Below are 226,119 nucleotides of genomic sequence, written 5' to 3' on the forward strand. Positions count from 1 at the left end.
CGCGTCCGGGTCATCCGAGGGACCTCTATCTTCGGCGGGACCGGCTCCCGGTCCAGCCGGGCAAAGATGTCGGTACGCACCCAATCGACGTTACAGGGGGTGAGGAGACGACCCGGTCGATCCGCTCCCTTCGTGATGACGATGTGATGTGGAGTGGGTCTCAGCGGGCCGCCTATTCCGGACTCCCGTCGGAAAATCCGATGACCTTCAGCCCTATTGCCGCCGGAGGTGATTCCGGAAGCCTGTTTGTATGGCACGGAATTACTTCAGACACTCGTCCGTGCGGAATTCCACGCGACGCGCGGGCCGGACCGAGTGGCGTACGCCACACCCGGAGCCCCGCCGGGGTGAGAGGTGCGCCACCCCTCAGGGGCCCGTCCTCGCGTACGCTGACGGCTCACTCGCCCCTCGTCGCCGCGCCGCCGCACGCACATCAGCCCAGGTCGGCGGCGTCTGCCGAGCGCGAGAGCGTCACTGGGAGGTACGCACATGTCGCGGACGATCACGGCCCGAACCGGACAGCGCGCCGGCGGCGACGCGAACCGCTGGGCCGTCCTCGTCGTCCTCTGCGTCAGCCTGCTGCTGGTCGCCCTCGACGCGACCATCCTCCACGTCGCCGTCCCCTCCCTGACCGGGGACCTGAACCCCGGCTCCACCGAGCTGCTCTGGATCGTCGACGCCTACCCCCTGGTCTGCGCGTCGCTGCTGATCCTCTTCGGCACCCTCGGTGACCGGATCGGCCGGCGCCGGGTGCTGCTCCTCGGATACGGACTCTTCGGCGTCGCCTCGGCCGTCGCCGCCCTCGCCACCGAGCCCTGGGTCCTCATCGCGGCCCGCGCCCTGCTCGGCGTCGGCGGCGCCATGATCATGCCGGCGACGCTCTCCCTCATCCGGACCGTCTTCCCCGACCGGCGCGAGCGCGCCACCGCCATCGGCATCTGGACGGCGGTCGCCGCGATCGGCGCCGCCGCGGGGCCCGTGCTCGGCGGCTTCCTCGTCGAGCACTACTGGTGGGGCTCCGTCTTCCTCATCAACATCCCGCTGATGGCGCTGATCCTGCCGCTCGCCCGCCGCCTCCTGCCGGAGTCGCGCGGCAGCGCCGAGGGACCCTGGGACGTCGTCGGCGCGCTGACGGCCGCGGCCGGCGTCCTCGGCTGCGTCCTCGGCGTGAAGCGCGCGGGGGCCGGCGAGCCGCTGCTCTCCGTCCTCACCGCCGGACCGCTGCTCGCCGGGGCGCTGCTGCTCGTGCTCTTCGTCCGGCGCCAGCGGCGCAGGCCGCACCCGCTGATCGACACCCGCCTCTTCTCCCGGCCCGCCTTCACCACCTCCGTCGGCTGCATCGTCCTCGCGATGCTGGCCCTCGTCGGCCTGGAGCTCATCGCCGTCCAGTACCTCCAGCTGGTCCTCGGGCTCAGCCCCCTGGAGACCGGGCTGCGGCTCCTCCCGCTCACCTTCGCCGCCATGGCGGCCGGCGCCACCGGCTCGTACACGCTCCGCCGGATCGGCCCCCGCCGGATGGTCGGCTGGGGCTTCCTGCTCACCGCCGGGGCGGTGCTGCTGCTCACCCTGATGGGCCAGCACGACCGGCCGCTGCTGCTCACGGCCGGTTTCGTCCTGCTCGGCTTCGGCCTCCAGACGACCCTCTTCTCGGCCTACGAGTCGATGCTCAGCGAGGCGCCGCCGCGGAGCGCGGGCGGGGCCGCGGCGATCGGCGAGACCTCCTACCAGCTCGGCGCGGGCATGGGCATCGCCCTCCTCGGCAGCGTCATGAACGCGGCGTACGCCCCCGGTCTCGCGGGTGTCCCCGGGGTGCCCGCGGCGGCGAGCGACGCCGCGGCGAACTCGCTCGGCGAGGCGTACCAGGTCGCCGAGCGGCTCGGCGGCACGGCCGGCCACGCCCTGCACACGGCCGCCCGCCACGCCTTCGTCGACGGACTGCACCTTACGCTCTTCGTGAGCGCGGGCCTGCTGCTCGCCGGCGCCGCCATGGCGCTCCGGCTGCCCCGGGTGATGGAGTGCCCGGTGGACGTCGAGGCCGCGGTGGAGGAGGCCGCGGCGGAGGCGGCGGCCGAGAGGGCCGCCGAGGCGGCGAAGGCGGCGGCCGGGGGCGACGGGTCCGGTGCCGCGGGGACGACGTGCGGGGGGCGGGGTGCCGCGGCGGCCGGCGGCCCCGGGGCGACGGGGGAGCGGGACGGGCTCGCCGGTCCGGCGAGGGTGCCCGGGCAGCCGTCCGGCTCTCCGGCCGACACCGGGGCCGCCGGCTGCCGGACGCTGCCGGACTCCGGTCCCGCCGGGACGATGAGGGGTGCGGCGACCCGGGCGCACTGACGGCGGGCGGGGGCCGGGCGGGGAGGTCCGCCGAGGGTGCCGGGCTCCGCAGGCCGGCTTTTTCCGGCGGGCGCGTTCCGGTCGGTTCCTCCCGGCAGGCTCGTCCCGGCCGGTTCGTTCCGGCGGCAGGACCGTCCCGGGTGGTCCGCTCCGCGGTGCGGCCGGCCGGACGGCCCGGGGGCGCGGGGCCCTCGCGTGACCGGCCCGGCCCCGCGCGGGCGGGTCCGGGCCGGAAGGCGTCGGGGGATCGGGGGACCGGGGGCGATCCGGGGTGGCGCGGTGCGGCGCCGGGGGTCAGCTCTGGTTGAAGAAGCCGTCCTGCTTGCGGCGGCCGGATTCGCCGCTGACGATCTCCGTGTCGGCGGGCGTCAGGAGGAAGACCCGGGTGGCGACGCGCTCGATCGAGCCGCGCAGTCCGAAGGCGAGGCCGGCGGCGAAGTCGACGACCCGCTTGGCGTCGTTCGGCTCCATGGCGGTCAGGTTCACGATCACCGGCACGCCGTCCCGGAAGAGCTCGCCGATGGCCCGGGCGTCCCGGAAGCTGTCGGGCGAGACGGTCGCGATCCGGCGGCCCCGGTCCTCGGCGGTGTCCGTGGCGACCCGGACGCGGGGGTCCGTCACCCAGGCGTCGCCGCCCTCGGCACCTTCGGCGTACTCGTCGTCGTAGTAACGCTCGTCGTTGTCCTCGACGAGTCCCAGCCAGGCGCTCGCCTTGCGCACCGATCCCATGGACGCCTCCTTTCACGCGGTCACTGCGGTCACTTGTGGTTCCGCATATCCCTATCGTCGTCCATGATGCGGATCGCGCGCCAAGTGGATAGGCGCCGCGCAGGGGATTCGTGACGGTACTGGTGCAGAACGTGAGGCCCGTTTTCTGGCGAATCGTCAGGAATCTTGGGATATGCAGGGCCTGACGGAGGGCCATGTTGCTGAAAATATGAAAGTCGGTCCAGAAGGGTGACGCCGGGCGCGTACGGGTGAACAGCCCCTCGCTACGATGCCGCGAGGCCGGCCGGCGGTTTCCGGGCAGCGCCCCCGAGGGCGCCGCGCGGCCCGTCGCGCGCTCCGCGCCCGGCCCGCCCGCACGCACCGCACCACGGGGGATGGAATTGTTCGGAATCGTCAGACCCTGCACGCACCGGCTCACCGACCACCTGAAGACCCAGTGGATGGCCCACCTCTGCGGCCTGTGTCTGGCCCTCCGCGCCGACCACGGCCAGTTCGCCCGGGTCGTCACCAACTACGACGGCCTCATCGTCTCCGTCCTGACGGAGGCTCAGACCGGTGTCACCGACTCCGGACGGCGCACCGCGGGCCCCTGCCCGCTGCGCGCCATGCGCACCGCGCCCGTCGCCCGCGGCGAGGGCGCCCGGCTCGCCGCCGCGGTCTCGCTCGTCCTCGCCTCGGCCAAGGTCCGCGACCACGTCGCCGACCGGGACGGCCTGCTGGCCCGCAGGCCGGTCGCCGCCGCGGCCCGCCGGGTCGCCCGCTCCTGGGACAGGGCCGGCGCCCGCGCGGGCCACGCGATCGGCTTCGACACCGCCGTCCTCGTCGACGCCGTGGACCGCCAGACCGGCATCGAGGCGCTCGCCGGCCCCGGCACCTCCCTCCTCGTCGTCACCGAGCCCACCGAGACCGCCACCGCCGCCGCCTTCGCCCACACCGCGGTCCTCGCCGGCCGGCCCGGGAACGCCGAGGCGCTCGCCGAGGCGGGCCGGCTCTTCGGCCGCCTCGCCCACCTCCTCGACGCCGTCGAGGACCAGGACGCCGACGCGCAGAGCGGCGCCTGGAACCCGCTCACCGCCACCGGAACCTCCCGCGAGGAGGCCCGCCGGCTCGCCGACGACGCCCTGCACGGCATCCGTCTGGCCCTGCGGGACGCCGAGTTCACCGACGGCAAGCTCGTCCACCAGCTGCTCGCGCACGAGCTGCGGACCTCCGTCGACCGCGCCTTCGGCACCACCACCTGCTCCCACGGCGGCGGCTCCGCCCACGCCCACGGGCCGGTGCCCGGCAACCCGTACGCGCCGAACGGGCCCGGTACCGGCAGCCCTTACGGCCCCGGGCCGGGCGCCCCCCACGCCCCCGGCCCCGGCGGACCGGCCGGCCCGGGCGGACCCTGGAACCCCGGTCCGGGCGGCGGCGGGGGCGGCCCCTTCCCGCCCGGACCGCCGCACCGCGGCAGGCGCGGACTGATCACCGGCTGCGCGGTCTGGGCCGGCCTCGCCTGCACCTGCCAGATGTGCTGCGGCAGCTACGAGGACCCGTGGAGCCGGGAGCGCAAGGACGGACTCTGCAGCCAGTGCGACTGCGGAAGCTGCTGCGACGGCTGCGAGTGCTGCTCCAACTGCTGCTCCTGCGGCGGCGAGGACGGCGGCTGCTGCGACGGCTGCGGCTGCGACTGCAACTGCTGAGCGGGCCCCGGCCGCACGGGACGGGCCACGGGATCACTTCGCCGGGGCGGGCAGCTCCGGCGGGGAGATCCGCGACTCGGCGATGGCCGAGGCGGTCACGCCCCACTTCCGCAGGATGCGGTCGTAGGTCCCGTCCGCCTTCAGGCCCGTCACCGCGGCCTGGAACGCGGGCGTCAGCGGGGAGCCCTTCTTGAAGGCGAACCCGACGTCCAGGCGCCGGTACTCGTTGAGGAACCTGGTGCCCGGCTGCCGCTCCACCGCGTACCGGATGCCGTTGATGGTGCTCATCACCACGTCGCTGCGGCCCTGCCGCAGCGACAGCCACGGCGCGCCGCTCTCACTGAAGACGTTCACCTCGTACGGCTTCTTCCCGGCCTCCGCGCAGCGCCCCTTGTTCTTCTCCAGGGTCTGCTCGAAGGTGGTGCCGGCGCCCGTCGCCACCTTCAGCCCGCACAGCTGCGTCAGGTCGGTGACGGCCTTCAGCGGACTGTCGGCACGGGCCGCGAAGCCCTGCCCGTCGTTGATGTACGTCACGAAGTCGATCGCCTTCCGGCGCTCGTCGGTGACCCCGAAGTTGCCGGTGCCGACGTCGTACTTGCCGCTGCCCAGGGCCGGCAGGATCACCTCGAACCCGGCCGCCTCGTGCTTCAGTTCCAGCCCCAGCGCCGCGGCGACGGCGGCCGAGAAGTCCGCGTCCAGGCCGACCACCGTCCGTCCGTCCGGGAGGTACGCCGAGCTGGGCGGGGCGCCGACCGAGGCGGCCAGCGTCAGCGTGCCCCGCTCGCGCACCTCCGGGGGCAGCAGCGCCGCCGCCGCCTCGTTCCGGCCGGTGCCCGCCACCACGTCCTGCGTGGGCAGCGCGTCCTCGGCCGCGCCGGCCGGCGCCGCCGCCGGCGCGCCGCCGCCGCCGGAGCACGCGGTCAGCGCGAGGCCCGCGGCGCAGGCCAGGGCGAGGGCGGCGGTACGGGTGCGTCGTGACGGGGTGCGGGTGCTCATGGTTCCGGGGTCTCCAGGTGTTTCTCGAACGGCAGCGGACCGATCGACTCGGGATCGGCGGTGACGTCGAAGAGCGGACGGTAACCGGTCGCCAGGTAGAGGCCCCTGGCCTCCGGCTGGCGCGGACCGGTGGTGAGGTACACGCGGGTGTAGCCGCGCGCGGCGGCGTCGGCTTCGAGCGCGGCCAGGACCCGGCGGGCCAGACCGCGCCTGCGGTGCGCGGAGTGGGTCCAGATCCGTTTCAGCTCGGCGGTGCCGGCGTCGTGGCGGCGGTACGCGCCTCCGGCGACGGCCGCGCCCCCTTCGAGGAGGAGCAGGAACGTGCCGTGCGGCGGGGCGAACTCCGCCGCGGGGAACCGCGACAGGTCGGAGGAGTCGCCGTACCGGGTCAGGTACTCGTGCGCCAGCTCGTCGAGGAGCGGGCGCGCCAGGGGATCGTCGGGCGTCGTCGCGCGCAGCGAGGGCGCGGACACCCGACCGGGCGTCAAGGGCATGCGTCGGCCTCGGGCGTGAGGAGGACAGGGCGGGGCGAGGGGAGGGGTGCGTGAAGGCGCGGGGCGGCGGACGTCAGCGGGGACGTCGCCGGACAGGTGCGGTGACCTGGGAAGACGCAGGAGGCCGGCTCAACAGGAAGAGGACCACACACGACCGAGGTCGATGTGGGAGCGCGTGACCAGCTGCTGCGGATGCATGGCCTCAGTGGAACAGGCATCCGTTCCCCAGTCAACCGGTAGGAGACGTACGCCTCACGCGGCGGGCCACTCCGGCCTCACCGGACGCTCACTCCTGCCTCACTCCCGAGGGACCGCATCCCGGAAGGACTTGACAGCCGCGCGCCGTCGCCCCGTAGCCTCACAGGGTGGACACCGGGCTGAGGGGCCCGGCCCGCGCCCGTCATCGCCGTGCGTGTGAAGGCGCACTCCCGTGTTCGACCCGCCTCTGGCAGTCACGGAGCCTTCGCATGTCTTCCGTACCCCTCGACACCCTCGCCGCACCCGGCCCGGCGCCCGCGGCCGCCCCGGCGAAGACCGACCCGGACGCCCCGGTCGTCGTCCCCGCCCGCAGGACCGGGCAGTGGGCCGCCGCCGGCGCCGTCCTCGTCCTGCTCGGCCTCGGCCTGGTCTCGGTGGTCCGCAACGACGCCTTCCAATGGGACGTCGTCGCCCGCTACTTCACCTCCGCGTCGGTGCTCCGCGGCCTCGGGCTCACGCTCTGGCTGACCGCCGCCGTGATGATCCTCGGCTTCGCCCTCGGCACCCTCCTCGCCGCCCTCCGGCTCTCCGCCAACCCGGTGCTGCGCGCGGTCTCCTGGGGATACGTCTGGTTCTTCCGCTCCACGCCGATCCTCGTCCAGCTGCTCTTCTGGTTCAACATCGGCATGCTCTACCCGCGGATCCTCGGCGTCTCCACCGTCGACCTCCTCGGCCCCGTCGCCGTCGCCGTCATCGGCCTCACCCTCCACGAGGCCGCCTACGCCGCCGAAGTGGTGCGCGGCGGCATCCTCTCCGTCGACCGCGGCCAGATCGAGGCCGCCCAGGCGCTCGGCCTCGGCCGCCGCCGGCGCTTCACCCGGATCGTGCTCCCGCAGGCCATGCGCGCCATCGTGCCGCCCGCGGGGAACATGCTCATCGGCACCCTCAAGGGCACCTCGATCGTCTCCGTCATCGCCGTGCAGGACCTGCTCTACTCCACCCAGCTCGTCTACCACCGCACCTACGAGGTCATCCCGCTCCTCCTCGTCGCCACCCTCTGGTACGTCGCCGTCACCTCCGTCCTCGGCGTCGGCCAGCACTACGTGGAGAAGCGGTACGCGCGCGGCACCGGAGCCGCCCGATGAGCGCCGCCTCGCTGGTGATCGTCGGCGCCGGGCCCCGCGGCACCGGCTTCCTGGAGCGGCTCGCCGCCGCCCTGCCCGAGCTGTACGGCGACCGGCCCCTCGACATCCACCTGGTCGACCCCCACCCGCCGGGACCCGGCCGGATCTGGCGCACCGGCCAGTCCCCGCTGCTCTGGATGAACTCGATGGCCGAGGACGTCACCGTCTTCACCGACGAGACCGTCCGCCTCGAAGGACCGGTGCTCCCCGGACCCACCCTCGCCGAATGGTCGGGGACCGACGGCCGCCGCTTCCCGCCCCGCCCCGAGCAGGGCGCCTATCTGCGCTGGGCCTACGAGCGGGCCCGGGACGCGCTGCCCGCCACCGCCACCCTGCGCGAACACCGCACCACCGCCCTGCGCGTCGACGGCCCCCGCGAGGGACGGCAGCGGGTGTGGCTCGCCGACCGCGCCGAGCCGCTCCCCGCCGACCTCGTCGTCCTCACCCTCGGCCACCTCGACGCCGAACCCGACGCCGAGCAGAGGGAACTGACCGGCTTCGCCGCCCGCCACGGCCTCGTCCACGTGCCGCCCGGCCACACCGCCGACCTCGACCTCTCGGTCGTCCCGGCCGCCGAACCCGTCCTCGTCCGGGGCTTCGGCCTCGCCTTCGTCGACCTGATGGTCCTCCTCACCGAGGGCCGCGGCGGACGGTACGAGGGCCCCGAGGAGGCACCCGTCTACGTGCCCTCCGGGAAGGAACCGGTGCTGCACGTCGGCTCCCGCCGTGGCGTCCCGTACCACTCCAAGCTCGGCTACGCCCTCGACGGCGAACAGCCCCCGCTGCCCCGCTTCTTCGGCCCCGACCAGGTCGCCGAACTGCTCGGCCGGGACGGGCCGATCGCCTTCCGGCGGGACGTCTGGCCGCACGTCTCGCGGGAGCTCGGCTGGGCCCACTACCACCGGCTCTTCGCCGCCCACCCCGAGCGCACCACCGGCACCTGGGACGGCTTCGCCGCCGCCTGGGCCGCCGCCGCTCCGGACGACCCCGGTCTCGCCGCGCTGGTCGCCGCCGCCGTCCCCGACCCGGCCGACCGCTTCGACCCCGACGCCCTCGACCACCCCCTCGACGGCCTCCGCCTCCCCGACGCCGAGGCGCTCCAGGACGAGCTGCGCGCCTACGTCACCGCCGACCTGAAGCGCCGTCACGACCCCGCGCACAGCGCCGACGCCGCCGTCTTCGCCGCCGTCCTCTCCGTCTACGGGCAGCTCGTGCGGCTCGGCGACCGGATCGACACCGACGGCTGGTGGCACGGCTTCTTCAGCTTCCTCGCCTCCGGCCCGCCCGGCCCCCGGCTGCACCGGCTGCTCGCCCTCTCCGAGGCCGGCGTCGTCCGCTTCCTCGGGCCGCGCCTCACCGTCGGGGCCGACGAGCGGCGCGGCGTCTTCCGGGCCTCCTCGCCGGCCGTGCCCGGAGCGGTCACCGAGGCCCGTGCCCTCGTCGAGGCCCGGCTGCCCGGTCCCACCGTCACCGGGACCGCCAGCCCGCTGCTGCGCGGCCTGTACGAGGACGGCGCCCGGGCCACCCCCGGCGGGCTGCTCGCCGTCGACCCCGCCGACGGGCGGATCGCCCAGCGCGACGGCCGCCCGCACCCGCGCCGCATCGCCCTCGGCCCGCACACCACCGCCCGGGCGGGCGGCGCCTTCACCCGGCCCAGGACCGGCGGGGTCGCCTTCGCGCAGAACGACGCCGCCGCCCGTGCCGCGCTCGCCTTCCTCCGGGACGGCGGCTGTCGCCCGGCCGCGCCCGTCCCGAGCGCCTGAGCCCGGCCCGTCCGCGCGCCCGTCCCCGTACCCACCCCTCAGCGAAGGACCGAGGAACCCCCGTGGCCCTGACCAGTGATCCACCGGTCGAGAAGACCGCGCACCACCCGCCCTCCGACGACGGCACCGCCCTGACCGTCGTGCCCGTGCGCCGCCCCTGGCGCTGGGTCGCCGTCGTCGCCACCGTCGTCGTGCTCGTCCAGTTCGGCCACGGCCTGGTCACCAACCCCGCCTGGGAATGGGACGTCTTCGCCCGGTACTTCGCCACCGAGGCGGTCCTGCAGGCCGTCTGGGTCACGCTCCAGCTGACCCTCTACGGCACGGTGCTCGGCTTCGCCCTCGGCGTCGTCCTCGCCTTCATGCGCCTGTCGGCCAGCCCCTTCCTGCGGGCCGTCGCCTTCGGCTACATCTGGGCCTTCCGCTCGATCCCGCTCATCGTCCAGCTCCTCTTCTGGTTCAACCTCGCCTATTTGTACGAGGAGCTGAGCATCGGCATCCCGTTCGGGCCCGGCTTCCACGCCTTCGAGACCGTCGGCCTGGTCGGCGCCATGAGCGCGGCCGTCCTCGGCCTCGCCCTCCACCAGGCCGCCTACGCCGCCGAGATCGTCCGCGGCGGGGTCCTCGCCGTCGACGGCGGGCAGCTGGAGGCCGCCGCCTCGCTCGGCATCCCGCGCCTGCGCCGGCTGCGCCGGATCGTGCTGCCGCAGGCCATGCGGTCGATCCTGCCCAACGCCGCCAACGAGATCGTCTCCCTCTTCAAGGGCACCTCGATCGTCTCCGTCATGGCCATCGGCGAGCTCTTCTACCAGGTCCAGGTCGTCTACGGGCGCACCGGCCGGGTCGTGCCGCTGCTGATGGTCGCCACCGTCTGGTACCTGCTGCTGACCACCGCGCTCTCCGTCGTCCAGCACTACGTCGAACGCCACTACGCGAAGGGGAGCACCCGATGAGTGCCACCGCCGCCCCGCCCGCCACCGCCCCCAAGGTCGCGCTCCGAGGCGTCCGCAAGAGCTTCGGCGACGTCGAGGTCCTGCGCGGCGTCGACCTCGACGTCGCCCCCGGCGAGGTCACCGTCGTCCTCGGCCCCTCCGGCTCGGGCAAGTCCACCCTGCTGCGCACCATCAACCACCTGGAGAAGGTCGACGGCGGCTCGGTCAGCGTCGACGGCGTCCTGGTCGGCTACCGGCGCTCCGGGAACAAGCTGTACGAGCTGCGCGAGCGCGAGATCCTGCGCCAGCGCACCCGGATCGGCTTCGTCTTCCAGAACTTCCACCTCTTCCCCCACCTCACCGTCCTGGAGAACATCACCGAGGCGCCCGTCTCGGCGCTCCGCCGGCCGCGCCCGGCGGCCGAGGAGGCCGCCCGGCGGCTCCTCGCCCGGGTCGGGCTCGCCGACAGGGCGGAGGCGTACCCCCGGCAGCTCTCCGGCGGGCAGCAGCAGCGGGTCGCCATCGCCCGCGCGCTCGCCCTCGAACCGGGGCTGCTCCTCTTCGACGAGCCGACCTCCGCGCTCGACCCCGAGCTCGTCGGCGAGGTCCTCGACGTCATCCGCGACCTCGCCGCCGCCGGCACCACCATGATCGTCGTCACCCACGAGATCGGCTTCGCCCGCGAGGTCGCCGACACCGTCGTCTTCATGGACGAGGGCCGGATCGTCGAGCGGGGCACCCCCGCCGAGGTCCTCGACCGCCCCGCGCACGAGCGCACCCGCGCCTTCCTCTCCAAGGTCCTCTGACCGACCCCCTTCCAGGAAAAGGAGTTCCGCCATGCGCACCCGCCGCACCCTCCTCGCCGCCGTCGCGCTCACCGCCCTCGGGGCCCTCACCGCCTGCGGCACGGGCGACCCCGCCACCGAGATCAAGCCGGAGGGCAGGCAGGGCCCGGGCATCGAACTGGGCCCGGACCAGAAGCGGATCCGCACCGGGAAGGCGGACGCCGTCGCCGCCAAGGTGCCCGAGGCCGTCCGCAAGAGAGGCACCCTCGTCGTCGGCGTGAGCGCCGGCGGCCATCCGCCGCTCACCTTCTACGCCACCGACGACAAGACCCTCATCGGCGTCGAGACCGACATCGCCACCCTGGTCGCCGACACCCTCGGCCTGGAGGCCGACTTCCAGGCGGTCTCCTGGGAGAACCTCTTCGTCGGCCTCGACAGCGGCAAGTTCGACGCCGCCTTCTCCAACGTCACCGTCACCGAGGAGCGCAAGGACAAGTACGACTTCGCCACCTACCGCCACGACGACCTCGCCTTCGAGGCGAAGAAGGGCTCCGGCTGGACGGTGAAGGGGCCCGAGGACGTCTCCGGGAAGCGGATCGCGGTCGGCTCCGGCACCAACCAGGAGAAGATCCTCGTCGACTGGTCGAAGGAGAACGAGAAGGCCGGGCGCGAGGGCGTCGACATCGCGTACTTCCAGAACCCCACCGACTACTACCTCGCCCTCCAGTCCGGCCGCATCGACGGCTACCTGGGCCCCAACCCCTCCGTCGCCTACCACGTGGCCGCCGCCGGCCAGACCGAGGTCGCCGGGAAGTTCTCCGGGGCGGGCGCCGGCCTCCAGGGCAAGATCGCCGCCACCACGAAGAAGGGCAGCGGCCTCGTCGAGGCGTACGCCGCCGCACTGGACCACGTCATCGCGAACGGCAGCTACGCGAAGGTCCTGGAGCGCTGGGGCCTCGCCTCCGAGGCCGTGAAGAAGTCCGAGATCAACCCGCCGGGCCTGCCCCGCACCACGAACTGACCCCCCGCCGCACCCCCGCATCGAGGACCCCGCATGACCCGAGTACGACCGCTCCACCTGGCCGCCGAGATCGCCCCGCCACCGGCCGGGCCCGCCCCCGGGTCCGCCGGGACCGGGCCGCGGACCGTCGCCGGCACCGTGGCGCTCGCCCGCCTCGCCGAGGACGCCGGGCTCGACTTCCTCACCCACGACGACTCCTTCGCCCGGCCCGGACTCGACGCGCTCGCCGTGCTCGCCCGGATCGCGCCCGAGACCCGCGCGATCGGCCTGGTGCCGACCGTCACCACCACCCACACCGAGCCCTTCCACGTGCAGGCCGCCGTCGCCACCCTCGACTGGGTGAGCCGGGGCCGGGCCGGCTGGCGGGTCGCGGTCTCGCCGGGCGCGGACGAGGCCCGGCTCTTCGGCCGCCGCCCCGCGCCGCCCGCGGCCGAGCTCTGGCAGGAGGCGAGCGAGGCCGCCGAGGTGGCCCGCCTCCTCTGGGACAGCTGGGAGGACGACGCCGAGATCCGGGACGTGGCCACCGGCCGCTTCGTCGACCGGCGCAAACTGCACCACGTCGGCTTCGAGGGCGCCACCTTCTCCGTCAAGGGCCCGTCGATCGTGCCCCGGCCCCCGCAGGGCAACCCGGTCGTCGTCGTCGACGCCACCCGCCCGGCCGCCCGGGAGACCGCCGCCCGCCACGCCGACGTGGCGCTGATCCGGGCCTCCTCGCCGGAGGAGGCGGCCGCGCTCCGCGCCGAGCTGCACCGGGCCGCCCGGGCGCACGGGCGCGACCCGGGGCTGCTGCGGGTGCTGCTGACCCTCACCGCCGACCTCGACGCCCGTCCGGGCGGGCCCGCCGCGCTGGCCGGGCTCGTCGCCGACTGGCACGGCGGCGGCGCCGTCGACGGCCTGCACTTCGTCCCGGCCGTCCCCGAGCGGGACCTGCCCCGCTTCGCCGCCGGGGTGGCCGGCCCGCTGCGGGACCGGGGCCTGTTCCGCACCGCCCACGAGGGCGCCACCCTCCGCGACCACCTCGGGCTGCCGCGGCCCGTCAGCCAGTACGCACCGAAGGGAGCCGACGCGTGACCCCGCCCCGGCCGGCCAGGAAGCAGATCCACCTCGCCGCCCACTTCCCCGGCGTCAACTCCACCACCGTGTGGGCCGATCCGCGCTCCGGCTCGCAGATCGACTTCTCCTCCTTCGAGCACCTGGCGCGCACGGCCGAGCGCGGGCTCTTCGACTTCTTCTTCCTCGCCGAGGGGCTGCGGCTGCGCGAGCACGCCGGGCGCATCCACGACCTCGACGTCGTCGGCCGCCCCGAGTCGATCACCGTCCTGAACGCGCTCGCCGCCGTGACCGACCGGCTCGGCCTCGCCGCCACGGTCAGCGCCACCTTCAACGAGCCCTACGAGCTGGCCCGCAGGCTCGCCTCGCTGGACCACCTCAGCGGCGGCCGGGCCGCCTGGAACGTGGTCACCTCCTCGGACGCCTTCACCGGCGAGAACTTCCGGCGCGGCGGCTTCCTGGACCGGAACGACCGGTACACCCGGGCCGCCGAGTTCGTCGCCACCGCGCGCGAGCTGTGGGACTCCTGGCCCGAGGGCGGCGAGCGGCGCCGCTTCGCGCACCACGGGCAGCACTTCGCGATCGAGGGCGAGGTCACGGTGGAGCGGCCCCCGCAGGGGCATCCGGTCGTCATCCAGGCCGGGGACTCCGACGAGGGGCGGGAGTTCGCGGCCTCCGCCGCCGACGTGATCTTCTCCCGGCACTCCACGCCGGAGGCCGGACGGGCCTTCCACGCCGACGTCAAGCGGCGGCTCGGCCGGTACGGGCGGCGACCGGAGGAGCTGAAGATCATGCCGGCCGTCACCTACGTCCTCGGCGAGACCGAGGCGGAGGCCCGGGAGAAGGCCGCGCTGATCAGCCGGCAGCAGGTCTCCCCGCAGAACGCCCTGCTCGCCCTGGAGCAGGTCTGGGGCCGCGACCTGTCCTCCTACGACCCGGACGGGCCGCTGCCGGACGTCGACCCGGAGCCGGACTCGACGCTGGTGCAGGGCAGGGTGCGGGTCGCCGACCCGCTCGCGGTGGCGGCCCGCTGGCGGGCGCTGTCCGAGGCGAAGGGCCTGTCGATCCGGGAGACGGTCGTCGAGGCCACCGCCCGCCACTCCTTCGTCGGCACCCCGGCCTCGGTCGCCGCCGCACTGGAGGAGCACGTGGCGACCGACGCCGCCGACGGCTTCATCCTGGTCCCGCACCTCACCCCGGGCGGCCTGGACGACTTCGTCGACCTGGTCGTGCCGCTGCTCCAGGAGCGCGGCGTCTTCCGTACGGAGTACACGGGCACGACGCTCCGGTCGCACCTGGGGCTTCCGGCGCCGGTGTGGAAGGGTGGAACACCATGAGCGACACCACGAGCAGCACCGAGACCACCGACGCCGCCGGGGAGTGGCAGCACTGGCACGAGCAGCGCGAGGCGGCGGTGGCCTCCTCGTACGGCCCGCTCTCCCTCACCGGCACCCACTGGCTCGCGGACCACCCCGGAGGGCGGCTGCCGGGCCTGCCGGGGGAGTGGCGGGAGGACGGCGACGAGCTGGTCCTGACGGCGGACGCCGGGGACGGCCTCACCGTCGACGGCAAGCCCTTCGCCGGGACCGTCCGGCTCGGCGCCGACCACGCGCCGATCCACGAGTCCCGGGTCGAGGCCGCGGGCCGCAGGCTCGTGGTGCTGCGGCGCGAGGGACTGTGGGCGGTGCGGGACTTCGACCCCGGCTCGGCGGCGCGGCGGGCCTTCCGGTCCATCGAGGCCACCCCGTACGACCCGCGCTGGGTGGTGCCGGGGGTCTACCGGCCGTACGGGGAGGAGCGCAGCGTCCGGGTGGAGAACGCGGACGGCAAGGAGCGCGGGCTCGGCCTCTCCGGCCGGCTCGTCTTCGAGCTCGACGGGCAGGTGCACACCCTCCAGGTGGCGGTGGAGGCGGACGGCACGCTGTGGGCGGTCTTCGCGGACGCCACCAGCGGCGGCTCCACCTTCCGCTTCCGCTTCCTGCGCCCGGCGGCGCCGGCGGAGGACGGCTCGGTGACGGTGGACCTCAACCGCGCGCTGCTCCCGCCGTGCGCCTTCGTGGACCACTTCATCTGCCCCTTCCCGCCGCCCGGGAACACCCTGGACCTCGCCGTGGAGGCGGGGGAGCGGCGGGTGCTGACCGCGTGACGTGTGACCGCGTGACGTGTGACCGCGTGACGTGTGACCGCGTGACGTGTGACGACGTGTGTCCGGGTGTCCGCGTGGCTGAGTGACCGCGCCGCTGGGCCGTCCGGCCGATGGCCTTCGCGGCGCGAAGGACGGGTGCCCCGGCCGGTGCGGCCGGGGCACCCGCGTGTGCCGCGGTCCGTGCGGCGGTCTTGTGTCCGGGGCGCGGAGACGGCACCATCACGGACGGTGCATGTCAGGGACACGTCACCTGATGGGCGCCTCACGGGCCTCTCACCCCCCGGGCCCCCTCCGCTTTTCCCAGAAGGAAGTGAGGAGCGCAGTGAGGATCAAGCGCACCCGTTCGCTCGCCGTCGCCGCCGGACTCGCGGCCGTCACCGCCCTCGGGCTCCCCGGGGCCCAGGCCGCCCCGGACCCCGGGCCGGCCCCCGCCGCCCAGCTGGCCCGCGCCGAGTCCGCGGTCGACGCCGCGGGGGTCGGCGGCATCGCCTGGTACGTGGACGGGGCCGCGGGCCGGATCGTCGTCACCGCCGACTCGACCGTCACCGACGCGGGGCTCGCGAAGATCAGGGCGGCGGCGGGCGCCGACGCCGGAGCCCTGCGCGTCCAGCGCGACGCCGGGGTCTTCAGGCCCCTGCTCGGCGCCGGCGACGCCATCCACGGCGACGGCTACCGCTGTTCGCTCGGCTTCAACGTGCGCAGCGGCGGCACGTACTACCTCCTCACCGCCGGCCACTGCGGCAACGTCGTGGACACCTGGTACGCCAACTCCGCCCAGTCCACCCTGATCGGCGCCACCGTCGGCTCCAGCTTCCCGGGCAACGACTACGCCCTGGTCCGCTACGACAACACCTCGCTCGCCCATCCGGGCGGCTTCACCGCCGCGAACGCCTACGTCGGTGAGCCGGTCAAGCGGTCCGGTTCCACCACCGGCACCCGTGGCGGCACCGTCACCGGCCTGAACGCCACCGTGCGCTACTCCGGAGGCGGCACGGTCCGGGGCATGATCCAGACGAACGTCTGCGCGGAGCCCGGCGACTCGGGCGGTGCGCTGTACGACGGCACCAAGGCGCTCGGCCTCACCTCCGGCGGCAGCGGCAACTGCTCCACCGGCGGCACCACCTTCTACCAGCCGGTGCCGGAAGCCCTGTCGAAGTACGGGGTCAGCCTCTACTGACCCGCACGGGGGGTGCCCCGGCCGCACCGGCCGGGGCACCCCCTTCCAAGGTCTTGTGAATGAATTCACAAAAGGACTTCCGGCCCCGCCACCAGGGTCTTTCCGCGCTCCTTCCCGCAGGTCGCCGGGTGTCGAATGGAGGTGACGGAGAAATCAGGGACCTGTGAAGGAGGCCCGTCATGACGGCCGAGGAGAGGGTGGAAGGACTCGTCGGGCGGGCGCTCGGGGCGCTCGCGGAGTTCGAGTCCCTCGACCAGGAACAGGTCGACCACATCGTCCGGAAGGCCTCGCTCGCCGCGCTGGCCGCCCACGGCGAACTGGCCCGCCTCGCCGTCGAGGAGACCGGCCGCGGCCTCTTCGAGGACAAGGCCGTCAAGAACCTCTTCGCCTGCGAGCACGTCACGAACTCGATGGCCGGGCTCAAGACCGTCGGCGTCGTCTCCCGCGACGAGCTGAACGGCATCACCGAGATCGCCGAGCCCGTCGGCGTCGTCTGCGCGATGACCCCGGTCACCAACCCCACCTCGACCACCGTCTTCAAGGCGCTGATCGCCCTCAAGACCCGCAACCCGATCGTCTTCGCCTTCCACCCCTCCGCCCAGCGCTGCTCGGCCGAGGCCGCCCGGATCGTCCGCGACGCCGCCGTCGCCGCCGGCGCGCCCGCCGGCTGCGTCCAGTGGATCGAGGAGCCCTCCATGGAGGCCACCGGCCTCCTCATGCGCCACGACGGCGTCTCCACCATCCTCGCCACCGGCGGCAACGCCATGGTCGAGGCCGCCTACTCGTGCGGCAAGCCCGCCCTCGGCGTCGGCGCCGGGAACGTCCCCGCCTACGTCGCCAAGGACGCCAGGCTCCAGCGGGCGATCCACGACATCGTCCTCTCCAAGGCCTTCGACCACGGCATGATCTGCGCCTCCGAGCAGGCCGTCGTCCTCGACGCCGAGGTGTACGAGGAGGGCCTCGCCGAGTTCGAGCGGCTCGGCGCCCACGTCGTCACCGCCGCCGAGAAGACCAAGCTGGAGGAGTACCTCTTCGGCGTCACGGCCTTCGGCACCAACTGCGGCGGGGCCAAGCTGAACGCGGCCGTCGTCGGCAGGTCCCCCGCGTGGATCGCCGAACAGGCCGGCTTCGAGGTCCCCGACGGAACCTCGATCCTGCTCGCCGAGTGCGCCGAGGTCGGCGAGAACGAACCCCTCACCCGCGAGAAGCTCTCCCCGGTCCTCGCCGCCCTGCGCGCCGACGACACCGAGCACGGCCTCGCGCTCTCCGCCGCCATGGTCGAGTTCCACGGCCTCGGGCACAGCGCCGCGATCCACACCGAGGACGAGGCCCTCGCCGAGGAGTTCGGCCGGCGGGTCAAGGCGGTCCGGGTCATCGTCAACGCCCCCTCAACCTTCGGCGGCATCGGCGACGTCTACAACGCCTTCCTCCCCTCGCTCACCCTGGGCTGCGGCTCCTACGGGCACAACTCCGTCTCGAACAACGTCACCGCGGTGAACCTGCTCAACATCAAGCGGATCGGACGGCGCAACACCAACATGCAGTGGTACAAGATCCCGCCGAAGATCTACTTCGAGCGCAACGCGATCCGCTACCTCGGCGAGATGGAGGACGTGCACCGGGTCACGATCGTCACCGACCGGACCATGGGCGAGATCGGCTTCGTCCGGAAGGTGACCGACATCCTGAACGGGCGCCCCGAGCCGGTCGAGATCCAGATCGTCGACGACGTCGAGCCCAACCCCGAACTCGCCACCGTCCGGGCCGGTGCCGCCGCCATGCGCGCCTTCCGGCCGGACACCGTCGTCGCCCTCGGAGGCGGCTCCCCGATGGACGCGGCGAAGATCATGTGGCTGATGTACGAGCGGCCCGAGGTCGAGTTCGCGGACACCAAGGAGAAGTTCTTCGACATCCGCAAGCGCGCCTACCGCTTCCCGAAGCTCGGCGAGAAGGCGAAGCTGGTCGCGATCCCGACCACCTCCGGCACCGGCAGCGAGGTCACCCCCTTCGCCGTCATCTCCGACCCGGAGGCCGCCCGGAAGTATCCGCTCGCCGACTACGCCCTCACCCCGGACGTGGCCATCGTCGACCCGGTCCTCCCGCTGAACCTCCCGCCGAAGGTCACCGCCGACTCCGGCTTCGACGCCCTGACCCACGCCACCGAGGCGTACGTCTCGGCCTACGCCAACGACTTCACCGACGGGCAGTGCCTCCAGGCCATCCGGCTGATCTTCGAGAACCTGGAGACCTGCGTGAAGGAGGGAGCGAAGGCGCCCGAGGCCCGCGAGAGGATGCACAACGCGTCCACCATCGCCGGCATGGCCTTCGCCAACGCCTTCCTCGGCCTGGTCCACGCCATGGCCCACACCCTCGGCAACACCTTCCACGTCGCCCACGGGCGCACCAACGCGCTGCTCCTGCCGCACGTGATCCGGCACAACGGCACCGTCACCCACAAGGCCGTGCCGTGGCCGAAGGCCGAGGTCTACCGGGCGCCCGAGCGCTACCAGGAGATCGCCCGGACGCTCGGCCTGCCGGCCGCGACCCCGGAGGAGGGCGTGGAGTCCTACGCCCGGGCCGTCGAGGAGCTCCGCGAGCGGTGCGGCATCCCGGCCGGCTTCCGGGCCGAGGGCGTCGACGAGGCGGCCTTCATGGAGGCCCTGCCGCAGCAGGCGATGAACGCCTACGCCGACCAGTGCGCCCCGGCCAACCCGCGGATGCCGATGATCGAGGAGATGAAGGAGCTGATGGTCCGGGCGTACTACGGGAAGTAGCCCCGGCCACGGGAAGCGGCCCCGGACGTACGAGGAGGCCCCCGCGGCGGCGGGGGTCTCCTCGTACGTCCGGCCGGGGTCAGGCGCGGGGCTCGCCCACCTCCGCGGCGATCGGCTCGCCCTCCGGCTTCCGCTTCATCGAGGACAGCACCAGCGTGACCGCGCTGCCGACCACCGCCCAGGCGGAGAGCACCAGCATCGAGGAGGTCATGTCGTTGCCCTTGAAGTACGCGATCGAGCGCGCCGCCCAGGTGCCCGCGCCCGGCGGCAGGGCCGGTCCGATCGCCTTCCAGAACGGCGGCAGCATCGGAGCGGGGAAGGCGCCGCCGGCGCTCGGGTTGCCCAGGACCACCACGAGCAGGATCGCCAGGCCGATGCCGACGATCCCGAAGACCGACTGGAGCGCGAGGGTGGCCGCGCCGACCGCGAAGACGACCAGGGCGCCGAGGCCCCACAGGGCGGCGACGGAGCCGGGCAGGGCGCCCAGGATCGGGCCGACGATGACCGCGCCGCCGAGGCCGCCGAGGACCGAGTAGACGGCGAGGACGCCGAGCCGGATGATCGCCCGCTCGCGGTTGGCCGGCCGGGAGCCGGCACTGATGGCGAGGATCGCGGCGCAGATGTAGCCGCCGACGCACCAGCCGACCACCAGGTAGAAGGCGGAGAGCCCGTCGAAGTCCTGCGGCGAGGCGGGGGCCACGTCGACCGTCCGCACCTCCCGCTGCCGGGCCGCCTCGACCTGGGTGAAGATCTTCTCCAGGGCGGAGGAGAGGACGGTGCCGCCGCCGGAGGCGACGAGCAGGGTGTCGGTGCGGCCCGCCGGGTTCACGATCAGGGCCCCGTCGATCTCCCGGTTCATGATCCTGTCGCGGGCCTCGTCCGCGTCGGCGACCGTCCGCGGGTCGAGCGGGTCGCCGGGCAGCTCCTCCAGCTCGCCCACGAGGGCGGTGGCCACCCGCTCGGGCGCGACCACGCCGAAGGGCACGTCCGACGGCTTCGGGTTGTGCAGGGCCCCGACGTACGAGGTGATGAAGAGGAGCTGGAGGGCGAAGACCCCGACGACGAGCAGGGCGGCTCGGGGGGTGACGGCGCTTTTCAGTTCGTCGACGAGACTCATGCCCCCCAGGCTCCGGGGGAGGCGGTGTCCCCGCAGGCGGGGAGGGGCCGAACGGCTGACGGGAGCGGGGCCGCACCCGTCGCCGATTCGGATCCGACCGGGGCCCGCCCCGCACGCGACGGCCCCGGCTCTCGGCGGCCCGCACGCGACGGATCCGGGACCCGGCGCCCCGTACGCGACGGATTCGTCTCTCGGCGGCCCGTACGCGACGGATCCGGGATCCGGCGGCCCGCACGTGACGGACCCCGACTCCCTGCTGACCCGAACGCCCGCCGTCTGAACCGGCGCTGACGACACGCCAGTTTTTACCGCCACGTAACTTCCCAGCCGGTAACACCCGTGCGTAACTTGGCGGGAGAGCATCCCCACTTGTGGTCCGGACCGCAGGGCACAGCACCCCCACCATCCCCTTGAGCCGCAAGGAGATCGCCCGATGCTGCCCCGGAACCCCTGGAAGCACCTCGCCAGAGTCCTGTCCGTCCTGCTCCTGACGGCCGCCGCCGTCCTCGCCCCCACCGCCGCCGCCCAGGCCGCCGCGCCGAGCCGCGGCTGGAACGACTGGTCCTGCAAGCCCTCCGCCGCCCACCCGCGCCCGGTCGTCCTCGTCCACGGAACCCTCGGGAACTCCGTCGACAACTGGCTCGTCCTCGCCCCGTACCTGGTCAACCGCGGCTACTGCGTCTACTCGCTCGACTACGGCCAGCTGCCGAACGTGCCCTTCTTCCACGGCCTCGGCCCCATCGAGGAGTCCGCCGGACAGCTCGACGCCTTCGTCGACCGGGTCCTCGCCGCCACCGGCGCCCCCGAGGCCGACCTCGTCGGCCACTCGCAGGGCGGCATGATGCCCCGCTGGTACCTCAAGTTCCTCGGCGGGGCCGAGAAGGTGAACGCGCTCGTCGGCATCGCGCCCGACAACCACGGCACCACCCTGCTCGGCCTCACCAGGCTGCTGCCGCACTTCCCCGGCGCCGAGGACCTGATCAAGGCCTCCACGCCGGGCCTCGCCGACCAGATCGCCGGCTCCGCCTTCCTCACCCGGCTCAACGAGGGCGGCGACACCGTGCCCGGCGTCCGCTACCACACCATCGCGACCAGGTACGACGAGGTCGTCACGCCGTACCGCTCGCAGTTCCTCTCCGGGCCGAACGTCACCAACGTCCTGATCCAGGACAAGTGCGCCCTCGACCTCTCCGAGCACGTGGCCATCGGCACCGTGGACCGGGTCGCCTTCCACGAGGTCGCCAACGCCCTCGACCCGGCCCACGCCACCCCGACCAGCTGCCTGTCGGTGATCGGCTAGCCCCGACGGGTCCGCCGCCGGCCCGCGCCGAACAGCACGGCCGCGCCGACCGCCAGCACCCCCGCCGCGCCCAGCGCGATGTACGGCGTGCCGGCGTTGCCACCGGTCTCGGCCAGCTCCACGGGCTCGCCGGCGGCGGCCGGGGCGTGCGAGGCGGTCGCGTCCGGCGTCGCCGCCGGGGTCTCCCCGGCGGGCTTCGCGGCCGGCTGCCCGGCCGGCTTCGCGGGCTTCTCCGCCGGAGCCTTCGAGGTCGGCGCGGGCGCGGGCGCCGTGGAGCCCGCCCCGGTCGAGGCGTCGTGGTCGCCGTGCCCGCCGTGCTCGACCGAGGACTCGTCCTTCCCGTCCTCGATCTGGCCGTCGCTCGGCGCGGACGCGGACGGCGCCGCACCGCCGTTGTCGGCGCCGAACACCACGTCGGAGCAGGTGTAGAACGCCTCGGGGGAGTCGGAGCGCTGCCAGGCCGAGTAGATCAGGTGCCGGCCCGACTTCTTCGGCACCGTCCCCTGGAAGACGTAGTCGCCGTTCTGCATCCCCGGGTCGGTCACCGTCACGAACGGCTGCGCCTCCAGGTCCGACCACTTCAGCGGCTTCGACGGGTCGTAGCCGTCCTTCGTCACGTACAGCGCGAACGAGCCCTTGTGCGGCGCCGTCCCCTTGTAGCGGAAGGTGTGCTTCCCGGACGCCAGCTTCGACGCCGGCCAGTCCGCCCGGGCGAGGTCCAGGCCCCGGTACTTGTCGTTGCCCGCGCTGCACAGCTTCCCGTCCGGGATCAGCTGCCGGTGCTGGCCGGCCGCGTTCGCGATGTTCACCGCGTTCCAGTCGTAGAACGCCTGCGTCCCGCTCGCCGCCACCGCCGCCTTGCACGCCGCCGACGACGGCGACTCCGGCCCCTCCGCGTAACAGGCGGCCACCCGGCTCACCGGATCGGTCATCGACCCGTGCGCGTGGGCGGGGACGGCGGTGAGCCCGGCGAGGGCGACCGCGGCCGAGGCGGTGAGGACGGCGGCCGTACGACGAGACGTCATGGGGGGAGACTCCTGACACGAGAGGGGGTGTGGGGGGTTGCCCCGCACGCTAGCCCGCTCCCTCGCCGAAAAAGGCCCCGGAGAAGGGGAGATGGCGATTCTTAGGACCCCTTTAAGGCGGAGCAAAGAGCCGCTTCAAAAACGGCCCCCGGCTCCCCGGCGGCAGCCGCTCCGGTGGGCCGGGCGGCGGTGCCGGGGCCGCTCCGGTCTCCCGCCGCCCGCCCCGTCGGTCTCCCCGCCGCCCACCCCGCCGCTCACCCCGTCGGCCGGTACCGCCGCTCGGGGCGTCCCGTGCCCCCGTAGCGCAGGGTCACCTCGGCCCGGCCCGTGGCGGCGAAGTGCTCCAGATAGCGGCGGGCGCTGACCCGGGACAGCGCGCCCGCCTCCGCGCACTCGGTGGCCGACAGCCCCTCCGGACGGGCCCGCAGGATGCCCTCCACCAGCTCCGCCGTGTGCGCGGCCAGCCCCTTCGGGAGCTCGCGGGAGCCCCGCGGGCGGGTGCCGAAGATCTGGTCCACGTCCTCCTGGCGCGCCTCGTCCAGACCGTCGAGCCGGGTCCGCAGCGAGGCCACGTGCCGCAGCTGCTCGTGGAGCGCCGCCTGGTTGAAGGGTTTGATCAGGTAGTGCAGGGCGCCGGCCCGCAGCGCCGCCCGGACCATGCCCGCGTCCCGGGCCGCCGTGATGAAGAGCGCGTCCATCGAGAGACCGGCCCCGCGCAGCTCGCGCAGGACCCCGATGCCGTCCATGTCCGGCAGGAAGATGTCCAGGAGCACCAGGTCGGGGCGGAGCCGGTGCGCGGCGCGCAGCGCCTCCGCGCCGGTGTGCGCGACACCGACGACGGAGAAGCCCGGCACGGCCGACACGTAGCGGCTGTGCAGCTTGGCCACCATGAAGTCGTCGTCGACCACCAGCACCTTCGTCACGCCGGACACGGTAGGTCGCGACCACAAGGACCACAACGTCCGTTGGTTGCGGAAGGGAGACAGCTTCCTCACGCGCGGGCAACATGTGGCCCACTTCACTTCTCCCGGGCCCGTCCCGGAACCCACCCCCAACCACCGAGAGGCGGCCTCGTTGCGTCTTCGCACCCCCTTCGCCCTGCTCGGGGCGGCGCTGCTGGTGCTCGTGGGGCCGCCGCTGCTCACCCCCGGCAGCGGCTCCGACACCGGCACCGACATCCCCGGCCTGCGGTTCATGGTCCCCAACACTCCCGGCGGCGGTTACGACATCACCGCCCGCACCGCGGCGAAGAACGCCGAGGAGGCCGGTCTCACCGGCGACATCGAGGTCTTCAACCTGCCCGGCGCGGGCGGCACCGTCGGCCTCACCCGGCTCGTCGGCGAGCGCGGCGACGGCCGCGTCGCCATGTCGATGGGGCTCGGCGTCGTCGGAGCCGTCCACACCAACAAGACCCCCAGGACCCTCGCCGACACCACCCCGATCGCCCGGCTCACCGAGGAGCAGGACATCGTGGTCGTCTCCGAGGACTCCCCGTACCGGACGATCCAGGAGCTGCTCGCGGCCTGGAGGAAGGACCCCGGCAAGCTGCCCGTCGGCGGCGGCTCCTCGCCCGGCGGCCCCGACCACCTCGCGCCGATGCTGATGGCCCAGGCCGCCGGCATCCCGCCGAAGGAGGTCAACTACATCCCCTTCGACGGCGGCGGCGAGCTCCTCGCCTCCATCCTCGGCGACAAGGTCGCCTTCGGCGTCTCCGGCGTCGGCGAGTACCTGGACCAGATCAGGGCCGGCGAGCTGCGCCTGCTCGCCGTCACCGGCGCCGAGCGGGTGCCCGGCCTGGACGCCCCCACCCTCCGCGAGGCCGGCCTCGACACCGAGTTCACCAACTGGCGCGGCATCGTCGCCCCGCCCGGCCTCACCGACGCCGAGCGGGAGCGGCTCGTCACCCTCGTCACGAAGCTGCACGACTCGCCCCAGTGGCGCGAGTCGCTGAAGACCCACGGCTGGACCGACGCCTTCCTGCCCGGCGAGGAGTTCGGCGCCTTCCTCACCGAACAGAACACCCGCGTCGACACGGTGCTGAAGGAGCTCGGACTGTGACCACCCCGCCGCCCCCCTCGCCCAGGGCCCCGCTCAGGGACCGGCTCAAGGCCCGCTCCGAGCTCGGTGTCGGCGCCCTGCTCCTCCTCCTCGGCGTCCTCGTCCTCACCGACGCCCTCACCCTCGACGTCGACGTCTCCGCCCGCGGCCCCGTCGGCCCCGCCACCGTCCCCCTGGTCGTCGGCTGCGGCCTCGTCGTCGTCGCCGTCCTCCTCGCCCTCGACGTGCTCCACGGCGGCCGCGGCGAGGCCGAGGGCGGCGAGGACGTCGACCTCGACGCCCCCGCCGACTGGCGCACCGTCCTGCTGCTCGTGGGCGTCTTCCTCGGCTTCGCCGTCCTCATCGGCCCGCTGGGCTTCCCGGTCGCCGGCGCCCTGCTCTTCTGGGGCGCGGCCTACGTCCTCGGCAGCCGCCACCCCGCCCGGGACCCGCTGATCGCGGCCGTCCTCTCCCTCCTCACCTACGGCGTCTTCGACCGGCTGCTGGGCGTCCCGCTGCCCGGCGGTCCGCTGATGGGAGTGCTCTGACCCATGGAATCCCTGAACTCCCTGATGGACGGCTTCGGGACCGCCCTCACCCCGGTCAACCTGCTGTGGGCCGCCGTCGGCGTGCTCCTCGGCACCGCGATCGGCGTGCTGCCCGGCATCGGCCCCGCCATGGCCGTCGCCCTGCTGCTCCCGGTGACCTACGGCCTCGAACCCACCGGCGCCTTCATCATGTTCGCCGGCATCTACTACGGCGCCATGTTCGGCGGCTCCACCACCTCGATCCTGCTGAACACGCCGGGCGAGAGCGCGGCCGTCGTCGCCGCCATGGAAGGCCATCCGATGGCCAAGGCCGGGCGGGGCGCGCAGGCGCTCGCCGCCGCCGCGATCGGCCACTTCACCGGCGGCATGATCGGCACGATGCTGCTCGTCGTCCTCGCCCCCACCGTCGCGGCCCTCGCCGTCGACATCGGCGCCCCCGACTACTTCGCCCTGATGGTCCTCGCCTTCATCGCGGTGACCTCGGTCCTCGGCTCCTCCCGGATCCGCGGCGTGGCCTCCCTGCTCATCGGCCTCACCCTCGGCCTGGTCGGCCTCGACCAGCTCACCGGCCAGCAGCGGCTCACCTTCGGTTCGCTCCAGCTCGCCGACGGCGTCGACGTCGTCATCGTCGCGGTCGGCCTCTTCGCCATCGGCGAGGCCCTCTGGGTCGCCGCCCACCTGCGCCGCACCGCCGGCCGGCCCGTCCCGGTGGGCCGCCCGTGGCTGGGCCGCGAGGATCTGCGGCGCACCTGGAAGCCGTGGCTGCGCGGCCCGTTCCTGGGCTTCCCGTTCGGCGCGATCCCGGCCGGCGGCGCGGAGATCCCGACCTTCCTGTCGTACGTGACGGAGAAGCGGCTGTCGAAGCACAAGGAGCAGTTCGGCAAGGGCGCCGTCGAGGGCGTCGCGGGACCGGAGTCGGCGGCCTCCGCCTCCGCCGCCGGCACCCTCGTCTCCATGCTCACCCTCGGCCTGCCGACGACCGCCGTCGCCGCGGTGATGCTCGCCGCCTTCCAGCAGTACGGCATCCAGCCCGGACCGCTCCTCTTCGAGCGGGAGCCCGAGCTGGTGTGGGGCCTGATCGCCTCGCTCTTCGTCGGCATGGTCCTGCTGCTCGCGCTCAACCTGCCGCTCGCGCCCGTCTGGGCGAAGCTGCTGCGCATCCCGCGCCCGTACCTCTACGCCGGCATCCTGTTCTTCGCCGCCGTCGGCGCGTACGCGGTCGGCGGCGAGGCCCTCGACCTGGTCGTCCTGCTGGTGGTCGGCCTCCTCGGCCTCGGCATGCGCCGCTACGGCCTGCCGGTGCTGCCCGCGGTCATCGGCGTCATCCTCGGCCCGGCCGCCGAGCAGCAGCTGCGCCGCGCCCTCCAGATCAGCGACGGTTCCGTCACCGGACTGGTGAACACCCCGTTCTCGGTGGCCGTCTACGCGCTGGTGGCGCTCCTGCTGGCGTGGCCGCTGCTGCGGAAGGCGGTGACCCGCACCCGTGCGGCGGGCTGAGCGCGGGGGCGCGGGGCGGTAGGACGGTAGGACGGTAGGGGTGCCGTCCGGCCAACTCGCCGATGATGGAGTGAGTTTCGGACATCGGGCGGCCGGATCCGGTATCCCTGGCGGGCGACACCTCCCCCCACCCCCGAAGGGACACCCCTCATGCGCGTCCGACTCGCCCTCGCCGCCACCGCGCTCCTCGCCGCGGCCGCCGCCCCTCTCGCCCACGCGGGAGGGGCCGACGGCCGCGCCGCCGGAACGGCCGGACGGCTCGCGGACTTCCTCACGGTCGACCCGGCCGGACTCCTCGGCGCCGACGGCACGGTCACCCTCTCCGGCACCTACCGCTGCCTCGACGACAGCGAGGGCCCGGTCCTCGTCGGCTCCTCCCTGCACCAGCAGGACCGTTCCGCCGGCATCGGCGGCACCCGCGCCGTCTGCGACGGCACGCTCCGCGCCTGGACCAACACCGCGGTGGTCAAGGACCCCGCCTACCAGCCCGGCGAGGCCCACGTGCGGGCCACCCTCGTGCAGCTCGTGCCCGAGGGCGGACTCGGCCTCCCCCGCCCCGGCTTCCGCGCCGTGGAGGAGGCCCCCGTCACCCTCGGCTAGGCCCTGTCCGGAAAGCAGCCCTCCGGAAAGCAGCCCTCCGGAAAGCAGCCCTCCGGACAGTGCCCTCCGGGCGTGGCGCTCCGGGCGTGGCGCTCCGGGCGTGGCGCTCCGGAAGGGCCCTCTGGACGGGGCCCGGCCCCTCTCCTCCGGGTCCCGCCCGGACCGGGCCGCCCGGCCCCGGCCCGCGGCGGGCTCAGCCGAGCAGCGCCACCAGGCCCCGCCGGCCCAGCCGTTCCAGCTCGTCGAGGGCGCCGACGGCCCGCTCGGCCGCCTCCGGGTCGGAGACGGCGAGACCGCTCGCCGCGAACTCGTCCTCGTCGAGCCGGAGCACCTCGCTGCCGTCGGCCGACACCCACAGGTCCAGATCCAGGTCCTCGACCGTCACCCCGGCCGCCCCGAACTCGGCCGGCCGGGTGATGTCGCAGTACCAGCCCTTGAGCGCGCCCTCCGCCGACCACACCTCCTTCACGGTGAACCACCGGTCGCTCCAGTAGTGCTCGACGAAGACGTCACCCGGCTCGAAGCGCACGAAACCGAAGTCCCGCACCCCCTCCGCCGCCCACGGCGCCCGCACCGACAGGCGCGTCTCCGTCTCCGTCACCACCTCGGCCGGGTAGCGGATCTTCAGCCGCCCCGCCTTCCACAGCTCCACCTCAACCGAGCGCCCGGACATGCCGCACCTCCGTCGCGCCGATCGCGTAGCCGAACCACTCGTTGATCGCCAGCATCGGCCCGTTCCCCGCGTCGTTCCCGGTGAAGGCCTCCGTGCAGCCCGCCGCCCGCGCCCGGTGCAGCGCCGCGTTCTTGGCGAGCTTGGCCAGACCGCGGCCGCGGAAGGCCGGGGCCGTCCCCGTCATCCCCGTCGCGTAGCGGCCCAGGCCGTCGGTCTGCGCGACGCTGAAGGCGGCCGGCACCCCGTCCACCACCGCCACCGTCGTCAGCGCCCGGTCGTGCAGCGGGTGGTTCCAGGTGGTCTCCAGCCAGTGCGGATAGTCGTCCAGCTCGGCCGGCACGTCGCCCGGCTCGTCGGCGGTGGTCGCCGCGTCCAGCGCGAAGAGCGGGCGCGGATCCGCCGCGAACTCCTCGGCCGGCACCAGCTCGACGCCGGCCGGCGGCGCCTGCAGCGGCGGCAGCCCCGCCGTCAGGTCCAGCCGCAGGAAGTGCGCCGAGCGGCTCGGCGCGTACCCCCGCCGCTCCGCGTAGGCGCGGCTCTCCGGCTCGTCGAGGACCCAGCTGTAGAGCCTCGTCGCCCCCCGCTCGGCCAGGTGCTCCTCGGCGGTGCGCACCAGCAGGGTCCCCGCGCCGAGCCCCCGGCGGGCCGGGTCCACGTAGACGTTGAGCCGGCCGATGCCGGGCTCCGGGGCGTCGTGGGCGACCGAGACCTGCGCCGTCCCGATCACCTCTCCGCCCTCGGTCACCGCCACCAGCGGCCGGGAGTGGGAGTCGGGATGGGCGTGCGCCCAGTCGAAGCGCAGCTGTTCGGCGGTGGCCAGCATGAAGGGGAGGGCCGCGCGCCGGACGCGGGCGAAACCCTCGGCGTCCTCGGGCCGTACGTCACGGACGATCACAGTCATGGGGCCGCACGCTACGGCCGGGACCGCACCGCCGCCTCCCATTTTCCGGTGGGGTGGGGGCAGAATCGGGCGGGTGACACTGACACTCGACGTGGACCACCAGTCCACCACCGCCCCCTACGAACAGCTGCGTGCCCAGATCTCGGAGCGCGCCCGGTCGGGCAGACTCCCGGTTGGCTACAAGCTGCCGACGGTCCGGGGACTCGCGGAACAGCTGGGGCTCGCCGCGAACACGGTCGCGAAGGCGTACAAGGCCCTGGAGGCCGACGGAGTCATCGAGACCCGGGGCCGGCACGGCACCTTCGTCGCCGCGGCCGGCGACGCCGCCAGCCGCCACGCCGCCTCCGCCGCCGCGCAGTACGCCGAGGAGGCCTACCGCCTGGGACTCACCCGGGACGAGGCCGAGGCCGCCGTCCGTGACGCGCTGAGGGCCGCGTACGACTCCGAGTGACGCGGGACGGTCCGCCGGGGCGCCCGCCCCCGGCGGACCGTGTCCTCACAGATAGAGCCCGGCGGCCGGCGTGCGCTGCTCCGGCAGTTCGGCCGGGGAGGCGCCGCGCCGCAGCGCGAACAGCTCCGCCAGCGTGGCCCCCTCGGCCGGCACCCCCTCCTCGCGGCCCAGCCACGCCGCCGACTCGGCCCGGCTCAGCGGCCCGACCTCGATCCGGGCCAGGCAGCGCCCGGGGCGCACGATGGCCGGGTGCAGCCGCTCCAGGTCCTCGTTGGTGGTGAGCCCCACCAGCACCTTCCGGCCCTGCCCGAGCAGTCCGTCCGTCAGGTTGAGCAGCCGGGACAGCGCCTGGCCGGTGGCCTCCTTCGCACCGCCCCGGATGAGCTCGTCGCAGTCCTCCAGGAGCAGCAGCCGCCACCGCTCCTTCTCCGTGCCGTCGCCGTCCTCGCCGATGGCGATGTCCATCAGGTAGCCGATGTCGTTGAAGAGCCGCTCGGGGTCGAGGACGCAGTCCACCTGGCACCACTCCTGCCAGGACCGGGCGAGGGTGCGCAGCGCGGAGGTCTTGCCGGTGCCGGGCGGGCCGTGCAGCAGCAGGAGGCGGCCGGTGACGTCCTCGGGGGTCAGCTTCATCAGCCGGTCCATCGACCGGGCCACCGGGGCGGTGTAGTTGGGGCGGGCCTCGTCCCAGGTGTCCGCGCTGATCCGGCGGGTCATCCGGCGCGGGCCCCGCTGCGGGGCCAGGTACCAGAAGCCCATGGTGACGTCCTCGGGCTCCGGCTCGGGTTCGTCCTTGGCGCCCTCGGTGGCCTCGGCGAGGATCCGCTCGGCCAGCTCGGGGCCGGTCGCCGTCACGGTGACGTCGGCGCGGTGCTTCCAGCGGGAGGAGAGGATCGTCCACCCCTCGCCCTCGGCCAGCACGGAGCTGCGGTCCTCCTCCTTCGACGCCCGCAGCACCCGGGCGCCGGGCGGCAGCAGGGGCGCGTCCGGCTTCGCCCGGTCCAGGGTGAGGCCGTGCGAGTGCGGCTGCTCCCCGGTGGTGAACCGGTCGAGGAAGAGCGCGTCCATGACGTCGCTCGGCGAGTCGCTGTCGTCGAGGCTGATCACGACCGGCAGCGCGTCGCGCGGCCCGGACGGTACGGCGGGGGTGTCTGGCATGCCGCCATGATCCGCCAACCGTCCGGGCCGCGCACGGGGTTTTGTCCCGCCGGGCCGCGCGCCGCGCCAGGCCTCAGATCCAGTGCCCGCGCACCGCGCCGCGGGCCCTGCGGGCGAGCGCGTACCCCTTCGTCAGGGCCCGGTCGACGGCGAAGTCCCGCGCGACGGAGCCTCCTTCGAGGAGCCGGCCGAACTGCTCGGGCGTGGTGGAGCGGCGCACGGTCACCCGCTCCAGGGCGTAGGGCCCCTGGCGGCGCCGGGCGAGCGCGTTGCCGACCGCGAGGGCCTGGGCGAAGCCGGCCTCCCGGACGGTGGTCCGCACCCTGCGGCTGGAGTAGCCGTACGGGTAGGCGAAGGAGCCGGGCGCGGTGCCCAGCTCCTCGCCGACGAGCTCCCGGCAGCGCAGCGCCTCGAAGCGCAGCCGGCCCGCGTCGAGCTGGTCCAGCTGCGGGTGGCTGTGGCTGTGTCCGCCGATCTCGGTCCCGGCGGCGGCCAGTTCGCGCACCTGCTCCCAGGAGAGCATCGCGTCGAGGGCGCCGCCGGTGGCGTGCCGGCCGGGCAGCCAGCCGGTGGTGACGAAGACGGTGCTCACGAAGGAGTGCTTCGCGAGCACCGGCAGGGCGTGGCGGTGCACGCCCTCGTAGCCGTCGTCGAAGGTCACCAGCACCGGCCGGGCGGGCAGCTCCGCGCCGGTCCGCCAGGCGGTGGCGAGGGCGGCGGTGGTGACCGGGGTGAACCCCCGCGCCGCCACCTCGTCCATCTGCGCCGCGAAGGCCTCGGGCGTCACGGAGAGCCCGAGCGTCGCGGGCGCCGGGTCGGACGCGACCGCGTGGTACATGAGGATCGGTACGGGGGAGGGCGCGGCGGCCGTCCCGGCGGGGGTGCCGCTCACGCGACCGCCTCCCTGGCGCCCGCGTCCCGGTCCTCGCGGGGTGTCCCCGCCGTCTCGATCGGGCCCCACGAGAAGGTGGGGGAGCCGCCGCGGCGGGCGCGCAGGGTGCCGAGGGCGTAGCCCCCGGCGGCGAGCGCCACGCCCGTGACGATCGCCCCGGCCCGGCCGGCGCCGCCCGCCCGTCCGAGCAGCGCGTCCCGCACTCCGCGCAGCACCCCGGCGGGCAGCACCCGGCTGGTGTAGCGCCGCTCGGACTCCAGGCCCTTGCCGGCGCCGACGCTCTGGGCGACGAGGGCCTTGGAGAGGCCCTCCGCGTAGACCCGGGTGCGGAAGTAGGCGAAGCGCTCGCGGGCGGCGGGGACCTTGTGGTGGATGACCGCCCGGTCGTCGATGAGCAGGACGGCGCCCGGCACGGCGTTCGCGAGCCGGATGCACAGCTCGGTCTCCTCGCAGCCGAGCGGCCGCCGGTCGCCGTCCCGGCCGATGCCGGTGGCGAAGCCGCCCGCGGCGTCGAAGGCCTCGCGCCGGAAGGAGGCGTTGCCGCCGAGCACGTTGCGGACCCGCACCCGGCCCGGGGGCAGCCCCCGGTAGGTGCAGCCGACGACCCAGTCGAACTCCTCGGGGAACCAGACGGGCCGGCGGCCGGAGGCCCAGGCGGGCAGCGTGCGCCCGCCGACGGCGACGACCGCCGGGTCGTCGTAGCCGGCGGCGAGGTGGTGGAGCCAGTCGTGCTCCGCCACGGCGTCGTCGTCGAGGAAGGCGACGAAGGCGCCGCGCGCGGCGGCGATGCCGGTGTTGCGGCCGGAGGAGAGGCCGCGGGGGCCCGCGTTGGCGAGCACCCGCACCCCTCCGCGGTCACGCTCGTCCGCGTACTCCTCGGTGAGCCGGTCCAGGAGGCGCTCGTTGTGGTCGACGACGAGCAGCGTCTCCAGCGGCGGGAGCGACTGCTTCCGGACGGAGTCGACGGCGGCGAGGATGTCGCCCCACCGCTCCTCCGTGTAGACGCAGATCACCACCGAGAAGCGGGGCGGGGACGGGCGGTCGCTCAAGACACCTCTCCCCGGGGGACGTTGACCGAGAAGGCGGCGGGGCGGCGGAGCGCCCGGGCGGCCTTGGGGACGCGCTTCTCGCGGAGGATCACCTTGAGGACCCGGATGCCGTCGCGCACCGCGTTGAGGTTGCTGACGCCGTGGATGCGCAGGTACTCGTGGCTCGGGACCTCCTGCACCTTCAGGCCGGCCTTGACGACCCGGATGTTGATGAGGGTCTCGATCTCGAAGCCGGTGCAGTCGAGGGTGATCTTGTCGAGGCAGTGCTTCCAGAAGGCGTTGTAGCCGTAGCAGAGGTCGGTGTAGCGGGCGCCGAACTTCCGGTTGACGAGCGAGCAGAGGGCCCAGTTGCCCAGCCGTCGGATTCCGGTCATGTCGTCGGTGCCGCCGCCGTTCGCGAAGCGCGATCCCTTGGCGAAGTCGGCGCCGCCGACGAGGGCGGAGACGTACGAGACGATCTCCTGGCCGTCGGCCGAGCCGTCGGCGTCGACCATGACGATGATGTCGCCGGTGCAGGCGGCGAAGCCGCTGATCAGGGCGTCGCCCTTGCCCTTGCCGACCTGCTTGACGACCTTGACGTCGGGGCGCAGCTCGCGGGCGACCTCGATGGTGTTGTCCGTCGAATTTCCGTCGACGAGGACGACTTCGTGAATCCATTCCGGCAGCGACTTGAACACGTACGGAAGATTTTCCGCCTCGTTCATCGCGGGAATGACGACGCTCACCGGCGGAGTGATCGCCAGGTGAGACGTGATCGCCCGGTACTGGGCGGCTATTCGACTCGGCTCGGTGAATTCTCGGCCCGTGTCGGGCGGGCGCAGGAACGAGCTCATCGGTCGGTTTCCCTCTCGTCCGGTGGGCCGCCCACCCCTGGGGCGGCCCGGTCGTGTGTCCGGTTCGAAAGGGGGGTTCTCGCCATCCCCGCACGGAAGCGATCTCCTTGCGGGATCGGCGAGTTGGCATGACTGGCCGCGCGGTACCCGCGACCCGGCGCACATCGGCACACCGGGCACGGCACCCCCCTACCGCGCCCCGCTCCGGGAACACCGCGACTCCGGCGCTCTCCCCAGAGCGCCGTGCCGATGAACCGATGCGGGTGAGATGTACGACGGTATTGATGAATGGGACTGTATGGCAAGTCCCGCTGGGGCGGCCCGGTTTCAGGCACTTTGGCGAACGAACTGTGCTCGAAAGCGCTGTCTTCGCGATCGGATTCGATCAATCCGCTTCCCTGGTGGGAACGGTGGGACTTCGTCGTACCCCTGTGCGGAGTCGTGCGGATGTGTCGTGGCTCCGTCCGGTCGTAAAGCGGTACGGGAACCTCCGGTTCCTCAGGTGGCCGAAAATCGACGACTCCTGAGGGATGTTCACTCACTCTCCAGGGTCAGTTTTGACATGAACACTTCCGGAGCGGCGGATCCGATGCTACTTCCTGGTAGCGCAGAGATCCTGCTACAGGGAGGTTTCATGAAACTGTCGCGATGCGCGGCCTTCGCGTCCTCGCTCCTGCTCGGCGCCGTCCTCGCCCTCACCGGGGCGGGGGCCGCGCAGGCGGCCGAGAGCGCCGCCCTCGACTACGTGGCCCTCGGCGACTCGTACTCCTCCGGCGTCGGCGCCGGCAGCTACGACAGCGCCAGCGGCGACTGCAAGCGCTCCACCAAGGCCTACCCGCGCCTCTGGGCCAACGCCAACGCCCCCTCCTCCTTCGCCTTCACCGCCTGCTCGGGCGCCGTCACCACCGACGTCACCGGCAAGCAGCTCGGCCCGCTCTCCTCCGCCACCGACCTGGTCTCGATCACCATCGGCGGCAACGACGCGGGCTTCGCGGACGTCATGACGACCTGTGTGCTCCAGTCCGAGAGCACCTGCGTCAACCGGGTGAACCAGGCGAAGGGCTACGTGGACTCCACCCTGCCCGCCCGGCTCGACGCGGTGTACGGCGCGATTCGCGCCAAGGCCCCCGCCGCCCGGGTCGTCGTCCTCGGCTACCCGCGCTTCTACCAGCTGAACGGCACCTGCGTCGCCGGCCTCAGCGAGAACGAGCGCAGAGCCATCAACGGCGCCTCCGACTACCTCAACGCCGCCGTCGCCAAGCGCGCCGCCGACCACGGCTTCGCCTTCGCCAGTGTCGTGCCGGCCTTCACCGGCCACGAGATCTGCTCCGGCTCCGCCTGGCTGCACAGCGTCAACTGGCTCAACATCGGCGAGTCCTACCACCCGACGGCCGCCGGCCAGTCGAGCGGCTACCTGCCCACGTTCAGGAACGCGGCGTAGCGGAGGGTCCCCCGTCCTCCGCGCCCGCACCCGCGGCGCCGGGCACGGCCGGAGCGGTGCTCGGCGCACCGCCCCCGGCCGGACCGGCGCCCCGGTCGCCGTCCCTGACGGCCTGCCAGACCAGCGCCGCCGCGATCAACAGGAGCCCGGCCACTCCGGCGGCGATCACCGCCCGCCGGCCGGGACCGCGCCGCCGCGGACCCGGCGCCGCGCCCTCCGCCTCCTCCGGCGCACGCGTCCCGCGCACGCCGCCCGAACCCCCGTCCTCCCGCTCCTGCGCGACTCCCGGCCGCCGCTCCGGCGCCGGAGCGGCCGGTCCGTCCGCCCGGGGCCGCTCCCCGGTCCCGGCCACCCGCTCCAGCTCCCGCACCGCCCCGGCCCGCACGTCCGGGTCCGCGTCCGCCAGCCCCCCGACCACCGGGGCCAGCGGTCCCGACGCCGGATCGGCGACCGTCCCGCCCAGCAGCGCGCCCAGCGACCGCAGGTCCTCCTCGGGGCCCGGCGGCGGGGCGTCCGGTGCCGAGGTCCCGGTGGCCACGCCCGTCACCACCACCCGCCCGTCGTTGGCGAGCAGCACCCGGTCCGGTCCGAGGCCGGAGAAGGGGACGCCGGCCGCGCGGGCCGCCCGCAGCGCCGCCAGCACCCCGAGCGCGACCCGCGCGGCCTCCCGGTCCGGCAGCGGCCCGTCCGCCTCCAGGGTCTCCGCCAGCGTCAGCCCGCGCACCAGCTCCATCACGATCCACGGCCGGCCCCGCTCCACCACCACGTCGTGCACCGCGGCCACGCCCGGTCCGGAGATCGCCTCCGCGGCCCGCGCCTCGCGCTCGACCCGCGCGTAGAGGAGCCGCTCCTCCGCCTCGGGCGTCCCCGGCGGGGCGTGCACCTCCTTGACGGCCACCTCTCGGCCGAGCGCCTCGTCCCGGGCGCGCCAGACGATCCCCGCCGAGCCCTCCGCGAGGGCGTCGAGCAGCCGGTAACGGCCCGCGATCAGCGTCATGGACCCACGGTAGCCGCGCCCCCGCCGGGTGGCGACCCACTCGACCGGCCCCCGGTGGCGTAGATCACACCGGATGGTGGAGTCGCGGCCGGCCGGCCGGGGTGCAGGATGGTTCATGACGGTTCGGCAGGTGTTCGAACCCTGTCCAACTCGCCCTGGAATCGGATGTATTCGGAGAGTGACCGTCAACCCCCGTACGAGTGCAGTGAATCCCGTCGGCGGGATACACGCGTGTCACTGTGGGGCGATAGGGTTAACCTGCCCGGGCCGAGTGCCCTCGTACGGGTGGGGAGTGACATGGAACAGATAACGATGCGCAGCAGGCCGCGTGTGCCTGCCATCACCTGCGGGAGCAGCGCGACCAGCTCGCGCCTCGACCGCCATCTCGCGGTGCTCGGCGGTCCCGCCGTGCCGCAGCGCGAGGTGGCCGAGGCGACCCTGCTCATGCGGGAACTGACGACGCGTCGCCACGAGACGCCGGCCCAGAGCATGCACGTCGGACGCGCGCGGGTCTCGCTCTTCGCCCCGCTGCGCCGCCTGCGCCGCACCCTCTTCGGCGCCCGCCACTAGCCCTTCCCGCGCGCGCCGGAGGTGCCGGACCCGTGTCCCCGGCACGGCCACCGCCCCGGTCCGCCCGCACCCACCCGCACGCCGAGAGCGCCGGACGCGTCCCCGCCCGTCCGGCGCTCCGTCGTACCCGCCCCCTGACCCCGCCGCGCCGGTCAGACGACCACGCCCGCGGCCCGCAGCCCCGCCACCTCCGCCGCCGGCACGCCCAGTCCGGCCAGGACCGCGTCCGTGTGCTCGCCGAGCGCCGGGATCCGGCCCATCGGCGCCTCCGGTGCGTCCGGGAAGACGACCGGCGGCAACAGCGACGGCAGCGCCCCGACGGGGGAGTCCACCGGACGCCAGCGGTCCCGGGCCGCGAGCTGCGGATGGCGCACCAGCTCCGCCACCGAGTTGAGCCGCGCGCAGGCGATGCCGGCCGCGTCCAGGCGCCGCACCGCCTCCTCGGCCGGCAGCGCGCCGAGCGCCGCCCCGACCGCCGCGTCGGTCGCCGCCCGGCCCGCGACCCGGGCCGCGTTCGTCGCGAAGGCCGGGTCGTCGGCGAGCTCCGGCCGCTCCAGGACCCGTTCGGCGAACCGCCGCCACTCCCGGTCGTTCTGCACCGAGAGCAGCACCTGGCTCCCGTCCGCCGTCGGATACGCGTCGTAGGGGGCGATCACCGCATGCGCGAGCCCCGTGCGCGCCGGGGCCGTACCTCCGTGCGCCCCGTGGTGCAGGGGGTGCCCCATCCACTCCGCGAGGGAATCGAACAGCGACACCTCCACGGGGCCGCCGCGGCCGGTGGTGCCGCGCCGGACGAGCGCGGCGAGGACGCCCGTGTACGCGTACATCCCGGCCGCGATGTCGGCGGCCGGGACACCGGACTTGACGGGGTGTCCGGGAGTGCCGGTGACCGAGACCAGCCCGGTCTCGCACTGCACGAGCATGTCGTACGCCCTCCGGTGGGCGTACGGGCCGTCCGGGCCGTACCCGGAGACGTCCACGGCGATCAGCCGCGGGTGCGCGGCGCAGAGGGTGGCCGCGTCGAGGCCGAGCCGGGCGGCGGCCCCGTGCGCGAGGTTCTGCACGAAGACGTCGGCCTCCGCCACGAGCCGTCCCACCAGGGCGCGCCCGCGCGGGTCCTTCAGGTCGACGGCGAGCGACTCCTTGCCGCGGTTGCACCAGACGAAGTGCGAGGCCAGGCCCCGGGCCGCGGTGTCGTAGCCGCGGGCGAAGTCGCCGCCGTCGGGCCGCTCGACCTTGACGACCCGGGCGCCGAGGTCGGCGAGCTGGCGGGTGGCGAAGGGCGCGGCGACGGCCTGCTCGACGGAGACGACGGTGATCCCGTCCAGGGGGAGTGGCTGAGTGCTCATGCCCGTCTGCCTACCGTGCCCGGACGGGCCCTGTCATCAGGACCGGGCTCACACCGCCCGCCCGGCGGGGCTCCCGCCGGGCCGTTTCTTTCGGATCGGGCCGGACGCCGCGGGACCGACCCGGCCCGGCGGCCTTCCCGGCCCGGCGGGCCCGGGGCGTGATCCGGTGGCACGGCCGGCCTTCGGCCCGGCGGTGCCGTCGTGCGGCGGTCCCGGACCCGAGGCCCCGGGTCCGACCCGGCGGCGCGGCGGCCTCCCCGGCCCGGTGGCCGGCGGCGCGGCGGGCCCGGGACCGTCACACCAGCATGAACTGCCCCTCCGGGCCCTCCTCCTGGTGGTCGAGCACCGAGGCCGGCCGGCGCGCCCCGGCCGGCACCGGCAGGACCCCGGCCGCGCGCAGCTCGGCCCGGCCGGGACCGCCGCCGGCCGTGAACGGGGCGCGCTCCGCCTCCCGCCCGCCCAGCAGCGCGACCACCGTGACCAGGTCGAGGAGGGCGGAGGTCCACTCCTGTGGCCAGGAAGCCGGACCCATCGCCTCCAGCGAGCCGGGCTCGGCCGGCGCGGTCCGGCGGGCGAACCACTGCTCCAGGACCCGCACCCCGCCGACCCGGTACTCCCAAGCCGCCTCGGGCACCGGCGCGATCCGGCCCCCGCCGACGCTCAGGACCTCGTCGCCGGAGTCGTACGCGAGCGACTCCGGGCGCGGCGGGAGCGCCGCCCGCACATAGGGGCGCCGCCCGCCCGGCAGCCGCGGCCGCGCCCCCGTCAGCGCGCCCCGCAGCTGGACGTCCATCAGCTCCCGGCCGAGCGCCACGCCCGCCTCCCACGCCGCCGGGTCCGCCGGCAGCGGCACCCGGCAGCCGGCGGGGGAGGGGACGGCCGCGGCGACGGTCCAGGCGAGCCACCGGACCGGGTCGGCCGGCCCGTACCGCTCGCGGAGGAAGCCGAGGAGCCCCGGCGCCAGGTTCGGCTCCGCGCCGCCGGGGCGCCGGAACAGCGGCCGGATCCGGCCCGGACGGCCCGCCGGGGAACGCCCCTCGGGCAGCGCGCCGGTCACCAGGAGCGGCGGTCCGGCCGCCCCCGGCACGTACCCCTGCTCCACGGCGAAGAGCTGCGGCCCGCCCGCCACCCGCCACAGCTCGGGCCGGGCGGTGTCGATCAGCCGGTGGTCGGGGAGCAGCCACTGCTCGTCGAAGGGCCCGGACAGCACCCGCACCGGCTCGGGGCAGGGGCCGGTCTCGCGGGCGAACCGGCCGGTCCCGGTCCGCTGTCCCGGCAGCGCCGCCACCGCCGAGCCGGTCGTGCGCGCCCGGCTCGGCCGGAACAGCGCCTCCCGCTCCCCGCCCTCCGCCGCGACCAGCCGGTCCCACCGCCCGCGCAGCGTCCGCGCGTCGGGCGCCACGACCCATCCCCGCCCGAAGCGCAGCGGGGCCACCGACCACGGCATCAGCTCGTCGAGCAGGGGCGTGCCGTCGTCGGGTCGGAATGCCTGCCGCGGCGAAGCCTCAGTCACGCCCCGCATGCTAACGAGCGCGGTCCGTGCGGTGCCATCGTCCCGCGGCCCGCGCCCGTCCGGGCCCGCCGGGCGTCAGCGCCGCCGGGGTTCGGCGGCGGCCGCGGGCCCGGTCCGCGTCAACCGCTCGAACAGGCGGCGGCACGCCTCGGGATCCCCTTCGCACTCCGCCCCGGCGGCGAGGGCGGCCTGCTCGGACCCGGGCCCTCGCAGCAGGTCGACCGAGGCCTGCGCGAACCGCTCCCGCAGTCCGTATCGTTCGGCGTCGGCCAGCGGCCGGCGCAGCTCGGCGACGGCGACGGCGACGGCGGCGACGGCGGCCCGGGCGGCGGGCCCGGCCTGGAGCCTGGTGCGCAGTCCCGCGGCGGGCGCCGCTTCCTCCAGGAGCACCGCGCGTCGCTCCGGCAGCGCCCGTGCGGCCTCCGCCGCCCGGTGCGTTCCGGGCCCGGCCTCCCGCAGCACCGCAGGGCGCGCAGGGGTTCGGGATCGGGCTCCGCGCCGAGCCCGCCCTCCTGCCCGGCGTCCCGCACCGCGCGGACGGCGCGCTCGTGGTCCCCGGCCGCCCGTCCGGCGGCCTCGGCCGGCTCGGTCGCACGGCGCACGAGCCGCGCCTCCACGCCGAGCGCCCGCGGGAGGGCGAGGAGGTTCCCGCCGACCGGTCCGATCGCGGTGAGCAGGATCCCGAACGCCACGAGTCCGTCGGCGAGGGCGGTGGAGCCGGTGAACCTCACGTCCCCTTCGGGGTCCTCCGGGTCCCCCGGTCCGGTCCCTCGCTGTACATGAACCCGGTCTCCCCGCCGTAGCCCCGGCTGTCGCCCCGGTCCGGGGCCCTGAGGCGGCTGCTGCGGCCGGCGTCGCAGCGGTACGGCTCCTCGCGCGTCCTCTTCGCGTACGGGTCGCTCCACCGGACCCGGCGTCAGTGCGCCTCGACCGTCACCGTGAAGGAGAAGCGGTCGCCGCGGTAGCGGATGCGGGCGACGTCGACGACCCGGCCGTCCTCGGCGTAGGTGACGCCGGTGTAGTGGAGGATCGGGGAGAGCAGCGGGACCCGGAGGAGTTCGGCCGTCTCCGGGTCGGCGAGGCGGGCCTCGACCGTGTCGGTGATGCGGCTGATGCGCACCCCGACCACGTCCCGGAGGACCTTCGTCATCGGCCAGCGCTCCAGGTCGGCCGGGTCGATGGCGGCGGCGAACTCGGGCCGGACCGCGTTCTCCGCCCAGTTCGTCGGCTCGTCGCTCTCGCCGTCGGAGCGCAGCCGGCGGTAGGTCGCGACCTCGGCCACGTCCGGGAAGTACTCGGCGAGATCGCCGGGCACCGGCTCCGGGCCGTGGCCGAGGACCGTGGTCCGCTCGCCGGACTGCTGGGCCACGATCGCGTCGATCGAGCCGAGCAGCCGGCGCGGGGTGGAGCGCCGGGCGCCCGGCTCGATGAAGGTGCCGCGCCGCCGGTGCCGGCTGATCAGCCCCTCCTCCTCCAGCTCCTTCAGCGCCTGCCGCATGGTCAGCACGCTGACGCCGTAGTGCGCGGCGAGCTGCTCCTCGGTGGGCAGCCGCAGCGAGGCGTCGGGCGTGCGGCCCAGTATGGAGGCGCGCAGGGACTGCGAGACCTGGTACCACAGCGGGAGCTTGCGGTTCAGGACCAGCGAGTCGGGGGCGAAGGCGGTCACGGCGTTCTCCGTACGACGACGGGGTGGGGCGGCTGAGGCAGGACTCTACGGCCGGAAATGACGCTCCAGACCCTGCCACACGTCGTCGTAACCGCGCTGGAGGTGGTCGGCCCCGGCCGCCTGCGCGGTCGCCGTCACCGGCCAGCGGGTCTCGAACATGAAGGCCAGGCCGTCGTCGATCCTCTGCGGCTTCAGCTCGGCCGCGCTGGCCTTGTCGAAGGTCTCCCGGTCGGGGCCGTGCGCGGACATCATGTTGTGCAGCGAGCCGCCGCCCGGGACGAAGCCCCCCTTTCCGGCGGTCTTCGCGTCGTACGCGCCCTCGATCAGGCCCATGTACTCGCTCATCACGTTCCGGTGGAAGTACGGCGGCCGGAAGGTGTCCTCGCCGACCAGCCAGCGCGGGGCGAAGACCACGAAGTCGACGCCGGCCAGGCCGGGGGTGTCGGAGGGCGAGGTGAGGACGGTGAAGATGGAGGGGTCGGGGTGGTCGTAGGAGATCGTCCCGATGACGTTGAAGCGGTGCAGGTCGTAGACGTACGGCGTGTGGTTGCCGTGCCAGGCGACGACGTCGAGCGGGGAGTGGCCGTACGTCGCGGTCCAGAGGTTGCCGCAGAACTTGTTGACGACCTCGACCGGGCCCTCGACGTCCTCGTAGGCGGCGACGGGGGCGCGGAAGTCCCGGGCGTTCGCCAGGCCGTTGGCCCCGATCGGGCCGAGGTCGGGGAGCTGGAACGGGGCGCCGTAGTTCTCGCAGACGTAGCCGCGCGCGGTCTCGTCGAGGAGCTCGACGCGGAAGCGGACGCCGCGCGGGATCAGCGCGACCTCGCCGGGGCGGGCGGCGAGCAGGCCCAGCTCGGTGCGGAGGAGGAGGCCGCCGTGCTCGGGGACGATCAGCAGCTCGCCGTCGGAGTCGCCGAAGACCCGCTCCATGGAGGCGTTGGCGTGGTAGAGGTGCACGGCCATGCCGGCGCGCTGGGTCACGTCGCCGTTGCCGCCGAGGGTCCACAGGCCGGCCAGCCAGTCGGTGCCCGGCGCCGGCTCCGGCAGCGGGTCCCAGCGCAGCCGGTTGGGGTCGGCGACGGTCTCGGCGAAGGGCGCGCTGCGGACGGCGCCGTTGTCGGCGCGGACGAAGGGCGGGTGGGCCGCCGAGGGGCGGATCCGGTACAGCCACGAGCGGCGGTTGTGCGCCCGCGGCTCGGTGAACGCGCTGCCGCTGAGCTGCTCGGCGTAGAGCCCGAGCGGGGCGCGCTGCGGCGAGTTGCGGCCCTCCGGCAGGGCGCCGGGGAGCGCCTCCGAACCGTGCTCGTTGCCGAATCCGGTGCTGTACGTGAGCGCCTCGGCCGTCTTCCTGGCCTGCTCGGTCGTCATCGCCCGCTCCTGTCCTGCGCTGTCCTGAAAGGAATCCTATGGATGACCGTAGGATTCCCCGCCGCTCCCGTCAACGGGGCGGGCGGACCGGCTCGTGCGATCCGTCCCCGCACGACGGGGTCAAAAAGATGAACAATGCTCTACTCTCGCGGCCATGTCGTGGACCAGAAGGTTCTTCCCCCTGCTCTCGGTCGTGCTCGCGGTGCTCGCCGCGGCCCTGCTCGCCGCCCCCGTCGCCCAGGCGCACGAGGAGCGGCCCGTCACCCTCCCCGACGGCACCGGCAGCGTGCCGGAGCTCCGCACGGGCGAGCCCGACCTCCTCGTCTGCAAGACGGACCGGGCCGACTTCGAGCGCCGGATCGCCGGCTTCCCGGACGGCCTCAAGGAACGCAACCGGGAGCTCTTCGCCCGCTGCGGCCGCTCCGGCTTCCGCCACCTCCAGCAGGCCGTCGACGCCGTCGGCCGGCCCGGCATGACCATCGCGATCCTGCCCGGCCTGTACGAGGAGGAGCCCTCGCTCCCCGCCCCCACCGGCGCCTGCGCCGCGCTGGAGGCCCCGAAGTCCTCCTTCGGCTACCAGATCCTCAGCTACGAGCAGCAGGCGCAGTGCCCGCACAACCAGAACCTGGTCGCGATCCTCGGCAAGAAGGACCTCCAGATCGAGGGCACCGGAGCCTCCCGCCTCGACGTGGTCATCGACGCGAAGTACACCAAACTCAACGCGATCCGCGCCGACAGGTCCGACGGCGTCTACTTCCGCAACTTCACCGCCCAGCGCACCACCTTCAACTCGCTGTACGTCCTCGCCGCCGACGGCTTCGTCATCGACGACGTCCTCACCCGCTGGAACGACGAGTACGGCTTCCTCACCTTCGCCTCCGACCACGGCCTCTACAAGAACTGCGAGTCCTACGGCAACGGCGACTCCGGCATCTACCCCGGCTCGGCCTCGAACATCAACGACGGGCTCGGCTTCGACGTCCCCCGCTACTCCATCGAGATCACCGGCTGCCGCAGCCACCACAACATGGTCGGCTACTCCGGCACCGCCGGGGACTCCGTCTGGGTCCACGACAACGAGTTCGACCACAACATGGGCGGCGCCTCCATGGACTCCGCCTTCCCCGGGCACCCCGGACTCCCGCAGAACCACGCCAAGTTCGAGCGCAACCTGATCCACGACAACAACGAGGACTACTACCGCCACGTCGCCGACGGCACCTGCGCCAGGCCGCCGGCCGAACGCGGCTACGAGAACGGCGTCGTCTGCCCCCAGATCTCCATGCCCCCCGGCAGCGGCATCATCACCGCGGGCGGCAACTGGAACCTCTACGAGGACAACTGGGTCTACGGCCACGAGCGCACCGGCTTCTACCTCAACGCCGTCCCCGCCTTCATCCGCGGCGAGTCCGCCTGGTCCAAGCAGACCGACACCTCCCACCACAACCGCTACGCGAACAACCGCCTCGGCATCGACAAGGCGGGCAACTCCCGCCCCAACCGCACCGACGTCTGGTGGGACGGCCAGGGCCGCCGGAACTGCTGGCAGGACGACACCGGCGCCTCCAGCCCCCGCGCCCTGCCCGCCTGCGGCCCCGTCCGCGGAGAGGTCTCCGGAGCCACCGCCCGGCTCGTCGGCGAACCCGTCAAGCTCGCCCAGCTCCTCGTCTGCGCCGACTACGACGTCCAGGCCCGCCGCCTCCCCGCCGGCTGCGACTGGTACGGCGCCCGCGGCCTCCAGCGCGTCGAGGTCCAGATCGCCCTCGCCGCCTCGCTCCTCCTCGCCCTCGTCGGCACCGCCCTCTGGTGGCGCCGCCTGCGCGGCCGCCGCCTCGCCGCCGTCGCCCTCGCCGCCGGGGTCGCCGGACTCGCCCTCGACGTCGCCGGTGCCACCCTCACCCTGGCCCCGACGTACGTCCCCGCCCTCGCCCTGCTCCTCACCGGCGCCTGGTGGACCGTCACCGGCCTCCTCCTGCGCCCCACCCGCCCCGTCTTCGCCTGGACCACGGTCGTCCTCGGCCTGCTCACCCTGCTGGACGCCTTCGACAAGTCCGTCCTGATGATCCCGGCCATCCCCCTCGGCCCCGCCTGGATCCGCCTCCTCCTGGGCGTCGTCTGGGTCCTGTGGGCCGTCGTCGCCGCGGGTGCCCGCCCCGCCCCCGAGCCCGCCTCCACCCCTGCCGAGGAGCACCCCGAGGAGATCCCCGCATGACCCGCCCCGCTCCCCGTCCCGTTCCCCGCCTCACCCCCGGCCCCGCTCCCCGCCCCGTCCGCCGCTCCGCCCGCGGCTCCGCTCCGCTCGTGGCGGCCGCCGTCGCCGCCGTGCTGCTCCTGGCCGCCGGCTGCGGCGGCCGGGCCACCACCCACCACAAGCCGGGCACCGGCCACGAGCAGGCCGCCGGCTCCCACGGCACCCTGCTCGCCGCCCGCGACGAGTCCGGCCACCGCCTCCGCGACCTCCCGGCCGCCGAGGCACCGGCCGTCCGCGCCGAGGCCCGTCCGGACACCGAGGGCGGCTGGAACGTCCACCTCGCCGTGGAGAGGTTCCGCTTCACCCCCGAGTCCACCGGCGGCGGCGCGCTCACCGGCCGCGGCCACGCCCGCGTCCTCGTCGACGGGCGCGAGGCCGCCCGCGCCTACGGCCCCTGGTTCCACGTCCCGGCCGGCGCCCGCACCCTCACCGTCCGCCTCCACGCCGACGACCACACGGTCTGGGCCACCGCCGGCGAACCCGTCCAGACCACGGTCCCCCTCGCCCCCTCCGCCACCGCGCCCGCCTCCCCGCCCACCACCGCCCCCACGACCGCGCCCGCCCCCGATCCGACCCCCGACCCCACCCCCTCCACCCGCACCCTCGACATCCGCGTCACCGGCTCCACCGTCACCCCCGCCCCGGCGCGCGTCGAGGTCCGGAAGGGCGAGCGGATCACCCTCCGGGTCACCTCCGACCGCGCCGACACCCTCCACGTCCACGGCTACGACCGCGAGGCGGCCCTCTCCCCCGGCATTCCGGCCGCCCTCACCCTGACCGCCGACCGCACCGGCCTCTTCGAGGTGGAGACCCACGCGTCGGACCTCGTCCTCACCCAGCTGGTGGTCCGATGACCACCGGCCACTCCCCGCCCCTCCCGTTCGCCCACGAAGCCGCCGGCCAGACCTCGTTCCTTTCGTTCGCCCCCCAAGCCGCCGGCCAGGCCCCGCCCCTCCCGTTCCTCCCCGAACCCGCCGGCCAGGCCCCGCTCCTCCCGCTCGCGCACGGCGTGGGCGCCCAGCACGACCTGCCGCTCTCCCCCTTCTACGCGTACGCCGGCGCCTTCACGGCCCTGTTCGTCTCCTTCCTGGGCCTCGCCCTGCTCTGGTCCGCCTCCCGCTTCCGCGGCGACCGCGCCGGCCGCCCCCTGCCCGCCTCCCTCCAGCGCCTCGCCGACTCCTCCGTCACCCGCACCGCCCTGCGGGTCCTCGGCGCCGCCCTCGCCCTCTTCTTCCTCGCCCACCTCCTCCTCGGCCCCGACGACCCCGACCGCAACCCCGCCCCCGGCGCCCTCTACGTCCTCCTCTGGGTCGGACTGGTGCCCGCCTCCCTCCTCCTCGGCCCCGTCTGGCGCCTCGTCAACCCGCTGCGCGCCCTCCTCTCCCTCCGCCCGCCCACCCGTCCGCGGCCGGTGCCCGCCGCCGTCGGCATCCGCCCCGCCGCCGCCGGCCTCCTCCTCTTCGCCTGGCTGGAACTCGTCGCCCCCGACAACACCTCCCGTCCCGTCCTCCTCACCGCCCTCGCCGTCCACCTCGCCGTCCAGCTCCTCGGCGCCGCCCGCCACGGCGCCGCCTGGTTCGCCCACGCCGACCCCTTCGAGGCCTACTCCTCCCTCCTCGCCCGGCTCTCCCCGCTCGGCCGCCGCGCCGACGGCCGGCTCGTCCTCCGCTCGCCCTTCAACGGCCTCGACTCCACCCCCGAGACCCCCGGACTCGTCGCCACCGTCTGCGTCCTCCTCGGCACCACCGCCTACGACGGCCTCTCCGACAACCCCCGCTGGATCACCACCCTCCAGACCTCCTCCCTCGGCCCCACCGCCACCGCCACCCTCGGCCTCCTCGCCGCCGTCGCCCTCGCCGCCGCCTGCTACGGACTCTGCGCCGGCGCCCTCCGCCTGCTGAACCGCGCCCTCACCACCCCCCTCACCTCCTTCGCCCACTCCCTGCTGCCCATCGCGCTCGGCTATCTCGTCGCCCACTACTTCTCACTCCTCGCGGTCGAAGGACCACGTACCGTCATTATGGCAGCGGGCACTGACAACGCCCCCTCGCCCGCTCCACCCCTGGGTCCCGCGGGCCTCGCCGTCCTCCAGGTCGCCGCGATCGTCACCGGTCACGTCCTCGGCGTCGTCGCGGCCCACGACCGCTCCGTCCGGCTCTTCCCGCCGGCCCGCGCCGTCGCCGGCCAACTCCCGCTGTTCGCGCTGATGATCGCGTACACCCTCGGCGGCATCGGACTGCTCATCGCCTGAACGGGATCGGAGCGGCATCATGGACCCCGTGCCCCAGACCAGCCCGCCCGGCCCGCCGCCCGCGCTCCGCCGCACCCCCGTCCAGCAGCGCAGCGCCGAGCGGCTCGCCCGCATCCTCGACGCCTGCGCCGGCCTCCTCGACGAGACCGGCTACGAGCAGCTGAGCACCCGGGCCGTCGCGGCCCGCGCCGGCGTCCCGATCGGTTCGGTCTACCGCTTCTTCGGCAACAAGCGGGCCCTGGTCGCGGCCCTGGCCCACCGCAACCTCGACCGGTACGCCGAGCGGATCTCCGCCCGTTTCGAGCGGACGCCCGTCCTCGACGCGCACGCCGCGATCGACGGCGTCCTCGACGAGTTCCTCGCGATGAAGCGGAGCGTGCCCGGCTTCGCCCTCGTCGACTTCGGCGTCCCCGCCGCCGAGGAGGCCGGGGGAGGGGCCGCCGAGGACCCCAACGGGCTGGTCGCCGAACGGCTCTGCGGCCTGCTCGCCGCCCATCTCGGCCGGACCGACGACGAGGTGCTGCGGCGCAAGGTGCTCGTCGGCGTGGAGACCGCCGACACCCTCGTCCGCCTCGCCTTCCGCGCCGACCCCGGCGGCGACGCCGCCCTCATCGACGAGACGCGGCAGCTCCTCCACGCCTACCTCGCCCCCTCCCTCGCCGGCTGACCGCCGCGCGCCGTCCCGGCCACACCCCTCCCCGACGTGCCTACCGGTCGGTATGCTCACCGCGAGCCGCCGCCCCGCACGCCGCCCACGGGAGACGCCATGTCCACCGCCCCGCGCATCTGCCCCCTCTGCGAAGCCACCTGCGGACTCGTCCTCACCCTCGACGGCAGCCGGGTCACCGGCGCCCGCGGGGACCGCGACGACGTCTTCAGCCGCGGCTTCGTCTGCCCGAAGGGCGCCGCCTTCCCGCAGGTCGACGCCGACCCCGACCGGCTGCGCACCCCGCTCGTCCGCGAGGACGGGCGGCTGCGGGAGGCGAGCTGGGAGGAGGCCTTCGACACGATCGCGGCGAGAATCCGCCCGCTGATCGAGGATTACGGCCCCGACGCGCTGGGCATCGTCCTGGGCAACCCCAACGTCCACACGATGGCCGGAGCGCTCTACCCGCCTCTCCTCCTCCGCGCCACGGGCACGAGCAACCTCTTCACCGCCTCCACGCTCGACCAGATGCCCAAGCACGTCTCCAGCGGCCTCCTCTTCGGCGACCCCTTCGCCGTCCCCGTGCCCGACCTGGACCGCACCGACCACCTCCTGGTCATCGGGGCCAACCCGCTGGACTCCAACGGAAGCCTGTGCACCGCCCCCGACTTCCCCGGCCGGCTCGCCGCGCTCCGCCGGCGCGGCGGCACCCTCACCGTCGTGGACCCCCGCCGCACCCGCACCGCCCGCCTCGCCGACCGCCACCTCGCCCCCCGGCCCGGCACCGACGCCCTCCTCCTCGCCGCCCTCGTCCACACCCTCTTCGCCGAGGAGCTCGCCGACCCCGGCCCGCTCGCCGACCGCACCGAGGGCATCGACCGGGTCCGCGACGCCGTGCGGGAGTTCGCCCCCGAGGCCGTCGCCCCCGTCTGCGAGCTCGACCCCGGCACGATCCGCGCCGTCGCCCGGGAGCTCGCCGCCGCGCCCACCGCCGCCGTCTACGGGCGGATGGGCAGCTCCACCGTGTCCCACGGCACCCTCGCCAACTGGCTCGTCGACGTCCTCAACGTCCTCACCGGCAACCTCGACCGGCCCGGCGGCGCCCTCTTCCCCCGCTCCGCCACCGCCCCGGCGCCCCGCCCCGCCGGGCCCGGCCGCGGCTTCCTCCTCGGCCGCCGCCGCAGCCGCGTCTCCGGCCATCCCGAGGTCAAGGGGGAGTTCCCGCTCGCCGCCCTCGCCGAGGAGATCGACACCCCGGGCGAGGGCCGCATCCGGGCGGTGATCACCATCGCCGCCAACCCCGTCCTCTCCGCCCCGGACGGGCTCCGCCTCGACGCCGCCCTCGCCGGCCTCGACCTGATGGTCTGCGTCGACCCCTACCTCAACGAGACCACCCGCCACGCCGACGTCCTGCTCCCCCCGCCGCCGCCCTCCCAGAGCGCCCACTTCGACTTCGCCTTCAACGGGTTCGCCGTCCGCGACCAGGTCCGCCTCACCCCGGCGGCCGTCCCGCTGGAGGCCGGCCGGATGGACGAGTGCGAGATCCACGCCCGGCTGGTCCTCGCCGCCGCCGGTCTCCACGGGAGCCCGCCCTCCGCCGTCGACGACCTCGCCGTCGACACCGCCCTCGCCCGGGCGGTCACCGAGCCGCACTCGCCCGCGTACGGCGCCGACCCCAAGGAGTACGCCGCCGGGCTGACCGGTGCGAACGGCGCCGAGCGGCGGCTCGACCTGATGCTGCGGCTCGGTCCGTACGGCCTCACCCTCGACGAGCTCAAGGCCCGTCCGCACGGCATCGACCTCGGGCCGCTCAAGCCCCGCCTGGGCGAGGTGCTGAGGACCCGCAGCGGCCGGATCGAACTCCTCCCGGACCCGATCGCCGCCGACCTGCCCCGGCTGCGGGCCGCCCTCACCGCCGTACCGGAGCCGGGGACCCTCCAGCTGGTGGGCCGCCGCCATCTGCGCTCCAACAACAGCTGGCTGCACAACACCCCCGCGCTCACCGGGGGTTCGAACCGGTGCACCCTCCAGGTGCACCCCGACGACGCCGCCCGGCTGCGGCTCGCCGCCGGCGCCCCGGCCCGCGTCAAGGGCGCGGGCGGCGAGGTGACGGCGGAGGTCGAGGTCACCGACACGGTCCGGCCCGGGGTCGTCAGCCTGCCGCACGGCTGGGGCCACGACCGCCCCGGCACCCGCCTCACCGTGGCCGCCGTCCGCCCCGGCGTCAACGTCAACCAGCTCCTCGACGGCTCCCTCCTCGACCCCCTCTCCGGGACCGCCGTCCTCAACGGCTTCCCGGTCGAGGTGACCCCGGCGGAATCGACGCCACCGCTGTGAGCTGGGGTTTTGCTCGTATTGCTCACGCCTCGACCCCTTGTTGAGGCCGGAAGGGGGCACCTACGGTCATCCGGACCGCCGCTCGGCGGCTGTTCCACGGTGAACGTGAGGTGCCTCCATGCTGACCGTCCTCGGCTTCGCCATGATCGCGACCTTCCTGGTCCTGATCATGATGAAGAGGATGTCGCCGATCGCGGCGCTCGTCCTGATCCCCGCCCTCTTCTGCGTCGCGGTCGGGCAGGGCGCCCAGCTCGGCGACTACGTCATCGACGGCGTGGGCAAGCTGGCCCCCACCGCGGCGATGCTGATGTTCGCGATCGTCTACTTCGGCGTGATGATCGACGTGGGCCTCTTCGACCCGATCGTCCGGGCCATCCTGCGCTTCTGCAAGGCCGACCCGGTCCGCGTGGTCGTCGGTACCGCCCTGCTCGCCGCGATCGTCTCCCTCGACGGGGACGGCTCCACCACCTTCATGATCACCGTCTCGGCGATGTACCCGCTCTACAAGCGGCTCGGCATGAGCCTCGTCGTCCTCACCGGCGTGGCGGCCACGGCGAACGGCGTCATGAACACCCTGCCCTGGGGCGGTCCCACCGCCCGGGCCGCCACCGCGCTCAAACTCGACGCCGGCGACATCTTCGTCCCGATGATCCCGGCGCTCGCGGTCGGCCTCCTCTTCGTCGTCGCGCTCGCGTACGTCCTCGGCCGCCGCGAGCGGAAGCGGATCGGCTACCTCACCCTCGACCAGGCCCTCGCCACCGGGACCGGCGACGGGTCCGTCCTCGTGGGCGCCGGCGGGAGCGCGGGCGAGACCGAGGGCGAGGCCGGAGGCGCGGGCCGCCGGACCCGGCGGGCAGGCGGCGGCGCGGGCGGCGGCCAGGCCTGCGGCGCTCCGGCCGGAGGTGCCGGCGACGCCCCCGCCGACGGGCGGGACGGGGACACCGGGGCCCCCGGTTTCCAGGGCCTCGACCCGCACCGGGCCACCCTCCGTCCGCGGCTCTACTGGTTCAACGCCGCCCTCACCGTCGCCCTGCTCGCGGCGATGATCCTCGAAGTGCTCCCGATCCCGGTCCTCTTCCTCATCGGCGCCGCGCTCGCGCTCACCGTGAACTACCCCCGCCCCGCCGAGCAGAAGGAGCGCCTGGCGGCCCACGCGGACAACGTCCTCAACGTCTCGGGCATGGTCTTCGCCGCCGCCGTCTTCACCGGGGTCCTCACCGGCACCGGGATGGTCGGGCACATGGCCGACTGGCTGGTCGGCGCCATCCCGGAGGGGATGGGCCCGCACATGGCGCTCGTGACCGGTCTGCTCAGCCTGCCGCTCACCTACTTCATGTCGAACGACGGCTTCTACTTCGGCGTCCTGCCCGTCCTCGCCGAGGCCGGTGCCGCCCACGGCGTCTCGCCGCTGGAGATCGCCCGCGCCTCGCTCGTCGGCCAGGCCCTCCACATGTCGAGCCCGCTGGTCCCGGCGGTGTACGTGCTCGTCGGCATGGCGAAGGTGGAGTTCGGCGACCACACCCGCTTCACGGTCAAGTGGGCGGCGCTCACCTCGCTGGTCGTGCTCGCGGCGGCGGTCCTCTTCGGGATCGTCTGACCGGTCCAGGGCCGGACGGGGGACCGGGGGTGCGGCGCCCGCATGTCGCCACCGTGCGCGCCCGGTATCTGACGGATAGTCGGAATATCAGATGAAACGTCCGATGGCATCCGCACGGAGGAACCCCGCATGCCCGCTCGCACCGCCCGGCCCCTTGCCGCCGGTCTCGCCCTCGCCGGCCTCGCCCTCGCGGGCGGCCTCCCGGCCGCGTACGCCGCCCCCGGCGACCGCGGCGACGTGAAGATCCACGAGGCCGGTGCGGCGTTCGACGACCCGCGCAGCGCGTCCGAGGTCTGCGGTTTCTACCTCGTCGCCTCCGGCTTCGGACAGGGGCAGAGGGTGAGGTGGGAGGTCGCCGCCCAGCCGGGCAGGGCCGGGGCCCCCGGACTGAGCGAGAGCCTCACGCTCGCCGACGGCGACGGGCGCACCCGCCCGCTCGCCCTGCCCGACGGGACGTACCGGCTCACCTGGACCCTCGAAGGCGCGAGCGGCACGAGCAGGAGCAGGACCTTCCAGGTCGACTGCGCCAACGGAACCAGCGGCAGCGCCAACGCCAAGGGTAGCGGAGCCGGCACCGGAGCCGCCGACGCCAACGGCACCAACAACGCCGGTGGCAACGGGAGCTGGAACGGGAGCTGGAACGGCGGCAGCGGGAGCCACCGGCCCCCGAACGGTCCGGTCGGCGCGGGCGGCGGCGGCAGCGCCCGGCTCGCCGCCGCCGAGGACGGCTCCGGCTTCGGCGTCGGCGCCGCAGTCGCCGCGGGCCTCGCGGGCACCGCCGGCCTGGTGCTGATCCGTCGCTCGCGCCGCCGCGACGATGGCGCGGCGTAAGGCCCGCCTCACGCGCCGGCAGCGACGGCTCCTCCGGCTCGCGAGGACCGTGGCGGTGGCCGTGGTCCTGGTGACCGGAGGCCTGTGGTGGAGCGGGGACGGGGACCCCGCCGGCCGGCAGCCCGTCGCCGGGGCCGACGCCAAGTCCGACGCCGGGGCGTCGGACGAGGCGCCGCCCGCCCGTGCCGCCGGAGCCCCGCGGGACGCCGTCGTCGGCGTGCCCCGGGCCTCCGTCGCGCAGCCGCCGAAGAGCCGTGCCGACGCGTCCGGGAGCACCCCCGGGGCCCACGGGGCCGGCGCCCCCGCGAGCCGGGACGGTGCCGTGAAACGGACCCGGCCCCGGGCCGCCCCGAAGCCGGCCGCGCTCCCCGCCCCGCTCTCCCGCTCCCGCCCCACCGCCGTCGCGGTGCCGGCGATCACCGTCGAGGCGCCCACCATGGACCTGGCGCTCGACGGGCAGGGACGGCTCGGGGTGCCCCCGGTCGACGACCCGGAGCGGGTCGGCTGGTACGCGCGCGGCCCGGCGCCCGGCGAGCGCGGCACGGCCGTGATGGTCGGCCACCGGGACACCCGTACCGGACCGGCCGTCTTCCTCGACCTCGACTCGCTCGGCCCCGGGAACACCGTCCGCGTCGCCCGCGCCGACGGGCGGGTCGCCGTCTTCACCGTGGACAAGGTGCGGACGTACGCGAAGTCCGCGTTCCCCGACAAGGAGGTGTACGGCTCCACCGGCCGGCCCGAGCTGCGGCTGCTGACCTGCGGCGGATCCTTCGACCAGGGCTCCGGCTACGACGCCAACATCGTCGTCTTCGCGCACCTCACCGGTATCGACACGACGATCTGAGGCGCGGGATCCCCTCGGTCCCGCGCGGACCCCGCGCGGACCCCGCACCGGTCCCGCGTCGGCTACCGTCACCCCCGCCGGGGGGCCGGACGGCCCGACGCGGGGCCGTTCCCGTGCCGGCCCCGACCCGGCCCCGACCCGGCCCCGACCCGGCCCCGCCACCCCCACCAGCCCCACCACGGCCCCCGCCCTCGTCCGCCCGCTCCCGCCCGCTCCTCGCCGGGCCCCACCTCCCGCTCCCCGTCCCGCCTTTCGGGCGGGCTCCCCCCGGCTCTTCCCGGGTTCTCCCGAGGTTCTTCCGGGGCCCTCCCCGGGCGATGAGATCCGCCCCACTCCGACAGGCCCTGGCGCCCTAAAACTAACAGCGCTAGTTTGGGGCGGCGGGCCGCGCGGAGCGGCCCGCCGCAGGCGAGCGGTCGAGCGGACCGGGAATGGGGAAGCTGATGAAGGCCCACGACGCGATGTACATCGGTGGGGAGTGGCGCCCCGCGGCCTCCTCCGAGACGATCCCCGTGGTCGATCCCGCCACCGAGCAGGTCATCGCCCACGTCCCGGCCGGCACCGCCGAGGACGTCGACGCCGCCGTGCGCGCCGCGCGCGCCGCGCTCCCCGGCTGGTCGGCCACCCCGCCCGCCGAGCGGGCCGCCCGGATCGCCGCCCTGCGCGACGCGCTCGCCGCCCGTGCCGAGGAGATCGCCGCCACCGTCACGGCCGAGCTGGGCGCCCCGCCGAAGCTCGCCGCCTCGGTCCACGCCGGACTGCCGGTCGCGGTGGCCGGCACCTACGCCGAACTCGCCGCCACGCACCCCTTCGTGGAGAAGGTCGGCAACTCCACCGTCTACGCGGAGCCGGTCGGCGTCGTCGCGGCCATCACGCCCTGGAACTACCCCCTCCACCAGATCGTCGCCAAGGTCGCCCCGGCCCTCGCCGCCGGCTGCGTCACCGTCCTCAAGCCCGCCGAGGACACCCCGCTCACCGCCCAGCTCTTCGCCGAGGTCGTCCACGAGGCGGGCCTCCCCGCGGGCGTCTTCAACCTCGTCACCGGCGTCGGCGCGGTCGCCGGCCGGGCCCTCGCCGAGCACCCCGGCGTCGACCTCGTCTCCTTCACCGGCTCCACCGCCGTCGGCAGCGGCATCGGCGCCCTCGCCGGCGGCGCCGTGAAGCGGGTCGCCCTCGAACTCGGCGGCAAGTCCGCCAACGTGATCCTGCCCGGCGCCGACCTCGCCAGGGCCGTCGCCGTCGGCGTCGCCAACGTCATGTCCAACTCCGGCCAGACGTGCAGCGCGTGGACCCGGATGCTGGTACCCGCCGAGCGGTACGAGGAGGCCGTCGCCCTCGCCGCCGAGGCCGCCGCCAAGTACGTCCCCGGCGAGCGCCTCGGCCCGCTGGTCAGCGCCCGCCAGCGCGACCGGGTCCGCGGCTACATCGAGCGGGGCGTCGAGGAGGGCGCCCGGCTCGTCGCCGGCGGCCCCGAGGCGCCGCTGGAGACCGGCTACTACGTCTCCCCGACGGTCTTCGCCGACGTCACCCCCGACATGACCATCGCCCGGGAGGAGATCTTCGGCCCGGTCCTCTCGATCCTCCGCTACGAGGACGAGGAGGAGGCCCTCGCGATCGCCAACGGCACCGAGTACGGTCTCGCCGGCGCCGTCTGGGGCGAGGAGGACGAGGCCGTCGCCTTCGCCCGCCGCATGGAGACCGGCCAGGTCGACATCAACGGCGGCCGGTTCAACCCGCTCGCCCCCTTCGGCGGGTGGAAGCGCTCCGGCGTCGGCCGCGAGCTCGGCGCGCACGGCCTGGCCGAGTACCTCCAGACCAAGTCCCTCCAGTTCTGAGCCCCCGACCCGCCCGCAGTAAGGAGACACCCGTGATCCGTGCCGCCGTCCTGCCCGCCGTCGGTGCCCCGCTGGAGATCACCGGCATCGAACTGCCCGAGCCCGGCCCCGGCCAGGTCCGGATCCGGCTCACCGCCGCCGGCGTGTGCCACTCCGACCTCTCGCTCACCGACGGCACCATGCGCCTTCCCGTACCGGCCGTCCTCGGCCACGAGGGCTCGGGCACCGTCGTCTCCGTCGGCGAGGGCGTCACGCACGTCGCCCCCGGCGACGGGGTGGTCCTCAACTGGGCGCCGTCCTGCGGCACCTGTCACCCCTGCTCGCTCGGCGAGGTGTGGCTCTGCGTCAACGCCCTGAACGGCGCGGCGAACGTGCACGCCCGCGCCGCCGACGGGCGCGAGCTGCACCCGGGGCTCAACGTGGGCGCCTTCGCGGAGGAGACGGTCGTCGCCGCCCCCTGCGTCCTGCCCGTGCCGGAGGGCGTACCGCTCGCCGACGCGGCCCTGCTCGGCTGCGCGGTCCTCACCGGCTGGGGCGCCGTGCACCACTCCGCCCGGGTCCGGGCGGGCGAGACCGTCGCCGTCTTCGGCGTCGGCGGCGTCGGGCTCGCCACCCTCCAGGCCGCCCGGATCGCCGGGGCGTCCGCCGTCGTCGCCGTGGACGTCTCCCCGGAGAAGGAGGAGCTGGCCCGGGCCGCCGGGGCCACCGCGTACGTGGTCGCCTCGGAGAACACCGCCCGCGAGATCCGGAAGCTGACCGGCGGTCACGGCGTCGACGTGGCCGTGGAGTGCGTGGGCCGCGCCGTGACCATCCGGACCGCCTGGGAGTCCACCCGGCGCGGCGGCCGCACCACCGTCGTCGGCATCGGCGGCAAGGACCAGCAGGTCTCCTTCCACGCGCTGGAGATCTTCCACTGGGGCCGTACCCTCTCCGGCTGCGTGTACGGCAACTCGGACCCGGCCGCGGACCTGCCCGTCATCGCCGCCCACATCCGGGACGGCGCCTTCGACCTGGGCGCGCTCGTCACCGAGCGGATCACCCTGGACGGCATCCCCGGCGCCTTCGACGCCATGCTCGCGGGCAAGGGCGGCCGCGCCCTCGTCGTCTTCTGACCGGAGGAGGGGCGAGCCGGTGGGGCCCGGTGCGAGCCGGTGAGGCTCGCACCGGCCCGCTTCCCCTCCGGCCCGCTTCCCCTCCGGCCCGCTTCCCCTCCGGCCCGCTTCCCCTCCGGCCCGCTTCCCCTCCGGCCCGCTTCCCCTCCGGCCCGGATGCCCGCCGGCGGACCGGGGACCGCCCCTCACCGGTGGCGTTCGCCCGCGGCCTCCTTCCGGCCGGCGTCCGGTCCCGGCGCCGGGGGAGCGGAGGCGCGGGGCCGGGACCGGGAGACCGCCACCCCCGCCAGGCACAGCGCGCCGCCCGCCAGCGTCAGCGCCCCGGGCAGCTCGCCGAGGAGCGCCCAGGCCATCAGGACCACCAGGGCGGGCACGGCGTAGGTGGTCGCGCCCATCCGGCCCGCGGTCGTCCGCGCCAGCGCGTACGCCCAGGTCGTGAAGGCGAGCGCGGTCGGGAACACCCCGAGGTAGACCATGTTCGCGGTCGCCGACAGCGGCGCCCGCGAGGCCTCCGCCACCAGTTGTCCGGCGAACGGCAGGCAGGCGGCGGCGCCGATCGCGCAGCCGAAGGCCGTCACCTGGAGCGCGCTCGCGTGGGCCAGCGCCGGCTTCTGCGCCACCACCCCGCCCGCGTACGCCACCGCGGCCAGCAGGCAGAGCCCGACGCCCAGCACCGAGGCGTGTCCGTCCTCGCCGGACATCGACAGCCCCACGGCCACCGCGCCCGCGAAGGACACCGCCATGCCGGCCAGCAGTCGTGGCCCCATCCGCTCCCCGAGGAAACGGGCCCCGAGCAGGGCGATCAGGAGGGGTCCGACGTTCACCAGCATCGCGGCCGTTCCGGCGTCCACCTCCTGCTCGCCCCAGTTCAGCACCACCATGTAGACCCCGAACCAGAGCAGCCCGGAGACGAGGATCCCCGGCCAGGCTGCCCGGGGCGGCAGCCCCTCGCGCCGGACCAGCAGCACGGCGCCGAGGACCAGCGCTCCGGCGAGCAGCCGCCCGAGGGCGAGCGCGCCGGGGGAGTAGGCGGCCCCGGCGCTGCGGATGGAGACGAAGGCGGACGCCCACAGGACGACGGTGACGCCGGCCGCGGCGAGCGCGAGACGGGCGGGGGAGACGGATTTCGGCATGCCCCGACGGTAGGACCCCCACCCTTCGTCGCACACCGCAATATCGCCGCACCCCCGCGCCCCTCAGCGCAGCGCGTCCGCCTCGATCCCGAGGACGTGCCGGAGGGCCGTCTCGCCGGCCGGGGTGACCTTCACCGCCCGCCCGGACCCGATCCGCACGCACCACCCCGCCTCCAGGGCGTGCGCGCAGAGCGCCGCGCCCGCCCGCCCGGCGAGGTGCGGCCGGCGCTCGGTCCAGTCGAGGCAGCCACGCGCGAGCGGCCGCCGCCCCTTCGGCACGAGGGCGATGCCGAGGTCCGCGAACCACTCCAGGCCCCGGTCCGTGAGCGCGAAGCCGGTGTCCTGGCGCAGCAGCCCGCGGGTGGTCAGCGCGTCGGTGACGGTGATCCCGAGCCGCCCGGCGAGGTGGTCGTAGCAGGTGCGGCCCCGGGCCATGGCGCGCCCCGCGCTCGCGGCCGCCAGCGACCGGGGCGCCTCGTCCGGGCCGGGGCCGGCGAGCCCGGCGAGCTCCTCCACGAGCTGCGCGACCGCGGGCCCGGCGAGCCGCACGTACCGGTGCCGGCCCTGCCGCTCCTCGGTGAGCACCCCGCCCGCGACCAGCCTCCCCAGGTGCCCCGTCGCGGTGGACGGTGCCACGCGCGCGTGGCGGGCGAGTTCCCCGGCGGTCCAGGCCCGTCCGTCGAGCAGGGCGAGCAGCATCGTGGCCCGGCTCTCGTCCGCGAAGAGCGCCGCGAACGCGGCGAGGTCTCTGGCTCCCATGGGGCCAGCATCCCCCACGCACCTTTCGGCACGGCCCGAAACGTCGGCCGGAAGCGTCCGGCGGGAAGCGCCCGACGGGAAACCCCCGCCCGTCGGGAAGCCCCGGCCACGCTCTGCACCCGCCGCCACGCTCTGCACCCGCCGCTGGGCCGGGACCCGCCGCTGGGCCGGGACCCGCCGCCGGGCCGGGAGGACGCACCCGTCACCCGCTCACGGCGCCCTCACCCGCTCACGGCGCCCTCACCCCCTCAAGGCGCCGTCACGCGCTCCGTTCCGTGCCGTGCCCCGCCCGGGCTCCCTGCACCTCGCGCTCGTACTGCGCCCCCAGGCCGTCCAGGAGGGCGCGCAGGCCCGTGGCGAAGGCGCCCTCGTCGACCTTCTCGCGGTGCTCGGCGAGGAGGTGCGCCTGGCCGAGGTGAGGGTAGTCGGCGGGGTCGTAGGCGGTCTCGTCGTCGACGAAGCCGCGCGCGAAGGAGCCGAGGGCCGAGCCGGTGACGAAGTACCGCATGAGGGCGCCGATGTGGGTGGCCTGCGCGGGCGGCCAGCCGGCCCGCACCATCGCGCCGAAGACCGCGTCGGCGAGCCTGAGACCCGCGGGGCGGCGGCCCGGCCCCTGGGCGAGGACCGGGACGATGTGCGGATGGTCGGCGAGGGCGGCCCGGTAGGAGAGCGCCCAGTCGTGCAGGGCGGTGCGCCAGTCGCGGGGGTCGCCGGGCGCGAACATCGACAGGTCGATCTTGGCGCTCACCGCGTCCGCGACGGCGTCCAGGATCTCGTCCTTGGTGCGGAAGTGGTTGTAGAGCGAGGGCCCGCTCACCCCGAGCTCGGCCGCGAGCCGCCGGGTGGAGAGGGCGGCCAGGCCTTCCGCGTCCACGAGGGCGCCCGCCGTCTCCACGATGCGGTCTCGGCTGAGCAGGGGCTTGCGCGGTCGGGCCATGGCGCACATAGTAAGCCGCACCAATAAAACTAGCAGTGGTAATTAAAGGGATGGGTGAGGTGGCACCGTGGATCTGGCGCTGAGCGAGGAGCAGCAGGACGTACGGCGGCTCGCCGAGGACTTCGTCGCCCGCGAGGTCGCCCCGCACGTCGTCGCGTGGGACCGTGCGGAGGAGGTGGACCGGGGCATCGTGAAGAAGCTCGGCGCCGTCGGCTTCCTCGGGCTCACCCTCCCCGAGGAGTACGGCGGCTCGGGCGGCGACCACCTCGCCTACTGCCTCGTCACCGAGGAGCTGGGGCGCGGCGACTCCTCCGTGCGCGGCATCGTCTCCGTCTCCCTCGGCCTCGTCGCCAAGACCATCGCAGCGTGGGGCACCGAGGAGCAGAAGCGGGCCTGGCTGCCCCGGCTCGCCTCCGGCGACGCCCTCGGCTGCTTCGGCCTCACCGAGCCCGGCACCGGCTCCGACGCGGGCGGCCTCGCCACCCGGGCGGTCCGCGACGGCGACGACTACGTGATCGACGGCGCCAAGATGTTCATCACCAACGGCACCTGGGCCGACGTCGTCCTGCTCTTCGCGCGGACCGGCGGCGCCCCCGGCCACAAGGGCGTCTCGGCCTTCCTCGTCCCCGCCGACGCCCCCGGCCTCACCCGCCGCACCGTCCACGGCAAGCTCGGCCTGCGCGGCCAGGCCACCGCCGAACTCGCCCTGGAGGGGGTGCGCGTCCCGGCCTCCGCGATGCTCGGCCCCGAGGGGAAGGGCTTCTCCGTGGCCGTGTCCGCCCTCGCCAAGGGCCGCATGTCGGTGGCGGCCGGCTGCGTCGGCATCGCCCAGGCGGCGCTCGACGCCGCCGTGCGGTACGCGGGGGAGCGCGAGCAGTTCGGCAAGCCCATCGCCTCGTACCAGCTGGTGCAGGAGCTCCTCAGCGACATCGCCGTCGACGTGGACGCGGCCCGGCTGCTGACCTGGCGGGTGGCCGATCTGATCGACCGGGGCCAGGAGTTCGCCACCGCCGCCTCCCAGGCCAAGCTGTACGCCTCCGAGGCCGCCGTCCGCTGCGCCAACAACGCCCTCCAGGTCTTCGGCGGCTACGGCTACATCGACGAGTACCCCGTCGGCAAGCTGCTGAGGGACGCCCGGGTGATGACCCTCTACGAGGGCACCAGCCAGATCCAGAAGCTCATCATCGGCCGGGCGCTCACCGGCGTCTCCGCCTTCTGAGCATCCGCGCGGTGCGGGACTGAGTACGGCGGTGAGTATCCGGGCGGATGTGGCGGAGGCCACATCCGCCCGATGCTGTGCGCATGAGCGAGTCACAGGTCAAGCAGCAGAACACGAACGCGTACCACGCGCAGGCCGTCATCTCCTTCGCGATCGCCCTCGCGGCCGTCGCCATCGGGATCTACCAGCTGGAGGCGAGCGCCTGGGTGCGGGCCTTCCTCGCCGTCTCCGTCCTCTACCTCACCACCTCCGCCTTCACCCTCGCCAAGGTGGTCCGCGACCGGCAGGAGTCCGAGCGGATCGTCAGCCGGGTGGACCAGGCCCGCCTGGAGAAGCTCCTCGCCGAGCACGACCCCTTCCAGCAGAAGCTCTGAACCCGCGCTCCCCGGGCGCCCCGCGCTCCCGGGTGCCTCGGACGCCCCGAGATCTAAGCGCTTGCTCAGCTTCGTTGTATGGTGTTCGTCCTGACCGGTCCGAGGAGGAGTGTGGGATGAGCACGGCGGAGCAGACGCCCGGCGGCGAGGACGTGGCCTGGGGCGAGGTCGCACCCGAGGCCGCCCGGAGGCTGCTGGTCGCGGCCGTCGAGGCGTTCGCCGAGCGCGGGTACCACGCCACCACCACCCGCGACATCGCCGGCCGCGCCGGCATGAGCCCGGCCGCGCTCTACATCCACTACAAGACCAAGGAAGAGCTGCTCCACCGGATCAGCCGGATCGGCCACGACCGGGCCCTGGAGATCCTCCGGGCCGCCGAGCTGCGGGAGGGCGCCGCCTCCGACCGGCTCGCCGACGCCGTCCGCTCCTTCGTGCGCTGGCACGCCGAGCGCCACACGACCGCCCGGGTCGTCCAGTACGAGCTGGACGCGCTCGGCCCCGAGCACCGCGCCGAGATCGTGGAGCTGCGCCGGGAGACCGAGGCCACCGTGCGCCGGATCATCGAGGAGGGCGTGGCGGCCGGCGAGTTCGACGTGGCGGACCCGTCCGGCACCACCGTCGCCGTGCTCTCGCTCTGCATCGACGTGGCCCGCTGGTTCAACGTCCAGGGGCGCAGGACGCCGGACGAGGTCGGCGCGTTCTACGCCGACCTCGTGCTCCGCATGGTGGGGTACCGGGCTCAGAAGTAGTAGCGGGAGACCGACTCGGCGACGCAGACCGGCTTGTCGCCGCCCTCGCGCTCCACGGTCACCTTCGCGGTGACCTGCACCCCGCCGCCCGCCTCCTCCACCCGGGTGAGGACCGCGGTGGCGCGCAGTCGCGAACCGACCGGCACCGGCGCGGGGAAGCGGACCTTCTCCGTGCCGTAGTTGAGGCCCATCTTCATGCCCTCGACCCGCAGCACCTGCGGCACGAACAGCGGCAGCAGGGAGAGGGTCAGGTAGCCGTGCGCGATCGTCGAGCCGAAGGGGCCGGAGGCGGCGCGCTCGGGGTCGACGTGGATCCACTGGTGGTCGCCGGTGGCGTCGGCGAAGAGGTCGATCCTCTTCTGGTCGACCTCCAGCCAGTCGCTGTGCCCCAGCTGCTCGCCGACCCCCGCGCGCAGCTCCTCGGCGGAGGTGAAGATCCTCGGCTCGGCCATGTTCCTCGGTCCCTTCTCGTACGACATACCCAACGGTCTGTATCTAAGCGCTTGCTCAGCATGTGGGGTGGGGGTCGCGCTGTCAACGGACCAGTAGGGTTCCGCGGGTGCCGCAGATTCCAGAGAAGATCCACGAGCTCACCGTCGGCCAGCTCTCCGCCCGCAGCGGGGCGGCCGTCTCCGCCCTCCACTTCTACGAGGCGAAGGGGCTCATCGGCAGCCGCCGCACCGCCGGCAACCAGCGCCGTTACGGCCGCGACGCGCTCCGCCGGGTCGCCTTCATCCGTGCCGCCCAGCGCGTCGGCATCCCCCTCGCCACCATCCGGGACGCCCTCTCCGCACTGCCCGAGGAGCGCACCCCGACCCGCGAGGACTGGTCCCGGCTCTCCGCGACCTGGCGGTCCGAACTCGACGACCGCATCAAGCAGCTCGGACGGCTCCGCGACCACCTGACGGACTGCATCGGCTGCGGCTGCCTCTCCCTGGAGACCTGCGTCCTGTCCAACCCCGACGACGTCTTCGGCGAGCGCATGGCCGGCTCCCGGCTGCTGCCGCTGCGCCGCGACGCCGAGCGGGGCGACGCGGAGCGGGGCGCGGCCGACCGGGACGACACCTAGACCGCGCGCTGCGGACCGGGCCGATCGGGTCCGATCAGGTCCGATCGGACCCGATCAGGGCGGATCGGGAGCGGTCCGGCGCGGTCCGCCCGTTCTCGTTCTCATCGGTTCGCGTCGGTGAGGAGCCGGTACGTTCCGCCCCCCCTCGTTCCGTTCAGGCCGTTCAAGCCGTTCAGGCCCGACCGGACGGGCCCCACGGGTCCGCCAGCGCCGCCCGCACCTGTTCGGCGGTGGACCGGGCGCGGGTGCCGTCCGGGAGGACCAGGCTGTCCTCCAGGCCGATCCGCCCGGCAGCGCCCAGCTCCCGGGCCAGCCGCAGCACCGGCCAGGCCGTCGCCCCGACCCCGTGCACCAGCAGGGGCACCCCGCTCCCGGCCGCGAGCGCGCGCGGCCACGCCTCCGTCTCCGTGCCCCGCCCGGCCGCCTCCGGGACCTCCGCCGCGACCCGCCGGACCCGGAGCGCGAGGGGGGAACGGGCGAAGAGGGCCGGGCCCGCGGTGCCGGGGCGCAGGCCCGCCTCCACCGCCACCCCGCGGTCCAGGAGCGCCGCCGCCGTCTCCTCGGCGCCGGGCTCGTGCCAGGCCACCCAGGCCAGGTCGGGGAGCGTCTCCCAGGAGCGGACCCGCGCGACCCGGCGCTCCGGGTCGGGCTCGGCCCACGCGTCCGCCGGCACCGCCACCGGTACGCGGACGCGCTCCCGCAGCGCCGTCAGCGCGGGTCCCACCACCCGGGGCGACAGGGAACCGCCGCCGCAGGGCGTCCGGGGCCGGATCCGCACCTCGTGCGCCCCTGCCGCCACCGCGTCCGCCGCGGCCTCGGCGAGCGCCGCCGGATCCCGCGGCACCACCGCCGACTCCCCGGACCCCCGAGTGCCGTTGAGCGCCGCCTGCAGCAGGGGGCCCCGCCGCCCGGTCACGGCGGACCGCACCGCCGTGCCCGCCGCGCGGGACAGGGGGCCACGCCGTCCGGTCAGGTCACCGAGGCCGGCGGACCGCGCCGCCGCGCCCGTCTCCCGCGGCAGGGGGGTGCGCCGCCCCGTCACGCCGCCGGGACCAGCGGGCGGCTGCGTGTCGCGCGGGCCCGGGCCAGGGCTCCCGGGGTGAGCACCGCACGGGGCACCTCGACGCCGCAGTCCGCGCACACCGGGCCGTACCACTCCTCGTCCCCGGGGACGCCGCCCCACGCGAGCCGTGTCCCCGCGCAGACCGGGCACGCCTCGCCCGGGCCGTCCTCCAGGGCCGTCACCAGCCGCCGTACCACCTCCGGCAGCGGATCGGTCGGGTGGACGGCCGGATCGCCGCACCGCACCACGCCGTTGCCGCCCCACACGTCCCGGTGCCAGTCGTCGACCGCGCCCAGGGCGCGCAGCCCGCCGTGCTTCTCGCGCCGGCGCCTGGCCGCGAACTCCTCCTCGTACGCGAGCCAGACGGCCCGCGCCTCCTCCAGCTCGTCCAGTGCGGCCACCAGCCGCACCGGATCGAGCTCCCGGTCGTCGGGTCCGAACCCGTGCCTGCGGCACAGGTGGTCCCAGGTCGCCCGGTGCCCGTAGGGAGCGAACCGCTCCAGGCACTTGCGCAGGGAGTACCTGCGCAGTGCCGTGTCGCAACCCTGATCACGCACCTGTCTCGCGAGACTCCGGAAACCGGCCATCGCTCGCCACCTCCGTCGCTGGTCCATCGCGCATCCGCGGTACCAGAGGGACGAACGGCGGCGCCGCCGTGTTCCGCCCGGAGGCGGAACGCCCCCCGCGTTGGCGGGAACTCGCCACCCGCGCGGGGCCTACCGGCGGCCGATCCGGGCCGCCGAGACCACGACTCCTGCCAGCTCGGGCCGCCGGACGTCGCCGTGCGAGCGGACCGCCTCCGCCACGTCGACGCTCACGCAGCCCGAGGCCGGAACCCCGTCCCGCAGCACCGTCGCCAGCGTGCGCCGCGCCGAGCCCGGAACGCCCTGGACCCCGTCCCAGCCGATCGCCCCCCACCGCGGGTCGCGCGCCACCGCCCTCCCCAGCGGCTCCGCGAAGGAGGCCGAGTCCCGGGCCGCCCGGGAGGCCAGCGGGTACATCACCCCGAGCGCGGCGTCGTGCCGCGAATGGCAGGCCACCACCGGTCCCCGCACCCGCAGCTGCATGTCCCGCAGCGCCCCCGGCCGGCCCGGGTCGTGCGGCAGCCGGGCCGCGAACGCGTAGTGCGAGAAGGCCCCCTGGAGCAGCGTCATCGACCGGACCGGCCGCAGCGCGCCCGGCAGCCCGCGCAGCGAGTACGCCACGAGCCGGGCGCCCATGCTGTGCCCCACCAGGTGCACCCGCAGTCCCGGCGCGGCCCGCGCCACCTCCGCGAGGAGCGGTCCGAGCCCGCGCTCGCCCACCCGCCCCGCCCGCTTCTTCATCACGTAGTAGGCGGCCTGCCGCAGCGCCTCCCGGCCGCCCTTCCACAGGCCGCCGAGCCCGTCCCCGGGCAGCGCCCGCGGCGCGGCGGCCTCCAGCGCCCCGGTGAACAGGGCGCAGGTCTCCACCGGGTCGGCCAGCAGGAAGTCCGGCACCGGGCCGTCCGCGGCGAACCCCGCGCCGTCCACGTCCGCCAGCTCCCGCAGCAGCGCCCCGAACTCCGCGAACGCCGCCTCCTCGGGCGGCGCGAGGGCCAGGAGCTCGGTGAGCCGGACGACCGCCCGCTCCTTCTCCGGCAGCGTCGTCACCAGGGCCCGGAAGTCCGGCACCGGCTCGTCCGTGAACATCATCGAGGGCCAGACGACCCCCGCGTACCCGGCCTCCACGCCCGGCGCCAGCAGCTCCGGGAAGGGCGCGAAGAAGTCCGCGTACAGCCGGGTCGCGCCGGAGGGGGAGTTGTTCCACCCGTGCGCGAACACCACGAGATCCGTCACCCCCCGTCGTGCCAGCGCGACCAGCTCGGCCGCCTGTCCGGCCGGACCGTCCCCGTCCCTGTCGAAGACGATCTCCCGGTACGGATCCACACTCATCCCGCTCACGGCACGCCCGTCCCTCCCCGTCGAGGAAACGCCCAGGGGGCCCCGTCCCGCGACCCCCGGGCAGCATGCCCGGATCCGGCCACGCTCAGACCTCCGTGTCCGGACCGCAACCCCTCACCGGTACAGCAGGTGCTCCCGCCGCACCGCGCGGAAGGCGGCCAGGTCCCCGGCCCAGGCGCCCACCACCTCGTCGGTGTCCGCGCCGGCGTCGACGAGGGTGCGGACCCGGGTCGATCCGGTCAGCTTGTCGATCCAGTGGTCGGGGCGCCAGGCGAAGCCGGACCAGGAGGAGCGGGCGGTGACCAGGAGGGCGATCCCGGTGCGGACCGGGTCGAAGGCCTCCCGGTCGTGGACGTGCAGCTGCACGCCGCCGACCGTGCGGCCCTGGAACTTGGAGAAGGTCGGGGCGAAGTACGCCTCGCGGAAGCGGACCCCGGGCAGCTCCAGGGCGTTCGCGGCCCGCGCCCACCGCCGGTCGACGCCCTCCGCGCCGAGCAGCTCGAAGGGGCGGGTGGTGCCCCGGCCCTCGGACAGGTTGGTGCCCTCGAAGAGGCAGGTGCCCGCGTAGACGAGCGCCGTCTCCGGGGTCGGCATGTTCGGGCTCGGCGGCACCCACGGGAGCCCGGTGGCGTCGAAGAAGTCCGACCGCCGCCAGCCCGTCATCCGCACGGTCTCCAGCTCCACCGGCCGGGCCAGGAAGGCGGCGTTGAAGAGCAGTGCCAGCTCCGCCACCGTCATCCCGTGCGCCTGCGCGATGGGCTCGCGCCCGACGAAGGTCGCGAAGGCCCGGTCCAGGACGGGTCCGAGGGCCGCCCGGCCGCTCACCGGGTTCGGCCGGTCCAGGACCACGAACCGCTTCCCGGCCAGCTCCGCCGCCACCATGCAGTCGTAGAGCGTCCAGATGTAGGTGTAGAAGCGGGCGCCCGCGTCCTGGATGTCGAAGACGACCGTGTCGACGCCGGAGGCGGTGAAGACGTCCGCCAGCGCCCGCCCGCTCTTCAGGTACGTGTCGTAGACCGGCAGCCCGGTCGCCGGGTCGTCGTGCCGGCCCTCCGAGCCGCCCGCCTGCGCGGTGCCCCGGAAGCCGTGCTCGGGGCCGAAGACGGCCACCAGGTCCACCCGTTCGTCGGCGTGCATCACGTCCACCAGGTGCCGGGCGTCCGCGGTGATCCCGGTCGGGTTGGTGACGACGCCGACCCGTTCGCCGGCCAGGAGGGCGTACCCGTCCGCCGCCAGCCGCTCGAATCCGGTCCGTACGCGCGCGCGTGCCCGTCCCGGGTCGGCCGCGGCCGGGGCGGCCGTCACGGCCAGCGCCCCTCCGGCGGCCAGCAGGCTCCGACGCGACAGCTTCATCCGCCTCATGCGTGACATGGGCACGCAGGCTAGCGCTCCCGGCGGCCCGGGGGAACGAGGCGTGCGGTGCGGGCGCGCCGCTCCTCCGGGTCTTCCACCGGCCATACCGACCGGTTAGTCTGCCCGGTGTCGCCGGAACCCCGGCGGCACGGGACTGTGAGCCGAACCATCTGGAGGGGTCCATGAACGCGGCCACGCACGAGCTCCGGGGCGCCGCCGTCGTCGTCACCGGAGCGGGCGGCGGCATCGGCGCCGCCCTCGCCCGGCGCTTCGCCGCCGAAGGCGCCCGCGTCGTCGTCAACGACCTCGACGCCGCCCGGGCCGGGGCCGTCGCCGCGGAGATCGGCGCCGTCGCCGTCGCCGGCGACGCCTCCGCGATCGTCGACGAGGCCCGCGACGCCCTCGGCGGCACCGTCGACGTCTGGTGCGCCAACGCCGGACTCGGCTCCGGCGGCGACGCCTTCGCCGACGAGGCCGTCTGGGCCGCCGCCTGGGACGTCAACGTCATGGCCCACGTCCGCGCCGCCCGCGCCCTGCTCCCCGACTGGCTGGAGCGCGGCACCGGCCGTTTCGTCTCCACCGTCTCCGCCGCCGGCCTGCTCACCATGATCGGCGCGGCCCCCTACAGCGTCTCCAAGCACGGCGCGTACGCCTTCGCCGAATGGCTCTCCCTCACCTACCGCCACCGCGGCCTGAAGGTCCACGCCATCTGCCCGCAGGGCGTCCGCACCGACATGCTCGCCGCCACCGGCTCGGCCGGCGACCTGGTCCTCGTGCCCACCGCCGTCGAGCCCGAGGCGGTCGCCGACGCCCTCCTCGACGCCATCGCCGCCGACCGCTTCCTGGTCCTCCCGCACCCCGAGGTGGCCGACTACTACCGCAACCGGGCGGACGACCCCGAGCGCTGGATCGGCGGCATGAACAAGCTCCAGCGGCACTGGGAGGCGGGCGCGCGCTAGCGCACCCGGCGCCGGATGGGAAGATCTACCGACGGGCACCCCGACCGCCAGGGGCGGGGGCGGCGAGCTGGAAGGCGGCGGAGCATGGCCAGGACGACGGACGGGGACGGTTCTCCCGTCCCCCAGAGGCTCCTCGCCGCCGCCACCCGGCTCTTCGCCGAGCGGGGCTACGACCGCACCTCGGTGCAGGAGATCGTCGAGGCGGCGGGCGTCACCAAGGGCGCCCTCTACCACTACTTCGGCTCCAAGGAGGACCTCCTCCAGGAGGTGTACGCGCGCGTGCTCCGCCTCCAGCAGGAGCGGCTCGACGACTTCGCGGACGCCGACGCGCCCGTCGAAGAGCGGCTGCGGGGCGCCGCCGCCGACGTCGTCGTCACCACCATCGAGAACCTCGACGACGCCTCGATCTTCTTCCGCTCCATGCACCACCTGAGCCCGGAGAAGAACAAGCAGGTCCGCTCGGAGCGCCGCCGCTACCACGAGCGCTTCCGCGCCCTGATCGAGGAAGGCCAGCGGGCGGGCGTCTTCTCCTCCGCCACGCCCGCCGACCTCGTCGTGGACTACCACTTCGGCTCCGTGCACCACCTGTCCACGTGGTACCGCCCCGACGGGCCGCTGACCCCGCAGCAGGTCGCCGACCACCTGGCCGACCTCCTGCTGCGGGCGCTGCGCCCGTGAGCCGTCAGAGGTAGCGCTTCAGCTCGCGGCGGGCCAGCGAGCGCTGGTGCACCTCGTCGGGGCCGTCCGCGAGCCGCAGGGTCCGCGCCGCCGCCCACAGCTCGGCGAGCGGGGTGTCCTGCGAGACGCCGCCGGCGCCGTGCGCCTGCACCGCCTTGTCGATGATGTCCACCACCGCGCGCGGGGTGGCGATCTTGATGGCCTGGATCTCGGTGTGGGCGCCCTTGTTGCCGACGGTGTCCATCAGCCAGGCCGTCTTCAGGACGAGCAGCCGCAGCTGCTCGATCGTCACCCGCGCGTCCGCGATCCAGTTCTGCACCACGCCCTGCCGGGCGAGGGTCTTGCCGAAGGCGGTGCGGGAGACGGCCCGCCGGCACGTCAGCTCCACGGCCCGCTCGGCCATGCCGATCAGCCGCATGCAGTGGTGGATGCGGCCGGGCCCGAGCCGGGCCTGGGCGATGGCGAAGCCGCCGCCCTCCTCGCCGACGATGTTCGCCGCCGGGACCCGGACCCCGTCGAAGACCACCTCGGCGTGGCCGCCGTGGTAGTGGTCCTCGTAGCCGTACACCCGCATCGCCCGGCGCACCTCCACGCCCGGGGTGTCGCGCGGGACGAGGATCATCGACTGCTGGCGGCGCGGGTCCGCCCCGTCCGGGTCGGTCTTGCCCATGACGATGAAGACCTTGCAGTCGGGGTTCATCGCCCCGGAGATGTACCACTTGCGCCCGTCGACGACGTAGGCGTCGCCGTCCCGCCGGATCCGCGTCTCGATGTTGGTGGCGTCGGAGGAGGCCACCTCCGGCTCGGTCATCGCGAAGGCCGACCGGATGTCGCCCGCGAGCAGCGGCTCCAGCCACTGCTTGCGCTGGTCCTCGTCGCCGAACTGGGCGAGCAGCTCCATGTTCCCGGTGTCCGGCGCCGCGCAGTTGAGGGCGGTCGGCGCGAGCTGCGGGCTGCGGCCGGTGATCTCGGCGAGCGGCGCGTACTGGAGGTTGGTCAGCCCGGCGCCGTACCCGGCGTCCGGCAGGAAGAGGTTCCACAGCCCCTGCCGCTTGGCCTCGGCCTTCAGCTCGGCCACCACCGGCGGCTCGTCCCACGGGGAGGCGAGCGCGGTCCGCTGCTCCTCGGCGACGGCCTCGGCCGGGTACACGTGCTCGTCCATGAAGGCGAGGAGCCGGGCGCGCAGCTCCTCGGTGCGGGCGTCGTAGGAGAAGTCCATGGCGGTTCAGCCTTCCTGGAGGGTGGTCAGGCCGTGCTCGATGAAGACGGGGACGAGGCCGCCGATGCGGTCGAAGCCGGCGCCGACGGTCTGCCCGAGGGTGTAGCGGTAGTGGATGCCCTCCAGGATCACGGCGAGCTTGAACCAGGCGAAGGCCGTGTACCAGGAGAGGGCGGAGACGTCCCGGCCGGAGCGGGCTGCGTACCGCTCGACCAACTCGGCGGCGGACGGGTGGCCGGCGGCGCTCGCGGTGGTCGAGATCGGCGAGCCGGGCAGGTCCAGCGGGGTGCTGTACATGACGAGGAGGCCCAGGTCGGTGAGCGGGTCGCCGAGCGTGGACATCTCCCAGTCCAGGACCGCCCTGATCCGGTCGTCCTCGCCGACCAGCGCGTTGTCGAGCCGGTAGTCGCCGTGCACCACGGTCGGCGCGGGGGAGTCGGGCAGCGCGCGGCCGAGGGCGGCGTGCAGCTCCTCGATCCCGGCCAGCTCGCGTCCCCGGGAGGCGGCGAGCTGCTTGCCCCAGCGGCGCAGCTGCCGGTCGAGGAAGCCCTCCGGCCGGCCGAAGTCGCCCAGTCCGACGGCCTCCGGCTGCACCGCGTGCAGGTCGACGAGGGTGTCGACCAGGCCGAGGACGGCGGCGCGGGTGCGCTCCGGGCCGAGCGGCGCGAGCTGGGAGGCGGAGCGGTACGGGGTCCCCTCGACGAACTCCATCACGTAGAAGGGCGCGCCGAGCACCTCCTCGTCCTCGCAGAGCAGCACCGTGCCGGGCACCGGCACCGCGGTCCCGCCGAGGGCGCTGATGACGCGGTGCTCCCGCTTCATGTCGTGCGCGGTGGCGAGCACGTGGCCGAGCGGCGGGCGGCGCACCACCCAGCGGCCGGTGCCGTCGGTGACGGTGTACGTGAGGTTGGAGCGGCCGCCCTCGATCAGCCGGGCTTCGAGGGGCCCGGCGACCAGTCCCGGCCGCTCGCGGTCGAGGTGGCGGCGCAGGCGCTCGGGGTCGAGGCCGGGTGGCGGGGCGGTGTGGCTCATGGGGCGTACCTCCGGTCGGTCGGTCGGCATTCATGATGACCGACCAGTCGGTATGTCGTCCAGAGGGCTCCCCGAAACAGCCGGAGGGGGACCCGGCCCCCGCCCCGGGTCCCCCTCGCCTCACCGGCCGGCGCTCAGGCGTGGCACGCCACCGGCACCCCGCCGTTCATCGCCGCCATGTCGCCGAAGACGGCCACCGGATCGAGCGGATGCCCCTCCGGCCGCCCGTCCAGCTCCGCGTACGCCCGGTGCAGGTTGGCCACCAGCCGCTCGCTCTCCCGCCACGCGGCGAACTCGCCCGGCTCCGCCCGCCGGGCGGTCTCCAGCGGCGGATCCCCCTTCGCGTGCCCCTCGGCGGCCAGCTCCGCCACCCACCGCAGATAGCGCTCGGTGGCGTCGTAGGCCGCCGGGTCCGTCACCGGCCCGTGCCCCGGCACCACCCGCTCCGCGTCCAGCGACCGCAGCACGTCGAGCGCGCGCAGCGAGCCGGCGAGCGAGCCCATCGGCAGGAACGGCGTGCCGCCCTGGAAGACCAGGTCCCCGGTGAAGACCACGCCCTGCTCCGGCAGGTGCACGATCGAGTCGCCGGTGGTGTGCGCGGGACCCGGGTGCAGCACCCGGACCTCGATCCCGCCCGCGTACACCGTCATCCGGTCCCGGTAGGTCACGTCCGGCGGCGTGATCTCGACCCGGCCGAAGTCGGTCCGCGGCCACAGCAGGTGCAGCTGGTGTCCGGCCGCGAGCTGCTCGGACCGGCAGTTCTCGTGTCCGACGATCCGCGCCCCGGGCCGGAACACCCCGTTGCCGTAGGTGTGGTCGCCGTGGTGATGGGTGTTCACGACGGTCCCGGGCAGCGGCAGCCCGGCGGCGAGCACCGCCTCGCGCAGCAGCAGGGCGCGCCGCTCGGTGGCGGTGGTGTCGACGAGCAGCGAGCCGTCCGGGTCGCCGAGGAAACCGGCGTTGTTGAGACACCAGCCGCCGTCGGGCTGGACGTAGGCGTGGACGTGCGGCGCGAGCGTGACCACGTACGGGTCGGTGGCAGGCACAGGGCTCCCCCCGGAGCGGAGACGGCCGATCGGCGGAAGGAAGATCGGCGGAACAGGGGAAGCCTGCCACCGGCGGACGCGCCGGGGGGCCCGTTCCGGGGGACCGGACCCGCCCGGACCGCCCCGCCCGGCTTGCGCGCCGACCCGTCCGCGCCGAGGGTCGGAGCCATGAAGGCGATCAGCTACCGCAGGTACGGCGGCCCCGAGGTCCTGGAGTACGGCGAGCTTCCCGACCCGAAGGTGGGGCCCGACGAGGTCCTGGTCAGGGTCCGGGCGGCGGCGGTCAACCCGGTCGACTGGAAGGCGCAGGCCGGCTACCTCGACGGCATGATCGACGCCGTCTTCCCGGTCGTGCCCGGCTGGGACGTCTCCGGCGTCGTCGTCCGCCCCGGCGTCTCCGTCACCGAGTGGGCGGAGGGCGACGAGGTCATGGGGTACGTCCGGGAGGACTTCCTCTCCCACGGCACCTTCGCCGAGTACGTCGCCGCCCCGGTCCGCACCCTCGGCCGCAAGCCCCGCGCCTACTCCTTCGAGGAGGCCGCCGGCCTGCCGCTGGCCGGCCTCACCGCCTACCAGGCCCTGCACACCGCGCTCTCGGTGCGCCCCGGGGAGACGGTCCTGGTCCTCGCGGCGGCCGGCGGCGTCGGCTCCATGGGCGTCCAGATCGCCCGCCACCTCGGCTGCCGGGTCCTCGGCGCCGCCCGCGAGGCCGGCCGGGAGCGGGTGGCCGCCCTCGGCGCCGAGCCGGTCCTCTTCGACGAGGCGACCTTCACCCGGCAGGTGCGCGAGCTCGCCCCGGACGGCGTGGACGCCGTCCTCGACACCCTCGGCGGCCCCTTCCTCCAGCACGCCGCGCGGCTGCTCGCCCCCGGCGGCCGGCTCGCCTCCGTCGCCGACGGCGAGGTCCTGGCGCTCGGCGGCCGCTACTACTGGGTCCGCCCGGACGCCGCCGACCTGGCCGCGCTCGCCGACCTCGCCGACGAGGGCGTCCTGGACGTCCGGGTGGCGAAGACCTTCCCGCTGGAGCGGGCGGCCGACGCCCAGCGCGCCAACGCCGCGGGCGGCCTCCAGGGCAAGGTCGTGGTCACCGTCCCATAGGGGCCGTCACCAGATCAGCACCGCCCCGCACACCGCCAGGGCGATCGTGCAGCCGGTGGCGAGCACCGCGGCCCGGACGGACAGGACCCGGGGCCGGGCGGTGTCCAGGGCGCGGATCCGCCGGTGGGCGACGGCCAGGAAGCCGATCCACAGCAGCGCGGAGAGGGCCAGCCCGGTCACCCCCGCCGCCGTGGCGCCGTCCACGAAGGCCAGCTTGACGCCGAGCACCGCCACGACCGTGCAGGACAGCGTGGTCCGCCTCCAGGCGAGCCGGGTCCGCTCCGGCTGGAGCCCCGGGTCCCGGTCGGCGGCCGCGGCGGACCCGGGCGCGGGACCGCCCACTAGCCGGCCCGGCCGAAGACCACGAGCACCACCATCGCGACCGCCACCACCGCCACCGTGAGGCTCAGGACCGCGGGGAAGCGGGAGACCGGAAGGTCCTCGCCCCGGCGCATGGCCCGCTCACAGCGGATCCAGTGGTTCACCGCGCGCAGCGCGCACAGCACGCCGGCCGCGAGCAGCGCGAGCGAGAGCCCGACCCGGACCGCCCAGCGCAGGTCCGGCAGGAACTGGTCGACGGCGAAACCGCCGCCGACGAGCGCGAGCGCGGTCCGGATCCAGGCGAGGAAGGTCCGCTCGTTGGCGAGGGAGAAGCGGTAGTCGGGGGTCTCGCCCTCGTCGCCGATCCGCTGCGGCGCGAACCACAGCCGCAGACTCTGTACGAATTGCCTCACCCCGGCACCCTAATGGCCGATCCCTACCAGCTCCGGTCCGCCACCAGCCGTTCGTACGCGGCGAGACCGTCCGGCACCCACTCCCAGGCCCCGGCCGCGCCCGGCAGCCGCTCCCGCAGCTCGTCCTCGGTGAGGAAGGCGTGCCAGGCGACCTCCTCGGCCTGCGGCCGCACCGGCAGGTCGCAGCGGACCTCGTAGACGGCCGACCACCACTTCCCGGCCACGCCCCCGGAGTCGTACAGGAACTTGTGCAGGAAGGCGGGGCGGGGCAGCCCGGAGACGCCGAGCTCCTCCTCGGCCTCGCGGAGCGCCGCGTCGTCGTAGGACTCGCCGGCGCCGACGACCCCGCCGACGAAGAGGTCGTACAGCGAGGGGAAGACCAGCTTCGTCGGCGTCCTGCGGTGGACGAAGACCCGCCCCTCGGCGTCCCGCACGCGGACGAAGGTGCAGCGGTGGATCAGGCCCCGCGCGTACACCTCGCCGCGTGGGGCCCGCCCGATCACCCGGTCCTGCTCGTCGACGACGTCCAGTACTTCATCGGAAGCGCTCATGCGCCCCATCCAACCAGCCGGGTCGCCGGGGCTCCGGAGTCACCGCCCCATGACGTACTCGACCGTCGGGCCGGTGGTCCAGCCGCCGTCCACGGCGAGTTCCGCGCCGGTCACGTACGAGGCGGCGTCCGAGAGCAGGAAGACGACCGCGCCGGCGATCTCGTCGGCCTCGCCGACCCGGCCCATCGGCGTGTTCGGGTACATGCCCTCACCGCGCCGGATGCCGACCGAGGCGGTCATCGGGGTGTAGGTCATGCCGGGGTGGACCGAGTTGACCCGGATCCCGGAGGTGCCGAGCTCGACCGCGCCGATCTTGGTGAGGCCGCGGACGCCCCACTTGGAGGCGCCGTAGCCGGCGGTCAGCGCGAGGCCCATCAGGCCGGCCGCGGAGGAGATGTTGACGATGGAGCCGCCGCCGGCCTCGCGCATCGCCGGTATCGCGGCCTTCATGCCGATGAAGACGCCGGTGAGGTTGATGTCGAGGACCTTGCGGAAGTGCTCGACGCTCTCGGACTCCAGGAGGGTGCCGGTGGAGATGCCGGCGTTGTTCACCAGGCCGTGCAGACCGCCGAACTCGGCGACGGCGCAGGCGACGGCGGCCGCCCACTCCTCCTCGGAGGTGACGTCGTGGTGGAGGAAGCGGGCGCGCTCGCCGAGGCTCGCGGCGGTCGCCGCGCCGTCCTCGTCGAGGACGTCGGTGACGACCACGTTCGCCCCGGCGGCGACGGCCCGGCGGGCCGCTTCGGCGCCCAGGCCGCGGGCGCCGCCGGTGATGAGGACGGTCTTGCCGGAGAGGTCGTTCATGGAGGGTCCTTTCGGGGTGGTGCTGCGCATCAGGGCCTCCGGGGCGGTGCGGCCCGGAGGAGCGCGGTGGTGGTCTCGACGAGGTCGGCGAGGAAGAGGGGCTCGTCGGTGAGCGGCTCCGTCCCGTCGAGGTACTGCCGGGCCCGGTCGGCGAGGGCCGCGCCGACGACCGTGAGGGCCAGGTCCAGGCGCTCCAGGAGCAGCGGCTCGGGCAGCCCGTCGTCGGCGAGGCGTCCGGCGATCCGCTCGATCAGCGTCCAGTAGGCGGTGCCGGCGAGGGTGGGGTGGGGGGTGCGGGCGCGGACGCCGCTCTCGTGGCTGAGCTGCGCGGAGACCCGCAGGCAGCGGCGGCCCCGCTCGGTGCCCAGCTCGCTCGCCTCGGCGGTGACGAGGGCGGTGAGCAGCTCGCGCACGCCGGCCTCCTCGTCGTACGGGAGGGAGACCAGCACCTGCTCGGTGCGGGCCAGCCGGCCGGCCATGACCGCGTCGAGGAGTCCGGCGCGGGAGCCGAAGTGGTACTGGACCGCGGAGGGGTTGGCCTGTCCGGCGAGCCGGGTGACGTCCCTCAGCTGCGCGCCGTCGACGCCCTGGGAGGCGAAGAGCTCCTCCGCCGCGCGGACCAGTTTCTCCCGGGTCTCGGGGCCCGATGTCCTTGCCATGGAAACATATTAATGCGCGACATTAGAAAACGGGAGGGGGCCGGACGGTCCGGAACGGTTGACTCGATACATCCGTGTATCCAAGATGCGGTCCATGCCCTACGACGCCGATGTGATCGTGATCGGGGCCGGCCTCGCCGGTCTCGTCGCCACCGCCGAACTGGTCGAAGCCGGCCGGTCCGTGATCCTCCTGGACCAGGAGCCCGAACAGTCCCTCGGCGGCCAGGCCCACTGGTCCTTCGGCGGGCTCTTCCTCGTCGACTCCCCCGAACAGCGCCGGCTGCGCATCAAGGACAGCCACGCCCTCGCCCTCCAGGACTGGAGGGGCACCGCCGGCTTCGACCGCCCCGAGGACGACTGGGCCCGCCGCTGGGCGGAGGCGTACGTCGACTTCGCGGCCGGCGAGAAGCGCGCCTGGCTCCACGCGCGCGGCGTCCGCTTCTTCCCGGTCGTCGGCTGGGCCGAGCGCGGCGGCTACGACGCCACCGGGCACGGCAACTCCGTCCCGCGCTTCCACATCACCTGGGGCACGGGCCCCGGCCTCGTCGCCCCCTTCGAGGCGAAGGTCCGCGAAGGCGTCGCCCGCGGCCTCGTCACCTTCCGCTTCCGCCACCGCGTCACCTCCCTGGGTCGCACCGGGGGCGCCCTGGACACGGTCTCCGGCGAGGTCCTGGAACCCTCCGACGCGGAACGCGGCACCGCCAGCAGCAGGACCGCGACCGGCTCCTTCGAGCTGAGGGCCCAGGCGGTGATCGTCACCACCGGCGGCATCGGCGGCAACCACGACCTGGTCCGCTCCCAGTGGCCGGCCCGCCTCGGCACCCCGCCCGCGAAGCTGCTCTCCGGCGTCCCCGCCCACGTCGACGGCCTGATGCTCGGCATCGCGGAGAAGGCCGGCGCCCACCACGTCAACCGCGACCGGATGTGGCACTACACCGAGGGCATCGAGAACTGGAACCCCCTCTGGGCCAAGCACGGCATCCGCATCCTGCCCGGCCCCTCCTCCCTCTGGCTCGACGCCACCGGCAAGCGGCTCCCGGTGCCGCTCTTCCCCGGCTTCGACACGCTCGGCACCCTCGAACACATCATGCGGACCGGTCACGACCACACCTGGTTCGTGCTCGACCAGCGGATCATCGGCAAGGAGTTCGCCCTCTCCGGCTCCGAGCAGAACCCCGACCTCACCGGCAAGTCCGTCCGCGACGTCCTCGGCCGCGCCCGCGCCGACGTCCCGGGCCCCGTCCGGGCGTTCATGGACAAGGGCGCCGACTTCGTCGTCGAGGACGACCTCGGGGCCCTGGTCCGGGGCATGAACCGGGTCACCGGCCAGGACCTCGTCGACGAGTCCGCGCTCCGCCGCGAGATCACCGCCCGCGACCGAGAGATCGCCAACCCCTTCACCAAGGACCTCCAGATCACCGCGATCCGCGGCGCACGCAGCTACCTGGGCGACCGCCTGATCCGCACCGCCGCCCCGCACCGGATCCTCGATCCCAAGGCCGGCCCGCTGATCGCGGTCCGCCTCAACATCCTCACCCGCAAGTCCCTCGGAGGCCTCCGGACCGACCTCTCCTCGCGGGTCCTCACCGACACCGGCGAACCCCTTCCCGGCCTGTACGCGGCGGGCGAGGCCGCCGGCTTCGGCGGCGGCGGCGTCCACGGCTACCGCTCCCTCGAAGGCACCTTCCTCGGCGGCTGCATCTTCTCCGGCCGCGCGGCCGGGCGGGCCGCGGCGGCGGCCACCGCGTAGGAACGGCCCCGCACAGGACCCCGGCCCCGGCATAGGACCCCGGCCCCCGCACAGGACCCCGGCCCCGGCCTCCCGCGCAGGACCCCGGCCCCCGCGCAGGGGCGGCCAGGGCACAGGACCCGCCCCCGCGCAGGGGCGGCCAGGGCACGGGAAGGGCCCGGTCCCCGGAGCGCACGCGCTCCGGGGACCGGGCCCTTCCCCGGCCGGCCGCCGCTAGACCAGCAGCGACAGCAGCAGCACGAAGACCAGGGCCACCACCGAGATGATGGTCTCCATCACCGACCAGGTCTTGATCGTCTGGCCGACGCTCATGCCGAAGTACTCCTTCACCAGCCAGAAACCGGCGTCGTTGACGTGGCTGAAGAAGAGCGAACCGGCACCGATCGCCAGCACGAGCAGCGCCGTCTCACCGGTCGACATGCCCGCGGCCAGCGGGGCCACCAGGCCGGCCGCCGAGATCGTCGCGACCGTCGCGGAGCCCGTGGCGAGCCGGATCGCGACCGCGATCAGCCAGGCGAGCAGCAGGGCCGGGATCGACCAGTCCCGGGAGAAGTCCAGGATCATCTGGCCCACGCCGATGTCGATCAGCGTCTGCTTGAAGCCGCCGCCCGCGCCGACGATCAGCAGCACGCCCGCGATCGGGGCGAGGGACTTCTCGACCGTCGAGGACAGCCGCTCCTTGCTGAAGCCGGCCGCGCGGCCCAGCGTGAACAGGGCGACTATGACGGCGGCGAGCAGCGCGATCAGCGGCGAGCCGATGACGTCGGTGACCTTCTGCACGGCGTTCTCGGGGTCGTCGACCACGATGTCGACGAGCGCCTTCACCAGCATCAGGACGACCGGCAGCATCACCGTGGCGACCGTGACGCCGAAGCCGGGGCGCTTCTCCAGGTCCTCGGAGGGGCGCGCCGGGATCATGTGCTCGGGCGCCTGGATGTCCACCCAGCGGGCCGCGTACCGGGAGAAGACCGGACCCGCGATGATCACGGTCGGGATCGCGACGACCAGGCCGAGGGCGAGGGTGACGCCCAGGTTGGCGCCGACGGCGTCGATCGCGACGAGCGGGCCGGGGTGCGGCGGGATCAGGCCGTGCATCACGGACAGGCCGGCCAGGGCCGGGATGCCGATCCGCATCAGCGAGTAGTTGCCGCGCTTGGCGACCATGAGGACCACCGGGATCAGCAGCACGATGCCGACCTCGAAGAAGAGCGGCAGGCCGATCACCGAGGCGATCAGGACCATCGCCCACGGCATGGAGCGCCGGCTCGCCTTCGCCAGGATCGTGTCGACGATCTGGTCGGCGCCGCCCGAGTCGGCCAGCAGCTTGCCGAGGATCGCGCCGAGCGCGATGAGCACGCCCACGCCTGCCACGGTGTTGCCGAGGCCGGTGCTGAACGCCTTGATGGTGTCCGCGAGCGGGGCACCGGCGAACGCGCCGAGCGCGAGCGACCCGATGGTCAGCGCCAGGAACGCGTGCAGCTTGAACTTGGTGATGAGCAGGACGATGACGGCGATGCCGGCGAGAACGGCGATGCCCAGCTGGGCGTTGCCGGCCGAGGTGATCGGTTCGACGGCGTCCGCTGCCAGGGTCTCGACGCTGAGACGGGTCACGGTGGGGTCCTTCGTACGGGCAGGTGGGGGACGGGAGGTCAGCGGGCGAGCCGCCGCAGCGCGGCGACGGCCCGGCCGGCGATCTCCTCGGGGGTGCCGGAGACGTCGACGGCGACGCCGGCCTCGTCGTCCTGCAGCGGCTGCAGGGTGGCGAACTGGGAGTCGAGCAGCGCGGTGGGCATGAAGTGGCCCGTGCGGGAGGCCATCCGGCCCTCGATCAGCTCCCGGTCGCCGGTCAGGTGGAGGAAGACGACCCCGGGCGCGGCCGCGCGCAGCCGGTCCCGGTAGACCCGCTTCAGCGCGGAGCTGCTGACCACCCCGCCGGCCCCGGCCCGGCCGTGGGCCCAGACGCCGATGGCGTCGAGCCACGGCTCCCGGTCGGCGTCGTCCAGCGGGACGCCGGCCGACATCTTCGCCACGTTGGCCGCGGGGTGGAAGTCGTCGCCCTCGGCGTAGGGGAGGCCGAGGGCGTCGGCGACCAGCGGGCCGATCGTGGTCTTGCCGGTCCCGGCGACGCCCATGACGACGACGACCGGGGGAGCGGCGGGGTGGGGGGTGGTGCTCATGGGGGGTGCCTCGCTGTCTTCTTCGACATCGGTGCTGTCTTCGCGACATCGATCCGTCGGGCTCATGAAACCCATTGAGTACGACGTATTCAAGAGCCTGTGACATAAAAGTAGTACTTTTAATTCCCGGGGAGGCGCGCCCGCCCCCGTCCCGCTCTCCGGTGTGATCACCGGCCCGGCCGCGCATAGGCTGCTCCCATGACGACTCCGGCCCAGGGGCTCCACTCGCACGTGCTCGCCACCCTGGGCCTCGCCATCACCGCGGGGGATCACCCGCCGGGCACGGTGCTGCGCACCGACGAGCTCGCGCAGGACTTCGACGTCTCGCGGACCGTCGTCCGCGAGGTCGTCCGCGTGCTGGAGTCGATGCACCTCGTGGAGTCCCGCCGCCGGGTCGGCGTCACCGTCCTGCCCACCGAGAGCTGGAACGTCTACGACCCCCAGGTCATCCGCTGGCGCCTGGCCGGGGCCGACCGCCCCCGGCAGCTCCGCTCCCTCACCGTGCTGCGCTCCGCCGTGGAACCCGTCGCCGCCGGCCTCGCCGCCCTCCACGCCACCCCGGACCAGTGCCGCGAGCTCACCGAGCGGGCCCTCGGCATGGTCGCCACCTCGCGCGGCCGGCAGCTGGAGGCGTACCTGGTCCACGACATCGCCTTCCACCGGGTCGTCCTCAACGCCTCCGGGAACGAGATGTTCGCCCGCCTCGGGGACGTCGTCGCCGAGGTCCTCACCGGCCGCACCCACCACCACGTGATGTTCGAGGACCCCGACCCGGCCGCCGTCACCCTCCACGTCCAGGTCGCCGAGGCGGTACGGGAGCGGGACGCGGCCCGCGCCGAGGCGCTGACCCGCGAGATCGCCGTCGGCGCGCTCAGGGAGCTGGACGTCCTGGCCCCGTGACGGCACCCGCCCGTCGCGCGCGGGCCGTACGCCGTACAGCGCTGCGTAAGCTCTGAACTAGCTCAAATCCGGGCGTTCAGTGAATTCGCTCACAGTCAGTGAGCGTGCCTTGCCGTGAGGATGTCGGCTGGCCGCGCAGGGGCGACCCCCACGAAGGGACCCCGGGGCGCGGCCGGGTACCGCACAGCCCCCACCCCCTCACGAAGGCGACAACTCCATGAGTGACCGCGTCACCGCGGCCGAGCCGCTGTCCGCCGCGCCGGCGAACACGCCCGCCTCCCCCCACGTCGACGCCGGCGACGCCGGATACCGCAAGGACCTCAAGTCCCGGCACATCAACATGATCGCCATCGGCGGCGCCATCGGCACGGGGCTCTTCCTCGGCGCGGGCGGCCGGATGGCCAGCGCCGGCCCCTCGCTCTTCATCGCGTACGCGGTCTGCGGCGTCTTCGCCTTCTTCGTGGTCAGGGCCCTGGGCGAGCTGGTGCTCTACCGCCCGTCCTCCGGCGCCTTCGTCTCCTACGCCCGCGAGTTCATGGGCGAGAAGGGCGCCTACACGGCCGGCTGGCTCTACTTCCTCAACTGGTCGACCACCGCCGTCGCCGACATCACCGCCGCGGCCACCTACGCCCACTTCTGGTCGATGTTCAGCGACGTCCCGCAGTGGATCCTCGCGCTGATCGCCCTCGCGGTCGTGCTCGCCGCCAACCTCATCTCGGTGAAGTACTTCGGCGAGATGGAGTTCTGGTTCGCGATCGTCAAGGTCGCCGCGCTCGTCGCCTTCATGCTCGTCGGCATCTTCCTCGTCGTCACCTCGCACGACGTCGGCGGCTCCACCCCGGGCCTCGCCAACATCACCGACAACGGCGGCATCTTCCCCAACGGCATGATGCCGATGCTCCTGCTCATCCAGGGCGTCGTCTTCGCCTACGCCTCCGTCGAGCTCTGCGGCGTCGCCGCAGGCGAGACCGAGAACCCCGAGAAGATCATGCCGAAGGCGATCAACTCGATCATGTGGCGCGTCGGCCTCTTCTACGTCGGCTCCGTCGTCCTGCTCGCGCTGCTCCTCCCGTACACCGCCTACACCGGCGACCAGAGCCCCTTCGTCACCGTCTTCGACAAGCTGGGCGTCCCCGGCGCCGCCGGCGTGATGAACCTCGTCGTCCTCACCGCCGCCCTCTCCAGCCTCAACTCCGGCCTGTACTCCACCGGCCGCATCCTGCGCTCCATGTCGCTGGCCGGCTCCGCCCCGAAGTTCACCGGCGTCATGAACAAGGGCGGCGTGCCCTACGGCGGCATCCTGCTCACCGCGGGCTTCGGCGTCGTCGGCGTCGCCCTCAACGCCAGGATGCCCGAGGACGCCTTCGAGCTTGTCCTCAACTTCGCCTCCATCGGCATCATCGGCACCTGGGCCATGATCATGGTCTGCTCGCTGCTCTTCGTCCGCCGCGCCGAGCAGGGCCGGCTCGTCCGCCCCGCCTACCGGCTGCCCTGGGCCCCGTACACCCAGATCGTGACCCTGGTCTTCCTCGGCTCCGTCCTGGTCCTCATGTGGATGGACGGCGGCATCGGCCGCACCACCGTCAACTGCCTCCCGCTGATCGCCGCGGTCCTCGTCGGCGGCTGGTTCCTGGTCCGCGGCCGGGTCCGCGAGACCGCCGCGCGGCAGGACTGACCCGCCCGCCTCCCCGCACTCCCCCCACGGGAGCGGCGGACCCCCGCAGGCACGGCCTGCGGGGGTCTCGCCTTTTATCGGGAGATAGTGGTACCCAGGAGGCTTACAAGATCCAGTCGGAGGAAGGGAAGTTCGCGATGCCGCAGCACGTCCAGGGGGTCATCGCCCCCGGCAGGAACGAACCGGTCCGGGTCGAGACCATCGTGATCCCCGATCCCGGTCCCGGTGAGGCCGTCGTCAGGATCCAGGCGTGCGGCGTCTGCCACACCGATCTCCACTACAAGCAGGGCGGGATCAACGACGACTTCCCGTTCCTCCTCGGCCACGAGGCCGCCGGCACCGTCGAGTCGGTCGGCGAGGGCGTCACCGAGGTCGCCCCCGGCGACTACGTGATCCTCAACTGGCGGGCCGTCTGCGGCCAGTGCCGCGCCTGTCGCCGGGGCCGCCCCTGGTACTGCTTCGACACCCACAACGCCACGCAGCGGATGACCCTGCTCGACGGCACGGAGCTCTCCCCGGCCCTCGGCATCGGCGCCTTCGCCGAGAAGACCCTCGTCGCCGCCGGCCAGTGCACCAAGGTCGACCCGGCCGTCGCCCCCGAGATCGCCGGTCTCCTCGGCTGCGGCGTGATGGCCGGCATCGGCGCCGCGATCAACACCGGGAACGTCTCCCGCGGCGACACCGTCGCCGTCATCGGCTGCGGAGGCGTCGGCGACGCCGCGATCGTCGGCGCCCGCCTCGCCGGGGCCGCGAAGGTCATCGCCGTCGACATCGACGAGCGGAAACTGGCCAAGGCGCGCGAGATGGGCGCCACCCACACCGTCGACTCGCGCACCGCCGACCCCGTCGAGGCGATCCGCGAGCTCACCGACGGCTTCGGCGCCGACGTCGTCATCGAGGCCGTCGGCCGCCCCGAGACGTACAAGCAGGCCTTCTACGCCCGCGACCTCGCCGGCACCGTCGTCCTGGTCGGCGTCCCCACCCCCGAGATGCAGCTCGAACTGCCCCTCCTGGACGTCTTCGGCCGCGGCGGCTCCCTCAAGTCCTCCTGGTACGGCGACTGCCTGCCGTCCCGCGACTTCCCGATGCTCATCGACCTGCACCGGCAGGGCCGCATCGACCTCGGCGCCTTCGTCACCGAGACCATCGCCCTCGACGAGGTCGAGAAGGCCTTCGCCCGCATGCACGAGGGCGACGTCCTGCGCTCGGTGGTGGTGTTCTGATGGCCGCCCGCGTCGACCACCTGGTCACCTCCGGCACCTTCAGCCTCGACGGCGGCACCTGGGACGTCGACAACAACGTCTGGATCGTCGGCGACGACACCGAGGCGATCGTCATCGACGCCGCCCACGACGCCGACGCCATCCTCGAAGCCCTCGACGGACGCGCCCTGCGCGCCATCGTCTGCACCCACGCCCACGACGACCACGTCGGCGCCGCCCCCGCGCTCGCCGCCGCCACCGGCGCCCGCGTCCTGCTCCACCCGGCCGACCAGCCGCTGTGGAAGCTCACCCACCCCGACCACACCCCCGACGGCGAGCTCGCCGACGGACAGGTCCTCACCATCGCCGGCACCGACCTGAAGGTCCTCCACACCCCCGGCCACGCCCCCGGAGCGGTCTGCCTGCACGCCCCCGACCTGGGCACGGTCTTCACCGGCGACACGCTCTTCCGGGGCGGCCCCGGCGCCACCGGCCGGTCCTTCTCGGACTTCCCCACGATCGTCGACTCGATCCGCGGGAAGCTCCTGACCCTCCCGCCGGAGACCGTCGTCCGCACCGGCCACGGCGACACCACCACCATCGGCGAGGAGGCCCCGCACCTGGAGGAGTGGATCAGGCGGGGTCACTGAGCGCGAGGCGGCTCTCGAACCGCCTCGCCCCACCCGAGAACGGGTCGGCGAACTCCAGCGTCCGCGCCAGCAGGCGCAGCGGCCGCCGGTGGTCCTCCGGCCCGTCCTCCCGCACCACCGGGTAGAGCGGGTCGTCCAGGATCGGCAGCCCCAGCGCGTTCATGTGCACCCGCAGCTGGTGCGTCCTCCCGGTCTCCGGCAGCAGCCGGTACCGCGCGTGGGCGCCCAGCCGCTCCACCAGCTCGATCCGGCTCACGGCGTTCGGCTCGCCCGGCACCTCCCGGGCGGCCAGCACCCCCCGCTCCTTCTCGATCCGGCTGCGCACCGTCACGGGAAGCCCCACCCCGGGGTCGTACGGCGCCAGCGCCTCGTACTCCTTGCGCACCCGCCGCTCCTTGAACAGCAGCTGGTACGCCCCCCGGTCCTCGGGCCGCACCACGAACAGCACGAGGCCCGCCGTCAGCCGGTCCAGCCGGTGCGCCGGCTGGAGCGCGGGCAGCCCGAGCCCGGCCCGCAGCCGGGCCACCGCCGTCTCCCTCACGTGCCGCCCGCGCGGCGTCGTCGCCAGGAAGTGCGGCTTGTCGGCGACCACGATCCGCTCGTCCCGGTACACGACGCCGACCTCGAACGGCACCCGCTCCTCCGGCGCGAGATCCCGGTGGAACCACAGCCACCGCCCCGGCTCGTACGGCTCCGGGCCCGCCGCGGCCCGTCCGTCGGCGCCGACGAACCGCCCCGCGTCCAGCATCGCGCCGATCCGCTCCGCGCCGACCGCCGCCCCGTACCGCCCGAGCAGATAGGCCCCCACGGTCGGCCAGGTCCCCTCCGGGTCCTCCGGCAGCCGGAGCCGCACCGGATCGATCCCGTCCCGCTGCGGCAGCGGGGCGGCCGGCACCCTCTTCCTGCGCACCCTTCCGCCTCCCGTCGCCCGCACACGAGAAAGTCCCGGCCGAGACAAGCTCGACCGGGACTTTCCTCTGGTGTCCGAGGGGGGACTTGAACCCCCACGCCCGATAAAGGGCACTAGCACCTCAAGCTAGCGCGTCTGCCATTCCGCCACCCGGACAGGGTGTGTGTCTCGCGGCCCTGGGCCGTTCCGACGAGGAAAACCATAGCAAACATTCGGAGGGGTCGATCACCACCTCCCCTCCCGCCCGGTCCGCCCCTCCCGCCTCTCCCGTCTCGGCATGTGTCGGGGGTGTGTCGGCCGGTGGACGCCCTTGCGCCGCCGGGGCGGGGGCGCGGCAGGATGGGCAGGGAGGACCACCAGCAAGCACGTGGGGCACGTCGTGGGAGGAAGCAGCGTGAGCGAGTCGAACACCGGCCGTACCGTCTCGGGTGAGGACGAGGTCGTCGACCTCTGCCGGGACCTCATCCGCATCGACACCAGCAACTACGGCGACCACTCCGGCCCGGGGGAGCGGGCCGCGGCCGAGTACGTCGCCGAGAAGCTCGCCGAGGTCGGCCTCGAACCGAGGATCATCGAGTCCCACCAGGGCCGCGCCTCCACCGTGGCCCGCATCGAGGGCGAGGACCCGTCCCGTCCGGCCCTGCTCATCCACGGGCACACCGACGTCGTCCCGGCCAACGCCGAGGACTGGACCCACCACCCCTTCTCCGGCGAGGTCGCCGACGGGTGCGTCTGGGGCCGCGGCGCCGTCGACATGAAGGACATGGACGCGATGACCCTCGCGGTCGTCCGCGACCGGCTGCGCAGCGGGCGCAAGCCCCCGCGCGACGTCGTCCTCGCCTTCCTCGCCGACGAGGAGGCCGGCGGCACCTACGGCGCCCGCCACCTGGTCGACCACCACCGTGACCTCTTCGAGGGCGTCACCGAGGCGATCGGCGAGGTCGGCGGCTTCTCCTTCACCGTCAACGAGAACCTGCGCCTCTACCTGGTCGAGACCGCCCAGAAGGGCATGCACTGGATGCGGCTCACGGTGGAGGGCACGGCCGGCCACGGCTCGATGACCAACTCCGACAACGCCATCACCGAGCTCTGCGAGGCCGTCGGCCGGCTCGGCCGCCACCAGTGGCCGGTCCGCGTCACCAAGACCGTCCGCAGCTTCCTCGACGAGCTCTCCGACGCCCTCGGCACTCCGCTCGACCCCGAGGACATGGACGCCACCCTGGCCAAGCTCGGCGGCATCGCCAAGATGATCGGCGCCACCCTGCGGAACTCCGCCGCCCCCACCATGCTCGGCGCCGGCTACAAGGTGAACGTCATCCCCGGCCAGGCCACCGCCCACGTCGACGGGCGCTTCCTCCCCGGTCACGAGCAGGAGTTCCTCGCCGATCTCGACCGGATCCTCGGTCCCCGGGTGAAGCGCGAGGACGTGCACGGCGACAAGGCCCTGGAGACCAGCTTCGACGGGGCCCTCGTCGACGCCATGCAGCTCGCCCTGCGCGCCGAGGACCCGATCGCCCGCGCCGTCCCGTACATGCTCTCCGGCGGCACCGACGCCAAGTCCTTCGACGACCTCGGCATCCGCTGCTTCGGCTTCGCCCCGCTCCAGCTGCCGCCGGAGCTGGACTTCGCCGGCATGTTCCACGGCGTCGACGAGCGGGTCCCGGTCGACGGCCTGAAGTTCGGCGTGCGCGTCCTGGACCGCTTCCTCGACGCCTGCTGACCGCGGGGCGGCGGACGGTCGGATTCGACCGTCCGTTTGCCCGTGACCGGAAAGAGTGAATGACTCCCGGGGCTCGTAGCCCCCTCGGTTCCCCCTCGTTACAGGTGTTGCGGTCCGCGGCTGGGGCCGCACTTGTCAACTAGGAGGAATAATGATCAAGAAGGTCGTCGCTGCTGCGGCTGCCACCGGCGGTCTCGTTCTCGCGGGCGCGGGCATGGCCGTCGCCGACGCGGGTGCCCAGGGTGCGGCCATCGGTTCCCCCGGTGTCCTCTCGGGCAACGTCGTGCAGGTCCCGGTTCACGTTCCCGTGAACGTCTGCGGCAACACGGTCTCCGTGATCGGCCTGCTGAACCCCGCCTTCGGCAACACCTGCGTCAACGCCTGACGTTGTGCCCCGCCCCTTGAGGGCGTGAGCCGTCCGGCCCCGGAGTGCGTGCCATGCACTCCGGGGCCGGTGGCGATTCCGCCCCGGGCACGGGCCCGGTGGCCCTCATCCCACGCCGATCAGGCGAATGCCGAGAAGGCAGGTAAGCAAGCTATGCGACAGGTCACGCGCAAGAGCATCATCACCGTCGCGGCGGCCGGCGGGGTCCTCGCGCTCGGCGGAGGCATCGCGCAGGCGGATTCCGCCGCGAGCGGCACGGCCGCGAACTCACCCGGCGTCGCGTCCGGGAACAGCGTCCAGGTCCCGGTCCACGCCCCGGTCAACGCCTGCGGCAACACCGTGAACGTCGTCGGGGTGCTCAACCCGGCGATGGGCAACTCCTGCGCGAACATCCCCGCCCAGGCCCGCCCCGGCGCGTCCGGCGGCGCGCACGCGAGCGACTCCCCGGGCGTCGCCTCGGGCAACACCGTGGTGGTCCCGGTCGAGGTCCCGGTGAACGTGTGCGGCAACGGCGTCACGGGCATCGGCCTCGGCAACGCCGCCACGGGCAACGACTGCGCGAACGGACAGACCCCCGACTCCGGCTACGGCGAGGAGCCCGGCGGCTACGGCGAGGAGCCGGGCGGCTACGGCGAGGAGCCGGAGACCCCCGGGACTCCGGGTACGCCCGGGACTCCGGGTACACCCGGTACCCCCGGGACTCCGGGCACGCCGGGTACCCCCGGGACGCCGGGTACCCCCGGGACGCCGGGCACCCCTGGGACGCCTGGGACCCCGGGCACCCCTGGTACGCCCGGGACTCCGGGCACGCCCGGCACCCCCGGTACGCCTGGTAACCCCGGTACCCCGGGTACGCCCGGTACCCCGGGTGTGCCGCCCAGCTCGGACGGCGGCTCGAACCACCCCGGCCCGCAGCTCACGCCGCCCCCGGCCTCGCCGGACGAGCTGGCCGAGACCGGATCGTCCGCCCCGCTCGGCGTGATCGTGCCGGCCGCCGCGGGGATGCTCCTCGCGGGCTCGCTGGTCTACCGCCGCTCCCGCCGCGGCGCCTGAACCGGACCGCCGGACACGCGAAGGGGCCCCGCGCCGTGCGGGGCCCCTTCCGCGTGCTCCGTCACCAGGTCGCCCGGATCTGACGGATGATCCGCCGCTTCAGCCGCACTCTGCGACTGCCGTCCCGGCGCAGGACGAGCCGGTCCAACTCCCAGTGTCCGTACTCGGCATGGTCGGTCAGAAGCCGCGCGGTCTCCCTGCGGGAGACGCCGCGCGGCACGTACACGTCGACAAATTCGTATTCCGGCATCGCATCTATTGTGCGGGCACCGGCCCGGTACGGATAGCGTCTGTCCCATGTCTGATGCTGCGCAGCCCACCGCTGCCGAGGTACGTGCCGCCGCCGAGGCGGTCAAGACCGCGCTGGACCGCCACCTCGCGGCGGTCGAAGGCCGCACGGGGGACGACGACACGGGCGTGTACGAGGCGTTCAACGCCCTCGCCGCGGCCGCCGAGGCCTATGACGAGCTCCTCTACGACCACTACGACGAGGTGACCCCCTTCGAGATCCCCGGGGCCGACGACGGGCTGCCCCCTTACGCGGGACCCGCCGAACCGCACGCCCTCAGCGTGCTGATCCGCCGCGACTACGCCGTGGCCGAGCCGCGCCGGCTCGTCGCCCAGGCGCGGCGGGTCGCCGACCTCGACCACGACGAGGACGGCCCCCGCGGCACGGCCGCCGCGCTCGGGGTCCTCTTCGGGGAGTACGAACCCGACGAGATCGCCTCCCGGCACAAGGAGTTCGGCCTGGAGGAGGGCGACTCCACCCTCTGGGTCACCGCCGCCGGGGCGCCCCCGGAGCCGGGGGAGTGGCTGGCCGCCCCCTTCGAGCAGGCGGACCCGGAGCGGATCGTCTGCCGCTTCGACATCAGCTCCGTCTTCGACGACGACGAGGACGAGGACGAGGCCGCCGAGGACGACGAGGGCGACCGGGACGCCGAGGGCGACGCCGCCGCTGCCGCCGGGGCGGGCGGGGGCGGCAACGCCGGCCGCTGAGACGCACCGGGGAGGACGCCGGAGGGCCGGGACGCCGGGGTGGCGTCCCGGCCCTCCGGCGTCCCGCTCCGGGCCCGCGCCCGCTACTCCTCGCCGGCGGTGGCGAGGAGGGCGATCAGGAGGGGCCGCAGCCGGGTGGTCCGCGCCGGGGCCAGCACCTCGGCCACCGCGCGCGGCAGCGCCTGGTCCACGCCGTGCACGACCGACAGATGGCGCTCCGCCCGGCCGAAGGCCGTGTAGACCCACGGCCGGCTCAGCCCCGGCGCCGCGTCGCCCGGCAGCACCGCGACCACGGCGGGCCACCGCCCGCCGGCCGCCTGGTGGGCGGTCAGCGCCCAGCCGTGCCGCAGCGCCGACTCGACCCGCTCCTTCGGCACGACGACCTCGCCGTCCCCGGTGCGCAGCCGCAGGCCCTCCGCGTCCGCCCCGAGGACCGTGCCGGCCACCGTACGGCCCGGCACCGGCGCGTACGCCACCCGGTCGCCCGGGTCGTAGCCGCCGAAGCGTCCCGGGCCGGGGTTCAGCCGCTGCTTCAGCGCCGCGTTCAGCGCGCGCGTCCCGGCCGAGCCGCCGTGGCCGACCGTGATCACCCGCGTCTGGTCGGGGGTCAGCCCGAAGGCGCGCGGCACCGAGTCGGCGACCAGCTGGACCGTCCGGTGCACGGCCTCGCCGGCGTCCCGCACCGGGACGATCACGACCTCCTTGCCGGGGGCCCCGACCTGGTTCAGCTCGCCGATGCCGATCCCCGAGACCAGCTCGCCCAGCGGGCCCGGGTCGGGGCGGCGGGAGGCCACCCGGGGGCAGACGCGGGCGGCGAGGGCGTCGGCGAAGACCGCGCCGGGGCCGGGCGCGCCGAGCACGTCCGGGTCGCCGCTGAGGACCAGCCGGCAGCCGTCCGGCAGCGCCTCGACGAGCATCGCCGCCGTCTCCACGTCCAGCTGCGGGGCGTCGAGCACCACGAGCAGGTCCAGGGCGAGTGAGCCCTCCTCGTCCCGGCCGGGACCGGCCGTCCCCGAGAGGAGCGCGGCGAGCGGCACCGCCGTCCCGGCCTCCCGGTCCTCCGGGCCCAGGCGCTCCGCGTCGTGCACGGTCACCAGGACCCGCAGTCCCCGCTCCCGGGCGGCGGCGGCCAGGGCCGCCGGCTCGGCCCGGGAGGCCTCGCCGCCGGTGTGCAGCACCAGGCCGTGACCGCCGACGGCACGGGTCAGCTCGTCGCCGTCCCACTCGGCGGCGGTGACGGTGCGCACGAGCCGGGCCAGGCCGTCCGCGAGGCTCTCCTCGGCGAGCGCGTACCGGTCGAGGCCGAGCAGCGGGGGCTCCACCGGTCCGGCGGAACCGCCCTCCGCCGGGGAGCCCTCGGGCTCCCCGGCGACAGGGTCCCCGTCGTCCCCGCCGTCGGCCTCGTCGCCCTCGTACGCCCCGTCCTCGGGGGACTCCTCCTGGAAGAGCAGGACGGCGCCCTCGAAGACCGCGGTGTCCACGGCCTTGCCGGGGTCGGGCACCTCGAATGCGGCGAGTCCGGCCCGCGCCTCGTCCAGGGTGAGGGCGGTGTGGCCCCGGAGGGCGGCCCGGTCGAGCAGCCACACGGTCAGGGCCACGGCCCGGCGCGGGTCGTCGGGCCCGCAGGCGCCGCCGAGCAGCGCCCGCGCGAAGCCGTCGGCCTGCTCCGGCCGCACGCCGGGGACGGCCAGCAGCCGCCACGGATCCTCGGTGAGCGCCTCGGCGGCCTGCTCGCCGAGGGCGGCGGCGACCTGCCCGGCCAGCGCCTCGGGCGCCCCGCCCCGGGCCAGCACCTCGCGCACCCCGGCGAGCGCCCCCGCCGTGGGCGCGGGCGGGGCCGCCGGGGCGGGCGGACGGACGGCGGGCCCGGCCGGCCGGGCGGCGCGGGGCGGCTCGGGCGCGGGCTCGTGCAGGACGCCGCCGGACGAGGCGCCGCCCTCCACGGCCCGCACGGCGGCGAGCAGGTCGGCGGCGGTTCCGCTCAGCTTGGCACCGCTCGCGACGGTGCCGTCCTTGCCGGCCTTCCGGGCCTCGATCCGGGCCCGCAGCTCCCGCTGGGCCGCCAGCTCCGCCTGCGCCTCGCTCAGCTCCGGCGCGTCCTTCCCGCCGGCCGCGTCGGCACCCCCGTCGGCCTTGCCCTCCGCGCTCTCCGCGTCCTCCTCGACGGCCTCGGCGGCCTCGGCGGTCTCCGGTTCCGGTCCCGCCTCCGTATCCGTCTCCGTGTTCCCCTCCGCCGGGGCTTCCCCGGCGGTGTCGGGGGCGGTCGGCGCGTCCTCGGGCGCGGCGGACGGTTCCACGTCCTCGGGGGCCAGGTCCTCGGCCTCGGGCGCGGTCTCGCCGGAAGGCTCGGTCACAAGGTGCTCCAGTCGTGATCCGGATAGCGGTGCACGGGCGCGGACACATCGTCCAAAGCCCGGCAGATCTCGTCAGGAAGACTAAGGCCCTCCACCGACAGCGCCGCCGTGAGCTGGCGCGCGGTGCGCGCGCCGACGATGGGGGCGGTCACGCCGGGCCGGTCCCTGACCCAGGCGAGCGCCACGTGCAGCGGACTGGTGGCGAGACCGTCGGCGGCGGTGCTGACGGCCTCCACGATCCGGCTCGCCGCCTCGTCCAGGTACGGCTCCACGAACGGCGCCAGCGCCTCGGACGCCCCCCGGGAGTCCCCCGGCGTGCCGGTGCGGTACTTGCCGGTGAGCACCCCGCGGCCGAGCGGCGAGGACGGCAGCAGGCCTATGCCCAGGTCGATCGCGGCGGGCAGCACCTCCCGCTCCACGCCCCGTTGGAGCAGCGAGTACTCCAGCTGCGCCCCGGCGAGCCGGGTGCGGTCGCCGCCCAGCTGCCAGGTGCCCGCCTTGGCGAGCTGCCAGCCGCAGAAGTTCGCCACGCCCGCGTACCGCGCGCGGCCGCTGCGCACCGCGATGTCGAGCGCCTGGAGCGACTCCTCCAGCGGGGTGTACGGGTCGTAGGCGTGGAGCTGCCACAGGTCGACGTGGTCCGTGCCGAGCCGGGCCAGCGAGGCGTCGAGCGCGGCGAGGAGGTGGCCGCGCGAGCCGTCGGTGCGCCGGTCCGGGTCCGGGACGCTGCCGGCCTTGGTGGACAGGACCAGGTCGCGGCGCGGCACGAGGCGGTCCATGAGCCGTCCGAGCAGGTACTCGGCCTCGCCGCCGCCGTACACGTCGGCGGTGTCCACGAGCGTGCCGCCCGCGTCCCAGAACACCTTCAACTGCTCGGCGGCGTCCTGCTCGTCGGTGTCCCGCCCCCAGGTGAGCGTGCCGAGCCCGACGCGCGAGACGCGCAGGCCGGTACGTCCGAGATGCCTCTGCTCCATGGGCGGGACATTACTGGCCGGGGCACCGCGCGCAGAGACCCTGTGGACGGAAGCTGTGGACGACGGCGTGGCGTCCGGCTCCTGACGGATCGGGGAGGGGCGCGCTAGAGTCCGGACCGAGAGACGTTACTCATGGGTAAGGGGTGTGTGGACATGCGGCTCGGCATCAACCTCGGCTACTGGGGCGCCGGCATGGACGGCGACAATCTGGCCGTGGCCCAGGAGGCCGACCGCCTCGGCTACGACGTGTGCTGGGCGGCGGAGGCGTACGGATCGGACGCGCCGACCGTGCTCTCCTGGGTCGCCGCGAAGACGGAGCGGATCGACGTCGGTTCGGCGATCATGCAGATCCCGGCCCGCCAGCCCGCCATGACGGCGATGACGGCGGCCACCCTGGACTCGCTCTCCGGCGGCCGTTTCCGCCTCGGCCTCGGCGTCTCCGGCCCGCAGGTCTCCGAGGGCTGGTACGGCGTGAAGTTCGACAAGCCGCTCGCGCGCACCCGGGAGTACGTGGAGATCGTCCGCAAGGCGATGTCCCGCGAGCGCCTGACCCACGAGGGCGAGCACTGGACGCTCCCGCTCCCCGGCGGCCCCGGCAAGCCGATCAAGCTGACCGTCCACCCGCAGCGCGAGCACATCCCGCTCTACATCGCCGCGATCGGCCCGAAGAACCTGGAGCAGACCGGCGAGATCGCCGACGGCGCCCTGCTGATCTTCCCCTCCGCCGAGCACCTGGAGGAGACCGCCCTGCGCCCCCTGCGGGCGGGCCGCGAGAAGGCCGGCCTGACCATGGACGGCTTCGACGTCTGTCCGACCCTGCCGCTCGCCCTCGGCGAGGACGTCGACGCGCTCGCCGACGTCTTCCGCCCCTACACCGCCCTCTACGTGGGCGGCATGGGCAGCCGCAAGCAGAACTTCTACAACCAGCTCGCCCGGCGCATGGGGTACGAGAAGGAGGCCGCCGAGATCCAGGACAAGTACCTGGCCGGCGACAAGACGGGCGCCGCGGCGGCCGTGCCCCGCGACCTCATCGACCAGACCTCGCTGCTCGGCACCGTCGACCGGATCGCGGACCGGATGACCGCCTACGCGGAGGCCGGCGTCACCACCCTGACCCTCGCCCCCGCCGGCTTCACCCTCGACGAGCGCCTGACCGCCCTGCGCGCGGGCGTCGACGCCCTGGAGCGGGCCGGCCTGGCGTAACGGGGGAGCGGAGGAACGTTCCGCGGCCGTGGTGGGGGCTCGGGGGTCTTCCCCGCCACGGCCGTCATCCCCTTCAACGCGTCACGGGTGCCCCCGGTTACGGCCCCGCACCTCACTCTTTCGGCCGATACCGCCGTGCCCTCCTGTTGCCCGTCGCCCCGGACCGCATTTGACTCGGTCTCCCGGACGCGCGGAGTGCGGACGTCCGCAGGGAGGTGGCAGCGATGCTCACGGCCAAGAGTGTGTTCCAGGAAATCATCGACGACGACGAGGCCTTCCGGCTCTTCTGCTCGATCGCCGCCAGCGGCGAGTCGCAGGGCGGCTGGGAGAACGCCCGGATCGCCGCCCTCGTCGCGCCCGGCATGCGGGAACTCACCCCGAAGATCACCCGCCACGGCGCCGACGAGGACAAACACGGGCGGATCTTCAACGCCCTCATGCGCAAGCGCGGCCTCGACCCCGTCCCCGTCCCGCCGGACACCGACTACACGATGCTCCTGGAGCGGCGCGGGATCGGACTCGCCCACGACAAGCTCCGCCGGGACGAGCCGCTGAGCGAGGAGGACGTCGTCGTCTACCTCGCCCACAGCCGGGTCACCGAGGAGCGCGCCGCCGCCCAGATGCAGCTCCTGGTGAAGTACTTCGGCGACCACCCCGAGCTCGGCAAGGCCATCCGCATGATCTGCAACGACGAGGACAACCACCTCGCCTACTGCCACGAGGAACTGCTGGGGCTCGCCCGCGCGGGCCACGGCCGGCTCATCCAGCGCACCCTGCGCGAGTCCGCGCTCGCCGAGATCCAGGTCTACCGCGACGTCAGCCTCGCCGTCATGCGCCACATGGGCCGCATCCTGGAGTGGCCGAGGGCCAAGGGCGCGGTGCTCGCGGCCGGCATCCACGGCGTGTACGCCTACGAGCGGGCGGCCGGCTGGCACGGCATGGTCGGCCTGCGGATGCCCGAGCGGCTCGACGCCCTCGGCGGCCCCGCCGCCCCCGCCCCCGCCTTCTGAGCGGCCGGTAGCCGTGAGCCGGGCCCGCCGCCCCCGGCTCACAGCCAGTCGCGCCGCTTGAAGAGGCGGTACAGCCCCATCTCGATCCCCGCCATCAGCACGATCACCGCCGGGTACGACCACGTCCAGTGCAGCTCCGGCATGTGGTCGAAGTTCATGCCGTAGATCCCCGCGACCATCGTCGGCACCGCCGCCATCGCCGCCCAGGCCGAGATCTTCCGCATGTCGTCGTTCTGCCGCACCCCCATCTGCGCGAGGTGCGCCGACAGCACGTCCGACAGCAGCCGGTCCAGGCCCTCCACCTGCTCGTTGGCCCGGAGCAGGTGGTCGTTGACGTCCCGGAAGAAGGGCTGCGACTCCTCGTTCACGAAGGGCACGGACCCCGCCTGCAGCCGGGCCGTCGGGCCCGCCAGCGGTCCCGAGGCCCGCCGGAACTCCAGCACCTGGCGCTTGGCCGTGTAGATCCGCTCCGCCGTGTTCGCCGTCCCCGTCCCGCCCGGCGCGAAGACGTCGGCCTCCAGCTCCTCCAGGTCCACCTGGAGCTCGCCCGCCACGTCCAGGTAGTGGTCCACCACGGCGTCGCTCACCGCGTAGAGCACCGCCGTCGGGCCGTGCCGGAGCACCTCCGGGTGGGTCTCCAGGCGCTTGCGCACGGCCGCCAGCGGCGCGCCCTCGCCGTGCCGGACCGTCACCACGAAGGAGTCGCCGAGGAAGAGCATCAGCTCCCCGGAGGAGACCCGGTCGCTCTCCGGCTCGTAGACGACCGGCTTCAGCACCACGAAGAGCGAGTCGTCGTAGACCTCCAGCTTGGGCCGCTGGTGCGCCTTCAGCGCGTCCTCGACCGCCAGCGGGTGCAGCGCGAACTCGGAGGCCACGTGGTCGAACTCGGCCTCCGAGGGCTCGTAGAGGCCCACCCACAGAAAGGCGTGCCCGGAGGTCCGGGCCTCGGCCAGCGCGCGCGAGAGATCGCCGCCGCACTCCGTGCGGCGGCCGTCGCGGTACAGGGCGGAGTCGACGATCACGCGCCGTATTCTCCCTCCGGGTGGGCGGTTCCGCACGCGCGCCTACCCGCCGCGGACCGCCCCACACGCGCGTGCGCCGTGATCCCCGGGCTCGTGGCCCGCCGGCCTCTCCGGGACCGTCCCGCGCGCGTGCGCCGTAGGCTGACCGCCATGGCCACCCTGATCCTCGTCCGGCACGGACGCTCCACCGCCAACACCTCAGGGCTGCTCGCCGGGCGCACGCCGGGCGTGGCGCTCGACGAGCGCGGAGCCGCCCAGGCCGCCGCGCTGCCCGCCCGGCTCGCCGGGATCCCGCTCGCCGCCGCGGTCTCCAGCCCGCTCCAGCGCTGCCGTCAGACCCTCCAGCCCCTCCTGGAGGCCCGCCCGGGCCTCCCGCTCCACGTGGAGGAGCGGGTCGACGAGTGCGACTACGGGGACTGGTCGGGCCGCAAGCTCGCCGAGCTGGCCGGGGAACCGCTGATGGAGGTCGTCCAGGCGCACGCCTCCGCCGCCTCCTTCCCCGGCGGCGAGTCCCTGCGCGCGATGCAGTCCAGGGCCGTCGAGGCGGTCCGCGACTGGAACGCCCGGATCGACGCCGAGCACGGCGAGGACGCCGTCTACGTCCTGTGCTCCCACGGCGACATCATCAAGTCCCTCGTCGCCGACGCCCTCGGCCTCCACCTCGACCTCTTCCAGCGGATCCACGTCGACCCCTGCTCGCTCACGGTGATCCGCTACACCCGGCTGCGGCCCTTCCTGGTCCGCCTCGGCGACACCGGCGACCTCGACGCGCTGATCCCCCGGGAGAACGCCGGCACCGGCGGGGCGGCCGAGGTCGGCGGTGGTGCGGGCGCACCGTGATCCTTCCGCGCAGTAGGGTGGACTCGCCGTTGCAGTAAGACAGTCGACAGTCAAGGGAGCCGGGAGAGTGTCCCGTCAGGTGTTCCTGTACGACCCACCGGAGCGGTTCGTCGCCGGCACGGTCGGGCTGCCTGGCCGCAGGACGTTCTTCCTCCAGGCCTCCGCGTCCGGCCGGGTCACCAGCGTCTCCCTGGAGAAGTCCCAGGTGGCCGCATTGGCCGAGCGCATCGACGAACTCCTCGACGAGGTGCTGCGCCGCACCGGGGGCAACGCCCCGGTGCCCGCCGTCGCCCCCGTCGACGTCGCCGACACCGCCCCCCTCGACACCCCCGTGGAGGAGGAGTTCCGGGTCGGCACCATGGCGCTCGCCTGGGACGGCGAGGAGCAGCGCATGATCGTCGAGGCCCAGGCCCTCGTCGAACTCGACGTGGACTCCGAGGAGGACCTCGCCGCGGCCGAGGAGCGGATGCTCCAGGACGAGGAGAACGGTCCGCCGATGCTCCGCGTCCGGCTCAGCGGCGCCCAGGCCCGGGCCTTCGCCAAGCGGGCCCTGGACGTCGTCAACGCCGGCCGCCCGCCGTGCCCCCTGTGCAGCCTCCCGCTGGACCCGGAGGGCCACGTCTGCCCGCGCCAGAACGGATACCGCCGCGGAGCATGAGCAGCCCCGAGTTCCCGACGGACACCGAGCTGCTCGCCCGTGGTGAGCTGACCGTGCGCGGGCAGGTCCGCGAGGCCTCCAACGCGGTGCTCTACTGCACGGTCGCGCACGAGGGCCGGGAGGCCGCCTGCGTCTACAAGCCGGTCGCGGGGGAGCGCCCGCTCTGGGACTTCCCCGACGGCACCCTCGCCGAGCGGGAGGTCGCCGCCTACGAGCTCTCCGAGGCCACCGGCTGGGGCCTGGTCCCGCCCACGGTGCTGCGGGACGGCCCGTACGGCGAGGGCATGGTCCAGCTGTGGGTCGAGGCCGACCCGGAGGCCCGGCTGCTCGCCCTCACCGAGGACGAGGAGCCGGGCGAGGGCTGGAAGGCCATCGGCCCCGCCGAGGTGGGGGAGGGGCGCACCGCGCTCCTCGTCCACGCCGACACCCCCGCCCTGCGCCGGCTCGCCGTCCTGGACGCGGTGATGAACAACGGCGACCGCAAGGGCGGTCATCTGCTCCCCGCTCCCGACGGCCGCCTCTACGGCATCGACCACGGGGTCTCCTTCCACGTCGAGGACAAGCTGCGCACCCTGCTGTGGGGCTGGGCGGGCCAGGAGCTGCCAGGCGAGGCCACCGCCGTCCTCGCGGGCCTGGGCCGCGCGCTGGCCCCCGGAGCGCCGCTCGCCACCCGGCTGGCGGAACTGCTCACGCCCGCCGAGGTGTCGGCCGTACGGGAACGGGTCGGGGCGCTGCTGGCCTCCGGGCGGCATCCGGAACCCTCCGGGCAGTGGCCCCCGATCCCCTGGCCTCCCGTCTAGGGACCGCACGGTTTCGGCCACCCCCTCCGAGGGCCTCCCGCACCCCTGGGGGGTATGCACACACCTCGCTCACCCGCAAGAGCGCACGATCGGACAAGATTCCGGATCCGGTTCGTATCCGAAACAGCTGTCCGGTTACGCTCGGGTCATGCATGCCTGGCCCGCTTCCGAGGTCCCCGCCCTTCCCGGCAAGGGCCGCGACCTCAGGATCCACGACACCGCGACCGGCGGACGAGTGACCCTCGCCCCCGGTCCCGTCGCCCGTATCTACGTCTGCGGCATCACGCCGTACGACGCGACCCACATGGGTCACGCGGCGACCTACAACGCGTTCGACCTCGTGCAGCGCGTGTGGCTCGACACCAAGCGGCAGGTGCACTACGTCCAGAACGTCACGGACGTGGACGACCCGCTCCTGGAGCGCGCCCTGCGCGACGGCGTCGACTGGACCGCTCTCGCCGAGCGCGAGACCTCCCTCTTCCGCGAGGACATGACCGCCCTGCGGATGCTCCCCCCGCGCCACTACGTCGGCGCGGTCGAGTCGATACCCTCCATCATCCCGCTGGTGGAGCGGCTCCGGGACTCCGGCGCGGCCTACGAGCTCGACGGCGACGTCTACTTCTCCGTCGAGGCCGACCCGCACTTCGGGGAGGTCTCCCACTACGACACCGAGCTGATGCGGCACCTCTCGGCGGAGCGCGGCGGCGACCCCGACCGCCCCGGCAAGAAGAACCCGCTGGACCCGATGCTGTGGATGGCCGCCCGCGAGGGCGAGCCGAGCTGGGACGGCGGCAGCCTCGGCCCCGGCCGCCCCGGCTGGCACATCGAGTGCGTCGCCATCGCCCTCGACCACCTCGGCATGGGCTTCGACGTGCAGGGCGGAGGCTCCGACCTGATCTTCCCGCACCACGAGATGGGCGCCTCGCACGCCCAGGCCCTCACCGGCGAGTTCCCCATGGCCAAGGCGTACGTGCACGCCGGCATGGTGGCCCTGCACGGCGAGAAGATGTCCAAGTCCAAGGGCAACCTGGTCTTCGTCTCCGCGCTCCGCCGCGAGGGCGTCGACCCGGCCGCCGTCCGGCTCGCCCTGCTCGCCCACCACTACCGTGCCGACTGGGAGTGGACCGACCGGGTCCTCCAGGACGCCGTCGACCGCCTCGACCGCTGGCGCGCCGCGGTCTCCCGGCCCGACGGCCCGTCCGCCGACGCCCTGGTCGAGGAGGTCCGCGCGGCCCTCTCCGACGACCTGGACGCCCCGGCGGCGCTCGCCGCGGTCGACCGCTGGGCCGCCCGCCAGGAGGCGGACGGCGGCACCGACGAGTCCGCCCCCGGTCTCGTCTCCCGCACGGTCGACGCGTTGCTCGGCGTCGCGCTCTAGCGGTTTCCGGAAAATCCGGCAGAAGACGGAAGGAGGGAGGGCCCGCACGTGCGGGCCCTCCCTCCTTCCGTCACCGCCCTCAGTCCTCGTCGCCCGTCTCGGGCTCCCCGGCCCGGTCGGGCCGCCCGGCCTCCCGCTCCGGCGCGGCTCCCGCCTCCGGTCCCGGTGCGGCCTCGGGTCCCGGTGCGGTCTCCGGTCCCGGCGCGGTCTCCGGTCCCGTCCCGGCTTCCGGTCCGGTCCCCTGCTCCTGCGCGGACTCCGGCTCGGGTCCCGGCTTCGGCGGGCGGGCCCTGCCGCCGCCCGGATCCCGCAGGTACGAGGTGTCACCGCTCTCGGTGGCCAGCCCCGGACCGGCGCCCGCCGGCCCCGCGCCCGGATCGCGCCGGCGCAGATAGCGCTCGAACTCCCGGGCGATGGCCTCGCCGGACGCCTCCGGAAGCTCGGCGGTGTCCCGGGCCTCCTCCAGCGTCTGCACGTACTCGGCGACCTCGCTGTCCTCGGCCGCCAGCTGGTCCACCCCCACCTGCCAGGCCCGCGCGTCCTCGGGCAGCTCCCCCAGCGGGATCCGCAGGCCGATCAGGTCCTCCAACCGGTTGAGCAGCGCCAGCGTCGCCTTCGGGTTGGGCGGCTGCGACACGTAGTGCGGCACGGCCGCCCACAGGCTCACCGCCGGCACGCCCGCGTGGGTGCACGCCTCCTGGAGGATGCCGACGATGCCCGTGGGGCCCTCGTACCGGGTCTCCTCCAGGTCCATCGTCCGCGCCAGGTCCGGGTCGGAGGTGACCCCGCTGACCGGCACCGGGCGGGTGTGCGGGGTGTCGCCGAGCAGCGCGCCGAGGATCACCACCATCTCCACGCCCAGCTCGTGCGCGAAGCCCAGCAGCTCGTTGCAGAAGGAGCGCCAGCGCATCGACGGTTCGATGCCCCGGACCAGGACCAGGTCGCGCGGTTTGTCGCCGCCGATCCGGACCACGGAGAGCCGGGTCGTGGGCCAGGTGATCTTCCGGACGCCGTTCTCCAGGAACACCGTCGGGCGGTTGACCTGGAAGTCGTAGTAGTCCTCGGCGTCGAGCGCCGCGAAGACCTCGCCCTTCCATTCCCGGTCCAGATGAGCGACCGCGGTGGAGGCGGCGTCGCCGGCGTCGTTCCAGCCCTCGAACGCGGCCACCATGACCGGGTCGATCAGCTCGGGTACCCCCTCGAGCTCGATCACCCAGCGCCTCCTTCTTCGAAGTTCGTGTCGTACGGACCAACCTTACGGCTTCCCGGTCGTCCGGCCGCAGTTCCCGGACGCGCCCGAGAACCCGCGCGGCGCTGATCGACTACCCACGAACGAGGCCTCGCACACGGGTCCGTCACACCTCCCAGAGGGTGCTCGGCGCCTCCTTGCGCAGCACCGGCGCGATCTCCTCGGCGAACCGCTCCAGGGTCTCGGTCTGCTCGGCCGTCGACTGTCCGAAACCGTCCACCGTCACCGACTGGAGGTCATGCCCGTAGTGGGCGTGGAAACCGAGGATCTTCTCCGCGATCTGCTCCGGGGACCCGATGAGCTGCGGGCCGCCCGCGACGGCCTCCTCGATCGTGCGGAACGGGGTGTTGTAGCCGGCCCTGCCCTCCAGGTGCGGCCGGAAGCTCTGCGCCACCTTCGCCTCGTACAGCTCCTTGTAGCGGCGCACGGCCTGCTCGGGGGTGTCCGCGATGAGCAGCCCGCCCGAACCGGCCGCCACGCGCGCGTGCGCCGGATCGTGTCCGTACGCCTCGAACCTCTCGCGGTAGTGGGCGATGAGCCGCGCGTACGCCCCGAGCGGCTGGATCGCGTTGGCGGTGAAGAGCGGATCGCCGTGGCGGGCGGCGAGTTCGGGGGAGTGCAGGCTGGTGGCCGAGCCGTGCCAGATCCGCGGCGGACCGGCGTACGGCCGGGGGATCGTCGTGACGCCCCGGAGCGGCGGCCGGGAGTCCCCGTCCCAGTCGACGTCCTCCTCCGTCCAGAGCCGGCGCAGGAGCTCGTACTTCTCCTTCTGGAGCTCCCACTGCCGCTCCTCGTCGAGGCCGAAGAGGTCGAAGTGCCCGGCCTCCGCCCCCTTGCCGACGACGAGTTCGAGCCGCCCGCGCGAGAGCTGGTCGAGGGTCGCGTAGTCCTCGGCGACCCGGACCGGGTCGAGGATCGCGACCACGGTGACGCCGGTGAGGAGCCGGATCCGGGAGGTGCGGGCGGCGAGCGCGGCGAGCAGCACGGTCGGCGCCGAGGAGAGGAAGGGCCCGGCGTGTCGCTCGCCGATCGCGTACGCGTCGAAGCCGAGCCGTTCGGCGGCCTCGCCGAGCGCCACGACCTGCTCCAACCGGTCGGCCGCGGAGGGAAGTCCACCGGTGAGCGGGTGCGGGGAGTGGGGGACGATCGAGAGCACCTGAAACTTCATGTCCCCACTCTGCGCGCCGAGTGTTGCGGCGGCGTGGCCGCCGCGTGGCACGCGCGCGGGAGGGGCGGCCCCTCCCTCCCCGGAGAAGACCGCCCCTCCCGCGCGGGGGTCACCGCTTCGCGCGCAGCATCGCCTCGACCTCGGTGCGGATCCCGTCCGTGGCGAGGCCGCGGATGGTCAGGGTGGTGCGGCGGCGCAGCACGTCGTCGGCCGTCTCGGCCCACTCGTGGTCGCGGGCGTAGGCGACCTGCGCCCAGATCTCCGGGGCGTCCGGGTGGATCCGGCGGGCCAGCTCGGGGTTCTCGTTCGCCATCCGGGCGATGTCGAAGGAGAGCGAGCCGTAGTGGGTGGCCAGGTGCTTGGCGGTGTCGGCGGCCATCCGCGGGCCGGGGGCCGGACCGTCGACGAGCAGCCGGTGGGCGACCGCGTTCGGGTTGGCGATGCCGGGGAGCGGCAGCCGCTTCGGGAGCGTGGAGACCGACTCGTAGTCCTCGCCCAGCGGGTGGCCGGGGAGCGCCTCCAGCTTCTTCATGATGGTGCGGCCGATGTGGCGGAAGGTGGTCCACTTGCCGCCCGCGACCGACAGCATCCCGCCGCGGCCCTCGGTGACGACCGTCTCCCGCTTGGCCTTGGAGGTGTCGCCGGGTCCGCCCGGCAGCACCCGCAGACCGGCGAAGGCGTAGGTGATGAGGGAGCGGTCGAGCTGCTGGTCGCGGATGGAGAAGGCGGCCTCGTCCAGGATCTGAGCGGTGTCCTTCTCGGTGACCGAGACCTCGCCGGGGTCGCCCTCGTACTCCTCGTCGGTGGTGCCGAGCAGGAGCATGTCCTCCCAGGGGAGGGCGAAGGTGATCCGGTACTTGTCGATCGGGGTGGCGAGCGCGGCCTTCCACGGGGCGGTCCGCTTGAGGACCAGGTGGGCGCCCTTGGAGAGGCGGATGGAGGGGGCCGCGTTCGGGTCCTCCATCCGGCGCAGGTGGTCGACCCAGGGGCCGGTGGCGTTGAGGACGAGCCGCGCGGTGACGCCGAACTCCTCGCCGGACATGCGGTCCCTGAGCTCGGCCCCGGTGACCCGGCCGCGGGTGAAGCGGAGCCCGGTGACCTCGGCGTGGTTGAGGACGACGGCGCCGGCCTCGACGGCCGCGCGGACCGTCATGAGCGCCATGCGGGCGTCGTTCATCTGGTCGTCGCCGTAGACGGCGACGGCCTTGAGGTCGTCGGTGCGCAGCTCGGGCACGTCCTGGGCCGCCTTGGCGGGGGAGAGGAGGTGGCCGACCCCGTCGCCGAAGGCGGAGAGCGCGGAGTAGGCGAAGACGCCGGCGCCCAGCTTGGCGGCGCCGTGCGGGCCGCCCTTGTAGACGGGCAGGTAGAAGGTGAGCGGGTTGGACAGGTGGGGGGCGACCTGCCGGGAGACGGCGCGCCGCTCGAAGTGGTTCTCGGCGACGAGCTTCACGGCACCGGTCTGCAGGTAGCGCAGGCCGCCGTGGAGGAGCTTGGAGGAGGCCGAGGAGGTGGCGCCGGCGAAGTCGCCGGCGTCCACCAGGGCCACCCGCAGACCGGACTGCGCGGCGTGCCAGGCGGTGGAGATGCCCAGGATGCCGCCGCCGATCACCAGGAGGTCGTACGTCGCCTTGGCAAGCTGCTCTCTGGTCTCGGCGCGGGTCGGAAGCGAGCCGGCGGCCGGGTGCGTCCCGAGGGCGGGAACGGTCTGCGGGGTGGTCATCTCGGTCTACTCCTCGTCACTTCTCTTCTTCGAGCCAGCCCATGGAGCGCTCCACGGCCTTGAGCCAGTTCTTGTACTCGGCGTCGCGCTTGTCGGCGTCCATGCGCGGGGTCCACTCCGCGGCACGGCGCCAGTTGGCGCGCAGCGCGTCGGTGTCCGGCCAGAAGCCGACGGCGAGGCCGGCGGCGTAGGCGGCACCGAGGCAGGTGGTCTCGGCGACCATCGGGCGCACCACGGGGGCGTCCAGGAAGTCCGAGAGGGTCTGCATCAGCAGGTTGTTGGAGGTCATGCCGCCGTCGACCTTGAGCGCGGTCAGCTCGACGCCGGAGTCCTTGGTCATGGCGTCGGTGATCTCGCGGGTCTGCCAGGCGGTGGCCTCCAGGACGGCACGGGCGATGTGCGCCTTGGTGACGTATCGGGTGAGGCCGGCGATCACGCCGCGGGCGTCGGAGCGCCAGTACGGGGCGAAGAGGCCGGAGAAGGCGGGCACGAAGTAGGCGCCGCCGTTGTCCTCGACGGAGGAGGCCAGGGTCTCGATCTCGGCGGCCGACTTGATGAGGCCCATCTGGTCGCGCATCCACTGGACGAGCGAGCCGGTGACGGCGATGGAGCCCTCCAGGGCGTAGACCGGCTTGGCGTCGCCGATCTGGTAGCCGACGGTGGTCAGCAGGCCGCTGTAGGAGTTGATGATCTTGTCGCCGGTGTTCATCAGCATGAAGGTGCCGGTGCCGTACGTCGACTTGGCCTCGCCCTCGGCGAAGCAGGTCTGGCCGAAGAGGGCGGCCTGCTGGTCGCCGAGCGCGGAGGCGACCGGGACGCCGTCGAGGACGCCGCCCTTGACCGTGCCGTACACCTCGGCGGAGGAGCGGATCTCGGGGAGGACGGCGGCCGGGATGTCGATCGACTGCAGGATGCGCTCGTCCCACGCCATCTCGTGGAGGTTCATCAGGAGGGTGCGGGAGGCGTTGGTGACGTCGGTGACGTGGACGCCGCCCTCGGTGCCGCCGGTGAGGTTCCAGATGACCCAGGAGTCCATGGTGCCGAAGAGGATGTCGCCCCGCTCGGCGCGCTCGCGCAGGCCCTCGACGTTGTCGAGCAGCCAGCGGACCTTGGGGCCGGAGAAGTAGGAGGCGAGGGGGAGGCCGGTCTCGCGGCGGAAGCGGTCCTGGCCGACGTTGCGGCCGAGCTCCTTGCAGAGGGCGTCGGTGCGGGTGTCCTGCCAGACGAGCGCGTTGTGGACGGGCTCGCCGGTGTTCTTGTCCCACATCAGCGTGGTCTCGCGCTGGTTGGTGATGCCGATGGCCTTGACGTCGGCGGCGGTGATGCCGGCCTTGACGATGGCGCCGGCGACGACCTCCTGGACGTTGGTCCAGATCTCGGTGGCGTCGTGCTCGACCCAGCCCGGCTTCGGGAAGATCTGCTCGTGCTCCTTCTGGTCGACCGAGACGATCCGGCCGTCCTTGTCGAAGACGATGCAGCGGGACGAGGTGGTGCCCTGGTCGATGGCGGCGATGAACGGGCCGGCGGTGTGGGCGTCGGTCACGGTGTGCTCCTGGGGAAGTCTGGGAAGGACGGCTCGGGGCTCTGGTGCTGTTCTCGTACGGCTCAGGCGAACGCGAGGTTGTAGATACCCGCGGCGAGCGCTCCACCGATCAGCGGACCGGCGACCGGGATCCAGGCGTAGCCCCAGTCGGAGCCGCCCTTGTTCGGCAGCGGGAGCAGGGCGTGCACGATGCGGGGGCCGAGGTCGCGCGCCGGGTTGATCGCGTAACCGGTCGGGCCGCCGAGCGAGAGGCCGATCGAGACCACGACGAAGGCCGTGATCAGGGCGCCGAGGACGCCGAGGCCCTTGCCGCTGTCGTTCAGACCCTGGGTGAGGACCGCGAGGACGAGGACGACGGTGCCGATGATCTCGGTGGCGAGGTTCTGCCAGGTGTTCCGGATCTCGGGGCCGGTGGAGAAGATGCCGAGCACGGGGCCGGGGCCCTCGACGGGCTTCTCGCCGAGCGTCTCCGGGTCGGTGAGGTGGGCCCGGAACTGCCCGTAGTAGGCGATCCAGACCAGGGCGGCGCCGATCATCGCGCCGAGCAGCTGGCCGGCGATGTAGACCGGCACGTCGCCCCACGCGCCGTCCTTGACGGCGATGCCGACGGTGACCGCGGGGTTCAGATGGGCTCCGGAGAGGGAAGCCGTCATGTAGACGGCCGTCATGACGGCGAAGCCCCATCCGAAGGTGATCGCGAGCCAGCCGGCCCCGCGGGCCTTGGAGCTCTTGAGCGTCACGGCGGCGCAGACACCGCCGCCGAGAAGAATGAGCACGGCGGTACCGATGGTCTCGCCGAGGAAGATGTCGGAGCTGGACACCCGCGACTCCTTTGTCCTTCGTCCAGGGGATGGCGGACCCCGGTTCACCCGGTGGTCCGCGCCCTCGTGTGAGGGCGTCCACGGCCCTTGGCACTGCCACACTCTAACGCCTATTGCCGGTAGGTGTTCGGCAATGCCGACCGATGCACGGAAGTTTTGCCCTGGGGTTAACAGCACGTCAAGGGTCTGGGAAACGAAAAACCCGCCGATAACGCGATCGTTACCGACGGGTTCGCTCTCCGTGCGGGCCGGTTCACCGGCCCCGCGGGCGTGGGCTCAGAAGCGGCCCGCCCCCAGGTCCCGGGAGACCGCCCGGGCGCAGTCCCGCACCGCCGCCACCAGCTCCGGGCGCAGCTCCCCGGCCGGGCAGAGCCGCTCCACCGCCCCGGTCACCGCCACCGCCCCCACCGGCATCCGGCGCCGGTCGTGGATCGGCGCCGCCACCGAGGCCACGCCCTCCCAGGTCTCCTCCACGTCCGCCGCCCAGCCGCGCGCACGCGTCATGTCGAGCAGCGACTCGAACTCCTCCAGGCCCGTTACCGTGCGCGGCGTGAACGGCTCCCGTTCGACCTCCACCACCTCGCTGTGGGCCACCGGGTCGTACGCCGACAGCACCTTGCCCAGCGCCGTGGAGTGCAGCGGCTGCATCGCCCCCACCTCCAGGACCTGCCGGCTGTCGTCCGGCCGGAAGACGTGGTGCACGATCAGCACGCCCGACTGGTGCAGCACCCCCAGGTGCACGCTCTCGCCGCTCGACCGAGCCAGGTCGTCCGTCCACACCAGCGCCCGCGCGCGCAGCTCGTGGACGTCCAGATAGCTGTTGCCCAGGCGCAGCAGCTCGGCGCCCAGCTGGTACCGCCCCGAAGCGGCCTCCTGCTCCACGAAGCCCTCCGCCTGGAGGGTGCGCAGGATGCCGTGGGCCGTGCCCTTGGCCAGCCCGAGCGAGGACGCGATGTCGGACAGTCCGAGCCGGCGCTCGCCACCCGCGAGCAGTCGCAGCATGGCCGCCGCCCGTTCAAGCGACTGGATGTTCTTCGCCATCGCCCGGCCCTTCTCCCTCACGTACGCACAGATACCGACGTTCGACAATGCTGAACACTATCGGTCGATGCCGACCTTGCCTCGCACCTGACAGTGTCCTCGAAGAAGGGGCCGTACCGGGAGTCCTCGCACAAAGGATGCCGTCCGCCACGTGGGACGCCGTGTCCGCCCCGGTCGAACCGCGGTTACGCTGACCCCGTGCACCCTGTGCCCAGGGTGTAAAGCCGACAGCCGTCGCAGCCCAGGGAGCCCCTTCATGGCCTCGTCGCCCAGCCCTTCCGTCTCCGCCGACAGCCGGAGCCGCGCCGCCGCGCTCCGTGAGGCGCTCGCCACCCGTGTGGTCGTCGCCGACGGGGCGATGGGCACCATGCTGCAGGCCCAGGACCCCAGCCTGGAGGACTTCCAGAACCTGGAGGGCTGCAACGAGATCCTGAGCCTGACGCGTCCGGACATCGTGGCGTCGGTGCACCGCGAGTACTTCGCGGCGGGCGTGGACTGCGTGGAGACCAACACCTTCGGCGCGAACCACGCGGCGCTGGGCGAGTACGACATCGCCCACCGCGTGTACGAGCTGTCGGAGGCGGGGGCGCGGGTCGCCCGCGAGGTCGCGGACGAGTTCACCGCCGGAGACGGCCGGCAGCGGTGGGTGCTGGGCTCGATCGGGCCGGGCACCAAGCTGCCGACCCTGGGCCACGCCCCGTACACGGTCCTGCGCGACGCCTACCAGCAGAACGCCGAGGGCCTGCTGGCCGGCGGTTCCGACGCGCTCATCGTCGAGACCACCCAGGACCTCCTGCAGACCAAGGCCTCCGTCATCGGCGCCCGCCGCGCCCTCGAAGCGCTCGGCGCGGACGTGCCGCTCATCGTCTCCGTCACCGTCGAGACCACCGGGACCATGCTGCTGGGCTCGGAGATCGGGGCGGCGCTGACGGCCCTGGAGCCGCTCGGCATCGACATGATCGGTCTGAACTGCGCCACCGGCCCGGCCGAGATGAGCGAGCACCTGCGCTATCTGGCCCGCCACGCCCGGATCCCGCTGTCGGTGATGCCGAACGCGGGCCTGCCCGTCCTCACCTCCGACGGCGCCCACTACCCGCTCTCCCCGGCCGAGCTGGCCGACGCGCAGGAGAACTTCGTCCGCGACTACGGCCTCTCCCTCGTCGGCGGCTGCTGCGGCACCACCCCCGAGCACCTGCGCCAGGTCGTCGAGCGCGTCAAGGACCTCACGCCCACCGTCCGCGACCCCCGCCCCGAGCCCGGCGCCGCCTCCCTCTACCAGACGGTCCCCTTCCGGCAGGACACGTCGTACATGGCGATCGGGGAGCGGACGAACGCGAACGGGTCCAGGAAGTTCCGCGAGGCGATGCTGGAGGCCCGCTGGGACGACTGCGTGGAGATGGCCCGGGAGCAGATCCGCGAGGGCGCGCACATGCTGGACCTGTGCGTGGACTACGTGGGCCGTGACGGGGTCGCGGACATGGAGGAGCTGGCCGGCCGCTTCGCGACCGCCTCCACTCTTCCCATCGTGCTGGACTCGACCGAGGTCGAGGTGTTGCGGGCGGGGCTGGAGAAGCTCGGCGGGCGTGCGGTGATCAACTCGGTCAACTACGAGGACGGTGACGGTCCGCAGTCCCGGTTCGCGAAGGTCACCGCCCTGGCCCGGGAGCACGGCGCGGCGCTGATCGCGCTGACCATCGACGAAGAAGGCCAGGCCCGCACGGTAGAGAACAAGGTCGCCATCGCCGAGCGGATCATCGACGACCTGACCGGGAACTGGGGGATCCGTGAGTCGGACATCCTCATCGACACGCTGACGTTCACGATCTGCACCGGGCAGGAGGAGTCGCGCAGGGACGGGATCGCCACGATCGAGGCGATCCGTGAGCTGAAGCGCCGCCGGCCGCAGGTGCAGACGACGCTGGGGCTGTCGAACATCTCCTTCGGTCTCAACCCGGCCGCCCGGATCCTGCTGAACTCGGTCTTCCTCGACGAGTGCGTGAAGGCGGGTCTGGACTCGGCGATCGTGCACGCCTCGAAGATCCTTCCCATCGCCCGCTTCGACGAGGAACAGGTCACCACCGCGCTGGACCTGATCTACGACCGGCGCGCGGAGGGCTACGACCCCTTGCAGAAGCTGATGGCTCTCTTCGAGGGTGCCACCGCCAAGTCGCTGAAGGCGGGCAAGGCCGAGGAGCTGGCGGCGCTGCCGCTGGAGGAGCGGCTGAAGCGGCGGATCATCGACGGCGAGAAGAACGGCCTGGAGACCGACCTCGACGAGGCACTGACCACCACCCCGGCCCTCGACATCGTCAACGACACCCTCCTCGACGGCATGAAGACGGTCGGCGAGCTGTTCGGCTCCGGGCAGATGCAGCTGCCGTTCGTGCTCCAGTCCGCCGAGGTGATGAAGACCGCGGTGGCCCATCTGGAGCCCCACATGGAGAAGTCCGACGCGGACGGCAAGGGCACCATCGTCCTGGCCACCGTCCGCGGCGACGTCCACGACATCGGCAAGAACCTCGTCGACATCATCCTGTCCAACAACGGCTACAACGTCGTCAACATCGGCATCAAGCAGCCCGTCTCCGCGATCCTCGAAGCCGCCGAAGAACACCACGCCGACGTCATCGGCATGTCCGGTCTCCTGGTGAAGTCCACCGTGATCATGAAGGAGAACCTGGAGGAGCTCAACCAGCGCGACCTCGCCGCCCGGTATCCCGTGATCCTCGGCGGCGCCGCCCTGACCAGGGCCTACGTCGAACAGGACCTCCACGAGATCTACCAGGGCGAGGTCCGCTACGCCCGCGACGCCTTCGAAGGCCTGCGCCTCATGGACGCCCTGATCGCCGTCAAGCGCGGCGTCCCCGGCGCCGCACTGCCCGAGCTCAAGCAGCGCAGGGTCGCCAAGGGCGGAGCCGCCGCCCTCCAGGTCGACGAGCCCGAGCCCGGCGGCCGCTCCGACGTCGCCGTCGACAACCCCGTCCCCACCCCGCCGTTCTGGGGCACCCGCGTGGTCAAGGGCATCCCGCTCAAGGACTACGCCTCCTGGCTCGACGAGGGCGCCCTCTTCAAGGGCCAGTGGGGCCTCAAGCAGAACCGGGCCGGCGACGGGCCGACGTACGAGGAGCTGGTGGAGAGCGAGGGCCGGCCGCGGCTGCGGGGCTGGCTGGAGCGGCTGCACACCGAGAACCTGCTGGAGGCGGCCGTCGTCCACGGCTACTTCCCCTGCGTCTCCAAGGGCGACGACCTGATCATCCTCGACGAAGCGGGCAACGAGCGGACCCGCTTCACCTTCCCCCGCCAGCGCCGCGGCCGCCGCCTGTGCCTGGCGGACTTCTTCCGCCCGGAGGAATCCGGACAGACCGACGTCGTCGGCCTCCAGGTCGTCACCGTCGGCTCGAAGATCGGCGAGGCCACCGCCGAACTCTTCGCCGCCGACGCCTACCGGGACTACCTCGAACTCCACGGCCTGTCCGTCCAGCTGGCCGAGGCCCTCGCCGAGTACTGGCACGCCCGCGTCCGCGCCGAACTCGGCTTCGGCGGCGAGGACCCGGCCGCCGTCGAGGACATGTTCGCGCTCAAGTACCGCGGCGCCCGCTTCTCCCTCGGCTACGGCGCCTGCCCCGACCTGGAGGACCGCGCCAAGATCGCCGAACTCCTGCGGCCCGAACGGATCGGCGTCCACCTCTCGGAGGAGTACCAGCTCCACCCCGAACAGTCCACCGACGCGATCGTCCTCCACCACCCCGAGGCGAAGTACTTCAACGCCCGCTGACGCACCTCGACGCAGGGTGACGGTCCGATGACCACACGCTGACGCCGCCCCGCAAATATCGGCGGCGGTGGTGATCGGGACGTACACTTGTCGGTCCAGTGCAGGCCGGCCCTCCTCCCCGTACCGGGAGCGGGGGCCGGCCTTTCCGTCCCTCCATGGAGGTGTGCCGGATGACCAGTACGGTCCCCGCGTCCCTGTTCCGCGCCAACGGAAGCTCCGCCCTGCAGGCGGTCTTCCTCGACATGGACGGGACCCTCGTCGACACCGAGGGCTTCTGGTGGGACGCCGAGGTCGAGGTCTTCGCCGGCCTCGGGCACCGCCTCGACGAGGCCTGGAAGGACATCGTGGTGGGCGGGCCCATGACCCGCAGCGCGGGGTACCTGATCGAGTCGACCGGTGCCGACATCACCCTCGACGAGCTGAGCGTGCTGCTCAACGAGAAGTTCGAGCAGCGCATCGCGCGCGGTGTCCCGCTCATGCCCGGCGCCGAGCGGCTCCTCGCCGAACTGGCCCGGCACGCCATCCCGACCGCCCTCGTCTCCGCCTCGCACCGGAGGATCATCGACCGCGTCCTGGAGTCCGTCGGCCGCGACCGCTTCCACCTCACCGTCGCCGGCGACGAGGTGGTCCGCACCAAGCCGCACCCGGAGCCGTACCTGACCGCCGCCCGCGGGGTCGGCGCCGACCCCGCCCTGTGCGCCGTCATCGAGGACACCGCCACCGGCGTCGCCGCCGCCGAGGCGGCCGGCTGCCGGGTCGTCGCGGTCCCCTCCGTGGCGCCGATCCCCGCCGTGCCCGGCCGGGTCGTCGTCCGCTCCCTCGAAGAGGTGGACGTCCCCTTCCTGAGGACCCTCGTCTCGGGAATCTGAGCTTTCCCTGAGCATTACCCCGGGTATTCGCCGAGGCCGTCTTCCGTGACCTTCTCCCGTCCGCCCGGGCGCGTCTTCCGTGCAATTGGTTCAGGCCATCCATCGAATTGCAGCCGCGTGACCTTGGTCACCCAGCGTGCTCGCCGAGGGGTGGCCTGACCGCGTTCCATGCCCGGAATGCGGACGTCCGCCGCCCCCTTGTGTCCCGATTCGCTCGGTGCCGTCCCTCTCGCGCACCGCATGACTATCGAAGCGGACGCATTCATGATCACCCTGCGATTACCCCCCACGGGCCGCCCCGTCCGGCAATAGCGGCGCCGCCCACTAATCTTTCGCGAGTACTTCGCCGCAATCACCGCGTGCACCGGCGCATACCCAAGTCGCCGAGAACACAGGACCGATCGCAACTTCCCGGCCCGATCGCTCCCGCCCCGACCGGGCGGCCGGCGGCGGAGTGTCGTCATGACCGCTGTACCCCAGGCCGGCTGAGGAGAACGTCCCTTGATGAACCGCAAGACCTTGGTGCTGCCGGCCGTTGCCGGACTGCTCGCCCCGCTGCTCGCCGCCTGCGGCACGGGAGAGGAGAGCAGAGCCATCGTCGTCGGAACCACCGACCAGTTCGTCGCCACCGAGGAGGCGCCGGCCCCCCTCGACCCGGCCTACGCGTACGACACCGGTGCCTGGAACATCCTCCGGCAGACCGTGCAGACCCTGGTCCGCGTCCCCCGCGGCGGCGGCCAGCCCGTCCCCGAGGCGGCCGAGAGCTGCGGCTTCTCCGACAGGGCCAGCGAGAGCTACCGCTGCGTCCTGCGGGCCGGCCTCACCTTCGCCGACGGCACCCCCGTCACCGCCGAGGACGTCAAGTACTCCATCGACCGGGTCCGGAAGATCAAGTCCGACAACGGCGCCGCCGCCCTCCTGTCGACCGTCGACACCGTCGAGACCAAGGGCGACCGCGAGATCGTCTTCCACCTCAACGCCCCCGACGCCACCTTCCCGCACAAGCTCTCCACCCCCGTCGCCGGCATCCTCAGCAAGGACAAGTACGCCGCCGACGCGCTCCGCGAGGGCTTCCAGGTCGACGGCTCCGGCCCGTACACCCTCAAGGCCGAGCAGGAGGGCGACCAGGTCACCCGCTTCGTCTTCTCCCGCAACCCCCGCTACAAGGGCGACATCGCCCCCCGCAACGAGCGGGTCGAGCTGCGCGCCTACAGCGACGCCGGAGCCATGGGCAAGGCCCTGGAGAGCAAGGACATCGACATGATGGCCCGCTCCCTCTCCCAGGAGCAGATCCGCGACCTCACCGAGAGCCCGGCCGCCGGCATCCGCGTCTCCGAGGTCCCCGGCCTGGAGATCCGCTACCTCGGCTTCAACACCAAGGCCCCCGGCGTCGCGGAGAAGGCCGTCCGCCAGGCCATGGCCGCCGTCGTGGACCGCGGCGCCCTCGTCAACCGGGTCTACGGCCCCACCGCGGAGCCGCTCTACTCGCTCATCCCCTCCAGCATCACCGGCCACGCCACCCCCTTCTACGAGGAGTACGGCGAGGGCGACACCGCCCGCGCCGCCGGCATCCTCCGCAAGGCCGGCGTGAAGACCCCGGTGAAGCTCACCCTGAACTACACCACCGACCACTACGGCGCCGAGACCGCCGAGGAGTTCGCGACGCTGAGGAACCAGCTCATCGCCAGCGAGCTCTTCGACGTCACCGTCAAGGGCACCGCCTGGTCCGAGTTCCGCCCCGCCCAGCGCCGCGGCGACTACGCCGTCTACGGCCTCGGCTGGTTCCCGGACTACCCGGACCCGGACAACTACATCGCGCCCTTCCTCGACAGCGACAACTTCCTCGGCACCCCGTACGTCAACAAGACCGTCCGGGACCAGCTCATCCCGAAGTCCCGCCGCGAGGCCGACCGCACCGCCGCCGGCCCCGTCTACCAGCAGATCCAGAAGATCGTCGCCCAGGACGTGCCCGTCCTGCCGCTCTGGCAGGGCAAGCAGTACGTCGCCGCCCGCGACGACATCAACGGTGTCGAGTACGCCCTCAACACCTCGTCCGACCTGCTGCTGTGGGAGCTGAGCCGCGGCACCACCGCCTGACCCCTTCGTTGTACCGGCCGCGCGCCACGCGCGGCCGGCCTGGCAAGAGATCACGAGGCAAGTTCTGTGAAGACGCACCACAAGTGGCTGACCGCCCCGCTCGCCGCGGGCCTCTCCGCCGCCCTCCTCGGCGGCTGTGGCACCGAACAGGGAGCGGGCTCCGACACGGCGGACGCCATCCGCGTCGGCATGTCCGACGAGATCATGGCGACCGACCCCGCCGCCGGCTACGACCCCGGCTCCTGGCTGCTGTTCAACAACGTCTTCCAGTCCCTCATGGCCTTCCCCAAGGGCGGTTCCCTGCCCGAGCCCGAGGCCGCCGAGAAGTGCGGCTTCGACGAGGGCAGCACCGTCTACAGCTGCACCCTCCGGCCCGGCCTGAAGTTCTCCAACGGCAACCCGCTCACCTCGGAGGACGTCAAGTTCTCCTTCGAGCGCGCCCTGAAGATCGCCGACCCCTCCGGCCCGGCGCCGCTGCTCTCCACCATCGGGACCATCGAGACCCCCGACGAGCGGACCGTCGTCTTCCACCTCAAGGTCCCGGACGCCACCTTCCCGAGCAAGATCGCCTCCGGCGCCGGCTCGATCGTCGACCACCGCGAGTACCCCGCCGACGCGCTCCGCACCGACGGCAAGGCCGTCGGCTCGGGTCCGTACAAGCTGGACTCCTTCGGCGAGACCGAGGCCGTCTTCTCGGCCAACACCGGCTACCAGGGCACCGCCGAGCGCCGCAACGACAAGATCAGCCTCAAGCTCTACAACGGCGACCGCTCCGCCCTCGGCAAGGCCTTCGCCGACGGTGACGTCGACGTCGCCTACCGAGGCCTCTCCGCCGCCGACATCTCCGCGCTGGAGACCTCCACCGAGGACCGCGACGTCCAGGTCGTCCAGGGCGGCAGCGCCGAGGTCCAGCACCTCGTCTTCAACATGAAGGACCCGGTCGCCGGCAAGCTCGGCGTCCGCAAGGCGATAGCCCACCTCGTCGACCGCGACGCCCTGGTCGAGGACGTCTACAAGTCGACCGCCACGCCGCTGTACTCGATCGTCCCGGCCGGCATCAACGGCCACAACACCGCCTTCTTCGACACCTACGGCGCCCCCGACCCGGCCAAGGCGAAGAAGGCCCTGCGCGACGCCGGCATCAAGGGCAAGGTCACCCTGACCCTCTGGTCCACCCCCAGCCGCTACGGCCCCTCCACCGACGCCGAGCTCAAGGCCATCGCCGCCCAGCTCAACGCCAGCGGCCTCTTCGCCGCCGACGTCAAGTCCGTCGCCTTCGACCAGTACGAGAAGGACATCGCCGACGGCAAGTACGGCGTCTACGTCAAGGGCTGGGTCCCCGACTACCCCGACGCCGACAACTTCACCGCCCCCTTCTTCGGCGAGGGCAACGTCCTCTCCAACCACTACGACAACAAGGCGATCACCGGCACCCTCCTGCCGAAGACCGCCGCCACCGCCGACCGCTCGGCCACCGACAAGGAGTACGGCGACATCCAGGACGCCGTCGCCGAGGAGCTGCCGCTCCTCCCGCTCTGGCAGGGCAAGCAGTACGCCGTCACCCGCGACGGCGTCACCGGCCTCGAGTGGACCCTGGACGCCTCGACCGTCTTCCGCTTCTGGGAGATCCGCAAGAGCTGACCCCCACGGGGAACACGGGAGGGCCCGGCGCACGCCGAACGTGCCGGACCCTCCCGTCGTACCGCCGGCCGCTACTGGCCGTTCGCCCCCGGACGCACCAGGCCGCTCTCGTACGCGTACACCGCCGCCTGCACCCGGTCGCGCAGCCCCAGCTTCGTCAGCACGTGCCCGACGTGCGTCTTCACCGTCGTCTCGCTGACGAACAGGTCCGCCGCGATCTCCGCGTTCGACAGGCCCTTGGCGACCAGCTTCAGGACCTCCACCTCACGGTCGGTCAGCGTCGCCAGGGTGTCCGGAACCTGCTCCTCGCCCGTCGGCAGATGCGCCGAGTACTTGTCGAGCAGCCGGCGCGTGATCGACGGGGCCAGCATCGCCTCGCCCGCCGCCACCACCCGGATCGCCTGCACCAGCTCGTTCGCCGGGGCGTCCTTCAGGAGGAAGCCGCTCGCGCCCGCGCGCAGCGCCTCCACCACGTACTCGTCGAGATCGAAGGTGGTCAGCACCAGCACCTTCGCCGGCCCGTCCCGGCCGGGGCCGGTGATCTGCCGGGTCGCCTCCACCCCGTCCATCCGCGGCATCCGGATGTCCATCAGCACCACGTCCGGCTGGAGCGCCCGGACCTGGTCCAGCGCCTGCAGACCGTCACCGGCCTCGCCCACCACCGCGAGGTCCTGCTCCGCCTCCAGAATCATCCGGAAGCCGGTGCGCAGCAGCGGCTGGTCGTCGACCAGGAGGACGCGAATCGTCACAGGGGCTCCTTCACGAGGCGGGCCGGTCGTCGCCCATTCTGCCCTGCCCCGATTCGCCCGACTCCGGCGGGCGCGCGGAGACGATCTCCAGCGGGTACGCCGGGGGAGTGCCCCCGAACTCCGGACACACCGCCTGGTGGTCGCACCACCCGCACAGCTTCGTCGGCCGCGGCCGCCAGTCGCCCGAGGCCGTCGCCGCCCGGATCGCCTCCCACAGCGCGTGCAGCTTCCGCTCCACCCGTCGCAGGTCCGCCTCCACCGGGTCGTACGTCATCACGTCCCCGCTGCCCAGGTAGACCAGCTGCAGCCGGCGGGGGATCACCCCCTTCAGCCGCCACACCACCAGCGCGTAGAACGTCATCTGGAACAGCGCGCCCTCGCTGTACTCCGGCCGCGGCGCCTTGCCCGTCTTGTAGTCGACGATCCGCACCTCGCCGGTCGGCGCCACGTCCACCCGGTCGATCACCCCGCGCAGCCGCAGCCCCGACTCCAGCTCCGTCTCCACGAAGAGCTCGCGCTCGGCCGGCTCCAGGCGCGCCGGGTCCTCCAGCGTGAACCACCGCTCCACCAGCGACTCGGCCTCGGCCAGCCACCCGGCGAGCCGGTCGCCCGTCGGGTCGTCCGCGAACAGCTCGCCCAGCTCGGGCCGCGACCTCAGCAGCCGGTCCCACTGCCCCGGGACCATCGCCTTCGCCCGTGGCACCGTCCGCTCCGCCGCGGGATCGTCGAAGAGCCGCTCCAGGACCGCGTGCACCAGGGTCCCCCGCGTCGCCGCGGCACTCGGCTTCTCCGGCAGCCGGTCGATCACCCGGAACCGGTACAACAGGGGACACTGCATGAAATCGCTCGCCCGCGAGGGCGACAGCGACATGGGCGGCCGGGGCCCCGCCGGGAGCCGTTCGCTGGTACTCATGACACAGACCCTACGACCCGCCACCGACAGAGAGCCGCATACCATCGACGCATGACCCGTCGCGCTGCATGATCGATCCGTGACGCACCGGCGCGGTCACACCCGGCGACGAGAGGAACCCGTGAACCAGGACGAGCCCAAGCCGCAGCGGACCGAGGAACCCGGCGGCGGGATCCTCATGGGCCGGCCCTTCGGCGTGCCCGTCTACGTCGCCCCCAGCTGGTTCCTCGTCGCCGCCCTCATCACCTGGGTCTTCGGCGACCAGATCGAGCGGGTCCTGCCCGAGCTCGGCGCGGCCCGCTACCTCGTCTCCCTCTTCTTCGCCGTCGCCTTCTACGCCTCCGTCCTCGTCCACGAACTCGCCCACACCCTCGCCGCCCTCCGCTTCAAGCTCCCGGTGCGGCGCATCCAGCTCCAGTTCTTCGGCGGCGTCTCCGAGATCGAGAAGGAGTCGGAGACCCCCGGCCGCGAGTTCGTCCTCGCCTTCGTCGGCCCCCTCCTCTCCCTCGTCCTCGCCGGCCTCTTCTACCTCTCCCTGTACGCCGTCGAACCGGGCACCGTGCCGGGCGTCCTCCTCGCCGGCCTGATGATCTCCAACCTCATCGTCGCGATCTTCAACCTGCTCCCCGGCCTCCCCCTCGACGGCGGCCGGATGCTCCGGGCGGTCGTCTGGAAGATCACCGGCAAGCCCATGAGCGGCACCGTCGCCGCCGCCTGGGTCGGCCGCGCCCTCGCCGTCACCGTCCTCATCGGCCTCCCCCTCCTCACCCGCACCGGCTGGCTCGGCAACTCCACGGCCGACATCGACGGCTTCACCACCGTCACCGACGCCCTCCTCGCCGCCATCCTGGCCGCGATCATCTGGACCGGCGCCGGCAACAGCCTCCGGATGGCCCGCCTGCGCGAGCACCTCCCCGAGCTCCGGGCCCGCGCCCTCACCCGCCGCGCCGTCCCCGTCGAGCCCGACGCCCCCCTCTCCGAGGCCCTCCGCCGCGCCAACGAGGCCGGTGCCCGCGCCCTCGTCGTCGTCGACGGCACCGGAGGCCCCACCGGCATCGTCCGCGAGGCCGCCATCGCCGCCGTCCCCCAGCACCGCCGCCCCTGGGTCGCCGTCAGCACCCTCGCCCAGGACCTCACCCCCGGCATGCGGGTCCCCGCCGAACTCACCGGCCAGCCGCTCCTCGACCACCTCCGCGCCACCCCGGCCACCGAGTACCTGGTCGTGGAGGAGACCGGCGAGATCTACGGGGTCCTCGCCACGACCGACGTCGAGCGCGCCTTCGTCAAGGCCATGGCACGCCCCTCCTCGTGAGCCCGGTATGGTTGTTCACATGTCCGAACCGACCGGTGCCGCCCGCCGACGCGGGCCCTTCAAGGTCGGGGACCAGGTTCAGCTGACCGACCCCAAGGGCCGTCACTACACGTTCACGCTCGAAGAGGGAAAGAACTTCCACACCCACAAGGGTTCTTTCCCGCACGACGAACTGATCGGCGCCCCCGAGGGCAGCGTTGTCCGTACCACCGGAAACGTCGCCTACCTCGCGCTGCGCCCCCTGCTCCCCGACTACGTCCTGTCCATGCCCCGCGGCGCAGCCGTGGTCTACCCCAAGGACGCGGGGCAGATCCTGGCCTTCGCCGACATCTTCCCCGGCGCGCGCGTCGTGGAGGCCGGCGTGGGGTCCGGCTCGCTCAGCAGCTTCCTGCTCCGCGCCATCGGTGACAGCGGCATGCTGCACTCGTACGAGCGCCGCGAGGACTTCGCCGAGATCGCGAAGGGCAACGTCGAGCGCTACTTCGGCGGCCCCCACCCGGCCTGGCAGCTGACCGTCGGCGACCTCCAGGACAACCTGACCGACACCGACGTCGACCGGGTCATCCTCGACATGCTCGCCCCGTGGGAGTGCCTGGAGGCCGTCTCCAAGTCGCTCGTCCCGGGCGGCATCCTCTGCTGCTACGTGGCCACCACCACCCAGCTCGCCCGCACCGTGGAGTCCATCCGCGAGATCGGCTGCTACGCCGAGCCGCAGCCGTGGGAGTCCATGATCCGCAACTGGCACGTCGAGGGTCTGGCCGTCCGCCCCGACCACCGGATGATCGGGCACACCGGCTTCCTCGTCACCGCCCGCCGCCTCGCGGACGGCGTGGAGCCCCCGATGCGCCGCCGCCGCCCCGCCAAGGGCGCCTACGGCGAGGACTACGACGGCCCCAACAAGGGCTGACACCCCGACAGGATCCCGGCCGGCGCCGCCGCCCCTCCCCGCACCGCGGGGAACGGGCGGCGGCGCCGGCGCGTTCGGTACCCCTGTTCGAGGCCCCCGGCTGTTCCGCCGCCCTGTGACGTGTGGCACGATGCCCGCAACCCCTCGGCACGACCCTCACAGGAGACGTCTCGCGTGCAGCCCTCCGCCGCCCCGGACACCGTGGACCTCGCACACACCCACGCCCGGCCGCTGCACTGGCTGGCCACCGCCACCGCGACCGCCGCGGTCGTCGCCCTCGCGGGCGCCCTGGCGCCCCGTGCCGCCGAGGCCGGCCCCGCCACCACGGCCGCACCCGCCCCGGCAGCCCCGGGGCCGGCCGTCGCACCCGACGCCACGACGGCCGACTACCCCCTGGAGTGCGGGGGAGCGGACCACCGGGTCGCCCGGTCCGCCTCCGGCGACCTGGACGGCGACGGGAAGCCCGAGACCGTTGCGGTCGTACACTGCGAAGCCGGATCCGGAACGCCGCCCGCCGGGCTGTACGTGCTCACCCCCGGCCGCGGTGCCCAGGCGCCCGCGCGCGTGGTGGCCACCCTCGTCGACCCGGGCGAGCGGCGCAGCGTGACCGGCCTCGCCGTCCGCGACGGGGCCGTCCGCGCCACCCTGCTCGGCTACTCGTCCGCCGACGTCCCCAGCTGCTGCCCCGACGAGAAGGAGCAGGTCACCTGGGAGTGGACCGGCGGTGCCTTCGTCCGGACCGCGGGCGCGGAGGCCCGGGGCGTCTGACGCCTCACTCCGCGTCGGGGCCGTACACCTCCACGCGGTCCCGCACCCGCCGCACGTGGATGCAGTCGCCCGGGCACTCCTTCGCCGAGTCCACCACGTCCTGGAGCAGGGGCAGCGGCACCGGGGTGGTCGCCCCGGCCTCCTGGAGGAGTTCGTCGTCGGCGCTCTTCACATACGCGAGCCCGTCGATGTCCAGTTCGAAGACCTCGGGAGCGTACTGAGCGCAGATCCCGTCCCCGGTGCACAGGTCCTGGTCGATCCAGACCTCCAGGGCCTCCTCGGCCCCTTCGGCCGGCGCCTCGTGCTGCACGCTCATCTCTTCTGCCGTTTCTGCTCCGCGCGGACAATTGAGGCCGCGACCCGCGGGTGTTGACTCCACACGACGATACAACTGCCCGCTTTCAGAGCGTGAAGGGTGGGTATTCCCCTGGCGAGAAGGGGAAGCGCAAGGGTGAAGATCGGACACTCCCCGGAGTCTTTTTGATCTAGGGGTTTCAATCATCACCCACGCAGGTAGGGTCAGGATGCGTCCAGCTCCCCTTGGAGGAGGTGAGGACCGTGGCAGCCCACGACGACGACATCAACCGCGGCATCCGGCCGGGGCGGGGGTCTGAAGACCCTGCCGGCCAGGTTGCCTATCTCGAGCAGGAAATCGCCGTCCTGCGCCGCAAGCTCGCCGACTCTCCGCGACACACGAGGATTCTCGAAGAGCGGATCGTCGAGCTGCAGACGAACCTGGCCGGCGTGTCCGCGCAGAACGAAAGGCTGGCGAACACGCTCCGTGAGGCACGCGACCAGATCGTGGCCCTCAAGGAGGAGGTCGACCGGCTCGCGCAGCCGCCGGCCGGCTTCGGTGTCTTCCTGCAGGCCAATGAGGACGGCACATGCGACATCTTCACCGGGGGCCGCAAGCTCCGGGTGAACGTGAGCCCCAGCGTCGAGCTCGAAGAGCTCCGGCGCGGCCAGGAAGTCATGCTCAACGAGGCGCTCAACGTGGTCGAGGCCATGGAGTTCGAGCGCGCCGGGGACATCGTCACCCTCAAGGAGATCCTCGAGGACGGCGAGCGCGCCCTGGTGGTCGGGCACACCGACGAGGAGCGGGTGGTGAGGCTCGCCGAGCCTCTGCTGGACGTCACCATCCGCCCCGGCGACGCCCTGCTCTTCGACTCCCGGTCCGGCTACGTGTACGAGGTCGTGCCCAAGAGCGAGGTCGAGGAGCTCGTCCTCGAAGAGGTCCCGGACGTCGACTACGAGAAGATCGGCGGTCTGGGCAACCAGATCGAGCTGATCCGCGACGCGGTCGAGCTCCCGTACCTCTACCCCGACCTGTTCAAGGAGCACGAACTGCGGCCGCCCAAGGGCATCCTGCTCTACGGGCCGCCGGGCTGCGGCAAGACGCTCATCGCCAAGGCCGTCGCCAACTCCCTGGCCAAGAAGGTCGCCGAGGTCACCGGCCAGCCCGCGGGGAAGTCCTACTTCCTCAACATCAAGGGCCCCGAGCTCCTCAACAAGTACGTCGGCGAGACCGAGCGGCACATCCGCCTGGTCTTCCAGCGGGCCCGTGAGAAGGCGAGCGAGGGCACCCCCGTCATCGTCTTCTTCGACGAGATGGAGTCGCTCTTCCGCACCCGCGGATCGGGCGTCAGCTCGGACGTGGAGAACACCATCGTCCCCCAGCTGCTCGCCGAGATCGACGGCGTCGAAGGCCTGGAGAACGTGATCGTGATCGGCGCCTCGAACCGCGAGGACATGATCGACCCCGCGATCCTGCGCCCCGGCCGGCTCGACGTGAAGATCAAGATCGAGCGCCCGGACGCCGAGGCGGCGAAGGACATCTTCGCGAAGTACCTCACCGCCAACCTCCCGCTCCACCCGGACGACGTCTCCGAGCACAGCGGCTCCAAGGCCGCCGCCGCCCACGGAATGATCCAGTCCGTCGTCGAGCAGATGTACGCCGAATCCGAGGAGAACCGCTTCCTCGAAGTCACGTACGCCAACGGCGACAAGGAAGTCCTCTACTTCAAGGACTTCAACTCCGGCGCGATGATCCAGAACATCGTCGACCGGGCCAAGAAGATGGCCATCAAGGCATTCCTCGACCACAACCAGAAGGGCATCCGCATCTCCCATCTCCTCCAGGCCTGCGTGGACGAGTTCAAGGAGAACGAGGACCTGCCCAACACCACCAACCCCGACGACTGGGCCCGCATCTCCGGAAAGAAGGGCGAACGGATCGTCTTCATCCGCACCCTCGTCACCGGAAAGCAGGGCGCGGACACCGGGCGCTCCATCGACACGGTGGCCAACACCGGTCAGTACCTGTAGGGACGCACACCGGCTGCGGATGTCCGGGATCCGGGCATCCGCAGCCGTCGCATTCCGCAAGGAAATCCTTCCGGCCACGCCGGGAAATACCGCAAGTGATCTCCCCACCAGCGCGGAGCCGCTCTAGGCTCTTCGGTACCGCCGAGTCGCGCACTGAGCGCCGCCGGGCAAGGAGGGCCGCATGACCGTACGGCGAGTAATGGGCATCGAGACGGAGTACGGGATCTCCGTCCCCGGACACCCGAACGCCAATGCCATGCTCACCTCGTCCCAGATCGTCAACGCCTACGCCGCGGCGATGCACCGGGCGCGCCGCGCCCGCTGGGACTTCGAGGAGGAGAACCCGCTGCGGGACGCCCGCGGCTTCGACCTCGCCCGCGAGGCCGCCGACTCCAGCCAGCTCACCGACGAGGACATCGGCCTGGCCAACGTGATCCTCACCAACGGCGCCCGGCTCTACGTGGACCACGCCCACCCCGAGTACAGCGCCCCCGAGGTCACCAACCCCCGCGACGCCGTCCTCTGGGACAAGGCCGGCGAGCGGATCATGGCCGAGGCCGCCGAGCGGGCCGCCCAGCTCCCCGGCGCCCAGCCCATCCACCTCTACAAGAACAACACCGACAACAAGGGCGCCTCCTACGGCACGCACGAGAACTACCTGATGAAGCGGGAGACCCCCTTCTCGGACATCGTGCGCCACCTGACCCCCTTCTTCGTCTCCCGCCAGGTCGTCACCGGCGCGGGCCGGGTCGGCATCGGGCAGGACGGGCGCGAGGACGGCTTCCAGATCAGCCAGCGCGCCGACTACTTCGAGGTCGAGGTCGGCCTGGAGACCACCCTCAAGCGGCCCATCATCAACACCCGCGACGAGCCGCACGCCGACGCCGAGAAGTACCGCCGGCTGCACGTGATCATCGGGGACGCCAACCTCTCCGAGATCTCCACCTACCTGAAGCTGGGCACCACGGCCCTCGTCCTGTCGATGATCGAGGACGGCTTCATCACCGTCGACCTCGCCGTCGACCAGCCCGTCCGCACCCTCCACCACGTCTCCCACGACCCCTCGCTCCAGTACCTCGTCACGCTGCGCAGCGGCCGGACACTGACCGCGGTCCAGCTCCAGATGGAGTACTTCGAGCTGGCCAGGAAGTACGTGGACGAGCGGTACGGGGCGGACGCCGACGAGCAGACCAAGGACGTCCTGGCCCGCTGGGAGGACACGCTGGGCCGGCTGGAGAACGACCCGATGAGCCTCGCCGGCGAGCTGGACTGGGTCGCCAAGCGGGAGCTCATGGAGGGCTACCGGCGCCGCGACGGCCTGGACTGGGACGCGGCCCGGCTGCACCTGGTGGACCTCCAGTACGCGGACGTGCGGCCCGAGAAGGGCCTGTACAACCGCCTGGTGGCCCGCGGGCGCATGAAGCGGCTCCTGGACGAGGCCGAGGTGGAGCGGGCCGAGACGGCGCCCCCGGAGGACACCCGGGCCTATTTCCGGGGCCGCTGCCTGGAGCAGTACGCCGACGACGTCGCCGCGGCCTCCTGGGACTCGGTGATCTTCGACCTGCCGGGCCGCGACTCGCTCCAGCGCGTCCCGACCCTGGAGCCGCTGCGGGGCACCAAGGCGCACGTGGCGGCCCTCCTGGACCGCTGCCGCACGGCGGAGGAACTCGTCAGGGTCCTCTCCGGCAGCTGATTCGAGACCTGAACGGGGGCTGAAATACCCGGCCCCTGGGAATCATGGAAACAGTGCCCGGACGTTGCGGAAATGCGGGGGCCGATGTCAGCCCCGGCTTGTAGGGTCTGATCTTGCAGGACCCGGTAGCACCTGTCTGAGCGATCCGATTCGAGCGGGGTGAGGAAATGGCGACCAAGGACACCGGCGGCGGACAGCAGAAGGCGACGCGTTCCACGGAAGAGGTCGAGGAGACCACCACGGAGGCGAGCTCCGACCTCAAGGAACGCCAGGAGAAGCTGAGCGACGACGTGGACTCCGTCCTCGACGAAATCGACGACGTCCTCGAGGAGAACGCCGAGGACTTCGTGCGGTCCTTCGTGCAGAAGGGCGGCGAGTAGCCGCTTCCCACCTGTCGATCCCGTCCCCGGAGCCCCGCGGAGAAGCTGTGGGCCCGGGGACGGATGACAGGCCCTCGCACGGGTATGGTCCGTACACAGCAATCAAGATCGGCCCGCGCGAAGCCATAGGGGGCGGGCCCTTCTCACCCACCCGGAAGGAATCGCGTGGAAGCCAACCCTCGTAGCATCGGGCGTCTGCCGGCGGCCTTCCTGACGCCGGGCTCCTCCTCGTTCATGGACTTCCTCGCCGACCACTCGCCGCAGGTGCTCCCGGGGAACCGGAAGCTGCCGGACGGGATCGTCGAGGCTCCGCACGGCACCACCATCGTGGCCGCCACCTTCCCCGGGGGCGTCGTCCTCGCGGGTGACCGGCGGGCCACCATGGGCAACATGATCGCGCAGCGGGACATCGAGAAGGTCTTCCCGGCGGACGAGTACTCCGCGGTCGGCATCGCCGGCACCGCCGGTCTCGCCGTCGAGATGGTGAAGCTCTTCCAGCTGGAGCTGGAGCACTTCGAGAAGGTGGAGGGCGCCACGCTCTCCCTGGAGGGCAAGGCGAACCGTCTCTCCACCATGATCCGGAGCAACCTGGGCATGGCCATGCAGGGACTCGCCGTCGTCCCGCTCTTCGCGGGCTGGGACGAGGGCCGGGAGAAGGGCCGGATCTTCTCGTACGACGTGACCGGCGGCCGCTCCGAGGAGCACGGGTACGCCGCCACCGGCTCGGGTTCGATCTTCGCCCGCGGCTCCATGAAGAAGCTGTACCGCGAGGACCTCACCGAGCAGCAGGCGACCACCCTGGTCGTGCAGGCGCTGTACGACGCGGCGGACGACGACTCGGCGACCGGTGGCCCGGACCTGGCCCGCCGGATCTTCCCGATCGTCACCGTCATCACCGACGAGGGCTTCCGCAGGCTCTCCGAGGCGGAGTCCTCCGAGCTGGCCCGTTCGATCACCGAGCGGCGTCTGGAACAGCCGGACGGACCGCGCGCCGCCCTGCTCTGATCCGTACGTCGCCCCCTCACAGCCCAGAAGAAAGGGACGAGCGCCGGTGTCCACGCCGTTCTACGTCTCACCCCAGCAGGCCATGGCCGACCGCGCGGAGTACGCCCGCAAGGGCATCGCCCGCGGCCGCAGCCTCGTGGTCCTCCAGTACGCCGACGGCATCGTCTTCGTCGGAGAGAACCCGTCCCGCGCCCTGCACAAGTTCAGCGAGATCTACGACCGGATCGGCTTCGCCGCCGCCGGCAAGTACAACGAGTACGAGAACCTGCGCATCGGCGGCGTCCGCTACGCCGACCTGCGCGGCTACACCTACGACCGGGACGACGTCACCGCGCGCGGCCTGGCCAACGTCTACGCGCAGACGCTGGGCACCATCTTCTCCAGCGCCGGCGAGAAGCCGTACGAGGTGGAGCTGGTCGTGGCCGAGGTCGGCACCGAGCCGACCGGCGACCAGATCTACCGGCTCCCGCACGACGGCTCCATCGTCGACGAGCACGGCTCGGTCGCCGTGGGCGGCAACGCGGAGCAGATCAGCTCCTTCCTGGACCAGCGGCACCGGGACGGGATGTCGCTCGCGGAGGCGCTGAAGCTGGCGGTGCAGGCGCTCTCCCGGGACACCAACGGCACGGAGCGGGAGATCCCCGCCGAGCGGCTGGAGGTGGCCGTCCTGGACCGGACGCGCCCGCAGCAGCGCAAGTTCAAGCGGATCGTGGGCCGGCAGCTGGCGCGGCTGCTCGGCGCCGACGACGCCGCGGTGACGAAGACCGACGACCCGTCGGACGAGGCCGAGGAGGCGGGCGGGGAGTAGTCCCGGCCCGAGAGGCCCCAGGAGTACGGCCCCGGTCCGCCCCGCGCGGGCCGGGGCCGTTCGTCACGCCTCCGCGGCGGGGGCGGGGCCCGAGGAGCCGCGGACCGTCAGCCGCACCGGGAGGTCGACGGGCTCCGGCCGCTCACCCGCCAGGACGGCGAGGAGGGCCGTCATGCCCCGCCGGCCGAACTCCTCGGCGGGCAGCCGGACCGTGGTGAGCTCCGGTTCGACGGCGGTCGCGAGGGAGAGGTCGTCGAAGCCGGTGACGGAGAGGTCCTCGGGGACCCGCAGTCCGAGCCGCCGCGCCGCCTTGCAGACGCCCGCGGCGAGGAGGTCGTCGTCGCAGACCACCGCCGTGGGCAGGGGCCCGGGCGCGGAGAGGGCCCGGCCCGCCACCTCCCGGGCGTCCGCGACGTTCAGCGGCGACCGCACGGTGCGCACCTGCGCGCCCCGCAGCGCGTGGGCGAGGGCCGCGGCCCGGACGTCGAAGGTCCAGGAGGGCGCCGCCGACGCCAGGTGCAGGAAGCGGCGGTGCCCGAGGCCGAGCAGATGGGCGGTGACCAGGCGCATGCCCTCGGCGACGTCGAGGTTGACGTGGGCGGCGGCGCCGGGGCCCGCGGGGTCGCTGTCGAGCATCACGAGCGGCAGGTCGCTGCCGCGGAAGGCCTCCAGGGCGTCCGTCGCCATCGAGGAGGCCAGCACGCCGTCGAGGGCCGCCTGCGCCGACGCGAAGGGGTCGCGGGCGGGTCCGAGGCCGTCGGGGGCGGGGTAGAGCACGACGCCGAAGCCGTGGTCGGCCGCGACCGCCGCCGCGCCGGTGTACACGTGGGCGAAGAACTCGTTGGTGAGGGCGGGCACGACGAGCAGGGCGGTCCGGGTGCTGCCGAGGCGCAGGCTGCGCGCGGCGAGGTTGGGCCGGTAGCCGAGCTCGCGGGCGGCGGCCCGGACCGTGTCGGCCGTGCGTTCCGACACACGCCCGCGCCACTTGTCGCCGAGGACGAGGGACACGGTCGCCTGCGACACCCCGGCGGTGCGGGCCACGTCCCGGCTGGTGGGGCGGGCGCCTGCGGTGGGCTCGGGGGTGTGCACGGGGCCTCCGCGGGGGCGTTTGCGGTCTGCTGCTGGCTCGGTCGCGGGGACGCGCGGGGTGGACCCGCGTCCCGCCGACATGGTACGTATGAACACGGAAGTTATACGTAAAACCTCGGCGTGAGCCGACGGAGGGGAGACCTGCATGGCCACCGAGGCCACGGCACACGGCGGCTACCGAGACCTCCTGCGGGCGCCGCACGCGCTCCGCCTGCTGACCGGCACCCTCGTCGGCCGCCTGCCCAACGGCACCGGCCCCATCGCCATGACCCTCTTCGTCCGGGACCAGGGCGGCGGCTACACCCTCGCGGGCGGCCTCGTCGCCGCCTACGGCCTCGCCAACGCCGTCGGACAGCCGCTCCTCGGCCGGGCCGTCGACCTCAAGGGCCAGCCGCGCGTCCAGCTGCCCGCCGCCGTCCTCTCCGCCCTCGGCATGGCCCTCTTCGCCCTCGTCGGCATCGGGAACCTCCCCCTCGCCTACGCCGCCGTGGTCGTCGCCGGCTTCTTCACCCCGCCCCTGGAGGGCGGCCTGCGGGCCCTCTGGCCGAGCGTCCTGGGCCGCGAGGACCGCGTCCACCGCGCCTACGCCCTCGACGCGGTCGCCCAGGAGGTCATGTTCACCGTCGGCCCGCTCCTGGTGACCCTCCTCGTGGCCCTGTGGTCGCCCGCCGCCGCCCTCCTGGTCATCAACCTCATCGGCGTGCTCGGCGCCCTCTCCGTGGTGCTCTCCGCCCCCTCCCGGGCCTGGCGCTCCGCGCCCCGCGAGGCCCACTGGCTCGGCGCCCTGCGCTCCCCGGGGCTGCTCGCCCTGCTCGGCTCGTTCTTCTTCGTCGGCCTCGCGCTCGGCTCCATCACGGTGGCCGCCGTCGCCTACTCCGACGACCGCGGCACGCCGACCGTCTACGGCTGGCTGATGGCCGCCCTCGGCCTCGGCGCCCTCCTCGGCGGCGTGCTCTACGGCGCCCGGCAGTGGGCCGGCGCCCCCGAGCGGAGGCTGCGCGTCCTGGTGGCCCTGCTCGCGCTCTGCTACCTGCCGCTGACGCTCCTGCCCGGCCCGGTCGCCATGGCCGGCCTCTCGGCCCTCGCGGGCGTCTTCCTCGCCCCCTCGCTGGCCTGCGCCTTCATCGTGGTGGACCGGCACGCCCCGGCCGGCACGGTCACCGAGGCCTTCTCCTGGCTGGTCACCACCTTCGGCGTCGGCGCCGCCCTCGGTTCGGCCGCCGCCGGCCCCGCCGTCGAACTGGCCGGGACCGTGGCGGGGTTCGCCGTCGCGGGCGCGGGCGGCTTCGTGGCCCTCCTGGTGCTGCTCGCCACCGGCCGGGTCCTCGACGCGCCCGACGCGCCCGGACGCCGCACGCGACACGCCGCGGGCGGGGGCGCCGCGACCCCCGTACACACCGAAAAGAACGCCCTCTGATCGGAAAATGATCGGAACGGGAACGCCCAACCCGGTTTCAGCACAGGCCGTCAGGCGTAATGTTCAGACATGGACCGCCGCATTTTCGGGCTGGAGAACGAGTACGGCGTCACGTGCACGTTCAGGGGACAGCGCCGACTGTCTCCTGACGAAGTGGCGCGGTACCTCTTCCGCCGAGTCGTGTCATGGGGCCGCAGCAGCAATGTCTTCCTGCGGAACGGCGCCCGTCTGTACCTCGACGTGGGTTCGCATCCGGAATATGCCACACCGGAATGCGACGACCTGATCGAACTGGTCACCCACGACAAGGCCGGCGAGCGCATTCTCGAAGGTCTTCTCGTGGACGCCGAACGCCGCCTGCACGAGGAGGGAATCGCGGGCGACGTCTATCTCTTCAAGAACAACACCGACTCCGCCGGAAACTCCTACGGCTGCCACGAGAACTATCTCGTCGCCCGCCACGGAGAGTTCTCCCGTCTCGCGGACATCCTCATCCCGTTCCTGGTCACGCGTCAGCTGATCTGCGGCGCGGGCAAGGTCCTCCAGACCCCGCGCGGCGCCGTCTACTGCGTCTCCCAGCGCGCCGAGCACATCTGGGAGGGCGTCAGCTCCGCCACCACCCGCTCCCGGCCCATCATCAACACCCGGGACGAGCCGCACGCCGACGCGGAGCGCTACCGGCGCCTCCACGTCATCGTCGGCGACTCCAACATGTCGGAGACGACCATGCTGCTCAAGGTCGGCGCCACCGACCTGGTGCTCCGCATGATCGAGGCCGGCACCGTGATGCGCGACCTGACCCTGGAGAACCCGATCCGGGCCATCCGCGAGGTCAGCCACGACATCACCGGCCAGCGCAAGGTGCGCCTGGCCAGCGGTCGCGAGGCCTCCGCCCTGGAGGTGCAGCGCGAGTACTTCGAGAAGGCGTCCGACTTCGTCGACCGGCGGGGCATCCGCACCGGCACGGTCGCCCAGGTCCTCGAACTGTGGGGCCGCACGCTCGACGCGATCGAGCAGGAGGAGCTGGACCGCATCCAGACGGAGATCGACTGGGTGATGAAGTACAAGCTCATCGAGCGCTACCGCGCCAAGCACAACATGACCATGTCGAACCCGCGGGTCGCCCAGATAGACCTCGCGTACCACGACATCCACCGCCGCCGCGGGCTCTACTACCTGCTCCAGAAGAACGGACAGGCGGCGCGGATCTGCAACGACGTGAAGATCTTCGAGGGCAAGTCCGTGCCCCCGCAGACCACCCGGGCCCGGCTCCGCGGCGACTTCATCCGCCGCGCCCAGGAGCAGCGCCGGGACTTCACCGTCGACTGGGTCCACCTGAAGCTCAACGACCAGGCGCAGCGGACGGTCCTGTGCAAGGACCCGTTCCGTTCGGTCGACGACCGGGTGGAGAAGCTGATCGCCGGAATGTAGGACGAGCGGAAGAGCGGGTCGGGGCCCCGCGCGCGGGACGCGCGGGGCCCTGGACGTCACGGTCGGGTCCCCTAGAGTGTCGGGACCACTACTGTGCCGTCTGAGATCTGAGGAACACGTGCGCCGACTTGCCGGCCTTCTCGTCGTCCCGCTGCTGCTGCTGTCGACAGCGGCCTGCGGCAGCGACACCAAGGGCTCCGATAACGCCTCGATGACCAACGGGCTGCCCGCCATCACCGCGGGCGAGAAGTTCGGCGAGAAGCCGACCCTCTCGAAGGGCGAGGGCGACCCGCCCAAGGAGCTCAAGGTCAACGTCATCAGCGAGGGCGACGGCCCGGTCACCAAGGACGGCGACGCCCTCCAGGTCAACTACCTCGGTCAGACCTGGGACTCGACGACCCCCTTCGACAACAGCTTCGACCGCGGCGAGCCGTTCAGTCTCACCCTCGGCGCCGGCCAGGTCATCAAGGGCTGGGACCAGGGTCTGAAGGGCCAGAAGGTCGGCAGCCGCGTCGAGATCGGCATCCCGCCGGAGCTCGGCTACGGCGAGCAGGGCTCCCCGCCGAGCATCAAGGGCGGCGCGACCCTCGTCTTCGTCGTCGACATCCTGAAGGCGACCGTCATCCCGAAGTCCGCCGAGGGCACCGTCGTCGCCCAGGAGAACAAGGACCTGCCCAAGGTCGGCACCAACACCGACGGCAAGGCCCCCTCGCTGACGGTGCCGAAGGCCGCCGCGCCGAAGGCGCTCGTCTCCAACTACGTGATCGAGGGCAAGGGCGAGGCGGTCAAGTCGACCGACACCCTGACCGTCCAGTACCAGGGCGTCCTCTGGGACGGCACGCCGTTCGACAGCTCCTACGAGCGCGGCGCCCCGGCCACCTTCCCGCTGGCCAACGTCATCCCGGGCTGGACCAAGGGCCTGGACGGCAAGAAGGTCGGCAGCCGCGTGCTGCTCGTCGTCCCGCCGGCCGACGGCTACGGCGACCAGGCCCAGGGCAAGATCCCGGCCAACTCCACCCTCGTCTTCACGGTGGACATCCTCGCCAAGCAGTAGCCGGTTCCCGCGCGACCCGGCCCGCCGCGAGGTAGGTTGTCGGGGTCGCGCGGACCATCGTCCGCCCGGTTCCACCCGTATGAGGAGCACACTGCAGTGAGCATCGAGAAGCCCGAGGTCGACTTCCCGGGCGGCGAGCCGCCGGCCGACCTGGAGATCAAGGACATCTGGCAGGGCGACGGCGAGACCGCCGTGGCCGGCGACACGGTCAACGTCCACTACGTCGGTGTCTCCTTCGAGTCCGGCGAGGAGTTCGACGCCTCCTGGAACCGCGGCACCCCGCTGGAGTTCCCGCTCGGTGCCGGCATGGTCATCAAGGGCTGGGACAAGGGCGTCGAGGGCATGAAGGTCGGCGGCCGCCGCCAGCTGGTCATCCCCCCGCACCTCGCCTACGGCGACCGCGGCGCCGGCGCCAAGATCGGCCCCGGCGAGACGCTGATCTTCGTCTGCGACCTGGTCGGCGTGAAGAAGGCCTGACCCGGCCCGACGCACCGGTCGAGGGCCCCCGCCTCCGCGGCGGGGGCCCTCGGCTTTTGTCCGGACACCCCGGGGCGGTACGGTCGGACGTCCGAGAACGGAACCGGGGAAGAGGGTGCAGGGCGTCCATGGCGATTGCCAAGGCCGAGCGGCTCATGAATCTCGCGCTGTGCCTGCTCGGGACGCGCCGCGCGCTCAGCAAGCGCGAACTGCGCGGCTCCATCGAGGCGTACATGGAGGCCAGCGGGGACGAGGCCTTCAACCGCATGTTCGAGCGGGACAAGGACGACCTCCGCGAGCTCGGCCTGGTCATCGAGACCGTCGAGAACCTCGACGGCGAGACCGGTTACCTCGCGCGCCGCGACTCCAACCGCCTCCCGCCCATCACCCTGGACGCCGAGGAGGCCGCCGCGCTCGGCCTCGCCGCCAAGGTGTGGCAGCAGGCCCGCCTCGCCGGCGCCGCCAGCGGCGCCCTCCAGAAGCTGCGCGCCGCCGGCATGCCCGAGGCGGAGGACACGTACGAGATCCAGCCCAGCGCCCTCGAACCCCGCATCCCGGTCCACGAGACCGCCTTCGAGCCGCTGATGCTGGCCTGCCGCGACCGGCGCCCCGTCGTCTTCGACTACCGCAAGGCCAACGCCGCCCGCCCCGAGACCCGCCAGGTCGAGCCGTGGACCCTGGAGTGCTGGCGCGGCCACTGGTACCTGGCCGGCTGGGACCGCGACCGGGGCGCCGAGCGCGTCTTCCGCCTCTCCCGCATCACCGGCAGGGTCCGCTCCCGGGCCGGCGCCTTCACCGCGCCCGTGCCGGACGTCTCGACCGTCCGCGAGACGGTGGAGAGCTGGGCGGGGGAGACCGCCACCCGCTCCGCCCGCATCCGGCTCCGGGCCGGCTGCGGCTACCCGCTGCGGGGCCGCGCCACCGAGGTGCGCGAGGGTTCCGACGGCTGGGACGAGCTGGAGATCCCGTACGGGCACGGCCTCGACGCCTGGCTCGTCGAGTTCGGCCCCGACGTCGTCGTGCTGGAACCGGCCGGTCTGCGGGCCGACGTGGTGGAGCGGCTGCGCGCCGTCGCCAAGGGCTGAGGGGGAGAAGGACCGCATGGCTGCCAACGCGATCGACCAGACGAGGCGGATGCTCTCCCTCGTCACCTACCTCCGCGAGCGCCCCGGCGCCCACGTCGCCGACGTGGCCCGCGCCTTCGGCATCACCGAGGACGAGCTGATCTCCGACCTCGACGTGCTGCCCATGTGCGGCACCAGCTTCCGGGGCGGCGACCTCCTCGACATCGACACCGACGGCGACCGGATCTGGTGGCGCAATCCGGGCGCCCTCAGCGCGGAGGCCTCCGAGCCGCTCCGGCTCGCCGCCGACGAGGCCACCGCGCTGCTCGTCGCCGCCCGTGCCGTCGCCACCCTCCCGGGGCTGCGCGAGGGCGACCGGGACGCGCTGGTCCGCGCCACCGCCAAGCTGGAGGCCGCCGCCGGCGAGCAGGCCGGCGCCAGCGCCCGCCTGTCGGTCACCTTCGAGTCCGAGGGCGGCGTCTTCGCCGAGGTCGACCGGGCCATCTCCGAGCGCAAGCGGCTCTGGCTGCGCTACTACTCCCCGGCGCGCGACGAGCTCACCGAGCGGGAGGTCGACCCCATCCGCCTCTTCGCCGTGGGCCACACGTACATGGAGGCGTGGTGCCGCCTCTCCGAGGACCGCCGCACCTTCCGGCTGGACCGGGTGGCGGAGATCCGGATCCTGGAGGAGGCCGCCGCGCCGCCGGAGCTGGAGCTGCGGGACCTCTCCGAGGGGCTGGTCCACCCGTCCGCCGACGACCCCGAGGTGGTCGTCGAGGTCGGTCCCGGCGGCCGCTGGGTCGCCGAGTACTACCCGCACGACCGGGCCGAGGAGCTCGCCGACGGCGGTCTGCGGATCACCCTGCGCACCCCCGACCCGGCCTCGCTGAGGCGGCTCGCGCTGCGCCTCGGCAGCGACGGGCGGATCGTCTCGCCGACGGGTCTCGCGGACAGCGCCCGGGCGGCGGCGACCGCCGCGCTCGCCGCGTACGAGGGCGTGTGAACCGTCCTCTCACGAGAGCGGACGGCCCGTCCTCCGGCGGGGGCGGGGCCGGACGGGGCGGTTTTCCTGAAGGTGCAGCGGATCAGAGGCGGGGAGAGTAGAGAGATATGTCTGTGATTTCCGACATGTCGGCTTCAGTAGTCCCCGTCCTCTTCAAAGCCGCCTGCCCCGACTGCCGCTGCCGCTTCGAACTCGCCGCCGGGGCCCTGCGTCTGGCCATCGGGGCCAGTCGCCGCACGACGTTCTACTCCTTCACCTGCCCCGAGTGCGGCAGCGCGGTCCGCAAGCCGGCCGGCGAACGCATCGTCGAACTCCTGACCGGCGGAGGCGTCCGCACCCTCCGCCTCCACACCACCGCCTGACCGGCCTCCCGCACCCCAAGGACTAGGCTCGGCCCATGTTCTGGCCCATGCTCGCGATCGCCCTCGGCTTCCTCGGCCTCGCCGTCCTCGGCGTCCTCGCCGTCAGGGTCTTCCTGGAGGTGCGGCGCCTCGGCCGCCAGGTGGCCGTCACCGCGGAGCGCATCCAGCGCGCCGCCGACGACCTGGAGACCGCCGCCACCGGACTGGCCCGAACCGGCCGTTCCCTGCCCTGAGCCGGCTGCCGTACGCTGCCACGATCGGGCCTGATCAGGGCTCCGTGCGCGCAATCGGGAGTATGCACGGGCATTGCCCGACGTTTACTCCTGCGGGTTACGATCGCAGACAGCGCGGAGGCCGGACGCATGTCCGACCGGCCGGGCACGTACCCATCCGCCTCGGTGAGAAGAGAGACCACAGCCATGTTCCGTCAGATCGGTCCCCTTGAGATCAGCCTCATCCTGCTGGTCGTCGTGCTGCTCTTCGGCGCCAAGAAGCTCCCGGAGATGGCGCGCTCCCTGGGCAAGTCGGCCCGCATCCTGAAGAGCGAGGCCAAGGCCATGAAGTCGGAGAACCAGGAGTCCGCCGCCGCTCCCGCCGAGGCGCCGGCCGAGCCGGCCGCCCCCGCCCAGCGCACCATCAAGGCCGCCCCCGGCGACGTCACCGGTGGCCGTCCCGTGACCGAGGCGTCGGACACCACCCAGCGCTGACCCCGCACCCCGGCGCCGAACCGTTCGCCCCGCACGTACGCCGCCCAGCGGCCTGCCCGCACGAGATGAGGACGTGGGTTGCCCAAGTCTGCCCGCATGAAGAAGGAGAAGGATCCCGAGGGGCGGATGCCTCTCGCCGACCATCTCCGCGAGCTGCGTAATCGCCTCGCCAAGGCGATGCTGGCGATCGTCGTCGCCTCCGTGGTGGCGGCGTTCTTCAGTCAGCAGCTGATGACGCTTCTGTCGTCCCCCGTACCGAAGTGCCTTCCGGACACCTCCCTGTCCGCGAACACCGGTGGTCGGTGCGTCGTCCTCGCCTACCAGACCATGCTGTCCCCCTTCACCTCCACGGTGAAGGTGATCATGCTGGCGGGTCTTGTCGCCTCCAGCCCCGTCTGGCTCTACCAGCTCTGGGCCTTCGTCGCGCCCGGCCTCCACCGGAGCGAGAAGAAGTACACGTACTGGTTCGCCGCCATCGCCGTCCCGCTCTTCGCGGCCGGCGCCTTCACGGCGTTCCTGATCATGCCCGTCAGCGTGCGCGTCCTCATCAGCATCACGCCCGACGTCGCCTCGAACTTCCTCTCCCTCGACGACCTCCTGGACTTCACCACCAGGATGGTGCTCGTCTTCGGCCTCGCCTTCGAGCTGCCGCTGCTGCTGATCATGCTCAATCTCACCGGAGTGGTCACCGGCAAGCGGATGGCCGGCTGGTGGCGCGCGATGGTGATGGGCACCTTCGTCTTCGGCGCCGTCGCCACCCCCTCCACCGACCCGCTCGGCATGATCGCCCTCGCCGGGCCGATCATCGTCCTCTACTTCATCGCGGTCGGCGTCTCCCTCCTCAACGACCGGCGCAAGGCCCGGCGCAACCCCGACGCGGGGCTCTCCGACGACGAGGCCTCGGTGCTCGACCTCACCCCCGAGCCCGTCCCCGCCCCCCGCGCCCTGCCCGAGCAGGCCACCGGCGACACCGACGGAGCCCGTGCCCACCGCACGGGCGGCTACGACGACATCACCTGAGCGACCGTCTTGTAAGGTCCCCCCAGACTCCGTCCGGGGGGACCTTCGCCATGTCCAGCGACATCACGCTCATCGTCAATCCCACCGCGGGCCGCGGCCGCGGCGCCCACGCCGTCCGGCCCGCCGCGGACGCCCTGCGCGCCGCCGGGCACGCCGTCCGCACCCTCCTCGGCGCCGACCCCGCCGACGCCCTGCGCCGCGCCCGCGAGGCCGTCGCCGACGGCACCGGTGCCCTCGTCGCCGTCGGCGGCGACGGCATGGTCTCCCTCGCCCTCCAGGCCGTCGCCGGCACCGGCACCCCGCTCGGGGTGATCGCCGCCGGCACCGGCAACGACTTCGCCCGCTCCCAGGGCCTCCCCGTCCGCGACCCGGCCGCCGCCGCCCGCCTCACCGCCGCGCTCCTGCGCGACGGCGCGGCCCGCGCCGCCGACCTCGGGCGCGTCACGACCCCGGCCGGGCCCCGCTGGTACGGCACCGTCCTCGCCTCCGGCTTCGACTCCCGGGTCAACGACCGCGGCAACCGCATGCGGCTCCCCGCCGGCCGCTTCCGGTACGACCTCGCGATCCTCGCCGAGCTGGCCGCCTTCCGGCCCGTCCCCTACCGGCTCGTCCTCGACGGGCGCGCCGTCGAGACCGACGCCACCCTCGTCGCCGTCGGCAACGGCACCTCCTACGGCGGCGGCATGCGGATCTGCGCCGGCGCCCGCACCGACGACGGCCTCCTCGACGTCACCGTCGTCGGCGACGTGACCCGGGCCACCCTCCTCAAGGTCTTCCCCCGCGTCTACCGGGGCACCCACCTCGGCCATCCCGCCGTCACCACGTACCGCGCCCGCTCGGTCACTCTCGACGCGCCCGCCACCACCGGCTACGCGGACGGCGAGCCGCTCGGACCGCTGCCGCTGCGCGTCGACTGCGACCCCGGCGCCCTCATGCTCCTGGCACCCCCGCAGACCCGCGCCAAAGCCCCTCGATAAAGATCGCGTCACTGTCGGAGGGGGCGGGTAGGCTCGAAGACAAGATGACAGAGGACCTCACCCCAGCCGAGGCGTACGCGGCCGCACGCGCGCGCAACGCAGAGCAGGCCACCGCGCTGGCCCCCTTCCGAGAGATGTACGAGTTCGGTCTGGATCCCTTCCAGATCGAGGCGTGCCAGGCTCTCGAAGCGGGCAAGGGCGTGCTCGTCGCCGCCCCCACGGGCTCCGGCAAGACCATCGTCGGCGAGTTCGCCGTCCACCTCGCCCTCACCCAGGGCCGCAAGTGCTTCTACACGACACCCATCAAGGCGCTGTCGAACCAGAAGTACGCCGACCTCGTCAAGCGGTACGGCCCCGAGAAGGTCGGCCTGCTCACCGGCGACAACAGCGTCAACGGCGACGCGCCGGTCGTCGTCATGACCACCGAGGTCCTCCGCAACATGCTCTACGCGGGGTCCCAGACGCTCTCCGGCCTCGGCTACGTGGTCATGGACGAGGTCCACTACCTCTCCGACCGCTTCCGCGGCGCCGTCTGGGAGGAAGTGATCATCCACCTCCCCGAGTCGGTCACCCTCGTCTCCCTCTCCGCCACCGTGTCCAACGCCGAGGAGTTCGGCGACTGGCTCGACACCGTCCGCGGCGACACCGAGGTCATCGTCTCCGAGAGCCGGCCCGTCCCCCTCTGGCAGCACGTCCTCGCCGGCCGCCGGATGTACGACCTCTTCGAGGAGGAGACCGACCACGGCGGCCGCGCCGCCTCCCGCCGCGAGGTCAACCCCGACCTCCTCCGCCTCGCCCGCACCGAGAACCAGCGCACGTACAACCCCCGCGACCGGCGCCGCGGCAAGATGGTCCGCGAGGCCGACCGCGAGCGCGAGCGCCGCCAGCGCTCCCGGATCTGGACCCCCGGCCGCCCCGAGGTCATCGAGCGGCTCGACGCCGAGGGCCTCCTCCCGGCCATCACCTTCATCTTCAGCCGCGCCGGCTGCGAGGCCGCCGTCCAGCAGTGCCTCTACGCCGGCCTGCGGCTCAACGACGACGCCGCCCGCCTCCGGGTCCGCGAGATCGTCGAGGCCCGCACCGCCTCCATCCCCGACGAGGACCTCCACGTCCTCGGCTACTACGAGTGGCTGGAGGCGCTGGAGCGCGGCATCGCCGCCCACCACGCCGGCATGCTCCCCACCTTCAAGGAGGTCGTCGAGGAGCTCTTCGTCCGCGGCCTCGTCAAGGCGGTCTTCGCCACCGAGACGCTCGCCCTCGGCATCAACATGCCCGCCCGGTCGGTCGTCCTGGAGAAGCTCGTCAAGTGGAACGGCGAGCAGCACGCCGACATCACCCCCGGCGAGTACACCCAGCTCACCGGCCGCGCCGGCCGCCGCGGCATCGACGTCGAGGGCCACGCCGTCGTCCTCTGGCAGCGCGGGCTCGACCCGGACCACCTCGCCGGCCTCGCCGGCACCCGCACCTACCCGCTGCGCTCCAGCTTCCGGCCCTCGTACAACATGGCGGTCAACCTGGTCGACCAGTTCGGCCGGCACCGCTCCCGCGAGCTCCTGGAGACCTCCTTCGCGCAGTTCCAGGCGGACCGCTCGGTCGTGGGCATCTCCCGCCAGGTCCAGCGCAACGAGGAGGGACTGGAGGGCTACCGCGAGGGCATGACCTGCCACCTCGGCGACTTCGAGGAGTACGCGCTGCTCCGCCGCGACCTCAAGGACCGCGAGACCGAGCTGGCCAAGCAGGGGGCCGCCCAGCGGCGCGCCCAGGCCGCCGCGTCCCTGGAGAAGCTGAAGCCCGGCGACGTCATCCACGTGCCCACCGGCAAGTTCGCCGGCCTCGCGCTCGTCCTCGACCCCGGCATCCCCGCGGGCCGCACCAACGGACACCGCGGCTTCGAGCACCACGACGGACCCCGGCCGCTCGTGCTCACCGCGGAGCGGCAGGTCAAGCGGCTCGCCTCCATCGACTTCCCCGTCCCGGTGGAGGCCCTGGAGCGGATGCGCATCCCCAAGGCCTTCAACCCCCGCTCCCCGCAGTCCCGCCGCGACCTCGCCTCCGCGCTGCGCTCCAAGGCCGGGCACATCAACCCCGACCGGCACCGCAGGCAGCGCTCCGGCGCCGCCGACGACCGCGAGATCGCCCGCCTGCGGACGGCCATCCGCGCCCACCCCTGCCACGGCTGCGACGAGCGCGAGGACCACGCCCGCTGGGCCGAGCGCTACCACCGCCTCCAGCGCGACACCAAGCAGCTGGAGCGGCGCATCGAGGGCCGGACCAACACCATCGCCCGCACCTTCGACCGGATCGTCGCGCTCCTCACCGAGCTCGACTACCTGCGCGCCGACGACGTCACCGACAACGGCAAGCGGCTCGCCCGGCTCTACGGCGAGCTCGACCTGCTCGCCAGCGAATGCCTGCGCGAGGGGGTCTGGGAGGGGCTCGCCCCCGCCGAGCTCGCCGCCTGCGTCTCCGCCCTGGTCTACGAGGCGCGGCAGGCCGACGACGCCGTGGCGCCGAAGGTGCCCGGCGGCCAGGCCAAGGCGGCGCTCGGCGAGATGGTCCGCATCTGGGGCCGGCTCGATGCCCTGGAGGAGGAGTTCAAGATCAACCAGGCGGAGGGCGTGGGGCAGCGCGAGCCCGACCTCGGCTTCGCCTGGGCCGCCTACCAGTGGGCCTCCGACAAGAGCCTCGACGAGGTGCTCCGCGAGGCGGAGATGCCCGCCGGTGACTTCGTCCGCTGGTGCAAGCAGGTCATCGACGTCCTCGGACAGATCTCCGCGGCGGCGCCGAAGGAGAACAGCACGGTCGCGAAGAACGCGCGCAAGGCCGTGGACGCGCTGCTGCGTGGTGTGGTGGCCTACAGCTCGGTGAGCTGACACGTCGTCAAATGCCCGTCGAGAGGCCCGTGATGGAGACATCGCGGGCCTCTTTCGCGCGAACTCCCCGAGTTGTCCACAGGGCGTCGTCCACAGGGGTGGCGCAGTGCGGGAGCCTTCCGCTTGCATGGACTCGCACACAGGGAGACCGAGTGGGGGAGGGGACGTACGTGACCACGCACGCCGGGGCCGAGGCCGGGATCACCATCGCCGAAGGACCGCGCGGAGTGCCGCTCCTCGGCAACCTCCCCGCCTTCGGGAAGGACCCCCTCGCCTTCTTCGAACAGCTCAGGGACCGCGGCGACTTCGTCCGCTGGCGCTTCGGCCCCCGCCCCGCCCTCTTCATCGCCCACCCGGACGCGATCGGCGAACTGCTCACCGAGGTCGAGAACACCTTCGACCAGCCCGACCTCGGCATCGCCATCCGCACCCTCCTCGGCAACGGCGTGGTCGTCGCCAAGGGCCGGGACTGGCGCCGCAAGCGCTCCCTGGTCCAGCCCTCCGTCCGCCCCAAGCAGGTCCGCTCCTACGCCGCCACCATGGCGGAGTGCGCCGTCGGGCTGGCCGACCGCTGGAGCGACGGGCAGCGGATCGACATCAAGAAGGAGATGGCCGCGCTCACCCAGCTCATCGCCGTCCGGACCATCTTCGGGGCGGACACCGCGGCCGACGCCGAGGCGATCGGCAAGGCGATGGACGTGGCCCAGCAGGAGATCGGCGCGGAGCTCAGCGGCATCGGGGCGCTGCTGCCCGACTGGATCCCCACCCCCGGCCGCGCCCGCATCAAGCGGGCCACCGCCGTCATCGACGCGGAGGTCTCCCGCGTCGTCTCCCGCCACCGCGACGGCGACGAGGACCGCCCCGACCTCCTCAGCCGGCTCCTGACGGCCCGGGACGAGACCGGCGCCCGCCTCTCCGACCGCGAGATCCGGGACGAGACGGTCACCCTCTACATCGGCGGCCACGAGACCACCAGCTCCACCCTCGTCTGGGCCTGGTACCTGCTCTCGCGCAACGAGAAGGCCCGCCGGGCGCTCACCGACGAGCTGGACCGGGTCCTCGCGGACCACGAGCCCGGCCACGACGACTACGCCTCCCTCACCTACGCCCAGGCCGTGGTCAAGGAGACCCTCCGCCTCTACCCCACGATCTGGCTCCTCACCGGCATCGCCAAGGAGGGCGCCACCCTCGGCGGCACCCCGATCCCGCCCGGCACCCGCGTCTGGTCCAGCCAGTGGTCCACCCACCGCGACCCCCGCTGGTACGCCGACGCCGACGCCTTCCGCCCCGAGCGCTGGCTCACCGACGCCGAGGGACGTCCGGCGGAGGAGATCCCCGAATACGCCTGGTACCCCTTCGGCGGCGGCCCCCGGGTCTGCCTCGGTACCCGCTTCGCCCTCGTCGAGGCCGTCCTCGTCCTCGCGGTCCTCGCCCGCCGCTACGACCTGGACGTCCACCCCGACGAGATCCGCCCCGTCCCGAGCCTCACCCTCCAGCCGGACCGGGAGGTCTCGGCGACGGTGCGGATGCGGAAGAGGGGGTGAAGCCGATCAGGGGGTGAGGCCGACCGAGGGGTGAGGCCGGTCAGGAGGTGGGAGGCCGGCCGCGGGGTGAGGCCGGCCGTGCGGGGAGCCGGGGGCGGGGCGGAGCCGGCCGCGGGGTGAGGCCGGCTGCGAGGGGGAGCAGGGGGCGTGCGCGGGTGGGCGCGGCGGACGCTCCGGGGGCGGCGTCGAAGGCGTTCAGGGGGCGGCGGCGAGAGCGAGCGCCAGGGTGCGCAGGTCCGCCGCGCGCAACACCCGGTCGCCGGAGCCGGGCAGCGGCACGCGCAGAGGGGCCGTCCACCGGTCCGGGATCGCCGCGGCCCCGTGGACCGCACCGGCCAGCATGCCGGTGACGGCCGCCACCGTGTCCGTGTCGCCGCCGAGGTCGACGGCGGCCGCCAGGGCGTCCTCGAAGCCGGTGGTGGTGCGCAGCGCCCAGACGGCGGAGTCGAGACAGGGCCAGACGGCGCCGTTGAACTCCGTCGCGTCCTCCGGGCACCAGCCGGGCGCCAGGACGGTGGCCCATCGCTCCCGGTGGCCCGGCGCCACCTCGGCCAGGGCCTCGGGGATCGCGGCCTGCGGCTCCCCGCCGAGCAGGGCGACGCGGACCAGCTCGTGCAGGAGGGCGGTACCCTCCCACGCGGCCCGGTCCCCGTGGGTGAGGGCGGCGAGCCGGCGTCCGGCCTCCATGGTGGCGGTCCGGCCCCGGGCGGCGAAGCGGACGGCGGAGGTGGAGGCGCGCATCAGGCAGCCGTTGCCCGCCCCGCGGCCCTCCACGTGAAGATCGAGGGCGGCGGCCCGGTCCCACGGTTCGCCGCCGAGCAGCACCCGCTCCGTCAGGAGGCCGATGTCCTTGGGGTCGGCTGCCGCCCAGCGGCGGAAGCGGTCGAACACGTCCGGCAGGTCCAGCCCGTCACGGTCGAGCAGGGACTCCCCGACGAGGACGGCCATCTGCGTGTCGTCGGTGGCCTCGCCCGGGTCCCACCCGCCGCCCCCGTACAACTCCCCGGTGCCGTCCGGGAATCGGGAGCGGAACATGCCGGGAGGTCCGAACTCGAAGGGCGCGCCCAGGGCGTCGCCCACGGCGGAGCCGAGGACGGCGCCCGTGGCGCGGTCGGGGCAGGTCATGGGGTCAGGGTAGGTGGCTGGGGCGCGGGGTCGGGGGAGGGGGAGGGGGAGGGGGCGGGGGAGGCCCCCCGGAGGAAGAGGAGCGTGGTCGCCGCCGTCAGGAGGGCGATGGCCGCGGCCGTCGTCAGGGTCGTGGTGTCGGGGTGATGGAGGGGCTGGCCTCGGAGGGCCTGCCAGATGAGGAGGGCGAGGGTGGCCGCGTAGGCGGCTGCGGCGGTGAGGACGAGGCGGAGGTGGACGCGGGGGTCGGCGAGGCGGGGGAGGCGGGGCGCCAGGGCGGTGAGGGCGAGGAGGAGCAGCGGCAGCAGCTGGAGGGCGTGCATGCCGAAGAAGTGGGCGACGCGGAGGTCGCCGCCGGTGGCGGCCCAGCCGGTGACGGGGAGGGAGGGGCCGCCGTCCGGGACGCCGATGCTGTGGGCGCCGACGATCGGCGGGTCGTCGGCGGCGAGCTGGGCGGAGGTGGGCCGGGTCATCAGGAAGCCGACGGCGGCGCCCACGAGGGCGATCAGGGAGGAGAGGCGGACGGTCCAGGCGGTGGCGGGGTCGAGGAAACGGGTCCTCAGCAGGAGGACGGCGATGACCAGGGAGCCGATCCAGGGGACGACCACGGTGAGGCCCATGGCCTGGAAGACGGCGGCGTCGAAGGGGGTCTCCTGGTTGAAGTGGCTCTGCCGGCCGCGGACGACCTGGAGGGTGATCAGCACCATCTCCAGGACGCCGGCGGCGGTGACGACCGTGCCCGCCCACCACCCGGCCCGCCGGCCGCGCGGGAGCAGGCTCAGCATCCAGGAGAGCGACAGGCAGTAGGCGACGAACGACACGGCGAACTTGAAGGGCTTGGACCAGATCGGGGTTCCGGCGAGGGTGCGGTCGTCGAGCAGGATCCCGCCCGCGCTGATCAGAGCGAAGACGGCCATGGAGGCGGCGAACCAGAGCAGGGGCCGGTGCAGGCGGCCGTCGTCCGGGGGCGGGGAGGGCGAGCCGGAGGCGGGCGTGGGCGTGCGCGTGGACATACGGATCCCCCGTTGCCTTTATGGATAGTGGCGCTTGCCACTATCTGATAGTGCCACTATCTATGATGGAGGGGAGTCCGGCAAGGCCCGGAAGGCAGTGGAAAGGTGAACGCACGGTGCGCATCGGCGAGTTGAGCCGCAGGACCGGGGTCTCGGTGCCCACGATCAAGTTCTACGTACGGGAAGGACTGCTTCCGGCCGGTCGGCTGACGAGCCCGAACCAGGCCTCGTACGAAGAGACGCACGTGCGGCGGCTCCGCCTGATCCGCGCCCTGATCGACGTCGGCGGACTGTCCGTGGCGGCCGTCCGCGAGGTGATCGCCGCCGTCGACGATCCCGGCCGGCCGATCCACGACCTGCTCGGCGAGGCGGCCGTGCGCATGGTGCCCCGCTACGGCGCCGAGCCCGCCGGGGAGGACGGGGAGGACGGGGAGGGGGGCGGAGAGGAGGACGCCGGGCTGGTCGCGGCGCGCGAGCGGGTCGACGCGCTCATCCTGAAGCGGAACTGGCGCTGTTTCCCCGGCAGTCCGGCGGCGGAGGCCCTGGCGGTCGCGCTCGCCGCCCTCGGGTCCGTCGGCCACGAGCGGTTCGCCGAGGTGCTCGACGACTACGCGGAGGCGGCGGAGCGGGTCGCCCGGGCCGACCTGGACTACGTGGCCCACCAGGTGGCGCGCGAGGAGCTCGTCGAGAGCGTCGCCGTCGGCACCGTCCTCGGCGACGCGCTCTTCGCCGCGCTGCGGCGCCTGGCCCAGATCGACGCCTCCGACCGCCTCTTCGGCGGCGGGGAGCAGCGGAAGGAGTGAGGGGGGAGGGGGAGTGAGGAGCGGGGGAACGGGGAGGGGGGCGGGAGCCGGGTGCGGCTCCCGCCCCCCTCCCCGGGTGCGTCAGGTCGGTCAGACGGCCTGCGGGGGCTCCTGCTCCCGCTCCACCTGCTCGTTCCACTCGCGCTTGATCGCGCGCCAGGCCTCGTCCGTCTTGCCCAGGCGCCAGTAGCCCGAGATGGAGAGGCGCTCGCGCTCCACCAGGCGCTCCACGCGCAGGTGGCGGCGGAGCTCCTTCACGAAGCCGGCCTCGCCGTGGACGAAGGCGTGCACGTCGCCGGCCGGGAACTCCAGCTCCCGCACGGCCTCGACGAGCGCCTCGCCCACCGGTCGGCCGGAGCGGTGCAGCCAGGTGACCTCGATGCCCGCCTCGGTCGCGAACTTCTGCTCGTCGGCCGCGTCCTCGACCTCCACGAAGGCGTGCACCCGCGCGCCGGCGGGCAGCCGCTCCAGCGCCACCGCGATCGCCGGCAGCGCGCTCTCGTCGCCGACGAGGAGGTGCCAGTCCGCCGCCGGGTCCGGGGCGTAGCCGCCGCCGGGGCCGAGGAACCGCATCGTCTCGCCGACCTGGGCGCGGGCCGCCCAGGGCCCCGCCAGACCCTCGTCGCCGTGGACGACGAAGTCCAGGGTCAGCTCGCGGTGGACCGCGTCCCAGGCGCGCACGGTGTACGTGCGGGTGGTCGGCCACTCCTCGCGCGGACGCTCGGCCCGGATCCGCTCCATGTCGAAGGGCTCCGGATAGCTCACGCCCTCGGGGGCGAAGAGCAGCTTCACGTAGTGGTCGGTGAACGCGTCCGCCTCGAAGCCGTCCAGGCCCGGGCCGCCCAGGACGACCCGCACCATGTGCGGGGTGATCCGTTCGGTGCGCACCACGTGCGCCTCGGTGGCCCGGGGGGCCCTGCGCGCCGGCTGCTCTGCCACGGCGACTCTCCTGACTGCCTGGGGGTGGTGCCGTGCGGCACGCCTGGGACTTAGGTATGCCTAAGTTAGCACTCCCGGCCGCTCACGTCCCGGCGTGCCCGGCCGAGAGCACCGGCAGCAGCCGGCCGACCGCCCCGCCGAGGTTCCAGCGGGCCGCCAGCTCCTCCAGGGCCGCCGGGTCGCGGGGGGCGGCCGGGAGCGCCGGGTCGAACTCCGGCAGCGGCACGTCACGGGCCACCCGCACCACCGTCGGCGCCACGTCCAGATAGGCCGCCGCCTCCACGATCCCGCGCCGCTTGGCCGGGGTGAGCTTCGAGGCGGGGTCCCCGGCCGCCGCCCGGACGCCGGCCAGGTCGCCGTACTCGGTGATCAGCTGCGCGGCCGTCTTCTCGCCGATGCCCTTCACGCCGGGCAGGCCGTCGCTGGCGTCGCCGCGGAGCGCGGCGAAGTCCGCGTACCGGTCGGGGCGCACCCCGTACTTCGCGCGGATCAGCTCCGCGTCCACGAGGTCGCAGTCGCCGACGCCCTTGCGCGGGTACAGCACCCGCACCCCGCGGTCGTCGTCGACGAGCTGGAAGAGGTCGCGGTCGCCGGTGACGATGTCCACCGGGCCCTTCGCCCGCTCCGCGAGCGTGCCGATCACGTCGTCCGCCTCGTAGCCCGCCGCCCCGATCCGGGCGATGCCGAGGGCCGCGAGGACCGACTCGATCACCGGGACCTGCGGGGAGAGCGTGTCGGGCACCTCCTCCTCGTCCGGCCCGGTCTCCGTCTCCACGGCCACCCGGTGCGCCTTGTACGAGGGGATCAGGTCGACCCGCCACTGGGGGCGCCAGTCGTCGTCCCAGCACGCCACCAGGTCGTCCGGCCGGTGGTCCTGCACCAGGCGGCCGATGAAGTCGAGCAGTCCCCGCACCGCGTTGACGGGCGTCCCGTCCGGGGCGCGGACCGAGTCCGGCACGCCGAAGTACGCGCGGAAGTAGAGGCTGGCGGTGTCCAGGAGCATCAGGCGTCGCGTCACCCCCCGATCATGCCGCACCCCACCGACACCGGCGCGAGCCCCACCCGTGCCGGTGCGAACCCCACCGGCACTGACACGCATCCCAACCGCCCCGGCGCGAACCCCACCGGCGCCGACCCCGGACCGCCCTCCCCTCCGCTCCCCGCCCCCTCCCCGCTCCCCACCCCCTCCGCCCCCCCCGCCCCCGTCGTCGTGACCCCCGTCACCTTCGCGTTTGTCCCCGGGGGCCCAGGGCAGGCGCGAGCCCGGAGCGCACCCGGTAAGGGGTCCCAGGCAGTGGGCCCCGTACGCGACGGGTGGGCGGGCAGATCCCGCCGCGTTCCACGGCCCGGTCGCGGGGGTGGCGGGCCGTCCCTCCCTGCTACCCGTGAGGTGTATGTGTCCAGGCTTCAGGCCGACCACCTGTTCAAGGTGTTCGGCAGACGCCCCGCCGACGAATCCGACGCCGTCCGTGCCCTCGTGGCGGGCGCCGACCGCGACGCGCTGCGCGAGGACGGCGTCACCGCCGCCGTCGTCGACGCGTCCTTCGTGGTCGAGCCGGGGCAGATCTTCGTGGTCATGGGCCTCTCCGGATCGGGCAAGTCGACCCTCCTGCGCATGCTCAACGGCCTGCTCGAACCGACCGCGGGCCGCGTCCTGTACGACGGCGAGGACCTCACCGCGCTCTCCCCCCGCGCCCTGCGCGAGGTCCGCTCCCGCCGCATCAGCATGGTCTTCCAGCACTTCGCGCTCTTCCCGCACCGCACCGTCCTGGAGAACGCCGGCTACGGCCTGGAGGTCCAGGGCGTCCCGCGCGCCGAGCGCGAGACCCGCGCCGCCGAGGCGCTCTCCCTGTGCGGTCTGGCCGGCTGGGAGAAGTCCTGGCCCGACGAGCTCTCCGGCGGCATGCAGCAGCGCGTGGGCCTCGCCCGGGCGCTCGCCACCGACGCCGACCTGCTCCTCATGGACGAGTCCTTCAGCGCCCTCGACCCGCTGATCCGCCGCGACATGCAGGACCAGCTCCTGGTGCTCCAGAAGAAGCTGAAGAAGACCATCGTCTTCATCACCCACGACCTCAACGAGGCCATGCGCCTCGGCGACCGCATCGCCGTCATGCGCGGCGGCCGGATCGTGCAGCTCGGCTCCGCCGAGGACATCCTGGTCCGGCCCGCCGACGACTACGTGGCCTCCTTCATCCAGGACGTCGACCGTTCCCGGGTGCTCACCGCCTCCGCCGTCATGACCGACGCCGAGGGCCCGGCCGACCCGGACGCGCCGGTCGTCGGCCCGGACACGCTCCTGGCCGACTTGTGCGCCCTCGCCGCCGCGGGCCCGCACCCGGTGACCGTCCGGGACGCCGGCGGCTCCACCCTCGGAGTCGTACGGAAGGAAAAGCTCCTCGCCGTGCTCGGCGGGCTCGCGGCCGAGGAGGTGACCGTCGGTGCCTAGGCTCCCCCTCGGCTCCTGGGTCGACAGCTCCGTCGACTGGCTCCAGGCGCAGTTCGCGTGGCTCTTCGACGCCGTCAGCGGTGGCATCACCGGCCTGTACGACGGCATCGACGCCGTCCTGTCGGCGCCGCAGCCGCTGCTGCTCGCCGGCATCCTCGCCGTCGTCGCCTGGTGGCTGCGCGGCCTCGCCACCGGCCTGGTCTCCTTCGCCGGCTTCGCGCTCGTCGACTCCGTCCAGCTCTGGGACGAGGCGATGGCGACGCTCTCGCTGGTCCTCGTCGCCACGCTCGTCACCCTGGTGATCGCCGTCCCGCTCGGCGTCTGGGCGGCCCGGTCGAAGACGGTCAGTGCCGTGCTGCGGCCCGTCCTCGACTTCATGCAGACCATGCCGGCGATGGTCTACCTCATCCCCGGCATCATCTTCTTCGGCGTCGGCGTCGTCCCCGGCATCATCGCCACCATCGTCTTCGCGCTGCCGCCCGGCGTCCGCATGACCGAGCTGGGCATCCGTCAGGTCGACTCCGAACTCGTCGAGGCCGCCGAGGCGTTCGGCACCACCCCGCGCAACACCCTGTTGCGGGTGCAGCTGCCCCTCGCCGTCCCGACCATCATGGCCGGCGTCAACCAGGTCATCATGCTCGGCCTGTCCATGGTCGTCATCGCCGGCATGGTCGGCGGCGGCGGCCTCGGCGGCGCCGTCTACCGGGCCATCGGCAACGTCGACATCGGCCTCGGCTTCGAGGCCGGCGTCTCCATTGTCGTCCTCGCCATGTACCTCGACCGGATGACGGGCGCCCTGGGCCGCCAGGTCTCCCCGCTCGGCCGCCGCGCCCTCGCCAAGGCCCGCGCGGCCACCGCCAAGCGGCGCGCCGCGCAGCTGTGGGCGCACCGCCCGCAGCCCGTCACCGCGCTCGTCGGCATCGTCGTCCTCGCGCTCGTCGCGGGCGGCTCCGGCTTCCTCGGCACGGGATCCCCGGCCGGCGCCGCGTCCGGCCACGGCAAGAAGATCGGCATCGGCTACATCCCGTGGGACGAGGGCATCGCCTCCACCTACCTGTGGAAGGAGCTGCTGGAGCGCCGCGGCTACGAGGTGGAGACCAGGCAGCTGGAGGCCGGCGCTCTCTACACCGGGCTCGCCGGCGGGCAGCTCGACTTCCAGACCGACGCCTGGCTCCCCGTCACCCACGCCCAGTACCTGGAGAAGTACGGGAACAAGCTGGAGGACCTCGGCTCCTGGTACGGCCCCACCTCCCTGGAGCTCACCGTCCCCTCGTACGTGAAGGACGTGAAGTCCCTCGCCGACCTCAAGGGCAAGGGCGACCGCTTCAAGGGCCGCATCGTCGGCATCGAGCCCAGCGCCGGAATGATGGGCATCCTCAAGGACAAGGTCCTGAAGGAGTACGGCCTGGAGGGCGAGTACGAGGTCGTCGACGGTTCCACGCCCGGCATGCTCGCCGAGCTGAAGCGCGCCTCCGAGCGCAAGGAGCCGATCGTCGTCACCCTCTGGTCCCCGCACTGGGCCTACTCCGCCCACGACCTGACCAAGCTCGCCGACCCGAAGGGCGTCTGGGGCGAGGGCGACGGCGTCCACACCCTGGCCCGCAAGGGCTTCTCCGAGGAGAACCCCGAGGTCGGCGCCTGGCTGAAGGACTTCCAGCTCGACGAGGAGCAGCTCACCGGTCTGGAGGCGCAGATCCAGAAGACCGGCAAGGGCAAGGAGCAGGAGGCCGTCCGGACCTGGCTGGACGGACAGCCCGGCCTCGCGGAGCAGCTCGCCCCGCAGTGATCCGCACCGTCACCCGACGGAGAGGGGTGGTCGCCGAACGTACCGGCGGCCACCCCTTTCGGCACCCCTTTCCGCCACGACGCGAAACCCCGGTCCAAAGCTGCGTAAGGTGCAGGTAACCGGCCGGTGCGCGACGAGGCAGCCAGCAGAGGGAGGGAGCCGCCGTGGACGAGAAGGAAGCACCCCGCGTGGGCGCGGCCGTCAAGAGGCGCCGCAAGGCCCTCCGGCTCACCCTGGCGGTCGTCGCCTCCCGCAGCGGTCTCTCCGTGCCCTTCCTCAGCCAGATCGAGAACGAGCGCGCCCGCCCCAGCCGCCGCTCCCTGGAACTGGTCGCCGAGGCCCTCCAGACCACCGCCGGCGAACTCCTCGCCGCCGCCGAGGCCGCCCGCACCGTCGACGTCGTCCGCTCCGACGAGGGCGCCGCCGCCATGCCGGACGGGGTGCGCCGCCTGGTCCGGGGCCGACACCAGCTGCACGCCCTGGAGTTCACCGGCGAGCAGGACGCGGGCCGCGAGTTCCAGCACCGCAACGACGAGCTGCTCTACGTCGCCGACGGCGCCGCCGAGGTCGAGGCCGAGGGCCGTGCCCACCGGCTCGGCCGCGGCGACTCCCTGTACCTCTCCGGCGGCGTCCGGCACCGCTGGCGCGCCACCGAGCCGGGCACCCGCCTCCTCGTCGTCGCGGTCGCCGAGCACGTCGAGGTCGAGGAGGAGTGACGCGGCTCCGCGGGCGGGCCCCGCGCGTCGTCTCCCTGGTGCCCTCGCTCACCGAGGCGGTCGCCGTCACCGCGCCGGGCCTGCTCGTCGGCGCCACCGACTGGTGCGTCCACCCCGCCGGGCTCGACGCGGCCCGGATCGGCGGCACCAAGAACCCCGACGTGCCCGCCGTCCTCGCACTCCGCCCCGACCTCGTCCTCGCCAACGAGGAGGAGAACCGCCCCGCCGATCTGGAGGCCCTGCGGGACGGCGGCGCCCAGGTCCTCGTCACCACGGTCCGCACCCTCGACCAGGGCCTGACCGTCCTCGGGGAGGTCCTCGCCGCCTGCGGCGCGCCCCGCCGCCCGCGCTGGCTGGCCGAGGCCGAGGAGGCCTGGGCCGCCGTGGAGCCGGTGGCCGGCGGAGCCGCCGCGGTCGTGCCGATCTGGCGGCGGCCCTGGATGGTCCTCGGCCGGGACACCTTCGCCGGCGACCTCCTCGCCCGCCTCGGCGTCCGCAACCTGTACGCGGACCACCCCGAGCGCTATCCGCGCGTGCCGCTCGCCGAGCTGACCGGGGCCGGTCCGGAGCTGGTGGTCCTCCCGGACGAGCCCTACCGCTTCACTCCGGACGACGGCCCCGAGGCGTTCCCCGGGGCCGCGGCCGCGCTCGTCGACGGGCGGATGCTCACCTGGTACGGGCCGTCGCTGGCGCGGGCGCCCCGGCTGCTCGCGCGGGACCTTCGAGCAGCGCTCCGCTGAGCAGCCCGCGCACGGTGTGGACCCCGGCCACCAGCCAGGCCGCGGCGAGCAGCGCGTACAGCGCGACCGCCAGCCAGCGGAAGGCCTCAAGGCCGGTGTGGCGGGCGAGCCCCTCGGCACCGGTGACGCAGGTGCCGACGGGGAAGGTGAAGGCCCACCAGGTCATCGCGAAGCCCATGCCCGCGCGCCGGGCCCGCACCACCATCGCCCCGGCCAGTGCCAGCCACAGCAGGGCGAAGCCCGTGACCGGCACGCCGTAGAGGACGGCGAAGGCGGCGAAGCCGTGCGCGTAGGGATCGGGGAGGACGCCGGCCGCGGCGTCGGCGAAGGCGTTGGCGGCGGTGGTCGACTGCCCGAGCGGGCCGAGGACGAGGAAGAGCGTCGGGGTGAGCGCGAGCGGGAGCGGCCCGTCGAGGACCAGCCGGCCGAAGACCAGCGGCAGCATCACCAGGGTGGCGAGCAGGCTGATGCCGAACATCGCGTAGCAGGCGATCAGGAGGGTCTGCCGGGCCTGGCCCTCGGGCAGGTGGGGCAGGAGCAGCGGGCCGAGCGCGGCGGAGACCATGGGCGCGACGACGGGCAGCAGCCAGACGGGGGAGGCCTGTTCGATCCGGTGCCGGACCACCATCAGGTACGGCACGGTGACGGCGGCGGCCAGTCCCACGGCGGTCCCGGCGGCGAACAGGACGGTGTCCAGGGCGACGGCGGCGGGAAGGCCGATCCAGTCCCGGCCGAGGGTGAGCGTGCCGCCGCCGACGGCGAGCAGCGCCATCGACAGACAGCCGTAGAAGGGGGCCACGGCCGGGTCCAGGAGGTGGGCGCGGGCCTGGTCGCCGTGGTGGCGCCAGTGCGCGGCCCGTGCGGTGAGCAGGGTCAGCAGCATCGCGAGGGAGAGCGCCCAGACGGCGGTGCAGACGGTACGGAGACCGGGCACGGTGACGGGGAGCGCGGCCCCCGCGGTGCCGACGACGGAGGTGCCCATCACGGCGGCGTACCAGTTGGGTCCGAGGTGACGGACCGAGCGGGTCGTGCGGGCGCGCGGGGTGGTGGCGCCGAGGAGGGGGCCGGAGGGTGCGAGGCTTGCCATGGATCCACCGTCTCCCCTGGTCAGGGCCCCCACCAGGGATCATGGGCCTATGACGTCATAAGCTGGCTTTATGAGCAGGGAGCGGGACGGCGACGAGGCGGCGGAGCGGGACACGAGTACGGGTGAGGGCGCGGGCGGGGGCGCGGGCGCCGGCCCGGGGAGCCGGACGGCCGCGGCCGCGATCGTGGCGGCCGGCGCGGGTGCGGGCGGGGGTCCGGGTCCGGGCGCCAAGGGTCTCGCGGGGGCGGGGGCGGGGGCGGGGGCGGGGGCGACGGGGGCGGGTGACGCGCGCGCGTCCGTGACCGCGCACCTCTCCCACCGCGTCCCCGACCTCGGCGCCCTCGAACTGCTCCTCGCCGTCGCCCGGCACGGCAGCCTCGGCGCCGCCGCCCGCGAGGTCGGCATCACCCAGCCGGCCGCCAGCAGCCGGATCCGCTCCATGGAGCGGCAGCTCGGCGTGGCGCTCGTCGACCGTTCCCCGCGCGGCTCCCGGCTCACCGACGCGGGCGCGCTGGTCACCGACTGGGCGCGGCGGATCGTGGAGTCCGCCGAGGCCTTCGACGCCGGGGTGCAGGCGCTGCGCGGGCGCCGGGACTCGCGGCTGCGGGTCGTCGCCTCGATGACGATCGCCGAGTACCTGCTGCCGGGCTGGCTGATCGCGCTGCGCGCCGAGCGGCCGGACACCGCCGTGTCGCTCCAGGCGGGGAACTCGGCGGTGGTCGCCGAGCGGCTGCTCGCGGGGGAGGCGGACCTCGGCTTCGTCGAGGGGCTGGCCGTGCCGGACGGCCTCGACGGCACGGTCGTCGCCCACGACCGGCTCGCGGTGGTGACCGCGCCCTCCCACCCGTGGGCGCGCCGCCGGGCCCCGATCGACCCGGCCGAGCTGGCCGCCACCCCGCTGGTGCTCCGCGAGCACGGCTCGGGCACCCGGCAGGTCCTCGACGCGGCCCTCGCCGGCCACGGCGGTCTCGCCCGCCCGCTGCTCGAACTGGCCTCCACCACCGCCGTGAAGGCGGCGGCCGTCAGCGGCGCGGGCCCGGCGGTCCTCAGCGAGCTGGCCATCGCGGAGGAGCTGTCCTCCCGCCGCCTGGTCGCGGTCCCGGTCGCGGGCGCCCGGCTCAGCCGCGACCTGCGCGCCGTCTGGCCCACCGGCCACCGCCCCACCGGCCCGGCCCGCGACCTGCTCTCCCTGACCCGGGCCCGCCCGGGCGGCTGACCGACGCCGGCCGGGGTCCGGCGGGGCCGCCGGATTCCGCGTCCGACGGGGAGCTTCCGGCCCGCCCCGGGGGCTCTCCGGGCCGGGCCGGGGCTCTTCGGGGCGGGCCGGGGCTCTCCGGGGCGGGGCTCTTCGGGGCGGGCCGGGGCTTCCGCCTCGCCGTGCCGCGTCGTGTTCTACAGGCCCGGTGCGCGGTGGGTGATCCGCCCGTCGACCGTCGTCAGCAGGACGGGGACGTCGGGGAGCTCCGCGGCCGGCGTGGTGAGCGGGTCGGCGGCCAGGACCGTCAGGTCGGCACGGTGCCCGAGGGCGAGCCGGCCGGAGACGCGTTCCTCGCCGGCCGCGTGGGCCGCGCCGGTCGTCAGGCCGCGCAGCGCCTCCAGCGCGGTCAGGGCCTGCCCGGGGCCGTGCGGCGGCTGCGCGAGGTCGCGGGTCGGGCGGCGGTGCACGGCGCCGGCCAGCACGCCCAGCGGCGGGAAGGGGGCGATCGGCCAGTCCGAGCCCAGCACCACGGTCGCCCCGGAGTCGACCAGGTCCCGGCAGCGCCAGGCGCGTCCGGCGCGCTCCTCGCCGAGCCGGCGGGACCAGTTGTCGGTGTGGTCGGCGCGGGTGAAGTCGCAGCAGTGGGTGGGCTGCATGGAGGCGATGACGCCGAGCTCGGCGAAGCGGCCCAGGGTGTCGTCCGGGACCGTCTCGATGTGCTCGACCCGGTGGCGCACCCCCGGGTCGCCGCCGGTGGCGCGCGCCTTCTCGACGGCGTCGAGGACGTGCCGGACGGCGGCGTCGCCGATGGCGTGGGTCGCCGTCGGCACCCCGGCGCGGTGCAGCGCGCCGACGATCCGCGTGTACGCCTCCGGGTCGGGCCAGAAGGCGTGGGTGGACTCGCCGTGGCAGTCGGGCTTCTCCAGCCAGGCGGTGCCGTTGTCGATCGTGCCGTCCATGAAGAGCTTCACGCCGGCGACCTGCCAGAGGTCGCCGCCGCGTCCCTGGAGCGCGATCAGCTCCTCCACGCCGGACGCGTCGGTGCCGGGCTGGCACCAGGGGGCCACGCGCAGCCGCAGCGGCAGCCGGCCCGTGGCGTCCAGCTCGGTGAAGAGGTCGAGGCTGTCGCCGTTGGCGTCCATGACGTGCCCGCCGGTCAGGCCGGCCGCGGCCATCCCGTCCAGCGCCGAGGCCAGCCGCTCCAGCCGCTCGGCGCGGGTGGGCCGCGGGGCGACCCGCTCGACCAGCTCGCAGGCGGCGTCCTCCTGGAGCAGTCCGGTGGGGCGCCCGTCGGCGTCGCAGACGATCTCGGCGGAGGCCTGGTCGAAGGCGCGCGGGCCGTCGACGCCGGCGAGTTCGAGGGCGCGGCGGGAGGCGAGCGCGGAGTGCGCGTCGAAGAGCAGCAGGAAGGCGGGCACCCCGTCGAGGACGGCGTCGAAGGGGGCGACGCCGACCGGCTCGGTGCCGAAGACGTTCGGGTCGAGCCCCCAGGCGAACAGCCACTCGCCCCGGCCGAGGCGGCGCACCTCGCCCGCCAGCGCCTCCCGCACGTCCGCGAGGCCGGCGCAGCGGGAGAGGTCGAGACCGCCGGTGAGTTCGGCGCCGGACACGGGGTGGACGTGCCCGTCGACGAGACCGGGGGTGACGACGGCGCCCTTCAGGTCGACGACGGTGGTCGCCGCCCCGGCGAGCTCCCGCACCTCGCGGTCGTCGCCGAGCGCGGCGATCCGCCCGTCCCCGCCCACGGCGAGCGCGCTCGCCCCGAGGAAGGCCCCGGTGGCGGGATCGAGGAGTCGGGCGGAGTGGAGGACGAGTCGGGTGGACACGAGGGTGCTCCTAGCGGTGGTGGTACGGGAGAGGGGCGCCGCGGCGGGCACGGCGCCGGTCGGCACGGCACGTCTGCGGGGGCACGACGGCGCACCGGTGCGGGCTGGGGCGTGGGCGCGGGACGGCCCCACGGGAGGCAGGCCCCGCACCGGTACGGGTACGGGCTCAGGCGCGGGGGCGGCCACGGGGGCACGCTCCCGCACCGGACGCGGGCGCCGCGCGGCCGCGGTGCGGGGCGCTCCGGCGCCGTCGCCCGCGCCCGGCCCGCCGCCGGGTCCCCGCGGCCGTCAGGCCTCGGTCGTCCTCGCGGCGGTGGACTCGGTGGCTGCGACGGGTTCGGTGGGTTCGGCGGCCGACGCCGACGCGGCCGTCGTCGCCGCCAGCCGCGGCACCGCCGCCTCGGCCGCCTCGGCCGGGGAGTAGGCGAGCGGCAGGCTTCCCGTCGCGCCGGGCGCGTCCAGGGTGCCGTCCGGGAGGGAGAGGGCGCGTTCGGCCGTGCTGAGGGCCAGCCGGGTCACCGCCGGGGGCCGGTCGGTGCGGTCCGAGTTGGCGTGGGCGCCGAGGCCGTCGAGGACCACCAGGATCTGGATGGCCGCCGACCGGGCGTCGTCCGTGCGGAACTCGCCGCGGGCGACGCCGTCGTGGACGAGTTCCTCCAGGCGGTCGTCGGAGGCGAGTTCCATCCGGGTGACCACGTCCCGCAGGACGGGCCGGTAGCGGCTGAGGTGCCGGGCGTTGATCCACAGGCGGCTGATGTCGTCGTAGGCCTCGCCGGACGACAGCGCGAAGTAGCGGGCCAGGTACTGCGCCGGGGTGCCGTCCGGCCGCTCGGCCGGCAGCAGGGTGTCGAGCTCGCCGAGGGCCGCGACCGAGAACGCCTCGGCCACCAGGTCCTCCGCCGAGGGGAAGTAGTGGCTGATCAGGCCGGGCCGGACGGCGAGCTCCTCGGCGACGCGCCGCAGGGTGACGCACTCCAGCCCTTCGGCCAGGGCGATCCGCGCGGCCGTCGCCACGATCTCCGCCCGCCGGGCCTCGGGTGATTTCCGAATTCGCTTGCGCTGGACGCTTGACGACATACCGGGGATGCTATTGAGTGTGCGACCAATAAGCAACCAGGTGGGCAATCACGCACCGGAGGGCCGCATGGCTTCCACGATCCCCGACCCGCGCTCCGGGACAGAGCGCGGGTCGGCACCCCTGCCGGCGGGCGACGGACCCGGCCGCGTCGAGGCCCACGGCATCGACCACATCCCCGACGGCGAACGCCACGGCCACCCCCGCGAGCTGTTCTCCGTCTGGGCCGCGGCGAACGTCAACTACCTCAGCCTCGTCATCGGCGGCGCGCTGGTCTTCATGGGCCTCACGCTCGGGCAGGCGATCGGCGTGATCGTCGTCGGCAACCTCTTCTGGGTCCTCAGCGGCGTCCTCGCCACCTCGGGACCGGCCGCGGGCGTGCCCAGCGAGGTCGTCACGCGCACGCTCTACGGCGTCCTCGGCAACCGCGTGAACAACGCGGTCGGCGGCTGGCTGGTCTCCGTCTGCTACTTCGCGCTCAACCTGGCCGCCGCCGCGACCGCCGCCTTCGCGCTCGTCGAGAAGACGGGCATCCCGGCGAACACCCCGGTGAAGGTCGTGGTCATCGTGGTCATCGCCGCCCTCACCCTGGCGATCAGCGTCTACGGCCACGGGCTGATCATCAAGCTGTACCTGCCGATCACCCTGGTCCTCGGCGCGGCGTTCGCCGTCGTCGCCGTGGCCGTCCTCCGGCACGCCGACTTCTCGTACGCCCCCGCCGAGTCGCTCTCCGGCCTCCCCCTGTGGGCGCTGCTGCTGGCGGGCACCACGATGATCGCCTCGGGCCCGCTCTCGTACACCACGAGCGCCGACTTCTCGCGCTACCTGCCCCGGGACAGCTCCCCGCGCGCCATCGTGCTGTGGAACGCGCTCGGCGCGTTCGTGCCCAGCGCGATCGTCTGCTCGCTCGGCGCCCTCGCCGCCACCGTCGTCGACATGTCCGACCCGCAGACGGCCCTCCAGGGCATCCTGCCCGGCTGGTTCGTGCCGGTCTTCCTGCTCTCCCTGGTCCTCGGCACCATCGCCATCAACGCCCTCACCGCCTACAGCGCCGGTCTCGCCCTCCAGGCCGTCGGCCTGCGGATCCGCCGCACGGTCAGCGTCCTGTTCGACGGGGCCGTCGCCGTCGCCCTCACCCTCTACGGGCTGCTGGTCTCCGACTTCCTGGACACCGTCAGCAACGCCCTCCAGGTGATCACGGTCCTCACCGGCCCGATGATGTGCGTCTACGCCACGGACATCCTGCTCCGCCGCAACCGCTACGACGTGGCCGCCCTCTCCGACGAGACCCCCGGCAGCCCCTTCTGGTACGTCCGCGGCGTCAACCCGGCCGGCGTGACCGCCCTGCTCGGCGGTGTCGCGGCCGGCGCCCTGTGCGTCGACAGCGTCTACACGGGGCCGGTCGCCTCCGCCGTCGGCATGGACCTCTCGCTGCCCGTCGGCATGGCCGTCGCCACCCTCCTCTACCTGGTCCTCGGCCGGCGCGCGGTCGCGGCTACCCTCCCCACCGCCTGACCGCGGCCCCCGAACCGCGGGGCGGCCGGACCGCCCACCCCGGCCGCCCCGCGCCCCCGTCCCCTTCCCGCCGCCGTACGGCCGCTCACCGCCGCCGTACGGCCGCCGCGGCCTCGACCAGCCCCCGGACGAGCCTCGGGTCCTCGCCCATCTCCGGGTGCCACTGGACCCCGAGCACCCAGGCCGGCTCCGCCAGCTCGACCGCCTCCACCGTGCCGTCCTCCGCGTGGGCGGAGGGCGCCAGGCCCGCGCCCAGCCGGTCCACGGCCTGGTGGTGGTAGGCCGGCACCTCGGCCTGCTCCGGGACGAGGGAGGCGTAGAGCGTCCCCGGCACCGGCTTCACCGGATGCCGCCCCATCACCCCCGGGGCCTCCACGTGCCCGTCCAGATGCTGCGTCAGCGTCCCGCCCAGCGCCACGTTGAGCAGCTGCATCCCCCGGCAGACGCCGAGCAGCGGGGTGCCGGAGGCGAGCGCCGCCCCGATCAGGGCCAGCTCCCAGGCGTCCCGCTCCCGGGCCGGCGGGCCGGTCCGCGGATCGGGCACGGCGCCGTACCGCGCGGGCTCCACGTCCGCCCCGCCCGCCACCACCAGCCCGTCGAGCCGCGCCAGCACCGCCGCCGCCTCCGAGGGCTCGTCCGGCGGCAGCATCACCGCCAGGCCGCCGCCGTCCCGCACGTACCGCGGATACTGCGCGGGCAGCAGCGCGGCGGGCATGTCCCACACCCCCCAGCGCGCCCGGTCGAGATAGGTCGTCACGCCGATGAGCGGCTTGGCGGGCTGGGTCACGGAACTGCCTCCTGCGCGGGGTCTCGGTCACGGACGCTGGGCCGACTCTAGAGGTGCCCGGGGCCGCCCGCGGTCAATGGGCCGTGTACGTACCTTTCACGCCAGGAAGCCGCGCAGCAGCGCCGCCGTCCCCGCGCAGTGCTCCCGCATCACCTCGCGCGCCGCGTCCGCGTCCCCGGCCAGCACCGCCTCCACCACCGCGGTGTGCTGGTGCTGGGAGTGCTCCAGGTTGCGGACGAGGAGGGGGATGCAGTCCAGCAGTTCGTTCACGGTCGCGCGGACCGCCGCGTACCGCGCCGTCAGGCTGGGGGAGCCGGAGAGCTCGGCCAGCGTGAGGTGGAGCAGCGTGTCCCGGCGCCGGTAGTCGGCCGGCGTCGCGTCGTGCGTGGCGGCCAGCGCCGCCCGCAGCCGCTCCGCACCCGCCGCGTCCGGTCCGTGCGCCGCGCACAGCCCGGCCGCGCCCACCTCCAGGACCTCCCGGAAGCGCAGCACGTCCTCCATGTCGACCGGGGCGATCCGCCGGCGCAGCTCCGCCCCGTCGGGGTCCTGCGGGCGGGGCAGCACGAACGTCCCCCCGTACCGGCCGCGCCGGCTCTCCACCAGGCCCTGCTCCTGGAGCACCTTGAGGACCTCGCGCAGCGTCACCCGGCTGATCCCCATCCGCTCGGCCAGCTCCCGCTCGGCGGGCAGCCGTCCGCCGTCCGGCACCAGGCCCAGGCGGACCACCTGGAGGATCTGCTCCAGGGCCTCCTCGAAGCCGTTCCCGGCCCGGACCGGACGCAGCACCGGCGCCAACCGGTCGTCCGGGCCGCCCGGTTCACCCGTACGGATCACCTTCTCGCCACCCCTTCCCCTGACACTTCCCAAGCAATGGTCTCGGCCCATACCTTATGACTCCCGGCAGGCCGAACGAGGAGAGTCGTCCCGTGGCAGACCGCACACCCCCGCTGACCGTCGAGGAACTGCGCGCCCTCGTGGCGGCCGGTGAGATCGACACCGTCGTCCTGGCCTTCCCCGACATGCAGGGCCGGCTCCAGGGGAAGCGGTTCGCCGCCCCCTTCTTCCTCGGCGAGGTCCTCGCCCACGGCACCGAGGGGTGCGACTACCTCCTCGCCGTCGACACCGAGATGAACACCGTCGGCGGCTACGCCATGTCCTCCTGGGAGCGCGGCTACGGCGACTTCGCCATGCGCCCCGACCTCGCCACCCTGCGCCGCGTCCCCTGGAACGAGGCGAGCGCCCTGGTCACCGCCGACCTGGCCTGGGCCGACGGCTCGCCCGTCGCCGCCGCCCCCCGCCAGATCCTCCGCCGCCAGCTGGACCGCCTCGCCGCCCACGGCCTCACCGCCCACGCCGGCACCGAGCTGGAGTTCATCGTCTTCGCGGACACCTACGAGCGGGCCTGGGACACCGGCTACCGGGACCTCACCCCGGCCAACCGGTACAACGTCGACTACTCGATCCTCGGCGGCGGCCGCGTCGAGCCGCTGCTGCGCCGCATCCGCAACGAGATGGCCGCCGCCGGCCTCACCGTCGAATCGGCCAAGGGCGAGTGCAACCCCGGCCAGCACGAGATCGCCTTCCGCTACGACGAGGCCCTCGTCACCTGCGACCAGCACGCCGTCTACAAGACCGGCGCCAAGGAGATCGCCTCCCAGGAAGGCGTCTCGCTCACCTTCATGGCCAAGTACAACGAGCGCGAGGGCAACTCCTGCCACATCCACCTCTCCCTCCAGGACGCGACCGGGACCAACGCCATGGCCGGGGAGGACGAGCACGGCATGTCGGAGGTCATGCGCCGCTTCCTCGCCGGGCAGCTGGCCGCGATGCGGGACTTCTCCCTCCTCTACGCCCCCAACGTCAACTCCTACAAGCGCTTCCAGCCCGGCTCCTTCGCCCCCACCGCCGTCGCCTGGGGCCCCGACAACCGGACCTGCGCCCTGCGGACCGTCGGCCACGGGCCCTCCACCCGCTTCGAGAACCGCCTGCCCGGCGGCGACGTCAACCCCTACCTCGCCGTCGCCGCGATGATCGCCGCCGGACTCCACGGCATCGAGCGGGGCCTCGAACTCCCGCCGCCCTGCACCGGGAACGCCTACGCCGCCGACCACGCCCACGTCCCCACCACCCTGCGCGAGGCCGCCGAACTCTGGGAGACCAGCGAGATCGCCAAGGAGGCCTTCGGCCCCGAGGTCGTCGCCCACTACCGCAACATGGCCCGCGTCGAACTCGCCGCCTTCGACGCGGCGGTCACCGACTGGGAACTCCGCCGCTCCTTCGAACGCCACTGAAGCCCTCCGCACGCCACCGCACCCCTCCGAGAGGAACGGAAGTTGCTCCAGGTACTGAACCCGGCGACGGAGGAAGTCGTCGCCACGGTCCCCGCCGCCGGCCCCGAGGACGTCGACGCCGCCGTCGCCCGGGCCGCCGCCGCGCAGACCGCGTGGGCCGCCGCCGCCCCCGCCGACCGGGCCCGGCTGCTCCGCCGCTTCGCCGCTGTCGTCGACGCGCACACCGAGGAACTGGCCCTCCTGGAGGTCCGGGAGGCCGGCCACACCCTCGGCAACGCCCGCTGGGAGGCGGGCAACGTCCGCGACCTCCTCGACTACGCGGCCGGAGGAGCGGAGCGCCTGAACGGACGCCAGATCCCCGTCCGGGGAGGCCTCGACGTCACGATCCTCGAACCCCTCGGCGTCGTCGGCGTCATCGCGCCCTGGAACTTCCCCATGCCGATCGCCGCCTGGGCCACCGCGCCCGCCCTCGCCGCCGGCAACGCCGTCGTCCTCAAACCGGCCGAGACCACCCCGCTCACCGCGCTCCGCCTCGCCGAACTCGCCCTGGAGGCCGGACTCCCCGACCACCTCTTCCAGGTCCTCCCCGGCGAGGGCCCCGTCGCCGGGAACGCCCTCGTCGAGCACCCCGGCATCGCCAAGATCGTCTTCACCGGCTCCACCCGCACCGGCCGGCACGTCATGGCCAGGGCCGCCGACCAGGTGAAGCGGCTCACCCTCGAACTCGGCGGCAAGAGCCCCAACATCGTCTTCGCCGACGCTGACGTCGAGGCGGCGGCCGCCGCCGCCCCCATGGCCTTCCTCGACAACAGCGGCCAGGACTGCTGCGCCCGCACCCGCATCCTCGTGCAGCGGAGCGTGTACGACCGCTTCCTCGCCCTGCTCGCCCCCGCCGTCGAGGCGACCGTCGTCGGCGACCCGCTCGACGAGCGGACCCAGATGGGGCCGCTCATCTCCCGCGCCCAGCTCGACCGGGTCCGCGGGTACGTCCCCGAGGGCGCCGAGGCCATCCGGGGCAAGGCGCCCGAGGGCCCCGGCTTCTGGTACCCGCCCACCGTCCTCACCGGCCTGCCCGAGGACGCCCCCTGCGCCGTCGAGGAGGTCTTCGGCCCCGTCGCCGTCGTCCTCCCCTTCGAGGACGAGGCCGACGCGATCCGGCTCGCCAACGCCACCCCGTACGGCCTGTCCGGCTCCATCTGGACCCGCGACGTCGGCCGCGCCCTGCGCACCTCCCGGGCCGTCCGGGCCGGGAACCTCTCCGTCAACTCCCACTCCAGCGTCCGCTACTGGACCCCCTTCGGCGGCTTCGGCCGGTCCGGCCTCGGCCGGGAACTCGGCCCCGACGCCCTGACCGCCTTCACCGAGACCAAGAACGTCTTCCTCAGCACGGAGGCCTGAACCGCATGAGCACCGAAGAGATCATCTGCCGCCGCCTCGTCGGCCGCACCGCCGTCATCACCGGCGCCGGCAGCGGCATCGGCCTGGCCACCGCCCGCCGGCTCGCCTCCGAGGGCGCGCACGTCGTCTGCGGCGACATCGACGAGGAGGCGGGGAAGGCGGCGGCCGAGGAGGTCGGCGGCACCTTCGTCCAGGTCGACGTCACCGACCCGGAAGAGGTCGAGAACCTCTTCCGCGTCGCCTTCGACACCTACGGCTCCGTCGACATCGCCTTCAACAACGCCGGCATCTCCCCGCCCGACGACGACTCCATCCTGGAGACCGGCCTGGAGGCGTGGAAGCGCGTCCAGGACGTCAACCTGACCTCCGTCTACCTCTGCTGCAAGGCCGCCCTGCCGTACATGCGGCGCCAGGGCAGGGGCTCCATCATCAACACCGCCTCCTTCGTGGCGATCATGGGCGCGGCGACCAGCCAGATCTCGTACACGGCCTCCAAGGGCGGCGTCCTGGCCATGTCCCGCGAGCTCGGCGTCCAGTTCGCCCGCGAGGGCATCCGGGTCAACGCGCTCTGCCCCGGACCGGTCAACACCCCGCTCCTGCGGGAGCTGTTCGCCAAGGACCCGGAGCGGGCCGCCCGCCGGCTCGTCCACATCCCCGTCGGCCGGTTCGCCGAGGCGGACGAGATCGCGGCGGCCGTCGCCTTCCTCGCGAGCGACGACTCGTCGTTCGTCAACGCCGCCGACTTCCTGGTCGACGGCGGCATCTCCGGCGCCTACGTGACCCCCCTCTAGGAAGTCGAGGGAGTCAGAGGAAGGTCCGGCCCTCGCCCCGGTAGGTGGGGACCGTGTCCACCACACGGTCCCCCTCCACCAGGCACAGCGCGTCGAACCGCTCGCACAGCTCGCCGGCCTTCGCGTGCCGGAACCACACCTTGTCGCCGATCCGCAGGTCGTCGGCCGGCGAGCCGAGCAGCGGGGTCTGCACCTCGCCGGGACCCTCCTGCGGGTCGTACCGGAGCCCCTCCGGCAGGTACGGCACGGGCAGCCGGTCCCGCCCGGCCGCGCCGGACGCCGGATAGCCGCCGCCGAGCACCGTGACGACCCCGACGCCCGGCCGCCGCACCACCGGCTGGGCGAAGAGCGCCGCCGGCCTGCCGCTGAAGGACGAGTAGCCGTCGAAGAGCCGCGGCACGTAGAGCCCCGACCCCGCGGCGATCTCGGTGACGGCCGCCTCGGCGGCGGTGTGCTGCACGCTGCCGGTGCCGCCGCCGTTCACGAACTCCAGGTCCGGCGCCACCGCCCGCACGGCCGCGACCACCGCGGCCCGCCGCCCCGCCAGCTCCCGGCGGGCCGCCGCCTGCATCGCCCGCACCGCCCGCGACCGGAACGGCCGGCCGGCCACCGCGTCGCCCACGCCCGCCACGTGACCCTCGTACGCCATCAGGCCGACCAGCCGGAACCCCGGCCGCCGCCCCACCGAGCGGGCCAGCTCCGCCAGCTGCCCGGGCGTCCGCAGCGGCGAGCGGAGCGCCCCGATCCGGACCCGGCCGCCCAGCAGCCGCAGCGCCGTGTCCATCTCCAGGCAGACCCGCACCTCCTCGGTGCCGCCGGCCCGGGCCGCGTCGATCAGCTCCAGCTGCGCCACGTCGTCCACCGTCACCGTCACCGCCGCGGCGAGCTTCGGGTCCCGCGCCAGCTCCGCGAAGCCGGCCCGGTCGGCCGACGGGTAGGCGAGCAGCACGTCCTCGAAGCCGGCGCGCGCCAGCCACAGCGACTCGGCGAGCGTGAACGACATGATCCCGGCGAAGCCGTCCCGCGCCAGCACCCGCTCCAGCAGCGCCCGGCACCGCACCGACTTGCTGGCCACCCGGACGGGCTTCCCGCCCGCCCGGCGCACCAGATCGTCCGCGTTGGCGTCGAACGCCTCCAGATCGACGATCGCCAGCGGCGCGTCCAGGGCGGCGGTGGCCCGGTCGTACCGGGCCCGGTCGGCGGCACGGGGAGTCATGGCCCGAGCTTGCCAGACCGTCAGGGGGGTGGGTACCCCTGGGTTCCCGCGCCACCGGGAACAGCCCGTAAAGTGGCGGGCATTGTCGGCGGGAGCAGGGGGCGGGATGACCAGCGAAGAGAACCCGCGCGCGCCCCGCGTCACCGAGACCCTCCCACCCCCCGCGGCCACCCCCGCGCCAGCGGCCCCCGCCGCCTCCCAGCCCCCCAGGAGCGGCCTCTCGGCCCTCACCACCGACCTCACCCCCCACCCCCCGCGTCCCACGGCCGCCCCCCTTCCGGCCCCGACCCCCCCGAGCCCGGCACCCCCGGCCCCGATCCCCTCGGCCCCGGCACCCCCGGAGCCCTCGGCTCCGGTGTCCTCGGCTCCGGCACCTCCGGCTCAGGCGCCCTCGTCCCCGGCACCTCCGGCTCAGGCGCCCTCGTCCCCGGCACCTCCGGCAGCACGCCCGAGGTCCGCGCCGCTCCCGCGGCCCGCCGCCGTCCCGCCCCGCCCCGCGGACCCCCCGCGGCCGGAACCCCGGACTCCCGCGCCCCGCACCTCCACGCCCGTCCCGGCCCCCCAGCCTCCGGCGGCCACCCCGACCGCCCCGCCCGCGCCCCGCGCCGCCGCCCCGCACGCGCCCGAGGTCTCCCCGCCGCGTCCGGCGGCCCCGGCCGCCCGGCCTCCGGGGGACGCCCCGCCGCACCCGTCCGCCGCGCCCGCCGCCCCCTCGGCGGCCGGGCCGCGCGGGGGCTTCGGCGCGTCCCGGGTGCCGGCGGCGCGGAGCGGGGAGCCGGCGGCGGCTCCCGTCGAGACGACCACGCGGCTGCGGCCCGTACGGGTGCCCGCGTACGGGCCGGTCGAGACGCCGGTCGAGACGACGACACGGCTGCGGCCGATACGGGAGCGGCGGCGGGGCAGGGGCCTGGCCGCCGGCGCCTGCGTCGTGCTCGGCCTGGGGCTCATCGGCGGCGCCCTCGCCGGGGTGTGGCTGGCCGCGTCCGGCGCGGGGAGCCCCGCGGAACCCGCCGGGTACGCCGTCGCCAAGGAGCTGTGGCACAACGCGCCCGTCGACACCCTCTTCCCCCGCACCCTCACCGCGCCCCAGGCCGGTCCCGGCCCCTCCGCCCGCACCTGGACCCGGGTCGTCGTCGCACCGGACGCCCCCTGCGGCCCCTCCTCCGTCGCCCCCCGGCTGCTCGCCGCGGTGCACCCGCTCGGCTGCGAGCGGGTGCTGCGCGCCACCTACACCGACGCCACCGCCAGCAGCGTGCTCACCGTCGGCCTCGTCTTCACCCGCGCCGAGGCCACCGCCCAGCGGGCCCTCGGCGGCCGCGGGCTCGCCGCCCGCCTCGGCCAGGACGTGCCGCCCGCGCTCTCCGGCGCCGGCACCGTCGCCGCCGGTTTCGGCCCGGCCCAGCGCGCCGCCTGGTGGGCGACCGCCCCCACCGACCTGCCCGTCGTGGTCACCGCCGTCTCCGGCTTCGCCGACGGCCGCGCCGCCGGCCGCGCGGTCCCGGCCGACCAGGCGATGAAGAAGGGCCGCACGGACGCCGTGGCCCAGTCCGGCCTGGGCCACGAGGCCCTCGGCATCGCCGAGCGGCTGGAGAAGCAGCTCCGCACCACCGCCCTGGCCGCGGCGAAGGAAGAGGAGGAGCGGTGACCCGCCCCCGTACCCGCGTCCGCACCCGCTCCGGCACCACCCGCCCGCGTGTCGGCGTCCGCGCCGCGGCGACCGCGCCCGCCGCCGTCCTGCTCGCCGCCGTCTGCTCCGTGCTCCCCGCCGCCGCGCCCGCGCACGCCGACGCCATCCGCGACCGCCAGTGGGGGCACGAGACCCTCCGTACGGACGAGGCGTGGCGCACCACGAAGGGCGAGGGGATCACCGTCGCCGTCCTCGACACCGGGGTCGACGCAGGCCACCCCGACCTCGCCGGCTCCGTCCTGCCGGGCAAGGACCTCATCGGCTTCGGGGCGGCCGAGGGCGACGAGCACTGGGCCAAGCACGGCACCGCGATGGCCGGCATCATCGCCGGCCACGGCCACGGCTGGGCGGACGCCGCCGGCGTCCTCGGCATCGCCCCCGGCGCCCGGATCCTGCCCGTGCGGGTCATCCTCGAAAGCAAGGACAAGGCACGGGAGAAGGCCCGGAAGACCCGCGGCACCGCCCTCGCCCAGGGCATCCGCTGGGCCGCCGACAACGGCGCCGACGTCATCAACCTCTCCCTCGGCGACGACTCCGAGTCCGCCCACCCCGACCCCGGCGAGGACGCCGCCGTCCAGTACGCCCTCGCCAAGGGCGTCTCCGTCGTCGCCTCCGCCGGCAACGGCGGCCAGAAGGGCGACCGCATCTCCTACCCGGCCGCCTACCCCGGCGTCATCGCGGTCACCGCCGTCGACCGCTACGGCACCCGCGCCTCCTTCTCGACCCGCCGCTGGTACGCCACCGTCAGCGCCCCCGGCGTCGACATCGTCATCGCCGACCCCGACCGCAAGTACTACGAGGGCTGGGGCACCAGCGCCGCCGCCGCCTTCGTCTCCGCCTCCGTCGCGCTCGTCCGCTCCGCCCACCCCGACCTGACCCCCGCCCAGGTGAAGAGGCTCCTCGTCGACACCGCCCGGAACCGGCCCGAGGGCGGCCGCAGCGACGCCAAGGGCTACGGCACCGTCGACCCGGCCGCGGCCATCGAGGCGGGCGCGGCCCTGAAGGCCGGCGACCCGAAGAACGCCACCGCCGGCCACCGGGGCCAGTACTTCGGCCCCGGCCCGCTCCCGGCCGCCGAGGAGAGCGGCGCCCCCGGGCTCCTGGCCCCGCTCGCCGGCGGCCTCGGCGTCCTCCTGCTGCTGACCGCCTTCGTCCTGCGCCGGACCGGCCGCGCCCGCTGACGGCCCCCTCCACCAGGTGCTCGCCGCCCTCGTCCTGCGCCGGACCGGCCGCGCCCTCCGGCGGCCCGGCTGCCGGAGGCCCGGCCGCCGGAGGCCGGGGTCCGGCCGGTTAGGCTCGGGGCGTGGAGCTCAAGAACATCCCGGACCCCGGTTTCTCCGACGACGACGGCACCGCCGACCCGGCGCTCGCCGCGGCCCTCGCGGCCTGGACGGAGGACAGAAGCGCACACGGCCCCGTCCTGGAGGCGCTGCGCGGCGCCCGGCTCCTGGTGCCCGTCGTCGCCGTCCTCGGCGAGGTGGAGACCGACCCGGTGACGGGGCTCAAGCAGGAGAAGACCAGCGACATGGCGGTGCCGACGCTGACCGCCGGCGACCGGCGCGGCCTGCCCGCCTTCACCTCGACCGCCTCGCTCGCCCTCTGGGACCCGGCCGCCCGGCCCGTCGCCGTCCCCCTCCACCAGGCGCTCGCCGCCCTCGTGCACGAGAAGGCCGACACCCTGGTCCTCGACATGGCGGGCCCGGTGCCGTACCAGGTGAGCGGCTCCGCCCTGCTGGCCCTCGCCGAGGGCCGCACCAGCACCGACCCGCTCGACGACCCGGCCGTCCGGGACGCGGTCCGGGCCGCGGTCGCCGCCGAGCCCGCCGTCCTCCGCGCCCACCTCGGCCCGGGCAGCGCCGACGGCACCCTGGCCCTGGTCCTCGCCGGGGACGCGGACCCCGCGGAGGCCGCCGGGCGCGTGGCCCGCGCCCTGGCCGCCGACGAAACGCTGAGGGCCCGCCTGGTGCGGGGCCTCGACCTGGCGCTGCTGCCGGCCGGTGCCACGCCTCCGGGCGAGCCCTTCTACGTGAGGAACTGAGCTCCGGGGCCTAGCCGTAGACGGGGCCCGTGTACTTCTCGCCCGGGCCCTTGCCCGGCTCGTCCGGGACGATCGACGCCTCGCGGAAGGCGAGCTGGAGCGACTTCAGGCCGTCCCGCAGCGGGGAGGCGTGGAAGGACGAGATCTCCGTCGTGCTCGCGTCGAGGAGGCCCGCGAGGGCGTGGATCAGCTTGCGCGCCTCGTCGAGGTCCTTGTGCTCGTCGCCCTCCTCGGTGAGGCCGAGCTTGACCGCGGCGGCGCTCATCAGGTTGACGGCGACGGTCACGATCACCTCGACCGCCGGGACCTCCGCGATGTCGCGGGCCATGGCCTCGAAGTCGGGGTTGTCGGCCGAGGTGCCGGGGGCGTTCGTGGACTCGTTCTGGGGGGTCTCGCTCATGCCCCACACGATATGCGGGCGGGCGGTTCGCGCCGACCGCCGGGTCCTGCTAACCTTGTGTAACGACCGGCCGGACACATGTGTGCCCGGCCCACAAGTGGAGGCTCCGATCTCCCACCTGACCGCCCTCACGGGCGGCGGGTCACCGGTCAGGTGGCGCCCATCGTTCCGTACGGACGATGGAGCCGCCCGATGCGCGCCCCGCGGTTGACCGTGGTGGTGCTCCGGTTTGCGTTGGAGCCCCGCCTGTGTCCCGTCGGGGCATTTTTTGTGTACCCGCTCGGTTGGTCTCAGTGATTTGACGTGACGTGCCCGTCCGCCAAGGCGGTCGCGTGGTGCTACCGAGGAGGATCCATCAGCGCCGAGCCCCGCATCAACGAGCGGATTCGCGTTCCCGAGGTGCGTCTTGTCGGCCCCAGCGGCGAGCAGGTGGGCATCGTCCCCCTTGCCAAGGCCCTGGAGCTCGCGCAGGAGTACGACCTCGATCTTGTCGAGGTCGCGGCGAACGCCCGTCCGCCCGTGTGCAAGCTCATGGACTACGGGAAGTTCAAGTACGAGTCGGCCATGAAGGCCCGTGAGGCGCGCAAGAACCAGGCGCACACGGTCATCAAGGAGATGAAGCTCCGGCCGAAGATCGACCCGCACGACTACGACACCAAGAAGGGCCACGTCGTCCGCTTCCTCAAGCAGGGCGACAAGGTCAAGATCACGATCATGTTCCGTGGTCGTGAGCAGTCCCGGCCCGAGCTCGGTTACCGCCTCCTGCAGCGCCTCGCCGAGGACGTCCAGGAGCTGGGCTTCATCGAGTCCAACCCGAAGCAGGACGGCCGGAACATGATCATGGTTCTGGGTCCGCACAAGAAGAAGACCGAGGCCATGGCCGAGGCGCGCGAGGCCCAGGCCGCGCGCAAGGCGGAGCGCCAGGGCCTCGCGCCCGAGGCGGCTCCGGCGGCCGATGCCGAGGAGGCTTCGGCCGACACGTCGGCCGAGAACGCCGAGGCGTGATCCGCGGGGGCTGCCCCGGTGGCAGCCCCCGGGTCCCGCCCGGTACCACCAATCGAAGAATTGACGCTCCCGGTTCTCCGGTGCCCGCATCGGGGGAGCGCCACTGACGAGGAGATAACGGCGCTATGCCGAAGAACAAGACGCACTCCGGTGCCAAGAAGCGCTTCAAGGTCACCGGCTCCGGCAAGATCCTGCGCGAGCGCGCCGGCAAGCGCCACCTGCTCGAGCACAAGTCGTCCAAGCTGACGCGTCGCCTCACCGGCAACGCCGAGATGGCCCCGGGTGACGCCGCCAAGATCAAGAAGATGCTGGGCATCTGAGCTTGATCTCCCGCCCTCGGCCGACGAGGGCATCCGGCCAAGACCGGGACCCATCCGTTTTCCGGGTCGTGTGAACACACCACGGCCCCGCTACAAGGAGTAAGAAGTGGCACGCGTCAAGCGGGCAGTCAACGCCCACAAGAAGCGCCGGGCGATCCTCGAGGCGGCCTCCGGCTACCGCGGTCAGCGTTCGCGCCTGTACCGCAAGGCCAAGGAGCAGGTCACCCACTCGCTGGTCTACAACTACAACGACCGCAAGAAGCGCAAGGGCGACTTCCGTCAGCTGTGGATCCAGCGCATCAACGCCGCTGCCCGCCAGAACGGCATGACGTACAACCGCCTCATCCAGGGTCTGAAGGCCGCCAACATCGAGGTGGACCGCAAGATCCTCGCCGAGCTGGCCGTCAACGACATCAACGCGTTCGCCGCGCTGGTCGAGGTCGCGCAGAAGGCCCTCCCGGCCGACGTCAACGCCCCGAAGGCCGCCGCCTGATCTTCCAGGCCGCAGTGCTTCTGCCCGGACCCGCAGGCCTCGCGCCTGCGGGTCCGGCGCGTTGACCGCCCCTTTCACGGCAACCCCGACGAGACCGAGACTGAGAGCCGCAGGCACATGTCCACCCCCGAGCTGATCTCCCCGCGTTCCCCGCGCGTCGTCGCCGCCCGGCGGCTCGCCAAGCGCAACTTCCGGGGCAAGGACCGCCTCTTCATCGCCGAGGGCCCGCAGGCCGTCCGCGAGGCCGTCGCGCACCGCGGCCCCGACGGCGTCCCCACCCTCGTCGAGCTCTTCACCACCGTCGAGGCCGCCGAGCGGTACGCGCCGATCATCGAGGCCGCCCTCGCCTCCGGCGCCCGCGTCCACCACGCCTCCGACGCCGTCCTCGCCGAGGTCTCCCAGACCGTCACCCCGCAGGGCATCGTCGGCGTCTGCCGCTTCCTCGACTCGCCGTTCGAGGAGATCATCGCGGCCCGGCCCAAGCTCGTCGCCGTCCTCGCCCACGTCCGCGACCCCGGGAACGCCGGCACCGTGCTGCGCTGCGCCGACGCCGCCGGCGCCGACGCGGTGATCCTCACCGACGCCTCCGTCGACCTCTACAACCCCAAGTCGGTCCGCGCCTCCGTCGGCTCGCTCTTCCACCTCCCGGTCGCCGTCGGAGTCCCCGTCGAGCAGGCCGTCGCCGGCCTCAAGGGCGCGGGCGTGCGCATCCTCGCCGCCGACGGGGCCGGCCAGGACGACCTGGACGACGAGCTCGACGCCGGCACCATGGGCGGACCCACCGCCTGGGTCTTCGGCAACGAGGCCTGGGGGCTGCCCGAGGAGACCCGCGCGCTCGCCGACGCCGTCGTCCGCGTCCCCATCCACGGCAAGGCCGAGAGCCTCAATCTCGCCACCGCCGCCGCGGTCTGCCTGTACGCCTCCGCCCGCGCCCAGCGCCCCCGCCGCACCGCCTGACCCCCCGGCCGGGCGGCGGAGCGCCGTACACCGGCGTCACGATCCGGCCACCCCGTGTGCCCTTCCGACTCCCGCCGGTCACCTTCGCCCAGTAGAGTGACGCACTCGGGGGCCCACTGCGGTACACGGAGGGGTGGGAGACGGGGATGACGGCCGGCACGGACAGTCCCGCGCGGACCGCACGGCGACGCGCCGACGGGACGCGCGCGCCCGAGCCGTGGCCCGGGATCGACCCCGACGACCTGCCCGACGGGCTCGTCGTCGCCGACGAGCGCGGCCGTGTCGTCTGCTTCAACGCCGCCGCCAGCCGCATCACCGCCGTCCCCGCCCCCGAGGCGCTCGGCCGCCCCCTTGAGCAGGCCCTGCCCCTGGAGGACCTCAAGGGGCACCGCTGGTGGAGCCTCACCGACCCGTACGGGGGCCTGGCCACCCGGCGCGGCCAGCCCGAGCGGAACCTGCTGCTGCCCGGCGGACGCGAGGTCCTGGTCTCCGCCCGGTACGTCCGCGAGCACCCCACCGGACCCGTCCACCGGGTCGTCGTCTCGCTGCGCGGCACCGAGGCCCGGCGCCGCTCCGAGCGCAGCCACGCCGAGCTCATCGCCACCGTCGCCCACGAGCTGCGCTCCCCGCTCACCTCCGTCAAGGGCTTCACCGCCACCCTCCTCAGCAAGTGGGAGCGGTTCACCGACGAGCAGAAGCGGCTCATGCTGGAGACCGTCGACGCCGACGCCGGCCGCATCAAGCGGCTCATCGCCGAACTCCTCGACATCTCCCGGATCGACTCCGGCCGCCTGGAGGTGCGCCGCCAGCCCGTCGACATCGCCGCCGCCATCGGCCGGCACGTCCAGGTGCACACCACCGGCGGCCAGGCCCCCGACCGCTTCTTCGTCCGGACCCGGCCCGGACTGCCCGCGCTCTGGGCCGACCCCGACAAGATCGACCAGATCCTCGGCAACCTCCTGGAAAACGCGGTGCGCCACGGCGCCGGAACCGTCACCATCGAGGTGGCGCCCCGCACCGCGGGCGACGACGGCACCGGCGAGGAGGGGACGGAGGTCACCGTGAGCGACGAGGGCCCGGGCATCCCCGAGGAATCCATGAACCGCGTCTTCACCCGCTTCTGGCGCGGCAGCAAGCGCGGCGGCACCGGACTCGGCCTCTACATCGTCAAGGGCCTCGTCGAGGCCCACGGCGGCACCATCACCGTCGGACGCGGCCCGCGCGGCGGCGCCGAGTTCCGATTTATCCTGCCCGTCGGCGCCCCGGCCCATCTCGTCTGACGTCTCGCCCACCGAGACCTGACGGGATCGAGAGCCACCGGGGCCCCCACGGGCTCATCAGCGTGTCCCCGCCCCGTTAGACTCGACCTTTGGCACGTTTGCGCCCTTGTCGTCTGTCGTCGAACCGGGGTCGCCCCAGCCAGCCCAACGGAAGCACGGGAAGAGATGTCGGCACCCAATAAGTCGTACGACCCGGTCGAGGTCGAAGCCTTGAAACCGGAAGAGATCGAGCGCATGCGGGACGAGGCGCTCGCCGCCTTCGCCGCCGCCGGCGACCTCGACGCGCTCGCGCACGCCAAGACGGCGCACACCGGCGGCACCTCGCCGCTGGCCCTCGCCAACCGCGAGATCGGCGCGCTGCCGCCGCAGGCCAAGGCCGCGGCCGGCAAGCTCGTCGGCCAGGCCCGCGGTGTCGTCTCCAAGGCGCTCGCCACCCGCCAGGCCGAGCTGGAGGCCGAGCGCGACGCGCGCGTCCTCGTCGAGGAGGCCGTCGACGTCACCCTGCCGTACGACCGCGTCCCGGCCGGCGCCCGCCACCCGCTGACCACCCTGATGGAGCGCGTCGCCGACGTCTTCGTCTCGATGGGCTACGAGGTCGCCGAGGGCCCCGAGGTCGAGGCCGAGTGGTTCAACTTCGACGCCCTGAACTTCGTGCCGGACCACCCGGCGCGGCAGATGCAGGACACCTTCTTCGTCCAGGGGACCACCCCCGAGGGAACGGCCACCACCGGCGACGAGTCGGGCGTCGTGCTCCGCACCCACACCTCGCCGGTCCAGGCCCGCACCCTCATCGACCGGGAGCCCCCGGTCTACGTGGTGTGTCCCGGCCGCGTCTACCGCACCGACGAGCTCGACGCCACGCACACCCCGGTCTTCCACCAGATCGAGCTGCTCGCCGTCGACGAGGGCCTCACCATGGCCGACCTCAAGGGCACCCTCGACCACATGGTCCAGGCGCTCTTCGGCGCGGACATGAAGACCCGGCTCCGCCCGAACTTCTTCCCGTTCACCGAGCCGTCCGCCGAGATGGACATGCTCTGCTACGTCTGCCGCGGCGAGTCCGTCGGCAACCCCGACCGCCCCTGCCGCACCTGCGGCAGCGAGGGCTGGATCGAGCTCGGCGGCTGCGGCATGGTCAACCCGAAGGTGCTCATCGCCTGCGGCGTGGACCCGGAGAAGTACAGCGGCTTCGCCTTCGGCTTCGGCATCGAGCGGATGCTGATGTTCCGGCACAACGTGGAAGACATGCGAGACATGGTCGAGGGTGACGTCCGGTTCACCCGGCCGTTCGGGATGGAGATCTGATGCGGGTCCCGCTTTCTTGGCTGCGGGAGTACGTCGACCTGCCGGCGACGGAGACCGGCCGCGACGTCCAGGCCAAGCTCATCACCGCCGGCCTCGAGGTCGAGACCGTCGAGCAGCTCGGCGCCGGCCTCACCGGCCCGCTCGTGGTCGGCAAGGTCCTCACCATCGAGGAGCTGACGGAGTTCAAGAAGCCCATCCGCTTCTGCACCGTCGACGTCGGCTCGGCCAACGGCACCGGCGAGCCCCAGGAGATCATCTGCGGCGCCCGGAACTTCGCCGTCGGCGACAAGGTCGTCGTGGCCCTGCCCGGCGCCGTGCTGCCCGGCGACTTCCGCATCGCCGAGCGCAAGACCTACGGCAAGGTCTCGCGCGGCATGATCTGCTCCAGCGAGGAGCTGGGCATGGGCGAGGACCCGAACCACGGGATCATCATCCTGCCCCCGGAGCACGAGGTCGGCCTCGACGCCACCGCCCTCCTGGAGCTGTACGACGAGGTCCTCGACATCGCCGTCACCCCGGACCGCGGGTACTGCCTCTCGATGCGCGGCGTCGCCCGCGAGGCCGCCATCGCGTACGGGCTGCCGCTGCGCGACCCGGCGCTCCTCGACGTGCCCGCGCCGAACTCGTACGGCTACCCGGTCCAGGTCACCGACCCGATCGGCTGCGACCGCTTCACCGCGCGCACCGTCGTCGGGCTCGACCCCGAGGCCCGGTCGCCGATCTGGCTCCAGCGCCGCCTCCAGAAGGCCGGCATGCGCCCGATCTCGCTCGCCGTCGACATCACCAACTACGTGATGCTGGAGCTCGGCCAGCCGCTGCACGCCTACGACCGCACCCGGCTCGACGGCCCCATCGGGGTCCGCCGCGCCGAGGCCGGCGAGAAGATCACCACCCTCGACGGCACCGCGCGCGTCCTCGACGCCGCGGACCTGGTCATCACCGACAACCGCGGCCCCATCGGCATCGCGGGCGTCATGGGCGGCGCCCACACCGAGATCGCCGACCCGGTGACCGACCCCGAGACCGGCGCCGTCACCGGCTCCACCGAGGTCGTCGTCGAGGCCGCGCACTTCGACGCCATCTCCATCGCCCGCACCGCCCGCCGCCACAAGCTGTCCTCCGAGGCGTCCAAGCGCTTCGAGCGCGGCGTGGACCCGCAGGCCGCCGCCGCCGCGGCGCAGCGCACGGTCGACCTGCTCGTGCTCCTCGCGGGCGGCACCGCCGAGGCCGGCGTCACCGAGATCGCCGCCCCGTCGGCGCCGCGCACGATCACCATGCCGGCGAACCACCCCGACAAGGTGGCGGGCGTGGCGTACGGCCGCGAGACCGTCGTCCGCCGCTTCCAGGAGGTCGGCTGCGACGTCTACGGCCAGGACGAGCTCGTCGTCACCGTGCCGTCGTGGCGCCCCGACCTGAACGAGCCGAACGACCTCGCCGAGGAGGTCATCCGGCTGGAGGGCTACGAGAACCTGCCCTCCACCCTGCCGAAGCCCCCGGCCGGCCGCGGTCTCACCGAGCGCCAGCGCGTCCACCGCCGGGTCGGCCGCGCGCTGGCCGGCGCCGGCTACGTCGAGGCGCTGAACTACCCCTTCATGGGACAGCAGGCCCTCGACCAGCTCGGCCTCGACGCGGACGACGCCCGCCGCCGGGTCGTCACCCTCGTCAACCCGCTCTCCGACGAGGAGCCCGCGCTCCGCACCACGCTGCTCCCCGGCCTGCTCGCCGCGCTGCGCCGGAACGACAGCCGCGGCAGCCACGACCTGGCCCTCTTCGAGACCGGCCTGGTCTTCCGTCCGGAGGGCGAGGCGAAGGTCGCGGTCCGCCTGCCGGTCGACCGCCGTCCCACCGACGAGGAGATCGCCGGCGTCGACGCCGCGCTGCCCGCGCAGCCGCGCCGCGTCGCCGTCGTCCTCGCCGGAGCCCGCGAGCAGTCCGGCTGGTGGGGCAAGGGCCGCCCGGCCGACTGGGCCGACGCCGTCGAGGCCGCCCGCACGGTGGCCGCCGAGGCCGGCGCGGAGCTGCTGATCGACGCCGACCAGCACGCCCCGTGGCACCCGGGCCGCTGCGCCGCCTTCCACGTGGTGATCGACGGGGTCAAGACCCTCGCCGGCCACGGCGGCGAGCTCCACCCGCGCGTCGTCAAGGCGCTGGGCCTGCCGGCCCGCTCCTGCGCGATGGAGCTGGACCTGGACGTCCTGGAGAAGGCGAGCGAGGGACCGGTCAAGGCCCCGCGCATCTCCGCCTTCCCGGTCGCCACCCAGGACGTCGCCCTGGTCGTCGACCAGGACGTGCCGTCCGCCGCGGTCGAGTACCACCTGGCCGACGGCGCGGGCGAACTCCTGGAGTCCATCCGGCTGTTCGACGTCTACACCGGCGACCAGGTCGGCGAGGGCAAGAAGTCCCTGGCGTACGCGCTGAAGTTCCGCGCCGAGGACCGCACCCTCACCGTCGAGGAGGCCACCGCCGCCCGCGACGCCGCGGTCGCCCTGGCCGCCGAGCACACCGGCGCCGTCCTGCGCGGCGCCTGACGCCACGCCGGCACACCACGGAGGGCCGCCCCGGGAGCGATTCCCGGGGCGGCCCTCCGCCGTCTCCCCGTCCGTCCGCCGGCGACCGTCCCGGCGCACCCTGCTCCGCCCCCGGGCGGCGGACGCGCCCGCTCGCGCACCAGTCCCGGGTTCCCGCGTCCGTGCCCGTGGCGCGGCCCTGGCGCGGGGCGGCGCGCCGGGGGTGCTCACTCCTTCGGGTGAGATCGCCGAGGGGTGTTCCCCCGTGGTCCGCACGGTCGGCAGAATCGACGCGGCCACAGGGGCGGGCCTGTGTGCCGCAGGGCCTTCGGGCGCTGACGGGGGCTCGGGAAGGGCCGTACATGATCCGTACCAGCCGTGGTGATCGTGTCCGTACGAAGGCCGTGAGCGCCGGCCGCCGAGGTCTCGGGGGCCGGCTCCGCCGGTCCGTCCCGCTCGCGCTCCCCGTCGGCTGGGGCGCGGTGGCGGTGGCCTGGAAGTTCGGCTGTCCGCTGGCCCGGCAGCCCGGGCTGCCGGTGCGGATCGCGACCAGCATCGTCTTCCTGACCGTCGGCACGGGGCTCGTCCTCGGGGTGCGGCGGCAGCTGCGCCGCGAGCTGGCCCGGGTGCGGGCGGTGGCCGAGGCGACCCAGCAGGTGCTGCTGCGCCCGCCGCCCGCCCGGCTCGACGGACTCGCCCTGGCCGCCGGACAGTTGTCGGCCACCCGGGGCGCCTCGGTGGGCGGCGACCTGTACGAGGCGGTGGCGACGCCCTACGGGGTGCGGATCGTGGTCGGGGACGTGCGGGGCCACGGCCTCGCCGCGCTGGGGGCCGTCGTGGCCGTGCTGGGGAGCTTCCGCGAGGCCGCCCACGACGAGGCCGAACTCGGCGGGGTGCTGCGGAGGCTGGAGCGGGCGCTGCAGCGGCACCTGAGGGAACGGGCCCGGGACGAGCACCCGGCCTTGGGCAAGGGCGACCCCGAGCACCCGGTGGCCGAGGAGTTCGTGACGCTGCTGCTCCTGGAGGTCCGTGCCGACGGGCGGCTCGCCGTCCTGGACTGCGGTCACCCCGCCCCGTACCTGCTCGGCCCCCGGGTGGAGCGGCTGCCGGTCGGCGAACCGCTGCCGCCGCTGGGCGTCCTGCCGCTGCCCGCCGTGCTGGTGCCCCACACCGGCGCCCGGCTGCTGCCCGGCGAGACGCTGGTGCTGCACACCGACGGCGCGGAGGAGGCCCGGGACCGCCGCGGCCGGTTCTTCGGTTTCGAGGCGGCGCTCGCCCGGAGCGCCGGCCGTCCGCCCGAGGGCGTCGTCCGGCAGACCCACGAGGCGCTGCTGCGGCACACCGGCGGCCGGCTCGACGACGACGTGGCCCTCCTCGTCGTCCGCAACGACCGCGTCCGGGTACCGGCGCAGCCCGCCGAACCCGGGCTGCGCCGTCCCCGGCCCGCTCCCTCCACCCACTGCTGAGCGGAGGGACCGGGGATACGGGCGCCGCCCGCCCCGCCACGGAGTGTCGGGCAGATCGGCGGGGCGGGCGGCGCGGACCGGGCGGCCGCACTGTACGAGGGGGAGCCGGCGGCCCGGTCGTCCTCGCCGTCCGGCGAGGAGAACATCAGTCAAGCGGTACGGCTCCGTCGGCGGGAGCGCGCGCGGACCGGAACAACGGGTACTTCATTCACACCCCGTGCGAAAACGCACCGGACGGATTCGGCCACCGATACGCTGAGTTCACCGAGCGACCGGAGGGGCCATGCAGCCCAACACCCTGCTCGACGCCCTCCTGGACGAGGCGGGCGTCTCCAACGCCGGGCTCGCCGACCGTGTGAACCGGGCCGGACGGGCCAGGGGCCTTGCCCTGCGTTACGAACACACCGCCGTGGCGCGGTGGCTGAAGGGGCAGCGGCCGCGCGGCCAGGTGCCCGACCTCATCTGCGAGGTGCTGGCGGACCGGCTGCGCCGGCCGGTCACCCTCGACGACATCGGGCTGGGCGTGCCCGGGGGCCCGCCCGCGCCCGGCACCCCGCTGGCCGGCTTCGTCGACCGGGCCACCGCGCTGTGGCGTTCGGACCAGCAGCAGCGCCCGTACCTGGTCTCCGCCCCCGCGGTGACCGGCACCCCGGCGGTGATGCCGGTGTGGGAGTGGGAGAACCCGCCGGAGGACACCGACGTCTCGCGGACCGGTCCGACCCGGGTGGAGCCCGCGGACATCGCCCTGCTCGGCGCGGCCCGCTCGCACTACGAGCAGATGTACCGCAAGGCCGGAGGCATCGCGACCCGCGCCCGGATCGTCGGCTTCCTCACCACGGAGGCCGCGCCCCGGCTGCGCGGCTCCTACAGCGACGCCCTGGGCCGCTCGCTGCACCGGGCCACCGGGGGGCTGGTGGCGGTGGCCGGGATCTGTGCCTACGACGCCGACGCGCACGGGCTCGCGCAGCGCTACTTCCAGCAGGCGCTGCGGCTCGCGAAGGCCAGCGGCGACCGGGCGTTCGGGGCCTACGTGATCGCGCTGCTGGTCAACCAGTCGCTGTTCCTGGGGGAGTTCCGGCAGGCGGTGGCCTTCGCGGAGGCGGCGCTGCGGGCGGCCGACGGCAGCATCACCCCGGCGCTGGCCGCCGATCTGACGGCGATGCAGGCGAAGGCCTACGCCCGTCTCGGCGACGGGACGGCGGCGCTCGACCGCATCCGGCGGGCCGAGGCGGCGGCGGAGCGGATCGCGCCGGGGGCGGAGCCGGCCGAGACCGGGTACGTCCAGCCCGGACTCGTCAACGTCCAGGTGGCGGAGGCCCTCCTCACTATGGGTGATCTCAAGGGGGCGTACGAGCACGCGGCGCGGGCGGCCGGGGCGCCCTCGCACGACCGCGGCCGGGTGCACCGGCTGGCGCTGCTCTGCCAGGTCGAACTGCGGCAGGGCGAGGCGGACTCGGCGGCGCGGACGGCGGTCGAGATGACCGAGCGGGCGCGCGGGATGGAGTCGCGCAGGCTGCGGGACCGGCTGCGACAGGCCCGGGAGCACCTCCTGGCCAGTGACGCGGGGGACGCGCGGGAAGCGGCGGAGTTGATCGACGGGGCGTTGCGCGTTCCGCTCTGACCGTCGAACTGATGCGATATTGCCACCGAACACGCGCCTACCAGTCGGAAGGTGGCAAGAACGTGCAGTGGACGAAACTGAGTGAACACTCCGTCTATGAAAACCGTTGGTTCCGGGTGAACCTCGCGGACGTCGAACTCCCGGACGGCCGCCACCTCGACCACTATCTGATCCGACTCCGCCCCGTCGCGGTCGCGACCGTCGTCAACGACGCCGACGAGGTCCTCATGCTCTGGCGCCACCGCTTCATCACCGACAGCTGGGGCTGGGAGCTGGCCGCCGGCGTCGTCGAGGACGGCGAGACCCCCGAGACCGCCGCCGCCCGCGAGATGGAGGAGGAGACCGGCTGGCGGCCGGGGCCGCTGCGCCACCTCCTCACCGTCGAACCCTCCAACGGGCTCAGCGACGCCCGGCACCACCTCTACTGGACCGACCGGGCCACCTGGACCGGCCCGCCGGTCGACGGCTTCGAGTCCTCGCAGCGGGCCTGGGTGCCGCTGAAGGAGGTCCCGGAGCTGATCGTCCGCGGTGAGATCCCGGCCGCGAACATGGCGGCCGGTCTGCTGATGCTCCACCACCTGCGGCTCGGCTGAGGCCGAGGGAAAGGCGAACGGCCCGTACCTGTGCGGGGGTACGGGCCGTTCCGGTCGCGGAGAGCGACGATCGGGGGACGCCGGGGGGCGTCGGGTGGAGCGAGGGGTCAGGGGTAGACGTAGAAGCCCGAGCCCGTCTTGCGGCCCAGCCGGCCGGCGTCGACCATCCGCTGCAGCAGCGGGGGAGCGGCGTACAACGGCTCCTTGAACTCGGAGTACATCGAGTCGGCGATCGAGGCGATCGTGTCGAGGCCGATGAGGTCCGACAGCTTCAGCGGGCCCATCGGGTGGGCGCAGCCGTACTCCATGCCGTTGTCGATGTCCTCGCGGCTCGCGATGCCGGACTCGAACATCCGGATCGCCGAGAGCAGGTACGGCACGAGCAGGGCGTTCACGACGAAGCCGGAGCGGTCCTGGGCGCGGATCGCGTGCTTGCCGAGCAGCTTCTCGGCGAAGGCCTGCGCCCGGCTGATCGTGCCCTCGGAGGTGGTGAGGGCGGGGATCAGCTCGACGAGCTTCTGCACCGGGGCCGGGTTGAAGAAGTGGATGCCGATGACGTGGTCGGGGCGGGAGGTCGCCACAGCCAGCTTCACCAGCGGGATGGAGGAGGTGTTCGAGGCCAGGATGGCGTCGGGCCGGGTCAGGACCTGGTCGAGCACCTGGAAGATCTGGGTCTTGACCTGCTCGTTCTCGACGACGGCCTCGATGACGAGGTCGCGGTCGGCGAACTCGCCCAGGTCGGTCGTGAAGGAGAGGTTGGCGAGCGCGGCGTCGCGCTCCTCCTCGCTGATCTTGCCGCGTTCGGCGGCCTTGGTCAGCGAGTTGAGCAGCCGGGTGCGGCCGATCTCCAGCGCCTCGCCGGTGGTCTCGGCCACCTTCACCTCGAGGCCGCTCCGGGCACACACCTCTGCGATGCCCGCGCCCATCTGGCCGCAGCCCACCACTCCGACGCGCTCAATGTCGGCCATGGAGTCCGTCACCTCGTGCCTTTCGCTCTTCTCTGGCGGCGGGCCCCCGTGTGATTCCGGTGCGCACGCCTCGACCCCATGACGTTACTCCGATTCGCGCGATGATCGATCGGTCCGAGGGGGTGCATGCTGTCCCTGGGGGTGTGACGTGTCCGACAACCCAGGGGTACAAGTGCGGCCTATCGGGAGAAGAGGGTTTGTGACGACCGCCACGGGAGCGGCATTCGCCGTGGCCGGACCGGGCGCCTCGGGCGCCGCCGAACGGCGCGCCCCGATAGCGGAGCGCGCGCGGCCGGACCGGGCCGCCGGGCCGGACGGCTTCCGGGGCATGTGGATGGCGACCGTCGCCAACCGCGACTGGCCGTCCCGCGCCGGGCTCACCGCCACGGCGCAGCGCGCCGAGCTGCGCGCCCACCTGGACCGGGCGGTGCGGCGGCGGCTCAACGCGGTCGTCCTCCAGGTGCGGCCCACCGCCGACGCGCTGTGGCCCTCGCCGCACGAGCCCTGGGCGCAGTGCCTCACCGGCACCCAGGGCCGCGACCCGGGCTGGGACCCGCTGGGCACGGCGGTCGCCGAGGCCCACGCGCGGGGCCTGGAGCTGCACGCGTGGTTCAACCCGTACCGGGTGGCGAACCACGCCGATCCCGCCCGGCTGACCGCCTCGCACCCGGCCCGGCTGCACCCGGGGTGGATCGTGCGCCACGGCGGGAAGCTGTACTACGACCCCGGCCTGCCCGAGGTCCGGCGCTTCGTCCAGGAGGCCATGCTCGACGCGGTGCGCCGCTACGACATCGACGCGGTCCACTGGGACGACTACTTCTACCCGTACCCGGTGGCGGGGGAGACCTTCGCGGACGACGCGTCGTACGCCCGGTACGGCGGCGGCTTCCGCAGCCGCGCCGACTGGCGGCGGAACAACACCGACCTCCTGGTCTCGGAGATGTCCGCACGGATCAAGGAGGTCAAGCCCCGGGTGGCCTTCGGCATCAGCCCGTTCGGCGTGTGGCGGAGCAGCGCCGACGACCCCGGGGGCTCCGACACCCGGGGCGGCCTGGCCTCCTACGACCACCTCTACGCGGACACCCGCAAGTGGATCCGGCAGAAGTGGATCGACCACGTGGTGCCGCAGCTCTACTGGCACATCGGCCATCCCACCACCGACTACGCCACCCTCCTGGACTGGTGGAGCGGGGTGGTGCGGGGGACGGGCGTCGGGCTCCACATCGGCGAGGCGCTCTACAAGGCGGGCGCCGAGGGGCAGCCCGGGGCGTGGCAGGACCGCAGGGAGCTCTCGCGGCACCTCACGCTGGCCGCCGCGCGGCCGGACGTCGCGGGGCACTGCTTCTTCGCGGCGAAGGAGGTGGCGGAGGACCGCATCGGCGCCCTCGCCACCGTGGTGACCGACCACTACGCGACCGGGGCCCGCGGGCCCCGGACGGCGGACCGGGGGTGACGCCCGCCGGCGCCGGCCCCTCGGCGCCGGTCTCCCCGGTACCGGTCGCCGGCGCCGGTCCCCCTAGGGCCTGTCTCCGTGGTGGCGGACGACGGTGTCGGGGCCGGGCGACATCAGGGCCTCGTGACCGTCGTCGTCGAACTTGACCTTGTACGGGGGAGTGCCGTTCTCCCCCAGCACCTGAAGGACCTGGGCCGTGCGGTCGTGCTGACCTACGGTCCGGCCGTGCACCAGCAGCTTGTCGCCCACGCTCGCCTGCATCGGGGTGACCTCCTCGCGCATAGGGCCTCTGTCTGCCATTGTGACCCAGGTCACCGCAGGCCGTCGCGTCAGCTCTTCGCGCGCTGGGTCACCGCGATGCAGACCAGCACGCCGACCGCCGCGACCGGCGCGGCCAGCGGCAGGGACTCGCCGAGCAGGAAGACCGACCAGAAGAGCGTCAGCAGCGGCTGGGCGAGCTGGAGCTGGCTGGCGCGCGGGATGCCGATCGCGGCCATGCCCCGGTACCAGACGTACAGGCCGAAGAAGGTGGAGCCGGCGGCCACCCAGGCCAGGCCGATCACGCCGTGGGCGGTGAGGCGCACCGGTTCGAGGGCGAGCGCCACCACCGAGGCCGGCGCCATCAGCGGCAGGCAGAGGACCAGCGCCCAGCCGATGACCTGCCAGCCCGGCATCAGCCCGGCGAGCCGCCCGCCCTCCGTGTAGCCGGCGGCGCAGACCAGCAGCGCGCCGAAGAGGTACAGGTCGCCCGCCGAGAGCGCGCCGCCGCTCTGCTGGACGGTGAAGGCGATGACCACGGCGGCGCCGGAGAGCGCCGCGGTCCAGAAGGTGCGGGACGGGCGGCGGCCGGTCCGGACGGCGGCGAACGCGGCCGTCGTGAGCGGCAGCAGGCCCACCACGACGGCGGCGTGCGAGGTCGTCGAGGTCTGCAGGGCGAGCGTGGTCAGCAGCGGGAAGCCGATCACCACGCCGCCCGCGACCACCGCGAGCCCGGCCCAGTGGCGCCGCTCCGGCAGCGGCACGCGGCCCCCGAGGAGGAACGCGCCGGCGATGAGCGCGGCGAGCGTGGAGCGGACGGCCACCAGCGACCAGGGGCCGAAGCTCTCCAGGCCCCACGCGGTCGACGGGAAGGTGAGCGAGAAGGCGACCACGCCGAGCAGGGCGAGCAGGGTGCCCTGCGTGGTGGGGGACGCGGCGCCCGGGACCGGCGCCGGAGCGCTTCCGCTCGTCGTGTCGACCGCTATCGCCGTCGGTGTAGTAGCGCTACTCTGTGCTCTCATGCATGAGCGTAGCAGTGTGGCCGAATTGGCGGAATCCCTGAAAGCGGAGCTCGACCGCTACTCTCCCGGTGGAAAGCTGCCGTCGAGCCGCGCCCTGGTCGAGCGCTACCGGGTCTCCCCGGTGACCGTCACCCGCGCCCTCGCCCGGCTGGCCGCCGAGGGGCTGGTCGTCACCCGTCCGGGCGCCGGCGCCTTCAAGGCCGGGACCCGCCCGCCCGCCACGGCCGGAGACACCTCCTGGCAGGAGCTGGCCCTCAGCGCCGACGCCGCCGCCGAGCTCGTCCCCCGCGCCGTCGACGCCTCCGGCGTCCTCGTCACCCTCGCCGCGCCCCCGTCCGGCGTCATCGAGTTCAACGGCGGCTACCTCCACCCCTCCCTCCAGCCCGAGCGGGCCCTCTCCGCGGCCCTCGCCCGGGCCGGCCGCCGCCCCGGCGCCTGGGGCAGGCCGCCCACCGACGGCCTCACCGACCTGCGCGAGTGGTTCGCCCGCGAGATCGGCGGCGGCGTCACCGGTGCCGAGGTCCTCATCACCGCGGGCGGCCAGTCCGCCCTCACCACCGCCCTGCGCGCGCTCGCCGCGCCCGGCACGCCCGTGCTCGTCGAGTCGCCCACGTACCCCGGCATGCTCGCCGTCGCCCGCGCCGCCGGACTGCGCCCGGTGCCCGTCCCCACCGACGCCGACGGCCTCCGCCCCGATCTCCTCGAAGCCGCCTTCCGCGCGACCGGTGCCCGCGTCCTGGTCTGCCAGCCGCTCTTCCAGAACCCCACCGGCGCCCTGCTCCCGCCGGACCGCCGCCGCGAGGCCGTCCGCATCGCCCGCGCCGCCGGGGCCTTCGTCGTCGAGGACGACTTCGCCCGCCGGCTCGTCCACGAGGACGCCGCGCCCCTGCCGCCGACGCTCGCCGCCGACGACCCCGACGGCGTCGTCGTCCACGTCTGCTCCCTCACCAAGATCACCTCGGCGAGTCTCCGCGTCGGCGCCCTCGCCGCCCGGGGCCCGGTCCTCGAACGCCTCCGCGCCATCCAGGTCGTCGACAGCTTCTTCGTCCCCCGCCCCCTCCAGGAGGCCGCCCTCGAACTCGTCGGCTCCCCGGCCTGGCCCCGTCACCTGAGGACCGTCTCCCAGGAGCTGAAGGCCCGCCGCGACACCCTCGCCGCCGCCGTCGCCCTCCGGCTCCCCGAACTGTCCCTGCCCCACGTGCCCTCCGGCGGCCACCACCTCTGGCTCCGCCTCCCCGACACCCTCCCCGAGGCCGCCCTGCTCGCCGCCGCGCTCCGCGCGGGCGTCACGGCGGCCCCCGGCCGGCCCTACTTCTGCGCCGAACCCCCGGCCGGCCACATCCGGCTGAGTTTCGCGGGTGTGGCCGGGCCCACGGAGATCGCGGAGGGCGTCCGCAGGCTCCGGACCGCCATGGACGAACTCCTTCCGTGACCCCGGGCGGGCCGCCGCGGCGCACGGGGCCGCCGCGGCGGCCGGGAAAACCCGCCTGACACATGCCGGACCCCCTGGCATCCTGCGCCCATGAGCGAGACCACCGCCTCCGTACCCGTCTCCGCGCCCGTCCTCCGGCACGGGGCGTACGAGATCTCCGCCGACCCGGCCCGCCTCGACGCCGCCCGGGTCCACCACTGGCTCTCCACGGACGCGTACTGGGCCCTCGGCCGACCTCGGGAGAAGCAGGACCGGGCCATCGCCGGCTCGCTCAACTTCGGCGCCTACCACCGCGACACCGGCGAGATGGCCGCCTACGCGCGCGTGGTCACCGACTACGCCACCTTCGCCTGGCTCTGCGACGTCTACGTCGACCGGCCGGCCCGCGGCACCGGCCTCGGCACCGCCCTCGCCTCCGCCGTCCGCGACCACCTGGAGCCGTACGGGCTCCGCCGGATCATGCTCGCCACCGCCGACGCCCACGGCGTCTACGAGAAGGTCGGATTCACGCCACTGCAGAATCCGGACAAGTGGATGGCTCTCGGACAGCAGTGAACCGGGGCCTCCCGGTCCCCCTCACCCGCCCCTTGACCCGGCGCCCCACCGGCCTCACGATCGCGGCCATGGGTCTTCGGGTCACGCTGGTCGCGGCGGCGCGCAGTTCCTCCCTGCTCGCCGAACGCTTCGACGACGACCGGCCGCTCGACGAGGCCGGCTGGTACGAGGTGCAGCAGGCCGCGCCCGCGCTCCTCCCGCTCGGCGCGGCCGAACTGCGCTACTGCTCCCCGACGCCGCGCAGCCGCGCCACCGGCACCGCGCTCGGCTTCGCCCCGCTCGCCCAGCCCGCCCTCCGCGACTGCGACATGGGCCGCTGGCGCGGCCTCACCCTCGCCGAGGTCGCCGCGCTCGAACCGGCCGCCGTCGACGCCTGGCTCGCCGACGCCCGCTCCGCCCCGCACGGCGGCGAACCCCTCCTCGCCTTCATCTCCCGCGTCGGCGGCTGGCTCGACACCCGCCCCGGCGACGACGACACCACGACCACCGTCGTCGCCGTCGCCGAGCCGTCCGTGGTCCGCGCCGCCCTCGTCTACGCCCTCCGGGCCGCCCCCGCCACCTACTGGAGCGTCGACGTGCGCCCGCTGTCCACGGTCACCCTCGTCGGCCGCCCCGGCGCCTGGCACCTCCACCTGGACGCCGCCGCCCTCCGCTGAGCCCGGCCCGGTCACGACCGCACGCCGCTCCCGTACGGCACCCGGTGCCCGCGGGCTCCGGACGGCGCGGTCGCGGCGGCCCGGCCGGAGCCGAGCGGCTAGCCTGGGGGCACGATGAACCGTTTGACCACGCCATGGGGCGACGTCACCCTCACCCGCCACCCCGAGGACCCGCGCGATCCGCTGCGCGCCTGGGACGCGGCCGACGAGTACCTCCTGAACCACCTGGCCGAGACCGGCACCGACCTCTCCGGCACCGTCGCCGTCCTCGGCGACCGCTGGGGCGCCCTCGTCACCGCCCTGCGCGCCGCCGGGACCGGGGAACTCGTCCAGATCTCCGACTCCTACCTCGGCCGCGAGGCCACCCGCGCCAACCTCGCGCGGGCCGGGGCCGCCCCCGACGCCGTCGGGCTCCTCACCACCCAGGACCCGCCGCCCGCGCGGATCGACGTCCTCCTCGTCCGCGTCCCCAAGAGCCTCGCGCTCCTGGAGGACCAGCTGCACCGGCTCGCCCCCGCCGTGCACGAGGGCACCGTCGTCGTCGGCACCGGCATGGTCAAGGAGATCCACACCTCGACCCTCACCCTCTTCGAGCGGATCCTCGGCCCCACCCGCACCTCCCTCGCGGTCAAGAAGGCCCGGCTGATCCACACCACCCCCGACCCGGCCGCCGCGCCCGGACCGAATCCCTGGCCGTACCGGTACGCCCTCCCCGCCGACACCCCCGCGCCCGGGCTGGCCGGCCGCACGGTCGTCAACCAGGCGGGCGTCTTCTGCGCCGACCGCCTCGACATCGGCACCCGCTTCCTCCTCGGCCACCTGCCCCGCGACCTCGGCCACGCGCGCGTCGCCGACCTCGGCTGCGGCAACGGCGTCGTCGGCCTCGCGGTGGCCCTCGCGGAGCCCGACGCCGAACTGCTCCTCACCGACGAGTCGTACCAGGCGGTCGCCTCCGCCGAGGAGAACCTCCGCACCCACGCGGGGGACGGCCACAAGGCCGTGTTCGCGGTCGGCGACGGGCTCGCGGACGTCCCCGCCGACTCCCTCGACCTCGTCCTCAACAACCCGCCCTTCCACAACCACCAGGCGACCACCGACCGCACCGCGCGCCGGATGTTCTCCGACGCGCGACGGGCGCTGAGCCCCGGCGGCGAACTGTGGGTCGTGGGCAACCGCCACCTCGGCTACCACGTCACCCTCCGCCGCATCTTCGGCAACAGCGAACTGGTCGCGAGCGACCCGAAGTTCGTGGTGCTCAGGGCGGTCAAGCGCTGACGGCGCGGGGGAGCGGCGGGGCTTGACCCTGACGCGCGGGTCAGGGGCTACGGGCCCGGCCGGCCCGCCCGTCTCCCCCGGAGCCCGCCAGGCCCACCCGCCGCGCGATCCGGCCGCCCACCCGCCCCACGCGCGGACCGCCCGGCCCCGGCCGCCACGGCCCCGTCACCACCGTCCGGCCCGCCCCCGGGCCGGACGAACTCCTCGTGCGGAACCGCTGGTTCGCCGTGGCACCCGCCCTGTGGACCCTGATCGGCGGCGGGGCGGTTCAGCCGCGCAGCAGCTCGCGGGCGACCAGGCGGCGGACCTCGTCGAACTCCGCGTCGACGCGCGCGGCCCGCTCGGCGTCCAGCTCGACCCGGGGAGCGTGCTCCTCGCCGCCGCTGAGCAGCCGGTGCCGCAGGTGCGTCGGCGGGTGGGTGCTGTCGACCGAGTGCCCCCGCAGCTCACCGACCCGGCGCAGGCGTTCGTACTCGCTCGCGGGGACGGCGGCGGCCCGTTCGGCGTGCCGTCGCCACAGCCCCTCGACGGCGTCCTCGTGGCGGCTGCCGTTCCGCCGGGTGCGCGCCGCGATCGTCTCCCGGCGCAGCGAGCCGACGAGGATCTCGGCGCAGAGCAGGCGGTCGGTCACCCCGGCCGCCGCCTTCGAGCCGCCGACCCGGGCGGCGGCCTCGTCGGCCAGGTACTCGGAGCGCTGCGACCCCCGCAGGGTGAGGTGGTCCAGGAGGGTCGTGACGCCTTCGACGGCGAGCCGGGGCAGTGCCGTCGACAGGTTGACGAGGTCGTCGAGGAGGGAGGCGGAGGGCTGCGGGGCCAGTGCGTACGCCCAGGTGTCCAGCGACCGGAAGGCGTGGGAGACGAGGAGGAGGTGCCGGGTGTCGTGGTGCGCGTAGTGCCCGAACTCGTGGCCGAGGAGGGCGATCCGCTCCTGCGGGGCGAGCGCCTCCCAGAGGCCGAGGCCCACGGTCAGGACGCGCCGCTGCCGGACGCCGCAGGTGTGGACGGAGGCGTTGACGTCGGCGTCGACCACCACGGCCGCCACGCCCGTGGTGCCGACCGCCCCGGCGACCTCGTCGAGGAGCGCGAAGAGCTCCGGGGCGTCCGGGCGGCGCAGGACGGGTCGGTCGGCGGTCTCCTTCCGGAGGCTGCCGAAGCGGGGGCGGAGCACCAGGGCGACGACGAGCGGCACCGCGCCGAGGAACGGCACGAGGCCCTCGCCCGCCACGATCATCGCGATGCCGCCCGCGAGGAGCGCGAGGGTGATGCCGTGCACGGCCAGGGCGAGGCCCGTGGCGAGCAGGGCGGAGCCGCTGCGTCCGGTCCGGCCGGTGGCGCCGTCCCGGCCTCCGGCCGCGGTGAGGTCGGCGAAGAGCTGTTCGCCGTAGCGGCGGGCGAGGCGCCGCCGGGCCTGCTCGATCCGGCCGGTGGGCTCCTCGGCGGCACCGGGGTCGGTGTTCCAGCCGCAGCCGGCGCACCAGGCGACGTACGCGCCGCCGCCGGTCAGGGCGGTGCCGCAGTCGGGGCAGGCGGTGTCGGCCGCCCGCCGTTCGTCGATCGCCTCGGTCATGGTGGTACCCCCCACCGGGGCGGGCCGCGGCGGCGGTCCTCCCCCTCGTGCTCGTGCTCCGGTGTGTCCTGACCCGCGCGTCCCTGCCGCACGCGTGGGTGGGGACGACTTTAGGCCAGGGGGAGGGCGCGGGGCCCGGCCGTTCCGGCGGGGGAGGGGCGGGTCAGCCCTCCAGCGCCGCCAGTTCCCGGTCGGCGCGGTCGGCGACGAGGGCGAGGACGCGGCCGGCGGCGGCCAGGTCCTCGGCCGGGATGCCGGCCCAGACGCGGGCGGAGAGGGGACCGGACTCGGCGGCGACGGTGGTGAGCAGCGAGCGTCCTGCCTCCGTGGGGAGCAGGTGGGGGCCGTCCGCGGCGAGCAGCTCCCTGGCGCGCAGGGCGTCGAGGGCGGCGCGGGCGTCGGCGGGGTCGCCCTTGACGGCGGCGCGGACCCGGGCGACCAGGCCGTCCGGGGTCTGCGGGGACTCGGCGGTGACGGCCGCGCGCAGCGCGACCTGCTCCAGGAAGGTGGCGCCGTGCCGGGCGAGGACGTGCTCCAGCAGGCCCCGGGCCGCGTAGTGGGCCAGGCCGAGCATGCGGGCGTCGGCGACGGGCGAGGCGGTGGTGGTCATGGTGTTGCCCCCTGGGTGGTCGGGCCGGCGGTGGTGCCGGTGGTCTCGGGTGCGGAGGGAGTGAGAGGGACGTCGAGCAGGGTTCCGAGCTCCTCGGTGAACGCGGCGGTCCGTGCCCCGTCCCGTCCCCCCAGCGGTTCGAGGAGCTGCTCCAGCAGGTCCTGCACCACGCCGACGGCCCGCCGTGCGGCGGCCCGGCCCTCCTCGGTGAGGGCGAGCCGGACGGCGCGCGGGTCGCGGGGGTCGCGGGCGCGCTCGACCAGACCGGCCGACTCCAGGGAGCGGGCCAGCTTGGAGACGTACAGCGCCTCCAGGCCGGTGTGGTCGGCGAGCTGCCGCTGGCTGGGCCGCTCGCCGGTGCGCCCCATGCCGTGCAACGACGCGACCAGGACGTACTGCGCGTGGGTGAGGCCCAGCGGGGCCAGTGCGCGGTCGACCGCGACCCGCCACTTGTTGGCGAGCCGCCACACCAGGAATCCGGCCGTGGGGCCGGGGGGAACCTTGCTCATGAGAGATAGAGTACATAGCTACTATGTCCATGGCTACTAAATTCTCCGCACGCGGGGTGCGCCCCGCCGCCCCGCCCGGCACCCTGAGGGGTGAAGCCCCATGCGCCTCGTTGCATAAAACTACGACGCCACGTATAGTCATGCCATCCATGAGGAGGGTTTCGATGACGGTACGAGCAGCAGTGGCAGGCGCGAGCGGATATGCGGGCGGGGAACTCCTGCGCCTTCTCCTCGCACACCCCCACGTCGAGATCGGCACCCTGACCGGCCACTCCCACGCCGGCCAGCGGCTCGGCGGCCTCCAGCCCCACCTGCTGCCGCTCGCCGACCGCGTCCTCGCGCCCACCACCGCCGAGGAGCTCGGCGGCCACGACGTCGTCTTCCTCGCGCTGCCGCACGGCCAGTCCGCCGCCGTCGCCGAGCAGCTCGGACCGGACGTGCTCGTCGTCGACATGGGCGCCGACTTCCGGCTGAAGGACCCGGCCGACTGGGAGACGTACTACGGCTCCCCGCACGCCGGCACCTGGCCCTACGGCCTCCCCGAACTGCCGGGCGCCCGCGCCGCGCTGGAGGGGTCCAAGCGCATCGCGGTGCCCGGTTGCTACCCCACCGCCGTCTCGCTCGCCCTCTTCCCGGCGTACGCGGACGGGCTGGCCGGGCCCGAGGCCGTGATCGTCGCCGCCTCCGGCACCTCCGGCGCCGGCAAGGCCCTCAAGCCGCACCTGCTCGGCAGCGAGGTCATGGGCAACATGACCCCGTACGGCGTCGGCGGCGGCCACCGGCACACCCCCGAGATGATCCAGAACCTCTCCGGCCCGGCCGGCGAGCGGGTCACCGTCTCCTTCACCCCGACCCTGGCCCCGATGCCCCGCGGCATCCTCGCCACCTGCACCGCCGCCGCGAAGCCCGGCACGACCGCCGAGGCCGTCCGCGCCGCCTACGAGAAGGCGTACGCGGACGAGCCCTTCGTCCACCTCCTCCCCGAGGGGCAGTGGCCCGCCACGGCGTCCGTCCACGGTTCCAACGCCGTTCACATCCAGGTCGCGTACGACGCGAACGCGCACCGGATCATCGCCATCAGCGCCATCGACAACCTGACCAAGGGCACCGCCGGCGGCGCGGTGCAGAGCATGAACATCGCCCTCGGCCTTCCCGAGGACACCGGACTCTCCACGATTGGAGTCGCTCCATGAGCGTCACCGCAGCGCAGGGATTCACGGCGGCGGGCATCGCCGCCGGGATCAAGCAGAACGGCAACCCGGACCTGGCCCTCGTGGTCAACACCGGGCCGCGCCGCGCCGCCGCGGGAGTCTTCACGTCCAACCGCGTCAAGGCCGCCCCCGTGGTCTGGTCCCAGCAGGTCCTCGCCGACGGCGAGCTGACGGCCGTCGTCCTCAACTCCGGCGGCGCCAACGCCTGCACCGGCCCCAAGGGCTTCCAGGACACCCACGCCACCGCCGAGAAGGTCGCGGAGGTCCTGAGCGGACAGGGCGCGGAGGTCGGTGCCGGCGAGGTCGCCGTCGCCTCCACCGGCCTCATCGGCGTCCTCCTCCCCATGGACAAGCTCCTCCCCGGCGTCGAGAGGGCCGCCGCCGAACTCTCCGCGCACGGCGGCGAGAAGGCCGCCATCGCCATCAAGACCACCGACACCGTCCACAAGACCTCCGTGGTCACCAAGGACGGCTGGACGGTCGGCGGCATGGCCAAGGGCGCGGGGATGCTCGCCCCCGGCCTCGCCACCATGCTCGTCGTCCTCACCACCGACGCCGACGTCGACGCCAAGGGCCTGGACGCCGCCCTGCGGACCGCCACCCGGCTCACCTTCGACCGGGTCGACTCCGACGGCTGCATGTCCACCAACGACACCGTCCTCCTGCTCGCCTCCGGCGCCTCCGGCGCCACCCCCGGCCAGGACGAGTTCGCCGAGGCCGTCCGGGAGGTCTGTGCCGACCTCGCCCGCCAGCTCATCGGCGACGCCGAGGGCGCCAGCAAGGACATCCGCATCGAGGTGGTCAACGCGGCGACCGAGGACGACGCCGTCGAGGTCGGCCGCTCCATCGCCCGCAACAACCTCCTCAAGTGCGCCATCCACGGCGAGGACCCCAACTGGGGCCGGGTGCTCTCCGCCATCGGCACCACCTCCGCCGCCTTCGAGCCCGACGCGCTGAACGTCGCCATCAACGGCGTCTGGGTCTGCCGCAACGGCTCCGTCGGCGAGGACCGGGACCTCGTCGACATGCGCTTCCGGGAGGTCGTCATCACCGCCGACCTCGCCGCCGGCACCGAGTCCGCGGTCATCTGGGCCAACGACCTGACCGCCGACTACGTCCACGAGAACAGCGCGTACTCGTCATGAGCAACGCCACGCGGAAGCACACCGCCCTCCCGAAGGCCCAGACGTTGATCGAGGCCCTGCCCTGGCTCACCCGCCACCACGGCAAGACCGTCGTCATCAAGTTCGGCGGCAACGCCATGGTCGACGAGGAGCTGAAGGCCGCCTTCGCCCAGGACGTCGTCTTCCTGCGCCACGCCGGCCTCAAGCCGGTCGTCGTGCACGGCGGCGGCCCCCAGATCAGCGCCGCCCTCGACCGGCACGGCATCGTCAGCGAGTTCAAGGCGGGCCTGCGGGTCACCACCGAGGACGCCATGGACGTCGTGCGGATGGTCCTCGCCGGCCAGGTCCAGCGCGAGCTCGTCGGGCTGCTCAACCAGCACGGCCCGCTCGCCGTCGGCCTCACCGGCGAGGACGCCCACACCATCACCGCCACCAAGCACCTGCCCGAGATCGCCGGCGAACGCGTCGACATCGGCCGGGTCGGCGAGATCACCGCCATCGACACCGGCGCCATCCAGGCGCTCCTGGAGGACGGCCGCATCCCGGTCGTCTCCTCCATCGCCCGCTCCCAGGACGACGGACATGTCTACAACGTCAATGCTGATACGGCGGCTGCGGCACTCGCTGCGGCGCTGGGCGCCGAGACCCTGATGGTCCTGACCGACGTCGAGGGCCTCTACGAGGACTGGCCGAACAGCGACGAGGTCATCAGCAGGCTCACCGCGAGCCAGCTGGAGAAGCTGCTGCCCGACCTCTCCAGCGGCATGGTCCCCAAGATGGAGGGCTGCCTGCACGCCGTCCGCAACGGCGTCACCACCGCCCGCGTCATCGACGGGCGGGTCCAGCACTCCATCCTGCTGGAGATCTTCACCGACGAGGGCATCGGCACGATGGTCGTGCCGGACGGACAGGGGGAAGCATGAGCAACGAACAGCTGACCGGCCGGTGGCAGGGCTCGCTCATGGACAACTACGGCACCCCGCGCCTGGCCCTGGTCCGCGGCGAGGGCGCCACCGTCTGGGACGCCGACGGCAAGGCCTACCTGGACTTCGTCGGCGGCATCGCGGTCAACGCCCTCGGCCACGCCCACCCGGCGGTCGTCGAGGCCGTCACCCGCCAGATCCAGAGCCTCGGCCACGTCTCCAACCTCTTCGTCGCCGAGCCGCCCGTCGCCCTCGCCGAACGGCTCCTCTCGCTCTTCGGCCGCCCGGGCAGGGTCTTCTTCTGCAACTCCGGCGCCGAGGCCAACGAGGCCGCGTTCAAGATCGGCCGGCTCACCGGCCGGAGCCACGTGGTCGCCACCGAGGGCGGCTTCCACGGCCGCACCATGGGCGCCCTCGCGCTCACCGGCCAGCCCGGCAAGCAGGCACCCTTCCTGCCGCTGCCCGGCGACGTCACCCACGTCCCGTACGGCGACGCGGAGGCGCTGCGCGCCGCCGTCACCGAGGAGACGGCCCTCGTCGTCATCGAGCCCATCCAGGGCGAGAACGGCGTCGTCGTCCCGCCGCCCGGCTACCTCAAGGCGGCCCGCGAGATCACCCGCGCCACCGGCACCCTCCTCGTCCTCGACGAGGTCCAGACCGGCATCGGCCGCTGCGGCCACTGGTTCGAGCACCAGGCCCACGAGGGCGTCGACCCCGACGTCGTCACCCTCGCCAAGGGCCTCGGCGGCGGGCTCCCGCTCGGCGCCACCGTCGCCTTCGGCGCGGCCGCCGACCTCTTCGCCCCCGGCCACCACGGCACCACCTTCGGCGGCAACCCGGTCGCCTGCGCCGCCGGCCTCGCCGTCCTCGACACCCTCGCCGCCGACGCGGCCCTCGACCACGTCAAGGCCGTCGGCGAGCGGCTGCGCTCCGGAATCGAGGCCCTCGGGCACCCGCTGGTCTCCCATGTCCGTGGCGCGGGCCTCCTGCTGGGTATCGTGCTCACCGAGCCCCTCGCACCCCAGGTGCAGCAGGCGGCTCAGGGAGCCGGCCTCCTGGTGAACGCGCCCGCCCCCGACGTCGTACGGATCATGCCTCCGCTGGTCCTCACCGACGCCGAGGCGGACACCTTCCTCCAGGCCCTGCCGGGCATCCTGGAGAAGGTGAACGAGGCGAACGGGCAAGGACGAACCGGAGAATGAGGCGACGATGACCGACGCGCAGGGGAACGAGCACGGAGGGCCGTCGGTCCCGCAGACCCGCACCGCACGCCACCGCAGGATCGTCGACATCCTCAACCGGCAGCCGGTGCGGTCGCAGAGCCAGCTCGCCAAGCTCCTCGCGGACGACGGGCTGAGCGTCACCCAGGCGACGCTCTCCCGCGACCTCGACGAGCTCGGCGCGGTGAAGATCCGCAACACCGGCGGCGAGCTGATCTACGCGGTCCCCAGCGAGGGCGGCTTCCGCACCCCGCAGGCCCCCCTCGGCGAGTCCGCCAAGGAGGAGCGGATGCGGCGCCTCTCCGGCGAACTCCTCATCTCCGCCGAGGCGTCCGCCAACCTCGTGGTGCTGCGGACCCCGCCGGGCGCCGCCCAGTTCCTCGCGTCCGCCATCGACCAGGCCGAGCTCCACGCCATCCTCGGCACCATCGCGGGCGACGACACCCTCCTGCTCATCTCCCGCGACCCCACCGGCGGCCAGGCCCTCGCCGACCACCTGCTGCGCCTCGCGCAGAAGGGCAACTGAGCGCCCCGGCCCCTCAGTACCGCGTGATCGCCGTCGGACCCTCCCGGGTCCCGACGGCGATGTGCGGCCGGCGGGCGGGCTCCGCCCAGGCGAGGAGCGCCCGCATGGCGCCGGCCGGGACGGAGACGCAGCCGGCCGTCGCGCCCTCCCCGTCCACGTGCAGGAAGATGCCGGCGCCCCGGCCGCGGACCGGCCGGTCGTAGTTGAAGCCGATGACGAGCGCGTGCGCGTACTGCGTCCGGTACGCCACGAGGTGCTCGGCCTCGGTGGCGCGGCAGTCCTCCGGCAGCCCCTCCACCCAGCGGTTGTACGCGCGCGAGGCGTTGTCCTGGCACCACCAGGATCGGTCGGTCGCCCGGGCGTAGGCGTACGAGGTGCCCGCGGGGGCGGGCTCGGTCCCGAAGGCGTACGGGAGCCGGTAGAGACCGGTGGGCGTGGTGTTCGTGCCCTGCTCGCGGGTGGTGCCCTCGGTGAGCCCGCCGGCGCCGAACCGGGCGGGCGCGGAGCCGGCCCGGACCCACCGCCCGCCCCGCCGGTCCCACCAGGTCAGCGTCCCCGCGGTGGCGTCCGGGTGCGGGGCCTCGGCGGTGATCAGCTGGGAGCCCCCGCCGGTGTCGGCCATCCGCGCGGGCAGCGGTGCGGGGGCGGGCGCGGCGACCGGGACGGAGAGCAGGGCGGCGCCGAGGGCGAGAAGGGTGCGCATGCCGCGACGCTAGGTCCGCGCCCGGTTCCCCGCCCGTCGTGCGGGGCTATTCGGCGGGCGGCAGCGGCGGCAGCGGGAGCGGCAGCGCGGGCAGTCCGTCGATGCTGTCGGCGATGTGCTCCTTGCCCTCGCAGTACGTGTTGAACTCCTCCTCCGTCTTGCGGTTGAAGAAGTCCGCGTGCAGCGTGCGCTCCTCCCGGTACTCCATCAGCGGGACCGCGAAGCCGCAGGAGTCGCTGACCCTGCGGGCGTGCACCAGGATGATGGCCCGCGCGCTGATCTGGTCCTTGACCGCCTCCTCGGGGAAGCGGGCGAAGAGCGCGGGCCAGCGCGGGTCGTCCCGCAGCACCGCCTCGCCGTCGCCGTGCACCCGCACGACCGTCGGCGGCCCGGTGAAGGCGGTCCACATCAGGGTGATCCGGCCGTTGCCCGGCTCCCGGAGGTGGGCGACGGTCTCGGCGCTGCTGCCGCCGAAGTCGACGTAGGCGAGGGTCAGTTCGTCGAGGACGACGAGGGTGCCCCGGCGGCCCTTGGGGGAGAGGTTCACGTGCCCGTCGCCGGAGAGGGGCGCGGTGGCGGTGAAGTAGACGGGCTGCTCCTCGATGAAGGCCCGGAGCCGCCCGTCGATGCGTTCGTACGTTTTTCCCATGGGGCCATTCTCCGTCGCGCGGACCCGCCGCGGCGGACCGTCTCATCGCGGACCGGACGGGCCGCCGCCCCCCGGGAGTTCAGCCGGTCCAGGGACGCAGGGCGCGCGCCGCCTCCCGCACGACCCGGGGGTCGGGATCCTCCAGGAGCGCCTTCATCCGCCGCGGTTCCACGGCGTCGAGCAGCCGCAGCCCGGCGACCGCCGACGCCCGCACCCGGCCGTCCGGATGCGCCGTCAGCTCCCGCAGCCGGGGCGCGTCCACGGCCCGCGTGCCGCACTCCCCGAGACCGAGCGGCGCCCGGTCCGGCACCTCGGGGGCCGCGCACGCCGCCCGGTAGACGTCCGCCGGATCGGTCCCGCCCCGACGCAGCACCCAGCGGGCGCAGGCCCGGGTGCGCCCCGACCGGTCGTACAGGTACGGCTCCGCCTCCGCGTGCCGGTCGGCCCCGCGCAGCGCGGTGACCCCGGCCGCCCGCACCCGTCCGAAGCGGGCGCCCAGCAGGACGGGCACCGTCGCCCCGGGCTCGCCGGCCGCGATCGCCGCCGAGGCCGCCCGCTCCTGCACCACGGGGTCGTGGTCCCCGGCGGCCACCAGCGCCAGGCCGAGGCCGTCGTACAGTCCCCGGTCGAGGACGATGCCGAGCGCGGCCCGCCGGGTGGCCGCGTCACGGCAGCCGAGGAGCAGCGCGCCGGCGGCCGACCCGGGCCCGGTGCGCAGCAGCCCGTCCAGCAGTCCGGCCGCCCCGTCGCCCCGCAGGCGTGCGGTGAGCCGCAGGATCACCGGCGCGGTGACGGCCAGCGTCTCGTGGGAGGCGCCGGGCAGCTCGGCCCGCAGCAGCGCCAGGGCACGCGCGCGTACCGGCTCCGCCCAGTCCGCGGCCCGGACCGCGACCAGCGGCAGCAGCTCCGGGCGCCCCGCCGCGTACGGCAGCGCGGCCTCCCGGATCCGCCCGTCGGGGTCGCACAGCGCGAGCGCGAGCCGCGCCTCGGACGGCTTCGGGGGCGGGGACGGATGCGGAGGCGGGGAGGCGGGGACCTGACGTCGCCACAGCCGCCGCCACTCCGTGCCCTCCGTCCCGGTGAGCCAGGTGTGCGAGGGGTTCAGGTCGCCGTGGAGGGCCGCCCGCCGGACGGACTCGTCGAGGTCGGCCCACGCCTTCGGGCGCGTCACGTCGATCACCCGGTGGAGGGGGAGGCCCCGCTCCAGCCTCCGTACGGCCGCCGTCCGCGGCTCCGTCCCGCGGCTCACGCGAGGCACCCGGGCGTCCCCGGACCCTCGCACGCCGAGCAGCGGCGCGGCGCGAACTCCGGGTGCGCCGCGTAGAGGGCGCGGATCTCCTCCCCGTACAGGCCCGTGGGGGAGGCGTCGCTCCAGCGCCGCAGCCGCCGCGCCTGCCGGCGGGCGGCCGCGCGGACGCCGGGCTGCGGGTCGTCCAGCAGGCGCAGCGCGTGGAGCAGGGCCCGGTCGTCGTAGCGGTGGCCGAGGAGGTCCATGGCGAGCGCCCGGAGCGCGGGCGTCCCGCCCGGGGCCGCGAGGGCGACGAGCCGCTCCGTGGTGTGCCCGTGGGCGAGGGAGGAGAGCACCCGGCGGGCCGCCCGGGCGGCCTCCGGCGCCGGGTCGGCGAAGTGCGTCAGCGCCTCGTCCCAGCCGACCGCTCCGTGCCGGTGGAGGAGGGACAGGGCCCGGGCCCGCACGCGTGCGTGCCGGTGGCCGAGCAGGCCGCGCAGCGCCTCGGGGTCGTCCCGCAGCGTGCGCAGCACGATCGCCCCGACCCGCGGGTCGGGGTCGTCGGCGTACGGCGGCAGCTCCGCGTCCGTGAGGGCGCCCAGCAGGCGCAGTCCGTCGAGCGCCCGGGCCCGCACGCCGCCGTCGGCGTGCCCGGTGAGCGTCCGGAGCAGGGGGACGTCCGCGGGGTCCCGCTCCTCCGCGAGCCCGCTGACCGCCGGGGGCGTGACCGCCGCCGGGTCGGCGCAGAGCGTGCGGAGGCGGGCGTGCGGGTCGTCGCCGGCCTCCCGCAGGCCGGCGCGGGCGAGGCCCCGCACCCAGGGGGAGGGGTCGGCCAGGTGGGCCGCGAGCGCGTCGGTCCGTCCGGCGGCGCGGAAGCGGGCCACGGCCTCGCCCCGGACGGCGGGGTCGTCGGCGGAGGCCAGCCGGTCCGGGAGCGGACCGGCGCCGGGCAGCTCCGGCAGCACGCGCGCGGCGAGCCGCCGGACGCGCCGGTCGTGGTGGCGGAGGGCGAGACCGACCAGGTCCCCGGCGGTGAGCAGCTGTGCGGCGAGGGCCTGCCGGAGCGAGCGGACGCGTATCTCGGAGTCCTCGCAGACCTCCAGGAAGCCGAGGAGGACGCGGCGGCCCTCCGGCCCCCGGGCCGCCCGGAGGGCGGTCCGCACCGAGGCGAGCCGGACGGCGTCCGCGGGCCCGGCCCAGGCGGCGCCGTACAGCTCGCCCGCGTACCACGGGGCGCCGGCCGCCGGAGCCTGTGTCGTGCCGTGCGGAAGGGGCTCGTCCCCGCGAAGGTGGGGGGTGGCCGGTGGCCGGTCGGTCGTCATGCGCGGACTGTATCCGCGCGTCCGCCGGTCCCACCCGGGGATTTCGGCGCCGACCGGAGGTCGATTGACGAATCATGCGGAGTTCTGCATACTCATGCATCAAGGGTTTCGGTAGTCGAGGCGAGGAGCAACCAGAAGTGAGCAGCAACAACGGTGACGTCCGGCTCTGGGGCGGCCGCTTCGCCGACGGTCCGGCCGAGGCCCTCGCGAAGCTCTCCGCCTCGGTGCACTTCGACTGGCGCCTCGCCCCCTACGACATCGCCGGATCCCGGGCCCACGCGCGCGTGCTCCACAAGGCCGGACTCCTCACCGAGGACGAGCTGACCCGCATGCTGGCGGGCCTGGACCTGCTGGAGGCGGACGTCGCCGACGGCTCCTTCGTCGGCACCGTCGCCGACGAGGACGTCCACACCGCCCTGGAGCGGGGGCTCCTGGAGCGGCTCGGCGCCGAGCTCGGCGGCAAGCTGCGGGCCGGCCGGTCCCGGAACGACCAGGTCGCCACCCTCTTCCGGATGTACCTCCGCGACCACGCCCGGATCATCGGCGGCCTGATCGCCGACCTCCAGGACGCGCTGGTGGGCCTCGCCGAGGCGCACCCGGACGTCGCCATGCCGGGCCGCACCCACCTCCAGCACGCCCAGCCGGTGCTCTTCGCCCACCACGTCCTCGCCCACGCCCAGTCCCTCTCACGGGACGCCGAGCGGCTGCGCCAGTGGGACACCCGGACGGCGGTCTCCCCGTACGGCTCCGGCGCCCTCGCCGGCTCCTCCCTCGGGCTCGACCCGGAGGCGGTCGCCAAGGACCTCGGCTTCGAGCGCGGCTCGGCGGGCAACTCGATCGACGGCACGGCCTCCCGCGACTTCGTCGCCGAGTTCGCCTTCGTCACGGCGATGATCGGGGTGAACCTCTCCCGGATCGCGGAGGAGATCATCATCTGGAACACGAAGGAGTTCTCCTTCGTGACCCTGCACGACGCCTTCTCCACCGGTTCGTCGATCATGCCGCAGAAGAAGAACCCCGACATCGCCGAGCTCGCCCGGGGCAAGTCCGGCCGTCTCATCGGCAACCTCTCCGGACTGATGGCCACCCTCAAGGCCCTGCCGCTCGCCTACAACCGCGACCTCCAGGAGGACAAGGAGCCGGTCTTCGACTCCTGCGACCAGCTGGAGGTCCTGCTCCCCGCCTTCACCGGCATGATGGCCACGCTCACCGTCCACCGGGAGCGCATGGAGGAGCTGGCCCCCGCCGGCTTCTCGCTCGCCACCGACATCGCCGAGTGGCTGGTCAGGCAGGGCGTGCCGTTCCGGGTCGCCCACGAGGTGGCCGGCGAGTGCGTCAAGGTCGCCGAGTCCGAGGGCAAGGAGCTGGACGAGCTGACGGACGAGCAGTTCGCCAAGATCTCCGAGCACCTCACCCCCGAGGTCCGCACGGTCCTCGACGTCCCCGGCGCCCTCGCCTCCCGCAACGGGCGCGGCGGCACCGCCCCCTCCGCCGTCGCCGTCCAGCTCGTCGAGGTCAAGGCCGACCTGGTGATCCAGCACGCCTGGGCGGACGCCAAGAAGTAGCCCCCGCCCCCCGTCCCACCTCCCGGAAGGCCCCGTACGGGGCCTTCCGGCGTTTTCGCGTTCCCTCCGCGACGCGATGAGCGTTCGGCATCCCGTGTGAGACAAAAGCGTCTCACGTGGTGTATGTTCGTCTCATGTCAGTCGACCGCACCCAGGTGCTCCGCGCCGCCGCCGCCCTGCTCTCCCGCAAGGCGACCGCCACCATGGACGAGGTCGCCCGGGCCGCGGGCATCGGCCGGGCCACCCTCCACCGGCACTTCGCCGGACGGGACGCCCTCGTGCGGGCGCTGGAACAGTTGTGCATCGAGGAGGCCGAGGCCGCGCTCGACGCGGCCCGGATCGAGGAGGGGCCCGCCGACGAGGCGGTCCGCAGACTCGTCACCGCCTCGCAGCCCGCCGCCTCCCTGCTCGCCTTCCTCGTCACCGAGAACCAGCTGTTCGAGGGCGACGGGCAGAACGAGGGATGGTCCCGGCTCGACGCCCGGCTCGTCGCCCTCTTCCGGCGCGGCCAGGAGGAGGGCACCTTCCGGATCGACCTGAGCCCCGCCTGGCTGTGCGAGGCGTTCTACGGGCTGATCGGCTCGGGAGCCTGGGCCGTCGCCGACGGGCGGGTCGCCGCCAACGACTTTTCTTACATGATCGCCGAGCTGCTGCTCGGCGGAGCGCGCAGGAGCGTGGAGAAGTGATCACCGAAACCGTTCGGCACGAGAGCCATATGGAGGGCGTGCGCCGTCCCGGCCGGTGGCTCGCCCTCGCCGTGCTCGTCCTGGCCGTGCTGCTCGTGGCCGTGGACGCCACGGTGCTCGGCCTGGCGACCCCGTTCCTCTCCGAGGACCTGAAGCCCACCGGCACCCAGCTGCTCTGGATCGGCGACGTCTACTCCTTCGTCATCGCAGGCCTGCTGGTCTCCATGGGCAGCCTCGGCGACCGCATCGGCCGCAAGAAGCTGCTGCTGATCGGCGCCACCGCGTTCGGCGCCGTCTCGGTCCTGAACGCCTACGCGACCAGCCCCGAGATGATGATCGCCGCCCGCGCGCTCCTCGGCGTCGCCGGCGCGACCCTGATGCCGTCCACCCTGGCCCTCATCCGGAACCTCTTCCACGACCCGCGCGAGCGCAGCCTCGCCATCGGCATCTGGGGCGCCATGGCCTCGGCCGGCGCCGCCGTCGGCCCGGTCGTCGGAGGCTTCCTCCTGGAGCACTTCTGGTGGGGCTCGGTCTTCCTCATCAACCTGCCCGTGATGGCCGTCCTGGTCGTCGTCGGGATCAAGCTGATCCCCGAGTCGAGGAACCCGAACCCGGGCCCCTGGGACCTGCCCAGCGTCGGCCTCTCCCTCGTCGGCATGATCGGCGTCGTCTACGCGGTCAAGGAACTGGCCTCGCACGGCCCCACCCTCGACGTGGCCGTCGCCACGCTCGTCGGCGCCGGCGGCCTCACCTGGTTCGTCCGCCGCCAGCTCACCCTGCCGGCCCCGCTCCTGGACATGCGCCTCTTCCGCAACCGCGGCTTCTCCGGCGCCGTCCTCGCCGACCTGCTGACCATCCTCGGCCTCGCCGGCCTGGTGTTCTTCCTGTCCCAGTACTTCCAGCTGGTCCAGGGCCGCGCACCGCTGGAGGCCGGCCTCGCCGAACTGCCCGCCGCCATCGGATCGGTGACGGCCGGTCTGCTCGCCGGCCGGTTCGCCCGACGCTTCTCGGTCCGCACGGCCGTCGCCGGCGGCCTCGCCGCCATCGGCCTCGCCCTCGCGGTGCTGACCGTCATCGGCCGCACCACCGGCTACCCGATCCTCGGCGCGAGCCTGCTCGTCGTCGGCGTCGGCGCCGGCCTCGCCTTCACCGTCACCGCCGACGTGATCCTCTCCAGCGTCCCCAAGGACCAGGCCGGTTCCGCGTCCGCCGTCTCCGAGACGGCCTACGAGCTCGGCGCCGCCCTCGGCATCGCCGTCCTCGGCTCCATCGTGACCGGCGTCTACCGGGGCTTCACCACGCCGGCCGGCGTCCCCTCGGACGTCGCCGCGGCCGCCCACGACTCGCTCGGCGGAGCCGTCGAGGCCTCCTCGGCCCTCGCCCCGGCCCAGGCGGGCGCGCTCGTCGCCGCCGCCCAGGACGCCTTCGTCGACGGCCTGCGGATCGCCGCGGGCGTCGGCGCGGCCGTCCTCCTCGCCACCGCCGTGGCCGCCTGGTTCCTCCTGAGGGACCAGAAGCTCGTGGACGGCGCCGAGCACTGACGGACCCCGTCCCCACGGGAAGAGGGCGCCCCCCGGACCGGATCCGGGGGGCGCCCTCACGCGTACCGCTCGCCGCTACGCGGCTTCCTTCGCCTTCGTGGCGTACATGTCCACGTACTCCTGGCCCGACAGCCGCATGACCTCCGCCATCACCGAGTCCGTCACCGCCCGCAGCACGTACCGGTCGCGGTCCATGCCCTCGTACCGGGAGAACTCCAGCGGCTCGCCGAAGCGGACCGTCACCTGCACCGGACGCGGGATGCCCGCACCGCCCGGCTGCGCCCGGTCCGTGCCGATCATCGCGAAGGGGACGACCGGCGCGCCGGTCATCAGCGTCAGCCGGGCCACGCCCGTACGGCCCCGGTAGAGCCGGCCGTCGGGGGAGCGGGTGCCCTCCGGGTAGATCGAGAAGATCCGGCCCTCCTCCAGCACCCGGCGGCCGGTCATCAGCGCGGCGACACCGCCGCGGCCGCCGTCCCGGTCCACCGGGATCATGCCGACGCTGGTGAAGAACCAGGCCATCAGCCGGCCCTTGATCCCCTTGCCCGTCACGTACTCGTCCTTGCCGATGAAGAAGACCTGACGGTCCAGGCAGATCGGCATGATCATCGAGTCGATGAAGGTGAGGTGGTTGCCCGCGAGGATCACCGGCCCGGTCCCGGGCACGTTCTCGGCGCCCTCGACCCGGGGGCGGAACATCAGGCGCAGGATCGGACCGAGGGTGGCCTTGACGATCGCGTGACGGGACAACGCGGTTCCTCCGGTGTCGGGCGGGCGGCTGCGGGGAGCCGACGGTGCAGCACGGGACGATACTCGCGGGTCGCCGCCGTCCGCACATCGGGTTCACCGAACGGATACACGGTGTTGACGCGTGTTTCCGCCATGTTCCGCCCAGGTCCGCCGCCCGTAGGGGATCACTGCCTAGCGTCGGGACCACCCACCGCCAGGTGCGGCACATCACACAGGAGGACCCCCATGACCCAGGGCGCACCCCGGACCCCGGCCCGCCGCACGCTGCTCGGTGCGGCCGGCGCCGCCGCGTTCGGCGCCTCCGCCGGGCTCGCCGCCGGCGCCGGCACCGCGCGGGCCGCCGAGACCGGCCGCCCGCCGGGCCACGGCCGCGGCTACCGCTCGCTGCCCGTCCCGACCGTCATCGCCCACCGCGGCGCCAGCGGCTACCGCCCCGAGCACACCCTCGGCTCCTACCGGCACGCCCTGGACCTCGGCGCCCACGTCATCGAGCAGGACCTCGTCCCCACCAGGGACGGGCACCTCGTCTGCCGCCACGAGAACGACATCACCGGCACCACCGACGTCGCCGACCACCCCGAGTTCGCCTCGCGCAGGACCACCAAGTCCGTCGACGGCGTGACGTACACCGGCTGGTTCACCGAGGACTTCACCCTCGCCGAGCTGAAGACCCTCCGCGCCGGGGAGCGCATCCCCGGCACCCGCCAGGAGAACACCCTCTACGACGGGCGCTGGACGATCCCCACCTTCGAGGAGGTCCTGCGCTGGGCCGACGAGGAGGGCCGCCGCCGGGGCCGCGAGATCTGGCTCCACGTCGAGACCAAGCACCCCTCGTACTTCCGCTCGATCGGCCTCGGCCTGGAGGAGCGCCTGGCGAAGCTGCTCCGCCGCCACGGCCGCCACCGCGCCCACTCCCCGGTCTTCCTCCAGTCCTTCGAGCCCAGCAGCGTCCAGCGCCTGTCGAAACTGGTCGACTCCCCGCTCGTGGTGCTGCTCTCCGGCGCGTCCACCCGCCCCTGGGACTTCGTCGAGGCCGGCGACCCGCGGACCGTCGCCGACCTCGTCACCCCGGCCGGGCTGCGCTGGATCGCCTCGTACGCCCAGGGCATCGGCCCCACCCTCGACCTGGTGATCCCCAAGGACGCCGCGGGCCGGCTGGGCACCCCCACCACCCTGGTGCGGGACGCCCACGCCGAGGGCCTGATCCTCCACCCGTACACCCAGCGCAACGAGAACACCTTCCTGCCGGCCGACTTCCGCAGGGGCACCGACCCGGCCGCCTACGGCGACGCCTTCGGCGCGCTGGAGCGGTACTTCGCGACCGGCATCGACGGCGTCTTCTCCGACAACCCCGACACCGCCCTCCTGGCCGCCGAGGACTTCCGCGCCCGCTGACCCGGCGCCGGGCCTCCCGGTCGGTGCGGTACGCCGACCGGGTGGTTCCCCTCCCCGGGCGCAACCGCGCCGCCGCGCCGCCGCATCGTGGCGGACATGAGCTCCCAGGAAACCCTCCTCGCCGCCCTCACCCCGCTGCTCGCCGCAGAGTCCCGGGCCGAGGCCGCGGCCGCCGGGATCGAGGCCGGCGACCTCGAACAGGCCGTCTGGCTGCGCCTCCTGGAGCGCCTCCGCGCCGACGGCGCCCCCGACCGCCCCGCCGACTGGCTCCGCCGGGCCGTCCGCGCCGAGGCCCGCCGGGCCCGCCGCACCAGCGGCCGCGAACGCCCCTACCACGAGGAGGTCCCGCCGGGCGGCGACCCGGAGGCCCCCGGCTCGCCGGAAGGCTCCGCCCTCACCGCCGAACGCCGCCGCGCCCTGCGGGCCGCCGTCACCCGGACACCCGGCCGCTGCCCCCGCCTGCTGAACGCGATGCTCGACCCCGCGGACCCCACCTACCGGGAAATCGCAGGAACGTTGGGTATCTCACAAGGCAGTCTGGGGCCGATGCGTTCCCGTTGCCTGGGATGCCTGCGCAGAATGCTCGCGGCAGAGGTTCCCGCATCCGGCCGACGGGGAAGGGTGCGGGGGACCGATCGGTGAGCAGATGAGCGGGAGGCATGCACACATGGGCCTGAGTGTGACCATCTCGGCGGCGGACGCGCGCGACGCGGAGCAGATCCTGAAGCTGCAGTACCTCTGCTACCAGAGCGAGGCCGAGCTCTACGGAGACTGGTCCATCGAACCGCTCACCCAGTCGCTCGACGCCGTCCGCGCCGAGCTGGCGGAGGGGTACGGCCTGGTGGCCCGGCTCGGGGACGAGGTGATCGCCTCGGTGCGCGCCCGGACCGACGAGGACGGCACGGTGCACATCGCCAAGCTGATCGTGCACCCGCGCATGCGGCGCCACGGCATCGGCGGCCGGCTCCTCGACGCCATCGAGCGCCACCCCGCCGGGACGGACGCCGCCCCCAAGCGCTTCCAGCTCTTCACCGGCCACCGCAGCGAGGGCAACCTCCGCCTCTACCGCGCCAAGGGCTACGCCCAGGTCGGCGCCCGCGAGGTGGGCCCCCGCCTCACGCTCGTCACCCTGGAGAAGGCCGCCTGACGCCCGCCCCACGGCTGCCCGTTCAGGCGGTACGCGACCGACGCAGCCACCAGATGCCGCTGAGCGGCAGCAGCACGGGGATGAAGACGTAGCCGTAGCCGAACTCCGACCACACCGTGGAGTCGGGGAAGGCCGACGGCTCCACCAGCGTCCAGGTCCCCACCACCAGCACGCCCGCGAGCTCGGCGGCGCAGCACACCAGCGCCGCCCTGCGCGCCGTCTCCCCGCCGCGCACCAGCGTGTACGTGATGAAGACGTAGACGACCGCCGCCAGCGCGGAGAGCGCGTACGCCAGCGGCGCCTCGTCGAACTTGGCGCTGATCTCGTAGACCGAGCGCGAGGCCGCGCCCACCGACATCACGCCGTACAGCCACACCAGCAGCATCCCGGGGCCCGTGACGAGCCGGGTCCGGCCGCCCTCCCCGGCGGTCCGCTCCTGCGTCTCCGTCATGATCAGCCCACCGTCCAGATGTCGAAGAGACGCACTTCCAGCACCGCCAGCACGATCGCGCCCGCCGCCACCGTCGCCGAGCCCCAGCGGGTCCGCTCGGCCAGCGACATGAAACCGGCGATCGGCACCGCGCACAGCGCGCCGAGCAGATAGGCGACGAAGATCGTCGTCCCCTCCTCCGCCTTCTCGCCGCGGACCAGCTGCACGATGCCGACGACCAGCTGGACCAGGACCAGGAAGGTCACCACGGCCATGCCGATGAAGTGCCAGTCCTTGGTCGGCTGGTCCCGGTAGGCGGCGAAGCCGCACCAGGCGGCGAGGGCGAGCGCGGCCACCGAGACCGCGACCGTGAGGGCGTCAAGCATGCGCCCGAGGGTATTACGGGTCGAATGGCCCGATGCGCTCGGCCCCGCCCCGCCCCTCCGCCGGTCCCGCGCGATCCGCGGGGGAGGTCGTGGCCTTGGCCACATTCGCCGGTGCCCGCCCCTCCTCCCGCACCGCCCCGGAGCCCCCTCCACCGCAGGCCGCACGGGACGCGGGCGCGCCCGGCACCGTCCGCATGGCGTCTCAGCGACGTCCGGAATGCGGACACCCCGCTTCCGTTCGCGACTGCGCATGCTTTACTTGCAGCCATGACCACGACGAGCAGCCGCATCCTTGCGACCGAGGCGAACCTGACGCCCGGTGCTCGTTGTATGTGTCGAATGTGCGCCTTCTGAGGGCCCCCGCCTGAGCCTCGCGCCCCGAAGCGAGACCCCGACGGCCAGCCGATCCGACCGCCCCACCGGCGCCGGACCGCGCCTGCCCCGCGCACACCGCCTCCCCGGCCGACCGCCGGAGCGGCTTCCGTGCGCCTGACTGTCCGATTGACGAACGCCCCGTGCACGGCGGACCCACGCGTCGCGCACTCGACAGTGACGGAAACCCCTGTGATCACCACTTCGGGCCTGACCAAGGTCTACGAGTCACGCGGCCGCCAGGTCACCGCCCTGGACGGCGTCGACCTCCACGTCCGCGAGGGCGAGGTCTTCGGCGTGATCGGCCAGAGCGGCGCCGGCAAGTCCTCCCTGATCCGCTGCGTCAACCTCCTGGAGCGCCCCACCTCCGGCACGGTGACCGTCGACGGCGTCGACCTCACCGCCCTCGCCGGCAAGGGCCGCCGCGCCGGGAAGGACCTGCGCCGCGCCCGCAGCCGCATCGGCATGGTCTTCCAGCACTTCAACCTGCTGTCCTCCCGCACCGTCCGGGACAACGTCGAGCTCCCCCTGGAGATCCTCGGCGTCCCGTCCGCCGAGCGGTCCCGCAGGGCCCTCGAACTCCTCGACCTCGTCGGCCTCGCCGACAAGGCCCGGAGCTACCCCGGCCAGCTCTCCGGCGGCCAGAAGCAGCGCGTCGGCATCGCCCGCGCCCTCGCCGGCGAGCCCAAGGTCCTCCTCTCCGACGAGGCCACCAGCGCCCTCGACCCGGAGACCACCCGCTCCATCCTCCAGCTCCTGCGCGACCTCAACCGGCAGCTCGGCCTGACCGTCCTGCTCATCACGCACGAGATGGACGTCGTCAAGACCATCTGCGACTCCGCCGCCCTCATGCAGAAGGGCCGCATCGTGGAGTCCGGCACCGTGAGCGAGCTCCTCGCCACCCCCGGCTCCCAGCTGGCCGCCGAGCTGTTCCCGGTCAGCGGACAGGCCGCCGGGCCGGACCGCACGGTCGTCGACGTCACCTTCCACGGCGAGGCCGCCACCCAGCCGGTGATCTCGCAGCTCTCCCGCACGTACAACATCGACATCTCCATCCTCGGAGCCGCGATGGACACCGTCGGCGGGAAGCAGATCGGCCGCATGCGGATCGAACTGCCCGGACGGTACGAGGAGAACGTCGTCCCGGTCGGCTTCCTGCGCGAGCAGGGCCTCCAGGTCGAACGCGTCGAAGACCCGCGGGACGACGCCGCGCCCGCGGTCCCCGCCCAGCAGCACGTGCTCGTGAAGGAGACTGCCAAGTGACCTGGGAAGAGATGCGGCCCCTGCTCGAACAGGGCACGGTCGACACCCTCTACATGGTGCTGTGGGCCACCGTCGTCACCATCGTCGGCGGCCTCCCGCTCGGCATCCTGCTCGTCCTCACGGACAAGGGCGGACTGCTCCGGAACCGGCCCCTGAACAAGGTCGTCGGTGCGATCGTGAACATCGGCCGTTCGCTGCCGTTCATCATCCTGCTGATCGCCCTGATCCCCTTCACGACCTTCGTCGTCGGCACCTTCATCGGACCGACCGCGATGATCGTGCCGCTCGCCATCGGCGCCATCCCCTTCTTCGCGCGCCTCGTCGAGACCGCGATCCGCGAGGTCGACCACGGCCTCGTCGAAGCCGTCCAGTCCATGGGCGGCGGCATCCCGACCATCGTCCGCAAGGTGCTCCTCCCGCAGGCCCTGCCCTCGCTGGTCGCCGCCGTCACCACCACCGTCATCGTGCTCATCGGCTACTCCGCGATGGCCGGCGCGGTCGGCGGCGAGGGTCTCGGCTCCAAGGCCGTCACCTACGGATACCAGCGCTTCGACACCACCTTCATGCTCGTCACCGTCGTCGTCCTGGTCGCGATCGTCACGATCGTCCAGCTCGTCGGCGACGGGGTCGTACGACTCCTCGCCCGTCGCGGCCGCACGGCCTGACGGCACCTCACACCTCTTCAGCCGAAACGATTCGTCACCCGACGGCACCCGGCCCCGAGGACCAGAGCCCGGACTTGTTGTCCAGGCGTCCACCGCTCCACATGAAAGAGGCACTCTTCGTGCGCAAGAACATCAAGCTCGCCGCCGGCTTCGCTTCCGTCACCGCCCTCGCCCTCGGCCTCACCGCCTGCGGCACCTCCTCGGACCCGTCCTCCGCCAAGGAGGGCGCCGCCTCCGCCGACAAGCCGCTCGTCGTCGCCGCGTCCCCGACGCCGCACGCCGACATCCTGAACTTCGTCAAGGACAACCTGGCCGCCAAGGAGGGCCTGAAGCTGGAGGTGAAGGAGTTCACCGACTACGTCCTGCCGAACACCGCCACCCAGAGCGGCCAGGTCGACGCCAACTTCTTCCAGCACAAGCCGTACCTCGACGACTTCAACAAGAAGAACAAGACCACCATCGTCCCCGTGGTCAACGTCCACCTGGAGCCGCTCGGCCTCTACTCCAAGAGCCTGAAGTCGCTCAAGGACATCAAGGCCGGCCAGACCGTCGCCGTCCCCAACGACACCACCAACGAGGGCCGCGCGCTCCACCTCCTCGCCGAGAACGGCCTCATCACCCTCAAGGACGGCGTCGGCACCGACGCCAAGCTCTCCGACATCACCGACAAGAAGGGCCTGGAGTTCAAGGAGCTGGAGGCCGCCACCGTGCCCCGCGCCCTGAACGACGTCGACGCCGCCGTCATCAACGGCAACTACGCGATCGAGGCCAAGCTCTCCCCGGCGACGGACGCCCTGGCCCTGGAGAAGGCCGAGGGCAACCCGTACGCCAACTTCCTCGCCGTCAAGGAGGGCGACGAGAACGACGCCCGCGTGCAGAAGCTCGCCAAGCTCCTGAACTCGCCCGAGGTCAAGAAGTACATCGAGGACACCTACAAGGGCTCCGTCATCCCCGCCTTCGGCCCCGCCAAGTAAGGCCACCGGCAAGCTCCTTGAGCGCGAGGCCCCGCCCGCCCCGTCCGGCGCGCGGGGCCTCGCGCCTGCCGGCCCCACCCCCGACCCGGCCATGCGCACCGTGCGTCCCATGCTGCATGCTGTGCGTTCACGGTCTCAACGGACGGTCTTCGGTACGGAGCTGCGCATGACTACCACCTTTCCGGACATCTCCATCAGCACGGACCGGCTGGTGCTGCGCGCGCTCGAAGCGGCCGACGCCCCCGCCCTGGCCGAGATGATGAACGACGAGATGGTCGGCGCGTGGACGGCCGTCCCCCAGCCCTACTCCGAGGACGCCGCACGCCGCTGGATCACCGGCCACGCCCCCGCCGAACGCGCCGCGGGCCGCGGTCTCGACCTCGCCGTCACCGAGTTCCTGACCCAGCGTCTGGTGGGCGTCGTCCAGCTGGCCAGGACCGACTGGCGGGTCCGCTCCACCGAACTCTCCTACATCATCGCCCCCTGGGCCCGCGGCGAGGGCTACGCCTCCGAGGCCGCGCTCGCCACCGCCCAGTGGCTCTTCACCGCCCAGGAGTTCGAGCGCATCGAGCTCCGCACGGCGGCGGACAACACCGCCTCCCAGCAGGTCGCCCAGAAGATCGGCTGCATCAGCGAAGGCGTGCTGCGCAACGCCTGCATAGCCCGCACCCGCACCGAGGACGGCAGCTGGACCGAGCTGCGCACCGACTTCATCGTCTGGGGCCTCCTCCCCGAGGACCTCGACGGCGTGGCCGACCAGATGGCCGAGGCCGGATACTCCTCGTACACCGACTGGAGCTGAACCCCGGGGACCACGACCCGGGGTACGCTCGGCACGCCCCCGACCTGCGACGACAGCACAGGAGACAGACGCGATGGCCGACCGGGTCACGGTGATCGGCTGGGACGGCTCGCCCCTCACCGAGGCGGCCCGGTCCGCGCTCTCGGCCGCCACCCTGGTGGCCGGCGCCGCCCACCACCTGGCGCTCCCCGAGGTGCCCCCCGGCGCCGAGCGGATCCGGCTCGGCAGCGTCGGCCTCGCCGCCCGCCGGATCGCCGGCCACCGGGGCACCGCCGTCGTCCTCGCCGACGGCGACCCCGGCTTCTTCGGCGTCGTCCGCACGCTGCGGGCCCCCGAGCACGGCCTGGAGGTCGAGGTCGTCCCCGCCGTCTCCTCGGTCGCCGCCGCCTTCGCCCGGGCCGGCATGCCCTGGGACGACGCCCACGTCGTCGTCGCCCAGCAGCGCACCCTGCGCCGCGCCGTCAACGTCTGCCGCGCCCACCCCAAGGTCGCCGTCCTCACCTCCCCGGGCGCGGGCCCCGCCGAGCTCGCGCTCCTCCTCGACGGCGTCCACCGCACCTTCGTCGTCTGCGAGGAGCTGGGCACCACCCGCGAACAGGTCTCCGTCCTCACCTCCGACAAGGCCGCCGACCACACCTGGCGCGACCCCAACGTCGTCCTCGTCATCGGTGCCGCCGGCGGCACCGGCGCCTCCGCCACCCCCTGGCTGATGGGCCGTGACGCGGCCGCCGGGGCCGTCCGCGGCTGGGCGGAGAAGGCGGGGGAGGAGGAGTACGGCTCCGAGGGGCGTCCCGGCGTCGGCCAGGACCCCACCCTGCGCGCCGTCCAGCTCGCCCGCCTCGGCCCCCGCACCGGCGACCTCGTCTGGGACGTCGGCAGCGGCGGCGGGACCTTCGCCGTCGAGGCCGCCCGCTTCGGCGCCGCCGTCATCGCCGTCGACGCCGACCCGGCCGCCCGCACCCGCACCGAGGCCGCCGCCCGCCGCCACGGACTCCTCCTCCAGACCGTCACCGGCCGTGCCCCGCACGTCCTGGAGAGCCTCCCCGAACCCGACGTCGTGCGGATCGGGGCCGGCGGCGTCCCCGTCGTCACCGCCTGCGCCGACCGCCGCCCCGAACGGATCACCGCCCACGCCACCACCCGCGACGAGGCCGAGGCGATCACCTCCGCCCTCACCGCCGGCGGGTACGCCGTCGAGACCCTGCTCCTGCAGACCGTCGACCTCGATCCCGCCGACTGGAACGAGCGCGAACGCTCCGTCGTCTTCCTCCTCACGGGCCGCCGGACCACCGGCTCCCCGTGACCCGGCCGGGTGCCGGGGCAGGTAGGCTGGCCGATTGTTGTACCGCACGGGGACGTTCGGCATGTTGTTCGTCAATGTCCCGAATCGCTGTCCGTCTCGACCCGTTCTCGACGGTCACCGGCGTGCGGGACACCGGGGGGACCGCGCGACGTGGCGCAGTCCACAGCGCACCGTGGCGGATCCGCCTGCCACGATGGCCGCGGGCCGCGACAATGCTTGGGTGTCGGCGCGCCTCCGTGCCGCGCGGCGCACGCGCTCGTTCTCGTTGACGGGCGCAGCTCTGAACGAACACAACGATGGGCGAGGGGTACGCATGACGGACACCGGCCAGGTCCCGGGCGAGGGACTGCCGGAGAACGCAGGCATGGTCGAGCAGCCGGGCATCCCCGCTCCGGGCGCGTACACCTACCTGGACCCCTCCGGCCCCCTCTCCGCGCAGCTCCCCGAGGACGACGACATGCTGCTCATGCCGGGCGCCCAGGGCGCCTGGAGCGAGCACGTCCCGGGCACCCTGCCCGCCCCGCCCGTCGCCGTCCCCGCCCCGCCCGTGGTCCCGGCGCAGGCCGCCCCCGAGGGCACGGCCCAGGACCTCGGCGCCGTGCCGCTGGGCGACCCGCTCACCGACCCGCTGCCGGACCCGCTCACCGACCCGCTGCCGGACCCCCTCACCGGCCCGCTCCCGGACGGCCTCGTCCTCGCCGACCGCCTGACCGCCCCGGCCACCCCGCCGCACGGCGTGCCCCTGGCCGGAGCCACTCCGCCGCAGGGCGTTCCGGCGGCCCCGCAGGAGCCGTTCGGCACCCCGGCGCACGGCGTCCCCGTCGCCCCGCAGGAGCCCGTCGCCACCGCCCACGGCTACGAGCCCGGCATCCTCGACACCGGTGCCCACGAGGCCGCCGGCCGCGACTCCGGCTCCGTCGACCTCGGCGGCGTCCGGGTTCCCCCGCCGGCCGCCCCCTCGCGCCGCCCGCTCCACATGGGCCCGCCGGTCCCCGAGACCGCCACCGGCGGCGTCGTGCGCTCGCTCGCCGACCGGGGCCCGGCCGCGCCGGTGCCCGCCGCGCAGCCGGTCCCGGCCCCCGCCCCGGAGTCCCTGGTGGCCACCGGACCCGCGCCCGTGCCGGTGCGCAACCCCGGACCGCCCACCACCGGGCCCGAGTACTTCGACATCGCGCAGGACCAGCAGACGGCCCCGCAGGCCGCCGAGCCGTGGGCCGCGCAGCCGCAGGAGCCCCTGGCGCCCGCCGAGGCACCCGCAGAAACGGTCGTCCCGCAGAGCGGCGGGTTCGTGCAGGTCGAGGGCTCCGTCCCGACCGCCGAGCAGCCCGCCCCGACGGCGACGCCGGCCGCCGGCACCCCGCTCGTCGAGCCCGGTGCCGTCGTCCCGGAGGCCGCCGAGGTCCCGGTGACCCCCGAGGCCGTCGTCCCCGCCCCGCGCGAGGGCGAGCCCGGCGCACCGGCGCCCGCCGAGGCCGTCGTCCCGGAGGCCGTCGCCCCGGAGACCACCGGTCCGGAGGCCGTCGCCGCCGAGGAGGCGCCCGCTGCCGAGGAGGCGCCCGCCGCCGAGGCCGAGCAGCCGGCCGGTCCGCCGGTGGCCGAGGCCATGCAGGAGGAGACCCCGGAGACCGGGACCCCCGCCACCGCCCCCGCCGAGGACGTCCTGGACGTCCAGGCCGTCGAGACCCCGGCGGAGTCGGAGGCCGTGGAGGCCGCCGTCCCCGCCGACGCGCCCGCGGCCGGGCCCGAGGTCCCCGCGGTGACGGAGCCCGCCGCGGTGACGGAGCCCGTCGCGACCCCGGAGGTCACGGAGGCCGTCACGACCGAGGTGCCCGGCGCCCCGGTCGCCGTCGAGGCCGCGGAGGGGACCGCGGAAGCCCCGGTGGCCGTCGAGGCCCAGGCCGCCGATGCCCCGGTTACCGCCGAGGTCCAGGCCGTCGAGCCGGAGGCCGTCGTGGCCGCCGCGCCCGTCGCCGTACAGCAGACCGAGCAGGCCGAACAGACCGAGCAGGCCGAACAGCCTGAGCAGGTTCAGCCCGAGGAGCCGGAGGCCGCGCAGGAGCAGGCCGTCGAGGCGCCCGCCGCCGAGGAGCCCGTCACCGTGGCCCCGGCGGAGCCCGTCGCCGTCGAGCCCACCGAGCCCGCCGAGAGCACCGAGCCCCTCGCCACGTTCGCCGACGCCGCCGCCGGGGAGCCCGCCGAGGCGCCCGTCGTGGCCCTGGCGGAGGAGATCCCGGTCGTCGCCGAGGACACCGCCGAGGACGCCGAGCCGCGCCCCGCCGCCCCCGGCTACGACGACGCCGAGCGCGAGGCCGTGCTCCGCGTGATGCGCGAGCGCCGCGACATCCGCAACGGCTTCCGCTCCGACCCCATCCCGCACGAGGTGCTGCTCCGCGTCCTGGAGGCCGCCCACACGGCCCCCAGCGTCGGCCACTCGCAGCCCTGGGACTTCGTCGTCATCCGTTCCGCCGAGACCCGGCAGACCATGCACGAACTGGCCCAGCGCCAGCGCGAGGCCTACGCCAAGTCGCTGCCGAAGGCCCGGGCGAAGCAGTTCAAGGAACTGAAGATCGAGGCCATCCTCGACACGCCGGTCAACATCGTGGTGACCGCCGACCCCACCCGGGGCGGCCGGCACACCCTCGGCCGCTACACGCAGCCGCAGATGGCCCCGTACTCCTCGGCCCTCGCCGTCGAGAACCTCTGGCTCGCCGCCCGCGCCGAGGGCCTCGGCGTCGGCTGGGTCAGCTTCTTCGACGAGCGCGAGATGGTCCGCGAGCTCGGCCTCCCCGACCACCTGGAGGTCGTCGCGTACCTCTGCGTCGGCTACGTCGACGAGTTCCCGGACGAGCCCGAGCTGATGCAGGCCGGCTGGTCCAAGCGCCGCCCGCTCGCCTGGGTGGTCCACGAGGAGACCTACGGCCGCCGCGCCCTGCCCGGCGAGGAGCCGCACGACCTGCTCCAGGAGACCGTCGCCTCCATCCGCCCGCTCGACGCCAAGGCGCTCGGCGAGGCGTGGGAGCGGCAGAAGCGGATGACCAAGCCGGCCGGCGCGCTCGGCATGCTGGAGATCATCTCCGCGCAGCTCTGCGGCCTCTCCCGCGCCTGCCCGCCGCCGATCCCGGAGCCCGCCGCCGTCGCGATCTTCGCCGGCGACCACGGCGTGCACGCCCAGGGCGTCACCCCCTGGCCGCAGGAGGTCACCGGCCAGATGGTGGCCAACTTCCTCGGCGGGGGAGCGGTCTGCAACGCCTTCGCCAACCAGGTCGGCGCCGAGGTCTGCGTCATCGACGTGGGCGTCGCGAGCGAGCTCCCCGCCACCCCCGGACTGCTGCCCCGCAAGGTCCGCGCCGGCACCGGCGACTTCACCACCGGCCTCGCGATGACCCACGAGGAGACCGTCGCCGCCATCGAGGTCGGCATCGAGACCGCCCGCGACCTGGTCGCGGCCGGGAACAAGGCGCTCCTCACCGGTGAGATGGGCATCGCGAACACCACCGCGTCCGCCGCCCTCATCTCCGTCTTCACCGGCGTCGACCCGGCCGAGGTCACCGGCCGCGGCACCGGCATCAACGACGAGACCCACGCCCGCAAGGTCGACGTGGTCCGCCGCGCCCTCGACCTGCACAAGCCGGACCCCCAGGACCCGATCGGCGTCCTGTCGCAGATCGGCGGCCTGGAGCACGCGGCCCTCGTCGGCTTCATCCTGGGCGCCGCCTCGCTGCGCACCCCGGTCGTCCTCGACGGCGTCTCCACCGGCGCGGCCGCCCTGGTCGCCCGCGCCATCGCCCCCGAGTCGCTGGCCGCCTGCATCGCCGGCCACCGCAGCGCCGAGCCCGGCCACGTGGCCGCGCTCAACAAGCTGGGCCTGCGCCCGCTGGTGGACCTGGACCTCCGCCTCGGCGAGGGCACCGGCGCCCTGCTGGCCCTCCCGCTGGTGCAGAGCGCGGCCCGCGCGATGCACGAGGTCGCGACCTTCGACTCCGCGGGCGTCACCGAGAAGTAGTCCGTACGGCCCCGGTGCCGCCGCCCCCTCCTCGCGACGGGGCGGCGGCACCGGGGCCGCGCCGTGCCCGCGCCCCGTCCCGGCGCCTCCCCAGGGACGAGGGTCACAGGGTGCCCATGTCGTGTCACCGATATCGTGGTGACCGGGCCGTACGCCCGCCCACCAGCCGCTTCACCGCCGCAGCGGCTCCCTTGGGCCTGTCCGACCATTTCCGTCGGGTCCGGCCCGCCCGGCACGCACGCTCGCCGCACGGCCGAAACGCCCGAGTAGCTCTCCGCTACGAGGGCGCCCCGGCCGCACGCCGATCGCACGCACCGAACGATCCGGTCTGATCCGACGCACATGGTCGGACAGGCCCAAGCCCCGTCCGAGGAGCCGCCCGCACATGGCCCAGCACGTCGAGCCCGCCGAGCACCCCGCCTACCCCGTCGGCCTCCGCCTCGCCGGCCGGCGCGTCGTCGTCCTCGGCGGCGGCACGGTCGCCCAGCGCCGCCTGCCCGCCCTCATCGCGGCCGGCGCCGACATCACCCTGATCTCCCCCTCGGCCACCCCCTCCGTGGAGGCCATGGCCGAGACGGGCGAGATCACCTGGGTGCGCCGCCGCTACGAGGACGGCGACCTGGCCGACGCCTGGTACGCGCTCGTCGCCACCACCGATCCGGCCGCCAACGCCGCCGCCTCGGCCGAGGCCGAGCGCGCCCGCGTCTGGTGCGTCCGCTCCGACGACGCCGACGCCGCCACCGCCTGGACCCCGGCCACCGGCCGCGGCGACGGCGTCACCGTCGCCGTCCTCACCGGCCACGACCCGCGCCGCTCGGCCGCCGTCCGGGACGCGATCCTGGAGGGCCTGCGCGACGGTTCCCTCGCCGCCCCCGCCCGGCGCGCCCGCACCCCCTTCGTCGCCCTGGTCGGCGGCGGCCCCGGCGACCCCGACCTCATCACCGTCCGCGGCCGCCGGCTGCTCGCCGAGGCCGACGTCGTCATCGCCGACCGGCTCGGCCCCCGCGACCTCCTGGACGAGCTGCCGCCGCACGTCGAGGTGATCGACGCCGCGAAGATCCCGTACGGCCGCTTCATGGCCCAGGAGGCCATCAACAACGCGCTGATCGAGCACGCCAAGGCCGGGAAGTCCGTGGTCCGCCTCAAGGGCGGCGACCCCTTCGTCTTCGGCCGGGGCATGGAGGAGGCGCAGGCGCTCGCCGCCGAGGGCATCGCCTGCACGGTCGTGCCCGGCATCTCCAGCTCCATCTCGGTCCCCGGCGCCGCCGGCATCCCGGTCACCCACCGGGGCGTCGCCCACGAGTTCACCGTGGTCAGCGGACACGTCGCCCCCGACGACCCGCGCTCGCTGGTCGACTGGGCCTCGCTCGCGAAGCTCACCGGCACCCTGGTGATCCTCATGGGCGTCGACAAGATAGGGAAGATCGCCGAGGCGCTCGTCGCCCACGGCAAGGACCCCGCCACCCCGCTCGCCCTCGTCCAGGAGGGCACCACCGCGACCCAGCGCCGCGTGGACGCCACCCTCGCCACCGTCGCCGACGTGGTGAAGGCCGAGGAGGTCCGCCCGCCGGCCGTCGTCGTCATCGGCCCGGTGGTCGCGGAGGGCCCCGGCGAGCCCGCCCGCTGACACCCCGCACCCACCCGCAGGGGGACGGGCGGCGACCGCCGCCCGTCCCACGCATTGGCACCACTCCCCGGACAAGGCAGTATCACCCCGTGGCCGAACTCATCACGATCACCGACCCCGACGACCCCCGCCTCAGCGACTACACCGGCCTGACCGACGTCGAGCTGCGGCGCCGGCGCGAACCCGCCGAGGGCCTCTTCATCGCCGAGGGCGAGAAGGTCATCCGCCGTGCCAAGCAGGCCGGTTACGAGATGCGGTCGATGCTGCTCTCCGCCAAGTGGGTCGACGTCATGCGCGACGTCATCGACGAGGTCCCCGCCCCGGTGTACGCGATCCAGCCCGACCTCGCCGAACGCGTCACCGGCTACCACGTGCACCGCGGCGCCCTCGCCTCGATGCAGCGCAAGCCGCTTCCGGCCGCCGCCGACCTGCTCGCCGGCGCCCGCCGGGTCGCGGTCATGGAGTCGGTCAACGACCACACCAACATCGGCGCCATCTTCCGCAGCGCCGCCGCCCTCGGCATGGACGCCGTGCTGCTCTCCCCGGACTGCGCCGACCCCCTCTACCGCCGCTCGGTGAAGGTCTCCATGGGCGCCGTCTTCTCCGTCCCGTACGCCCGCCTGGACACCTGGCCGCGCGGTCTGGAGGCGGTACGGGAGGCGGGCTTCAAGCTCCTCGCGCTGACCCCGGCCGAGAAGGCCACCTCCATGGACGAGGCCGCCCCGCACCGCCTGGACCGCGTGGCGCTGATGCTCGGCGCGGAGGGCGAGGGCCTCTCCACCCAGGCCCTGCGCGCCGCCGACGAGTGGGTCCGCATCCCGATGGCCCACGGCGTCGACTCGCTCAACGTGGGCGCGGCGGCGGCCGTCGCCTTCTACGCGGTCACGGCGGGCCGCCCGGAGGCCTGACCTTCGCGGAGGTCCGCGCCTTCTCCCCCGCGAAGGGCCCCGGGCGCCCTAGGGCCCGTGAGGGCCGGGCATCCGGCGGGCCCGGGTGCGGGGGAGGGGGCGACATGGGGAACGGCGTGCGTCCGCCGGGGCCGGGCGACCCGGAACGGGTGGGCCCGTACCGGCTGGAGGGGGTCCTCGGCCGGGGCGGCATGGGCGCGGTCTACCTCGCGCGGTCGCCGGGCGGCAAGCCCCTCGCGGTGAAGGTGATCCGGCACGAACTGGCCCAGGACGCGGAGTTCCGGCGGCGCTTCGCCCGCGAGGTGCGCCTCGCACGGGCGGTGAACGGCGTCTTCACCGCCGGCGTCGTCGACGCGGACCCGGAGGGGGACCCGCCGTGGCTGGCCACGGTCCACGTACCGGGCCCCTCCCTGGGCACGGCCCTGCGGGCCACCGGACCGTGGCCCGAGCGTTCCGTGCTCGCCCTCGGGGCGGGCCTCGCCGAGGCGCTGGACGCCATCCACAGGGCGGGCGTCGTCCACCGGGACCTGAAGCCCTCGAACATCCTGCTGGCCGCGGACGGACCCCGGGTCATCGACTTCGGCGTCTCGGCCTCCGCCGCCGGCACCTCCGCGCTGACCGGCAGCGGTGTCGTGCTGGGCACCGTCGGGTACATGGCGCCCGAGCAGCTCACCGGAGCCGAGGTCACGTCCGCCGCCGACGTCTTCGCCCTCGGCGCGGTCCTGGCCCTCACCGCCTCCGGCCGGGGCCCCTTCGAGGAACCCTCGACCGGCGGCCGGGACGCCGGCCCCGCGCGGATCATGTACCGGGTCGCGCACGAGGAGCCGTACCTCGCCGGCCTCACGCCGCGGGTGGAGGAGCTGGTGCGCCGCTGCCTCGCCAATGATCCGGCCGCCCGCCCGCGGGTCGGCGCGCTCCTCGCGGAACTGGCGCCGAGCGCGGCGGCCGCGGGGCCGGCGTGGCTGCCGCCCGCCCTGGCCGGACTCCTGCCGGGTCCGCCGCCGGCGGCCCCCTCGCCGACCCTGGTCGACCCGGGTGCCGCGACGCTCCCGGCGGTCGGCGGCGCCCCGCCGGCCCCCCGCGCGCCCGGCGCCCCGGGACCGGACCCGTACGGTCCCCGCACGGCCGGGGCGCCGGATCACGGCCCGTACGGTCCCCGCACGGCCGGGTCCCCGCACCACGGTCCGTACGGCGGTCCCACGAAGTCCGGGCGCCCCGGGCCGCGGCGCGGCGTCGCCGCGGCCGTCGGCGTCCTCCTCCTCGCGGCCGGTGCGCTGTTCTGACACCTGACCGGCGACGGGGAGGAAGCCCGGCCCCCGCGGGACACCGCGGCCTCCCCCACCGGCGCGGCCGCGCCCCCGCCCGCCACGGAGGCCGCGCGGACCCCGTCGCCCACCGCCGGCGCGGCGCGGACCACGCCGCCGCGCACCTCCGCCCCGGCGCCCCCGCCGAGCCCCGCGGACGCCCTCCCCGTCGACGGCTCCTGGCGGGGGACGTACACCTGTGGCCAGGGCCTGACGCGGCTCTCCCTGGAGATCACCGGCACCGGTGACGGAGCCCTGGCCGCGCTGTTCAGCTTCTCCGCGCACCCCGACAACCCGGGCGTGCCCGACGGTTCGTTCCGCATGATCGGGGCGTACGACCCGTACGCGCGCCGGATGGTGCTGAGCGGCGACAGCTGGGTCGACCGCCCCGACGACTACCTGATGGTCGGACTGGAGGCGCGGATGCCCGCCGGAGAGACCCCCATGAGCCTGGAGGGTGACATCGTGAGCGACAACGGGGCCTGCACGACCTTCACCGTGCTCCGCCGTCCCTGAGGGGTGCCTTCCGGACGGACCCGGAAGGGACGGCGGCCTAGCCCTGGAGGGCCTGGGCGGCGGCGATGCCCAGTGCCACCACCAGCGTCACCACCACGAAGACGACGAGCCGCTGGCGCAGCAGCCGGGGGTTGGCCGGGCGGCGGCCGGTGGACGTCGTCCGGTTCCCCGGCCGGGTGCCCGGCCGCGACTGCGGATTCCGGGAGCCGCCGGTACGGGCGGGCGCCGAGGGGCGCGAGGACGGCGCGGCACCGCGCCCCCGGGCCGCCGCGCGCTCCGGCTCGCGGCCCGGCGCGTCCCGCTCCGTGTACCGCTCGGTCGGCCGCAGCGTGCCGCGCTCCTCCGTCCGCTCGCGCGGGGCCGGCGGGCGGGCGGAGGGCAGCCCCTGGGCCTCGCGGGCGGCGATCTCCTTGAGCCGCATCGACAGCTGGAGCGTGCTGGGCCGGTCCTCCGGGTCCTTCGCCAGGCAGGCCCGGACGAGCGGCGCGAGCGCGTCCGGCACGCCCTGGAGCTGCGCCTCCTCGTGGACCACGCGGTAGAGCATGACCTCGGAACTGCCGTGTCCGAAGGGCGAGTCGCCCATCGAGGCGTACGCGAGGGTGGCGCCGAGCGAGAAGACGTCCGTCGCCGGGGTGACGGCGGCGCCCCGCACCTGCTCGGGCGCGAGGAAGCCGGGGGAGCCGACCGCGGTCCCGACATGGGTGAGGGTGCTGGCGCCGGTGGCCCAGGCGATCCCGAAGTCGATGATGCGGGGGCCCTTGGGGGAGAGCAGGATGTTCGACGGCTTCAGGTCCCGGTGCACGACCCCGGCCTCGTGGACGGCGACCAGGCCCTCGGAGAGCGCGGCACCGATCGACGCCACGTCGGCGGCGCGCAGCGGGCCCTCCTCGGCGACCCGGTCGTGCAGCGAGGGACCGGGGACGTACTGGGTGGCGAACCAGGGACGCTCGGCGTCCAGGTCGGCCGCGACCAGCCGGGCGGTGCAGCCGCCGCGGATCCGCCGGGCCGCGGACACCTCGCGGGCGAACCGGGACCGGAACTCCTGGTCCTCGGCCAGGTCGGGCCGGATCACCTTCAGCGCCACCCGCTGACCGCGCCGGTCGGAGCCGAGGTACACGACCCCCATCCCTCCGGCGCCCAGCCTGCGGTGGAGCCGGAACGCCCCGACGATCCGCGGGTCCTCGCGCCGGAGCCGCATCATCGCCATGTCCGTCCCCTCGTCCGTTCGACGTGGCACAGCTTACGTAGTGCCGCCCCCGGGCGCTCATAGGCCGCGCCCTCCCACCGGCTTCGATTGTCAGTGCTGGAAGGTCCCGCCGCCGTGCCCGTCCCCGAGCCTTCCCGCCAACCCCCCTTTCCGTCCAGCCCACTTGACAGGGCCTCCCGGCAACTCCCCCCGCCCCGCGGCCGCCTCGGCGAGCCCCCGCCGGTCCCCGCCCGGCCGCGCTTCCCGCCGGACGTGACCCATGTCACCGGCGGGCCCCCTCCGGGGGCGCCGGGGCGCGCCCCCTCCGGGAAACCCCCCACCCGCGCGCCCCCGTCTCCACCCAGGGGAGTACGCCGGAAGGAGCGGCGTCATCCTCCCGGAGGCCCGAAAGCCGGTACGCGGGCATGACGCCCCGGGCCCCGCCGCTCCCTAGTGTGGAGGTCATGCGGTGGGCGCGACTCTCGTCCCCCGAGGAACACGCGCCCACCGCACCCGAGTCCGGCGAGGACGAGGGCAACAGAGCACGACAGGAGAGGACCATGGCCCACACGGCACACCGGCCGACCACCCGCCCCGCGGGACGCCGTCACCCCCTGGTGGCCACCGCCATGGTCCTCCCTCTCGCGGCCCTGCTCGTGGTCGTCTTCGGCGGCTGGGAAGCGGTGGTCACACAGGCGTCGTCCGTGGGCGTGATGCTGGGGCGCTGAGCGGCGCCCCGGATCCGGGAGAGCGGCCCGGGTCGAAAACATCGGCCGACAGCCCCGTGGGGACGGGGGTGCGGCGGACGACAGCGCAGGGGCCGGTCGGCCGGGGAGCCGACCGGCCCCTCCGCGCACCCGCCCCGCCTCCGCCCTCCGGGTCCGGCCCCCGCGGTGCCCGCGGGCGGCGCGTACGCTCGCCGGATGGATTTCGCCGAGAGTGCGCCGCCGGGCCCGGGACCGTCGGACGGTGACGTGTTGGGGGCGCTCGCGCTGATCGCCCGGGACGCCGTGCACGGCGGGGGAGCGTGCCGGTGCGGGGCCGACGAGGTCCGGGTGCTGGCGGACCGGGAGGACGGTGCCGTCGTGCGGCACGCCGGGCTCGTCGCCAAGGCGCACGCACCCGGGACCGAGGCCGGTCCGCACGCGGCCCGCCTGGCCCTCGCCGGCCGTCCGGAGCTCGGCGGGATCCTCCTCCCGCCGGTGCCGGGACCCCGCCCGGAGCGCGTCGCGGGGCGGCCGGTGACGGTCTGGCCGTACGGACCTCCGGTCGACCCGGAGGATCCCGACGCCGCCCCCTGGGAGGAGGCGGCCCGGCTCCTCGCGCTGCTCCACCGCACCCCGCCGCCGTCCGGGGCGGCCGGCCGGCTGCCCGCGATGCGCGCCCCCGCCAAGGCGGCCCTGGCCGTCGCGCGGATGCTCGACGCGGCCCCGGCCCACCCGGCCGCCGCCACCGTCCTCGCCGCCTGGCGCACGGTCACGGAGACCGGCACCGGCACGGAGACCGGCACCGGCACGGAGACCGGCACCGGGCCCGCCGCCGAGACCGGTGCCCTCGCAGCTTCCGGCGCGTCGCCGGATTCCGGCGCCCCGCGCGCGTACCTCTGCCACGGCGACTTCCATCTCGGCCAGCTGGTCCGGGACTTCCGGGGCGACTGGCTGCTCATCGACGTCGACGACGCCGGTCTGGGCGACCCCGCCTGGGACCTGGCCCGTCCGGCGGCCTGGTTCGCCGCCGGGCTGCTCCCGGGGGAGGCGTGGTCGCGGTTCCTCGGCGCGTACGAGGCCGCGGGCGGCCCGGCCACCGGTGCCGACCCGTGGACCCGGCTCGATCGTCCGGCCCGGGCGCTGACCGTGCAGACCGCCGCCCTCGCCCTGGCGAAGTCCACGGCGGAGCGCCGCGGACTCGACGAGGTGGAAGACGTGATGATCGACACCTGCGCCCGGATCGCGTCCGCCCGAACCGCTTCCGGCTCCACCGCGTCCCCCTAAGGTGAAGCCATCATCGAAACGGCAACGGCAGGGGAGTTGAGCCGAGCATGCAGTGTCCCAAGTGTCACGCGGCGATGCACACGTACAACCGCAACGGCGTCCAGATAGAGCAGTGCAGCGGCTGCCGCGGGATCTTCCTGGACTACGGCGAGCTGGAGGCCCTGACCCGCCTGGAGTCCCAGTGGCAGGCCCCGCCCGCCCCGCCGGCGGCGTACCCGGCCCAGCCGGCCCCGGCCGCTCCCGCGTGGGGCGCCCCGCACGGCGGTCACCACGGCGGTCACCACCGCCAGCGCGGCTTCGGCCGGATGCTCTTCTCCTCCTGAGCCCGGCCCGGTCCCGGATCCGTCCCGCACGGGGCCGGGACCGGTGCGTCCGGGACCGCGCACGACGAAGCCCCCGGCCGCGAACCGCGGCCGGGGGCTTCGTCTTCTGTGCGCGATACTGGGATTGAACCAGTGACCTCTTCCGTGTCAGGGAAGCGCTCTCCCGCTGAGCTAATCGCGCCGGATGCACCCGGGGGTGCAGGAGGCGTGGTGCGCGATACTGGGATTGAACCAGTGACCTCTTCCGTGTCAGGGAAGCGCTCTCCCGCTGAGCTAATCGCGCGGGACGCACCCGAAGGTGCAGGAGATGTGGTGCGCGATACTGGGATTGAACCAGTGACCTCTTCCGTGTCAGGGAAGCGCTCTCCCGCTGAGCTAATCGCGCGGGGATCCGGAGATCCAGGACCCGAGGGTCCAGTGGACGATACTGGGATTGAACCAGTGACCTCTTCCGTGTCAGGGAAGCGCTCTCCCGCTGAGCTAATCGTCCTTGGAGGTGGAGACGGGATTTGAACCCGTGTAGACGGCTTTGCAGGCCGTTGCCTCGCCTCTCGGCCACTCCACCAGGAGTGAATACGGGGGTTCGGGAAGATCCCCCACATCGAGCGGACGACGAGATTCGAACTCGCGACCCTCACCTTGGCAAGGTGATGCTCTACCAACTGAGCCACGTCCGCTTGTCGGTTCCGGTCCGCTTGCGCGTCCCGGCGACGTGTTGAACTCTAGCGGATTCCCGGGCCAGTACAAAAACGCGTTTCCGCAGCGTGCTGACCTGCACGCCCTTCGTGCCGCCCGGTCGGGCCGCACGGAGGGTTCGAGCGGCGTTCACCCGCCGTGTTCCCGGGGTCGCGGGGAGCCCCCGGCCGTACGCCCCGTGCTCCGGCCGCCGCCGACCTAGACTCGATCCGTGTACGACCTTGCTCCCCTGGCCCGCTTCGGCGGCCTCGTCGCGACCGACCTCCGGGACGTCACCCACGATCCCGAGGCCCTGGACTCCGCCGGCTTCTGGGCCGTCTGCGCCGACTTCGAGGGCCGGCTCACCTGCGCCCGCTTCGGAGACGTCCGCAGGGCGCCGGTGCCCGCCGCCGTCCCGGGCGCCTGGTCCGGGCCCCGTCCCGGTGACTGGACGTCCTCGCTCGACCGCGCCGCGTACACCGCGGGCGTGCGGAAGGTGCGCGAGCACATCGCGCGCGGCGAGGTCTACCAGGCGAACCTCTGCCGGGTGATGAGCGCCCCACTCCCCGATCCGGCCGCCGCCGACGTGGACGCCCTCACCGCGCTCCTCGCGGCCGGGAACCCCGCCCCGTACGCGGGAACGATCCGGCTGCCCGCGCACGGCGTGGAGATGGCCACCGCCTCGCCCGAGCTGTACCTCCGGCGCGAGGGCGGCCGGATCTCCTCCGGCCCGATCAAGGGCACCGGCAGGACCGCCGCGGACCTCCTGCCCAAGGACCACGCCGAGAACGTGATGATCGTGGACCTGGTCCGCAACGACCTCGGACGCGTCTGCGAGACCGGATCCGTCGCCGTCCCCGCCCTCTGCGACATCGAGGCCCACCCCGGCCTGGTCCACCTCGTCTCCACCGTCAGCGGCGTGCTGCGCGAGGACGCGGGCTGGCCCGAGCTGCTCGCGGCCACCTTCCCGCCCGGCTCCGTCACCGGCGCCCCCAAGTCCAGCGCCCTGCGGATCATCGAGGCGCTGGAGACCGCGCCCCGCGGCCCGTACTGCGGCGGGGTCGGCTGGGTGGACGCCGACCGGGGCCACGGCGAGCTGGCCGTCGGCATCCGCACCTTCTGGATCGACCGCCCGCACGGCGTGCTCCGCTTCGGCACCGGCGCCGGGATCACCTGGGGCTCCGACCCCGAGCGGGAGTGGGAGGAGACCGAGCTGAAGGCGGCCCGGCTGGTCGCGATAGCGTCGGGCGCCTACGAGTCGGGCGCCCCGGACGAGGACGTCCCAGGGGCGAGCGGAAAGGCCATCTCTCGATGAAACTGTGGGTCAACGGCGGACTGCACGACGAGGAGACCGCCCGGGTCTCCGTCCTGGACCATGGGCTGACCGTCGGCGACGGGATCTTCGAGACCGTCAAGACCGAGCGAGGGGAAACGTTCGCTCTCACCCTCCACCTGGAGCGGCTGACCCGGTCCGCCCGTGGCCTGGGCCTGCCCGACCCGGACCTCGACGAGGTCCGCCGGGCCTGCGCCGCCGTCCTGGAGGCCAACCCGACGGAGCTCGGGCGGCTCCGCATCACCTACACCGGCGGCCTCTCCCCGCTCGGCTCGGAGCGCGGCGACGACGGCCCCGGCCTCGTCGTCGCCGTCGGCGCGACCTCGCGCCGCCCCGACACCACCGCCGTGGTCACCGTCCCCTGGACGCGCAACGAACGCGGCGCCCTCACGGGCCTCAAGACCACCTCGTACGCCGAGAACGTCGTCGCCCTCGCCCGGGCCAGGGAGCACGGCGCCACCGAGGCCCTCTTCGGCAACACCGTCGGGCGGCTCTGCGAGGGCACCGGCTCCAACGTCTTCGTCGTGCTCGACGGCCGGATCCACACCCCGCCCGTCTCCTCCGGCTGCCTCGC

Annotated in this window: 208 protein-coding genes and 7 tRNA genes (2 of these 215 only partly in view); 131 read left to right on the top strand and 84 right to left on the bottom strand. The window is 74.1% G+C overall.

The window, feature by feature from the left end; all coding sequences use genetic code 11:
• A protein-coding gene (locus tag IE287_RS15300) for a phosphatase PAP2 family protein (protein WP_189849598.1) crosses the window boundary here: on the bottom strand, positions 1-80 show its start. It extends 820 nt beyond the left edge of the window; 80 of the gene's 900 nt are visible here — the first part of the coding sequence; it begins with the start codon at positions 78-80; the stop codon falls past the left edge of the window.
• A 409-nt stretch (positions 81-489) separates the two neighbouring features.
• Here IE287_RS15300 and IE287_RS15305 point away from each other — a divergent pair, with 409 nt between their 5' ends.
• Positions 490-2,328 (top strand): MFS transporter, encoded by a 1,839-nt coding sequence (locus tag IE287_RS15305; RefSeq protein ID WP_189849599.1) that lies wholly within the window; start codon positions 490-492, stop codon positions 2,326-2,328.
• A 294-nt stretch (positions 2,329-2,622) separates the two neighbouring features.
• Here IE287_RS15305 and IE287_RS15310 read toward each other — a convergent pair whose 3' ends face one another.
• A complete protein-coding gene (locus IE287_RS15310) occupies positions 2,623-3,057 on the bottom strand; it encodes a cell division protein SepF (RefSeq protein ID WP_189849600.1) in 435 nt (144 codons plus the stop codon).
• 380 nt (positions 3,058-3,437) lie between these two features.
• On the opposite strand from IE287_RS15310, the gene IE287_RS15315 reads away from it, so the two are divergent.
• The gene (locus IE287_RS15315) at positions 3,438-4,742 is read left to right on the top strand and encodes a DUF5685 family protein (RefSeq protein ID WP_189849841.1); all 1,305 of its coding nucleotides are present in this window, start codon (positions 3,438-3,440) and stop codon (positions 4,740-4,742) included.
• Between the two features lie 33 nt (positions 4,743-4,775).
• Here IE287_RS15315 and IE287_RS15320 read toward each other — a convergent pair whose 3' ends face one another.
• Both IE287_RS15320 and IE287_RS15325 read right to left on the bottom strand, forming a co-directional pair.
• Positions 4,776-5,738, bottom strand: coding sequence for an ABC transporter substrate-binding protein (locus IE287_RS15320; protein ID WP_189849601.1), 963 nt, complete (start codon positions 5,736-5,738; stop codon positions 4,776-4,778).
• On the bottom strand, positions 5,735-6,232 hold the full coding sequence (locus tag IE287_RS15325; RefSeq protein ID WP_189849602.1) for a GNAT family N-acetyltransferase: 498 nt from the start codon (positions 6,230-6,232) through the stop codon (positions 5,735-5,737). The genes IE287_RS15320 and IE287_RS15325 overlap by 4 nt, the downstream gene beginning before the upstream one ends.
• A 467-nt stretch (positions 6,233-6,699) precedes the next feature.
• On the opposite strand from IE287_RS15325, the gene IE287_RS15330 reads away from it, so the two are divergent.
• The 10 genes from IE287_RS15330 (at position 6,700) to adhE (ending at position 19,259) form a co-directional block, all read left to right on the top strand.
• Positions 6,700-7,575: an amino acid ABC transporter permease gene (locus tag IE287_RS15330; RefSeq protein WP_189849603.1), complete on the top strand. Its 876-nt coding sequence runs from the start codon at positions 6,700-6,702 to the stop codon at positions 7,573-7,575.
• On the top strand, positions 7,572-9,377 hold the full coding sequence (locus tag IE287_RS15335; RefSeq protein WP_189849604.1) for an FAD/NAD(P)-binding protein: 1,806 nt from the start codon (positions 7,572-7,574) through the stop codon (positions 9,375-9,377). The genes IE287_RS15330 and IE287_RS15335 overlap by 4 nt, the downstream gene beginning before the upstream one ends.
• A gap of 62 nt (positions 9,378-9,439) precedes the next feature.
• Complete coding sequence (locus tag IE287_RS15340; RefSeq protein WP_189849605.1) at positions 9,440-10,327, top strand: amino acid ABC transporter permease; 888 nt, start codon at positions 9,440-9,442, stop codon at positions 10,325-10,327.
• Positions 10,324-11,112 carry an amino acid ABC transporter ATP-binding protein gene (locus IE287_RS15345; RefSeq protein WP_189849606.1) on the top strand — a complete coding sequence of 263 codons (789 nt, stop codon included), beginning with the start codon at positions 10,324-10,326 and terminating at the stop codon, positions 11,110-11,112. The genes IE287_RS15340 and IE287_RS15345 overlap by 4 nt, the downstream gene beginning before the upstream one ends.
• A 31-nt stretch (positions 11,113-11,143) precedes the next feature.
• Positions 11,144-12,112 carry an ABC transporter substrate-binding protein gene (locus tag IE287_RS15350; protein WP_189849607.1) on the top strand — a complete coding sequence of 323 codons (969 nt, stop codon included), beginning with the start codon at positions 11,144-11,146 and terminating at the stop codon, positions 12,110-12,112.
• A gap of 33 nt (positions 12,113-12,145) precedes the next feature.
• On the top strand, positions 12,146-13,183 hold the full coding sequence (locus IE287_RS15355) for an LLM class flavin-dependent oxidoreductase (protein ID WP_189849608.1): 1,038 nt from the start codon (positions 12,146-12,148) through the stop codon (positions 13,181-13,183).
• Entirely contained in the window at positions 13,180-14,499 is a 1,320-nt protein-coding gene (locus IE287_RS15360; RefSeq protein ID WP_189849609.1) for an NtaA/DmoA family FMN-dependent monooxygenase, read from the top strand. Before IE287_RS15355 ends, IE287_RS15360 begins: the two co-directional genes overlap by 4 nt.
• A complete protein-coding gene (locus IE287_RS15365) occupies positions 14,496-15,308 on the top strand; it encodes a DUF1684 domain-containing protein (RefSeq protein ID WP_189849610.1) in 813 nt (270 codons plus the stop codon). The genes IE287_RS15360 and IE287_RS15365 overlap by 4 nt, the downstream gene beginning before the upstream one ends.
• 322 nt (positions 15,309-15,630) lie before the next feature.
• Complete coding sequence (locus IE287_RS15370; RefSeq protein ID WP_189849611.1) at positions 15,631-16,485, top strand: S1 family peptidase; 855 nt, start codon at positions 15,631-15,633, stop codon at positions 16,483-16,485.
• Positions 16,486-16,664: 179 nt separating this feature from the next.
• A complete protein-coding gene (gene adhE / locus IE287_RS15375; RefSeq protein WP_189849612.1) occupies positions 16,665-19,259 on the top strand; it encodes a bifunctional acetaldehyde-CoA/alcohol dehydrogenase in 2,595 nt (864 codons plus the stop codon).
• 79 nt (positions 19,260-19,338) lie between these two features.
• Here adhE and IE287_RS15380 read toward each other — a convergent pair whose 3' ends face one another.
• Positions 19,339-20,376 (bottom strand): YhgE/Pip domain-containing protein, encoded by a 1,038-nt coding sequence (locus IE287_RS15380; RefSeq protein WP_189849613.1) that lies wholly within the window; start codon positions 20,374-20,376, stop codon positions 19,339-19,341.
• Between the two features lie 433 nt (positions 20,377-20,809).
• Here IE287_RS15380 and IE287_RS15385 point away from each other — a divergent pair, with 433 nt between their 5' ends.
• Positions 20,810-21,676: an esterase/lipase family protein gene (locus tag IE287_RS15385; protein WP_189849614.1), complete on the top strand. Its 867-nt coding sequence runs from the start codon at positions 20,810-20,812 to the stop codon at positions 21,674-21,676.
• Here IE287_RS15385 and IE287_RS15390 read toward each other — a convergent pair.
• Together IE287_RS15390 and IE287_RS15395 are read right to left on the bottom strand one after the other, a co-directional pair.
• Entirely contained in the window at positions 21,673-22,701 is a 1,029-nt protein-coding gene (locus IE287_RS15390; RefSeq protein WP_189849615.1) for a lytic polysaccharide monooxygenase, read from the bottom strand. The two genes, IE287_RS15385 and IE287_RS15390, sit on opposite strands and share 4 nt — an antisense overlap.
• Positions 22,702-22,955: 254 nt before the next feature.
• On the bottom strand, positions 22,956-23,624 hold the full coding sequence (locus IE287_RS15395; protein WP_189849616.1) for a response regulator: 669 nt from the start codon (positions 23,622-23,624) through the stop codon (positions 22,956-22,958).
• 151 nt (positions 23,625-23,775) lie between these two features.
• Between IE287_RS15395 and IE287_RS15400 the strand changes: the two genes are divergently transcribed.
• From IE287_RS15400 to IE287_RS15415, 4 genes are all read left to right on the top strand, one after another.
• A complete protein-coding gene (locus IE287_RS15400) occupies positions 23,776-24,759 on the top strand; it encodes a Bug family tripartite tricarboxylate transporter substrate binding protein (protein WP_189849617.1) in 984 nt (327 codons plus the stop codon).
• The gene (locus IE287_RS15405; protein ID WP_189849618.1) at positions 24,756-25,286 is read left to right on the top strand and encodes a tripartite tricarboxylate transporter TctB family protein; all 531 of its coding nucleotides are present in this window, start codon (positions 24,756-24,758) and stop codon (positions 25,284-25,286) included. Before IE287_RS15400 ends, IE287_RS15405 begins: the two co-directional genes overlap by 4 nt.
• A gap of 3 nt (positions 25,287-25,289) precedes the next feature.
• Positions 25,290-26,783 carry a tripartite tricarboxylate transporter permease gene (locus IE287_RS15410; RefSeq protein WP_189849619.1) on the top strand — a complete coding sequence of 498 codons (1,494 nt, stop codon included), beginning with the start codon at positions 25,290-25,292 and terminating at the stop codon, positions 26,781-26,783.
• A 150-nt stretch (positions 26,784-26,933) separates the two neighbouring features.
• A complete protein-coding gene (locus IE287_RS15415; protein ID WP_189849620.1) occupies positions 26,934-27,383 on the top strand; it encodes a DUF6299 family protein in 450 nt (149 codons plus the stop codon).
• 193 nt (positions 27,384-27,576) lie between these two features.
• Here IE287_RS15415 and IE287_RS15420 read toward each other — a convergent pair whose 3' ends face one another.
• Entirely contained in the window at positions 27,577-28,056 is a 480-nt protein-coding gene (locus IE287_RS15420; RefSeq protein ID WP_189849621.1) for a ribonuclease FAU-1 family protein, read from the bottom strand.
• Positions 28,037-28,957: a GNAT family N-acetyltransferase gene (locus tag IE287_RS15425; RefSeq protein ID WP_189849622.1), complete on the bottom strand. Its 921-nt coding sequence runs from the start codon at positions 28,955-28,957 to the stop codon at positions 28,037-28,039. The genes IE287_RS15420 and IE287_RS15425 overlap by 20 nt, the downstream gene beginning before the upstream one ends.
• A gap of 73 nt (positions 28,958-29,030) precedes the next feature.
• Here IE287_RS15425 and IE287_RS15430 point away from each other — a divergent pair, with 73 nt between their 5' ends.
• A complete protein-coding gene (locus tag IE287_RS15430) occupies positions 29,031-29,408 on the top strand; it encodes a GntR family transcriptional regulator (protein ID WP_189849623.1) in 378 nt (125 codons plus the stop codon).
• A gap of 45 nt (positions 29,409-29,453) precedes the next feature.
• Here the strand turns inward: IE287_RS15430 and IE287_RS15435 are convergent, their stop codons facing one another.
• The 4 genes from IE287_RS15435 to IE287_RS15450 all read right to left on the bottom strand — a co-directional run bounded on the left by IE287_RS15435 (position 29,454) and on the right by IE287_RS15450 (position 33,340).
• Entirely contained in the window at positions 29,454-30,566 is a 1,113-nt protein-coding gene (locus IE287_RS15435) for a DUF5925 domain-containing protein (protein ID WP_189849624.1), read from the bottom strand.
• Between the two features lie 73 nt (positions 30,567-30,639).
• The gene (locus tag IE287_RS15440) at positions 30,640-31,404 is read right to left on the bottom strand and encodes a polysaccharide deacetylase family protein (protein WP_189849842.1); all 765 of its coding nucleotides are present in this window, start codon (positions 31,402-31,404) and stop codon (positions 30,640-30,642) included.
• A gap of 50 nt (positions 31,405-31,454) precedes the next feature.
• The gene (locus tag IE287_RS15445) at positions 31,455-32,507 is read right to left on the bottom strand and encodes a glycosyltransferase family 2 protein (protein WP_189849625.1); all 1,053 of its coding nucleotides are present in this window, start codon (positions 32,505-32,507) and stop codon (positions 31,455-31,457) included.
• On the bottom strand, positions 32,504-33,340 hold the full coding sequence (locus IE287_RS15450; RefSeq protein WP_189849626.1) for a glycosyltransferase family 2 protein: 837 nt from the start codon (positions 33,338-33,340) through the stop codon (positions 32,504-32,506). The genes IE287_RS15445 and IE287_RS15450 overlap by 4 nt, the downstream gene beginning before the upstream one ends.
• Positions 33,341-33,974: 634 nt before the next feature.
• On the opposite strand from IE287_RS15450, the gene IE287_RS15455 reads away from it, so the two are divergent.
• Positions 33,975-34,781, top strand: coding sequence for an SGNH/GDSL hydrolase family protein (locus IE287_RS15455; RefSeq protein ID WP_189849627.1), 807 nt, complete (start codon positions 33,975-33,977; stop codon positions 34,779-34,781).
• On the opposite strand, the gene IE287_RS15460 is transcribed toward IE287_RS15455, so the two are convergent.
• Entirely contained in the window at positions 34,765-35,778 is a 1,014-nt protein-coding gene (locus IE287_RS15460; protein WP_189849628.1) for a protein kinase domain-containing protein, read from the bottom strand. The genes IE287_RS15455 and IE287_RS15460 overlap by 17 nt on opposite strands.
• 297 nt (positions 35,779-36,075) lie before the next feature.
• On the opposite strand from IE287_RS15460, the gene IE287_RS15465 reads away from it, so the two are divergent.
• Positions 36,076-36,348 carry a hypothetical protein gene (locus IE287_RS15465; protein WP_189849629.1) on the top strand — a complete coding sequence of 91 codons (273 nt, stop codon included), beginning with the start codon at positions 36,076-36,078 and terminating at the stop codon, positions 36,346-36,348.
• 152 nt (positions 36,349-36,500) lie between these two features.
• On the opposite strand, the gene IE287_RS15470 is transcribed toward IE287_RS15465, so the two are convergent.
• From IE287_RS15470 to hmgA, 5 genes are all read right to left on the bottom strand, one after another.
• Positions 36,501-37,697, bottom strand: coding sequence for a CaiB/BaiF CoA transferase family protein (locus IE287_RS15470; protein ID WP_189849630.1), 1,197 nt, complete (start codon positions 37,695-37,697; stop codon positions 36,501-36,503).
• A 295-nt stretch (positions 37,698-37,992) separates the two neighbouring features.
• The gene (locus IE287_RS15475) at positions 37,993-39,219 is read right to left on the bottom strand and encodes a type ISP restriction/modification enzyme (RefSeq protein ID WP_189849631.1); all 1,227 of its coding nucleotides are present in this window, start codon (positions 39,217-39,219) and stop codon (positions 37,993-37,995) included.
• A gap of 66 nt (positions 39,220-39,285) precedes the next feature.
• Positions 39,286-39,600, bottom strand: a complete 315-nt coding sequence (locus IE287_RS15480) for a hypothetical protein (RefSeq protein WP_189849632.1) — start codon at positions 39,598-39,600, stop codon at positions 39,286-39,288.
• 526 nt (positions 39,601-40,126) lie between these two features.
• The gene (locus tag IE287_RS15485; protein WP_189849633.1) at positions 40,127-40,876 is read right to left on the bottom strand and encodes a GntR family transcriptional regulator; all 750 of its coding nucleotides are present in this window, start codon (positions 40,874-40,876) and stop codon (positions 40,127-40,129) included.
• Between the two features lie 45 nt (positions 40,877-40,921).
• A complete protein-coding gene (gene hmgA, locus IE287_RS15490) occupies positions 40,922-42,244 on the bottom strand; it encodes a homogentisate 1,2-dioxygenase (RefSeq protein ID WP_189849634.1) in 1,323 nt (440 codons plus the stop codon).
• Positions 42,245-42,398: 154 nt separating this feature from the next.
• Here hmgA and IE287_RS15495 point away from each other — a divergent pair, with 154 nt between their 5' ends.
• The 10 genes from IE287_RS15495 (at position 42,399) to IE287_RS15540 (ending at position 55,948) form a co-directional block, all read left to right on the top strand.
• Positions 42,399-44,456 carry a right-handed parallel beta-helix repeat-containing protein gene (locus tag IE287_RS15495; RefSeq protein ID WP_189849635.1) on the top strand — a complete coding sequence of 686 codons (2,058 nt, stop codon included), beginning with the start codon at positions 42,399-42,401 and terminating at the stop codon, positions 44,454-44,456.
• Positions 44,453-45,349, top strand: coding sequence for a cupredoxin domain-containing protein (locus tag IE287_RS15500; protein WP_229883509.1), 897 nt, complete (start codon positions 44,453-44,455; stop codon positions 45,347-45,349). Before IE287_RS15495 ends, IE287_RS15500 begins: the two co-directional genes overlap by 4 nt.
• Entirely contained in the window at positions 45,346-46,746 is a 1,401-nt protein-coding gene (locus tag IE287_RS15505; RefSeq protein WP_229883510.1) for a hypothetical protein, read from the top strand. Before IE287_RS15500 ends, IE287_RS15505 begins: the two co-directional genes overlap by 4 nt.
• 19 nt (positions 46,747-46,765) lie before the next feature.
• Positions 46,766-47,413 (top strand): TetR/AcrR family transcriptional regulator, encoded by a 648-nt coding sequence (locus tag IE287_RS15510; protein ID WP_189849636.1) that lies wholly within the window; start codon positions 46,766-46,768, stop codon positions 47,411-47,413.
• 99 nt (positions 47,414-47,512) lie between these two features.
• On the top strand, positions 47,513-49,729 hold the full coding sequence (locus IE287_RS15515; RefSeq protein WP_189849637.1) for a molybdopterin-dependent oxidoreductase: 2,217 nt from the start codon (positions 47,513-47,515) through the stop codon (positions 49,727-49,729).
• Between the two features lie 118 nt (positions 49,730-49,847).
• Positions 49,848-51,326, top strand: a complete 1,479-nt coding sequence (locus IE287_RS15520; protein WP_189849638.1) for a CitMHS family transporter — start codon at positions 49,848-49,850, stop codon at positions 51,324-51,326.
• A 129-nt stretch (positions 51,327-51,455) separates the two neighbouring features.
• Positions 51,456-52,157 (top strand): hypothetical protein, encoded by a 702-nt coding sequence (locus IE287_RS15525; protein ID WP_189849639.1) that lies wholly within the window; start codon positions 51,456-51,458, stop codon positions 52,155-52,157.
• The gene (locus IE287_RS15530; protein WP_189849640.1) at positions 52,144-53,001 is read left to right on the top strand and encodes a class F sortase; all 858 of its coding nucleotides are present in this window, start codon (positions 52,144-52,146) and stop codon (positions 52,999-53,001) included. Before IE287_RS15525 ends, IE287_RS15530 begins: the two co-directional genes overlap by 14 nt.
• Before the next feature lie 443 nt (positions 53,002-53,444).
• Positions 53,445-54,836 carry an aldehyde dehydrogenase family protein gene (locus IE287_RS15535; protein ID WP_189849845.1) on the top strand — a complete coding sequence of 464 codons (1,392 nt, stop codon included), beginning with the start codon at positions 53,445-53,447 and terminating at the stop codon, positions 54,834-54,836.
• A gap of 32 nt (positions 54,837-54,868) precedes the next feature.
• Complete coding sequence (locus IE287_RS15540; protein ID WP_189849641.1) at positions 54,869-55,948, top strand: zinc-binding dehydrogenase; 1,080 nt, start codon at positions 54,869-54,871, stop codon at positions 55,946-55,948.
• 185 nt (positions 55,949-56,133) lie between these two features.
• Here the strand turns inward: IE287_RS15540 and IE287_RS15545 are convergent, their stop codons facing one another.
• From IE287_RS15545 to IE287_RS15555, 3 genes are all read right to left on the bottom strand, one after another.
• Positions 56,134-57,081 (bottom strand): DMT family transporter, encoded by a 948-nt coding sequence (locus IE287_RS15545; protein ID WP_189849642.1) that lies wholly within the window; start codon positions 57,079-57,081, stop codon positions 56,134-56,136.
• Between the two features lie 63 nt (positions 57,082-57,144).
• Positions 57,145-57,840: an ArsR/SmtB family transcription factor gene (locus IE287_RS15550; RefSeq protein ID WP_189849643.1), complete on the bottom strand. Its 696-nt coding sequence runs from the start codon at positions 57,838-57,840 to the stop codon at positions 57,145-57,147.
• A gap of 259 nt (positions 57,841-58,099) precedes the next feature.
• Positions 58,100-58,777, bottom strand: coding sequence for a TetR/AcrR family transcriptional regulator (locus IE287_RS15555; RefSeq protein ID WP_189849644.1), 678 nt, complete (start codon positions 58,775-58,777; stop codon positions 58,100-58,102).
• 67 nt (positions 58,778-58,844) lie between these two features.
• Between IE287_RS15555 and IE287_RS15560 the strand changes: the two genes are divergently transcribed.
• From IE287_RS15560 to IE287_RS15570, 3 genes are all read left to right on the top strand, one after another.
• Complete coding sequence (locus IE287_RS15560; RefSeq protein ID WP_189849645.1) at positions 58,845-59,996, top strand: acyl-CoA dehydrogenase family protein; 1,152 nt, start codon at positions 58,845-58,847, stop codon at positions 59,994-59,996.
• 83 nt (positions 59,997-60,079) lie between these two features.
• Positions 60,080-60,370: a YiaA/YiaB family inner membrane protein gene (locus IE287_RS15565; RefSeq protein WP_189849646.1), complete on the top strand. Its 291-nt coding sequence runs from the start codon at positions 60,080-60,082 to the stop codon at positions 60,368-60,370.
• Positions 60,371-60,486: 116 nt separating this feature from the next.
• Positions 60,487-61,119: a TetR/AcrR family transcriptional regulator gene (locus tag IE287_RS15570; RefSeq protein WP_189849647.1), complete on the top strand. Its 633-nt coding sequence runs from the start codon at positions 60,487-60,489 to the stop codon at positions 61,117-61,119.
• On the opposite strand, the gene IE287_RS15575 is transcribed toward IE287_RS15570, so the two are convergent.
• Positions 61,110-61,571, bottom strand: coding sequence for a MaoC family dehydratase (locus IE287_RS15575; RefSeq protein WP_189849846.1), 462 nt, complete (start codon positions 61,569-61,571; stop codon positions 61,110-61,112). The two genes, IE287_RS15570 and IE287_RS15575, sit on opposite strands and share 10 nt — an antisense overlap.
• A 107-nt stretch (positions 61,572-61,678) precedes the next feature.
• On the opposite strand from IE287_RS15575, the gene soxR reads away from it, so the two are divergent.
• The gene (gene soxR / locus IE287_RS15580; protein WP_189849648.1) at positions 61,679-62,188 is read left to right on the top strand and encodes a redox-sensitive transcriptional activator SoxR; all 510 of its coding nucleotides are present in this window, start codon (positions 61,679-61,681) and stop codon (positions 62,186-62,188) included.
• A 172-nt stretch (positions 62,189-62,360) separates the two neighbouring features.
• On the opposite strand, the gene IE287_RS15585 is transcribed toward soxR, so the two are convergent.
• The 4 genes from IE287_RS15585 to IE287_RS15600 form a co-directional block, all read right to left on the bottom strand.
• The gene (locus IE287_RS15585) at positions 62,361-63,083 is read right to left on the bottom strand and encodes a 3-keto-5-aminohexanoate cleavage protein (RefSeq protein ID WP_189849847.1); all 723 of its coding nucleotides are present in this window, start codon (positions 63,081-63,083) and stop codon (positions 62,361-62,363) included.
• Positions 63,084-63,226: 143 nt separating this feature from the next.
• Positions 63,227-63,838: a hypothetical protein gene (locus tag IE287_RS15590; RefSeq protein ID WP_189849649.1), complete on the bottom strand. Its 612-nt coding sequence runs from the start codon at positions 63,836-63,838 to the stop codon at positions 63,227-63,229.
• Positions 63,839-63,967: 129 nt separating this feature from the next.
• Positions 63,968-65,164: a lipase family protein gene (locus tag IE287_RS15595; RefSeq protein WP_189849650.1), complete on the bottom strand. Its 1,197-nt coding sequence runs from the start codon at positions 65,162-65,164 to the stop codon at positions 63,968-63,970.
• A gap of 123 nt (positions 65,165-65,287) precedes the next feature.
• Complete coding sequence (locus IE287_RS15600; RefSeq protein ID WP_189849848.1) at positions 65,288-66,526, bottom strand: exo-beta-N-acetylmuramidase NamZ family protein; 1,239 nt, start codon at positions 66,524-66,526, stop codon at positions 65,288-65,290.
• A gap of 182 nt (positions 66,527-66,708) precedes the next feature.
• Between IE287_RS15600 and IE287_RS15605 the strand changes: the two genes are divergently transcribed.
• Together IE287_RS15605 and IE287_RS15610 are read left to right on the top strand one after the other, a co-directional pair.
• Positions 66,709-67,485, top strand: a complete 777-nt coding sequence (locus IE287_RS15605) for an SDR family oxidoreductase (RefSeq protein WP_189849651.1) — start codon at positions 66,709-66,711, stop codon at positions 67,483-67,485.
• 84 nt (positions 67,486-67,569) lie between these two features.
• The gene (locus IE287_RS15610; protein ID WP_189849652.1) at positions 67,570-68,163 is read left to right on the top strand and encodes a TetR/AcrR family transcriptional regulator; all 594 of its coding nucleotides are present in this window, start codon (positions 67,570-67,572) and stop codon (positions 68,161-68,163) included.
• Positions 68,164-68,167: 4 nt separating this feature from the next.
• Here IE287_RS15610 and IE287_RS15615 read toward each other — a convergent pair whose 3' ends face one another.
• The 3 genes from IE287_RS15615 to IE287_RS15625 all read right to left on the bottom strand — a co-directional run bounded on the left by IE287_RS15615 (position 68,168) and on the right by IE287_RS15625 (position 71,460).
• Positions 68,168-69,382 (bottom strand): acyl-CoA dehydrogenase family protein, encoded by a 1,215-nt coding sequence (locus tag IE287_RS15615; protein WP_189849653.1) that lies wholly within the window; start codon positions 69,380-69,382, stop codon positions 68,168-68,170.
• 6 nt (positions 69,383-69,388) lie between these two features.
• Positions 69,389-70,414, bottom strand: coding sequence for a phosphotransferase family protein (locus tag IE287_RS15620; RefSeq protein ID WP_189849654.1), 1,026 nt, complete (start codon positions 70,412-70,414; stop codon positions 69,389-69,391).
• A gap of 134 nt (positions 70,415-70,548) precedes the next feature.
• A complete protein-coding gene (locus IE287_RS15625; protein WP_189849655.1) occupies positions 70,549-71,460 on the bottom strand; it encodes an MBL fold metallo-hydrolase in 912 nt (303 codons plus the stop codon).
• Between the two features lie 168 nt (positions 71,461-71,628).
• On the opposite strand from IE287_RS15625, the gene IE287_RS15630 reads away from it, so the two are divergent.
• Positions 71,629-72,558 (top strand): NADP-dependent oxidoreductase, encoded by a 930-nt coding sequence (locus IE287_RS15630; protein WP_189849656.1) that lies wholly within the window; start codon positions 71,629-71,631, stop codon positions 72,556-72,558.
• Between the two features lie 6 nt (positions 72,559-72,564).
• Here IE287_RS15630 and IE287_RS15635 read toward each other — a convergent pair whose 3' ends face one another.
• From IE287_RS15635 to IE287_RS15655, 5 genes are read right to left on the bottom strand one after another with little or no spacing between them, the layout of a single operon-like run.
• Positions 72,565-72,900 carry a DUF202 domain-containing protein gene (locus IE287_RS15635; RefSeq protein ID WP_189849657.1) on the bottom strand — a complete coding sequence of 112 codons (336 nt, stop codon included), beginning with the start codon at positions 72,898-72,900 and terminating at the stop codon, positions 72,565-72,567.
• A complete protein-coding gene (locus tag IE287_RS15640) occupies positions 72,900-73,292 on the bottom strand; it encodes a YidH family protein (RefSeq protein WP_189849658.1) in 393 nt (130 codons plus the stop codon). Before IE287_RS15640 ends, IE287_RS15635 begins: the two co-directional genes overlap by 1 nt.
• Positions 73,293-73,315: 23 nt before the next feature.
• A complete protein-coding gene (locus IE287_RS15645; protein ID WP_189849659.1) occupies positions 73,316-73,843 on the bottom strand; it encodes an NUDIX hydrolase in 528 nt (175 codons plus the stop codon).
• A 39-nt stretch (positions 73,844-73,882) separates the two neighbouring features.
• A complete protein-coding gene (locus IE287_RS15650) occupies positions 73,883-74,647 on the bottom strand; it encodes a glucose 1-dehydrogenase (protein ID WP_189849660.1) in 765 nt (254 codons plus the stop codon).
• A 29-nt stretch (positions 74,648-74,676) separates the two neighbouring features.
• A complete protein-coding gene (locus IE287_RS15655) occupies positions 74,677-75,306 on the bottom strand; it encodes a TetR/AcrR family transcriptional regulator (protein WP_189849661.1) in 630 nt (209 codons plus the stop codon).
• 94 nt (positions 75,307-75,400) lie between these two features.
• Here IE287_RS15655 and IE287_RS15660 point away from each other — a divergent pair, with 94 nt between their 5' ends.
• A complete protein-coding gene (locus tag IE287_RS15660) occupies positions 75,401-77,056 on the top strand; it encodes an FAD-binding dehydrogenase (RefSeq protein WP_189849662.1) in 1,656 nt (551 codons plus the stop codon).
• 213 nt (positions 77,057-77,269) lie between these two features.
• Here the strand turns inward: IE287_RS15660 and IE287_RS15665 are convergent, their stop codons facing one another.
• On the bottom strand, positions 77,270-78,667 hold the full coding sequence (locus IE287_RS15665; protein WP_189849663.1) for a GntT/GntP/DsdX family permease: 1,398 nt from the start codon (positions 78,665-78,667) through the stop codon (positions 77,270-77,272).
• Positions 78,668-78,705: 38 nt separating this feature from the next.
• A complete protein-coding gene (locus tag IE287_RS15670) occupies positions 78,706-79,233 on the bottom strand; it encodes a gluconokinase (protein ID WP_189849664.1) in 528 nt (175 codons plus the stop codon).
• A gap of 198 nt (positions 79,234-79,431) precedes the next feature.
• Between IE287_RS15670 and IE287_RS15675 the strand changes: the two genes are divergently transcribed.
• From IE287_RS15675 to IE287_RS15690, 4 genes are all read left to right on the top strand, one after another.
• On the top strand, positions 79,432-80,133 hold the full coding sequence (locus IE287_RS15675; RefSeq protein WP_189849665.1) for a FadR/GntR family transcriptional regulator: 702 nt from the start codon (positions 79,432-79,434) through the stop codon (positions 80,131-80,133).
• Between the two features lie 217 nt (positions 80,134-80,350).
• Positions 80,351-81,808, top strand: coding sequence for an amino acid permease (locus tag IE287_RS15680; RefSeq protein WP_189849666.1), 1,458 nt, complete (start codon positions 80,351-80,353; stop codon positions 81,806-81,808).
• A gap of 137 nt (positions 81,809-81,945) precedes the next feature.
• The gene (locus IE287_RS15685; protein ID WP_189849667.1) at positions 81,946-83,031 is read left to right on the top strand and encodes an S-(hydroxymethyl)mycothiol dehydrogenase; all 1,086 of its coding nucleotides are present in this window, start codon (positions 81,946-81,948) and stop codon (positions 83,029-83,031) included.
• Positions 83,031-83,660 carry an MBL fold metallo-hydrolase gene (locus tag IE287_RS15690; protein ID WP_189849668.1) on the top strand — a complete coding sequence of 210 codons (630 nt, stop codon included), beginning with the start codon at positions 83,031-83,033 and terminating at the stop codon, positions 83,658-83,660. Before IE287_RS15685 ends, IE287_RS15690 begins: the two co-directional genes overlap by 1 nt.
• Here IE287_RS15690 and IE287_RS15695 read toward each other — a convergent pair.
• Positions 83,644-84,570 (bottom strand): pseudouridine synthase, encoded by a 927-nt coding sequence (locus tag IE287_RS15695; protein WP_189849669.1) that lies wholly within the window; start codon positions 84,568-84,570, stop codon positions 83,644-83,646. The two genes, IE287_RS15690 and IE287_RS15695, sit on opposite strands and share 17 nt — an antisense overlap.
• A gap of 68 nt (positions 84,571-84,638) precedes the next feature.
• Positions 84,639-84,726: transfer RNA gene (locus IE287_RS15700), tRNA-Leu, on the bottom strand.
• A 238-nt stretch (positions 84,727-84,964) separates the two neighbouring features.
• Between IE287_RS15700 and IE287_RS15705 the strand changes: the two genes are divergently transcribed.
• The 3 genes from IE287_RS15705 to IE287_RS15715 all read left to right on the top strand — a co-directional run bounded on the left by IE287_RS15705 (position 84,965) and on the right by IE287_RS15715 (position 87,728).
• Positions 84,965-86,290, top strand: coding sequence for a M20/M25/M40 family metallo-hydrolase (locus tag IE287_RS15705; protein ID WP_189849670.1), 1,326 nt, complete (start codon positions 84,965-84,967; stop codon positions 86,288-86,290).
• A 151-nt stretch (positions 86,291-86,441) separates the two neighbouring features.
• Positions 86,442-86,675 carry a chaplin ChpH gene (gene chpH / locus IE287_RS15710; RefSeq protein WP_015032475.1) on the top strand — a complete coding sequence of 78 codons (234 nt, stop codon included), beginning with the start codon at positions 86,442-86,444 and terminating at the stop codon, positions 86,673-86,675.
• A gap of 153 nt (positions 86,676-86,828) precedes the next feature.
• On the top strand, positions 86,829-87,728 hold the full coding sequence (locus tag IE287_RS15715; RefSeq protein WP_189849671.1) for a chaplin: 900 nt from the start codon (positions 86,829-86,831) through the stop codon (positions 87,726-87,728).
• A 61-nt stretch (positions 87,729-87,789) separates the two neighbouring features.
• On the opposite strand, the gene IE287_RS15720 is transcribed toward IE287_RS15715, so the two are convergent.
• Entirely contained in the window at positions 87,790-87,978 is a 189-nt protein-coding gene (locus IE287_RS15720; protein WP_189849672.1) for a DUF5703 family protein, read from the bottom strand.
• Positions 87,979-88,025: 47 nt separating this feature from the next.
• Between IE287_RS15720 and IE287_RS15725 the strand changes: the two genes are divergently transcribed.
• A complete protein-coding gene (locus IE287_RS15725; RefSeq protein WP_189849673.1) occupies positions 88,026-88,724 on the top strand; it encodes a hypothetical protein in 699 nt (232 codons plus the stop codon).
• Positions 88,725-88,807: 83 nt separating this feature from the next.
• Here the strand turns inward: IE287_RS15725 and IE287_RS15730 are convergent, their stop codons facing one another.
• Together IE287_RS15730 and IE287_RS15735 are read right to left on the bottom strand one after the other, a co-directional pair.
• Positions 88,808-91,078 (bottom strand): helix-hairpin-helix domain-containing protein, encoded by a 2,271-nt coding sequence (locus IE287_RS15730; protein ID WP_189849674.1) that lies wholly within the window; start codon positions 91,076-91,078, stop codon positions 88,808-88,810.
• Positions 91,075-92,052 carry an aldo/keto reductase gene (locus IE287_RS15735; RefSeq protein WP_189849675.1) on the bottom strand — a complete coding sequence of 326 codons (978 nt, stop codon included), beginning with the start codon at positions 92,050-92,052 and terminating at the stop codon, positions 91,075-91,077. The genes IE287_RS15730 and IE287_RS15735 overlap by 4 nt, the downstream gene beginning before the upstream one ends.
• Before the next feature lie 153 nt (positions 92,053-92,205).
• Between IE287_RS15735 and IE287_RS15740 the strand changes: the two genes are divergently transcribed.
• Together IE287_RS15740 and IE287_RS15745 are read left to right on the top strand one after the other, a co-directional pair.
• The gene (locus tag IE287_RS15740) at positions 92,206-93,255 is read left to right on the top strand and encodes an LLM class F420-dependent oxidoreductase (protein ID WP_189849676.1); all 1,050 of its coding nucleotides are present in this window, start codon (positions 92,206-92,208) and stop codon (positions 93,253-93,255) included.
• A 224-nt stretch (positions 93,256-93,479) separates the two neighbouring features.
• Positions 93,480-94,265 (top strand): ferritin-like domain-containing protein, encoded by a 786-nt coding sequence (locus tag IE287_RS15745; protein ID WP_189849677.1) that lies wholly within the window; start codon positions 93,480-93,482, stop codon positions 94,263-94,265.
• Between the two features lie 38 nt (positions 94,266-94,303).
• Here IE287_RS15745 and corA read toward each other — a convergent pair whose 3' ends face one another.
• Positions 94,304-95,296, bottom strand: coding sequence for a magnesium/cobalt transporter CorA (gene corA, locus IE287_RS15750; RefSeq protein WP_189849849.1), 993 nt, complete (start codon positions 95,294-95,296; stop codon positions 94,304-94,306).
• Positions 95,297-95,437: 141 nt separating this feature from the next.
• Between corA and IE287_RS15755 the strand changes: the two genes are divergently transcribed.
• From IE287_RS15755 to mshC, 4 genes are all read left to right on the top strand, one after another.
• Positions 95,438-96,127: a histidine phosphatase family protein gene (locus IE287_RS15755; protein WP_189849678.1), complete on the top strand. Its 690-nt coding sequence runs from the start codon at positions 95,438-95,440 to the stop codon at positions 96,125-96,127.
• Positions 96,128-96,194: 67 nt separating this feature from the next.
• Positions 96,195-96,785, top strand: coding sequence for a DUF3090 domain-containing protein (locus tag IE287_RS15760; protein WP_189849679.1), 591 nt, complete (start codon positions 96,195-96,197; stop codon positions 96,783-96,785).
• A complete protein-coding gene (locus tag IE287_RS15765; RefSeq protein WP_189849680.1) occupies positions 96,782-97,585 on the top strand; it encodes an SCO1664 family protein in 804 nt (267 codons plus the stop codon). Before IE287_RS15760 ends, IE287_RS15765 begins: the two co-directional genes overlap by 4 nt.
• Positions 97,586-97,733: 148 nt before the next feature.
• Positions 97,734-98,963: a cysteine--1-D-myo-inosityl 2-amino-2-deoxy-alpha-D-glucopyranoside ligase gene (mshC, locus tag IE287_RS15770; RefSeq protein ID WP_189849681.1), complete on the top strand. Its 1,230-nt coding sequence runs from the start codon at positions 97,734-97,736 to the stop codon at positions 98,961-98,963.
• Positions 98,964-99,042: 79 nt separating this feature from the next.
• Here the strand turns inward: mshC and IE287_RS15775 are convergent, their stop codons facing one another.
• From IE287_RS15775 to IE287_RS15800, 6 genes are all read right to left on the bottom strand, one after another.
• The gene (locus tag IE287_RS15775) at positions 99,043-100,176 is read right to left on the bottom strand and encodes a PAC2 family protein (protein ID WP_189849682.1); all 1,134 of its coding nucleotides are present in this window, start codon (positions 100,174-100,176) and stop codon (positions 99,043-99,045) included.
• Between the two features lie 142 nt (positions 100,177-100,318).
• A complete protein-coding gene (locus IE287_RS15780) occupies positions 100,319-101,380 on the bottom strand; it encodes an LLM class flavin-dependent oxidoreductase (RefSeq protein WP_189849683.1) in 1,062 nt (353 codons plus the stop codon).
• 109 nt (positions 101,381-101,489) lie between these two features.
• Positions 101,490-103,100, bottom strand: coding sequence for a glycerol-3-phosphate dehydrogenase/oxidase (locus IE287_RS15785; RefSeq protein WP_189849684.1), 1,611 nt, complete (start codon positions 103,098-103,100; stop codon positions 101,490-101,492).
• 16 nt (positions 103,101-103,116) lie between these two features.
• Positions 103,117-104,643: a glycerol kinase GlpK gene (glpK, locus tag IE287_RS15790; protein ID WP_189849685.1), complete on the bottom strand. Its 1,527-nt coding sequence runs from the start codon at positions 104,641-104,643 to the stop codon at positions 103,117-103,119.
• Positions 104,644-104,705: 62 nt separating this feature from the next.
• A complete protein-coding gene (locus IE287_RS15795; protein ID WP_189849686.1) occupies positions 104,706-105,464 on the bottom strand; it encodes an MIP/aquaporin family protein in 759 nt (252 codons plus the stop codon).
• A 276-nt stretch (positions 105,465-105,740) separates the two neighbouring features.
• On the bottom strand, positions 105,741-106,505 hold the full coding sequence (locus IE287_RS15800; RefSeq protein ID WP_189849687.1) for an IclR family transcriptional regulator: 765 nt from the start codon (positions 106,503-106,505) through the stop codon (positions 105,741-105,743).
• A gap of 256 nt (positions 106,506-106,761) precedes the next feature.
• On the opposite strand from IE287_RS15800, the gene metH reads away from it, so the two are divergent.
• The 4 genes from metH (at position 106,762) to IE287_RS15820 (ending at position 114,887) form a co-directional block, all read left to right on the top strand.
• Positions 106,762-110,280 (top strand): methionine synthase, encoded by a 3,519-nt coding sequence (gene metH / locus IE287_RS15805; protein ID WP_189849688.1) that lies wholly within the window; start codon positions 106,762-106,764, stop codon positions 110,278-110,280.
• 170 nt (positions 110,281-110,450) lie between these two features.
• A complete protein-coding gene (locus IE287_RS15810; protein ID WP_189849689.1) occupies positions 110,451-111,149 on the top strand; it encodes an HAD family hydrolase in 699 nt (232 codons plus the stop codon).
• Between the two features lie 504 nt (positions 111,150-111,653).
• A complete protein-coding gene (locus tag IE287_RS15815; protein ID WP_189849690.1) occupies positions 111,654-113,246 on the top strand; it encodes an ABC transporter substrate-binding protein in 1,593 nt (530 codons plus the stop codon).
• 66 nt (positions 113,247-113,312) lie between these two features.
• Positions 113,313-114,887 carry an ABC transporter substrate-binding protein gene (locus IE287_RS15820; RefSeq protein ID WP_189849691.1) on the top strand — a complete coding sequence of 525 codons (1,575 nt, stop codon included), beginning with the start codon at positions 113,313-113,315 and terminating at the stop codon, positions 114,885-114,887.
• Positions 114,888-114,958: 71 nt separating this feature from the next.
• Here the strand turns inward: IE287_RS15820 and IE287_RS15825 are convergent, their stop codons facing one another.
• Both IE287_RS15825 and IE287_RS15830 read right to left on the bottom strand, forming a co-directional pair.
• Positions 114,959-115,636: a response regulator gene (locus tag IE287_RS15825; RefSeq protein ID WP_189849692.1), complete on the bottom strand. Its 678-nt coding sequence runs from the start codon at positions 115,634-115,636 to the stop codon at positions 114,959-114,961.
• Between the two features lie 10 nt (positions 115,637-115,646).
• On the bottom strand, positions 115,647-116,549 hold the full coding sequence (locus tag IE287_RS15830; RefSeq protein WP_229883512.1) for a RecB family exonuclease: 903 nt from the start codon (positions 116,547-116,549) through the stop codon (positions 115,647-115,649).
• A gap of 178 nt (positions 116,550-116,727) precedes the next feature.
• On the opposite strand from IE287_RS15830, the gene IE287_RS15835 reads away from it, so the two are divergent.
• The 3 genes from IE287_RS15835 to IE287_RS15845 all read left to right on the top strand — a co-directional run bounded on the left by IE287_RS15835 (position 116,728) and on the right by IE287_RS15845 (position 119,536).
• Complete coding sequence (locus tag IE287_RS15835; protein ID WP_229883521.1) at positions 116,728-117,861, top strand: site-2 protease family protein; 1,134 nt, start codon at positions 116,728-116,730, stop codon at positions 117,859-117,861.
• Between the two features lie 19 nt (positions 117,862-117,880).
• On the top strand, positions 117,881-118,768 hold the full coding sequence (locus IE287_RS15840) for a tRNA (adenine-N1)-methyltransferase (protein ID WP_031013975.1): 888 nt from the start codon (positions 117,881-117,883) through the stop codon (positions 118,766-118,768).
• A gap of 174 nt (positions 118,769-118,942) precedes the next feature.
• Positions 118,943-119,536, top strand: a complete 594-nt coding sequence (locus tag IE287_RS15845; RefSeq protein WP_189849695.1) for a hypothetical protein — start codon at positions 118,943-118,945, stop codon at positions 119,534-119,536.
• Positions 119,537-119,540: 4 nt separating this feature from the next.
• Here IE287_RS15845 and IE287_RS15850 read toward each other — a convergent pair whose 3' ends face one another.
• Positions 119,541-119,852: a ferredoxin gene (locus tag IE287_RS15850; RefSeq protein WP_031013977.1), complete on the bottom strand. Its 312-nt coding sequence runs from the start codon at positions 119,850-119,852 to the stop codon at positions 119,541-119,543.
• Between the two features lie 242 nt (positions 119,853-120,094).
• Here IE287_RS15850 and arc point away from each other — a divergent pair, with 242 nt between their 5' ends.
• The 5 genes from arc (at position 120,095) to prcA (ending at position 125,747) form a co-directional block, all read left to right on the top strand.
• On the top strand, positions 120,095-121,861 hold the full coding sequence (gene arc / locus IE287_RS15855; RefSeq protein WP_189849696.1) for a proteasome ATPase: 1,767 nt from the start codon (positions 120,095-120,097) through the stop codon (positions 121,859-121,861).
• A 181-nt stretch (positions 121,862-122,042) separates the two neighbouring features.
• Positions 122,043-123,554 (top strand): depupylase/deamidase Dop, encoded by a 1,512-nt coding sequence (gene dop / locus IE287_RS15860; protein ID WP_189849697.1) that lies wholly within the window; start codon positions 122,043-122,045, stop codon positions 123,552-123,554.
• A 167-nt stretch (positions 123,555-123,721) separates the two neighbouring features.
• Positions 123,722-123,934: a ubiquitin-like protein Pup gene (locus IE287_RS15865; protein ID WP_015032443.1), complete on the top strand. Its 213-nt coding sequence runs from the start codon at positions 123,722-123,724 to the stop codon at positions 123,932-123,934.
• Positions 123,935-124,099: 165 nt separating this feature from the next.
• The gene (gene prcB / locus IE287_RS15870; RefSeq protein ID WP_189849698.1) at positions 124,100-124,939 is read left to right on the top strand and encodes a proteasome subunit beta; all 840 of its coding nucleotides are present in this window, start codon (positions 124,100-124,102) and stop codon (positions 124,937-124,939) included.
• Between the two features lie 46 nt (positions 124,940-124,985).
• Complete coding sequence (prcA, locus tag IE287_RS15875) at positions 124,986-125,747, top strand: proteasome subunit alpha (RefSeq protein WP_189849699.1); 762 nt, start codon at positions 124,986-124,988, stop codon at positions 125,745-125,747.
• A 63-nt stretch (positions 125,748-125,810) separates the two neighbouring features.
• Here the strand turns inward: prcA and IE287_RS15880 are convergent, their stop codons facing one another.
• Positions 125,811-126,836 carry a LacI family DNA-binding transcriptional regulator gene (locus IE287_RS15880; RefSeq protein ID WP_229883513.1) on the bottom strand — a complete coding sequence of 342 codons (1,026 nt, stop codon included), beginning with the start codon at positions 126,834-126,836 and terminating at the stop codon, positions 125,811-125,813.
• 145 nt (positions 126,837-126,981) lie between these two features.
• Between IE287_RS15880 and IE287_RS15885 the strand changes: the two genes are divergently transcribed.
• From IE287_RS15885 to IE287_RS15945, 13 genes are all read left to right on the top strand, one after another.
• Complete coding sequence (locus tag IE287_RS15885; protein WP_189849700.1) at positions 126,982-128,253, top strand: MFS transporter; 1,272 nt, start codon at positions 126,982-126,984, stop codon at positions 128,251-128,253.
• A 69-nt stretch (positions 128,254-128,322) separates the two neighbouring features.
• Positions 128,323-129,684, top strand: coding sequence for a Pup--protein ligase (pafA, locus tag IE287_RS15890; RefSeq protein WP_189849701.1), 1,362 nt, complete (start codon positions 128,323-128,325; stop codon positions 129,682-129,684).
• Between the two features lie 118 nt (positions 129,685-129,802).
• Positions 129,803-130,738 carry an FKBP-type peptidyl-prolyl cis-trans isomerase gene (locus tag IE287_RS15895; protein WP_189849702.1) on the top strand — a complete coding sequence of 312 codons (936 nt, stop codon included), beginning with the start codon at positions 129,803-129,805 and terminating at the stop codon, positions 130,736-130,738.
• Between the two features lie 96 nt (positions 130,739-130,834).
• The gene (locus tag IE287_RS15900) at positions 130,835-131,215 is read left to right on the top strand and encodes an FKBP-type peptidyl-prolyl cis-trans isomerase (RefSeq protein WP_189849703.1); all 381 of its coding nucleotides are present in this window, start codon (positions 130,835-130,837) and stop codon (positions 131,213-131,215) included.
• A 128-nt stretch (positions 131,216-131,343) separates the two neighbouring features.
• Complete coding sequence (locus IE287_RS15905) at positions 131,344-132,300, top strand: helix-turn-helix transcriptional regulator (protein WP_189849704.1); 957 nt, start codon at positions 131,344-131,346, stop codon at positions 132,298-132,300.
• 16 nt (positions 132,301-132,316) lie between these two features.
• The gene (locus IE287_RS15910; RefSeq protein ID WP_189849705.1) at positions 132,317-133,282 is read left to right on the top strand and encodes a helix-turn-helix transcriptional regulator; all 966 of its coding nucleotides are present in this window, start codon (positions 132,317-132,319) and stop codon (positions 133,280-133,282) included.
• Positions 133,283-133,407: 125 nt separating this feature from the next.
• A complete protein-coding gene (locus IE287_RS15915) occupies positions 133,408-133,644 on the top strand; it encodes a hypothetical protein (RefSeq protein ID WP_373307852.1) in 237 nt (78 codons plus the stop codon).
• 35 nt (positions 133,645-133,679) lie between these two features.
• Positions 133,680-133,877 carry a hypothetical protein gene (locus tag IE287_RS15920; protein ID WP_189849707.1) on the top strand — a complete coding sequence of 66 codons (198 nt, stop codon included), beginning with the start codon at positions 133,680-133,682 and terminating at the stop codon, positions 133,875-133,877.
• Positions 133,878-134,063: 186 nt separating this feature from the next.
• Entirely contained in the window at positions 134,064-134,351 is a 288-nt protein-coding gene (gene tatA, locus IE287_RS15925) for a Sec-independent protein translocase subunit TatA (RefSeq protein ID WP_189849708.1), read from the top strand.
• A 126-nt stretch (positions 134,352-134,477) separates the two neighbouring features.
• A complete protein-coding gene (gene tatC / locus IE287_RS15930) occupies positions 134,478-135,371 on the top strand; it encodes a twin-arginine translocase subunit TatC (RefSeq protein ID WP_189849851.1) in 894 nt (297 codons plus the stop codon).
• Positions 135,372-135,421: 50 nt separating this feature from the next.
• Positions 135,422-136,348 carry a diacylglycerol kinase gene (locus tag IE287_RS15935; RefSeq protein ID WP_189849709.1) on the top strand — a complete coding sequence of 309 codons (927 nt, stop codon included), beginning with the start codon at positions 135,422-135,424 and terminating at the stop codon, positions 136,346-136,348.
• Positions 136,349-136,392: 44 nt separating this feature from the next.
• Positions 136,393-139,221, top strand: a complete 2,829-nt coding sequence (locus IE287_RS15940) for a DEAD/DEAH box helicase (RefSeq protein ID WP_189849710.1) — start codon at positions 136,393-136,395, stop codon at positions 139,219-139,221.
• Between the two features lie 170 nt (positions 139,222-139,391).
• Positions 139,392-140,765, top strand: coding sequence for a cytochrome P450 (locus IE287_RS15945; protein WP_189849711.1), 1,374 nt, complete (start codon positions 139,392-139,394; stop codon positions 140,763-140,765).
• Between the two features lie 195 nt (positions 140,766-140,960).
• Here IE287_RS15945 and IE287_RS15950 read toward each other — a convergent pair whose 3' ends face one another.
• Positions 140,961-141,890 carry an ADP-ribosylglycohydrolase family protein gene (locus IE287_RS15950; RefSeq protein WP_189849712.1) on the bottom strand — a complete coding sequence of 310 codons (930 nt, stop codon included), beginning with the start codon at positions 141,888-141,890 and terminating at the stop codon, positions 140,961-140,963.
• The gene (locus IE287_RS15955) at positions 141,887-142,807 is read right to left on the bottom strand and encodes a hypothetical protein (RefSeq protein WP_189849852.1); all 921 of its coding nucleotides are present in this window, start codon (positions 142,805-142,807) and stop codon (positions 141,887-141,889) included. Before IE287_RS15955 ends, IE287_RS15950 begins: the two co-directional genes overlap by 4 nt.
• 212 nt (positions 142,808-143,019) lie before the next feature.
• Between IE287_RS15955 and IE287_RS15960 the strand changes: the two genes are divergently transcribed.
• On the top strand, positions 143,020-143,706 hold the full coding sequence (locus tag IE287_RS15960; RefSeq protein WP_189849713.1) for a MerR family transcriptional regulator: 687 nt from the start codon (positions 143,020-143,022) through the stop codon (positions 143,704-143,706).
• A gap of 90 nt (positions 143,707-143,796) precedes the next feature.
• Here the strand turns inward: IE287_RS15960 and IE287_RS15965 are convergent, their stop codons facing one another.
• Both IE287_RS15965 and IE287_RS15970 read right to left on the bottom strand, forming a co-directional pair.
• A complete protein-coding gene (locus tag IE287_RS15965; RefSeq protein ID WP_189849714.1) occupies positions 143,797-144,645 on the bottom strand; it encodes a siderophore-interacting protein in 849 nt (282 codons plus the stop codon).
• 82 nt (positions 144,646-144,727) lie between these two features.
• Positions 144,728-145,648, bottom strand: coding sequence for a 5'-3' exonuclease (locus tag IE287_RS15970; RefSeq protein ID WP_189849853.1), 921 nt, complete (start codon positions 145,646-145,648; stop codon positions 144,728-144,730).
• Positions 145,649-146,041: 393 nt separating this feature from the next.
• Between IE287_RS15970 and IE287_RS15975 the strand changes: the two genes are divergently transcribed.
• The 4 genes from IE287_RS15975 to IE287_RS15990 all read left to right on the top strand — a co-directional run bounded on the left by IE287_RS15975 (position 146,042) and on the right by IE287_RS15990 (position 150,333).
• Positions 146,042-147,091, top strand: coding sequence for a quaternary amine ABC transporter ATP-binding protein (locus tag IE287_RS15975; RefSeq protein ID WP_189849715.1), 1,050 nt, complete (start codon positions 146,042-146,044; stop codon positions 147,089-147,091).
• Positions 147,084-148,877: an ABC transporter permease/substrate binding protein gene (locus IE287_RS15980; RefSeq protein WP_189849716.1), complete on the top strand. Its 1,794-nt coding sequence runs from the start codon at positions 147,084-147,086 to the stop codon at positions 148,875-148,877. Before IE287_RS15975 ends, IE287_RS15980 begins: the two co-directional genes overlap by 8 nt.
• Positions 148,878-149,041: 164 nt before the next feature.
• Positions 149,042-149,593: a helix-turn-helix domain-containing protein gene (locus tag IE287_RS15985; RefSeq protein ID WP_189849717.1), complete on the top strand. Its 552-nt coding sequence runs from the start codon at positions 149,042-149,044 to the stop codon at positions 149,591-149,593.
• A complete protein-coding gene (locus IE287_RS15990; protein ID WP_189849718.1) occupies positions 149,590-150,333 on the top strand; it encodes a helical backbone metal receptor in 744 nt (247 codons plus the stop codon). Before IE287_RS15985 ends, IE287_RS15990 begins: the two co-directional genes overlap by 4 nt.
• Here the strand turns inward: IE287_RS15990 and IE287_RS15995 are convergent.
• On the bottom strand, positions 150,260-151,420 hold the full coding sequence (locus tag IE287_RS15995; protein ID WP_189849719.1) for a TDT family transporter: 1,161 nt from the start codon (positions 151,418-151,420) through the stop codon (positions 150,260-150,262). The two genes, IE287_RS15990 and IE287_RS15995, sit on opposite strands and share 74 nt — an antisense overlap.
• A gap of 70 nt (positions 151,421-151,490) precedes the next feature.
• Between IE287_RS15995 and IE287_RS16000 the strand changes: the two genes are divergently transcribed.
• Complete coding sequence (locus IE287_RS16000) at positions 151,491-152,636, top strand: LysR family transcriptional regulator (RefSeq protein WP_229883514.1); 1,146 nt, start codon at positions 151,491-151,493, stop codon at positions 152,634-152,636.
• 176 nt (positions 152,637-152,812) lie between these two features.
• Here the strand turns inward: IE287_RS16000 and IE287_RS16005 are convergent, their stop codons facing one another.
• A complete protein-coding gene (locus IE287_RS16005; protein WP_189849720.1) occupies positions 152,813-154,444 on the bottom strand; it encodes an amidohydrolase in 1,632 nt (543 codons plus the stop codon).
• Between the two features lie 288 nt (positions 154,445-154,732).
• Positions 154,733-155,521 carry a TetR/AcrR family transcriptional regulator gene (locus tag IE287_RS16010; RefSeq protein WP_189849721.1) on the bottom strand — a complete coding sequence of 263 codons (789 nt, stop codon included), beginning with the start codon at positions 155,519-155,521 and terminating at the stop codon, positions 154,733-154,735.
• A gap of 67 nt (positions 155,522-155,588) precedes the next feature.
• Between IE287_RS16010 and IE287_RS16015 the strand changes: the two genes are divergently transcribed.
• Positions 155,589-157,034, top strand: coding sequence for a purine-cytosine permease family protein (locus tag IE287_RS16015; protein WP_189849722.1), 1,446 nt, complete (start codon positions 155,589-155,591; stop codon positions 157,032-157,034).
• An 85-nt stretch (positions 157,035-157,119) separates the two neighbouring features.
• On the opposite strand, the gene IE287_RS16020 is transcribed toward IE287_RS16015, so the two are convergent.
• Both IE287_RS16020 and IE287_RS16025 read right to left on the bottom strand, forming a co-directional pair.
• Positions 157,120-157,821 carry a gamma-glutamyl-gamma-aminobutyrate hydrolase family protein gene (locus IE287_RS16020; protein WP_189849723.1) on the bottom strand — a complete coding sequence of 234 codons (702 nt, stop codon included), beginning with the start codon at positions 157,819-157,821 and terminating at the stop codon, positions 157,120-157,122.
• A gap of 96 nt (positions 157,822-157,917) precedes the next feature.
• A complete protein-coding gene (locus tag IE287_RS16025) occupies positions 157,918-158,706 on the bottom strand; it encodes a FadR/GntR family transcriptional regulator (RefSeq protein WP_189849724.1) in 789 nt (262 codons plus the stop codon).
• Between the two features lie 41 nt (positions 158,707-158,747).
• Between IE287_RS16025 and IE287_RS16030 the strand changes: the two genes are divergently transcribed.
• From IE287_RS16030 to IE287_RS16040, 3 genes are read left to right on the top strand one after another with little or no spacing between them, the layout of a single operon-like run.
• Positions 158,748-160,112: a glutamine synthetase family protein gene (locus IE287_RS16030; RefSeq protein ID WP_189849725.1), complete on the top strand. Its 1,365-nt coding sequence runs from the start codon at positions 158,748-158,750 to the stop codon at positions 160,110-160,112.
• Positions 160,113-160,154: 42 nt separating this feature from the next.
• Positions 160,155-161,510: an aldehyde dehydrogenase family protein gene (locus IE287_RS16035; protein WP_189849726.1), complete on the top strand. Its 1,356-nt coding sequence runs from the start codon at positions 160,155-160,157 to the stop codon at positions 161,508-161,510.
• A 5-nt stretch (positions 161,511-161,515) separates the two neighbouring features.
• A complete protein-coding gene (locus IE287_RS16040) occupies positions 161,516-162,301 on the top strand; it encodes a 3-oxoacyl-ACP reductase (RefSeq protein WP_189849727.1) in 786 nt (261 codons plus the stop codon).
• Between the two features lie 13 nt (positions 162,302-162,314).
• Here the strand turns inward: IE287_RS16040 and IE287_RS16045 are convergent, their stop codons facing one another.
• Complete coding sequence (locus IE287_RS16045; RefSeq protein ID WP_189849728.1) at positions 162,315-163,517, bottom strand: amino acid deaminase/aldolase; 1,203 nt, start codon at positions 163,515-163,517, stop codon at positions 162,315-162,317.
• A gap of 751 nt (positions 163,518-164,268) precedes the next feature.
• Between IE287_RS16045 and IE287_RS39105 the strand changes: the two genes are divergently transcribed.
• The 3 genes from IE287_RS39105 (at position 164,269) to IE287_RS16060 (ending at position 167,242) form a co-directional block, all read left to right on the top strand.
• On the top strand, positions 164,269-165,162 hold the full coding sequence (locus IE287_RS39105; RefSeq protein WP_268254983.1) for a hypothetical protein: 894 nt from the start codon (positions 164,269-164,271) through the stop codon (positions 165,160-165,162).
• Between the two features lie 89 nt (positions 165,163-165,251).
• Complete coding sequence (mycP, locus tag IE287_RS16055; protein ID WP_189849856.1) at positions 165,252-166,385, top strand: type VII secretion-associated serine protease mycosin; 1,134 nt, start codon at positions 165,252-165,254, stop codon at positions 166,383-166,385.
• Between the two features lie 122 nt (positions 166,386-166,507).
• A complete protein-coding gene (locus IE287_RS16060) occupies positions 166,508-167,242 on the top strand; it encodes an SseB family protein (RefSeq protein WP_189849729.1) in 735 nt (244 codons plus the stop codon).
• Between the two features lie 10 nt (positions 167,243-167,252).
• Here IE287_RS16060 and IE287_RS16065 read toward each other — a convergent pair whose 3' ends face one another.
• Complete coding sequence (locus IE287_RS16065; RefSeq protein ID WP_189849730.1) at positions 167,253-167,642, bottom strand: DUF1844 domain-containing protein; 390 nt, start codon at positions 167,640-167,642, stop codon at positions 167,253-167,255.
• Positions 167,643-167,945: 303 nt separating this feature from the next.
• On the opposite strand from IE287_RS16065, the gene infC reads away from it, so the two are divergent.
• From infC to IE287_RS16115, 10 genes are all read left to right on the top strand, one after another.
• Entirely contained in the window at positions 167,946-168,647 is a 702-nt protein-coding gene (infC, locus tag IE287_RS16070; protein WP_189849731.1) for a translation initiation factor IF-3, read from the top strand.
• Positions 168,648-168,772: 125 nt separating this feature from the next.
• Positions 168,773-168,967, top strand: a complete 195-nt coding sequence (rpmI, locus tag IE287_RS16075) for a 50S ribosomal protein L35 (protein ID WP_015032399.1) — start codon at positions 168,773-168,775, stop codon at positions 168,965-168,967.
• 106 nt (positions 168,968-169,073) lie between these two features.
• Positions 169,074-169,460, top strand: a complete 387-nt coding sequence (gene rplT / locus IE287_RS16080) for a 50S ribosomal protein L20 (RefSeq protein WP_017241732.1) — start codon at positions 169,074-169,076, stop codon at positions 169,458-169,460.
• Positions 169,461-169,577: 117 nt separating this feature from the next.
• The gene (locus IE287_RS16085; RefSeq protein WP_189849732.1) at positions 169,578-170,417 is read left to right on the top strand and encodes a TrmH family RNA methyltransferase; all 840 of its coding nucleotides are present in this window, start codon (positions 169,578-169,580) and stop codon (positions 170,415-170,417) included.
• A 146-nt stretch (positions 170,418-170,563) separates the two neighbouring features.
• Positions 170,564-171,697 (top strand): sensor histidine kinase, encoded by a 1,134-nt coding sequence (locus IE287_RS16090; protein ID WP_189849733.1) that lies wholly within the window; start codon positions 170,564-170,566, stop codon positions 171,695-171,697.
• A gap of 165 nt (positions 171,698-171,862) precedes the next feature.
• Entirely contained in the window at positions 171,863-173,002 is a 1,140-nt protein-coding gene (gene pheS / locus IE287_RS16095) for a phenylalanine--tRNA ligase subunit alpha (RefSeq protein ID WP_189849734.1), read from the top strand.
• A complete protein-coding gene (gene pheT, locus IE287_RS16100) occupies positions 173,002-175,530 on the top strand; it encodes a phenylalanine--tRNA ligase subunit beta (protein WP_189849735.1) in 2,529 nt (842 codons plus the stop codon). The genes pheS and pheT overlap by 1 nt, the downstream gene beginning before the upstream one ends.
• A gap of 341 nt (positions 175,531-175,871) precedes the next feature.
• A complete protein-coding gene (locus tag IE287_RS16105; protein WP_189849736.1) occupies positions 175,872-176,975 on the top strand; it encodes a PP2C family protein-serine/threonine phosphatase in 1,104 nt (367 codons plus the stop codon).
• Between the two features lie 283 nt (positions 176,976-177,258).
• The gene (locus IE287_RS16110; protein ID WP_189849737.1) at positions 177,259-178,596 is read left to right on the top strand and encodes an NsdA family TPR-like regulatory protein; all 1,338 of its coding nucleotides are present in this window, start codon (positions 177,259-177,261) and stop codon (positions 178,594-178,596) included.
• Between the two features lie 62 nt (positions 178,597-178,658).
• Positions 178,659-179,189, top strand: a complete 531-nt coding sequence (locus IE287_RS16115; RefSeq protein ID WP_189849738.1) for an NUDIX hydrolase — start codon at positions 178,659-178,661, stop codon at positions 179,187-179,189.
• Between the two features lie 107 nt (positions 179,190-179,296).
• Here IE287_RS16115 and IE287_RS16120 read toward each other — a convergent pair whose 3' ends face one another.
• A complete protein-coding gene (locus IE287_RS16120) occupies positions 179,297-180,157 on the bottom strand; it encodes a 3-hydroxybutyryl-CoA dehydrogenase (RefSeq protein WP_189849739.1) in 861 nt (286 codons plus the stop codon).
• Positions 180,158-180,356: 199 nt separating this feature from the next.
• Here IE287_RS16120 and IE287_RS16125 point away from each other — a divergent pair, with 199 nt between their 5' ends.
• Positions 180,357-181,610, top strand: coding sequence for a glycoside hydrolase family 10-like protein (locus IE287_RS16125; protein ID WP_229883516.1), 1,254 nt, complete (start codon positions 180,357-180,359; stop codon positions 181,608-181,610).
• A gap of 63 nt (positions 181,611-181,673) precedes the next feature.
• Here the strand turns inward: IE287_RS16125 and IE287_RS16130 are convergent, their stop codons facing one another.
• Both IE287_RS16130 and IE287_RS16135 read right to left on the bottom strand, forming a co-directional pair.
• Positions 181,674-181,871 carry a DUF1918 domain-containing protein gene (locus IE287_RS16130; protein ID WP_189849858.1) on the bottom strand — a complete coding sequence of 66 codons (198 nt, stop codon included), beginning with the start codon at positions 181,869-181,871 and terminating at the stop codon, positions 181,674-181,676.
• Between the two features lie 68 nt (positions 181,872-181,939).
• Positions 181,940-182,890, bottom strand: a complete 951-nt coding sequence (locus IE287_RS16135; RefSeq protein WP_189849740.1) for a DMT family transporter — start codon at positions 182,888-182,890, stop codon at positions 181,940-181,942.
• Here IE287_RS16135 and IE287_RS16140 point away from each other — a divergent pair.
• From IE287_RS16140 to IE287_RS16155, 4 genes are all read left to right on the top strand, one after another.
• Complete coding sequence (locus tag IE287_RS16140) at positions 182,889-184,322, top strand: aminotransferase-like domain-containing protein (RefSeq protein WP_189849741.1); 1,434 nt, start codon at positions 182,889-182,891, stop codon at positions 184,320-184,322. The two genes, IE287_RS16135 and IE287_RS16140, sit on opposite strands and share 2 nt — an antisense overlap.
• A gap of 90 nt (positions 184,323-184,412) precedes the next feature.
• Positions 184,413-184,877, top strand: coding sequence for a GNAT family N-acetyltransferase (locus tag IE287_RS16145; protein WP_189849742.1), 465 nt, complete (start codon positions 184,413-184,415; stop codon positions 184,875-184,877).
• Positions 184,878-184,945: 68 nt separating this feature from the next.
• A complete protein-coding gene (locus IE287_RS16150; RefSeq protein WP_189849743.1) occupies positions 184,946-185,533 on the top strand; it encodes a histidine phosphatase family protein in 588 nt (195 codons plus the stop codon).
• A gap of 123 nt (positions 185,534-185,656) precedes the next feature.
• A complete protein-coding gene (locus IE287_RS16155) occupies positions 185,657-186,808 on the top strand; it encodes a methyltransferase (RefSeq protein WP_373307854.1) in 1,152 nt (383 codons plus the stop codon).
• 268 nt (positions 186,809-187,076) lie between these two features.
• On the opposite strand, the gene IE287_RS16160 is transcribed toward IE287_RS16155, so the two are convergent.
• From IE287_RS16160 to IE287_RS16170, 3 genes are all read right to left on the bottom strand, one after another.
• On the bottom strand, positions 187,077-188,375 hold the full coding sequence (locus tag IE287_RS16160; protein ID WP_189849745.1) for a M48 family metallopeptidase: 1,299 nt from the start codon (positions 188,373-188,375) through the stop codon (positions 187,077-187,079).
• Positions 188,376-188,538: 163 nt separating this feature from the next.
• Positions 188,539-188,985, bottom strand: coding sequence for a MarR family transcriptional regulator (locus IE287_RS16165; protein ID WP_189849746.1), 447 nt, complete (start codon positions 188,983-188,985; stop codon positions 188,539-188,541).
• Positions 188,982-189,494 carry a MarR family winged helix-turn-helix transcriptional regulator gene (locus IE287_RS16170; RefSeq protein WP_189849747.1) on the bottom strand — a complete coding sequence of 171 codons (513 nt, stop codon included), beginning with the start codon at positions 189,492-189,494 and terminating at the stop codon, positions 188,982-188,984. Before IE287_RS16170 ends, IE287_RS16165 begins: the two co-directional genes overlap by 4 nt.
• Positions 189,495-189,658: 164 nt before the next feature.
• Between IE287_RS16170 and argC the strand changes: the two genes are divergently transcribed.
• Genes argC through IE287_RS16195 form a run of 5 tightly spaced genes read left to right on the top strand, consistent with a single transcriptional unit; the run spans position 189,659 to position 194,498 of the window.
• On the top strand, positions 189,659-190,687 hold the full coding sequence (argC, locus tag IE287_RS16175; protein WP_189849748.1) for an N-acetyl-gamma-glutamyl-phosphate reductase: 1,029 nt from the start codon (positions 189,659-189,661) through the stop codon (positions 190,685-190,687).
• Complete coding sequence (argJ, locus tag IE287_RS16180; RefSeq protein WP_189849749.1) at positions 190,684-191,850, top strand: bifunctional glutamate N-acetyltransferase/amino-acid acetyltransferase ArgJ; 1,167 nt, start codon at positions 190,684-190,686, stop codon at positions 191,848-191,850. The genes argC and argJ overlap by 4 nt, the downstream gene beginning before the upstream one ends.
• Complete coding sequence (gene argB, locus IE287_RS16185) at positions 191,847-192,752, top strand: acetylglutamate kinase (RefSeq protein WP_189849750.1); 906 nt, start codon at positions 191,847-191,849, stop codon at positions 192,750-192,752. The genes argJ and argB overlap by 4 nt, the downstream gene beginning before the upstream one ends.
• Positions 192,749-193,954: an acetylornithine transaminase gene (locus IE287_RS16190; RefSeq protein WP_189849751.1), complete on the top strand. Its 1,206-nt coding sequence runs from the start codon at positions 192,749-192,751 to the stop codon at positions 193,952-193,954. The genes argB and IE287_RS16190 overlap by 4 nt, the downstream gene beginning before the upstream one ends.
• Positions 193,955-193,961: 7 nt before the next feature.
• Entirely contained in the window at positions 193,962-194,498 is a 537-nt protein-coding gene (locus IE287_RS16195) for an arginine repressor (RefSeq protein WP_030756161.1), read from the top strand.
• A 13-nt stretch (positions 194,499-194,511) separates the two neighbouring features.
• On the opposite strand, the gene IE287_RS16200 is transcribed toward IE287_RS16195, so the two are convergent.
• The 4 genes from IE287_RS16200 to IE287_RS16215 form a co-directional block, all read right to left on the bottom strand.
• Entirely contained in the window at positions 194,512-195,201 is a 690-nt protein-coding gene (locus IE287_RS16200) for a L,D-transpeptidase family protein (protein WP_189849752.1), read from the bottom strand.
• Between the two features lie 46 nt (positions 195,202-195,247).
• Positions 195,248-195,850 carry a pyridoxamine 5'-phosphate oxidase family protein gene (locus IE287_RS16205; protein WP_189849753.1) on the bottom strand — a complete coding sequence of 201 codons (603 nt, stop codon included), beginning with the start codon at positions 195,848-195,850 and terminating at the stop codon, positions 195,248-195,250.
• 79 nt (positions 195,851-195,929) lie between these two features.
• Complete coding sequence (locus IE287_RS16210) at positions 195,930-197,099, bottom strand: hypothetical protein (protein WP_189849754.1); 1,170 nt, start codon at positions 197,097-197,099, stop codon at positions 195,930-195,932.
• Positions 197,096-198,400, bottom strand: a complete 1,305-nt coding sequence (locus tag IE287_RS16215) for a hypothetical protein (protein ID WP_189849755.1) — start codon at positions 198,398-198,400, stop codon at positions 197,096-197,098. The genes IE287_RS16210 and IE287_RS16215 overlap by 4 nt, the downstream gene beginning before the upstream one ends.
• 137 nt (positions 198,401-198,537) lie before the next feature.
• Between IE287_RS16215 and argH the strand changes: the two genes are divergently transcribed.
• From argH to IE287_RS16230, 3 genes are all read left to right on the top strand, one after another.
• Positions 198,538-199,965 carry an argininosuccinate lyase gene (gene argH / locus IE287_RS16220; RefSeq protein WP_189849756.1) on the top strand — a complete coding sequence of 476 codons (1,428 nt, stop codon included), beginning with the start codon at positions 198,538-198,540 and terminating at the stop codon, positions 199,963-199,965.
• A 134-nt stretch (positions 199,966-200,099) separates the two neighbouring features.
• A complete protein-coding gene (locus IE287_RS16225; RefSeq protein ID WP_189849757.1) occupies positions 200,100-200,651 on the top strand; it encodes a TetR/AcrR family transcriptional regulator in 552 nt (183 codons plus the stop codon).
• A gap of 29 nt (positions 200,652-200,680) precedes the next feature.
• Positions 200,681-202,192, top strand: a complete 1,512-nt coding sequence (locus tag IE287_RS16230) for an MFS transporter (RefSeq protein ID WP_189849859.1) — start codon at positions 200,681-200,683, stop codon at positions 202,190-202,192.
• Between the two features lie 75 nt (positions 202,193-202,267).
• Here IE287_RS16230 and IE287_RS16235 read toward each other — a convergent pair whose 3' ends face one another.
• Positions 202,268-202,891 carry a lysophospholipid acyltransferase family protein gene (locus tag IE287_RS16235; RefSeq protein ID WP_373307855.1) on the bottom strand — a complete coding sequence of 208 codons (624 nt, stop codon included), beginning with the start codon at positions 202,889-202,891 and terminating at the stop codon, positions 202,268-202,270.
• Positions 202,892-203,167: 276 nt separating this feature from the next.
• Here IE287_RS16235 and IE287_RS16240 point away from each other — a divergent pair, with 276 nt between their 5' ends.
• The 3 genes from IE287_RS16240 to IE287_RS16250 all read left to right on the top strand — a co-directional run bounded on the left by IE287_RS16240 (position 203,168) and on the right by IE287_RS16250 (position 205,484).
• Positions 203,168-204,337: a glycerophosphodiester phosphodiesterase gene (locus IE287_RS16240; protein WP_189849759.1), complete on the top strand. Its 1,170-nt coding sequence runs from the start codon at positions 203,168-203,170 to the stop codon at positions 204,335-204,337.
• Positions 204,338-204,433: 96 nt separating this feature from the next.
• On the top strand, positions 204,434-204,979 hold the full coding sequence (locus tag IE287_RS16245) for a sigma-70 family RNA polymerase sigma factor (protein ID WP_189849760.1): 546 nt from the start codon (positions 204,434-204,436) through the stop codon (positions 204,977-204,979).
• A 25-nt stretch (positions 204,980-205,004) separates the two neighbouring features.
• The gene (locus IE287_RS16250) at positions 205,005-205,484 is read left to right on the top strand and encodes a GNAT family N-acetyltransferase (RefSeq protein WP_189849761.1); all 480 of its coding nucleotides are present in this window, start codon (positions 205,005-205,007) and stop codon (positions 205,482-205,484) included.
• Positions 205,485-205,506: 22 nt separating this feature from the next.
• Here IE287_RS16250 and IE287_RS16255 read toward each other — a convergent pair whose 3' ends face one another.
• Both IE287_RS16255 and IE287_RS16260 read right to left on the bottom strand, forming a co-directional pair.
• Positions 205,507-205,935, bottom strand: coding sequence for a hypothetical protein (locus IE287_RS16255; protein WP_189849762.1), 429 nt, complete (start codon positions 205,933-205,935; stop codon positions 205,507-205,509).
• A 2-nt stretch (positions 205,936-205,937) separates the two neighbouring features.
• On the bottom strand, positions 205,938-206,300 hold the full coding sequence (locus IE287_RS16260) for a hypothetical protein (RefSeq protein WP_189849763.1): 363 nt from the start codon (positions 206,298-206,300) through the stop codon (positions 205,938-205,940).
• Between the two features lie 564 nt (positions 206,301-206,864).
• Between IE287_RS16260 and IE287_RS16265 the strand changes: the two genes are divergently transcribed.
• The 10 genes from IE287_RS16265 to IE287_RS16310 all read left to right on the top strand — a co-directional run bounded on the left by IE287_RS16265 (position 206,865) and on the right by IE287_RS16310 (position 220,037).
• On the top strand, positions 206,865-207,935 hold the full coding sequence (locus tag IE287_RS16265) for a methionine ABC transporter ATP-binding protein (RefSeq protein WP_189849764.1): 1,071 nt from the start codon (positions 206,865-206,867) through the stop codon (positions 207,933-207,935).
• Entirely contained in the window at positions 207,932-208,600 is a 669-nt protein-coding gene (locus IE287_RS16270) for a methionine ABC transporter permease (RefSeq protein WP_189849765.1), read from the top strand. Before IE287_RS16265 ends, IE287_RS16270 begins: the two co-directional genes overlap by 4 nt.
• A gap of 119 nt (positions 208,601-208,719) precedes the next feature.
• Positions 208,720-209,574, top strand: coding sequence for a MetQ/NlpA family ABC transporter substrate-binding protein (locus IE287_RS16275; RefSeq protein WP_189849860.1), 855 nt, complete (start codon positions 208,720-208,722; stop codon positions 209,572-209,574).
• 166 nt (positions 209,575-209,740) lie between these two features.
• Positions 209,741-210,376: a GNAT family N-acetyltransferase gene (locus IE287_RS16280; protein ID WP_189849766.1), complete on the top strand. Its 636-nt coding sequence runs from the start codon at positions 209,741-209,743 to the stop codon at positions 210,374-210,376.
• Between the two features lie 73 nt (positions 210,377-210,449).
• Entirely contained in the window at positions 210,450-211,679 is a 1,230-nt protein-coding gene (gene cbiE / locus IE287_RS16285) for a precorrin-6y C5,15-methyltransferase (decarboxylating) subunit CbiE (protein WP_189849767.1), read from the top strand.
• Between the two features lie 313 nt (positions 211,680-211,992).
• Positions 211,993-215,682, top strand: coding sequence for a nicotinate-nucleotide--dimethylbenzimidazole phosphoribosyltransferase (gene cobT, locus IE287_RS16290; protein ID WP_189849768.1), 3,690 nt, complete (start codon positions 211,993-211,995; stop codon positions 215,680-215,682).
• Positions 215,683-216,067: 385 nt separating this feature from the next.
• Positions 216,068-217,309, top strand: a complete 1,242-nt coding sequence (gene cobA, locus IE287_RS16295) for a uroporphyrinogen-III C-methyltransferase (protein ID WP_189849769.1) — start codon at positions 216,068-216,070, stop codon at positions 217,307-217,309.
• A gap of 89 nt (positions 217,310-217,398) precedes the next feature.
• Positions 217,399-218,217: a TrmH family RNA methyltransferase gene (locus tag IE287_RS16300; RefSeq protein WP_189849770.1), complete on the top strand. Its 819-nt coding sequence runs from the start codon at positions 217,399-217,401 to the stop codon at positions 218,215-218,217.
• A gap of 104 nt (positions 218,218-218,321) precedes the next feature.
• The gene (locus IE287_RS16305) at positions 218,322-219,500 is read left to right on the top strand and encodes a serine/threonine-protein kinase (RefSeq protein WP_229883517.1); all 1,179 of its coding nucleotides are present in this window, start codon (positions 218,322-218,324) and stop codon (positions 219,498-219,500) included.
• 321 nt (positions 219,501-219,821) lie between these two features.
• The gene (locus IE287_RS16310) at positions 219,822-220,037 is read left to right on the top strand and encodes a hypothetical protein (protein ID WP_189849771.1); all 216 of its coding nucleotides are present in this window, start codon (positions 219,822-219,824) and stop codon (positions 220,035-220,037) included.
• Between the two features lie 37 nt (positions 220,038-220,074).
• Here the strand turns inward: IE287_RS16310 and IE287_RS16315 are convergent, their stop codons facing one another.
• Positions 220,075-221,244 carry a serine/threonine-protein kinase gene (locus IE287_RS16315; RefSeq protein ID WP_189849772.1) on the bottom strand — a complete coding sequence of 390 codons (1,170 nt, stop codon included), beginning with the start codon at positions 221,242-221,244 and terminating at the stop codon, positions 220,075-220,077.
• Positions 221,245-221,783: 539 nt separating this feature from the next.
• Here IE287_RS16315 and IE287_RS16320 point away from each other — a divergent pair.
• From IE287_RS16320 to IE287_RS16330, 3 genes are all read left to right on the top strand, one after another.
• Positions 221,784-221,951, top strand: a complete 168-nt coding sequence (locus IE287_RS16320) for a hypothetical protein (protein WP_189849773.1) — start codon at positions 221,784-221,786, stop codon at positions 221,949-221,951.
• 195 nt (positions 221,952-222,146) lie between these two features.
• Positions 222,147-223,214, top strand: a complete 1,068-nt coding sequence (locus IE287_RS16325; RefSeq protein WP_189849774.1) for a phosphotransferase — start codon at positions 222,147-222,149, stop codon at positions 223,212-223,214.
• Between the two features lie 47 nt (positions 223,215-223,261).
• Entirely contained in the window at positions 223,262-223,537 is a 276-nt protein-coding gene (locus tag IE287_RS16330; protein WP_189849775.1) for a TFIIB-type zinc ribbon-containing protein, read from the top strand.
• A 109-nt stretch (positions 223,538-223,646) separates the two neighbouring features.
• On the opposite strand, the gene IE287_RS16335 is transcribed toward IE287_RS16330, so the two are convergent.
• From IE287_RS16335 to IE287_RS16360, 6 genes are all read right to left on the bottom strand, one after another.
• A tRNA-Val gene (locus tag IE287_RS16335) sits at positions 223,647-223,718 on the bottom strand.
• Between the two features lie 27 nt (positions 223,719-223,745).
• Positions 223,746-223,820 (bottom strand) — tRNA-Val (locus IE287_RS16340).
• Between the two features lie 27 nt (positions 223,821-223,847).
• Positions 223,848-223,922 (bottom strand) — tRNA-Val (locus IE287_RS16345).
• Between the two features lie 33 nt (positions 223,923-223,955).
• Positions 223,956-224,027 (bottom strand) — tRNA-Val (locus tag IE287_RS16350).
• Position 224,028: 1 nt separating this feature from the next.
• Positions 224,029-224,102 (bottom strand) — tRNA-Cys (locus IE287_RS16355).
• Positions 224,103-224,141: 39 nt separating this feature from the next.
• Positions 224,142-224,214: transfer RNA gene (locus tag IE287_RS16360), tRNA-Gly, on the bottom strand.
• Positions 224,215-224,444: 230 nt separating this feature from the next.
• On the opposite strand from IE287_RS16360, the gene IE287_RS16365 reads away from it, so the two are divergent.
• Positions 224,445-225,527 (top strand): chorismate-binding protein, encoded by a 1,083-nt coding sequence (locus IE287_RS16365; protein WP_189849776.1) that lies wholly within the window; start codon positions 224,445-224,447, stop codon positions 225,525-225,527.
• Positions 225,524-226,119, top strand: partial view of an aminotransferase class IV gene (locus IE287_RS16370; protein ID WP_189849777.1) — the 5' portion only. 235 nt of this gene lie beyond the right edge of the window; the window shows 596 of its 831 coding nt (coding positions 1-596); it begins with the start codon at positions 225,524-225,526; its stop codon lies beyond the right edge, outside the window. Before IE287_RS16365 ends, IE287_RS16370 begins: the two co-directional genes overlap by 4 nt.

Source organism: Streptomyces omiyaensis (assembly GCF_014650895.1).
Classification (GTDB): Bacteria; Actinomycetota; Actinomycetes; order Streptomycetales; family Streptomycetaceae; genus Streptomyces; species Streptomyces omiyaensis.

Coding starts and splice junctions, on each gene's coding strand:
- IE287_RS15305 (WP_189849599.1), top strand. CDS start 490: ATGTCGCGGACGATCACGGCCCGAACCGGACAGCGCGCCGGCGGCGAC.
- IE287_RS15310 (WP_189849600.1), bottom strand. CDS start 3,057: ATGGGATCGGTGCGCAAGGCGAGCGCCTGGCTGGGACTCGTCGAGGAC.
- IE287_RS15320 (WP_189849601.1), bottom strand. CDS start 5,738: ATGAGCACCCGCACCCCGTCACGACGCACCCGTACCGCCGCCCTCGCC.
- IE287_RS15325 (WP_189849602.1), bottom strand. CDS start 6,232: ATGCCCTTGACGCCCGGTCGGGTGTCCGCGCCCTCGCTGCGCGCGACG.
- IE287_RS15330 (WP_189849603.1), top strand. CDS start 6,700: ATGTCTTCCGTACCCCTCGACACCCTCGCCGCACCCGGCCCGGCGCCC.
- IE287_RS15335 (WP_189849604.1), top strand. CDS start 7,572: ATGAGCGCCGCCTCGCTGGTGATCGTCGGCGCCGGGCCCCGCGGCACC.
- IE287_RS15345 (WP_189849606.1), top strand. CDS start 10,324: ATGAGTGCCACCGCCGCCCCGCCCGCCACCGCCCCCAAGGTCGCGCTC.
- IE287_RS15350 (WP_189849607.1), top strand. CDS start 11,144: ATGCGCACCCGCCGCACCCTCCTCGCCGCCGTCGCGCTCACCGCCCTC.
- IE287_RS15355 (WP_189849608.1), top strand. CDS start 12,146: ATGACCCGAGTACGACCGCTCCACCTGGCCGCCGAGATCGCCCCGCCA.
- IE287_RS15365 (WP_189849610.1), top strand. CDS start 14,496: ATGAGCGACACCACGAGCAGCACCGAGACCACCGACGCCGCCGGGGAG.
- adhE (WP_189849612.1), top strand. CDS start 16,665: ATGACGGCCGAGGAGAGGGTGGAAGGACTCGTCGGGCGGGCGCTCGGG.
- IE287_RS15380 (WP_189849613.1), bottom strand. CDS start 20,376: ATGAGTCTCGTCGACGAACTGAAAAGCGCCGTCACCCCCCGAGCCGCC.
- IE287_RS15385 (WP_189849614.1), top strand. CDS start 20,810: ATGCTGCCCCGGAACCCCTGGAAGCACCTCGCCAGAGTCCTGTCCGTC.
- IE287_RS15390 (WP_189849615.1), bottom strand. CDS start 22,701: ATGACGTCTCGTCGTACGGCCGCCGTCCTCACCGCCTCGGCCGCGGTC.
- IE287_RS15410 (WP_189849619.1), top strand. CDS start 25,290: ATGGAATCCCTGAACTCCCTGATGGACGGCTTCGGGACCGCCCTCACC.
- IE287_RS15415 (WP_189849620.1), top strand. CDS start 26,934: ATGCGCGTCCGACTCGCCCTCGCCGCCACCGCGCTCCTCGCCGCGGCC.
- IE287_RS15420 (WP_189849621.1), bottom strand. CDS start 28,056: ATGTCCGGGCGCTCGGTTGAGGTGGAGCTGTGGAAGGCGGGGCGGCTG.
- IE287_RS15425 (WP_189849622.1), bottom strand. CDS start 28,957: ATGACTGTGATCGTCCGTGACGTACGGCCCGAGGACGCCGAGGGTTTC.
- IE287_RS15435 (WP_189849624.1), bottom strand. CDS start 30,566: ATGCCAGACACCCCCGCCGTACCGTCCGGGCCGCGCGACGCGCTGCCG.
- IE287_RS15440 (WP_189849842.1), bottom strand. CDS start 31,404: ATGTACCACGCGGTCGCGTCCGACCCGGCGCCCGCGACGCTCGGGCTC.
- IE287_RS15450 (WP_189849626.1), bottom strand. CDS start 33,340: ATGAGCTCGTTCCTGCGCCCGCCCGACACGGGCCGAGAATTCACCGAG.
- IE287_RS15455 (WP_189849627.1), top strand. CDS start 33,975: ATGAAACTGTCGCGATGCGCGGCCTTCGCGTCCTCGCTCCTGCTCGGC.
- IE287_RS15460 (WP_189849628.1), bottom strand. CDS start 35,778: ATGACGCTGATCGCGGGCCGTTACCGGCTGCTCGACGCCCTCGCGGAG.
- IE287_RS15465 (WP_189849629.1), top strand. CDS start 36,076: ATGGAACAGATAACGATGCGCAGCAGGCCGCGTGTGCCTGCCATCACC.
- IE287_RS15470 (WP_189849630.1), bottom strand. CDS start 37,697: ATGAGCACTCAGCCACTCCCCCTGGACGGGATCACCGTCGTCTCCGTC.
- IE287_RS15475 (WP_189849631.1), bottom strand. CDS start 39,219: ATGCGGGGCGTGACTGAGGCTTCGCCGCGGCAGGCATTCCGACCCGAC.
- hmgA (WP_189849634.1), bottom strand. CDS start 42,244: ATGACGACCGAGCAGGCCAGGAAGACGGCCGAGGCGCTCACGTACAGC.
- IE287_RS15495 (WP_189849635.1), top strand. CDS start 42,399: ATGTCGTGGACCAGAAGGTTCTTCCCCCTGCTCTCGGTCGTGCTCGCG.
- IE287_RS15500 (WP_229883509.1), top strand. CDS start 44,453: ATGACCCGCCCCGCTCCCCGTCCCGTTCCCCGCCTCACCCCCGGCCCC.
- IE287_RS15505 (WP_229883510.1), top strand. CDS start 45,346: ATGACCACCGGCCACTCCCCGCCCCTCCCGTTCGCCCACGAAGCCGCC.
- IE287_RS15510 (WP_189849636.1), top strand. CDS start 46,766: ATGGACCCCGTGCCCCAGACCAGCCCGCCCGGCCCGCCGCCCGCGCTC.
- IE287_RS15515 (WP_189849637.1), top strand. CDS start 47,513: ATGTCCACCGCCCCGCGCATCTGCCCCCTCTGCGAAGCCACCTGCGGA.
- IE287_RS15520 (WP_189849638.1), top strand. CDS start 49,848: ATGCTGACCGTCCTCGGCTTCGCCATGATCGCGACCTTCCTGGTCCTG.
- IE287_RS15525 (WP_189849639.1), top strand. CDS start 51,456: ATGCCCGCTCGCACCGCCCGGCCCCTTGCCGCCGGTCTCGCCCTCGCC.
- IE287_RS15530 (WP_189849640.1), top strand. CDS start 52,144: ATGGCGCGGCGTAAGGCCCGCCTCACGCGCCGGCAGCGACGGCTCCTC.
- IE287_RS15535 (WP_189849845.1), top strand. CDS start 53,445: ATGAAGGCCCACGACGCGATGTACATCGGTGGGGAGTGGCGCCCCGCG.
- IE287_RS15545 (WP_189849642.1), bottom strand. CDS start 57,081: ATGCCGAAATCCGTCTCCCCCGCCCGTCTCGCGCTCGCCGCGGCCGGC.
- IE287_RS15550 (WP_189849643.1), bottom strand. CDS start 57,840: ATGGGAGCCAGAGACCTCGCCGCGTTCGCGGCGCTCTTCGCGGACGAG.
- IE287_RS15555 (WP_189849644.1), bottom strand. CDS start 58,777: ATGGCCCGACCGCGCAAGCCCCTGCTCAGCCGAGACCGCATCGTGGAG.
- IE287_RS15565 (WP_189849646.1), top strand. CDS start 60,080: ATGAGCGAGTCACAGGTCAAGCAGCAGAACACGAACGCGTACCACGCG.
- IE287_RS15570 (WP_189849647.1), top strand. CDS start 60,487: ATGAGCACGGCGGAGCAGACGCCCGGCGGCGAGGACGTGGCCTGGGGC.
- IE287_RS15575 (WP_189849846.1), bottom strand. CDS start 61,571: ATGGCCGAGCCGAGGATCTTCACCTCCGCCGAGGAGCTGCGCGCGGGG.
- IE287_RS15590 (WP_189849649.1), bottom strand. CDS start 63,838: ATGGCCGGTTTCCGGAGTCTCGCGAGACAGGTGCGTGATCAGGGTTGC.
- IE287_RS15595 (WP_189849650.1), bottom strand. CDS start 65,164: ATGAGTGTGGATCCGTACCGGGAGATCGTCTTCGACAGGGACGGGGAC.
- IE287_RS15600 (WP_189849848.1), bottom strand. CDS start 66,526: ATGAAGCTGTCGCGTCGGAGCCTGCTGGCCGCCGGAGGGGCGCTGGCC.
- IE287_RS15605 (WP_189849651.1), top strand. CDS start 66,709: ATGAACGCGGCCACGCACGAGCTCCGGGGCGCCGCCGTCGTCGTCACC.
- IE287_RS15610 (WP_189849652.1), top strand. CDS start 67,570: ATGGCCAGGACGACGGACGGGGACGGTTCTCCCGTCCCCCAGAGGCTC.
- IE287_RS15615 (WP_189849653.1), bottom strand. CDS start 69,382: ATGGACTTCTCCTACGACGCCCGCACCGAGGAGCTGCGCGCCCGGCTC.
- IE287_RS15620 (WP_189849654.1), bottom strand. CDS start 70,414: ATGAGCCACACCGCCCCGCCACCCGGCCTCGACCCCGAGCGCCTGCGC.
- IE287_RS15630 (WP_189849656.1), top strand. CDS start 71,629: ATGAAGGCGATCAGCTACCGCAGGTACGGCGGCCCCGAGGTCCTGGAG.
- IE287_RS15645 (WP_189849659.1), bottom strand. CDS start 73,843: ATGAGCGCTTCCGATGAAGTACTGGACGTCGTCGACGAGCAGGACCGG.
- IE287_RS15650 (WP_189849660.1), bottom strand. CDS start 74,647: ATGAACGACCTCTCCGGCAAGACCGTCCTCATCACCGGCGGCGCCCGC.
- IE287_RS15655 (WP_189849661.1), bottom strand. CDS start 75,306: ATGGCAAGGACATCGGGCCCCGAGACCCGGGAGAAACTGGTCCGCGCG.
- IE287_RS15660 (WP_189849662.1), top strand. CDS start 75,401: ATGCCCTACGACGCCGATGTGATCGTGATCGGGGCCGGCCTCGCCGGT.
- IE287_RS15670 (WP_189849664.1), bottom strand. CDS start 79,233: ATGAGCACCACCCCCCACCCCGCCGCTCCCCCGGTCGTCGTCGTCATG.
- IE287_RS15675 (WP_189849665.1), top strand. CDS start 79,432: ATGACGACTCCGGCCCAGGGGCTCCACTCGCACGTGCTCGCCACCCTG.
- IE287_RS15680 (WP_189849666.1), top strand. CDS start 80,351: ATGAGTGACCGCGTCACCGCGGCCGAGCCGCTGTCCGCCGCGCCGGCG.
- IE287_RS15685 (WP_189849667.1), top strand. CDS start 81,946: ATGCCGCAGCACGTCCAGGGGGTCATCGCCCCCGGCAGGAACGAACCG.
- IE287_RS15690 (WP_189849668.1), top strand. CDS start 83,031: ATGGCCGCCCGCGTCGACCACCTGGTCACCTCCGGCACCTTCAGCCTC.
- chpH (WP_015032475.1), top strand. CDS start 86,442: ATGATCAAGAAGGTCGTCGCTGCTGCGGCTGCCACCGGCGGTCTCGTT.
- IE287_RS15715 (WP_189849671.1), top strand. CDS start 86,829: ATGCGACAGGTCACGCGCAAGAGCATCATCACCGTCGCGGCGGCCGGC.
- IE287_RS15720 (WP_189849672.1), bottom strand. CDS start 87,978: ATGCCGGAATACGAATTTGTCGACGTGTACGTGCCGCGCGGCGTCTCC.
- IE287_RS15725 (WP_189849673.1), top strand. CDS start 88,026: ATGTCTGATGCTGCGCAGCCCACCGCTGCCGAGGTACGTGCCGCCGCC.
- IE287_RS15735 (WP_189849675.1), bottom strand. CDS start 92,052: ATGGAGCAGAGGCATCTCGGACGTACCGGCCTGCGCGTCTCGCGCGTC.
- IE287_RS15740 (WP_189849676.1), top strand. CDS start 92,206: ATGCGGCTCGGCATCAACCTCGGCTACTGGGGCGCCGGCATGGACGGC.
- IE287_RS15745 (WP_189849677.1), top strand. CDS start 93,480: ATGCTCACGGCCAAGAGTGTGTTCCAGGAAATCATCGACGACGACGAG.
- IE287_RS15755 (WP_189849678.1), top strand. CDS start 95,438: ATGGCCACCCTGATCCTCGTCCGGCACGGACGCTCCACCGCCAACACC.
- IE287_RS15765 (WP_189849680.1), top strand. CDS start 96,782: ATGAGCAGCCCCGAGTTCCCGACGGACACCGAGCTGCTCGCCCGTGGT.
- mshC (WP_189849681.1), top strand. CDS start 97,734: ATGCATGCCTGGCCCGCTTCCGAGGTCCCCGCCCTTCCCGGCAAGGGC.
- IE287_RS15780 (WP_189849683.1), bottom strand. CDS start 101,380: ATGAAGTTTCAGGTGCTCTCGATCGTCCCCCACTCCCCGCACCCGCTC.
- IE287_RS15785 (WP_189849684.1), bottom strand. CDS start 103,100: ATGACCACCCCGCAGACCGTTCCCGCCCTCGGGACGCACCCGGCCGCC.
- IE287_RS15800 (WP_189849687.1), bottom strand. CDS start 106,505: ATGGCGAAGAACATCCAGTCGCTTGAACGGGCGGCGGCCATGCTGCGA.
- metH (WP_189849688.1), top strand. CDS start 106,762: ATGGCCTCGTCGCCCAGCCCTTCCGTCTCCGCCGACAGCCGGAGCCGC.
- IE287_RS15810 (WP_189849689.1), top strand. CDS start 110,451: ATGACCAGTACGGTCCCCGCGTCCCTGTTCCGCGCCAACGGAAGCTCC.
- IE287_RS15815 (WP_189849690.1), top strand. CDS start 111,654: ATGAACCGCAAGACCTTGGTGCTGCCGGCCGTTGCCGGACTGCTCGCC.
- IE287_RS15830 (WP_229883512.1), bottom strand. CDS start 116,549: ATGAGTACCAGCGAACGGCTCCCGGCGGGGCCCCGGCCGCCCATGTCG.
- IE287_RS15835 (WP_229883521.1), top strand. CDS start 116,728: ATGGGCCGGCCCTTCGGCGTGCCCGTCTACGTCGCCCCCAGCTGGTTC.
- IE287_RS15840 (WP_031013975.1), top strand. CDS start 117,881: ATGTCCGAACCGACCGGTGCCGCCCGCCGACGCGGGCCCTTCAAGGTC.
- IE287_RS15850 (WP_031013977.1), bottom strand. CDS start 119,852: ATGAGCGTGCAGCACGAGGCGCCGGCCGAAGGGGCCGAGGAGGCCCTG.
- dop (WP_189849697.1), top strand. CDS start 122,043: ATGACCGTACGGCGAGTAATGGGCATCGAGACGGAGTACGGGATCTCC.
- IE287_RS15865 (WP_015032443.1), top strand. CDS start 123,722: ATGGCGACCAAGGACACCGGCGGCGGACAGCAGAAGGCGACGCGTTCC.
- IE287_RS15885 (WP_189849700.1), top strand. CDS start 126,982: ATGGCCACCGAGGCCACGGCACACGGCGGCTACCGAGACCTCCTGCGG.
- pafA (WP_189849701.1), top strand. CDS start 128,323: ATGGACCGCCGCATTTTCGGGCTGGAGAACGAGTACGGCGTCACGTGC.
- IE287_RS15905 (WP_189849704.1), top strand. CDS start 131,344: ATGGCGATTGCCAAGGCCGAGCGGCTCATGAATCTCGCGCTGTGCCTG.
- IE287_RS15910 (WP_189849705.1), top strand. CDS start 132,317: ATGGCTGCCAACGCGATCGACCAGACGAGGCGGATGCTCTCCCTCGTC.
- IE287_RS15915 (WP_373307852.1), top strand. CDS start 133,408: ATGTCGGCTTCAGTAGTCCCCGTCCTCTTCAAAGCCGCCTGCCCCGAC.
- IE287_RS15920 (WP_189849707.1), top strand. CDS start 133,680: ATGTTCTGGCCCATGCTCGCGATCGCCCTCGGCTTCCTCGGCCTCGCC.
- tatA (WP_189849708.1), top strand. CDS start 134,064: ATGTTCCGTCAGATCGGTCCCCTTGAGATCAGCCTCATCCTGCTGGTC.
- tatC (WP_189849851.1), top strand. CDS start 134,478: ATGCCTCTCGCCGACCATCTCCGCGAGCTGCGTAATCGCCTCGCCAAG.
- IE287_RS15935 (WP_189849709.1), top strand. CDS start 135,422: ATGTCCAGCGACATCACGCTCATCGTCAATCCCACCGCGGGCCGCGGC.
- IE287_RS15940 (WP_189849710.1), top strand. CDS start 136,393: ATGACAGAGGACCTCACCCCAGCCGAGGCGTACGCGGCCGCACGCGCG.
- IE287_RS15950 (WP_189849712.1), bottom strand. CDS start 141,890: ATGACCTGCCCCGACCGCGCCACGGGCGCCGTCCTCGGCTCCGCCGTG.
- IE287_RS15955 (WP_189849852.1), bottom strand. CDS start 142,807: ATGGCCGTCTTCGCTCTGATCAGCGCGGGCGGGATCCTGCTCGACGAC.
- IE287_RS15970 (WP_189849853.1), bottom strand. CDS start 145,648: ATGCTCCTGGACACCGCCAGCCTCTACTTCCGCGCGTACTTCGGCGTG.
- IE287_RS15995 (WP_189849719.1), bottom strand. CDS start 151,420: ATGGCAAGCCTCGCACCCTCCGGCCCCCTCCTCGGCGCCACCACCCCG.
- IE287_RS16000 (WP_229883514.1), top strand. CDS start 151,491: ATGAGCAGGGAGCGGGACGGCGACGAGGCGGCGGAGCGGGACACGAGT.
- IE287_RS16010 (WP_189849721.1), bottom strand. CDS start 155,521: ATGTCGTCAAGCGTCCAGCGCAAGCGAATTCGGAAATCACCCGAGGCC.
- IE287_RS16015 (WP_189849722.1), top strand. CDS start 155,589: ATGGCTTCCACGATCCCCGACCCGCGCTCCGGGACAGAGCGCGGGTCG.
- IE287_RS16025 (WP_189849724.1), bottom strand. CDS start 158,706: ATGGGCCGAGACCATTGCTTGGGAAGTGTCAGGGGAAGGGGTGGCGAG.
- IE287_RS16040 (WP_189849727.1), top strand. CDS start 161,516: ATGAGCACCGAAGAGATCATCTGCCGCCGCCTCGTCGGCCGCACCGCC.
- IE287_RS16045 (WP_189849728.1), bottom strand. CDS start 163,517: ATGACTCCCCGTGCCGCCGACCGGGCCCGGTACGACCGGGCCACCGCC.
- IE287_RS16065 (WP_189849730.1), bottom strand. CDS start 167,642: ATGAGCGAGACCCCCCAGAACGAGTCCACGAACGCCCCCGGCACCTCG.
- rpmI (WP_015032399.1), top strand. CDS start 168,773: ATGCCGAAGAACAAGACGCACTCCGGTGCCAAGAAGCGCTTCAAGGTC.
- IE287_RS16085 (WP_189849732.1), top strand. CDS start 169,578: ATGTCCACCCCCGAGCTGATCTCCCCGCGTTCCCCGCGCGTCGTCGCC.
- IE287_RS16090 (WP_189849733.1), top strand. CDS start 170,564: ATGACGGCCGGCACGGACAGTCCCGCGCGGACCGCACGGCGACGCGCC.
- pheS (WP_189849734.1), top strand. CDS start 171,863: ATGTCGGCACCCAATAAGTCGTACGACCCGGTCGAGGTCGAAGCCTTG.
- pheT (WP_189849735.1), top strand. CDS start 173,002: ATGCGGGTCCCGCTTTCTTGGCTGCGGGAGTACGTCGACCTGCCGGCG.
- IE287_RS16105 (WP_189849736.1), top strand. CDS start 175,872: ATGATCCGTACCAGCCGTGGTGATCGTGTCCGTACGAAGGCCGTGAGC.
- IE287_RS16110 (WP_189849737.1), top strand. CDS start 177,259: ATGCAGCCCAACACCCTGCTCGACGCCCTCCTGGACGAGGCGGGCGTC.
- IE287_RS16120 (WP_189849739.1), bottom strand. CDS start 180,157: ATGGCCGACATTGAGCGCGTCGGAGTGGTGGGCTGCGGCCAGATGGGC.
- IE287_RS16130 (WP_189849858.1), bottom strand. CDS start 181,871: ATGCAGGCGAGCGTGGGCGACAAGCTGCTGGTGCACGGCCGGACCGTA.
- IE287_RS16140 (WP_189849741.1), top strand. CDS start 182,889: ATGCATGAGCGTAGCAGTGTGGCCGAATTGGCGGAATCCCTGAAAGCG.
- IE287_RS16135 (WP_189849740.1), bottom strand. CDS start 182,890: ATGAGAGCACAGAGTAGCGCTACTACACCGACGGCGATAGCGGTCGAC.
- IE287_RS16145 (WP_189849742.1), top strand. CDS start 184,413: ATGAGCGAGACCACCGCCTCCGTACCCGTCTCCGCGCCCGTCCTCCGG.
- IE287_RS16150 (WP_189849743.1), top strand. CDS start 184,946: ATGGGTCTTCGGGTCACGCTGGTCGCGGCGGCGCGCAGTTCCTCCCTG.
- IE287_RS16160 (WP_189849745.1), bottom strand. CDS start 188,375: ATGACCGAGGCGATCGACGAACGGCGGGCGGCCGACACCGCCTGCCCC.
- IE287_RS16165 (WP_189849746.1), bottom strand. CDS start 188,985: ATGACCACCACCGCCTCGCCCGTCGCCGACGCCCGCATGCTCGGCCTG.
- IE287_RS16170 (WP_189849747.1), bottom strand. CDS start 189,494: ATGAGCAAGGTTCCCCCCGGCCCCACGGCCGGATTCCTGGTGTGGCGG.
- argC (WP_189849748.1), top strand. CDS start 189,659: ATGACGGTACGAGCAGCAGTGGCAGGCGCGAGCGGATATGCGGGCGGG.
- argJ (WP_189849749.1), top strand. CDS start 190,684: ATGAGCGTCACCGCAGCGCAGGGATTCACGGCGGCGGGCATCGCCGCC.
- argB (WP_189849750.1), top strand. CDS start 191,847: ATGAGCAACGCCACGCGGAAGCACACCGCCCTCCCGAAGGCCCAGACG.
- IE287_RS16190 (WP_189849751.1), top strand. CDS start 192,749: ATGAGCAACGAACAGCTGACCGGCCGGTGGCAGGGCTCGCTCATGGAC.
- IE287_RS16195 (WP_030756161.1), top strand. CDS start 193,962: ATGACCGACGCGCAGGGGAACGAGCACGGAGGGCCGTCGGTCCCGCAG.
- IE287_RS16200 (WP_189849752.1), bottom strand. CDS start 195,201: ATGCGCACCCTTCTCGCCCTCGGCGCCGCCCTGCTCTCCGTCCCGGTC.
- IE287_RS16205 (WP_189849753.1), bottom strand. CDS start 195,850: ATGGGAAAAACGTACGAACGCATCGACGGGCGGCTCCGGGCCTTCATC.
- IE287_RS16215 (WP_189849755.1), bottom strand. CDS start 198,400: ATGACGACCGACCGGCCACCGGCCACCCCCCACCTTCGCGGGGACGAG.
- IE287_RS16225 (WP_189849757.1), top strand. CDS start 200,100: ATGTCAGTCGACCGCACCCAGGTGCTCCGCGCCGCCGCCGCCCTGCTC.
- IE287_RS16230 (WP_189849859.1), top strand. CDS start 200,681: ATGGAGGGCGTGCGCCGTCCCGGCCGGTGGCTCGCCCTCGCCGTGCTC.
- IE287_RS16235 (WP_373307855.1), bottom strand. CDS start 202,891: ATGTTCCGCCCCCGGGTCGAGGGCGCCGAGAACGTGCCCGGGACCGGG.
- IE287_RS16240 (WP_189849759.1), top strand. CDS start 203,168: ATGACCCAGGGCGCACCCCGGACCCCGGCCCGCCGCACGCTGCTCGGT.
- IE287_RS16245 (WP_189849760.1), top strand. CDS start 204,434: ATGAGCTCCCAGGAAACCCTCCTCGCCGCCCTCACCCCGCTGCTCGCC.
- IE287_RS16250 (WP_189849761.1), top strand. CDS start 205,005: ATGGGCCTGAGTGTGACCATCTCGGCGGCGGACGCGCGCGACGCGGAG.
- IE287_RS16255 (WP_189849762.1), bottom strand. CDS start 205,935: ATGACGGAGACGCAGGAGCGGACCGCCGGGGAGGGCGGCCGGACCCGG.
- IE287_RS16260 (WP_189849763.1), bottom strand. CDS start 206,300: ATGCTTGACGCCCTCACGGTCGCGGTCTCGGTGGCCGCGCTCGCCCTC.
- IE287_RS16280 (WP_189849766.1), top strand. CDS start 209,741: ATGACTACCACCTTTCCGGACATCTCCATCAGCACGGACCGGCTGGTG.
- cbiE (WP_189849767.1), top strand. CDS start 210,450: ATGGCCGACCGGGTCACGGTGATCGGCTGGGACGGCTCGCCCCTCACC.
- cobT (WP_189849768.1), top strand. CDS start 211,993: ATGACGGACACCGGCCAGGTCCCGGGCGAGGGACTGCCGGAGAACGCA.
- cobA (WP_189849769.1), top strand. CDS start 216,068: ATGGCCCAGCACGTCGAGCCCGCCGAGCACCCCGCCTACCCCGTCGGC.
- IE287_RS16305 (WP_229883517.1), top strand. CDS start 218,322: ATGGGGAACGGCGTGCGTCCGCCGGGGCCGGGCGACCCGGAACGGGTG.
- IE287_RS16315 (WP_189849772.1), bottom strand. CDS start 221,244: ATGGCGATGATGCGGCTCCGGCGCGAGGACCCGCGGATCGTCGGGGCG.
- IE287_RS16320 (WP_189849773.1), top strand. CDS start 221,784: ATGGCCCACACGGCACACCGGCCGACCACCCGCCCCGCGGGACGCCGT.
- IE287_RS16325 (WP_189849774.1), top strand. CDS start 222,147: ATGGATTTCGCCGAGAGTGCGCCGCCGGGCCCGGGACCGTCGGACGGT.
- IE287_RS16330 (WP_189849775.1), top strand. CDS start 223,262: ATGCAGTGTCCCAAGTGTCACGCGGCGATGCACACGTACAACCGCAAC.